Source organism: Paenibacillus sp. An7, from assembly GCF_009870785.1.
Taxonomy (GTDB): Bacteria; Bacillota; Bacilli; order Paenibacillales; family Paenibacillaceae; genus Paenibacillus.
Genome location: NZ_WTWX01000002.1, coordinates 258,498 through 489,183, shown reverse-complemented (window position 1 = coordinate 489,183; position 230,686 = coordinate 258,498). Strand labels below are relative to the sequence as shown.

The 230,686-nt window shown below is 41.9% G+C and carries 208 protein-coding genes, 5 tRNA genes, 2 pseudogenes and 2 riboswitches (2 of these 217 only partly in view); of the genes and pseudogenes, 141 read left to right on the top strand and 74 right to left on the bottom strand.

Going from position 1 to position 230,686, the window contains the following annotated elements:
* The 4 genes from GQY27_RS05280 to GQY27_RS05265 all read left to right on the top strand — a co-directional run.
* Nucleotides 1-76: the end of an ABC transporter substrate-binding protein gene (locus GQY27_RS05280; RefSeq protein ID WP_160032468.1), read on the top strand. 1,550 nt of this gene lie to the left of the window's left edge; the window shows 76 of its 1,626 coding nt (coding positions 1,551-1,626); the start codon falls outside the window, past its left edge; its stop codon occupies nt 74-76.
* Nucleotides 77-126: 50 nt separating this feature from the next.
* Nucleotides 127-921 (top strand): Nif3-like dinuclear metal center hexameric protein, encoded by a 795-nt coding sequence (locus GQY27_RS05275; protein ID WP_236570485.1) that lies wholly within the window; start codon nt 127-129, stop codon nt 919-921.
* A gap of 54 nt (nt 922-975) precedes the next feature.
* A complete protein-coding gene (locus GQY27_RS05270; protein ID WP_160032466.1) occupies nt 976-1,650 on the top strand; it encodes a GntR family transcriptional regulator in 675 nt (224 codons plus the stop codon).
* A gap of 71 nt (nt 1,651-1,721) precedes the next feature.
* Nucleotides 1,722-3,809: an alpha-glucuronidase family glycosyl hydrolase gene (locus tag GQY27_RS05265; protein WP_160032465.1), complete on the top strand. Its 2,088-nt coding sequence runs from the start codon at nt 1,722-1,724 to the stop codon at nt 3,807-3,809.
* Between the two features lie 130 nt (nt 3,810-3,939).
* On the opposite strand, the gene lpxA is transcribed toward GQY27_RS05265, so the two are convergent.
* A complete protein-coding gene (gene lpxA, locus GQY27_RS05260) occupies nt 3,940-4,749 on the bottom strand; it encodes an acyl-ACP--UDP-N-acetylglucosamine O-acyltransferase (RefSeq protein ID WP_160032464.1) in 810 nt (269 codons plus the stop codon).
* 411 nt (nt 4,750-5,160) lie between these two features.
* Here lpxA and GQY27_RS05255 point away from each other — a divergent pair, with 411 nt between their 5' ends.
* From GQY27_RS05255 to GQY27_RS05195, 13 genes are all read left to right on the top strand, one after another.
* Nucleotides 5,161-5,673 (top strand): sigma-70 family RNA polymerase sigma factor, encoded by a 513-nt coding sequence (locus GQY27_RS05255; RefSeq protein WP_160032463.1) that lies wholly within the window; start codon nt 5,161-5,163, stop codon nt 5,671-5,673.
* 48 nt (nt 5,674-5,721) lie between these two features.
* The gene (locus GQY27_RS05250) at nt 5,722-6,885 is read left to right on the top strand and encodes a hypothetical protein (RefSeq protein WP_160032462.1); all 1,164 of its coding nucleotides are present in this window, start codon (nt 5,722-5,724) and stop codon (nt 6,883-6,885) included.
* Nucleotides 6,882-7,880 carry an ABC transporter ATP-binding protein gene (locus tag GQY27_RS05245; RefSeq protein WP_160032461.1) on the top strand — a complete coding sequence of 333 codons (999 nt, stop codon included), beginning with the start codon at nt 6,882-6,884 and terminating at the stop codon, nt 7,878-7,880. The genes GQY27_RS05250 and GQY27_RS05245 overlap by 4 nt, the downstream gene beginning before the upstream one ends.
* The gene (locus GQY27_RS05240; protein ID WP_160032460.1) at nt 7,877-8,764 is read left to right on the top strand and encodes an ABC transporter permease subunit; all 888 of its coding nucleotides are present in this window, start codon (nt 7,877-7,879) and stop codon (nt 8,762-8,764) included. Before GQY27_RS05245 ends, GQY27_RS05240 begins: the two co-directional genes overlap by 4 nt.
* 381 nt (nt 8,765-9,145) lie before the next feature.
* Nucleotides 9,146-9,922, top strand: coding sequence for an ABC transporter permease (locus GQY27_RS05235; protein ID WP_160032459.1), 777 nt, complete (start codon nt 9,146-9,148; stop codon nt 9,920-9,922).
* Nucleotides 9,919-10,767: an ABC transporter permease gene (locus GQY27_RS05230; protein WP_160032458.1), complete on the top strand. Its 849-nt coding sequence runs from the start codon at nt 9,919-9,921 to the stop codon at nt 10,765-10,767. The genes GQY27_RS05235 and GQY27_RS05230 overlap by 4 nt, the downstream gene beginning before the upstream one ends.
* A gap of 12 nt (nt 10,768-10,779) precedes the next feature.
* Nucleotides 10,780-11,757, top strand: coding sequence for an ABC transporter ATP-binding protein (locus tag GQY27_RS05225; protein WP_160032457.1), 978 nt, complete (start codon nt 10,780-10,782; stop codon nt 11,755-11,757).
* Nucleotides 11,758-12,021: 264 nt separating this feature from the next.
* Nucleotides 12,022-14,415, top strand: coding sequence for a glycoside hydrolase family 95 protein (locus tag GQY27_RS05220; RefSeq protein ID WP_160032456.1), 2,394 nt, complete (start codon nt 12,022-12,024; stop codon nt 14,413-14,415).
* A gap of 208 nt (nt 14,416-14,623) precedes the next feature.
* Entirely contained in the window at nt 14,624-15,127 is a 504-nt protein-coding gene (locus GQY27_RS05215) for a hypothetical protein (protein ID WP_160032455.1), read from the top strand.
* A 256-nt stretch (nt 15,128-15,383) separates the two neighbouring features.
* Nucleotides 15,384-15,560 carry a hypothetical protein gene (locus GQY27_RS05210; RefSeq protein ID WP_160032454.1) on the top strand — a complete coding sequence of 59 codons (177 nt, stop codon included), beginning with the start codon at nt 15,384-15,386 and terminating at the stop codon, nt 15,558-15,560.
* Between the two features lie 93 nt (nt 15,561-15,653).
* Complete coding sequence (locus tag GQY27_RS05205; RefSeq protein WP_527250285.1) at nt 15,654-16,391, top strand: amino acid ABC transporter substrate-binding protein; 738 nt, start codon at nt 15,654-15,656, stop codon at nt 16,389-16,391.
* Nucleotides 16,392-16,516: 125 nt separating this feature from the next.
* The gene (locus tag GQY27_RS05200) at nt 16,517-17,176 is read left to right on the top strand and encodes an amino acid ABC transporter permease (protein ID WP_160032452.1); all 660 of its coding nucleotides are present in this window, start codon (nt 16,517-16,519) and stop codon (nt 17,174-17,176) included.
* A gap of 21 nt (nt 17,177-17,197) precedes the next feature.
* Complete coding sequence (locus GQY27_RS05195; RefSeq protein WP_328802952.1) at nt 17,198-17,944, top strand: amino acid ABC transporter ATP-binding protein; 747 nt, start codon at nt 17,198-17,200, stop codon at nt 17,942-17,944.
* A gap of 113 nt (nt 17,945-18,057) precedes the next feature.
* Here the strand turns inward: GQY27_RS05195 and GQY27_RS05190 are convergent, their stop codons facing one another.
* Genes GQY27_RS05190 through GQY27_RS05180 form a run of 3 tightly spaced genes read right to left on the bottom strand, consistent with a single transcriptional unit; the run spans nt 18,058 to nt 20,509 of the window.
* Entirely contained in the window at nt 18,058-18,246 is a 189-nt protein-coding gene (locus tag GQY27_RS05190; protein ID WP_160032451.1) for a twin-arginine translocase TatA/TatE family subunit, read from the bottom strand.
* Between the two features lie 25 nt (nt 18,247-18,271).
* Nucleotides 18,272-18,865: a RidA family protein gene (locus tag GQY27_RS05185; protein ID WP_160032450.1), complete on the bottom strand. Its 594-nt coding sequence runs from the start codon at nt 18,863-18,865 to the stop codon at nt 18,272-18,274.
* 45 nt (nt 18,866-18,910) lie between these two features.
* The gene (locus GQY27_RS05180) at nt 18,911-20,509 is read right to left on the bottom strand and encodes a flavin monoamine oxidase family protein (RefSeq protein ID WP_160032449.1); all 1,599 of its coding nucleotides are present in this window, start codon (nt 20,507-20,509) and stop codon (nt 18,911-18,913) included.
* Nucleotides 20,510-20,716: 207 nt separating this feature from the next.
* Here GQY27_RS05180 and GQY27_RS21895 point away from each other — a divergent pair, with 207 nt between their 5' ends.
* Entirely contained in the window at nt 20,717-20,971 is a 255-nt protein-coding gene (locus GQY27_RS21895; RefSeq protein WP_442950876.1) for a MerR family transcriptional regulator, read from the top strand.
* Between the two features lie 178 nt (nt 20,972-21,149).
* On the top strand, nt 21,150-22,745 hold the full coding sequence (locus tag GQY27_RS05170; protein WP_328802951.1) for an ATP-binding protein: 1,596 nt from the start codon (nt 21,150-21,152) through the stop codon (nt 22,743-22,745).
* 221 nt (nt 22,746-22,966) lie between these two features.
* Here GQY27_RS05170 and GQY27_RS05165 read toward each other — a convergent pair whose 3' ends face one another.
* Together GQY27_RS05165 and GQY27_RS05160 are read right to left on the bottom strand one after the other, a co-directional pair.
* Nucleotides 22,967-23,800, bottom strand: coding sequence for a 1,4-dihydroxy-6-naphtoate synthase (locus tag GQY27_RS05165; protein WP_160032446.1), 834 nt, complete (start codon nt 23,798-23,800; stop codon nt 22,967-22,969).
* Nucleotides 23,801-24,451, bottom strand: a complete 651-nt coding sequence (locus tag GQY27_RS05160) for a futalosine hydrolase (protein WP_236570484.1) — start codon at nt 24,449-24,451, stop codon at nt 23,801-23,803.
* Nucleotides 24,452-24,664: 213 nt separating this feature from the next.
* Between GQY27_RS05160 and GQY27_RS05155 the strand changes: the two genes are divergently transcribed.
* The 6 genes and pseudogenes from GQY27_RS05155 (at nt 24,665) to GQY27_RS05125 (ending at nt 33,612) form a co-directional block, all read left to right on the top strand.
* Nucleotides 24,665-25,063 (top strand): GntR family transcriptional regulator, encoded by a 399-nt coding sequence (locus GQY27_RS05155; protein ID WP_160032444.1) that lies wholly within the window; start codon nt 24,665-24,667, stop codon nt 25,061-25,063.
* Nucleotides 25,056-25,961 carry an ABC transporter ATP-binding protein gene (locus GQY27_RS05150; RefSeq protein WP_160032443.1) on the top strand — a complete coding sequence of 302 codons (906 nt, stop codon included), beginning with the start codon at nt 25,056-25,058 and terminating at the stop codon, nt 25,959-25,961. Before GQY27_RS05155 ends, GQY27_RS05150 begins: the two co-directional genes overlap by 8 nt.
* Entirely contained in the window at nt 25,933-27,972 is a 2,040-nt protein-coding gene (locus tag GQY27_RS05145; RefSeq protein ID WP_160032442.1) for a DUF6449 domain-containing protein, read from the top strand. Before GQY27_RS05150 ends, GQY27_RS05145 begins: the two co-directional genes overlap by 29 nt.
* Before the next feature lie 571 nt (nt 27,973-28,543).
* Nucleotides 28,544-31,605: pseudogene (gene fdhF, locus GQY27_RS05140) on the top strand (formate dehydrogenase subunit alpha).
* A 2-nt stretch (nt 31,606-31,607) separates the two neighbouring features.
* Nucleotides 31,608-32,147 (top strand): helical membrane plugin domain-containing protein, encoded by a 540-nt coding sequence (locus GQY27_RS05130; RefSeq protein ID WP_160032439.1) that lies wholly within the window; start codon nt 31,608-31,610, stop codon nt 32,145-32,147.
* A 550-nt stretch (nt 32,148-32,697) separates the two neighbouring features.
* Nucleotides 32,698-33,612, top strand: coding sequence for a hypothetical protein (locus tag GQY27_RS05125; RefSeq protein WP_160032438.1), 915 nt, complete (start codon nt 32,698-32,700; stop codon nt 33,610-33,612).
* Between the two features lie 135 nt (nt 33,613-33,747).
* Here the strand turns inward: GQY27_RS05125 and GQY27_RS05120 are convergent, their stop codons facing one another.
* Entirely contained in the window at nt 33,748-35,772 is a 2,025-nt protein-coding gene (locus GQY27_RS05120) for a S9 family peptidase (RefSeq protein WP_160032437.1), read from the bottom strand.
* Between the two features lie 264 nt (nt 35,773-36,036).
* On the opposite strand from GQY27_RS05120, the gene GQY27_RS05115 reads away from it, so the two are divergent.
* Nucleotides 36,037-36,303 (top strand): hypothetical protein, encoded by a 267-nt coding sequence (locus GQY27_RS05115; RefSeq protein ID WP_160032436.1) that lies wholly within the window; start codon nt 36,037-36,039, stop codon nt 36,301-36,303.
* A 402-nt stretch (nt 36,304-36,705) separates the two neighbouring features.
* Here the strand turns inward: GQY27_RS05115 and GQY27_RS05110 are convergent, their stop codons facing one another.
* A complete protein-coding gene (locus GQY27_RS05110) occupies nt 36,706-37,842 on the bottom strand; it encodes an LLM class flavin-dependent oxidoreductase (RefSeq protein WP_160032435.1) in 1,137 nt (378 codons plus the stop codon).
* Between the two features lie 224 nt (nt 37,843-38,066).
* On the opposite strand from GQY27_RS05110, the gene GQY27_RS05105 reads away from it, so the two are divergent.
* Nucleotides 38,067-38,948 carry a helix-turn-helix transcriptional regulator gene (locus GQY27_RS05105; protein ID WP_201450682.1) on the top strand — a complete coding sequence of 294 codons (882 nt, stop codon included), beginning with the start codon at nt 38,067-38,069 and terminating at the stop codon, nt 38,946-38,948.
* A 107-nt stretch (nt 38,949-39,055) separates the two neighbouring features.
* On the opposite strand, the gene GQY27_RS05100 is transcribed toward GQY27_RS05105, so the two are convergent.
* The 5 genes from GQY27_RS05100 to GQY27_RS05080 form a co-directional block, all read right to left on the bottom strand.
* Nucleotides 39,056-39,871 (bottom strand): carbohydrate ABC transporter permease, encoded by an 816-nt coding sequence (locus GQY27_RS05100; RefSeq protein WP_160032433.1) that lies wholly within the window; start codon nt 39,869-39,871, stop codon nt 39,056-39,058.
* Between the two features lie 18 nt (nt 39,872-39,889).
* Entirely contained in the window at nt 39,890-40,762 is an 873-nt protein-coding gene (locus GQY27_RS05095) for a carbohydrate ABC transporter permease (RefSeq protein WP_160032432.1), read from the bottom strand.
* Between the two features lie 2 nt (nt 40,763-40,764).
* Nucleotides 40,765-42,015 (bottom strand): ABC transporter substrate-binding protein, encoded by a 1,251-nt coding sequence (locus GQY27_RS05090; RefSeq protein ID WP_160032431.1) that lies wholly within the window; start codon nt 42,013-42,015, stop codon nt 40,765-40,767.
* 329 nt (nt 42,016-42,344) lie between these two features.
* The gene (locus GQY27_RS05085; protein WP_160032430.1) at nt 42,345-43,337 is read right to left on the bottom strand and encodes an EAL domain-containing protein; all 993 of its coding nucleotides are present in this window, start codon (nt 43,335-43,337) and stop codon (nt 42,345-42,347) included.
* A gap of 322 nt (nt 43,338-43,659) precedes the next feature.
* On the bottom strand, nt 43,660-44,580 hold the full coding sequence (locus GQY27_RS05080; RefSeq protein WP_160032429.1) for an AEC family transporter: 921 nt from the start codon (nt 44,578-44,580) through the stop codon (nt 43,660-43,662).
* Nucleotides 44,581-44,788: 208 nt separating this feature from the next.
* On the opposite strand from GQY27_RS05080, the gene GQY27_RS05075 reads away from it, so the two are divergent.
* Complete coding sequence (locus tag GQY27_RS05075; RefSeq protein WP_160032428.1) at nt 44,789-45,301, top strand: mismatch-specific DNA-glycosylase; 513 nt, start codon at nt 44,789-44,791, stop codon at nt 45,299-45,301.
* Nucleotides 45,302-45,531: 230 nt separating this feature from the next.
* On the opposite strand, the gene GQY27_RS05070 is transcribed toward GQY27_RS05075, so the two are convergent.
* Complete coding sequence (locus GQY27_RS05070; RefSeq protein WP_160032427.1) at nt 45,532-45,972, bottom strand: hypothetical protein; 441 nt, start codon at nt 45,970-45,972, stop codon at nt 45,532-45,534.
* A 149-nt stretch (nt 45,973-46,121) separates the two neighbouring features.
* Here GQY27_RS05070 and GQY27_RS05065 point away from each other — a divergent pair, with 149 nt between their 5' ends.
* Nucleotides 46,122-47,003, top strand: coding sequence for a helix-turn-helix domain-containing protein (locus tag GQY27_RS05065; RefSeq protein ID WP_160032426.1), 882 nt, complete (start codon nt 46,122-46,124; stop codon nt 47,001-47,003).
* Between the two features lie 118 nt (nt 47,004-47,121).
* Complete coding sequence (locus GQY27_RS05060; RefSeq protein ID WP_160032425.1) at nt 47,122-48,402, top strand: glycoside hydrolase family 27 protein; 1,281 nt, start codon at nt 47,122-47,124, stop codon at nt 48,400-48,402.
* An 89-nt stretch (nt 48,403-48,491) separates the two neighbouring features.
* On the opposite strand, the gene GQY27_RS05055 is transcribed toward GQY27_RS05060, so the two are convergent.
* From GQY27_RS05055 to GQY27_RS05045, 3 genes are read right to left on the bottom strand one after another with little or no spacing between them, the layout of a single operon-like run.
* Nucleotides 48,492-49,373 carry a sugar phosphate isomerase/epimerase family protein gene (locus GQY27_RS05055; RefSeq protein WP_201450681.1) on the bottom strand — a complete coding sequence of 294 codons (882 nt, stop codon included), beginning with the start codon at nt 49,371-49,373 and terminating at the stop codon, nt 48,492-48,494.
* 52 nt (nt 49,374-49,425) lie between these two features.
* Nucleotides 49,426-50,283 carry a sugar phosphate isomerase/epimerase family protein gene (locus GQY27_RS05050; RefSeq protein WP_160032424.1) on the bottom strand — a complete coding sequence of 286 codons (858 nt, stop codon included), beginning with the start codon at nt 50,281-50,283 and terminating at the stop codon, nt 49,426-49,428.
* Entirely contained in the window at nt 50,280-51,344 is a 1,065-nt protein-coding gene (locus GQY27_RS05045) for a Gfo/Idh/MocA family protein (protein ID WP_160032423.1), read from the bottom strand. The genes GQY27_RS05050 and GQY27_RS05045 overlap by 4 nt, the downstream gene beginning before the upstream one ends.
* Before the next feature lie 183 nt (nt 51,345-51,527).
* Between GQY27_RS05045 and GQY27_RS05040 the strand changes: the two genes are divergently transcribed.
* From GQY27_RS05040 to GQY27_RS05030, 3 genes are all read left to right on the top strand, one after another.
* Nucleotides 51,528-52,406: an AraC family transcriptional regulator gene (locus GQY27_RS05040; RefSeq protein WP_160032422.1), complete on the top strand. Its 879-nt coding sequence runs from the start codon at nt 51,528-51,530 to the stop codon at nt 52,404-52,406.
* A 281-nt stretch (nt 52,407-52,687) separates the two neighbouring features.
* Nucleotides 52,688-53,986, top strand: a complete 1,299-nt coding sequence (locus GQY27_RS05035; protein ID WP_160032421.1) for an NCS2 family permease — start codon at nt 52,688-52,690, stop codon at nt 53,984-53,986.
* 304 nt (nt 53,987-54,290) lie between these two features.
* Nucleotides 54,291-55,979, top strand: a complete 1,689-nt coding sequence (locus GQY27_RS05030; RefSeq protein ID WP_160032515.1) for a cellulase family glycosylhydrolase — start codon at nt 54,291-54,293, stop codon at nt 55,977-55,979.
* A 115-nt stretch (nt 55,980-56,094) separates the two neighbouring features.
* Here the strand turns inward: GQY27_RS05030 and GQY27_RS05025 are convergent, their stop codons facing one another.
* The gene (locus tag GQY27_RS05025; RefSeq protein WP_160032420.1) at nt 56,095-56,805 is read right to left on the bottom strand and encodes a serine/threonine protein kinase; all 711 of its coding nucleotides are present in this window, start codon (nt 56,803-56,805) and stop codon (nt 56,095-56,097) included.
* A 153-nt stretch (nt 56,806-56,958) separates the two neighbouring features.
* Here GQY27_RS05025 and GQY27_RS05020 point away from each other — a divergent pair, with 153 nt between their 5' ends.
* Both GQY27_RS05020 and GQY27_RS21890 read left to right on the top strand, forming a co-directional pair.
* Nucleotides 56,959-57,879: a PD-(D/E)XK nuclease family protein gene (locus GQY27_RS05020; RefSeq protein WP_160032514.1), complete on the top strand. Its 921-nt coding sequence runs from the start codon at nt 56,959-56,961 to the stop codon at nt 57,877-57,879.
* A gap of 5 nt (nt 57,880-57,884) precedes the next feature.
* The gene (locus tag GQY27_RS21890; protein ID WP_268893013.1) at nt 57,885-58,010 is read left to right on the top strand and encodes a hypothetical protein; all 126 of its coding nucleotides are present in this window, start codon (nt 57,885-57,887) and stop codon (nt 58,008-58,010) included.
* Nucleotides 58,011-58,077: 67 nt separating this feature from the next.
* On the opposite strand, the gene GQY27_RS05015 is transcribed toward GQY27_RS21890, so the two are convergent.
* The 3 genes from GQY27_RS05015 to GQY27_RS05005 form a co-directional block, all read right to left on the bottom strand.
* Complete coding sequence (locus GQY27_RS05015; RefSeq protein WP_160032513.1) at nt 58,078-58,305, bottom strand: hypothetical protein; 228 nt, start codon at nt 58,303-58,305, stop codon at nt 58,078-58,080.
* A 194-nt stretch (nt 58,306-58,499) separates the two neighbouring features.
* Complete coding sequence (locus tag GQY27_RS05010) at nt 58,500-59,729, bottom strand: aminopeptidase (protein WP_160032419.1); 1,230 nt, start codon at nt 59,727-59,729, stop codon at nt 58,500-58,502.
* A gap of 68 nt (nt 59,730-59,797) precedes the next feature.
* Entirely contained in the window at nt 59,798-60,340 is a 543-nt protein-coding gene (locus tag GQY27_RS05005; protein WP_160032418.1) for a DUF6199 family natural product biosynthesis protein, read from the bottom strand.
* Nucleotides 60,341-60,468: 128 nt separating this feature from the next.
* On the opposite strand from GQY27_RS05005, the gene GQY27_RS05000 reads away from it, so the two are divergent.
* The 5 genes from GQY27_RS05000 to GQY27_RS04980 all read left to right on the top strand — a co-directional run bounded on the left by GQY27_RS05000 (nt 60,469) and on the right by GQY27_RS04980 (nt 65,965).
* Entirely contained in the window at nt 60,469-61,146 is a 678-nt protein-coding gene (locus tag GQY27_RS05000; protein WP_160032417.1) for a hypothetical protein, read from the top strand.
* Nucleotides 61,147-61,402: 256 nt separating this feature from the next.
* Entirely contained in the window at nt 61,403-61,864 is a 462-nt protein-coding gene (locus GQY27_RS04995) for an AraC family transcriptional regulator (RefSeq protein ID WP_160032416.1), read from the top strand.
* A 190-nt stretch (nt 61,865-62,054) separates the two neighbouring features.
* Nucleotides 62,055-62,744: a hypothetical protein gene (locus GQY27_RS04990; protein WP_160032415.1), complete on the top strand. Its 690-nt coding sequence runs from the start codon at nt 62,055-62,057 to the stop codon at nt 62,742-62,744.
* 459 nt (nt 62,745-63,203) lie between these two features.
* The gene (locus GQY27_RS04985) at nt 63,204-63,974 is read left to right on the top strand and encodes an alpha/beta hydrolase (protein ID WP_160032414.1); all 771 of its coding nucleotides are present in this window, start codon (nt 63,204-63,206) and stop codon (nt 63,972-63,974) included.
* Between the two features lie 104 nt (nt 63,975-64,078).
* Nucleotides 64,079-65,965, top strand: a complete 1,887-nt coding sequence (locus GQY27_RS04980) for a beta-L-arabinofuranosidase domain-containing protein (RefSeq protein ID WP_160032413.1) — start codon at nt 64,079-64,081, stop codon at nt 65,963-65,965.
* A gap of 318 nt (nt 65,966-66,283) precedes the next feature.
* Here GQY27_RS04980 and GQY27_RS04975 read toward each other — a convergent pair whose 3' ends face one another.
* Nucleotides 66,284-67,207: a proline dehydrogenase family protein gene (locus GQY27_RS04975; protein WP_160032412.1), complete on the bottom strand. Its 924-nt coding sequence runs from the start codon at nt 67,205-67,207 to the stop codon at nt 66,284-66,286.
* A gap of 161 nt (nt 67,208-67,368) precedes the next feature.
* On the opposite strand from GQY27_RS04975, the gene pruA reads away from it, so the two are divergent.
* Entirely contained in the window at nt 67,369-68,916 is a 1,548-nt protein-coding gene (gene pruA, locus GQY27_RS04970; protein ID WP_160032411.1) for an L-glutamate gamma-semialdehyde dehydrogenase, read from the top strand.
* A 113-nt stretch (nt 68,917-69,029) separates the two neighbouring features.
* Here the strand turns inward: pruA and GQY27_RS04965 are convergent, their stop codons facing one another.
* Entirely contained in the window at nt 69,030-70,451 is a 1,422-nt protein-coding gene (locus tag GQY27_RS04965; protein ID WP_160032410.1) for an aspartate ammonia-lyase, read from the bottom strand.
* Nucleotides 70,452-70,891: 440 nt separating this feature from the next.
* On the opposite strand from GQY27_RS04965, the gene GQY27_RS04960 reads away from it, so the two are divergent.
* Nucleotides 70,892-71,614, top strand: a complete 723-nt coding sequence (locus tag GQY27_RS04960) for a YwaF family protein (protein WP_160032409.1) — start codon at nt 70,892-70,894, stop codon at nt 71,612-71,614.
* On the top strand, nt 71,598-72,293 hold the full coding sequence (locus GQY27_RS04955) for a hypothetical protein (RefSeq protein ID WP_236570482.1): 696 nt from the start codon (nt 71,598-71,600) through the stop codon (nt 72,291-72,293). The genes GQY27_RS04960 and GQY27_RS04955 overlap by 17 nt, the downstream gene beginning before the upstream one ends.
* 38 nt (nt 72,294-72,331) lie before the next feature.
* Here GQY27_RS04955 and GQY27_RS04950 read toward each other — a convergent pair whose 3' ends face one another.
* The 5 genes from GQY27_RS04950 to GQY27_RS21475 all read right to left on the bottom strand — a co-directional run bounded on the left by GQY27_RS04950 (nt 72,332) and on the right by GQY27_RS21475 (nt 75,560).
* On the bottom strand, nt 72,332-73,123 hold the full coding sequence (locus GQY27_RS04950) for an SDR family oxidoreductase (protein WP_160032408.1): 792 nt from the start codon (nt 73,121-73,123) through the stop codon (nt 72,332-72,334).
* Nucleotides 73,124-73,321: 198 nt separating this feature from the next.
* A complete protein-coding gene (locus GQY27_RS04945) occupies nt 73,322-73,597 on the bottom strand; it encodes a YqkE family protein (protein ID WP_160032407.1) in 276 nt (91 codons plus the stop codon).
* 465 nt (nt 73,598-74,062) lie between these two features.
* On the bottom strand, nt 74,063-74,719 hold the full coding sequence (locus tag GQY27_RS04940) for a peptidylprolyl isomerase (protein WP_160032406.1): 657 nt from the start codon (nt 74,717-74,719) through the stop codon (nt 74,063-74,065).
* A 223-nt stretch (nt 74,720-74,942) separates the two neighbouring features.
* Nucleotides 74,943-75,356 (bottom strand): hypothetical protein, encoded by a 414-nt coding sequence (locus GQY27_RS04935; protein WP_160032405.1) that lies wholly within the window; start codon nt 75,354-75,356, stop codon nt 74,943-74,945.
* Nucleotides 75,357-75,398: 42 nt separating this feature from the next.
* Nucleotides 75,399-75,560: a hypothetical protein gene (locus GQY27_RS21475; RefSeq protein WP_201450680.1), complete on the bottom strand. Its 162-nt coding sequence runs from the start codon at nt 75,558-75,560 to the stop codon at nt 75,399-75,401.
* Between the two features lie 146 nt (nt 75,561-75,706).
* Here GQY27_RS21475 and GQY27_RS04930 point away from each other — a divergent pair, with 146 nt between their 5' ends.
* The 4 genes from GQY27_RS04930 to GQY27_RS04915 all read left to right on the top strand — a co-directional run bounded on the left by GQY27_RS04930 (nt 75,707) and on the right by GQY27_RS04915 (nt 79,931).
* A complete protein-coding gene (locus tag GQY27_RS04930) occupies nt 75,707-76,051 on the top strand; it encodes a hypothetical protein (RefSeq protein WP_160032404.1) in 345 nt (114 codons plus the stop codon).
* A 63-nt stretch (nt 76,052-76,114) separates the two neighbouring features.
* Entirely contained in the window at nt 76,115-78,010 is a 1,896-nt protein-coding gene (locus GQY27_RS04925; protein ID WP_160032403.1) for an ATP-binding protein, read from the top strand.
* Between the two features lie 108 nt (nt 78,011-78,118).
* Nucleotides 78,119-78,811: a hypothetical protein gene (locus GQY27_RS04920; RefSeq protein WP_160032402.1), complete on the top strand. Its 693-nt coding sequence runs from the start codon at nt 78,119-78,121 to the stop codon at nt 78,809-78,811.
* Nucleotides 78,812-78,992: 181 nt separating this feature from the next.
* Nucleotides 78,993-79,931 (top strand): aldo/keto reductase family protein, encoded by a 939-nt coding sequence (locus tag GQY27_RS04915; protein WP_160032401.1) that lies wholly within the window; start codon nt 78,993-78,995, stop codon nt 79,929-79,931.
* A gap of 145 nt (nt 79,932-80,076) precedes the next feature.
* Here GQY27_RS04915 and GQY27_RS04910 read toward each other — a convergent pair whose 3' ends face one another.
* Nucleotides 80,077-81,345: an acyltransferase gene (locus GQY27_RS04910; RefSeq protein ID WP_160032400.1), complete on the bottom strand. Its 1,269-nt coding sequence runs from the start codon at nt 81,343-81,345 to the stop codon at nt 80,077-80,079.
* Nucleotides 81,346-81,809: 464 nt separating this feature from the next.
* On the opposite strand from GQY27_RS04910, the gene GQY27_RS04905 reads away from it, so the two are divergent.
* Nucleotides 81,810-82,595 (top strand): C40 family peptidase, encoded by a 786-nt coding sequence (locus GQY27_RS04905; RefSeq protein ID WP_160032399.1) that lies wholly within the window; start codon nt 81,810-81,812, stop codon nt 82,593-82,595.
* Nucleotides 82,596-82,659: 64 nt separating this feature from the next.
* Here the strand turns inward: GQY27_RS04905 and GQY27_RS04900 are convergent, their stop codons facing one another.
* Nucleotides 82,660-83,565 carry an ArsR/SmtB family transcription factor gene (locus GQY27_RS04900; protein WP_201450679.1) on the bottom strand — a complete coding sequence of 302 codons (906 nt, stop codon included), beginning with the start codon at nt 83,563-83,565 and terminating at the stop codon, nt 82,660-82,662.
* Between the two features lie 194 nt (nt 83,566-83,759).
* Between GQY27_RS04900 and arfA the strand changes: the two genes are divergently transcribed.
* Nucleotides 83,760-85,271, top strand: coding sequence for an arabinosylfuranosidase ArfA (arfA, locus tag GQY27_RS04895; RefSeq protein ID WP_160032398.1), 1,512 nt, complete (start codon nt 83,760-83,762; stop codon nt 85,269-85,271).
* A gap of 98 nt (nt 85,272-85,369) precedes the next feature.
* On the opposite strand, the gene GQY27_RS04890 is transcribed toward arfA, so the two are convergent.
* The 7 genes from GQY27_RS04890 to GQY27_RS04865 form a co-directional block, all read right to left on the bottom strand.
* Entirely contained in the window at nt 85,370-86,134 is a 765-nt protein-coding gene (locus tag GQY27_RS04890) for a MerR family transcriptional regulator (protein WP_160032397.1), read from the bottom strand.
* 171 nt (nt 86,135-86,305) lie between these two features.
* Nucleotides 86,306-86,470 carry a hypothetical protein gene (locus GQY27_RS21470; protein WP_201450678.1) on the bottom strand — a complete coding sequence of 55 codons (165 nt, stop codon included), beginning with the start codon at nt 86,468-86,470 and terminating at the stop codon, nt 86,306-86,308.
* Between the two features lie 103 nt (nt 86,471-86,573).
* Nucleotides 86,574-87,413, bottom strand: coding sequence for a YfjC family protein (locus tag GQY27_RS04885; RefSeq protein WP_160032396.1), 840 nt, complete (start codon nt 87,411-87,413; stop codon nt 86,574-86,576).
* Between the two features lie 80 nt (nt 87,414-87,493).
* Nucleotides 87,494-87,961 (bottom strand): DUF5381 family protein, encoded by a 468-nt coding sequence (locus GQY27_RS04880; protein ID WP_160032395.1) that lies wholly within the window; start codon nt 87,959-87,961, stop codon nt 87,494-87,496.
* A 41-nt stretch (nt 87,962-88,002) separates the two neighbouring features.
* Entirely contained in the window at nt 88,003-89,076 is a 1,074-nt protein-coding gene (locus GQY27_RS04875) for a WXG100 family type VII secretion target (RefSeq protein ID WP_160032394.1), read from the bottom strand.
* A 276-nt stretch (nt 89,077-89,352) separates the two neighbouring features.
* Complete coding sequence (locus GQY27_RS04870) at nt 89,353-91,209, bottom strand: ABC transporter ATP-binding protein (RefSeq protein WP_160032393.1); 1,857 nt, start codon at nt 91,207-91,209, stop codon at nt 89,353-89,355.
* Nucleotides 91,202-92,944: an ABC transporter ATP-binding protein gene (locus GQY27_RS04865; protein WP_160032392.1), complete on the bottom strand. Its 1,743-nt coding sequence runs from the start codon at nt 92,942-92,944 to the stop codon at nt 91,202-91,204. Before GQY27_RS04865 ends, GQY27_RS04870 begins: the two co-directional genes overlap by 8 nt.
* Nucleotides 92,945-93,342: 398 nt before the next feature.
* On the opposite strand from GQY27_RS04865, the gene GQY27_RS04860 reads away from it, so the two are divergent.
* The gene (locus GQY27_RS04860; protein WP_160032391.1) at nt 93,343-94,254 is read left to right on the top strand and encodes an S-layer homology domain-containing protein; all 912 of its coding nucleotides are present in this window, start codon (nt 93,343-93,345) and stop codon (nt 94,252-94,254) included.
* Nucleotides 94,255-94,646: 392 nt separating this feature from the next.
* Nucleotides 94,647-95,288, top strand: coding sequence for a hypothetical protein (locus tag GQY27_RS04855; RefSeq protein WP_160032390.1), 642 nt, complete (start codon nt 94,647-94,649; stop codon nt 95,286-95,288).
* A 762-nt stretch (nt 95,289-96,050) separates the two neighbouring features.
* On the opposite strand, the gene GQY27_RS04850 is transcribed toward GQY27_RS04855, so the two are convergent.
* Nucleotides 96,051-96,317 (bottom strand): hypothetical protein, encoded by a 267-nt coding sequence (locus GQY27_RS04850; protein ID WP_160032389.1) that lies wholly within the window; start codon nt 96,315-96,317, stop codon nt 96,051-96,053.
* 123 nt (nt 96,318-96,440) lie between these two features.
* Here GQY27_RS04850 and GQY27_RS04845 point away from each other — a divergent pair.
* The 4 genes and pseudogenes from GQY27_RS04845 to GQY27_RS04830 all read left to right on the top strand — a co-directional run bounded on the left by GQY27_RS04845 (nt 96,441) and on the right by GQY27_RS04830 (nt 98,745).
* Nucleotides 96,441-96,752: pseudogene (locus GQY27_RS04845) on the top strand (ArsR/SmtB family transcription factor).
* A 106-nt stretch (nt 96,753-96,858) separates the two neighbouring features.
* The gene (locus GQY27_RS04840; protein ID WP_160032388.1) at nt 96,859-97,287 is read left to right on the top strand and encodes a DMT family transporter; all 429 of its coding nucleotides are present in this window, start codon (nt 96,859-96,861) and stop codon (nt 97,285-97,287) included.
* Nucleotides 97,288-97,302: 15 nt separating this feature from the next.
* Nucleotides 97,303-97,773: a DMT family transporter gene (locus GQY27_RS04835; RefSeq protein WP_160032387.1), complete on the top strand. Its 471-nt coding sequence runs from the start codon at nt 97,303-97,305 to the stop codon at nt 97,771-97,773.
* Between the two features lie 408 nt (nt 97,774-98,181).
* Nucleotides 98,182-98,745 (top strand): GNAT family N-acetyltransferase, encoded by a 564-nt coding sequence (locus GQY27_RS04830; protein WP_160032386.1) that lies wholly within the window; start codon nt 98,182-98,184, stop codon nt 98,743-98,745.
* 280 nt (nt 98,746-99,025) lie between these two features.
* Here the strand turns inward: GQY27_RS04830 and GQY27_RS04825 are convergent, their stop codons facing one another.
* A complete protein-coding gene (locus tag GQY27_RS04825; protein WP_160032385.1) occupies nt 99,026-99,916 on the bottom strand; it encodes a hypothetical protein in 891 nt (296 codons plus the stop codon).
* Between the two features lie 5 nt (nt 99,917-99,921).
* A complete protein-coding gene (locus tag GQY27_RS04820) occupies nt 99,922-100,458 on the bottom strand; it encodes a GNAT family N-acetyltransferase (RefSeq protein ID WP_160032384.1) in 537 nt (178 codons plus the stop codon).
* Between the two features lie 343 nt (nt 100,459-100,801).
* Here GQY27_RS04820 and GQY27_RS04815 point away from each other — a divergent pair, with 343 nt between their 5' ends.
* From GQY27_RS04815 to GQY27_RS04800, 4 genes are all read left to right on the top strand, one after another.
* Nucleotides 100,802-100,963: a hypothetical protein gene (locus GQY27_RS04815; protein WP_160032383.1), complete on the top strand. Its 162-nt coding sequence runs from the start codon at nt 100,802-100,804 to the stop codon at nt 100,961-100,963.
* Nucleotides 100,918-101,559: an MORN repeat-containing protein gene (locus GQY27_RS04810; protein ID WP_160032382.1), complete on the top strand. Its 642-nt coding sequence runs from the start codon at nt 100,918-100,920 to the stop codon at nt 101,557-101,559. Before GQY27_RS04815 ends, GQY27_RS04810 begins: the two co-directional genes overlap by 46 nt.
* Before the next feature lie 60 nt (nt 101,560-101,619).
* Nucleotides 101,620-102,501 (top strand): copper amine oxidase N-terminal domain-containing protein, encoded by an 882-nt coding sequence (locus GQY27_RS04805; RefSeq protein ID WP_160032381.1) that lies wholly within the window; start codon nt 101,620-101,622, stop codon nt 102,499-102,501.
* A 148-nt stretch (nt 102,502-102,649) separates the two neighbouring features.
* Nucleotides 102,650-103,153: a Crp/Fnr family transcriptional regulator gene (locus tag GQY27_RS04800; RefSeq protein WP_160032380.1), complete on the top strand. Its 504-nt coding sequence runs from the start codon at nt 102,650-102,652 to the stop codon at nt 103,151-103,153.
* A 14-nt stretch (nt 103,154-103,167) separates the two neighbouring features.
* Here GQY27_RS04800 and hmpA read toward each other — a convergent pair whose 3' ends face one another.
* On the bottom strand, nt 103,168-104,373 hold the full coding sequence (hmpA, locus tag GQY27_RS04795) for an NO-inducible flavohemoprotein (RefSeq protein WP_160032379.1): 1,206 nt from the start codon (nt 104,371-104,373) through the stop codon (nt 103,168-103,170).
* 214 nt (nt 104,374-104,587) lie between these two features.
* Between hmpA and GQY27_RS04790 the strand changes: the two genes are divergently transcribed.
* On the top strand, nt 104,588-104,794 hold the full coding sequence (locus GQY27_RS04790; RefSeq protein ID WP_160032378.1) for a hypothetical protein: 207 nt from the start codon (nt 104,588-104,590) through the stop codon (nt 104,792-104,794).
* A 45-nt stretch (nt 104,795-104,839) separates the two neighbouring features.
* On the opposite strand, the gene GQY27_RS04785 is transcribed toward GQY27_RS04790, so the two are convergent.
* The 7 genes from GQY27_RS04785 to GQY27_RS04755 all read right to left on the bottom strand — a co-directional run bounded on the left by GQY27_RS04785 (nt 104,840) and on the right by GQY27_RS04755 (nt 110,321).
* On the bottom strand, nt 104,840-106,099 hold the full coding sequence (locus GQY27_RS04785; RefSeq protein ID WP_160032377.1) for an MFS transporter: 1,260 nt from the start codon (nt 106,097-106,099) through the stop codon (nt 104,840-104,842).
* 192 nt (nt 106,100-106,291) lie between these two features.
* The gene (gene queF / locus GQY27_RS04780; RefSeq protein WP_160032376.1) at nt 106,292-106,789 is read right to left on the bottom strand and encodes a preQ(1) synthase; all 498 of its coding nucleotides are present in this window, start codon (nt 106,787-106,789) and stop codon (nt 106,292-106,294) included.
* Nucleotides 106,790-106,825: 36 nt separating this feature from the next.
* Nucleotides 106,826-107,563, bottom strand: coding sequence for a 7-carboxy-7-deazaguanine synthase QueE (gene queE, locus GQY27_RS04775; protein WP_160032375.1), 738 nt, complete (start codon nt 107,561-107,563; stop codon nt 106,826-106,828).
* Nucleotides 107,556-108,050 carry a 6-carboxytetrahydropterin synthase QueD gene (queD, locus tag GQY27_RS04770; protein ID WP_160032374.1) on the bottom strand — a complete coding sequence of 165 codons (495 nt, stop codon included), beginning with the start codon at nt 108,048-108,050 and terminating at the stop codon, nt 107,556-107,558. The genes queE and queD overlap by 8 nt, the downstream gene beginning before the upstream one ends.
* Nucleotides 108,047-108,739, bottom strand: coding sequence for a 7-cyano-7-deazaguanine synthase QueC (queC, locus tag GQY27_RS04765; RefSeq protein WP_160032373.1), 693 nt, complete (start codon nt 108,737-108,739; stop codon nt 108,047-108,049). The genes queD and queC overlap by 4 nt, the downstream gene beginning before the upstream one ends.
* A 238-nt stretch (nt 108,740-108,977) precedes the next feature.
* Nucleotides 108,978-109,021, bottom strand: a riboswitch (PreQ1 riboswitch).
* Nucleotides 109,022-109,130: 109 nt separating this feature from the next.
* A complete protein-coding gene (locus GQY27_RS04760; RefSeq protein ID WP_160032372.1) occupies nt 109,131-109,838 on the bottom strand; it encodes an AIM24 family protein in 708 nt (235 codons plus the stop codon).
* 45 nt (nt 109,839-109,883) lie between these two features.
* Nucleotides 109,884-110,321, bottom strand: a complete 438-nt coding sequence (locus GQY27_RS04755; RefSeq protein WP_160032371.1) for a hypothetical protein — start codon at nt 110,319-110,321, stop codon at nt 109,884-109,886.
* Between the two features lie 245 nt (nt 110,322-110,566).
* On the opposite strand from GQY27_RS04755, the gene GQY27_RS21465 reads away from it, so the two are divergent.
* From GQY27_RS21465 to GQY27_RS04745, 3 genes are all read left to right on the top strand, one after another.
* Nucleotides 110,567-110,713, top strand: a complete 147-nt coding sequence (locus GQY27_RS21465) for a hypothetical protein (protein WP_201450677.1) — start codon at nt 110,567-110,569, stop codon at nt 110,711-110,713.
* 293 nt (nt 110,714-111,006) lie between these two features.
* Complete coding sequence (locus GQY27_RS04750; protein WP_160032370.1) at nt 111,007-111,765, top strand: hypothetical protein; 759 nt, start codon at nt 111,007-111,009, stop codon at nt 111,763-111,765.
* Between the two features lie 180 nt (nt 111,766-111,945).
* Nucleotides 111,946-112,947, top strand: a complete 1,002-nt coding sequence (locus GQY27_RS04745) for a helix-turn-helix transcriptional regulator (RefSeq protein WP_160032369.1) — start codon at nt 111,946-111,948, stop codon at nt 112,945-112,947.
* Nucleotides 112,948-112,958: 11 nt separating this feature from the next.
* Here GQY27_RS04745 and GQY27_RS04740 read toward each other — a convergent pair whose 3' ends face one another.
* Entirely contained in the window at nt 112,959-113,630 is a 672-nt protein-coding gene (locus GQY27_RS04740) for a 3'-5' exonuclease (RefSeq protein WP_160032368.1), read from the bottom strand.
* A gap of 570 nt (nt 113,631-114,200) precedes the next feature.
* Between GQY27_RS04740 and GQY27_RS04735 the strand changes: the two genes are divergently transcribed.
* From GQY27_RS04735 to GQY27_RS04725, 3 genes are all read left to right on the top strand, one after another.
* Nucleotides 114,201-115,952: a proline--tRNA ligase gene (locus tag GQY27_RS04735; RefSeq protein ID WP_160032367.1), complete on the top strand. Its 1,752-nt coding sequence runs from the start codon at nt 114,201-114,203 to the stop codon at nt 115,950-115,952.
* Nucleotides 115,953-116,268: 316 nt separating this feature from the next.
* A complete protein-coding gene (locus tag GQY27_RS04730) occupies nt 116,269-117,213 on the top strand; it encodes a stalk domain-containing protein (protein WP_160032366.1) in 945 nt (314 codons plus the stop codon).
* A 15-nt stretch (nt 117,214-117,228) separates the two neighbouring features.
* The gene (locus tag GQY27_RS04725; protein WP_160032365.1) at nt 117,229-120,591 is read left to right on the top strand and encodes a DUF5704 domain-containing protein; all 3,363 of its coding nucleotides are present in this window, start codon (nt 117,229-117,231) and stop codon (nt 120,589-120,591) included.
* 339 nt (nt 120,592-120,930) lie between these two features.
* Here GQY27_RS04725 and GQY27_RS04720 read toward each other — a convergent pair whose 3' ends face one another.
* Nucleotides 120,931-122,739, bottom strand: coding sequence for a 5'-nucleotidase C-terminal domain-containing protein (locus GQY27_RS04720; RefSeq protein ID WP_160032364.1), 1,809 nt, complete (start codon nt 122,737-122,739; stop codon nt 120,931-120,933).
* Between the two features lie 197 nt (nt 122,740-122,936).
* Between GQY27_RS04720 and GQY27_RS04715 the strand changes: the two genes are divergently transcribed.
* The 5 genes from GQY27_RS04715 (at nt 122,937) to GQY27_RS04695 (ending at nt 129,685) form a co-directional block, all read left to right on the top strand.
* Nucleotides 122,937-123,377: a VOC family protein gene (locus GQY27_RS04715; RefSeq protein WP_160032363.1), complete on the top strand. Its 441-nt coding sequence runs from the start codon at nt 122,937-122,939 to the stop codon at nt 123,375-123,377.
* Nucleotides 123,378-123,751: 374 nt separating this feature from the next.
* Complete coding sequence (locus tag GQY27_RS04710) at nt 123,752-125,164, top strand: deoxyguanosinetriphosphate triphosphohydrolase family protein (RefSeq protein ID WP_160032362.1); 1,413 nt, start codon at nt 123,752-123,754, stop codon at nt 125,162-125,164.
* An 82-nt stretch (nt 125,165-125,246) separates the two neighbouring features.
* Nucleotides 125,247-125,447: riboswitch (cobalamin riboswitch) on the top strand.
* A gap of 245 nt (nt 125,448-125,692) precedes the next feature.
* Entirely contained in the window at nt 125,693-127,990 is a 2,298-nt protein-coding gene (metE, locus tag GQY27_RS04705; protein WP_160032361.1) for a 5-methyltetrahydropteroyltriglutamate--homocysteine S-methyltransferase, read from the top strand.
* A 196-nt stretch (nt 127,991-128,186) separates the two neighbouring features.
* Complete coding sequence (locus tag GQY27_RS04700; protein ID WP_160032360.1) at nt 128,187-129,137, top strand: MsnO8 family LLM class oxidoreductase; 951 nt, start codon at nt 128,187-128,189, stop codon at nt 129,135-129,137.
* Between the two features lie 119 nt (nt 129,138-129,256).
* Nucleotides 129,257-129,685: a hypothetical protein gene (locus tag GQY27_RS04695; protein WP_160032359.1), complete on the top strand. Its 429-nt coding sequence runs from the start codon at nt 129,257-129,259 to the stop codon at nt 129,683-129,685.
* Between the two features lie 25 nt (nt 129,686-129,710).
* On the opposite strand, the gene GQY27_RS04690 is transcribed toward GQY27_RS04695, so the two are convergent.
* Both GQY27_RS04690 and GQY27_RS04685 read right to left on the bottom strand, forming a co-directional pair.
* A complete protein-coding gene (locus tag GQY27_RS04690) occupies nt 129,711-130,802 on the bottom strand; it encodes a glycosyltransferase WbsX family protein (protein ID WP_160032358.1) in 1,092 nt (363 codons plus the stop codon).
* Nucleotides 130,803-130,876: 74 nt separating this feature from the next.
* On the bottom strand, nt 130,877-132,019 hold the full coding sequence (locus GQY27_RS04685) for a glycosyltransferase family protein (protein ID WP_160032357.1): 1,143 nt from the start codon (nt 132,017-132,019) through the stop codon (nt 130,877-130,879).
* 209 nt (nt 132,020-132,228) lie between these two features.
* On the opposite strand from GQY27_RS04685, the gene GQY27_RS04680 reads away from it, so the two are divergent.
* Entirely contained in the window at nt 132,229-133,926 is a 1,698-nt protein-coding gene (locus GQY27_RS04680) for a methyl-accepting chemotaxis protein (RefSeq protein ID WP_236570494.1), read from the top strand.
* Between the two features lie 49 nt (nt 133,927-133,975).
* On the top strand, nt 133,976-134,962 hold the full coding sequence (locus GQY27_RS04675) for a TRM11 family SAM-dependent methyltransferase (protein WP_160032355.1): 987 nt from the start codon (nt 133,976-133,978) through the stop codon (nt 134,960-134,962).
* A 66-nt stretch (nt 134,963-135,028) separates the two neighbouring features.
* Here GQY27_RS04675 and GQY27_RS04670 read toward each other — a convergent pair whose 3' ends face one another.
* Nucleotides 135,029-135,985 (bottom strand): D-2-hydroxyacid dehydrogenase, encoded by a 957-nt coding sequence (locus tag GQY27_RS04670; protein WP_160032354.1) that lies wholly within the window; start codon nt 135,983-135,985, stop codon nt 135,029-135,031.
* 494 nt (nt 135,986-136,479) lie between these two features.
* On the opposite strand from GQY27_RS04670, the gene thpR reads away from it, so the two are divergent.
* From thpR to GQY27_RS04635, 7 genes are all read left to right on the top strand, one after another.
* The gene (gene thpR / locus GQY27_RS04665; protein WP_160032353.1) at nt 136,480-137,052 is read left to right on the top strand and encodes an RNA 2',3'-cyclic phosphodiesterase; all 573 of its coding nucleotides are present in this window, start codon (nt 136,480-136,482) and stop codon (nt 137,050-137,052) included.
* A gap of 323 nt (nt 137,053-137,375) precedes the next feature.
* On the top strand, nt 137,376-138,275 hold the full coding sequence (locus tag GQY27_RS04660) for a cell wall hydrolase (protein WP_160032352.1): 900 nt from the start codon (nt 137,376-137,378) through the stop codon (nt 138,273-138,275).
* Between the two features lie 77 nt (nt 138,276-138,352).
* Nucleotides 138,353-139,036, top strand: a complete 684-nt coding sequence (locus GQY27_RS04655; protein ID WP_160032351.1) for a metal-dependent hydrolase — start codon at nt 138,353-138,355, stop codon at nt 139,034-139,036.
* Between the two features lie 222 nt (nt 139,037-139,258).
* Nucleotides 139,259-139,846, top strand: coding sequence for a TetR/AcrR family transcriptional regulator (locus GQY27_RS04650; protein ID WP_160032350.1), 588 nt, complete (start codon nt 139,259-139,261; stop codon nt 139,844-139,846).
* A gap of 334 nt (nt 139,847-140,180) precedes the next feature.
* Entirely contained in the window at nt 140,181-142,643 is a 2,463-nt protein-coding gene (locus GQY27_RS04645; protein ID WP_160032349.1) for a YhgE/Pip domain-containing protein, read from the top strand.
* Between the two features lie 423 nt (nt 142,644-143,066).
* Nucleotides 143,067-147,665: a glutamate synthase large subunit gene (gltB, locus tag GQY27_RS04640; RefSeq protein ID WP_160032348.1), complete on the top strand. Its 4,599-nt coding sequence runs from the start codon at nt 143,067-143,069 to the stop codon at nt 147,663-147,665.
* Between the two features lie 251 nt (nt 147,666-147,916).
* Nucleotides 147,917-148,069: a hypothetical protein gene (locus GQY27_RS04635; protein WP_160032347.1), complete on the top strand. Its 153-nt coding sequence runs from the start codon at nt 147,917-147,919 to the stop codon at nt 148,067-148,069.
* Between the two features lie 133 nt (nt 148,070-148,202).
* Here GQY27_RS04635 and relB read toward each other — a convergent pair whose 3' ends face one another.
* Nucleotides 148,203-148,571 (bottom strand): type II toxin-antitoxin system RelB family anti-toxin, encoded by a 369-nt coding sequence (gene relB / locus GQY27_RS04630; RefSeq protein WP_160032346.1) that lies wholly within the window; start codon nt 148,569-148,571, stop codon nt 148,203-148,205.
* A gap of 221 nt (nt 148,572-148,792) precedes the next feature.
* Between relB and GQY27_RS04625 the strand changes: the two genes are divergently transcribed.
* The 18 genes from GQY27_RS04625 (at nt 148,793) to GQY27_RS04540 (ending at nt 166,848) form a co-directional block, all read left to right on the top strand.
* On the top strand, nt 148,793-149,218 hold the full coding sequence (locus GQY27_RS04625; RefSeq protein ID WP_160032345.1) for a hypothetical protein: 426 nt from the start codon (nt 148,793-148,795) through the stop codon (nt 149,216-149,218).
* Nucleotides 149,219-149,335: 117 nt separating this feature from the next.
* Complete coding sequence (locus GQY27_RS04620; RefSeq protein WP_160032344.1) at nt 149,336-150,094, top strand: tyrosine-protein phosphatase; 759 nt, start codon at nt 149,336-149,338, stop codon at nt 150,092-150,094.
* 36 nt (nt 150,095-150,130) lie between these two features.
* Nucleotides 150,131-150,880 (top strand): YveK family protein, encoded by a 750-nt coding sequence (locus GQY27_RS04615; RefSeq protein ID WP_160032343.1) that lies wholly within the window; start codon nt 150,131-150,133, stop codon nt 150,878-150,880.
* On the top strand, nt 150,861-151,550 hold the full coding sequence (locus GQY27_RS04610) for a CpsD/CapB family tyrosine-protein kinase (RefSeq protein WP_160032342.1): 690 nt from the start codon (nt 150,861-150,863) through the stop codon (nt 151,548-151,550). Before GQY27_RS04615 ends, GQY27_RS04610 begins: the two co-directional genes overlap by 20 nt.
* A 255-nt stretch (nt 151,551-151,805) precedes the next feature.
* Entirely contained in the window at nt 151,806-152,717 is a 912-nt protein-coding gene (gene galU, locus GQY27_RS04605; RefSeq protein ID WP_160032341.1) for a UTP--glucose-1-phosphate uridylyltransferase GalU, read from the top strand.
* Nucleotides 152,714-153,373, top strand: a complete 660-nt coding sequence (locus GQY27_RS04600; protein ID WP_160032340.1) for a sugar transferase — start codon at nt 152,714-152,716, stop codon at nt 153,371-153,373. Before galU ends, GQY27_RS04600 begins: the two co-directional genes overlap by 4 nt.
* A gap of 23 nt (nt 153,374-153,396) precedes the next feature.
* Complete coding sequence (locus GQY27_RS04595; protein WP_201450676.1) at nt 153,397-154,362, top strand: SDR family NAD(P)-dependent oxidoreductase; 966 nt, start codon at nt 153,397-153,399, stop codon at nt 154,360-154,362.
* 39 nt (nt 154,363-154,401) lie between these two features.
* Nucleotides 154,402-155,817 carry an O-antigen ligase family protein gene (locus GQY27_RS04590; protein WP_160032338.1) on the top strand — a complete coding sequence of 472 codons (1,416 nt, stop codon included), beginning with the start codon at nt 154,402-154,404 and terminating at the stop codon, nt 155,815-155,817.
* Complete coding sequence (locus GQY27_RS04585; protein WP_160032337.1) at nt 155,798-156,949, top strand: glycosyltransferase; 1,152 nt, start codon at nt 155,798-155,800, stop codon at nt 156,947-156,949. The genes GQY27_RS04590 and GQY27_RS04585 overlap by 20 nt, the downstream gene beginning before the upstream one ends.
* 64 nt (nt 156,950-157,013) lie before the next feature.
* Complete coding sequence (locus GQY27_RS04580; RefSeq protein WP_160032336.1) at nt 157,014-158,150, top strand: glycosyltransferase family 4 protein; 1,137 nt, start codon at nt 157,014-157,016, stop codon at nt 158,148-158,150.
* Entirely contained in the window at nt 158,140-159,363 is a 1,224-nt protein-coding gene (locus GQY27_RS04575) for a glycosyltransferase (RefSeq protein ID WP_160032335.1), read from the top strand. The genes GQY27_RS04580 and GQY27_RS04575 overlap by 11 nt, the downstream gene beginning before the upstream one ends.
* A complete protein-coding gene (gene murJ / locus GQY27_RS04570) occupies nt 159,347-160,843 on the top strand; it encodes a murein biosynthesis integral membrane protein MurJ (protein ID WP_160032334.1) in 1,497 nt (498 codons plus the stop codon). Before GQY27_RS04575 ends, murJ begins: the two co-directional genes overlap by 17 nt.
* 6 nt (nt 160,844-160,849) lie before the next feature.
* Nucleotides 160,850-162,058: a glycosyltransferase family 4 protein gene (locus GQY27_RS04565; protein ID WP_160032333.1), complete on the top strand. Its 1,209-nt coding sequence runs from the start codon at nt 160,850-160,852 to the stop codon at nt 162,056-162,058.
* Nucleotides 162,055-163,425: a sugar phosphate nucleotidyltransferase gene (locus GQY27_RS04560; RefSeq protein ID WP_160032332.1), complete on the top strand. Its 1,371-nt coding sequence runs from the start codon at nt 162,055-162,057 to the stop codon at nt 163,423-163,425. The genes GQY27_RS04565 and GQY27_RS04560 overlap by 4 nt, the downstream gene beginning before the upstream one ends.
* A 14-nt stretch (nt 163,426-163,439) precedes the next feature.
* On the top strand, nt 163,440-164,765 hold the full coding sequence (locus GQY27_RS04555) for a UDP-glucose dehydrogenase family protein (RefSeq protein WP_160032331.1): 1,326 nt from the start codon (nt 163,440-163,442) through the stop codon (nt 164,763-164,765).
* A gap of 66 nt (nt 164,766-164,831) precedes the next feature.
* Complete coding sequence (locus GQY27_RS04550) at nt 164,832-165,776, top strand: LCP family glycopolymer transferase (protein ID WP_160032330.1); 945 nt, start codon at nt 164,832-164,834, stop codon at nt 165,774-165,776.
* On the top strand, nt 165,773-166,300 hold the full coding sequence (locus GQY27_RS04545) for a VanZ family protein (RefSeq protein ID WP_160032329.1): 528 nt from the start codon (nt 165,773-165,775) through the stop codon (nt 166,298-166,300). Before GQY27_RS04550 ends, GQY27_RS04545 begins: the two co-directional genes overlap by 4 nt.
* A gap of 56 nt (nt 166,301-166,356) precedes the next feature.
* The gene (locus GQY27_RS04540) at nt 166,357-166,848 is read left to right on the top strand and encodes a hypothetical protein (protein ID WP_160032328.1); all 492 of its coding nucleotides are present in this window, start codon (nt 166,357-166,359) and stop codon (nt 166,846-166,848) included.
* A gap of 109 nt (nt 166,849-166,957) precedes the next feature.
* Here GQY27_RS04540 and GQY27_RS21885 read toward each other — a convergent pair whose 3' ends face one another.
* Nucleotides 166,958-167,083, bottom strand: coding sequence for a hypothetical protein (locus tag GQY27_RS21885; RefSeq protein WP_268893012.1), 126 nt, complete (start codon nt 167,081-167,083; stop codon nt 166,958-166,960).
* Between the two features lie 292 nt (nt 167,084-167,375).
* Between GQY27_RS21885 and GQY27_RS04530 the strand changes: the two genes are divergently transcribed.
* The 4 genes from GQY27_RS04530 (at nt 167,376) to GQY27_RS04515 (ending at nt 170,587) form a co-directional block, all read left to right on the top strand.
* Nucleotides 167,376-167,666 carry a hypothetical protein gene (locus tag GQY27_RS04530; protein WP_160032326.1) on the top strand — a complete coding sequence of 97 codons (291 nt, stop codon included), beginning with the start codon at nt 167,376-167,378 and terminating at the stop codon, nt 167,664-167,666.
* A gap of 88 nt (nt 167,667-167,754) precedes the next feature.
* The gene (locus GQY27_RS04525) at nt 167,755-168,639 is read left to right on the top strand and encodes an ABC transporter ATP-binding protein (RefSeq protein ID WP_160032510.1); all 885 of its coding nucleotides are present in this window, start codon (nt 167,755-167,757) and stop codon (nt 168,637-168,639) included.
* Entirely contained in the window at nt 168,632-169,411 is a 780-nt protein-coding gene (locus GQY27_RS04520; protein WP_160032325.1) for an ABC transporter permease, read from the top strand. Before GQY27_RS04525 ends, GQY27_RS04520 begins: the two co-directional genes overlap by 8 nt.
* A 96-nt stretch (nt 169,412-169,507) precedes the next feature.
* The gene (locus GQY27_RS04515; protein ID WP_160032324.1) at nt 169,508-170,587 is read left to right on the top strand and encodes an AI-2E family transporter; all 1,080 of its coding nucleotides are present in this window, start codon (nt 169,508-169,510) and stop codon (nt 170,585-170,587) included.
* A 107-nt stretch (nt 170,588-170,694) separates the two neighbouring features.
* On the opposite strand, the gene GQY27_RS04510 is transcribed toward GQY27_RS04515, so the two are convergent.
* Nucleotides 170,695-172,047, bottom strand: a complete 1,353-nt coding sequence (locus GQY27_RS04510; RefSeq protein ID WP_160032323.1) for a hemolysin family protein — start codon at nt 172,045-172,047, stop codon at nt 170,695-170,697.
* A 309-nt stretch (nt 172,048-172,356) separates the two neighbouring features.
* Here GQY27_RS04510 and cls point away from each other — a divergent pair, with 309 nt between their 5' ends.
* Nucleotides 172,357-173,802 (top strand): cardiolipin synthase, encoded by a 1,446-nt coding sequence (gene cls, locus GQY27_RS04505; RefSeq protein ID WP_160032322.1) that lies wholly within the window; start codon nt 172,357-172,359, stop codon nt 173,800-173,802.
* Between the two features lie 179 nt (nt 173,803-173,981).
* Nucleotides 173,982-174,872, top strand: a complete 891-nt coding sequence (locus tag GQY27_RS04500; RefSeq protein WP_236570493.1) for a YitT family protein — start codon at nt 173,982-173,984, stop codon at nt 174,870-174,872.
* A gap of 134 nt (nt 174,873-175,006) precedes the next feature.
* Here the strand turns inward: GQY27_RS04500 and ligD are convergent, their stop codons facing one another.
* The 4 genes from ligD to ku all read right to left on the bottom strand — a co-directional run bounded on the left by ligD (nt 175,007) and on the right by ku (nt 178,847).
* Nucleotides 175,007-175,897 carry a non-homologous end-joining DNA ligase gene (gene ligD / locus GQY27_RS04495; protein ID WP_160032321.1) on the bottom strand — a complete coding sequence of 297 codons (891 nt, stop codon included), beginning with the start codon at nt 175,895-175,897 and terminating at the stop codon, nt 175,007-175,009.
* A complete protein-coding gene (locus GQY27_RS04490; RefSeq protein WP_160032320.1) occupies nt 175,897-176,856 on the bottom strand; it encodes an ATP-dependent DNA ligase in 960 nt (319 codons plus the stop codon). Before GQY27_RS04490 ends, ligD begins: the two co-directional genes overlap by 1 nt.
* Before the next feature lie 29 nt (nt 176,857-176,885).
* Nucleotides 176,886-177,755 carry a VOC family protein gene (locus GQY27_RS04485; RefSeq protein ID WP_160032319.1) on the bottom strand — a complete coding sequence of 290 codons (870 nt, stop codon included), beginning with the start codon at nt 177,753-177,755 and terminating at the stop codon, nt 176,886-176,888.
* 180 nt (nt 177,756-177,935) lie between these two features.
* Nucleotides 177,936-178,847, bottom strand: a complete 912-nt coding sequence (ku, locus tag GQY27_RS04480) for a non-homologous end joining protein Ku (protein WP_160032318.1) — start codon at nt 178,845-178,847, stop codon at nt 177,936-177,938.
* A gap of 150 nt (nt 178,848-178,997) precedes the next feature.
* On the opposite strand from ku, the gene GQY27_RS04475 reads away from it, so the two are divergent.
* From GQY27_RS04475 to tsaD, 6 genes are all read left to right on the top strand, one after another.
* Nucleotides 178,998-179,303 carry a hypothetical protein gene (locus tag GQY27_RS04475; RefSeq protein ID WP_160032317.1) on the top strand — a complete coding sequence of 102 codons (306 nt, stop codon included), beginning with the start codon at nt 178,998-179,000 and terminating at the stop codon, nt 179,301-179,303.
* 2 nt (nt 179,304-179,305) lie between these two features.
* On the top strand, nt 179,306-179,488 hold the full coding sequence (locus GQY27_RS04470; protein ID WP_160032316.1) for an H-type small acid-soluble spore protein: 183 nt from the start codon (nt 179,306-179,308) through the stop codon (nt 179,486-179,488).
* A 183-nt stretch (nt 179,489-179,671) separates the two neighbouring features.
* Nucleotides 179,672-180,160 (top strand): tRNA (adenosine(37)-N6)-threonylcarbamoyltransferase complex ATPase subunit type 1 TsaE, encoded by a 489-nt coding sequence (gene tsaE, locus GQY27_RS04465; RefSeq protein WP_236570481.1) that lies wholly within the window; start codon nt 179,672-179,674, stop codon nt 180,158-180,160.
* Nucleotides 180,157-180,966, top strand: a complete 810-nt coding sequence (gene tsaB, locus GQY27_RS04460; RefSeq protein WP_160032314.1) for a tRNA (adenosine(37)-N6)-threonylcarbamoyltransferase complex dimerization subunit type 1 TsaB — start codon at nt 180,157-180,159, stop codon at nt 180,964-180,966. The genes tsaE and tsaB overlap by 4 nt, the downstream gene beginning before the upstream one ends.
* 18 nt (nt 180,967-180,984) lie before the next feature.
* Nucleotides 180,985-181,506 (top strand): ribosomal protein S18-alanine N-acetyltransferase, encoded by a 522-nt coding sequence (gene rimI / locus GQY27_RS04455; protein ID WP_160032313.1) that lies wholly within the window; start codon nt 180,985-180,987, stop codon nt 181,504-181,506.
* Complete coding sequence (gene tsaD / locus GQY27_RS04450; RefSeq protein WP_160032312.1) at nt 181,503-182,543, top strand: tRNA (adenosine(37)-N6)-threonylcarbamoyltransferase complex transferase subunit TsaD; 1,041 nt, start codon at nt 181,503-181,505, stop codon at nt 182,541-182,543. Before rimI ends, tsaD begins: the two co-directional genes overlap by 4 nt.
* A 497-nt stretch (nt 182,544-183,040) precedes the next feature.
* On the opposite strand, the gene GQY27_RS04445 is transcribed toward tsaD, so the two are convergent.
* A complete protein-coding gene (locus GQY27_RS04445) occupies nt 183,041-184,987 on the bottom strand; it encodes an ABC-F family ATP-binding cassette domain-containing protein (protein WP_160032311.1) in 1,947 nt (648 codons plus the stop codon).
* A 289-nt stretch (nt 184,988-185,276) separates the two neighbouring features.
* On the opposite strand from GQY27_RS04445, the gene GQY27_RS04440 reads away from it, so the two are divergent.
* From GQY27_RS04440 to GQY27_RS04405, 8 genes are all read left to right on the top strand, one after another.
* Nucleotides 185,277-185,936 carry a 5-formyltetrahydrofolate cyclo-ligase gene (locus GQY27_RS04440; protein ID WP_160032310.1) on the top strand — a complete coding sequence of 220 codons (660 nt, stop codon included), beginning with the start codon at nt 185,277-185,279 and terminating at the stop codon, nt 185,934-185,936.
* A gap of 23 nt (nt 185,937-185,959) precedes the next feature.
* Complete coding sequence (gene moaC / locus GQY27_RS04435; RefSeq protein ID WP_160032309.1) at nt 185,960-186,466, top strand: cyclic pyranopterin monophosphate synthase MoaC; 507 nt, start codon at nt 185,960-185,962, stop codon at nt 186,464-186,466.
* Between the two features lie 16 nt (nt 186,467-186,482).
* Entirely contained in the window at nt 186,483-186,968 is a 486-nt protein-coding gene (locus tag GQY27_RS04430) for a MogA/MoaB family molybdenum cofactor biosynthesis protein (RefSeq protein ID WP_160032308.1), read from the top strand.
* A 135-nt stretch (nt 186,969-187,103) separates the two neighbouring features.
* Entirely contained in the window at nt 187,104-187,346 is a 243-nt protein-coding gene (tatA, locus tag GQY27_RS04425; protein ID WP_160032307.1) for a twin-arginine translocase TatA/TatE family subunit, read from the top strand.
* 140 nt (nt 187,347-187,486) lie between these two features.
* A complete protein-coding gene (tatC, locus tag GQY27_RS04420) occupies nt 187,487-188,266 on the top strand; it encodes a twin-arginine translocase subunit TatC (RefSeq protein ID WP_160032306.1) in 780 nt (259 codons plus the stop codon).
* A 215-nt stretch (nt 188,267-188,481) separates the two neighbouring features.
* Nucleotides 188,482-188,763 carry a co-chaperone GroES gene (gene groES / locus GQY27_RS04415; protein ID WP_160032305.1) on the top strand — a complete coding sequence of 94 codons (282 nt, stop codon included), beginning with the start codon at nt 188,482-188,484 and terminating at the stop codon, nt 188,761-188,763.
* Between the two features lie 73 nt (nt 188,764-188,836).
* Nucleotides 188,837-190,471, top strand: coding sequence for a chaperonin GroEL (groL, locus tag GQY27_RS04410; protein ID WP_160032304.1), 1,635 nt, complete (start codon nt 188,837-188,839; stop codon nt 190,469-190,471).
* Between the two features lie 194 nt (nt 190,472-190,665).
* Nucleotides 190,666-191,148: a hypothetical protein gene (locus tag GQY27_RS04405; RefSeq protein WP_160032303.1), complete on the top strand. Its 483-nt coding sequence runs from the start codon at nt 190,666-190,668 to the stop codon at nt 191,146-191,148.
* A gap of 92 nt (nt 191,149-191,240) precedes the next feature.
* Here GQY27_RS04405 and GQY27_RS04400 read toward each other — a convergent pair whose 3' ends face one another.
* Nucleotides 191,241-196,796 carry an S-layer homology domain-containing protein gene (locus tag GQY27_RS04400; RefSeq protein ID WP_160032302.1) on the bottom strand — a complete coding sequence of 1,852 codons (5,556 nt, stop codon included), beginning with the start codon at nt 196,794-196,796 and terminating at the stop codon, nt 191,241-191,243.
* A 461-nt stretch (nt 196,797-197,257) separates the two neighbouring features.
* Here GQY27_RS04400 and GQY27_RS04395 point away from each other — a divergent pair, with 461 nt between their 5' ends.
* Entirely contained in the window at nt 197,258-197,665 is a 408-nt protein-coding gene (locus tag GQY27_RS04395; protein ID WP_160032301.1) for a hypothetical protein, read from the top strand.
* A gap of 60 nt (nt 197,666-197,725) precedes the next feature.
* Here the strand turns inward: GQY27_RS04395 and GQY27_RS04390 are convergent, their stop codons facing one another.
* The 3 genes from GQY27_RS04390 to fdhF (GQY27_RS04380) are packed head-to-tail and all read right to left on the bottom strand — an operon-like array spanning nt 197,726 to nt 202,203.
* Nucleotides 197,726-198,769: a P-loop NTPase gene (locus tag GQY27_RS04390; protein WP_160032300.1), complete on the bottom strand. Its 1,044-nt coding sequence runs from the start codon at nt 198,767-198,769 to the stop codon at nt 197,726-197,728.
* Between the two features lie 16 nt (nt 198,770-198,785).
* Nucleotides 198,786-199,262, bottom strand: coding sequence for a helical membrane plugin domain-containing protein (locus tag GQY27_RS04385; protein ID WP_160032299.1), 477 nt, complete (start codon nt 199,260-199,262; stop codon nt 198,786-198,788).
* 4 nt (nt 199,263-199,266) lie between these two features.
* Nucleotides 199,267-202,203, bottom strand: coding sequence for a formate dehydrogenase subunit alpha (gene fdhF, locus GQY27_RS04380; RefSeq protein WP_160032298.1), 2,937 nt, complete (start codon nt 202,201-202,203; stop codon nt 199,267-199,269).
* 615 nt (nt 202,204-202,818) lie between these two features.
* On the opposite strand from fdhF (GQY27_RS04380), the gene GQY27_RS04375 reads away from it, so the two are divergent.
* The 3 genes from GQY27_RS04375 to moaA are packed head-to-tail and all read left to right on the top strand — an operon-like array spanning nt 202,819 to nt 205,047.
* Nucleotides 202,819-203,166: a Na-translocating system protein MpsC family protein gene (locus GQY27_RS04375; RefSeq protein WP_160032297.1), complete on the top strand. Its 348-nt coding sequence runs from the start codon at nt 202,819-202,821 to the stop codon at nt 203,164-203,166.
* 11 nt (nt 203,167-203,177) lie between these two features.
* The gene (fdhD, locus tag GQY27_RS04370) at nt 203,178-204,002 is read left to right on the top strand and encodes a formate dehydrogenase accessory sulfurtransferase FdhD (RefSeq protein ID WP_160032296.1); all 825 of its coding nucleotides are present in this window, start codon (nt 203,178-203,180) and stop codon (nt 204,000-204,002) included.
* 28 nt (nt 204,003-204,030) lie between these two features.
* Entirely contained in the window at nt 204,031-205,047 is a 1,017-nt protein-coding gene (gene moaA / locus GQY27_RS04365) for a GTP 3',8-cyclase MoaA (protein ID WP_160032508.1), read from the top strand.
* A 53-nt stretch (nt 205,048-205,100) separates the two neighbouring features.
* Here moaA and GQY27_RS04360 read toward each other — a convergent pair whose 3' ends face one another.
* Entirely contained in the window at nt 205,101-205,358 is a 258-nt protein-coding gene (locus GQY27_RS04360) for a hypothetical protein (protein WP_160032295.1), read from the bottom strand.
* A gap of 535 nt (nt 205,359-205,893) precedes the next feature.
* A complete protein-coding gene (locus GQY27_RS04355; protein WP_160032294.1) occupies nt 205,894-206,742 on the bottom strand; it encodes a hypothetical protein in 849 nt (282 codons plus the stop codon).
* An 808-nt stretch (nt 206,743-207,550) separates the two neighbouring features.
* Here GQY27_RS04355 and GQY27_RS04350 point away from each other — a divergent pair.
* The 3 genes from GQY27_RS04350 to GQY27_RS04340 all read left to right on the top strand — a co-directional run bounded on the left by GQY27_RS04350 (nt 207,551) and on the right by GQY27_RS04340 (nt 209,784).
* Nucleotides 207,551-208,528: a ring-cleaving dioxygenase gene (locus tag GQY27_RS04350; protein WP_160032293.1), complete on the top strand. Its 978-nt coding sequence runs from the start codon at nt 207,551-207,553 to the stop codon at nt 208,526-208,528.
* A 241-nt stretch (nt 208,529-208,769) separates the two neighbouring features.
* Complete coding sequence (locus GQY27_RS04345) at nt 208,770-209,363, top strand: nitroreductase family protein (protein ID WP_160032292.1); 594 nt, start codon at nt 208,770-208,772, stop codon at nt 209,361-209,363.
* Nucleotides 209,364-209,514: 151 nt separating this feature from the next.
* A complete protein-coding gene (locus GQY27_RS04340) occupies nt 209,515-209,784 on the top strand; it encodes a phage holin family protein (RefSeq protein WP_160032291.1) in 270 nt (89 codons plus the stop codon).
* 106 nt (nt 209,785-209,890) lie between these two features.
* On the opposite strand, the gene GQY27_RS04335 is transcribed toward GQY27_RS04340, so the two are convergent.
* Both GQY27_RS04335 and GQY27_RS04330 read right to left on the bottom strand, forming a co-directional pair.
* A complete protein-coding gene (locus tag GQY27_RS04335) occupies nt 209,891-211,636 on the bottom strand; it encodes a glycine betaine ABC transporter substrate-binding protein (protein WP_160032290.1) in 1,746 nt (581 codons plus the stop codon).
* Nucleotides 211,614-212,831: a quaternary amine ABC transporter ATP-binding protein gene (locus GQY27_RS04330; protein WP_160032289.1), complete on the bottom strand. Its 1,218-nt coding sequence runs from the start codon at nt 212,829-212,831 to the stop codon at nt 211,614-211,616. The genes GQY27_RS04335 and GQY27_RS04330 overlap by 23 nt, the downstream gene beginning before the upstream one ends.
* Nucleotides 212,832-213,267: 436 nt before the next feature.
* On the opposite strand from GQY27_RS04330, the gene GQY27_RS04325 reads away from it, so the two are divergent.
* The 7 genes from GQY27_RS04325 to GQY27_RS04295 all read left to right on the top strand — a co-directional run bounded on the left by GQY27_RS04325 (nt 213,268) and on the right by GQY27_RS04295 (nt 222,730).
* Complete coding sequence (locus GQY27_RS04325; protein WP_160032288.1) at nt 213,268-213,831, top strand: GbsR/MarR family transcriptional regulator; 564 nt, start codon at nt 213,268-213,270, stop codon at nt 213,829-213,831.
* Between the two features lie 191 nt (nt 213,832-214,022).
* Nucleotides 214,023-215,204: a LolA family protein gene (locus tag GQY27_RS04320; RefSeq protein ID WP_160032287.1), complete on the top strand. Its 1,182-nt coding sequence runs from the start codon at nt 214,023-214,025 to the stop codon at nt 215,202-215,204.
* A gap of 248 nt (nt 215,205-215,452) precedes the next feature.
* Nucleotides 215,453-216,634 (top strand): alanine racemase, encoded by a 1,182-nt coding sequence (gene alr / locus GQY27_RS04315; RefSeq protein ID WP_160032286.1) that lies wholly within the window; start codon nt 215,453-215,455, stop codon nt 216,632-216,634.
* 218 nt (nt 216,635-216,852) lie between these two features.
* Nucleotides 216,853-217,134 carry a CopG family ribbon-helix-helix protein gene (locus tag GQY27_RS04310; protein ID WP_160032285.1) on the top strand — a complete coding sequence of 94 codons (282 nt, stop codon included), beginning with the start codon at nt 216,853-216,855 and terminating at the stop codon, nt 217,132-217,134.
* 3 nt (nt 217,135-217,137) lie between these two features.
* A complete protein-coding gene (locus GQY27_RS04305) occupies nt 217,138-217,488 on the top strand; it encodes a type II toxin-antitoxin system PemK/MazF family toxin (RefSeq protein ID WP_160032284.1) in 351 nt (116 codons plus the stop codon).
* 234 nt (nt 217,489-217,722) lie between these two features.
* Nucleotides 217,723-219,912, top strand: coding sequence for an alpha-galactosidase (locus GQY27_RS04300; RefSeq protein ID WP_160032283.1), 2,190 nt, complete (start codon nt 217,723-217,725; stop codon nt 219,910-219,912).
* 604 nt (nt 219,913-220,516) lie between these two features.
* Nucleotides 220,517-222,730 carry a Tex family protein gene (locus GQY27_RS04295; RefSeq protein ID WP_160032282.1) on the top strand — a complete coding sequence of 738 codons (2,214 nt, stop codon included), beginning with the start codon at nt 220,517-220,519 and terminating at the stop codon, nt 222,728-222,730.
* A 66-nt stretch (nt 222,731-222,796) separates the two neighbouring features.
* On the opposite strand, the gene cmpA is transcribed toward GQY27_RS04295, so the two are convergent.
* Nucleotides 222,797-222,940: a cortex morphogenetic protein CmpA gene (gene cmpA, locus GQY27_RS04290; protein ID WP_160032281.1), complete on the bottom strand. Its 144-nt coding sequence runs from the start codon at nt 222,938-222,940 to the stop codon at nt 222,797-222,799.
* Nucleotides 222,941-223,065: 125 nt separating this feature from the next.
* The gene (locus tag GQY27_RS04285; RefSeq protein ID WP_160032280.1) at nt 223,066-223,434 is read right to left on the bottom strand and encodes a hydrolase/acyltransferase; all 369 of its coding nucleotides are present in this window, start codon (nt 223,432-223,434) and stop codon (nt 223,066-223,068) included.
* Between the two features lie 114 nt (nt 223,435-223,548).
* On the opposite strand from GQY27_RS04285, the gene GQY27_RS04280 reads away from it, so the two are divergent.
* The 3 genes from GQY27_RS04280 (at nt 223,549) to GQY27_RS04270 (ending at nt 224,273) form a co-directional block, all read left to right on the top strand.
* Nucleotides 223,549-224,019, top strand: a complete 471-nt coding sequence (locus GQY27_RS04280) for a SprT family protein (protein WP_160032507.1) — start codon at nt 223,549-223,551, stop codon at nt 224,017-224,019.
* 83 nt (nt 224,020-224,102) lie between these two features.
* Nucleotides 224,103-224,178 (top strand) — tRNA-Asn (locus tag GQY27_RS04275).
* 6 nt (nt 224,179-224,184) lie between these two features.
* Nucleotides 224,185-224,273: transfer RNA gene (locus GQY27_RS04270), tRNA-Ser, on the top strand.
* Nucleotides 224,274-224,549: 276 nt separating this feature from the next.
* Here GQY27_RS04270 and GQY27_RS04265 read toward each other — a convergent pair.
* Nucleotides 224,550-225,422 (bottom strand): Cof-type HAD-IIB family hydrolase, encoded by an 873-nt coding sequence (locus GQY27_RS04265; RefSeq protein WP_160032506.1) that lies wholly within the window; start codon nt 225,420-225,422, stop codon nt 224,550-224,552.
* Nucleotides 225,422-226,204: a DeoR/GlpR family DNA-binding transcription regulator gene (locus tag GQY27_RS04260; RefSeq protein ID WP_160032279.1), complete on the bottom strand. Its 783-nt coding sequence runs from the start codon at nt 226,202-226,204 to the stop codon at nt 225,422-225,424. Before GQY27_RS04260 ends, GQY27_RS04265 begins: the two co-directional genes overlap by 1 nt.
* 227 nt (nt 226,205-226,431) lie before the next feature.
* On the opposite strand from GQY27_RS04260, the gene GQY27_RS04255 reads away from it, so the two are divergent.
* The 3 genes from GQY27_RS04255 to GQY27_RS04245 all read left to right on the top strand — a co-directional run bounded on the left by GQY27_RS04255 (nt 226,432) and on the right by GQY27_RS04245 (nt 226,749).
* A tRNA-Glu gene (locus GQY27_RS04255) sits at nt 226,432-226,503 on the top strand.
* Nucleotides 226,504-226,575: 72 nt separating this feature from the next.
* A tRNA-Lys gene (locus GQY27_RS04250) sits at nt 226,576-226,651 on the top strand.
* Between the two features lie 15 nt (nt 226,652-226,666).
* Nucleotides 226,667-226,749: transfer RNA gene (locus GQY27_RS04245), tRNA-Leu, on the top strand.
* Between the two features lie 180 nt (nt 226,750-226,929).
* Here GQY27_RS04245 and fakB read toward each other — a convergent pair.
* Complete coding sequence (gene fakB / locus GQY27_RS04240; RefSeq protein WP_160032278.1) at nt 226,930-227,772, bottom strand: fatty acid kinase binding subunit FakB; 843 nt, start codon at nt 227,770-227,772, stop codon at nt 226,930-226,932.
* 231 nt (nt 227,773-228,003) lie between these two features.
* Between fakB and GQY27_RS04235 the strand changes: the two genes are divergently transcribed.
* From GQY27_RS04235 to urtB, 3 genes are all read left to right on the top strand, one after another.
* On the top strand, nt 228,004-228,393 hold the full coding sequence (locus GQY27_RS04235; RefSeq protein ID WP_160032277.1) for a helix-turn-helix domain-containing protein: 390 nt from the start codon (nt 228,004-228,006) through the stop codon (nt 228,391-228,393).
* 353 nt (nt 228,394-228,746) lie between these two features.
* A complete protein-coding gene (urtA, locus tag GQY27_RS04230) occupies nt 228,747-230,009 on the top strand; it encodes an urea ABC transporter substrate-binding protein (RefSeq protein ID WP_442950875.1) in 1,263 nt (420 codons plus the stop codon).
* Nucleotides 230,010-230,053: 44 nt separating this feature from the next.
* Nucleotides 230,054-230,686 carry the 5' portion of an urea ABC transporter permease subunit UrtB gene (urtB, locus tag GQY27_RS04225; RefSeq protein ID WP_160032276.1) on the top strand. 273 nt of this gene lie beyond the right edge of the window, so only the first 633 of its 906 coding nucleotides appear in the window; its start codon is at nt 230,054-230,056; its stop codon lies beyond the right edge, outside the window.

The window sequence follows — 230,686 nt, the reverse complement described above, 5'->3', positions numbered from 1 at the left end:
ACTGGAGAGCCAAGGACTGACGCAGTATCTGGAACTTGCAAACAAAACATATAAAGAGTACAAAGAAGGAAAATAAGCTTTCCGTTATCAGAATTAAGTCACAGAAAGTAAGGTGATCATTTGTCATTGACCGTTCAAGACGTGATTAATGTGCTTCCTCTTTCATCTGGGCCTGAAGGTTCTACGGTGGATGGGCTTATCACGGGGAATTTGAACCAAAAGGTTCAGGGAGTGGCTGTTACCTTTGTTGCTTCCCATGAGACGATTGAGAAAGCGGCACAGCTTGGAGCAAATCTTTTCATCACCCATGAAGGTGTGTTTTATGAACATCATGGGAGCAGAGCAGAAAAGGAACTAACGAATCCTGTCATTTCAAGAAAAAAGGAACAGATCAAATCACACCAAATGATCTTATACCGATATCATGATGGTCCGCATCAAGCGGTTCCCGATATCATCACGCATGGACTTCTACAAGCGTTAGAGTGGGATACGTATCAATATAGCCATCTGAAGTATGCTTGTCTGGTTACCCTTCCCGAGCCGCTCAGCGTACAGCAGATCGTTCAACATCTGAAAGATAGACTCGTTCTTCCTTATGTTCGTTTTGCTGGAGACAGTGAACAAAAGTGTAGTGAAATTGCTCTTACTGCCGGTTATCGGGGCGGAAGTAATATCGCGCTTCCTTTATTCACGGAACAAAGAATCGATCTACTAATAGCTGGAGAAGGACCTGAGTGGGAAACACCCGAATATGTACAGGATGCGGTGAGTCAAGGAAGCCCGCAGGCACAAATCCTGATTGGTCATGCAGCTAGTGAAGAGCCGGGAATGAAGGCGGTTGCTCAGCAGATTCGAGATCATTTTCCGGATCTTCCGGTTTATTTTATACCCGCATCCCCAGTCATTAAGGTACTGTGACATAGTAGCTAACTAGAGATAGATACAAGTATTGGAGAAGAAAGAGGGAACCATATGTCTACAGAACAGAAGCTCAAAGGGTCTACTCGGGCTTACTCTTATCATTATTTGAAAGATAAAATCATGCACTTGGAACTGGAACCGGGAAAGAAAATTTCCGAGAAAGAGATATCAGAGGAACTGAATGTAAGCCGAACTCCGGTACGCGAGGCTTTTATGAAACTGGCAGAAGAAGAGCTGCTAGATATTGTGCCGCAAAGTGGAAGCTCGGTATCCCTGATTAATCTTGCGCATGTGGAAGAAGGGAGGTTCATAAGAGAGAAAATTGAGAGAGAGATTGTAGCTCTTGCATGTGAATCTTTTGATGAAGAATACAGGTTTCGGATGGAAACCAATATTGCCTTGCAGGACGTCTGCGCAGGCAGAAATAATGTCTACAAACTGTATGAGCTGGATGAAGAGTTCCATCAAATTTTGTTTGAGGGTACAGGAAAAGCACGAACATGGAAAATGCTGCAGCAGCTCAACATTCATTTCAATCGGCTGCGTATGCTCAGATTATCCAAAGATTTGAACTGGGGCAATATTATTTCTCAGCACAAGGAAATCTATCAGCTGATTGTAGACAAAGAGACATCACAAGCTGTTCAAATCATGGAGGATCATTTGCGTCTCGCTGTAGTGGAACAAGATTTCTTGTTAGAGAAATATCCGCATTATTTTGTCTAATTGAATCGATTTCATAATCCATTCATTGGCTTTTAAAAAAACTTCTAGAAATAGAGAGGATGAGTGACCTCATGACTGAGCTACAACAGCTTCCTTATTCTTCGGCCGACAAAGGTTGGTTACGATATGAGAAAAGACAGGATTTACCTTGTTTATCTACGATTGTAAGACATAGCTCCGCATCAGGAGAAGCAGTGGAGTCTGCCATACGGGAACTCCGTTACGCTATTCTCCAGATGACTGGAAATGAACCTGAACTAATAGCGACAGCGAATTTATCTGAGGCTGCTGCTCGAGGTCCGTATATTCAGCTTGCTATGGTTACTGCAGAAGATTTGCCTGAAGCGTTACAGACAAAGGAACTTTCTCAGCATCTGGGAGAGGAAGGGTTTGCCCTGAGGTCACTGCCGCAAGAAGAAGGGGAAGCCGTATATATTATAGGAAAAACAGAGAAGGGATTGCTGTATGGTACGTTCCATCTGCTGCGACTTCTGCAGTCAGAGGGACAGACACTTACTCAGCTGGATGTTATCGAAAATCCAAGAAACCCTCTTCGCATGATGAACCACTGGGATAACATGGACGGTTCGATTGAACGAGGATATGCAGGACGGTCTATTTTTTTCAAAGATAATCAGTTTGTGCAAAGCGATGAGCGTATTCGGGACTACGCAAGAATGATGGCTTCGATTGGGATCAATGGGATTTCTATTAATAATGTAAACGTCCATAAAGTAGAGACGAAGCTGATTACGTCAGAATTTTTACCGGATGTAGTGAAAGTAGCGGGGATCTTTAGAGCTTATGGGATCAAATTATTTCTAAGTGTCAATTATGCAAGCCCGATTCAGCTTGGAGGACTTGAGACAGCGGATCCTCTTGATGAAAGAGTCGGTGCCTGGTGGAAGACAAAAGCGGAGGAAATATATGATGCAATACCAGATTTCGGCGGGTTTGTAGTCAAAGCAGATTCGGAGCATAGACCTGGACCATTTACGTATGGAAGAACCCATGCAGATGGCTCGAATATGCTCGCTGAAGCACTGGAACCTTATGGCGGAATCGTGATTTGGCGCTGTTTTGTATATAACTGCCTGCAAGACTGGCGGGATCGAACAACAGACCGGGCAAGAGCAGCATACGATCATTTCAAACCGCTGGATGGACAGTTTAAAGACAATGTAATTTTGCAGATTAAAAATGGGCCGATGGATTTCCAAGTCCGTGAAGGGGTATCTCCGCTGCTTGGTGCTATGCCAAATACGAATCAAATACTGGAATTCCAGATCACTCAGGAATATACGGGACAGCAAAGGCATCTCTGTTATCTAATTCCGCAGTGGAAAGAGATACTTGATTTTGATACATACGCCAAAGGTGCCAAATCCGAGATTAAGAAAGTAGTGTCTGGCGAACTGTATCCGTATGCACACAGCGGGATTTCAGCTGTAATTAACGTCGGAGATGATGAGAACTGGACAGGACATACGTTAGCCCAAGCGAATTTGTATGGGTATGGACGACTGACTTGGAATCCAGATCTGTCAGAACAACAGATCACCTCGGAGTGGATCCATCAGACATTTGGAAATGACCACGATGTTGTAGAACAGGTAAGCTCTATGCTTGCTGCGTCTTGGGGAATCTATGAAAGTTATACTTCTCCGCTTGGAGTAGGCTGGATGGTCAATCCAGAGCATCATTATGGCCCTAACGTGGATGGATATGAATATTCGGTCTGGGGTACGTATCATTTTGCCGATTGCGATGGGATTGGGGTGAATCGTACGGTAAAAGACGGTACAGGGTACACAGGTCAATATTTCCCGGAAAATGCCGAACGATATGAATCGCTTGTGACCTGCCCGGATAAGCTGTTGCTCTTCTTCCATCATGTGCCTTATACGCACAAGCTGCATTCGGGAAGTACGGTAATTCAGCATATCTACGATACTCACTTTGCCGGAGTAGAAGGAGTAGAGAATCTTATTCAGCAGTGGAGCAGTCTGGAAGGGAAAATCGATGCAAAGCGTTATGCAGGTGTAATGGCACGACTTGAACATCAGCATAAGCATTCTAAAGAATGGCGAGATATTATTAATACGTATTTCTATCGTAAATCAGGGATTGCAGATGAACAGAACCGGACAATTTATTAGGGTTTGATTCTCCGGTATATAAACTAAAAAAGCTGCTGAGGAGCCGTTCCTCGGCAGTTTTTTGAGTGATCAGAAAATAATAAATAATAAATAATAAAGCATGAGTGCATTATTGCTATTTAGTTACTATTTAGGAGGAGTAAACTTTATCATTCATTCTTGCGATTCCCTGTGTGGATTTATTAATGAATTGGAGTGTATGGTGCTTGCATTCCGATGAAGGTAAGGCATTTATTGCTTCAATCGATTTAGCAAGTGATAACTTCTGGCGAAATAAAATAGAGTGTATTTCTTTTATGATCTTCACTTCATCCCTGGATACTCCCTCATTCCTTAACCCGATAATATTTACACCACATATATCTCCGCGCTCACCGTTAGCAAAAGAGTAAGGTACAATATCTTGGGAAACACCGCTCATCCCACCAATCATGGAAAGCTTACCGATTTTACAGAACTGAAGGATACAAACCTGACCGCCAATAAATACATAATCTTCAATCTCCACGTGACCCGCTAATTGAGCACTATTAGCTATGACGATGTGATTACCAAGTATTGCATCGTGCCCAATGTGAACGTAATTCATAAGGAGATTGCCATCTCCTACACGTGTTATCCCATCGCTCTTATGTGTTCCTTTACTAATTGTTACATACTCCCTTATGGTGTTGTTATCACCAATAATCAGGCGATCCCCACCGTTTTTACATGATTTATCTTGCGGGACTGCACCAATGATTGCACCTTGAAATATCTGATTATTCTTCCCTAACTGTGTGTGTGAACCAATATGAACATGACTCCCAACTTTGCATCCATCTCCGATTTTGACTCCTTCTTCTATAATGCTGAACGGGCCAATTGTAACATTCTCTCCGATTACCGCTGTTGGATGAATAATAGCTGTCACATGAATAGCAAGCGTTGAACTGAACATGTTTATCCCTCATATCTTAAGTGATTTATAAATCTATCATTTTGTGTCGAATTATGGTTGTTTCAGGAATCGTTAAGATGAAAGTTCTGTTTATTTCTTCTTATTTGGACAAGCGGAGTGCTGTTATTACCCCTGTTACCAGTGTAGCAAAGATATAAACTTACACATCTCTTCAGTAAGTTATTTTCCAGTAAATTTCCATATTTCCTATAATTCGAGTTTTTTTCTGCATCTCCTTCTTATCAATCTATTTGAACGATAAATTACGATGTTCGGTATTTTATAATAAGTAAATCCATTTCTTAACTCATTAAAGCAACTAAAGATATGTTGAAAATTGATTTAAGTGCTACAAAATAAATATAAGGTCCGTCTTATAGATAGCTGCAGCTGAAAGGAGACGAACAACACATGGAAGGACCGGAAATAGATTTTTTTCGCACCGTGTTTGAGGAGCATTATCCGATCGTGAGACGTAAACTCGTTGCACTGGTTCAGGATGAAGCCGCGGCGGAAGATCTTGCGCAAGAAGTATTCATTAGATTGTACCGTAATCCGCCTGACGATCCGGCCGCAATGGGTGCATGGTTACATCGTGTACTGACCCGCATCGGGTATGACTATATAAGTAAACAGATTAGAGAACGCAAATTAAAAGATAAGCAGGAGCAGCATTATGATATGGGGCAGCAGATAGCCTCGGGAGAAGAAGTGGTGCTAAGGCGCATGGATCAAGAAGAAGTTAGGGAGTGGATGGAAGAACTGCCTGAACGAGATCGTAAGGTACTGATGCTAAAATACTCCGGTTACAGCTATGCTGAAATTGCGGAGGAACTGAACGTAAGACCACCACTTGTCGGTTCCATGCTGAGCCGGGCAACGAATAAATTGAAACGGAAAGTACTAAGAAAATCGGTGACTTAGGATCTTCGCCTCACGAGAATATGGAATAATAAGGAGTTGAATGAGTCCATGACCTCTATAAAAGATAACAAGGAAAATGAACGGATAGATGAAGCATGGCAAAAGCTCACATCCAAGCTCCAGAAAGAGGAGATGAGCCCCAAGTGGACAGCTTGGGCATCGAGCCAGCTGGATATGAAGAAATCAGAAGAGATAGGAACAGATCAAGTTGCAACTAGTACCATCAAAGGAGAGATGAGAGAAATGAAGGTAAATGAAGAAGAACAAAATGTAGTGAATAAAAATCAACACAGTAAGCCAAAGAGGAAGAAATCAAGAAGACATCCTGCGAAAAAGTGGATTAGTATTGCCGCTGCTGCAGCGATTGCCGGCGTGATGGTAGCCACACCTATTGGAGATAAAGCACTTGCTGCGATCCTGAATCAATTCCGAATGGAGGAAGTTACTTCGGTAGATGAAGGGGAACTGATGAATTTTATCAGCACAATCTCTGAGGGTGAAGGAGTACATGAGTTTATAAGTAAGTACGGTACGTTTACGAACAAATCAGACGATGACTGGTCGCTAAGAAGTAAGACAGCAGAACAGATTGCTGAACAACTCGGTATCCAAGCTGTAACTGATGATTTGATTAATCCGAAACATGCTGGAATTATTGAAAGTTCACAGACGATAACAATGAAGCTGGATATACCTAAAGTGAATGCAACGATGAAACGACTGGGAGCAGATGATCTTATGCCAGAATCACTAGATGGTAAGCTTATTACATTCGAGATTCCTGCAACGCTATACCAAATTTATCAAACCGCTGACGAAGAAAAAACTGCATCTATATATCAACAGAAAATTCCTAGAGTTAGTATAGATTCTTCTGCGTCTATTGAGGACGCAGTAAAAGCAGTGCTGAACTTCCCGCTATTGCCAGATCGAATGAAATCAGCAATCCAAACGGAGCAGATACTTGGTGGCAAACTTCCATTGCCAATTATTACAGATGGTAAAGCTGAGAAAATAAATGTGGATGGCACTTTTGTCATTCTAGAAGATAATAGTTACAACTACTATGGAGAATCAGGAGAAATAAAAGAGACTACAAATTATGTGGCTACTTGGACTAAAGATGATGTACTGTATCGCTTGGAGGGATATACTCTGTTCGATACAAAAGAGAAATTGATCCAAGAAATCAAGGAGCTGATGAATCAGTGACAGCTGCGATTCATACGGAAGGATTAACGAAAGAGTTCGATAATGGTCGTGGATGCCGTAATGTATCGATCACCGTTCAGAAAGGGGAAGCCTTTGGCTTCCTCGGCCCGAATGGAGCAGGGAAGAGTACTTTTGTGAAAATGCTGGTCGGTCTGATCCATCCTACAGAGGGAACGGCAACCATCTTTGGACATCCAATTCATAGTCTGGAAGCGAAGATGCGAATTGGTTACTTGCCGGAGTTATTCAGGTATCAAGAATGGCTGACAGGAGAAGAGGTGATTAAACTTCATGCAAAACTATGCGGAGTGGATACAAGTACAGCCAAAGAGCGAATTCCAAAATTGCTTGATGAGGTAGGACTTGGGAGCCGGGGGAAGGGCAAGATCAAGAACTATTCTAAAGGGATGCAGCAGCGGCTCGGACTTGCGGCAGCACTTGTTAGTGATCCGGATATTATTTTTTTGGACGAGCCATCCTCAGCTCTCGATCCGGTTGGACGTAAAGAGGTTCGCTCGATTCTGATGAAATTAAAAGCAGAAGGTAAGACCATCTTCTTAAACTCCCACATGCTTGAAGATGTAGAAGCGGTATGTGACCAGATTGCACTTCTAAATAATGGGGAGATTTTGCGTACGGGCGATGTAGGGAATGTACTTCAGCAAAGAGTAACCTTTCGTTTTAAAGTAAGCGGCTATACACCACTTGTGAGAACGTGGATTCAGGAAGAAACGGGTTTTGAATTTGAAGTAGAAACGCTACATAAGCCGGACTTTTCTACTAATACGGCGCAGCAAGAGCTTGTTATTTCAGGACATGATACGGTCTGGCTCAAAGCTGAATTACAGAATGAAGAACAGGCGGGATGGATCAATTCATTACTCATTGAACAAGGGCTTACGCTTTATGAAGTTGGGAAAGAGAGCGGTAAATTGGAAGACTGGTTCTTAACGGCAGTGAAGGGGCTTAGTCATCGGGGGGAACAAGACGTATGATGCTCATTATGCAGATGACCTGGAAAGAGATGATTCGTAAGCGGGTTATGGTGCTCGCTATGATTCTTACGGTATTATTCCTCATTGCTTACTGGTTTATTGCGGATGCTGTCGCAGGAAGTGAGAGCTTTGGAGGATTTTCGGATGGCAATTCTATCATTACTACCTATACGATGGGAGTTCTCATGATGATGATCGGCTTCTTCTTTGCTGGTTTTGTCATTGCGCTGCTCTCCATCTTTAGCTCATTCTCTTCGATTGCTGGGGAAGCGGAGCAAGGAGTCATGCAGGCTCTGCTTACACGTCCTATATCAAGAACACAGTTTTATATAGGGCGGTGGCTCGGATTCGTCACGATGCTTTGCTGTTATACGCTCATTTTATATACAGCAATTATGGTCATTACGGATATCCATGCAGCAATCCCTAAAGCCTTTATGGTTCATGTTAAGGCACTGCTCTTGCTTGCTCTCATTATTGTTCTGCTCGTTTCACTTACGATGCTTGGATCTACTAAATTTTCATCGCTCGGAAACGGTGTGTTTATGACCATGTTATTTGGAGCGGGCTGGCTTGGTGGTATGCTGGAAAAGATTCAGAAGATCGGGATTTTTGAGGCTTTTGGTGCAGAGGAAATTGGTAATACGCTGTCTAACGTTTCGGGACTCATGTCCATCATTATGCCAGTGGATGCGTTGCAGCGAAAAATGATGCATGGACTCATCGGTCTTGATGAACTAGGCAGTGTCGTTAATGTAAGCCATATGATATCCGGATTTTTCATTGGAGATGTTCCATCGGGTACCTTTGTGATCTATGCGATGATATATGCTGTCATTGCTTTTGTATGGGGAGTCCTGCGATTCCGCAAGAAGGATTTATAATTTAGATTTTAATGAAATAAATTTTACAGTTAAAGAAACTATAATTGATTTGAAATGATCGTAATAAAATAAGTAATAAAATAAATAATTAAATCAATATGACCATCGGGACAAAGAAGGAAGGCTGTTGCTTTTATCTCTTCTGCGTAGATTTTAAAACTCTGTTACTAGCGCAGGAAGAGATATTGTGAAAAGCATGAGACAACTTGGTCCCGGTGGTTTTTTGTCTATTTATAAAGTTCTATGCCGTAAAATTATACCTGTAAAAAACAATTGTATATACCTTCCATATTTGGTATGATGGGGGCCTTCTCGCATTTCACCTTGTCTGAAGTAGACGCACGGCTGGCGTCTCAACGAAGCTTATCGGAGGTGTATTCATTGCTCTATTTCACCCTGGCCCGTAAGGCCTATGCAAGAAACTTGCAGTATCGCGGTGCACATATGGTGCACAATGTGGCAAGCGCTTTATTTGGTTATCTGTACGCCTGTATCTGGATTGGAATTGGGGAAGGTCGCTCTCTTGGAGAATACGGAACGCAGGGGATGGTCAGTTACATTGCATTTACGCAAGCATCCCTGTGGGTAACGTCTTTTCTAACGAATGGCCTTGGGATCCCCGAGTCTGTAAGAACAGGTCATATCTCTATGGATCTGATGAGGCCTGTCCATCTTTTTACGCATCTCATGTCTAGGGAATGGGGGCAGATTATTTATCAGTTTCTGTACAAATCTATTCCCATCTATCTTGTTTATCTCATTGCTTTCAAGCTCAGGCTGCCTGAGGAGGGAATGACGTATGTCTTAACTGCGGTAAGTCTGCTCGGTGCTGCTTACATGGGAATCTGTATCAACTATCTCATTGGAGTCACTGCGATGTGGACCACCGAATCAAGCTGGCTGCAATGGACAAACCATGCACTTATTAATTTACTTGCGGGGTTTTTCATCCCTATTGAATGGCTGCCTAAGATTCTTCAAACGATTGCCTGGTGGTCACCCTATCCGTATCTTCTGTATGTACCGACTCGCATTTACCTTGGTTATGAGGATGGCTCTCTATTATTAGGAACCATGGTGTGGATGCTGCTGCTCACGCTGATTTGTTATCTTGCTACCTACTATCTTCGGAGAAAAGTGGAGGTGCAGGGAGGATGAACACAAACACGGAGACACATTTATCACAAAAACATACCACTTTCTATCCACTTCGCACCTACTTAGAACTTTACGTATTACTAATCCGCACAAGTATCAAAAGTTCCATGCAATACAAACTCAATTTCTTTTTAGGGTCTTTTCTCGCTGCATTGATCCAGATTGCAGAATTCCTGATGATTGCGATTGTGCTTCATCGGTTTGGAGCTATTCAAGGCTGGAATATCTATGAGGTTGGTTATCTCTTTTCCATCATGACTTTATCGAAAACGGTGTACCGCTCCATTGCCAATGAAGTACATCATCTTGAAAAATATTTAGTCAGCGGAGATATGGACCAGCTGCTAACAAGACCGTTGCCCGTTCTTTTTACTCTGTTGCCGCAGCGCTTTCGTATCATGCTCGGGGAGTGGCTACAAGGAGGGTTTGTCTTTGGTTGGTCTATTCATGGAATGATGAATAGCGGTCAGATTGGATGGATGGCTGTACCGCAGTCTTTATTGGTGATCCTAACGGGGGCCGTTCTTTTATTTTCCATTGGCCTTGCTACTGCGACTATTGGATTCTGGACGACAAGAATCAGCGAACTCCAGACATTTACGGAAGATGCAGCGGGTACGGCAGCAAGATTTCCGCTCTCCCTTTATCCGAAATGGCTTGCCGGGATGCTCCTTTTTGTGCTGCCAGTAGGTCTAGTCAATTATGTACCTGCTCTTTATATCTTGAGAGGGGAATGGGGGCCGTGGATTTTTCTCATCATTCTATTGGCAGCGCTAGGCTTTCTTACCCTCAGTCTGCGTTTTTGGAAATTTGGCATGACAAAATATCAGAGTACAGGTAGTTAAGGAGGGGTAAATATGATCGAAGTACAAGGCTTACATAAGGAGTTCAAAACGCCTGTCGTGAAAGACGGGAATTTTGCGGGACTCCGCGCTTTATTTTCAAGAGAATATACGGTCAAACAAGCCGTTCAGAATATCAGTTTCCGGATTGAACCTGGAGAATTTGTAGGTTATATCGGTCCGAATGGTGCAGGCAAATCGACGACGATAAAAATGTTAACAGGGATCCTTCATCCGAGTTCAGGAAACGTACGCGTCAATGGAATGAATCCGCATCAGCAGCGAAGACAAGTCGTAAGACGTCTTGGAGTGGTGTTTGGTCAGCGCAGTCAACTGTGGTGGGACCTTCCGGTAAAAGACAGCTATGATATTCTTGGGAAAATGTACCGAGTGGATGATCAGGATAAACACGAACGGCTGGAGGAGTTTGCAGCTCTTCTAGACCTGAAAGAATTCTGGAATACACCTGTACGCAAACTGTCGCTTGGACAGCGGATGCGTGCCGATCTAGGTGCAGCGATGCTTCACAATCCGGATATTCTGTTTCTTGATGAACCAACGATTGGGCTTGATGTGAATGCGAAGCGCAATATCCGCTCCTTTTTAAAACTGCTCAACAAGGATTTCGGAAAAACGATTCTGCTGACAACCCATGACATGGATGATATCGAACAGCTATGCAGTAGAGTAATGGTCATTAATCATGGACAGCTTACTTATGATGGTACGGTGCAGTCTCTAAGGGAGAATATCGGTCTGCCTACTATTATAAAAGTCTCGTATCTTGAGAATATCAAGAGTTCAAATGTTGCTGGATTTCATCACGAAGCGGTCAAGGTCATAGACCATACAGAGCGAACGATTACGGTAGAAGCCAATCGGAACCGCATTGGTACCATGCAAATCCTGGCACAGCTAGGCGAATGGGGTGAACTTGCAGACGTAGAGATGCAGGAACCTGATTTTGAAGATGTGATTCATAAAGTATATTAGGTTCTACTGGAAGGTCATTTCCCGCCGTGGGAGTGGCCTTTTCTTGTTAATGAAGAAGTATTTTAAATGTATTTCTAAAAAGAAATGATGTTAAAGGCTTGCTTTTTTAACCGTTTTTTAAGACGATACTAGTAGAGTAGAATCCGCTTACATAAAAGTAAAGATTTATATAATTTATTACCTAGATAACATAGGTTAGAGGTGTTCTAAAACGTTTTTTGACTTTCTGCAATAACAATAGTGATTATACTTGGAGGAGACGATATGTATTTAACGTATAACCGTCCAGCTAAGGAATGGACCGAAGCATTGCCGATTGGAAACGGAAGAATAGGGGCGATGGTGTTTGGGCGTGTGGAGCAGGAACGTTTACAGCTAAATGAAGATACATTATGGTCAGGTCCACCGAAGGACTGGAACAATCCGCGTGCCAAAGAAGTGCTTCCGAAGGTGAGACAACTTATTAAGGAAGAGAAATATGCGGAAGCAGACAAGCTGACGAAGGAAATGCTCGGAACTTACACACAGTCTTATCTGCCTTTTGGAGATTTACAGATTACGTTTGATCATGGAGATATTACAGCAGATTATAACCGGAGACTGGATTTAACGGATGGAATAACAAAAACGAAATACCGTATCGGAGATACAACATATACAAGGGAAATCTTTGTGTCTCATCCTGATCAGGTTATCGTTATTCACCTAGAATCAAGCGTACCGGGAAGATTGTCTTTCCATGCGAGTCTTAGCAGTCTTCTTCGTCATGAAACAGAGGCTGAAGAGAACCAGGCGATTATCAAAGGATACGCGCCTGAGATTGTAAATCCAAGTTATTATCCTACGGATAATCCAATTCGTTACGGTAAACCAGGTGAGACGGATGCTATGGGCTTTGAAGGAAGATTAGCAGTCTGTCATAAGGGAGGAAGCGCGGGAACTCATGCCACCGGGATTCGGGTGGAAGGTGCAGATCAGGCAACTCTTTATTTTAGCTGCGCAACAAGCTTTAACGGTTATGATCGCTCTCCGGGAAAAGAAGGCAAAGATGAGTCTCTCCATGCACGAAATGATCTAGAAAAAGCGCTTGCGTATGAATATGAAGACCTGCGGAAACGTCATGTGGAAGATTATCAGGAGCTGTATAATCGGGTAACGCTTGATCTTGGACCCGCTCACGAATCCATAGATCTGCCTACCGATGAGCATATCGTAAAATATGGCGGGAAAGACCCTTATCTGGTTCAGCTTTTATTTCAATATGGCCGTTATTTACTGATTTCAAGCTCACGACCAGGAACACAACCTGCCAATCTGCAAGGAATCTGGAATCACGAAACGAGAGCACCATGGAGCAGTAATTATACGCTGAATATCAACGCGGAAATGAATTACTGGCCAGCTGAAACAGCGAATTTATCCGAGTGTCATGAACCTCTAATCGATCTGATTACCAGACTTTCTGTTAATGGTAAGAAGACAGCAGAGATTAACTATGGCGCACGCGGATGGGTAGCTCATCACAATTCTGACCTATGGGGACAGACTGCACCGGTAGGTGCTTTTGGACATGGAGATCCGATATGGGCATTATGGCAGATGGGCGGCGTATGGCTGTGCCAGCATTTATATGAACATTATGTATTTACACAAGACACTGATTTCCTTAGAAATAAAGCATATCCGATCATGAAAGAAGCCGCTTTGTTCTGTCTGGATTGGCTTATTCAAGGAGAGGATGGTTCTTGGTATACGGCACCTTCAACCTCTCCGGAGCATCGCTTCCGCGTGAATGGGGAACTACATCAGGTGACTACGACAGCGACAATGGATCTGGCTTTGATCCATGATTTATTCACCAATCTTATCGAAGTGACTGCCATTCTCGGTGAAGATGAGGACTTTGCAAAAGAGATTCAGCAGCGTAGAGATGAACTTCCTCCGTTGCAGATTGGGAAGTATGGACAGCTGCAGGAATGGCTTCATGACTATGAAGACGAAGATGTTCACCATAGACATGTGTCTCATCTCTTCGGCGTATATCCAGGACGTCAGCTGACAGCAAAAGATACACCAGAGCTCATGGAGGCTGCGAAAATATCTTTGCAGCGGCGCGGCGATGGAGGGACAGGCTGGAGTCTCGGCTGGAAAGTCGGACTGTGGGCGCGTTTCAAAGATGGAAACCGGGCGCATCGCCTTATATCCAATTTGCTGCAGTTGGTACGAGACGGTACTGAACGCTATGAAAGCGGCGGCGTGTATCCGAACATGTTCGACGCACATCCGCCATTCCAAATTGACGGAAACTTTGCAGCAACATCAGGAATCATTGAGCTTCTTCTTCAGTCCCATCTAGGATATATCGAACTTCTTCCGGCACTTCCAGATGCTTGGGCGGCAGGAAGTGTTCGTGGACTTCGCGCACGCGGAGGATACGAAGTTGCTATTTCATGGAATAAAGGCAAGCTGAAAGAAGCAGAAATAAAGCCCGATCAATCCGGGACTTGTACCATTTGTATGCAAGGAATAAATGCAGGATTCCTTACTGTGAGCACAGCTGACGGGTTGGAGATCAGCACTACTGACCTGGGGAACGGACTTATTTCCTTCCTTGTAGAGGCAAAACAAAGCTATTTTGTGACGGTGCAAAAAGGGTAGAAGGAATAGAAAAAACGTGATGTGATGACACGGATAAGGATAGAGACTCAGAGCAATTCTGAATCTCTATCCTTTTTTGTCTTTGTATAAACTACACGATTAATAATACGATCTTGAAAAAAATGTCTGTCATTCCAGGAGATTATATGATAAATTATCTTCTTATTTTTCACAAAATTACCAATAGGATTGGAGGATATATTAATATATGAAAAAAAGGTTAACTGTCTTTGTACTCATATTTCTTTGTTTACTATTAATCGCCCTGCTAATTAACAAAAATAAGGCAGATAACGAGTCGGAATCAAAATCTTACTTGAGTTTTGTTTCAAGTGTCCAGACCTTGGATCGTAGTTTGGATCTAATTCAAGAGGATCAAGAACCTGATAAAATTGCTGAAGGTATGTTTGATGTTTATACATCTTTCGTTTTTTCAAGCTTTCGCTTGGATATTTTTTTTAAAAGTAATGCTCCTCGATCTATTAATTTAGAAGTACTTGTTAACGAGTTCTTATTAATAAGAACTCGATATGAACCACTTGTAAGAAATCAGATAACAAACAAAGATGATTTTAAATCTGAGATTCATGCAAAATTTAAAAGACAAATTCATCTATTTGTAAACGAATTACCTGAAAAATACGAGAATTCTAAGGGATTTGTTGAAAAGCTTAATAAGGCAACAGAGCATATCAAACCACTAATAAGTTAGTATTTAAGAATTATAGGGATTTTCCTGTAACTATCTTAATCTTTACAAAAAACATTACTGCACTTCATCTAATAGATATCATCTAACGGATGAAGTGCAGTTTTTATATGGCTGAATTAAAGTGGAAACAGTTCGTATAAACTACGTAGCTAATAGCTGAGGTGTTATCTTTTCCTTAAAGTGAGGTATAAAGGTACAATACCTCATCTCCCTGCTCTATAAAAATAAGAGAAGAGCCGATAGCGGAGGGGACTGAATGGGGGTGAAGAAGCGGAGCGTTCGTATTTGGAGCTGGATGCTTACATCTATGAGAGTCAACCGTGCGAATCCAGATCCAACGACGATCGGAACCCCCATCTGTCACTGGAGCACTCCAGCCCTCATTCCCTCTTGGCAGCTTCCCTTATTTTGTGATATGATAGTTTTACCTTAGTAACATGGTAGCGAACTAAAGCGTTTTGAGATAGATACATCGGAGGGAAACAACATGAAAAAGTCATTATGGATTACACTCAGTTTAAGTTTAATGGTTGTTATTCTTGCAGCCTGCGGAAGTGATACAAGCGGAAGTGGGGCAGATAAGATTGTCATTGGTATTGACGATAAGTTTGCCCCGCTGGGATTTAGGGATGAGAAGAATGAGATTGTTGGATTCGATATAGATTATGCGAGAGCAGCGGCCGAAAAAATGGGTAAAGAAGTAGAGTTCCAACCCATCGACTGGTCTTCCAAAGAATCAGAGCTGAACAGTGGACGTATTGATCTGATCTGGAACGGCTATACGATTACAAAGGATCGCAAAGATAAAGTATTGTTTACGAAGCCTTATCTTAAAAATAGTCAGGTTGTCGTAACGCTGGCTGACTCACAACTTGCAACGCTTGCTGATCTTGCCGGGAAAAAAGTGGGGCTGCAAAATCTTTCTTCAGCATCGGATGCACTGAGTGAGAATCCGATCAAAGATCAGATCAAGAGTATATCCGAATTCCCCGATAATGTACTTGCTCTAAGTGATCTGAAGAGCGGTCGCCTCGATGCGGTTGTCATTGATGAAGTGGTAGCTGACTATTACATGTCTCTTGAAGAAGGAACGTATAAAATCTTGGATGAAACGTTGTCTCCAGAGGAATACGGAATTGGTGTGAAGAAGGGGAATGAAGAATTGCTGACAAGTCTGCAAACCGCTTTAGACGAATTGATTGAAGAAGGAACAGCTACTGCGATTTCGGAAAAATGGTTTGGAGAAGATAAGGTGCTTCGCTAAGCCTAGCTGACTCATATATAGCACTGAATACAATCATATTAGAACTGATGTAAGAAATTCATTAATAGGATTGAAAACCGGGAGTTTCTTATCCGGTTTTCTTTTTACTTAGGAGCCTGAGAAATATGACACTAGAATATCTTTGGAGTATTACACTTCCGATGCTCGAAGGTGCACGGACAACACTTTTACTATTTTTCACAGCAATCATCTTGTCCATTCCGCTTGGATTTTTATTTACCCTGATGGCGAACAGTAAGTTTAAGCCGCTGTCGGCTTTTGCACATACATACATTTATGTGATGCGAGGCACACCGCTGCTACTGCAACTATTGTTTTTCTGTTATGGACTACCCATGCTGCCTGTTATAGGGGAGCATCTCGTGATGGATCGTGCAGTTGCAGCAGGACTTGCATTTGTACTGAACTATGCTGCTTATTTTGCGGAAATTTTCAGAGGCGGCTTGCTGTCGATCGACAAGGGACAATATGAAGCTTCGCAGGTACTTGGACTGAATAAATTCCAAACGTTAACCAAAGTTATTTTACCGCAGATGATTCGAGTCGTTCTTCCATCTACAGCAAATGAATCGATCACACTCGTGAAAGATACAGCATTATTGTATGCCGTAGCTGTACCGGAAGTACTTCATTTTGCACAAACGGCAGTGAACAGAGACGCAACGATTGTACCTTTTGCCATTGCTGCCATTATCTATTTATTAATGACACTTGTACTGACGCTGATCTTCAAAGCGCTGGAGAGAAAGTACAAATTTGAATAAACAACAAAGGGATGTCTTGTAATGACAAATATGATAGAAGTGACAAATCTACAAAAATCGTTTGGTGATTTGCATGTGTTGAAGAAGATAGATTTCAATGTGAAGCCGGGAGAAGTAGTGGCTGTAATAGGACCTTCGGGTTCTGGAAAAAGTACGATGCTTCGCAGCTTAGTGAATCTGGAAGAGGTTAATGGAGGAAGCATTCGCATCGGCGGTGAAGCCATTGTATCAGATGGAAAGTATGTGAGCGCAGGGGAAATTAAGCGAATTACGGCTCGCATGGGCATGGTATTTCAACACTTTAACCTGTTTCCTCATCTAACAGTCAATGAGAATCTGGAGCTTGCTCCGAAAGTGGTGAAAAAAGAAAGCAAAGCAGCATTAAAGCCACGGATGGCCGATCTGCTTGCGAAAGTGGGGCTTTCGGATAAAGGGGATGCCTATCCTGCTAATCTATCAGGCGGGCAAAAACAGCGTGTTGCCATTGCGAGAGCGCTGATGATGAACCCGGAAATCCTCCTCTTTGATGAACCTACCTCGGCGCTCGATCCTGAGCTGACAGGTGAAGTGCTTCGCGTTATTCGCAGACTCGCGGATGAGAACATGACAATGGTTATTGTTACGCATGAAATGAATTTTGCCCGTGACGTAGCGGACCGCGTAATATTTATGGATCAAGGTGAGATAGCAGAAGAAGGAACTCCAGAACAGATCTTCGGAAATCCGAAGCTGGAGCGGACCAAAGCGTTCCTTACTCGAAGCGAGTAGATAAGACGAAGTGCAACAAAGAATGAGAATCCCCCTCACAGAAAAAAGCAGTGGTCCCTGTTTTCTGTGAGGGGGATTTTTTTAACCTATTCAGGTTATGTTGATGAAATCTATTAGTCTATTTTCTTCACAGAATCTTCTTCATCTTTGCTGTCTCCTACAAGTTCACGTGCGGAGGATTTGAATTCGAATAAGGTGCGTCCTACTGCTCGCCCAAGTTCGGGGAGTCTTGAAGGACCGAATAAAATCAAAACAAGGACAAGAATCATAATGATACCGGTAATTCCTATATTTTGAAGCATTTTTATCTCTCCTTCGTAGTCAGGTTTATTTCTTCGGGAAGACCGCAACAGCCTCAATTTCAATAAGCCAATCGGAACTGACAAGTCCAGCAACACCAACGGTAGAACGAGCAGGTTTCACTGGGTTTTTCTCATTATTAAAGAATTCACCATAGGCTTCGTTCCATCCCGAAAAATCAAACTTGTTCTCCTTTGCAGTGTCTGCCACTAAGTAGGCACGGAGATATACAACATCCTTCATAGAAAGACCTTGATCTGTTAGCTGCTTTTCAATGGTTTTCAATACGCCGACAGCTTGAGTCTTGGTATCTCCATACCGCTCATAGAGCGTGCTTCCCTCTTTGTTCAGAACGGGCGGAACAGTACCACTCGTATACAGGTATGCAGCTCCTTCAGGAACAATAGTTCCACTAGAAATCGAGGAAGACGGGTTTCCGTAAAAAGTTGCAACTGAATCGGTGGTTACCGCTGGGCGTGGCGTGCTTGAAGCGGAGGGAGTGGAAGTGACACTAACCACGGTTCCTTTAACTTCTATGGGTGCATTCTCTGCGAATGCAGTTATACTAAAACTCCCCATCAGTACACCCGCGAGCATGATCCTTTGGATTGTCTTTTTCATCTTGTATTGCCTCCTCTTATTTAAAATTCCTAAGTAACCGAAGATCTACGCCTGCATTACCCGCTGATGAATATGTCCTACAACCGACCGCGCAGAATCAATTGCACCTGCCTGCCATGCGACAATATGACTAATGTGATCACCTGCCAAATAAATTCGGTTATCTGGTTCGCACAGCGTCTTATAGATTCCCGCTCTTTCTTCTGCGTTATACGTTGCCCAGGCTCCTTCTTGGAAGGGGACACGTTTCCAGTCAATAGAGTAGGAAGATTCGAATTCCTTAATATACTGCGGATGAATCTTGGCTCCTTGCGCTAAGGCATGTTTCTCACGCTCCAGATAGCTCATACTGCCAAGCCTATCCGCATTCGTTCCGGTTACATAGTAGCCAAGGAGGACTCCTTTTTTACTCATATAGTCTGTAGGAGGGTAGTAGATTTGGGTAATGTCCATGTTCGTTAAGCTGCTGCCGCCATAAAGATGCTCGTCTTCTTCCCAGAATCTGCGCTTAAATTGCAAACCAATCTTGCCGGCAGAAGCATATTTGGTTGCAGCAATGGCACTTGCCATTTTTGAAGAGAAGTCTGCTGGAATTTTGCGTAGAACGGAGAGAGGGATCGTGCAGATGCAGTAGTCACCGGTGAGTTCTAGTTCTTTATTTTTCTGCTTATAACGAATGCGGACTCCATCAGCGGATTGACGGATTTCAGTGACTTCTGCTGAGAGTTTGACCCGATTGCCAAGTCGTTTCTCGAAACCCTGAACGATCTTGTCCATGCCTCCAACGGGGTGAAACATCATCATCTGCTGATCATATCCATATTCGTTACCAAAATAGTTGCCAAAACCAGAGTTTATTATGGCTTTCAGGTCAAAAGGGTCACGGATAACGCCTGAATCCAGATGACCGCCGGGCTCCGCTTTATAACCGCCGCGAGAAGAGCCTCGGTAGAATAAATCTGCATCTAGATCACCTTCGCGTTTCAGATAATCGACGAGTTTCTGTTTTTCTTCTGACGTCAGAGGCAGATCGAGTGCAGACTGGTTGACGGCTTTCGCCAGCATCTCGGAAACGTAGCCCCTGACATCTGCTTTGGCCGCACGTTTTGGAATCTTTTGACCCGACAAGCTGCCCACATTTTCGTTGTAGTAGTAGCCACTTTCATTGACGTTATTAAAGGGTTCGATCGGAATGTTAAATTCTCGGCAGTACTCAAGGGTAGAGTGGAATTGAGGAATTCGCATCGGACCTGCATTTAGGTAGGAGTTGGGGGCAAACTGAGCAAATTGAGTTTTTGAACCAATCTCAGCTAGTGATGTGCCGCGGCGAACCGTGAAGTTTCGTCCTCCCGCAAAAGGCTTTGCTTCCAGAATGGTACAATCATATCCTGCCTTTTCTAGTTCATAAGCCGCCGTAAGCCCAGCGATTCCGGCTCCGAGAATAATGATCTTTTTACCTTTACGACCAGTCAGCGAAAGATCATTTTGATCAGGCGGGGTATAGCTTTGAGCTTTCATGGTTTGGGGGGAAAGTAAGCCCATAGTCCCCATGAGGCTAAATACAGCAAGAGATCCACCAACTTTTCCGACCGTGGTCAGAAACTGTCTTCTTGACATATCCTGCGGGTGTTCTGATTTACTCATCAGGGATCAGCTCCTTTTGCGTGTTTGTCATATAGCTGATGGTAGCAAAAAAAGAAGCAATTGTGATATTTTTTGTGAGGTAATCTGACATACAAATTTTATTTTAGTAAAAAACATTGTATTTCAATTGAAAATTACATACAATTATTTTCATGACAAAAACGAAAACCATACATCGCATATTTCTTCTTGTTAATGATATAAAATATGACATGGAGAGTGATTCTGTTGGATAATCAAATTATGAGCATTGGTATGGTGAAGGAATTAACCGGACTATCGGAGAGACAAATTAGATATTACGAAGAGAGGCAGCTTGTATTTCCAGCTCGAACGAAGGGGGGAAGCCGTAGATATTCTTTTGAAGACGTACGTAAGATTAGAGAGATTCATCAGAAATTAAAGGAGGGATTTAATACATTTGAACTCAAAGAGAAGAGAGGAAAAAAGAATGTGATGTAGAGAATACTTGAAACCGCTCTTCGAGCAGGTTACTTTGGATGCAAAAAACAGTGTATTTTACGTTTATTTGTTATGATTCTGCAGTAAAATTCGGAATAGTAGTATATAATACAGATTATGTTTGTCCAATAAATGGAAATGAGAAATCCAAAGTACATGCATGAGGGAGTGCGGCTGGTTGTTAATACGTCGAATTAAATTAATCTTTTTTCCTTTAGGCTGTTTCTTCATCATCATCTCTTCTTGTATGCTAAATACATCTCATCATGAACCGTTTATGATTTTGTTTGCGGCTTTGTTTTTGAGCAGTGTTTTACTCGATGCCAAATTTCCAATACTTAAAAAGTTCCAATGGCTAATGCTAGGGTTATTTCATTATTCTTCACAGCTGAATTGGTGCATTATACTGTATTATATCTTAATGCTCAGCGTCTTTGACGAGAAAAAAAGTTACCGCCAAACGTTACCTATCTCTATTTTGCTTATTTTAGAGTACACGATCGTTCGCCTGACCTATGTCCCCATTGATACTTACACCCTTTTTGTAACTATATTTGATCTCATCTCTGCTGTCGTTGTTGTCATTGTATTTCATCACGTTCTTCGCGGGGAAGCAGAGAAACAAAAGCTTCTTGAGGAAAATAACTATCTTGCCGCACATGATCCTTTGACAGGACTGCTAAATTATTTTGGTTATATGAATCAGATACAGGAACTTGTTAAAGAGAAATACTCCTTTTACCTGACGCTGCTTGATCTTCAGAACTTTAAATCTTTTAATCATGATGGACTTGAAAGCGGTAATGAAGCTTTATCTACTGTTGGTCAAGCACTCAAGTCTATATTCCCTAACGCATTTGGAATTTCGAGATATGCCGGCGATCGGTATGCGATTCTCATCCCCTCAGAATGTTACACTCCCTCGCATATTGCAAAGCTGCTAGAACCCGATAAACTCGGTTACCAGGTGTCTTTCAGTATTACACAATATCCGGAAGAGACAGATGATCTCAATCAATTAATTCAAAGGGCAGAGGACAAGCTCTTTCGTATTCGCAGAGAACAATGGCTTCAGCGCGAAGAAGATTTATTTCGTTCAGAGAAAATGAAGGTAGTAGGTGAACTTGCTGCCGGAATGGCCCATGAAGTTCGTAATCCGCTAACCGCGATTCGAGGATTTGTTCAACTTTCTAAAGTACAATCCTATAACATTCAGCCTTGGTATGATGTCATCATGAGTGAGATTACGAGGGTTACCGAACTCACAGCAGAATTTTTACAATTCTCGAAACCGCATGCAAGTAACATGAGGGCAGAATCGCTCAAAGTATGTGTGGAGCGTGTGGTCTCTTTATCAGAATCAGATGCTATTTCGCGTGGACATGAACTCCAGCTGAATATTCAGGATGATTCACTATACATCTATATGGACAGAGACAAGATCGTGCAATTGCTGTTGAATCTGGTGAAAAATGCGCTCGAAGCTATGGATACTCCAGGGCAGGTTAACCTCGAAGTCAGCAGATTAGAAAAAAATGCAATTATTCAGATTCAAGATACGGGCAGTGGTATACTGCCAGAGATGCTGCAGCAAATCTTTAATCCTTTTTATACAACAAAAGATGATGGCACAGGACTTGGACTTTCGTTATGTCAAAAAATTGCGCAAGATCATGAGGGATCTATTACCGTACATAGTGTACTGGGATCGGGTTCAACATTTACATTGATACTCCCTTTATATGAACCTGCTGATGGGACATTTTCTATCTGATCAAGACTTGAGGAGAATCTGCAGGCCCATAAAAAGACAAAAAACTCCACGTTAAGTGGAGCTTTTGACGGTAGGGAGTTAGAAGTTTATATCTAAGCTTTCTGATGATGGGTAAATCTAGAAGTAAAGCTTCAGTTGGTAGGTAAATCTATATATAAAGCTTCAGGGCGGTAGGTAAACTAGACTTAACTAGTTGGCCTACCGTTTATTTGTATTTTTCGTTAACTGCGTAAGGCAGAAAAATCGATTTCAGGAACAAGTCCTTCTTTGGCAGCACGTCCGAGCAGGGCTTCGATCGCATGATAACCTTCTTCGCCGAGCTCTCTAGTAAAGTCGTTTACATATAAATCAATATGCTGCTGAGCTACGTGCTCGTCCATCTCTTGTGCATGTTCCAAAATATAGCTGCGAGATGCTTCAGGATGCTTCCATCCATAATCAATGGAGCTTTGAATCCAGGATGTGATGAGCGCAGAATCAAGGGAACGGCGGGCAACAATAGCACCTAGCGGAATCGGAAGTCCCGTATCTGCTTCCCACCAGGTTCCCATATCAGCCATCAGCTGAAGATGGTAGGAAGGGTAAGTAAACCGTGCCTCGTGGATGACGAGACCCGCATCTACCAGTCCATCACGAACGGCTGGCATAATCTGATCAAATGGCATCACTACAATTTCACCGATGCCGCCGGGAACATTTTGAGCAGCCCATAAACGAAAGAGCAGGTAAGCAGTGGAGCGTTCACTTGGAACAGCTACTCTTTTTCCTTGCAGCGAACTTGGGTCTGTATCTGAATTTGCTGTAAGCACCAGTGGACCGTTTCCTCTGCCGAGAGCCCCTCCGCAAGGAATTAAGCGATATTCATCTGAGAGCCAAGGAAGTGCAGCATAAGAGATTTTTAAAATATCATACTCATTTGGCGTTGTTATAAGACTATTTGTTATATCAATATCCGCATATTTTACTTCAAAGTCAGGTGTATTCGGAACGAGCCCATGTACGAGTGCATGGAAGACAAACGTGTCGTTTGGACACGGAGAATATACAATTTTCATTTATAAAACCTCCGATAGCTTTGAACTGGCCAGTGTAAGTGCTCTTAGTGCGTCAGGAATTCGCCATGCTTCACGGTCGCGCGGTCCTACTACGTTAGATATAGCTCTAATCTCGACAAAAGGGATCCCAAAATATGCAGCCGCGGTCCCTGCGCCAAAACCTTCCATAGACTCTGCGACAGCACCGGGTATGCGCTTTTTCAGTTCATCGGCTGTAGATTTTGTGCCTGTTGTGGTAGAAACGGTAAGAATGGGACCTGTATAAACATGGGTTCCTTCGCCCTGAAGTGCCTCGGCCCATCTTTGAACGACGGTACGATCTACAGGCACACTTGATTTACCAAAACCTAGCTCATCTACACTGCGGAATCCTTCTGCAGTTTCAGAGCCCAAGTCAGCTGCGATCACTTCTGTCGCCAGGACAACCGAACCTACCTCGGCTTCTGCAGGAAATCCGCCGCCGATCCCGGCATTAATGACGAGGTGATACGGATGCTTGGCAAGTTCGGCTGAAGTTACCGCTGCCGCTGCTGCCGGTCCTGCTCCTGCCGCAATCACATGCACATCTGCCGACAAGCCTGCAGGCAAGCCATTTTCAATTGCTTTTTGCTCCGCTTCTACTGCAGTTACGATGAGAATGCGTGAGGTCATAATATAGCTCATCTCCTCTAGTAAGGTGATATATCTTATACCTACGTGATAAAACAGGGTAAATTTTCGATCTTATTATTATAGCACTTTCACTTCCTATCGGAAGATTTAGATTGACAAGTTCTAATCATACTGTATTATGAGTTGTAGTACAGTTAGTTCAGTCAACAGAGATTAGGACGAAGAACAATCTGTTAAGAAAGGAGGCATTACATGTTTGAGTTAGATGTGCGCAGTCGCAAGCCGATCTATGAACAGCTAATCGAGAGAATGAAGGAGATGATCATGATGGGTGTATTACAGCCAGATGAACAATTACCTTCCGTCAGGCATTTATCTGGGCAACTTACGGTAAACCCCAACACGATCCAGAAAGCCTACCGGGAACTGGAAAGAGAAGGTTACATATATTCTTTGCAAGGAAAAGGAAGCTTCGTTGCTAAACCTGAACATAGACCGGATGATAAGCGGAGAGAAGAAGTAAAGACGGAGCTGCGGAAGCTATTTGCAGAAGCAGTGTATCTAGGCATCAAAGACTCAGATATTACACTTCTCTATAACAATATAAAGAGCGAGATTCATATCAAAGAACAGGAGGAAAACCATGATTGAGGTATCTGGAGTTACCAAACTGTTTGAGACCGAAGCAGCAGTCAATCAATTGTCGCTGACCATCCGAAAAGGAAGCATTTTTGGATTATTAGGTTCAAACGGGGCAGGTAAAACGACACTACTGAAGACCATAGCAGGTATCTATCAAGCGGATCAGGGGAGCGTAAAGGTAGAGGGTGCGCCCGTATATGAGAATAATGCACTGAAACAGCGGATCATTTTCATGTCCGATATCCCTTACTTTTTCCCGCAGACCTCTTTAGATCAGATGGCTGCTTTCTATAAAAGAATCTATCCCAGCTGGAGTGATGAACGTTATCAGCAGCTTGATGATGTGTTCAAACTCGATAGGAAACGTAAGCTGCACCGGATGTCCAAGGGGATGCAGCGGCAGGCTGCTTTTTGGTTGGCGCTCAGCTGTATGCCAGATATCCTGCTGCTGGATGAGCCCATTGATGGACTAGATCCGGTGATGCGCAGACAGGTGAAAAACCTGCTGTTCCAGGAAGCGGCTGAACGTGAACTTACCGTCATCATCTCTTCTCACAACCTGCGAGAAATTGAAGATTTATGTGATCATGTTGGTATTATGCATCACGGCCAATTGATTGTAGAGAAGGACCTTGATGACCTGAAAGCAGATACGCATAAAATCCAGGTTGCTTTTCGAGACCATTCTCATGAAGAGTCACTTGCTAACAATGTACGCATTCTCCACGGTGAGAAACGAGGCAGTGTAGAGACTTTTATAGTAAAAGGGAATGAAAAAGAAGTAAGGAAGGTGTTTGAAGCATATGGTCCTTACTTACTCGATATACTGCCGTTAACACTGGAAGAAATCTTTATTTATGAAATGGAGGACGTGGGCTATGACATCCATAAGGTCGTACTTCAATAAAGCCATCATTCGTCAAGACCTGAAACAGTATGGATGGATCGGGATTTTATATTTGCTTGCCCTGTTATTTTTCATTCCATTCATCATGTTATTTGATGTTCGTGAAGGTCAGCAGGTTGAAAAACTCGACTCATTATACGAATTAGCAGGCGGAACATCACTAGTGCTGTTGCTTATTTTTCCTGTGCTCGCTGGAACGTTTATCTTTCGTTATCTTCACGCGAAGGCACCGTCGGATCTTTACCACGGACTGCCGATCACAAGGAGCCAGTTGTTAACATCACATCTATGCAGTGCAATTGTGCTCATTACGGTTCCGGTATGGATCACAGCTGTTTTATCTGCACTGATTCGGCCCTATGCCGATTATTACGTGTATGATCAGACGATGGTATGGGAATTCGGAATAATATACACGATTCTAGGGCTATTTGTATGTGCTTTTACCATCTTGATGGCGATATGTTTTGGACAAACGCTGATTCAGATGATCCTTACCTATGGGCTGTTACTTACACCCGCGTGGCTCATGGTGCTGGGTATAATGCATATACGTCAGTTTTTGTTTGGATTTCATGATACTTATTTTGAGAATGGATACAGTAACTTGTTCACCTTAGAAAAAGTAACCCCTATGCTCCGAATTGCGGGGGCCTCAAGAGAACCTTTTGGCTGGTTTGAACTGACGATGTATCTCGTACTTGCTATCCTTTTCTTGGGACTGGGATATTTCCTTTATCGTAAAAGAGACGGGGCAGCGGCAAGTCAGACGATCGTGTACCGTTTTCTCACTCCGTTATTCGTCATTCTAGTCATGTTATTCTGTTCCCTGGTTGGGGGATTCTATATGTCTGGAATGAGAGACAACAGCAGGGTAATGCTGATGATCGGCTATATCCTCGGAGGAGGATTCGGGTATCTTGTTGTGCAGATGGTCCTTCATCGTACTTGGTTGGTGTTTTCGAGGAAAGTACTTGTACATGGTGTGATCTACATGATTACGCTAGCGGCTATTCTTTATATTCCTGTATCGGGTATCGGTGGATATGAGTCGCGAGTTCCTGAACAAGCGGATGTAAAAAGTGTACTGTATAGTGATTCCGATTTTTCATTTGCTAATCAATATAATTATTATGAACAACGGAGAAATAAGAACTTAAGTCCTTATTTTACGGAAGATGAAGAGTACGCTGCGGCTGTGATAAGTCTCCATCAGGCTCTAGTGGATAAACATGAGGCAGGAGAGCTGGATGAAAATGAAAAGTATACCAGTGACACCATCGATGTTACCATTGGATATGAACTGAAGAACGGTCACCGGGTTATGCGTAACTATAGAGTTACGGCTTCGGAAATTGAGTCTTCTTTGAAACCGATTATGGAGAGTAATTACTATAAGGAGCTGACCTATAGAATAAAGCATCTGAATGAGGCTCCGACCTCCCGAATCATTTTAGATGGTCCATATACAAGTGGCCAGATTGAAATTACAGATGCCAATGAAATTAAAGAGTTTAAAGTACTTTATATTCAAGAATTGATGAATGCGAGTTATGAAGACCAGCGCAAGGCAAGAAATCAGATGGCTTGGTCCTATGTGGAATTCTATAATGCTGAAAATAGAAATAATAATTATAATGGTTACTGGAATAAATCGTATAAGCAGCTTGAAGCTTGGCTAGAGGAAAGAGGATATGCTGATCAAGTACGTATGACTCCAGCAGACATTACTTCAATGACCATTACACGAAATGTTGCAAACACCGGCTTTGTGGCAGATTCGAATACGAACGATCCTACATTAGATTACTATCAGTTTATGGCTAAATTGGCAGGGGAAACTCGGGTAACGGAGGAAGAGGATAAAGAGAGTATTATCCTGAACCAAAAGAATTTTTACATGTACGGAGAGTATAACGAAGAGAACAATCCTTACCTTGTGAAGGTCACTCTCAATAATGGAGAGGTCCTCATTTGGTCGCTGGATGATTTCCCTGAAGGAGTACAGTAAAAAGAAACATTGAAATATCATTGAAATCGAAAAATAGAAAAATAGTTAAAAAAGGGTTAAACAGAGCTAGATTAGGCTTGACGGTTAGAGAGAGAATACAGTATATAAAGAGACAAAAAAAATTATACAGGAACAGCATATAGAGGAAGAACCCGTAAGAGAAGGCGAATCAGCCTCTTCTTGCGGTTTTTTTTTGCGTTTATGTTGATCCGGAAAACAGGTAAATCAGGTGATAAAAGAAAAGGTATGCAGCAGGCGGAAGGAACAAGTGAGTAGTCTTTTGGAGCGAAATAGCAACAAAACTATAAACACAACCTTTAAAATCAATGTTTTTCTTTTATAATCCGATCCATCCAAGTTTTCCGATTTTAACAGCGACTGGAGATGATTTACGTCCCCCAAACATTCCATATAAATGCAAAAAAACTGAATTATTCAGGGCTCTTTGCGTTTCATGTCATGCCAATCCCTTGATTCAAGCGGAATGTTAACGTGTAACTATATTTAAACTGTTGTTATTATATCGACTCACTTTTTTATTTTCAGAATACTTAACGAGGTGATACCTTACATGAACGCAGAATCGTTTGTTTTCCGAATTAATGACAAAAGCAATAAGGCTACGCCGGGTCAAACTATCCTGCAGGCATCGGGGGATACCTATATCCCAAATGTGTGTTATCACGAGCAATTGGGAGCGATTCAGACCTGTGACACTTGCCTTGTTGAAGTGAACGGCGAGCTGGTTCGCGCCTGCGCGACAGAAGTTCAGCCGGGCATGACAGTCCGAACAGATACGAAGCTAGTGAAGAAAGCCCAAGAGGAAGCAATGTCCCGAATCCTCGAAAACCATGAGTTGTACTGCACCGTCTGTGATAATAACAACGGAAACTGCAAAGTACATAACACGACGGAATTCTTGGAGCTGGATCATCAGAAATACGAATTTAAGGAAAAGCCGTATGAGAAAGATATGTCACATCCGATGTACCGGTACGATCCGGACCAATGCATTTTGTGCGGACGCTGCGTAGAAGCCTGTCAGGACCTGCAGGTCAACGAGACATTAAGCATTGACTGGAGCCGAGAGCATCCACGCGTCATCTGGGATCAGGACGTGCCGATCGACGAATCTTCCTGCGTATCCTGCGGACACTGCGTCACGGTATGTCCATGCAATGCGTTGATGGAAAAATCCATGCTCGGCGAAGCCGGTTATTTAACCGGAACGTTTGCGGACGTGCTTGAACCGATGATTGATCTCACGAAGGAAGTCGAACCCGGTTATCGAGATATTTTCAAAATTTCTGAGATTGAAGCCTCGATGCGCGAATCGCGTATTAAGAAGACCAAAACAGTATGCACATACTGCGGGGTAGGCTGCAGCTTTGAGGTATGGACAAAAGGACGCGATATTCTCAAGGTTGAGCCGAATGAACAAGCGCCGGTGAACGGCATTTCAACCTGTGTCAAAGGCAAGTGGGGCTGGGATTTCGTGAACAGCGAGGAACGTCTGACTAAGCCGTTGATCCGCAAAGGCGATGAGTTTGTGGAAGCCAGTTGGGAAGAAGCCATGGATTATATCGCTTTGAAGCTTGGCGGTATCAAGGACCAATTCGGACCCGACGCACTCGGCTATATCGCATCCTCCAAGTGCAGTAATGAAGAAAATTTCTTGTTCCAAAAATTTGCCCGAGCTGTAATGGGAACGAATAACGTGGACAACTGTGCACGATACTGTCAGACCCCAGCTTCCCAGGCGCTGTTACGAACGGTAGGGTACGGCGGCGATTCCGGCACGATCGAAGATATCCAAAAGGCCGGACTTGTCATCATTATCGGAGCGAACACGGCGGAATCACATCCGGTACTAGCGACGAGAATCAAGCGAGCACATAAGCTTCACGGCCAGAAGTTGATCGTATCCGATCTGCGCAAGAACGAAATGGCGGAACGTGCAGACATTCACCTACATCCAAAGCACAGCACGGATCTGATCTGGTTGAATGCGATCGCCAAGTACATCATCGATCAGGGCTGGGAAGACCGCGAATTCCTAGATCAGCGCGTCAACGGCTATGAAGAGTTCGTGCAATCGCTTCAGAAATATACACTGGATTATGCTGAAGAAATGACAGGTATCAGCAAAGAAACGCTGATACAGGTCGCCAACATGATCCATGAATCGGATTCGACCTGTATCCTGTGGGCCATGGGTGTTACCCAGCATAAAGGCGGAACCGATACGAGCACAGCAATCTGCAATCTTCAGCTGGTAACGGGCAACTTCGGTAAACCAGGTACAGGAGCCTATCCGCTTCGTGGACATAACAATGTGCAAGGTGCTTGTGACTTTGGCACGCAGCCGAACTTGTTCCCTGGCTATGAATCGGTTGAGGATGAGGAAGTTCGTACCCGTTATGAGCGGGCTTGGGGTGTAGAGCTACCTAAGCATACCGGCTACAACAACCATGAGATGGTCGATGCCATCCAGGAAGGAAAGATCCAGGCGATGTACCTGTTCGGTGAGGACATGGCTCTTGTCGATGCTAATGCTAATGTGGTCGATGAAGCCTTCAGAAAGCTGAAGTTTTTTATCGTTCAGGACGTCTTTTTCTCTCGTACCGCCCGGTATGCAGACGTCATCCTGCCAGCAGCTCCAAGCTTGGAAAAAGACGGTACGTTCACGAATACCGAACGCAGAATTCAGCGCTTTTATCCTGTATTCGAGCCGATGGGCGAATCCAAGCCGGATTGGGAAATTATCCAGCTTGTAGCTAACGCGATGGTACGTTCACGAATACCGAACGCAGAATTCAGCGCTTTTATCCTGTATTCGAGCCGATGGGCGAATCCAAGCCGGATTGGGAAATTATCCAGCTTGTAGCTAACGCGATGGGGGCTAACTGGAATTATACGCATCCATCGCAAATCATGGACGAAGCTTCGGTCTTGACTCCGCTGTTCGCGGGGGTGAGCTATGAACGGCTCGAAGGCTGGAAGAGCCAGGTATGGCCCGTTGAGCCCGACGGTAAGGGAACGCCGCTGCTGTATCAGGACGAGTTTCATTTCCCGGATGGCAAAGCGAAGCTGTTCCCAGTGGATTGGACACCGCCGCAAACCTATGAACAGAAATATGATCTGCATATCAACAACGGGCGTCTGCTGGAACATTTCCATGAAGGGAATATGACTTATCAATCCGCTGCAATTACACATAAAGTGCCTAACGCATGGCTGGAGGTCTCACCGGAACTGGCCGCCGAGCGGGGAATCAAGGACGGCGCGACGGTGCGTCTGACTTCTCCTGAAGGCGCTGTCAAACTCCGCGTGCTCATCACGGATCGGGTGAAAGGCAATGAACTGTATCTGCCTATGAATACGTCGAGCAGTAATCAGGCCATCAACTTCCTCACCAGCAGCGAGCACGACCTAGTAACAGATACCCCGAACTACAAGGAGACGGCTGTGGCGATGGAAGTATTGTCTTACGACGGAGAGTCACCGCTTCCGAAATCCAACCACCGCATCGACACCCAGCGGAATCCGCAGATCGGTGTCCGGGTTCAGGATAAATGGAATCGGCCGGACTTTGTACCGGTTGAAGAGGTTATTCGGAGAGAGGAGGACTAAGGATGGCAAGCCCAATTACACAGATTAACCGTCAATGCCCGACGGAAGAAGAGCTAAGGGAGCTAGACTTGGAGCGCTTGGCTGAAGGTGCGGCTAAAAGTAATCCGGGACTGCTCATGTTCATGGATATTATTCAGGAAATGTATGAGGCGGGTTATCTGGAAATCGTCCAAGGGATGGTGAAAAACCGCGAAAATGTTATGCCTCATGTATTTGAATTCATGAAAGTGTCTGGCATGCCAGTCGTGCTGAAAAATGCGGTAACAGGGTTTCAGTTTCTTAGTATGCTGGAGCCACATAAAGTGCAGCGTACGATGAACGCGGTCAGCCAGGGATTAAACAAAGCGCTCGATACGGATAAGGAGTTGGAACAAAAAGGATTTTTCGATCTTCTCCATATGATGAAGGATCCTGATGTCATTCGTTCCGCTACGATCATGCTGAACTTCCTCAAGAGCATGGGAGAGCAGCTTGGAAAGCCCCCGCAGAAAGTGAATCGTGAAATGAACAGCGACAAGCAGGACGTGACGAACGAAGTTTGATACATGATCGATTGTTAATCAATTGAACCGGTGGAATGTGTAATGACCTTCGTATCAGCCCCCAGAAGCCCAGCTCAGTGTTTACATAGAGCTGGGCTTTTTTTGCGACTTCATTGAGATACCCACGAAGGGTTGCACACCTCTCCCCTGCCAAAGGTGCGTGAATCGGTCGGAGGAGCAGCACATTCGCCTTTAAAATCGGAAAAGCATTCGATACAAAAAGAAAGACGAGGAGGGATGATCCTTACCTCGTTAAGGTCACTTTTAATAATGGAGATGTCATCATTTGGTCGCTGGATGATTTCCCTGAAGGAGTACAGTAAAAAGAAACATTGAAATAGCATTGAAATCGAAAATAGAAAAATAGTTAAAAAAGGGTTAAACAGAGCTAGATTAGCTTGACGGTTAGAGAGAGAATACAGTATATATAAAGAGACAAAGAAAATTATACAGGAACGGCATATATGGGAAGAACCCGTAAGAGAAGGCGAATCAGCCTCTTCTTGCGGGTTTTTTTGCGTTTATGTTGATCCGGAAAAGAGGTAATCAAGTGACAAAAGAAAAGGTATCCAGCAGGCAGAAGGAACAAGTGAGTAGTCTCTTGGAGCGAAATAGCAACAACACGAGGGACAGAAAAAGCAGGTTATTATCGATTTGTAAAAAAGGAGTGATCTCCTTGTTCGCTGGAATTTTGCTCATGACGATGACGGTGATGCCGTCTGTAGAAGCAGCCGGTTTTGAACTGTCCATTACCGGTAAGAAGATGCTCACGCAGACAAAAACTTCGTCAACGACTTCGATCGCCCAGGCTTTGGCGAAGCAAGAAGCCAATCTTGTCAGTCTTCAGCAAAAAGACACTTCGCTTTCACAGCAGACCTCAGCCCTCTATTATGAGAACAAAGAAGCGGAAGCTAGACTGCGTACTCGGTTAAAGCAGCATCAGGCAGACAAAATCGCGACACTTAATCAAGATGTGACCAGCACCAAAAAACGATATGAACCGCTGTTTACCCTATACTCTTCACTCACCAAAGAGCTGGCACTTGCTCGAAAAATAAAAAACAAGGAACTGACTGCTGCTGTAAAAGCACAAGTAGATACGACGAAAGTAGCGGTTACCTTGGCAAAAGAAGATATTCGAAGAAAACAGGACAAGCTCACCGCAGCAAAGAAAACCCGTGATGAAGCGGTCAAAAAGGTGAAAAACTCACTCGCTCAACAAGACCCCGTAAAAGTACAGATCAAATCGACGAAAAGCAATATGAGTGCAGCCAAAAAACGATTTACCGCAGAAATGAAAAACTTTAATGTCATTGTGAAGAAGAAAGAAGGCGCAGAAGTACTCGCCTCCCTAACGAAGCTGGCAACCATTGCGGGGGAGATTGTTGCTCAGAAAGAGAGCATCATCAGCCTGGAAACGAAGGTCAAACAAATTATTGCAGGGGCAGGCAAACAGTTGATTTAGGGGACTTACAATGCACGATGCACTTCTATAAAAGGAAAACAGCCAAAACAAATTTTGTTCTGGCTGTATTTTCGTTTATTTGGTTAAAAGAGGGGATGATTCCTAACGATTAAATAATTCATTTATTAATATAGTCTATAGATCTTTATGCTCATCAAACCAGCGGACAATATGATTCAGGCGTTTTACCCGAAGACTAGGATGGCCGCCGCGCGATAAGTCATGGTTTGCTTTAGGAAAACGAATAAACTGCGTTTTCTTGCCCAAACGTTTCAAGGCATTAAACAGCTGCTCTGCTTGTTCAATCGGGCAACGAAGATCCTCCTCACCGTGTAAAATAAGGAGCGGCGTCTCTATTTTATGAACATATGCTAACGGAGAGTGTTTCCATAGCACTTCCGTATTGTCCCATACATTTCCGCCAATTTGATCTTCCGTGAAGAAGAAACCAATGTCACTTACCCCATAGAATGAAATCCAGTTGGAGATGGAACGCTGCGTTACCGCTGCCTTAAAGCGATTCGTATGACCAACAATCCAGTTTGTCATAAAACCGCCGTAACTTCCACCTGTAACGAGCAGTCTTTCTTCATCAATATAATCATAATGTGCTACCGCATAATCGGTGAATTCCATTAAATCTTGATAGTCTCTTCCTCCATAATCGCCTCGTACACTGCTCACGAATTCTTGGCTATATCCATGCCCGCCGCGCGGATTGGTGTAGATTACCGCATATCCTCTTGCCACGAGCAACTGAAATTCATGTAAAAAGGTGTATCCATACATGGCATGCGGCCCACCATGAATTTCAAGCACGGTCGGGATTTTGTCTCCTCTTTTCGTGCCTGCCGGTTTCATAATCCATCCTTGAAGTAAGGCGCCATCCGAAGCTTCGATTTGGAACTCTTCAGGAGTCGCAATGATCAGCTCGTTTAGTAATTCTTCATTATGCTGTGTAAGCCGGTTCTCTTGACCTGTCTCGGGATCGAGTTCATATAAATCGCCAGGGTGAGTGAGGTCTGCTGCTGCGAGGACGAAATGACCACCCTTCAACAATTGGAATTGATAGATATCTCGCTTACCGTGAGATACCCATTCATATCCTTCCCCGTTTACAGCAATCTTTGCAAGATGAACACCGCCTTCTTGTGTAACAAGAGCATAAAGGTAATGACCATCCTCACTAAATACTGGACCATTAGATCGAATACCGGAACGCATATCAGATACCATGGAGTTTGTTAGCTGGATATCGTACGATTTGGTTAGCGGTTTCCAAGCTGCATCTTCATCTAAAGATCGGATGTACAGTCCAGCATGAGTAGCATTGAGGTGGGAATGATCACTCCCAAACACGGCTAAAGAGTGTCCATCCGGAGAGAAACAAACCGAATAAATGGTTGTACTTGACGATGTGTATTTGCGGCGATTTTCTCCGCTATTGGTTATGACATAGACGTCGTTCATTAGACTGAGATCGAGATCATCTTGGCTATGTTCTTCCGCTATACTTGAAGTGAATGCAATCTGACTTCCATCCGGTGACCAGCAAAAATCGCCAATATCGTAATCACCCATTGTTAGCTGAGTTGCTTCCATATTTCCAAGTGTATGTACAAACAAGTGAGATCTGCGGCCATTCCAACGTCCCCCGCCGTCTGCTTTGTATCGCAAGCGATCTATAATTTCTTCTTCCAGCGGTTTAAGAGGGGAGGATTTTGATGTATTACTAACATCTTGTTCTATAGAAGACTCTTCTTTCGCGGAAGGAACTTGGCTGCGATACAGCAGCTGCGTACTGTCCGGTGACCATTGATATCCACTGACCCCATGTTTCGCCGAGGTAACAACCTGCGCTTCTCCTCCATTTACAGCGATTGTCCAAATTTGACGTTGCCCTTCTTTGTTACGTAAAAAGGCCAGCTTGCTGCCATCAGGGGACCATAGAGGATTGCTGTCTTGTTCTCCGCTAGTAAAAGGGATATCTACGTGGCTGTTTCGTTCAAGTATACGGATATGAGAGTGATAACCATCTCGGTCCGGATTGACCTTTTTAGATACATAAGCAATACGTTTACCATTTGGGGATACAGATGGATCACAGGTCCAGACTAGGCGGTACAGATCTTCGGCAGTAATGACACGTTTTTCACTCATGCATTCGTCCTCCATTTACTTATGTAAGTTTCTCTACAGGGGGGGCTGTGACAATTTAAAAAAAGCATAAACATTATATTTCCATATAAATGGATATCATCCTATTTTATACTAGTCACTTCTTACTTCACAACTTTACATATAGAGGAATGCGTATTGGTAGAGACGATTTGTAGAGTTTTATTATATCTATTTAATAAATACCATAAAATGTAAATTGATATATTACACCACATGCGAAGACAGGTTGGGGCGGGCAGATGAGTGATGTGGGCTGTGCTTGGTTTGTATGACTATAAGGGAGCAAGAGTACTCTCACACAGCGGAAGGGATACAGGTTTTCGTTCAAACTTTCTTTTGTTGCCAGATACGAGATCTGCGGTAATTCTAATGTGTAATGCTGATCACGTAGGGTTACAGGTACTGAATAGAACGCTGATAGATATCGTACTTGGAGAAGAACCGGAGGATCTTCCTTATGCCATCGCAAGACCACTTGCGGAATTGATGGTTCATCAAGCGGTAGATTAGGCAGTGGCCGCTTATGAGCGGATGATATTAATGCGCAGTCCCGATTCTCTTCTTATTATAGAAGGGGAATTTGAAGCGATCGCAGAGGAGTTTATAGAGGTACATAGAGAACAAGAAGCAATTCAGTGGAAGAATGTGTGTACAAAGGTTTTTTCGTAAAAGAGAACGAGGATAAATCATTATAAAAAGCGTCTCCTAACCTAACAGGTGGAAGACGCTTTTTACTATGAAATGCTCAAGCTTTTTTATTAGCTGCAGTGAGTAAGAATATACCTGTAATTAAGGCTAGTACAATGGCGGGAACGAGACTGTACAGAAGTTCTTGCTTTTGAAACTCATAATACAAGAAACCATTGAATATGAGCGTACCTACACATAGAATACATATCCATTTTAAAAAAATTAAATCGTTACGCTAATCGCACGCTCCGCAAGTTTCCTTTTCACCACAGGCATCAGCAGTTCCCCTGTAATCTCTGCCTCTTCCAGATGAGGATATCCCGACAGAATGAAGGAACTTACACCTGCATCAACAAACTCGATCAGACGGTCAGACACTTGTTCAGGTGTACCTACGAAAGCGACCGCTCCGCCGCCACGTACCGCTGATAATCCGGACCAGAGATTTGGCCCGATGATATAGTCTTGATCCTTCGATTGTTCATACAAATCCATTTGGCGTTTTTGATTGGTAGCGTCTGTTTTGGCATGCAGTTTTTCTTGATTCTTTAATTGATCCGGTTCTACTTTACTAAGGATGTTCCATGCTGCTTTCCAAGCCTCTTCTTCCGTTTCCCGGACAACAACTTGAGCACGAATACCGTAGCGGAGTGTGCGAGAAATACCCGTTCTTTCTTTCAGATCTTTAAGATGCTGCTCCATCTCCGCAATCTGCTCCTGAATCCATTCGAGAGGTTCGCCCCACATCAGATACACGTCTGCACTTTCAGCAGCCACCTTTTTTCCGGCAACGGAACTTCCGCCAAAGTACAGAGGAGGATGCGGATCTTGGAGAGAAGCTGGCTTACTTACGCCGCCCTCGACTTGATAATGTTGCCCTTCATAATTAAATCCACTGCCTGAACCGTCTTCACCCCAAACCCCTTTAACTACATCTAAAAATTCTTTCGTGCGCTCATATCGTTCATCATGACTACCGTGCAGCGGATCTCCCGTGGCTTTAAGATCAGCCGGATAATGCCCAGTGACCACGTTAATGAGAGTTCTGCCCCCCGACATTTGATCTAGCGTAGATGCCATACGTGCAGCAAGTACCGGAGAGATAAGCCCAGGTCTCATTGCAATGAGTGGTTTCAGTTTTGTCGTATGTGCCGCCACCCAAGAACCTACAATCCAGCCATCCCAGCAATCGCCGCCAGCGGGAATAAGGGTGAACTCATAACCTGCTTTCTCTGCTGCCTTTGCAACCTGAATAAAATATTCTTGGGACGGCTCTCTTTCGAGCGCTGTTCCAATATATCTGCCATCTCCATTCGTAGGAATAAACCAACCAAACTCTACAGATTTTGTTTCACTCATGATTATAATCTCCTCTGTTTGAAATTGATGATCTCTATGGGATTTTGATTTTTTTAAAAGGAACACTTTTCTTTTGTAGATTTCATACGTATGATGAATTTAAGATAATGACAACTAAGTAGGTAGGAATAGTATAATAATGATATTAACAATGATTTACAGTAGAAACCATAGCAATAGAAGGGGAGTTAGATTTATCATTTTGTGGTATGGGGAGGGATATTATGTTTCGAAATATGAAGGAAGATTATCATGAATTTTTGGAAATCCATTTCTTTAATCCCTCGGTTTATGAGAAGGCAGGCGCTGCGTGGCCTATTCGTCTTGGAGCCAATGAGGCTAAGCCGGCATATCATATCGGTCCGCGTGTCACACCTTACTACTATTTAATGATGGTACTGGATGGAGAAGGTACATTTATTCAGAATGGGGCCATGTATCCACTTCATCCTGGCGATCTTTTTTGCTTGTTTCCACAAGTAACACATGAATATTACACATCTGAATCGAGTACGCTGCGCAAAATATTCTTTGCTTTTGACGGTAAGCAGGCCTTGTCGCTTCTAGAGAGAATAGGGCTGAGTCCTGCAAGACCTCACCGAAGCAAAAGTGTGAGGGAAGAAACCGTGCACGTGATGAAAGAATGGTTTCAATCCTGTTACAGCGAACAAAAAGACTACTCAGATCTAGAGCGGCTTACGTTTTTATTGCGAGTATTTGCTACTTTAGCGGTGCCTAGGTCAGCTACTCAGGAAATTATTCGAGAACCCTCTTGGGTACAAAAAGGAAAAGAATATCTTGAAATCCACTACGCCGGAGGCATCACGATCAAAAGTGTAGCTGATTATGTGGGCGTAGAACGTACACACTTTACGAAAACATTTCATAAAACCTATGGCATTTCGCCAATGAAATATATGCAACAGCTGCGGATGAATGAAGCAGAATCCTTGTTAATCCATACCTCTTATAAGCTCGGAGAGATTGCTCAATCCGTGGGTTATCCTGATCTGTTTTCCTTCTCAAAAGCGTTCAAGAACTATGCAGGCATTTCTCCTGCACGGTACCGTGAGCAAGCAGAGCAAGGCTGTGCCGATTCAGATTAGGTAAGTAACGAATACAAAGTAATAAATGGAGATTAGATACACACAAGGACAAGCGACAGATCGGTTTCTTAGCTTGTCCTTTTGTGTATTTGTGTGTATTTATTTTATTATCCTTTTAATGAGCCCGCAGTTATTCCCGATATGAAGAAACGCTGCAAGAACAAGAACATAAACAGCATAGGCAGTGAGATGATCACTACGCCTGTGAGCAGTCCCGGATAATTGGTGGAATACTCTCCTTGGAACTGAAGGAGTGCCAGCGGGAGCGTCATTTTTGATTTGTCTGTTATGAGCAGCAGCGGGAACAGCAGGTCATTCCATACAGATACGAATAAAAAAGTAGCCGTTGCAGCGAGGTAAGGTACAGACAGCGGGATGGCGATCTGCATATACATTCTTCCTTCACCTGCCCCATCGATACTGGCAGATTCAAACACTTCTCTTGGCAGAGATTTCATGAACCCGCTAATCATAAACACGGACAATGGCATGAGCAGCGAGATCGTGACAAGAATAAGTCCTGTCCGGCTATTCGTAAGTCCAATATCTCTGAGAAAAGAGTAAATCGGAATCATATTCACTTGAGAAGGAACCATGAGACCTACCACAAATAGAACCAGGATCGCTTTTGCAATTTTATTTGACAGACGGTACAGTCCGAAGGAAATCAAGCTGGCTAAGATGAGCAGCAAAAGTACTGTTGTAAATGAAACGATGATACTGTTGCTGAAATAGGCAATCATTGGCTGGTCAACAAACAGATTACGGTAGTTTTCTAGCGAGAAGGAGGAAGGCAGGCCAAGTGGATTCATATAGAACTGCTGCTGGTTTTTCATCGTTGCCGTAGCAACCATCAAAAGTGGAAGCAAAATAATGATTGCATACAAAAGAAGAAGCAACTTACCAAGTATGCGTGAGACCATAAAGAATTCCTCCTTTCGTTAGTTTGGTAATTTGTCGGACCTGAGTGCCTTGAATTGCACGAAAGTGACTAGCGCAATAATAGCTAAGAAATAAATAGAAGCAGCTGAAGCATGTCCGAAATTGTAATTTTGGAATGCTGCTGAATAGATATAGGTTGACAAAATTTCAGTAGAGTAAGAAGGTCCGCCGCGAGTCATGACATAGATCAAGTCAAATGCCTTAAAGGATTGGATTGTCGTATAGGCAATGACCAGCGTAGCGGCAGGTGCGAGCAAAGGCCAAGTTACAAATCGGAATATCTGCCAGCGGTTTCCCCCGTCCAACCTCGCAGCTTCATTCAATTCTTCAGGTATCCCGTGCAGACCGGCAACAAACAAAATAATCATCTGCCCAATATGTGCCCACGCCTGAATCCCTGCGACAGAATAAATCGCGATGGACGGGTCCCCCAGCCAGTTATTAGATAGAAAAGATAAACCAACCTGATTCAGCACGGCATTCAGCAAACCTGAATTAGGATCATACAGATAAGTTCCTATGAAACCAACCGCTGCTGATGATAGAATAGTTGGGAAAAAATAAAGAGCCCGTAGTCCAATGTTCACCTTCGTATTGCGAACTAACAATAGAGCAAGTACAAGGGAAACCAAGGTCTGAACAATAACGACACTAAACATAAACTTGAGATTATTCCCCAGTGCTTTGTGAAAAATCGTGTTCTCCGCTACATTCACATAGTTTCGAAGACCAACAAAGTTCAGAGTTTCAGACATCCCGTCCCAATCCGTGAAGGAATAATACAGCCCCTTTAAGGTGGGGTAGATAAAAAAAGTGAGATACAGAAGCAGACCGGGAACGAAAAACCAATAGATCGATTTACGTACGCCCATAATTACTGATTTAGCTGCTGATCCACGATAACCTGTGCATTTTGAGCAGCTTTCTCCGGTGATGTACCTGAAATTACTTCCTGAATCGAGCTTGTTACGGCTTTTTGAATCTCAATACTCTTGATGAGATAACGCGGCTGGAAGCGGGTGTTTTTCGTGCTCCAGTCACTAATCGCTTGTAGAGCAGGTGCTGTATATTCAATGTCTTTTACAGGAACATCTTGCTCTGTTTCATTGGCTACCTTGCTTGCAACCTCTGTGCTGCTAAGATAGGCAAGAAACTTCTTCGCTTCTTCCGGGTGCTTAGACTTACTGTTAACTCCTAGCATAAAGGTTGTTGTATGAATGCCTTCATATTTGGCTTCGGAAGAAGCTACCGTGATTGGTGCAAGCAGGTTTAGACTAAGGTCTGGGTTTCCAGCCAGTATGGCTGACATGGAATAAGATCCTGTAGCCAGCATGGCTGCTTTTTCCTGAACAAAGAGAGCAATCGCCCCATCGGTGTTCGTACCGAGCGCTCCGTCCTGGAAGTAACCTTTGTCATTCAGTTCCTTGAACTGAGCTAGCGTTTTCACCCACCATTCATCCGTGAGTTTTGCATCCCCAGCTTCTAGCTTGGCGAAAATCTCCTCGTCCGGTGCATTGTTCATCATCATCGGGTTCATAAACTGTCCAGGTCCGATATCGGCGCCTGGGAAAGCGAGAGGGATGATCCCTTCACTTTTTAGCTTTTCACATAGAGCAAGGAATCCCTCCCAGTCATCAGGGGGAGTCAGTCCGTATTTCTCAAACAAACCTACGTTATATACGGGAATGTTATAGATCAGATTGTAAGGAAGAGCATATTGCTTATCTTCTTTAGCGCCAGATTTAATGAGATCTGGTTTATAGTTGTCCACAAAAGATTCACCTGTAAGGTCGGTATAAATTCCTGCTTTCGCCAAGGATTCAAACTGTGCACCAGGGAAAGAGGCAAATACATCACCAACCGATCCATCCATTAGCTTCGCTTGAGCAGTAGTCTGGTATTGTTCCGAAGGAAACGTCTGCATGGATACTTTAATCCCAGGATTGTCGGTTTCAAAATTACTAATAATTTCATTCCATACTTTTGCATCACTATTCCAGTGAATGAAGCTAATTTTCACTTGATCTCCCGAGGAAGAAGCATTATTTCCTCCTCCACATGCACTGAGGGCAAGGGAGAATACAAGTGTGAGCATTGCCAGAGCAGAACGTTTTTTCTTTTTCATAAATATAAAACCCTCCTTATAATGTAGAGCTTCTATTTCATTAAAAAGTAGAGCAGACATTTTTTAGAGTTTATCCTGAACGGGTTCAGAGAATCTAATAAAGCCCACTATTTATGTTGGGATAGTATGTGTTTGCATCATACCATCTTGAGTAAGGTTCATCCATGTAAATTCGTGTTGTTTAACGTATATCATTTTGTGGTTTTCAAGGACTTTTATCACATATTGAAGGAGGTCGTCGGAGAAGATTCTTTTCGTTGTAGAACAATACGTAAAAACCCATATCCAATATTCTGGAACATGGGCTCGTCAGGATTTAATAGGAGAAATTATAAAACAAAGGTATGGACAGGTGCAGGTCGTCCGAATAAGTATCCCTGGAATAATTGAAATCCCTGGTCACGTAACCATACATAATCTTCTTCTTCCTCAATACCTTCGGCAAGTGGAACTGAATCTACTTGTAATGCTGCCTCAAGCATCGTCTGTGCTACTTTTTGTTTATTTTCGTCTCCAGCAACCCCTTGCACATATTTTTTATCCAGTTTCATATAGTGCGGTTTAATCTCCTGAAGAAGCTCGATGGTGCTGTATCCTTCACCTACATCATCCAGGGCATATTTAAACCCGCGTTTTTTATAAAAGCCGAGAATATTCTTCAGATGTTCCAAGTCATCTACTTTTTCGGTCTCAACGACTTCAAAAACAAATTTGGAGGGAGAGACACCGATTTCTTCTGCCGTCTGAATAGTAGATGTTAAACAATGCTCAGGAGAATAGATTGACGTTGGAATAAAATTAATAAAAATATTTCCAGACAAGCCGGCTGATGCACGTACGGCTTCCATTCGGCATAAACGATCCAGCGCATATAGACGTCCCCGAGTTTTTGCTGCTTCAAACACTTCAAAAGGAGACAAAAGATTCCCGTCTTCGTGAATAAAACGAGCAAGCATTTCGTAAGCCATGATGGATCCTTCTTTGTTAACAATTGGCTGGGCATAACAGGTGATTCGCTTTTGCATAATGATATCATCTACCCACTGCAGGGATTGCATCATAGACCAGTCACGAAAAGGCTGCCATTTCTCCTCAAAGATACGGAACTTGATATGATCCAAATGCATATGATCCTGAAAAAAATCATTCAGGCTGATTACGTCCGATTCGGGAACGAACAGTGTATCAGAAGTGTAACGCGTGATCGAGGATTCGGCTAAAAGATGAGGGATAATATCTTTTATGACGGCAAGATTGTGTTCTCCGGTCATATTTATTTCGTAGATCAGTTCCGTAGGGGAACAATTCGAGCAAGAAAACATGGGATAAAGTCACATCCTCATCATAGGTTCAGTGTCGTATTCATTTCATACTAATGCTTTCATTTCAACATAACATAGTTTAATTCCTGTTAGTACAAAAAAGTACGATCTCAGGGAATAGGGGGGATTCGATAGATGTAAGAGATTAAGGAGGATGGGTATATTATTTTTCTGATGATAGATCGGCGACTTAGCAACACTTAGATGCGGTGCCGGACTTCTTTTACAAAAAATCCCCTTCCCATTAAAAGGTATTAAACGGGAAGGGGATTTTTTGTATTTTACATGCCAATCACTTGGAACAAACGAGCTTGCAAAGCGATTAAAAAGTACGAGCAATGGCAATGAGCCCAATCAGCGTTACAACATTAAACAGGGTAGAGATGAGAACGGTTTGAGCAGCGAAGTCAGGTTCATTCCGGTACTCTTCTGCCAGGATAGAAGCATTAACGCCAGTCGGCATACCCGAAGCAATGATTAGAGCCTGTGCTGTCATTCCTTCCAGACCGAGAAGATATACAAGTGCAATGCCGATCACAGGAGCAATTAACAAACGAATGAACATACTGACATATACGGTGACCCGTCCTAGTCTAAGCGGATATTTCATAATCTGTGCTCCAAGAGTCAACAGTGCAACAGCAACCATAGACTGCTGAGCGTAAGTTAACGGCATCGACAGAAAAGTAGGGAGCGGTGCATCCAGTGTATTCCATAGAATACCGAGCAGCAGAGCATAAGGGACAGGCATTTTGAGGAACCCGACAACAAGACTGCGGTAGTTTCCTTTTAGCTGCGCCCCTTGGATCGAAAGCACCCCATATGTAAACGTCAGCAAGCTCTGCATCGACATAATAAAAGCCTGAATTGAAGCGGCAAGCGGATCGCCTTTGAATACGAGTGCACTAATCGGCATTCCGTAATTTCCTGCATTGTCCAGCATAATACTGTTGTTAAAAGCAGCTTTCATTCCTTTGTTGAACTTGAATGATTTCGCCACAATGCAGCCGATTAAATAGAGAATAAGGGAGTACATTGCATAAAAAAGGGCTATTGTTCCAAGCAGTTCACCGGACATCTCCGATAGATACATACTCATAAACACGGCAGCCGGAGTAATAAAGTAAAAGTTAATTTTGGCGAGTGTATATAGATCGAGTTCAAACACACGCTGCATTAATGAGCCTACACCAATCAGTACAAAGACGGGCAGGACAACTTCAAGCAAGATGTCTAGAATCATGAGTTTGGTCAGCTTCTTTCTATAAATTGAGTCACATTTTCTGTTTTTTTCAGAAACACTTGTTACATTATAGCATCATGGAAGTAACGTGGGACTGAAAATGAACACTTTTCGTAAGTTAAATCACCGTTATCTTTAGATAACCTTGGGTAATCTATTTATAACACTTGTTTTTAAGCAAGACTCAAATAAAGGAGCAGGAGATCAGATGGAACCCATATCCGATCATCTGGAGCATGGGCTTCAGATTATATTTATCGGCTTTAATCCGAGCATTAAGTCAGGTGAGACCGGACATCATTATGCCAATCCGAGAAATAACTTTTACCGAATCTTGCATCAATCGGGACTGACCCCGCGTCTGTATGAGGCACAAGAAGATCAGGATTTGCTGAAGCTCGGTTATGGTTTTACAAATATCGTGGCAAGACCGACTGTAGGCATCGATGATATTACGAAGGAAGAGTACGCAGAAGGTCGGGAGATTTTAAAGCAGAAGCTGGAGAAGTATCGCCCTGAAGTGGCTTGTTTTGTAGGTAAAGGCGTATATACACAATACACGAAAAGAACCAAAGTCAATTGGGAGTTTCAGCTAGAGCCTTTTCTAGCCGGAATGCATGAATTTGTAGCTCCTTCTTCGAGTGGTCTTGTGCGCATGCCGATGAAACAGATTATCGAGATTTACCGAGAGTTGAGTCTATTCTTGCATGATGATACATAAGGTTCTGAATGGGGTGAAACATAGCAACCAAAAACAGGAGATGCAGACACATAGTTTAATTGTTTCACAGAACCATATACAATTTATTGTTGGTAATCATGAAGAAGAAGGATTCGAAATCTACGAGCAAACCAGCAAAATAGGCTAGTCATTACGTAGGATTTGCAAACGACCAATGAATGAAATTGATCGTTTGAACCATCTATTACGATCCTACGTCTCTCCTTATTTTATTTGGATATGATCTCATCAAGGATGTGTACAATTTCCTCAAAGTTGTATACATCCTTATTTACTTTCCAAGTATCTGTATCTTTCACCATCGTTATATCTCCATGTAAATCGATATGTTCATTTCCAAAAGTGAGTGTTCCTGTATAACTTAATTCGATCTCATGATCTGTTTGATTTTTCTTGGTTAGTTCTAAGTCATTCATCTCAACATTACTTTGTTTGTAATTCGCGATAAGAAATCCATTTTGATATGTACGAGTGATTACATTTTGATCATAGAATACAGTGGTCGTCAGTGGTTTAACGGCCTCTTGTTTCGCTTGAATATCCTCCATTAATATCTCTTCGTTCGGTCCCGGTTGATCTGCTTTATACTCAATCGTTTTGTATTCTTTTGCTACTTTTATCGCTTCGTCTAAATCTCCATCATTTGCCATATTAGAAATGAAATGGAGCGATTGCCTCGGAGGATCTTTGAACCTCTTTTGCTTGAAGTGGATTTTCATAGCTAGATCAAAGATTACGTCATATGATTAGTACATACTATTATCACCGCTAGAGCATCTTCGTTAGAAGGAGGATATTTATGAACATTCCCAAAGGTACCTATGGTTTTCGGTTCGCCGAAGATAAGGAGCTTCAGCTGTGCGTGTTATTTGCTGCCGGTTATGATTCGATCAACGATCCTTCTTATCATTGGGATGGACTGAAGCGGACCGATGGGCCTCTCCTGCTGTTCCAGTATACGATTAGCGGCGAAGGGGTATATGAGTCGGAGAATCAAACTCACCATATCACCGCTGGACAAGCTTTTCTTGCTGAAATTCCAGGGCCTCACCGCTATTACTATCACCCGAAATCAAAAGAGCCTTGGGATTTTCTATTCTTGCTATTCCGGCCTACTCTGATCTTACCCCACTGGCGTAAATTTCTGGGAGAAGCGGGGGAGACTCCTTATCTGCCTATGGATTGTGCACCTGTTCGAATATTACAAATGATCGTGGCGGATGCGGCAGCGGGAAGAATTACCGATCCCTTGATCGCATCGTCTTGCGTCTATCAGTTCATGACGGAACTTGCCAGACTGCAGGTAACAACTTTGCGGAACAGGGACAACTGGACTGAAAATGTAAGGCATGCAGCTGCATTTATTGAAGCGAATTATTCACAGATGATCAGTATCGATCAGCTGTCCGAATATGTCTCTCTATCCAAATATCATTTGATCCGCCGATTTTCGGCCAGTACGGGCCTGACGCCAGGTGCTTATCTGACGCGTGTTCGTACGGAGAAAGCAATGGAGCTGCTTCGGGGAACTGACCTTAGCATAGAGGCGATTGCCGAGCGGATTGGCTACTCCAGCGGAAGTTATTTCATTAAAGCATTTCGCAGTATGGCAGGCCTTACACCCGGAGAATTTCGAAGTGGGGCCGACTGTCTTGCTTATCGCAAATTGTTTTTTGACTGACCGCAATATTTTACTATTCGGCTTTCAAGATTACTGTAGATATTACGAATCTCCTTTACTATGCTAAACATAGCAAGAGGTATAAGAGCAATATTAAACAGTAAAGGAGCTTTTGAAAATGGATCATAAGCTTGCAGCGCCTACGCCGCCGCTTGGCTGGAACAGTTGGGATTGCTACGGTGCAGCCGTAACAGAAGACGAAATTCGGGGCAATGCGGAATACATGGCAAAGCATCTCAAAGCATACGGATGGAGCTACATTACCGTCGACATTCAGTGGTACGAGCCTCATGCGAACTCCTCACAATACCGGCCGTTTGTTCCCCTTGTAATGGATGAATATTCCCGGCTCATGCCTGCTGAGAACCGCTTTCCTTCCGCGGCAGATGGACAAGGATTTAAACCGTTAGCCGATTATGTACACAGCCTTGGGCTTAAATTTGGTATACATATTATGCGCGGCATACCTCGGCAAGCGGCCCATGCGGGCACTTCCATTCTTGGTACGACGGCGACCGCACGCGATATTGCGCATACGAATTCGATCTGTCCATGGAATACGGATATGTATGGCGTGGATGCGTCGAAGGAAGGGGCACAGGCTTATTACAATTCTCTCTTTGAATTGTACGCAGAATGGGGTGTTGACTTGGTAAAAGTGGATGATATTGCAGCTTCCAGACTGTATGACACCCATCAGCCGGAGATCGCTATGATCGCAAAAGCGATCGAGAACTGCGGTCGACCTATGGTGTTAAGCCTATCTCCTGGGCCTGCTCCGGTAGAATATGCGGAGTTTTTCACTTCGCATGCGAACATGTGGCGTGTCACAGATGACTTTTGGGATCAGTGGCCGCTCCTTTTGGATATGTTTGATCGGTGCAGGGCATGGCAGGGCATACCCGAGGCAGGTTCCTGGCCTGACTGCGACATGCTGCCGCTCGGTCACATCGGCATTCGCTCGGTGGATGGCGGGGGTGCGGACCGCTGGACCCGGTTTACACGTGATGAACAGCTAACCATGATGTCGCTTTGGAGCATTTTCCGCTCGCCGCTCATCTTTGGGGGCGAATTACGAGACTGCGATGACTGGACGCTGTCGCTGCTTACGAACCGTGAGGTTCTGCGCATGCACCAGGAGAGCCGCGGAGCGAAAGAAGCCTTACGTCAAGGAGATCTCATCGTTTGGACGGCCGAAGATACCGAAGGACCTCACTACGCAGCCATATTCAATATCGGTGAGAGCCAGCTTTCAGTAGACTTGGATATTGAGCAAATTGGCCTCGGAGGCAGCACTGCTGGAAATGAACTGTGGAGTGGTGCACCAGCTGAACTTACGGAAGGAGTACTTCAGGCTACTGTGCCGCCACATGGGGTACGACTCTATCGGTTCTATTAAGAGTGTTAATAAAGAATATTAATAAAGAGATCTACCCATCATGGACAGATCTCTTTATTATATCTACAACGCCTTCCATGATTCCTGTTTTACTCCCCGCGATACTTTTTAATAAACTGAACGGCTTTCCGAATATCTTCTTCCGGTGAAACACCGACTTCTCGCTCAATTGTGAGGTAACCATTATATCCGATCTCTTGGAGTGCAGCAAAGTACGCATCAAAATCTACTTGGCCTTCACCTAGCGGAACTTCCAAGAAAGAGGCACCGGAAGAAGCCATCTCCGCAATTTTTTCATGCGTCATACCTTCATATCCAAGGTAACCATAAACCTCTTTGGGATCGATGGTTCTTATTTGTATGCCGTCTTTCACATGGGTGTGGACGATGTAATCTTTCAGGAGCCTCACGCCTTGCACCGGATCATCACCGGTTACCATGACCATATTCGCCGGGTCAAAATTAACGGATACGCCGTTTGTACTGAGTGTATCTAAGAAGTCTTTGAGATGAGCAGAGCGCTCAGGTCCCGTCTCAATGGCAAAGTAGGCGTTCATACTCTTCGCATAGACCCCAAGTTCCTCACAGGCAGATTGCATTGCAGCGTAGATGGGACCGTTCACATCATCAGGAACAATACCAATATGTGTGGTGACTATATTCGTTCCCAGTTCTACAGCGAGATCAAGAATGCGTTTAGACTTTTCGATTTTTTCCGGATTAACCGCTGCATCTTGAAATCCATGACCACCAAGATCACCGCAGAGAGCCGATATTTCAAGTCCGAGATCTGCAATATAGCTTTTCAGTTCTTTCCGTGCGGCAGTTGATAGATTCTCGGGGGACATCTCGCCGGATACAGCATAGATTTGTACGCCTTCTGCACCAACTTCTTTTGACTTCCTCAGCCCCTCTCGAAGACCCGCTTGGAAACTGTCAGAGATAACCCCGATTTTATTAGGTAAGGACAAGATTATACCTCCTTATTCACTGTGTGATGGTAGTTTGCAGAAATACATTACCCTAAGCTTCATCCCAAAATCTTCTCACGTTGCTTAGACCATTACGAGCGCCGAACGTGCAGTCTTCAAGACCTTCGAACTCAAGACTTATATAACCGTCATAACCAGAAGATTTGATAACTCGAATGATGTCGCGCAGTGGAATGTCACCTTGACCCGCCACTGCTCCGCGCAGATAGTTACCAGCAGTGGATCTAAAAAATCCTTCGCCTGGATTCTCCCCGGCAGGGCGAACATAGAAATCTTTAATATGCACAATGGATGCATAAGGAAGGTTATTCTTCACACCAGCAAGCGGCGGCTCATCTGCACATAGGAAGTTACCTACATCGAGTGTCGTTTTGAAGTTGGGCATATTCACTGCATGAATCAGAGCCTGAACCCGGTCACTGTGCTGAATGAAATAGCCGTGATTCTCTACACTCGTGGTAATGCCATACGTGGCAGCGTATTCTGCAATCTCCCGGCAAGCGTCAGCAAGCCGGTCTATATTTGCATTAAAATTGGCGATAGATACATCGGGAGAGGAAGCTACATCATGACGCATCAGCTTCACGCCGAGCCTGTTTGCAATATCGACCTCTTTTTTTACACGTGCAATTTCTTGCTGGTAGGCTTCTTCGCTGTCTACAAGAAAATTAGCTCCGATCGCATAATTGGATATTTCAAGACCGCGCTCTGCAGCTTTTGTTACAATTAGATCAATCAGCTCAGGCTGTTCTGTCAGGGTATAACCAAGCGGTACAATTTCTATATGCTCTCCGCCATGATCAGCTGTAAAATCAATGACATCTGCAATTGTCATCGTTCCTTTGTTCAGCGCTTGATACAAGCTGTAAGAACTAAGTCCAAGTTTCATAGGTATACTTCCTTTCCTGTGCTTGCGGATTCATAAATACCACGAAGAATTTTCATGACTTCTACGCCGTCTTCCACAGGGCTGATGGGCTGTTTACCCGTCTGTACACATTCTACAAAATGGTCGATCTCTGCTTGGAATGCTTTTTCAAATTGGAATCCTTTGCTGTCGGTTTGCGGACTGATGTTGATGATTGTGTCATGCTTCTCGGTAACAATAACAACTTCGGGATCAATCTCGAATCCGCCTTTTTCTCCGTACAATTTTACTGAACCTTCATTTTCCTTTGCGTGAAGAGTGAAACTCACATCGATCATCAGGGTAGCGCCGTTCTCAAAACGAATGAGTGCATTTGCTAAATCTTCTACATCATTATCTTGCTGATCCGGGTTATAGTCGGCTGCTTTATAGGAAGAAAGATTTTTGACATTAGAGCGATCTCCAAGCTTACGATAGGTATTACCTGTAACCGATTTTACTTTTGGTCTGCCCATCATATACCAGCAGAGGTCAATCACGTGGACACCGATATCAATGAGCGGGCCGCCGCCGGAACGTCTTGAATCCGAGAACCAGCCGCCTGGGTTGCCGAGTCTGCGAATGTAAGATGCTTTGGCATAATAGATTTCACCAAATTCTCCATTATCGATAAAAGAGCGAAGCATCTGTGCATTCGGATCATAACGGCGAACGAAACCGACCTGCAGAATCTTACCCGATTCTTGTACTGCTTGTTGAATCTTATAAGCTTCTTCTACGGTACGGCAAAGCGGTTTCTCCACCAGCACGTGCTTACCTGCTTTTAAAGCTGCAATGGCGATCTCCGCATGAGTATCATTCCATGTACAAATACTGACAGCATCGATTTCTTCATTAGCAAGCAGTTCATTGTAATCACTATAGGCATGTGGTGCTTCGTATTTGTCAGCGGTTTGTTTGGCTCTTTCGGCATTCATATCGCATACCGCATGAAGAACCGTATTCGGATTGTTTTTGTAAGGTGTTAGATGATATTGCGAGATGCTCCCAGCACCAATTACACCAATTTTAAGAGTTGTCATATGTAAATTTGTGCTCCCTTCAATTTCTAGAATAGGATATACTAGACAACAGAGGTGTAAGGATTATCCCCTTTGTTTTCTATCATCTAGAATTACCTTTATTGTAGGGAGACCCTGCGGGGAAAGCCATGTAGAGCGTTGCTGATTATTTGAACAAATGTGCGATGAGTGGAGGAATGGCCCATGCATAGAGACGCTGCTTTACGGGAACCGATGGATATGCCTGATCCGCAGTTTCCACTGAAGCTTCATTATTGTGAGTCAACCGAAAAAGGGCAAATCTTATTTCATCCTCATTTTCATGAACATATGGAAATTTTATATTTTGCAAAAGGCGAAGCCATTATTGAATGCAATTCGGAGCAAACTCGGGTCAAAGAAGGGGACCTGATCGTCCTCAATAGTAATGACCTGCACCACGGAATCAATGTATCGGGCCACGTACTGTATAATGCGCTCATCACGGATCTGTCTCTATTACAAAGCCCATCGCCGGATGCAGTGGGGACGAAGTTCATTACTCCGATGACCCAAAATAATGTCATGTTCAAAAACCACATTCCAGATGATTCGGAACTTCGCACCGCATTTGAACAAATTCTTCAAGAATTCCAGAGGAAAGAACTTGGATATGAAATGGCCATTAAATCGAGTATGTACCGGATGCTGACGATATTGTTCCGCAGACATATTGTAGAGCACATGCCGAGTGCTGAGTATAATAGCCGCACCAAAAATTTAACGAGATTTGCTCCCATTTTTAAATATATCGAGGAACATTATCTGGAGGAACTATCGGTGGAGCTGCTGGCTCATAAGGCAGGGTTATCCCGTTTTCATTTCAGCCGCTTATTTAGTGAACTGACGAACAAGACAGTGACCGAGTATATCAATCAGTTCCGTATCAATAAGTCGGAATATCTGCTTCGCAATACAGAAATGACCATATCAGAGGTGGCCCTTGCCTCAGGGTACAATGATATTTCTTACTTCAGCCGTACGTTTAAAAAATATAAACAAGTACCGCCTTCTTTCATCCGAACCCCCATCAAAAGCGAATAATGGAAGCATATGGTGGTATGAAAGTTCGGGAATAACCGTGATTTTTTTGTGAAATAGTTGACTTCTTTTGTTATATTTAATATTCTTGTTATTGTCCTTTTACAAAGTGTAGACAGGATAAAGGAATAAATAATCAATACAATAATGATTTACACTTCAGTCATTCGTAACTTACATCCTACTTACGAATATAGGAGCCTATATTTTCTCATCCTATATGAAGAATTAGGATTTTTTGCTTTGATTCGAATGATAATACAAGTCATGGAGGCACAGCTTCAATGGAAAAATGGTTTAAATTAAAAGAACGAGGAACGACCATCCCGACGGAGATCATTGCGGGGCTCACGACCTTCTTTACAATGGTTTACATCGTCATTGTGAATCCGGGTATGCTCAGCAGTACGGGAATGGATTTTAATGGTGTATTCATTGCAACCGTGCTTGCGAGTATCATTGGTACACTCATTATGGGTCTTGGTGCGAATTATCCGATTGTCATTGCTCCGGGAATGGGACTTAACGCGTTTTTTGCATATAGTGTCGTAGCGGGTTATGGAGTCTCTTGGCAGGTAGCGCTTGGTGCCGTATTCATTGCCGGTTTGCTATTTATTATTCTGTCACTTACTTCGTTTAGGTATATGCTGCTGGATGCCATACCGGCGAGCCTGAAACATGCTATCACGGCAGGGATCGGACTTTTTATTACGACAGTTGGACTTCAAAACGCAGGTATTATTGTTGCCTCCGAGTCGAATCTGATTGCACTAGGTAATTTATCAGATCCAATGACCATGCTTACGATTATTGGACTACTCATTACTGTGGTGCTTATGTCATATAACGTAAAAGGGTACTTATTCATTGGAATGGTGGTTACGGCCATTATTGCTTGGTTTATGGGATTGCTTCAGATGCCGGAATCCATTGTATCTATGCCAACAGGGCTGTCATCAACCGCATTCCAACTTGATATCGCAGGTGTGTTCTCCAGTGGACTTTACACCGTTATCTTTACTTTCTTACTGATTACTCTGTTTGACACAACAGGCACTATGCTTGGGGTAGCAGAGAAGGCAGGCCTTATCAAAGACGGTAAATTTCCGCGTTCACGCGGCGCACTTCTAGCGGATGCCGTAGGTACAACATCAGGAGCTTTGCTCGGTACAAGCCCAACATCAGCTTATATTGAATCGAGCACAGGGGTAGCAGCAGGCGGCCGTACGGGTCTAACTGCAGTCGTGGTAAGTATCCTGCTTGCACTGACCTTGTTCTTCTCACCGCTGATCGGTGTATTATCCGGCATTTCTGCAATTACCGCTCCGGCGCTTATTATTGTAGGTTACTTTATGATTAATGCAATCAGTCAGGTTAAATGGTCTGATGTGGAAGAAGCATTCCCGGCATTTCTCATCATTATTCTCACTCCGCTTACACACAGTATTGCAACAGGGATCGGCGTAGGATTTATTTTCTACCCTCTGCTCAAACTGCTGCGCGGAAAAGGGAAAGATGTACATCCAATCTTCTATGTTTTTGCAATTTTGTTCTTCATTCAGCTCGTGTTCCTCGAACACTAGAACTTTGGAGATTCCCTTATTAAAATAGAAAATAGAGATATGCAAACCCTTAGAGTACGTAATGAAAATTACGATGTTCTAAGGGTTTTGTTTTAGTTAATTCAGCTTAATTGAATACATCACTGAATTAATATCTTTAAGCAACGGAAGGTATCGTAAGTTTTATTTCACTAATTAACATATGAAATGGTCGCCAATTCACAGGGTAGTGAAGAAAACAGGGATATGGTATTCTTTTTGGTAAACGCTTCCAAAATAGGTGTGAATAAAGGAGATGTATTAAGTGAATCAAAAATGGAAATCGATGCTCACGTTTTCTCTGGTTTTTGCACTCATGTTCTCCCTGTTTTCTACTACCTTTCTTCCTGCCAAGGCACAAGCAGCAAAGGGGAACAAGTCTAAGCTTCAGTCGTACGTAAACGATATGCAGCCTGGATGGAACCTTGGAAACTCCCTGGATGCCGTAGGTGCAGATGAGACGGCTTGGGGCAATCCGCGCATCACGAAAGAATTAATTCAGAATATTGCAGATGAGGGATATAAAAGTATTCGGATTCCAGTCACCTGGGACTCCCATATCGGAGCAGCACCAGACTATACCATTGAACCTGCTTATCTGAACCGTGTTCAGGAAGTGGTCCAGTGGGCTCTTGATGAAGGGTTGTATGTCATGATTAACGTACACCACGATTCGTGGGTCTGGATCAGCCAGATGGAGAAAAAACATGATGAAGTCCTTGCCAGATACAACGCCATTTGGACACAAATTGCCGATCACTTCAAGAATCAGTCAAACAAATTGATGTTTGAAAGTGTGAATGAACCTCGCTTTACGGACGGCGGAACAACGGATGAAGCCAAACAGTTAGATTTGCTCAAAGAGCTGAATTTATCTTTTCATAAAATAGTCCGTGAGTCTGGCGGGATCAACGCTGCTCGTCCACTCGTATTATCTACACTTGAAGCATCTCCATCACAAGAACGTATGGATGATCTTTATCGTACCATTACCACATTGAACGATGAGAACATTATCGCAACCGTTCATTACTATGGCTTCTGGCCGTTTAGTGTGAACATTGCCGGTTATACTCGTTTTGAAAAAGATACAAAAAATGATATTGATCAAACTTTCAATAACGTCTACAACATCTTTGTTGCCAAAGGTATACCGGTAATCTTAGGTGAGTACGGGCTGCTTGGTTTTGACCAAAGTACCAATACGATTGAACAAGGTGAAAAACTGAAGTTCTTTGAATACCTTACGCATGTTCTAAACGAAAAAAATATTACCCATATGCTGTGGGATAACGGACAGCACTTTAGCAGAACGGAATACAAATGGTCTGATCAGGACCTTTTTGACATGATGAAAGCAGGACGGAAGACACGCTCGGCTACCGCTGAGACGGATCTTATTTTTGTGGAAAAAGGCACAGCTGGACAGGATCAGCAGATCCAACTGAACTTAAACGGCAATCGGTTAACGAAACTGAGTGTGAATGGAAAGAACCTGAAAAAAGAGAAAGAGTATGACCTTTCTGGCGAGAAACTTACCATTAAAGCAGCGAAATTAGCAGAACTGACAGCTTCAGGCGAGTATGGAGTGAATGCTGTAATTACTGCGGAATTCAACAAAGGTGCAGACTGGAAGTTCCGTGTGATCACAAACAGTAAACCTGAGCTGCAGAATGCACAGGGAACAACGAGTGATTTTGTCATTCCAACTACTTTTAACGGAGATCTGCTTGCTACGATGGAAGCTGTCTATACAGATGGAAGCAATGCAGGTCCACAGAACTGGACTTCCTATAAGGAGTTCGAATATACATTCAGCCCTTCCTATGAAGATAGGAAAATCACACTGAAACCAGCTTTCTTTAATGAAGTAAACGACGGAGAAGTGATTCTGAAGTTCCATTTCTGGAGTGGAGAGGTTATCTCTTATAAAATCAAAAAGAGCGGAACAAGTATTACAGGGACGGTAATGTAACAATAAATACGCAGTAAGTGGGACAATAAAGAGGGTCACACCGGCTAGGGCCGGGTGATCCTCTTTTGTTCTCTGCGTACCTAAGCTTCAGGAGTCGAAAAGGACACAAAAATTATTATTTACGTGACAGTTTATCGTATAAACGAGTTACCCGTGCAGCGAAATCTTCTAGATTCATGGAAGCTTTATTTCGGCGATGGTACCACTTTTTCACGGTATCGATTACCCAGCGCGGGACCTTAACTTGGTTAAACCGTGGATACACATGGTAATAGGCCCATACCAGATGGTCCCACCGCTGGTCATCTCCTTCTTTTACATATTCAGATACATCGAGCACTTTGGCGTGTCCATTCTGATTCAGTACATTTTTTAGGTGGATGTCCCTTGGGTTAAGCCCTACACTAATCGCATACTCGCGGGCTTCTTTTACATCCAGAATGACCTGTTCGGGAACGGGGAGCCCTGCCATAAGACAATCTTCAAGTGTAGGTCCTTCTTCCATACTGAGCACAAGATAACGATTCCCTTCTCCATAACAGACAGCAAAAAAGGGAGAACCGGCAAGCCGGTCGTAGACTGATTTTTCAATCGTCTTCTTCTCCATCGCTTCAGGAGAATATATTTTAAATGCAAAATGTGGATATTGTTCGGTCGTAAATACAGCTGCGTCGGTTCCAATGCCAATACATTGTACGCCGTTAGCTTGATTTGTGATGCTTACAAGTTCATTATCATCGCTGCCGATGATATCTACCTGACTCAAGAGAGCATCGATTTGCTCTAGATCGGGTAGTTCCAAGTGGTGATTCGGGTAACGCTCCATGTACGTGACAACCCCTTCATATTTCGAGCCCTGTTCTGTTTAGTAACGGTGTAAACAGGAGTAGGCCGCCGTAGGTTTCTCTTACTATTCTATGATAAAATACAATACATCAAAGCGATGACAGATTGCAAAGAAAGGCAGAAGATACATATGATAACAACGTATCCTCCTTGGTCATACTCTGGTTCTAGAGCCGCTATATTTGATGATTGTCTTCGTAAATATTATTACCATTATTACGGTTCTCATAATGGATGGAAATTAGAAACGGCAGATCCAGATCAAATTCAGACCTACCGTTTAAAACAGCTCAGTAATCTCTATCTCGTATTTGGGAATCTGGCTCATCAGATGTGCGAGTCTGTGATTCGCAGCTGGGATAAGGAAAGAAAGGTTCCGGAGTCTTCTTTTTTACACCAAAAGATGAGAGAACTGCTTAACCAGGCGTACAAAGAATCGCAAGATGTGACTGGCTGGCATCTTCGTCCTAAATATCAAACCATGTTATCCGAAATTTATTATGATGAAGATGAGAAGCTGAAAGATCGGATTTCTTCTATTAAGTCCCGTATGCAGACGGTCGTTGACAAGCTGTATCATACGAGAACGTGGAAAGAAGTAGAGAGCGGCGCAGCCCATATTATGGAGATCGAGAAATGGGATCATATGATAATGCATGATACGAGGGTGTACGTGAAGATGGACGTACTGTACCGAAATGAGCAGGGACATATTGTCATTGTAGACTGGAAGACGGGTAAAGAGAATGATTTTACAGATCAGTTATATCTCTATGCGCTTTATGTTCATGAGCACTATAATGTTCCGTACGAACACATTGAGATGCGAGTCGAATATCTGCTTACAGGCGAGTGTGAAACCTATCAGGCTACGCAGCAGGATATTGATAAAGTATCTGCATCGACCTTACGATCTATTGAAGAGATGAAATCCTGTCTTGCTGATGATTATTATAATCGTCCTAAAGACATCTCTTTCTTTACACCGATGCCGTCAAGAAGAGTATGCGGAGAATGTAATTTTCGTGAAATTTGCAGCTCGCGGGCGGTGTAACTGCGATGCCTCATCGTCTAGATCGTAAGCAGGGAATGCAGATTAAATCTAATACAATGGGAGAAGAGGAACTTTGTGCTTCCAAGACACACATGTCATCGGTAAAACAGGGGGTTATAACGATTGAATAATGGAAATAAATAGAATATTTTTGCGTAGAACTTTACGAGAGCAATCTCTTTTTTTCTTTAAGCATTATTAAGTTGAAGATGCATTAGTGATTGCTTTGTCTACTGGTGTATATTCATAACCTAAATCTCTTGCTACTGCTTCGTAAATAACTTGTCCTTGGAAGACATGAAGTCCGGCACGTAATGCAGGGTCAAGCTTCAACACTTCCAGTACTCCGCGGTCTGCGAGCCTCAGTGCATAAGGTAAAGTCGCGTTGGTAAGACCAAGGGTAGAAGTACGAGGTGACGAAGGCAGGGCTCTCCAAAGTGTAGATCATATACTTTATTTTGGATAGCGAAAGAGTCTAAGAACGATTCCGATTCCTTACCATATAAAATATTATCCTTCAAATTGTTAAATATAAATTTCGGATGTTAAATCAAAAGAAGAGGTTGCCTAAATCACCATACGGTGAATAGGGACAACCTCTTCTGCATTATATGCGTGAATTAAAACGCCCAGTTTCCTTTTTTAAATACAGGTTCTTCTGTTCCATCCGCAGTAACACCATAGATATCAAGTTCGGCAGAGCCGATCATGAAGTCGGTGTGTACCGTACTCGTGTTCAGACCATGCTCATTCAGCTGCTCAGGAGTCATTTCGGTTCCACCTTCGATACATGCAGAATAGGCACTTCCAATCGCGAGATGGCAACTTGCATTCTCATCAAACAGAGTTTTGTAGAAAAGAACACCGCTGTCTGAGATCGGAGAATGGTGCGGTACAAGGGCAACTTCACCCAGATAATGAGCGCCTTCATCCATGTTAACGAGACCTTTCAGCGTTTCTTCGCCTTTTTCAGCCGTTACATCAACGACACGTCCATTCTCAAACGTAAATGTAAAGTTGTCGATGATGTTCCCGCTGTAGCTGAGCGGCTTCGTGCTGGAGACTTTTCCGTTCACACCTGTACGCAGCGGAGCAGAATAGACTTCTTCTGTCGGCAGGTTCGGTACGAACCAGACGCCTTTTTCATTTTCCTTATTCCCGCCAAGCCAGATATGGTTCTCTGGAAGTTCCATCGTAAGATCTGTACCTGGGGCAACGTAGCGAAGTTTTTTATATTGTTTTTGGTTCAGGTAATTACTTTTTTCTTTGAGTGTTGCGATATGTTTCTCCCAAGCACCAACCGGATCAGGCTGATCGGCACGCACCATTTGGAAAATAACGTCCCACAGCTTCGCAATTTGCTGATCTTCCGGCAAGTCCGGGAAGACTTTAGCAGCCCATCCCTTAGAAGGAGCAGCCCCAAGGGACCAGCTTACCTTAAAGGATTGAGTCAATTGACGAAAACGTGTCAGTGCAGTGCTGAGTGTTCTGTTCGCGTTAATGATTTTTTGAGAAGATACACCTGCGAGCAGATCAGGATCATCGGACTTAATTGTAATAAAAGCAGCACCATTCTCTGCTTGTTCGATGCGTTCTGCTGCGGTATGTTTTGGTACATCCAGGAAAGATTCCTCAGATGCCATATCATAGTGAATACGGGATACTTCATCGTCTGACCAGTTGACTTTCACTTTGTAGGCACCCGCTTCGTATGCTTTTTTGACAATAGCACGAGCCAGTTCAGGTAACTCAATGGATATGTTCAGGACGACAGTTTGCCCTTTTTGTACATTTACCCCGACTTTCACGAGTAGTTCTGCATAATTATTTAGCTTGGTTTGAAAATCCATATCGGGCCATCTCCTTTTTTTGCGATCCGCTTTAATCATTTCTTCTCTAGTGTACCTCTTATTTCCAATCAGTCAAAATTATTAATGAGATACCAATTTTCTAGATCTTCGCTATCAATGATATATATTTTATCCATATGATTTGGGTGTAACTCAATCCTGCCAGAATTACCGAAAAATACGATTTCTACACTGCTCTGATCTGTGAACATCATTGAACCTGAATTGTTTGAGCCATACACATTACTTGAATTCATAGGTATAAGTTCTGCTTCCTCCATCATATGGACCACTTCGGTTGTTTCTTCTGTTGTCAGGGTTACAGGGGTAACGAAACCAATGGATATTTCTTGAACCTCGCCTGCAGCTAGTTTCTCTTTGAATTGAACTTGCCAATTTCGATCCGCACTTCCTGTAGAACAGCTGGAGATCACCGTAATAAACCCGGCGATTACGAGGACAATGCCGACAATTCGCTCTGTACTTAATACTAACTCACTCGGTTCTGCATCTTTAAATCTCCAACCATAAGATAAATACCAGGCTGAATAAGGAGAGATTGCTGCAACGAGTCCTGAAATGATGAACAAAAATCCAATAAAACCGGTCAAATACTATCACTTCCTATCTTTTTCTTCTACTAAAGTGTATCAATAGCAAACCATCTATCTGTGCATCAATCACATACGGCGTGGGGAGTGCATACATTAGCCTAGAGATAAGCACGAGGAGGATATCCGTGAACCGCATAAAAGCACAGTGGGCCTACAATTTTTATCGATCAGATAAACCGATTCCTTATGAGGAAGTGGAAGACCACGGAGATGCAGTTGATCTGATTGATCTGCCTTCTGATATTCAAAAAGAACTTCTGGCGGTGATGCCGCAATTTTTTATCACGACGCCAGACCCTGAACATATCGAGTATGAAATAGTATCTAGTGAAAGTGAGTTCGTTCTTCCTGTCCTACAGCCGTTAACCGAAATAGAACAGATTAATAAAAGGTTATTTGGAATCAAAGTTCCAGAATTTAAAATTGCAGCATGTAAAAATGCTTTTAAAACCCCATTCGGCAAAGTGAAATTCACGTACCCTTGTTTAAAAAGACGTGACTCTGAACTAACGATCTATGCATATATGAAATTTCCAAATCATCTCGACCAATTTATAATAAATGAATTACAAGGTTGCTTTGACCTCGCTTCTAAAGCAGCAAATGAAGTGGCTGTGGAAGCTTTCCATTCAGGCAAAGGTTCACCGATTGAAAGAGTCATCAAGGCCGTACCTGCAACGATTGAAACGTTTAAATCTACATTTATTCATTGTGTTGTCAATGCGGAATCGTGGAAGATCATAGAAAATGATGTGGTGTACGGCGTTGATTTTGATCATACCCGATTGACCGACTGGTATTAAGACGTCAGGGCACCTCTCACCTGAGGTGCTATAGACTGTATATGGTCTGTAGATAGACTGTAGACACACTAGTTTAGACTAGTTTGTCTGCAGTTTTTTTATTTTACCTAAGTACATATACGGATGTTTTAAGCCATAATAAGCCCCCAAGCTTTTAGAGAATTTATTTCATTCAAAAAAATATAGGAATAAATTTTTATATCATGATAGCATTCGAAGTGCATCTAATAACAGTTGAAAGAGGGGGAAAGAAGGGATGAAGTTTGATATTGAGACGCTGCCAAGTGTTCGCATTGCCTATGTACGACAAATAGGTCCTTATGGTTCTGGTAACATCCGGGTTATGCAAAGATTAAAGGAGTGGGCAAAGGAGGAAAATCTGCTTACTGAATCTGCTGTCCTGTTCGGAATTTCGCAGGATAATCCTGAAACGGTGCCTCCTGAACAATGTCGATATGATGCTTGTATTGTCATCCCCCAAGATTATCAAATGAATAAGATCATTAGTGAGAGTAAGCTGCCTTGTGGTGACTATGCTATTTTTAAGCTAAAACATACAGCAGAAGATATTCAGAAAGCTTGGAATCAAATCTTCCCTGCGATACAGAACGGAGGATATCTTATGGATAACAAACCCGTGATCGAAAGGTACAAGGGTCATATGATCCTAGATGATGATTGTGAAATATGTGTGCCTGTAAAAACCGATATAAATTAAATAATCCACGCTACACAAACCGGGATCAAGATCACAAGATCATATCTTATCTCGGTTTGTTTGCATTTTAGTAAGCAAAAGTGCTTCGATCTTAGAATGGACAGATAACTATATAGAAAATATTGGCTTTGTTTTTGGCTGATAATAAGTTAGTCTTAGCAGGGTAAATTCACCTTGGGAGGAAGATAAGTTGTCAAAGAAATCATACGTTATCGTATTTGTTATACTTTTGGGCGTAGTTACGATGATTTACACAAAGGTATATAAAGATGCGGAAATAAAGCACAATCAAGAGTACAACAAATTGGAACAAATGTATCAAACAAAAAATGACTCCGGTTTCCTATACTTATTAAAGCATCCTGTATCACCACTTCCGCTTGCTAACACCTTGGAAGCATTAAGTAAAACAGAGGAAGACGAGAGGCCTGCTAAAATTCAAGAATTAATAGAAACTGCCAAAACACAAGCCGAAGAAGTTGATGAACAGCTGATGATGTTTGTGAATTTTAGTGATACTTTTTCTGAAAAAGAAGAAGGAGAAATCATAAACCATGCATATTATGAAGATATTGACTTATTTCTCTTAGTAAGTGGTCCGACATGGAACCCAATGTACAGTATAAGTTATCTTTATTGGACATCGAAACCAAAGGTACTAGATGAATATACACGTAAATATTTACTTTCACTGGCGCAAGAGCTGCGATCGCTGGACAAAACATTCACGGAACTGAAAGATAGCTCCAATACTCAATCGTTAATCTTTTCAGACCAGTTGATAGGTGCAAAAATTAAGCTTCTGGATAAGTTAAAGCCGCATCTTATAAAAATAAACCAATTGAATGAATCTTTACTAACGCATTATCAGATTCAATAATCTCTCACTATCGCTGAGAATGTAGATTCGGGTTTTCAGAATATTATAAAAAATCTATGAGATGAGAAATCCATAGATAGGAGATATAGTAACACAGTATTTTACGTGTAATTCAACATCAGAAAGAGTGCTTTTACAAGAATGGGAATAGCAAAGACACTGGATTTTATGTTCAAAATAAAAACACCAAAGTTCATCATTGAACTTTGGTGTTCTTTTGTACATTTATATTTTTTAACTACTCAATCCCTTTGGAGATCGGTTAATAAGAATTTATTTGCCGGACCCTTGTTTTTACCCGTAAATAATGACTATCTTTTGCTGGGTGTACAAACAGTTGAAGACAGGTGGATACCCCTTTTTGAAAGCGCTACAATGAAGGGGCGGAAGAGAATAGGGCACATATGGCTATGTATGGTAAAAAAAGCATACGATTTCGAGTTGAAAGGTGAGATGACAATGATAAAAGCAGCACCTGAGGGTTATGACCAGTATAGAGAAAATATAAATCGCGGGACCATAGAGATGGTTGAATATTCTTCATCAACTGTTGGAAATTCGCGCAAAGCGATGGTGTATACTCCGCCAGGATATTCGCCGGATGGCAAGTATCCTGTTCTGTATCTTTTACATGGTATAGGCGGGGATGAATCTGAGTGGTATAACCATGCCGCTCCACAAGTGATTCTGGATAACTTATACAATGACAATAAGATTGAACCCATGATTGTTGTATTTCCGAATGGTCGTGCAATGCCGAATGACAGAGCAGAGGGAGATATTTTTGATGCAGAAAAAATAAAAGCGTTTGAGACGTTCGAATTCGATTTACTCCATGATTTGATTCCATTTATCGAATCTAATTACTCTGTCGAGACGGGCCGAGAAAACCGTGCGCTTGCAGGTTTATCGATGGGAGGAGGCCAGTCATTAAATATTGGACTCCATCATCTGGATCGATTTGCATGGATCGGGGCTTTTTCTCCCGCACCTAATACCAAAAGTCCTGAAATCCTTGTACCGAACCCAGGGGATACTACATCTCTTCTTCGTTTACTCTGGATCTCTTGCGGCGATCAGGACCATCTTATTTCGAATAGTGAACAAATGCATACTTACTTAAAAGAGAACGATGTTCCTCATATCTGGTATAAAGAACCAGGCGGTCACGACTGGCCGGTATGGAAAAATGATCTCCATCTGTTTTCACAGCTTTTATTTCAACCCTAAAAAATGACTGATTTCGCTTACTGGCTCAGAGGGAGATTATTCAATATTTTCTTAATTCGGCAGTTTTATGAAGACCATTCCGAAAGTACGGGAGGAAGCCTTATATGATCGAGTTAAAAGGGAAAAACGTTCTGATCCACGACGGGGAAATCAAACGTAGAGAGGCTGCAAACCGAGCATATTTGATGAAGCTGGACAGCGACCATCTTCTTTTTAACTACAAGCTGGAAGCGGGCCGTTATACGGGGAGAGACATCCCGAAGGGAGCGCATGGGGGATGGGAAACTCCCGTATGTCAACTCAGAGGCCATTTTCTTGGACACTGGCTGTCGGCTGCGGCAATGCATCATTTCAAGACAGGAGACCCAGAGCTTAAAGCGAAGATCGAAGTCATCATAGAGGAATTAGCCGAATGCCAAAAGGATAATGGTGGGCAGTGGGTAGGTCCGATTCCCGAGAAATATTTGCACTGGATTACGAAGGGGAAAAATGTCTGGGCTCCCCAATATAATCTCCATAAGCTGCTCATGGGTTTAGTAGATGTCTATCAGTATGTAGGGAACGTGAAGGCGCTTGAAATCGCGGATTTGTTCGCAGACTGGTTTGTAGAATGGAGTAAAGGTTTTTCCAGGGAGCAGTTTGACCACATTCTGGATGTGGAAACCGGTGGGATGCTGGAAGTTTGGGCGGATCTCCTGCAGATCACTAGCAAGGATAAATACAAGACACTGCTAGAACGGTATTATCGCAGCAGGCTCTTTCAACCTTTGCTGGAAGGTAAGGACCCTTTGACGAATATGCACGCGAATACGACCATTCCGGAAGTGCTGGGCTCTGCTCGTGCGTATGAAGTTACGGGCGAGAAGAGATGGATGGATATCGTGGAGGCCTATTGGAATTGTGCGGTGACGGAGAGGGGGTATCTGGCCACAGGTGGTCAGACGTCTGGTGAAGTCTGGATACCAAAGATGAAAATGAAGGCTCGTCTAGGGGATAAAAACCAAGAATACTGTACGGTCTATAATATGATTCGCTTAGCTGAGTTTTTGTTCCGTCATTCCGGTAAACCTGCATACGCACAATATATCGAATATAACATTTACAATGGAATTATGGCGCAAGCCTACTTCCAGGAGTATCATCTAAACGGCAATAAGCATCCATATCCTCATACCGGATTGCTTACATATTTTCTGCCAATGAAAGCAGGCTTGCGTAAGGATTGGAGCACGGAGACAGACAGCTTCTTCTGCTGTCATGGAACGATGGTCCAAGCGAATGCAGCATGGAATCGAGGCTTGTATTATCAGGATGGGGACGGCATATATATCTGTCAGTATTTCGACTCTGAAGTCACTGCGGATATGGGAGGAGTTCCTGTGCGGATACAACAACAACAAGACCGTTTGAGTGGAAGCCTGATGAATTCCTCGAATACTTCAGGATATCAGGGAATCAACGAAATTACGGCAAATCACGAAAATATCCCGCCATACCGCAAGTATGATTTTGTTGTACATACAAAAGAGCCGAAATCATTTGCGGTCCATTGCCGAATACCGGATTGGATCATGTCGGAAACATTCGTATATGTTAATGGCGTCCTCCACGGAAAAACCGCTGAAAGTGACCAATTCTATTCTATTCGACGTGACTGGAAAGATGGCGACAAAATCACCTTGATTTTTCCAATTGGGATCCAATTCGTATCATTGCCGGAAGACAAACAGATGGGTGCGTTTCGTTTCGGACCAGAGGTACTGGCTGGTATAGCTGAGGAAGAACGTATTTTGTTTGTCGACAGCGAAGACATCGCATCCGAAATTGAGATGGAGAACGAGCGCGAGTGGGGAAGCTGGAGATTTTTTTTCAAAACGGTCAACCAGGATCCTTCTATTCAACTTAGGAGAATCCGTGACATCGGGTATGAACCTTACCAAATTTATTATAAGGTTAAAAACTCTGACTGGCACCAAAATCGCCGATCCTAAAAGTGGGTAAAAAAGGGGATCAGGCCCAAGAAGTAACACGAGATAAAACTAGCGTTAAATGAATTCTCCATAGCTATGTAAGATTATGATGGAGAGAGCAAGCAAATAGTTCGATGCTTAAAGGCTGCCAAACGGCAGCCTTACCTATTCATCAAAACTCCGTATTTACTTCCTTTGCAAACTTTCAATTCCCTCGTATTTAATCTGCTGTCACCCTTTTGCCACTTCATTATTTATTTTTTCCTTTCAGTCCCACAAAGAAAAGAAATTCTAATCATTCCTTACTTGCTGAGCAACGAAAGGTATAGGTAAATTAATTTACCTTCCCATATTTTTTAGCACCATCATTAAATTGGCCGGCTTTTCTGCGAGCCTCCTGGTGTAATAGGGATACCACATCGTTCCGTAAGGCACATAACATCGCACCCGATAACCTTCCTCTGCTAGTTTCACTTGTTCCTGCATACGAAGTCCATACAGCATTTGAAATTCAAAACGGTCCTTCGGAATATCATGTTCCAGAGCATATTGTTTCGTCCATCTTATGATCTTGTCATCATGAGAAGCGATAGCCGTGTATACATGGTGATCCAGATGCATCTGGATGATTCGTTTGTACTGCCAGAGTACATCCTTTATATTCTGATAGGCAATGGAAGAGGATTCCTTATAAGCTCCTTTTACAAGCCGGAGGGGAATGCATTTATCTATACAATCAGCTGCATCTTGTTCCGAACGGTACAAGTAAGCTTGAATCACAGTGCCTGCATTCGTTAACTGTTCCTTGTGCAGCTTCCATACAATTTCTAAAGTAGCATCCGTATATGGCGAATTCTCCATATCTATCCGGACAAAATTCCGGTAGTATTTTGCTTCCCTAACGACGGCACGGATATGTTCATACCCCATCTCTTTATCTAGAGCGAGACCCATTTGTGTTGGTTTCAAAGATACATTCGCATCTACCCGAGATTCCGCAATTGCCTTGATCAGCCGAATGTATTCATCACGATAGCTTAACGCTTGATCAAGCTGTGTCACTCCTTCCCCTAAATGGTCTAATGTGGCCATGATTCCCTTGCTGTTTAGCATCTTTACTTCTTCAATGGCTCCTTCTAGATCACTTGCGGCAATGAATTTTCTTGCCAAGGACTTGCCGTATTTTAAGGTCAACTTCTCCACCAACGGATTACTGGAGACAGTGAGCAAGGTTTTTCGGTATAGCTCGGTTCCAATTTTCATGGGCTTCATCTCTCCTTCTACGTTTCATATGTATGGGGGAAAGTCAAGATGAATACATATGAAATACAGAACTTTTCTCATTTCATTTACAACAAAGCAGGGAGCTCACTTTCCGGCAAATTGAGAACAAGCCTGACCAGTAATTAGAAGGAGGCACAAATATGCCCGTTCCATTCCAAAATGAACCCTTTACTGACTTTAGTGCTGAAGGAAATCAGACATTATTTAAAAATGCGCTGAGGCTGGTTGAATCCGAACTTGGCAAGCATTACCCGCTGATCATTGGCGGTAAGGAAATCGAGACCACAGCAAAAGCCATCTCCATAAATCCTTCCCAGAAAGATCAGGTGATTGGTAGTTTATCACAGGCGGGTGAAGAGCAGGCAGAGCAAGCGATTGTCACAGCCCAGGCGGTATTTGAACATTGGCGCTATACGACGTTCACGGAGAGGGCGAGATACTTATTCAAAGCAGCAACACTGCTTCGCCGGAGAAAACATGAATTCTCTGCCTGGATGGTGTACGAGGCGGGGAAAACGTGGGGGGAAGCAGATGCAGATACGGCAGAAGCCATCGATTTTATGGAATTCTACGCCAGGGAAGCTCAGCGTCTGGCACAGCCGCAGCCGCTGGTTCATATTGAAGGGGAAGATAATGAGCTGTACTATGTTCCGCTGGGGGTCGGAGTAATCATTCCCCCTTGGAATTTCCCGCTTGCGATTATGGCAGGCATGACCACGGCGGCTATCGTATCGGGCAATACAGTGGTGCTAAAACCAGCCAGTACGACTTCCGTTATTGCCGCAAAATTTGTACAGCTTCTTATCGAAGCAGGGGTACCGAGCGGGGTTGTTAACTTCATACCCGGGGCGGGGAGCGAAATCGGTGACTACCTTGTTGATCATCCGCTGACTCGGTTTATTAGTTTCACAGGCTCCAGAGAAGTGGGACTGCGGATTAATGAACGGGCTGCAAAAACAGCCCCGGGACAGAAATGGATGAAGCGAGTTATTGCCGAAATGGGCGGCAAGGATGCGATTATCGTAGATGAAGGAAGTGATCTCACTGCCGCAGCAGAAGCCATTACTGCCTCTGCATTTGGTTTTGCAGGTCAGAAGTGTTCTGCCTGCTCCCGAGCGATTATTCATGAAAGTGTATATGATGAAGTCCTTACAAAAGTAATCGCCCTAACCCGAAAGTTAAAAGTAGGCAGCCCGCTGCAGCCGGAGACCAATGTTGGACCGGTGATTGATCCGCATGCTTTTCGAAAAATTCAGGACTACATCAAGATCGGAAGAACAGAAGGGGAGATTGTTCTTGGAGGAAAAGCAGAGATTAATGATGGGTATTTCATCGAACCGACGATCATAGCGGGGGTAAGTCCTACTTCGCGTGTATCGCAGGAAGAGATCTTTGGTCCTGTCGTGGCATTTACGAAGGCTTCATCTTTCCAAGAAGCATTGCGGTATGCCAACAATACGGAATATGGACTGACCGGTGCGGTATTCTCCAGAAACCGGACACATCTGGAACAGGCTAGATCTGTCTTTTTTGCAGGTAACTTGTACTTCAACCGAAAATGTACGGGTGCATTAGTAGGCGTTCATCCTTTTGGTGGATTTAATATGTCAGGGACAGACTCTAAAGCAGGCGGACGCGATTACTTACTTTTGTTCACACAAGCCAAACTTGTCTCTGAAAAATACTAAATTCCTAATCTTATCAGAATTGAAAACAAAATTTTACAAAAAACAGAATTAAAAAAGAAGCCGTGCCCTCTAAAGAGGAAACATGGCTTCTTACTAATTCATGCTAGCGTGAGCTATCCCATATGAAGAAAACGTTCACCTGCAATACCTGGTGTCGTCATTTGTTCCGGATGCATAATTTCTTGGAGTTCTTCGATTGTCAGCAGTCCTCGCTCTAGAATAATGGAGGTAATCGTCTGCTTGGTACGAAGTGCTTCTTTCACGATGCCAGCCGCTACATCATACCCAAGATGTGGATTCAGAGCGGTAATCATGGTGAAACTTTGATCCAGCACTCGTTTGATATGGTCACGGTTCGCATCCAGTTCCTTAATGGCAAACCGGTAGAATACATCCATTCCGTTACTCATAATCTTGAGTGATTGTAATAGGTTAAAGGCAATAACGGGACCCATTACGTTAAGTTCAAACTGTCCTGCACCGCAGGCCAGCGCGATCGTATGGTCGTTACCGATGACCTGGAATGAAATCTGGTTCATGACTTCAACCATTACGGGGTTTACTTTCCCTGGCATGATGGAGGAACCTGGTTGTCTTGCCGGAAGCAGAAGTTCTGAGAAACCTGCTCTTGGACCGGAAGCCATAAGCCGAATGTCGTTACAAATCTTGGTCATATTAACGGCACATACTTTGAGTGCGGCAGACATCTCTAGATACGCATCTGTATTCTGTGTAGCATCTACTAGATCTTCCGCGGTATATAAAGGTAAGCCTGTAATTTCACCGAGATGTTCGGTGACTTTTTGGATATACGCCGTTTTTGCATTTAGCCCCGTACCAACAGCCGTAGCTCCCATATTAATAGAAAGAAGTCGTTTGGACGCTTCTTGAAGTCGCTCCATGTCTCTAGAGAGCACTTTCGCATAGGCGCCAAATTCTTGTCCGAGTTTAATCGGAACCGCATCCTGCAGATGCGTTCTTCCTACTTTGACGACATCATCGAATTCTACCTGCTTTTGGACAAACCCTTCATGAAGCTGCTCCATTGTCTGTAAAAGCGTAGTTGCATGACGATAGGCTGCAATCCGCAGGGCTGTAGGAATCGCATCATTGGTAGATTGGGACATATTTACGTGGTTGTTCGGGTTACAGTGAAAATAATCGCCTTTCACTTTAGATAAAAGTTCAAGTCCTCGGTTGGCAAGGACTTCATTCATATTCATATTAATGGAGGTGCCTGCACCACCCTGAATGGAATCAACGATAAACTGATCTAAAAGTTGACCTTGCATGACTTCTTCTGCTGCTTTGATAATCACTTCTCCGATTCTCGGCGGAAGCATTTTCATATCCATGTTAGCCATTGCTGCTGCTTTCTTCACCGCGGCAAGAGCAAATATGAGTTCTTTTTCAATAGGTACTCCGGTAATCGGGAAATTATCTACCGCCCGCATCGTTTGAATGCCATAGTAGGCAGACGCAGGAATACTCAGTTCACCAATAAAATCTCGTTCAATTCTTACCGTTTCAGACACAAACGTTCCCTCCAGTAGGAAGCTATTATGATGTAAAATATAGCTTGCGATAGTTTATTGTAAAATTCCATCTTTTCACCAAGCAATAATAGTATACATCAATCAGACCTAAAGTTGGAAATAAAATGAAAGCGTAGTCTTTTTATCTCTATAAAATATGATATGCAGCAAATCTACCAAAGTGACGAGGATACTAGGGCTGCCTAATTCATAGATATACCTATTTCATAAAACAACAAAAAAAGAACCTAAGAGATTCCAATTAATCAATGATTTGTGTAATATCCCCTTAAGCGAACAAACGAGCGATTTGTTTCGTTATTTCGGTTGGCTCTCAGAAACTTATTTCAAGATACGTAAAAGATCGGGGGAGCAGAGTGTACTTCATCTCACGTGATTCGTCTATAGTTGATCCCTTTCATGCCGGGACGTTTGAGTATATGTCAGGTTCTCATGTTACTGTGCTTCTCATTATTTTAGCGCTGTTTTTATTATTGTTCTTATTTAGGTTTCAGTTACGTCGATCGCTTCTGCTGAAAGAGCTGCTGCGGTGGAGTCTTGCTGCCATATTAATAATATCGCAACTCACGCTCGAAATATGGTATCAAGCTTTTAGGCTTTGGGATATAAAAAATACGTTGCCGCTTGAACTATGCAGTCTTACGCTTATACTATCGATTCTGATGCTGATTACAAAAAGCAGAATCCTGTATATCTTTGTGTTTTATGCGGGAATATGCGGAGCACTCGCAGCCTTGCTCACCCCTAACTTAGCTTATGCTTTTCCGCATTTTCGCTTTTTTCAATTTTTTATCGCCCATGGAGCAATTATTTTGTCTGCTTTTTATATGACGTGGGTTGAAAATAATAAGTTATCCTTCATATCAGTACCCATTGGTTTTGTCATGCTCAATGTGGCGGCCGGTTTCGTGTGGCTGATCAATCAGATGACAGGAGCAAATTATATGTTCCTCTCACATAAACCGGATACGCCATCTATCCTGGATCTGCTGGGTCCCTATCCGTTTTATATCGTAATGGAAGAAATACTAGCGCTTATTCTTTTTCTTATGCTGTATGTACTTTTCTTCTATCTTCCTTGGGGCGCAGTGAACCGGGTAGAGGAGAGCAGGGAGGACGATGTTCATGAAATGGAGCTCTAACGAGCAAGATGGAAATATGGAATGGGGAAAAACAAATAAGGAATACCTCACCTTGTATCCTGTGAGGGGGATTAGACTGAATGCAGGAATTCTCGTACTTTTTTTCCTTAATCTATTCTTAGTGATTCCTGTATTAGGCGTACCGTATCAACCGATATATGCCTATATCCTGTTCCCGCCGCTTGCTGTTATGAATATATGGGCTTTCGCTTTGATGGCTGCCCCGCGTAAGCTTCAGCTGAACTACGTCTTATTCAGAGGTATATTTGGTATCGTCAGTTCACTCGGATTCGTCATTGTAACTCAGAAATTTGCTTACACAGGGCTTGATTTTAAAACACCAATGTACGCTATTGGTTCATTTGCTGCCTACGGTTTTGCATTATACCACTACATCAAGTCTCATCTCAGGAAGTTGAAATCACTGCATAAAAGGATAAAGCAGGAGAGAAGAGTGCCAAGGGTGTCCATAGCCGCATTAACGGGAGCTGGTTATCTGGCTGCGAATCTCTCTCTCATGTTTGTAACGGAAAAAACGGTGACGATTGTACTCATGTGTGTATACACTATGCTTACTTTTGTTATGTTTCATTTCATACTAGAACTGCATCGTTATTACTGGCTCAATAGAAGAACAGCAGGTACAAAAAAACCTCCGATCTCTGCCGATTTGCAGTAGATCCGGAGGATTCGTATAAAGTATTACTAACTTGGAGTTTAACCTCGAAGCAGTGATTCGGCTCCATCTACATAAACTTCCGTACCCGATACGTGAGAGGCTTCATCAGAAGCAAGGAACAATACTAGATTTGCGACTTGTTCCGGTTTACCGGCCTCACCAGCGAGTGGATGTCCGCCCTCAGGATATTCAACAGGAATCTGAACTTCTTCCAAGTCTTCAGAGCGAGTCGTTTTACCGTCAATCTCTGTGTCAATTGCACCGGGGTGAACTGAATTCACTCGAATCTTGTATCTCGCTAGCTCCAGTGCAGCCATCTTCATAAATGCTGCTTGCCCCGCTTTTGTGGAAGCGTAAGCGGAGAAACCGATGTTGGAGAAGACCCGGTTTCCGTTAATCGAACTGTTAATGATAATGCTGCCTCCGTTATCTTTCATATGAGGGATGGCATATTTCACGGTTGCGAATGTTCCGCGCATATTAATACACATCGTTTGATCCCAATCTTCCACTTCCATGGTTTCAATAGGGGCGAGCTTGCCGTTTACTCCAGCATTGGCAAAAACGATGTCTACCTTGCCTCCCGCGAGATCGGCAACTTCCTTCATTGCGCGTTCCACCATTTTGGGCTCAGAAATGTCACATTCGACTACGTCAGCGCGGCCGCCATTTTTCTCGATGATTTGTTTTGTTTCCTCTGCCTTTTCTACCGTCCGGTCCAGCAAAAATACTCGTGCTCCTTCTTTTGCGAATCGAATGGCTGTTGCCTGACCAATACCCGAACCTCCTCCAGTTACGACTGCGAGCTTGTTTTCTAGACGTAGTGTCATTCTCTTTTCCTCCCTTAATCTTAAAATTTATGTGAGTATTGATCTAATGTGTTTTCTTATGTACGGTAAATACCCCCGGTGGAGGATATTTGAATCATAATCAGAATAAATACAAAATCCCTGCATTCTCTTTGTAAAAAAGAGCGTGCAGGGATTTAGGTTTTGCTGCCTATCGATGAATTTACCAACAGGCATGTCTTATTTAAATTTTTGCCATTCCATCGAACTATTCTCGAGCAGGTGTTCAAAATCGTTATCCAGTCGTTTTTGTTCTGCTTTTTTCTTCTCTTCGGCAATACGTTTGGCTTCTTCCTGACGAGCAGCTTCGGCTGCTTTGATCTCGGATGCTTGTGCCTTAAGCTTCCCAAGAACTTCTTCACTAAGCAAATCTTTTAGTGTGGCTGCACTTCCTTCTTGAGCAGAAGACCGCTGTGCAGACTGTGAAGGTCTTGATCCATTCTTTTTCTTCACCATGACGATCCCTCCATTTCGTTCCTGTAAAAAGTATAACAGGAATCGTAACGTGTTGAAACTGATTCTTGGTTGAAAACTACACCCTTTCTTTACGAAAGCATAGTCTAAAAAAGAGAACAGAGGAATAGTTATAAGAAATAATGATAGCGCTTTCTTTAAATTAGTGTAAAATATAGAAACAACAAGAGAAGACAGAGTATACAGCTTATTTTGAATACCGATACTACGACTAATTAAACAGTGAAGGGGTCGTTGATATTGGAAGTAAATAATACACAGCTATTAAAAGGGTTAATGTGGGGAACCATTCTCAGTATACCGCTCTGGATCTCGATAATGGGTTGGGTTCGCATCTTGTTTTAAAAAATATTTGTTTCTCGTGTAACACATACATCACATGGTTAAAAAAAGACCGGCAAGCATAGAGAAGGGGACGAAACCCATTCATGCCTGTCGGTCTTTTCCTTACTGAATCTTTGTCGGTTCTGGATAATCTACACCTAGCGTATCAACGGTTACTTTGGTCATAACCGGAGGATTTTCGGGTCGATTATTTTTACCTCTTTTAAGATTTGCGATTTCATCAACCACATCCATACCTTCAATTATTTTACCAAAACTAGCATAAGTATTATCTAAATGCTCGGAATCCGCTTGTACAATAAAGAACTGAGATCCTGCGGAGTCCAAATCTTCTCCACGAGCCATCGAAATGACGCCACGGGTATGAAGCAGATGGTTCTTCACTCCGTTACTTGTGAATTCACCTTTGATGCTGTAGCCGGGGCCGCCAGAACCCGTACCTTCCGGATCTCCGCCTTGAATCATAAAGTTTGGAATCACACGGTGAAAGATCGTACCATCATAAAATCCGCTGTTAGCAAGCGAGATGAAATTGTTCACTGTATTGCGAGCAACCTCCGGATACAACTCTAGGACGATTTTTTTACCATTATCCAGTTCAATGGTTGCCACCGGGTGCGAAGCATCTGCGTTAGGAACGCCAATGCCTCCGAATTCAAGCTCATCATTTTGCGCTTCATCTTGTCCACAACCCGCTAGTATAAGCAGAAGGGCGGAAACAATAAATAGAAGTTTGAAACTTTTTGATTTGACGAACATACAAGCTCCTCCTTGATTCATGTCGAATAGGATTATCATACCCCAAAACTGGACACACAGGAAAGAACCCTATCTGATTGGAAAGGGTTCTTTTCTCTCATTTTACTATTTTAGGAACAAAACAGTAACCAGATGTAGGATATTCGTTTATACTATTTAAAAGAATCATTTTCATCATACCTTTACATAGTTACCAAGAAACTTTTAGAAACAAGCTCTGGTTTTAGGTTTGATCCGGACTTCCGACTCCATTAATGAGATCGGTTCCATGCATGGCATCAGGATCAGGGGATACGGGATCAACGGGGCTGTCTTTTGCAATTTCATCTGCATCGGGTACAGCCGCAAGATCGGGCTCGGATGAACGAAGAAGCTCTTCATTTGGGTTATTAGCATCTTCTTCCCGAGTGTCATCTGCTGCAGAAATAGGACGCAGATCCTGCATAATTCCTTGCTCAGCTGTCTCTGCATCTGCTGGGTCCGTATCTTCGTCAAGACTAATCGTCTGCTCGGTATACGTATTCACATAATTCAGATCATCTTCTGGTATCGTATCGATACTTTCAGTCTCTTGGTTTAACGTTTTATATCGATCATAAGCAAAATCGGCTTCGTTTGTTTTAGGTCTATTATCCATCAAGAATTCTCCTTTCTGATGCTGATGTTATATCCTGACCTTTTAGAACATAGGGAATACATATTTTACGAGGAAATACAGTAGTCCAAAGAAAATAATGATGTAAGCCGCATACTTGATGAAGGTGGATGCTACTAGACTTGAATCGGATTTTTTCTGAACATCTCTTCGTTCAACCTCTACATTCCGATGTGATTCATTCATTTTCGTCTCCTCCTTATCTTCTCATAACCTATGCTCACAGTTTGTTCTTGCCCATTCTTAAACCGATTTGAGGGAGCTTGAATCAGAGGAAGAACAGAGGTAATGATGAAAAGAGAAATATGTATGGAGAAAGGGAGAATTCATTAATGGAGTGGTTTACTTTTGGGAATATGTTAGAAGCAATTCGAATTGGACAAAAAGCATCAACACCAGGTTTTTCAAGAACGGTCATTCGTACGCCCAGCGGTTTATATTGGACTGGCGGGATATGGAACGGGAGAATTGTGGAGATCAGAGATTATTTATTCTCAGACATCTGGACGATCTACGAAGATGAAGAAAGCCTGGTATGGGAAGAGTACAGAGAGCCTATGGAGCGTAAGATTGTAGAAATGATTACGAATCAATATGAGGAAGAGCGAGCCCAAAGACGAGAAGAAAAAAAAGCGAAATCTACTCAGACGTTATGGAAAAATAAAGATGTATTTTAATCCTTATAAGGTTAATTGAAGAAAAGAAATTTATATACTAACTGAATTATTGAGGTGTGAATAATGAAGATTGTTCCTAGGGTATCGGCTGTTATCATCTTGTGTTTACTATCGGTACTCTTCATATTACCACCACCCGTCAGTCATGCAGAAGGGGAAGGCCAGCCCCGAAAATTATCTTCTTGGGAGATGGCTTGGCCTCAGAATTGGACAGGTCATACGATAGATAAACCAACTTCTGGAAGCGATGAATGGACAACCATTCGAGCTGATTCCTCCATAGAACAACAGCTGACATCCTCGCCGCATACAGCCTGGATCAGAATAAAGCTGCCCGAGGATATAAAAGATGATATGGCCATTTATTTTGAACGTATCTATGGTCAGCAGATTAGAGTCTATAAAGACGAACATATTTTGTATGAGCAAGGGTCTCAGCATCAATTTAACAGAAATCCGTTATTGTTACCCTTACTTGATCAAGATGCCGGTGGAACAATTTATATCTGGACGCATAGTGATTATTTTAAAGTCGGTGTTGATCCGGCGATATGGATCGGTTCTTCTGCCAATCTGAATAAGAAATATGTGAGCGATGGGATAGATGAACTGGTCCTTGGGAGTATACTGCTCGTTTTGTCCGTTATCATCATCGCATTTTCGATGTTTATGTATAAATTAAAATATAAGTTATGGCTTGCAATATCCGTACTCATTGGGTGTTTAGGATTTACCATCTCGATGAATTCGAGCACAATTTATACATTTTATCCGGATATGACGCAGCTGTTTTATTATTTCTTTTTAATTTGTTTTGCCATAGAACTGCCTGTGCTTGCCTACTGCTTTGAACAAATATTTACTTCAGACAAGGCAAATAGAATCATTCGCAATCTGAGAAACTATCTAGTGGCTTATACCCTGTTTTATATATTCTGTACGGCAGCAAGTCTGCTTTATCCTGAGATGTCCCTATTTATGAGGTTTATAACAGGCCCTGTTTTTGGGGTGGTTTATGTAATTGAACTGTTGGTCTTGCTATACGTGACAATCAAAGAAGCGATAAGAGGGGAACAGGGGGCAACCTTGCTTTCCATTGGTTTTGGTATATTTGCACTCACAACCATAATAGAATGGTTTTTATATTACTCCGTACCTTGGTATGAGTTAGATCTATCGAAATGGACCATTTTTATTTTTGTCTGTTCAATTTTGACGGTAAAAGGCCAAAGGTTGCTTGGAAAATATGAAGAAGTTGTGCGTTATACAGAGGAACTGGAGGCGGTTAGTAATGAACTTCAGCGTTCTGAAAAAATCAAAATCATTAGCGAACTCGCTGCCTCGGTTGCTCATGAAGTACGTAACCCGCTGCAGGTCACACGTGGATTCTTGCAGCTAATGAGCAAGCAGGATGATGACAAGAATAAAAAGTATGTAGGTATTGCACTAGAAGAACTGGACAGGGCATCGGACATCATCAATGATTTCTTAACTTTTGCGAAGCCTGAATTTGATCATATTGCACTTATTAATCTATCTGAAGAGTTTAATCATATTGAAGGAGTCCTTATTCCGATGGCGAACCTCGAGGGAGGCATAATCGTCATGAATATCCCAAATAACCTGTGGATCCGCGGCAATTCATCCAAGTTCAAACAGGCTTTTATTAATATTATGAAGAATAGCATTGAGGCACTGCAAGGCAGCGGAGAAGTGAGGGTTAAGGCTTATCTTGCAGGAACGGAAGTAGTCATTCATGTCCAAGATAATGGAGTAGGTATGAACCAAGAGGAACTGATGAGATTGGGTGAGCCTTACTTTTCTAATAAAACAAAAGGAACTGGACTTGGTATGATGGTGACCTTCCGGATTATTGAAGCGATGGACGGTACGATTGAATATAGCAGTGAAAAAGAAGTAGGAACAGAAGCAGTCATCCGCTTTCCTTCCGGAGTATAACAAGCTTACTTCTACTTATTTTTCTTGCAATGGATAAAAAAGGGGTATATTCGTCCACAATAACAAGGTGTAAGTAATTATGAGCACCAGGAAGGTGGACAATACAAGATGAAGAAATATCTCGTTAGCATTGCATCTGCAGCATTGCTTGGATCTTTACTCATGGGACAGGGCAGTTATGTAATGGCGCAGCCTGACGTTGTACTTACGGAGACCGAGAAGCAGAATACGGCGGACTGTGGACGTACAGGTCATTACCTGTATTTTATGGAAGAGACAGCTAAGATTTTAAAGATAGATACAAAGACGCTTGCGGCAGAGATGCAGCAAGGAAAGACCATTGCTGAGATTGCGAAAGCGAAAGGCATGACAAGTCAGCAGCTTGAAGAGCAATTAAAGCCGGCTGTGGAGCGGCGTGTTGATGAAGTAGTAAAAGCAGGCTGCTTATCCAAAGAACAAGCCGTTTCGATGAAAGAATCAATAAGTGAAAGATTAAATAAAGTAATTCATACACCGATTGGTGATCTGAAACAGAAACATACCAGTCGCAGTAAAGGACAAAGTAAGATCAACCGTGAATCTATAGCGAAGTTTCTTGGAATTACGACAAATCAGCTTGACCAGGAACTGAAGCAAGGGAAGTCGTTAGCGGAGATTGCCCAGGCTAAAGGGATCAGTGAGAAGCAGCTAATTGATCATCTGAAGGAAGAATTGACTCCAGATCTAACGAAATTCATTCATCGTAAAATGCAAATGAATCCAAGACCTGGTCATGAAGCCATGTCTCCCGAAAAAAGCTGACAAAACTCTAATTTTCTTTAACAAATTTCCAAAAAATAAAACGACCTGTTCTCCATCTCCTTAACAGGGGGAAAGAACAGGTTATTTTATTTATGTAATCATTTTAATTGATTAGATTTGCTTGACAGTATCCACTTCTGGATTTAGTATTTTTCCTTATACTGCTAGGAGGCGATATGGGATGTTATACCGCAGAGTAGGGAGCAGCGGACTGAAGGTTAGCGAAATCAGTCTGGGAAGCTGGCTTACATATGGAGGATACGTGGAACGGGATAATGCCATTCTTGCCATTGAGGAAGCATACGATCTAGGAGTCAACTTTTTCGACACAGCAAATGTTTATGAACAAGGGGCTGCGGAGGAACTGATAGGACAAAGCCTCGCTCCTTATCCAAGACATTCGTACGTTCTTGCTACAAAAATGTATTTCCCAATGGGAGAGGGACCCAATGATCAAGGATTATCTCGCAAGCATATCATGGAACAGGCACATGCGAGTTTAAAACGCTTGGGACTTAGCTATATTGATATTCTCTACTGCCACCGGTTTGACCCGGAGACACCGCTGGAAGAGACATTGCGTGCGCTGGATGATCTAGTGACACAAGGTAAAATTTTATATATCGGTGTAAGTGAATGGACGGCAGCTCAAATGGCAGAAGCCCACGCGATCGCAAGCAGATATCTGCTGGACCGAATCATCGTTAATCAGCCCATGTATAATATGTTTGAACGGTCTATTGAAGAGGAGATTATTCCCTTCGGCGAGGAAAAAGGAATCGGACAAGTCGTTTTTTCGCCCCTGGCTCAAGGTTTGTTAACTGGGAAATATAATTCCGCCACAGAACTTCCTGAGAACAGCCGCGCGGCAAAGCTGGATTTCGTTCGTGACGGGATAACAGAAGATAAGATTGCAAAAGTAAAACAGCTGGGCAGAATCGCTGAGGAACTTGGGTTATCTATGCCCCAGCTGGCGATTGCCTGGATCTTAAGACAAAAGAATGTAGCCAGTGCGCTTGTCGGAGCAAGCCGCCCGCAACAAGTTGCGGAGAATGTCAAAGCTTCCGGCATAAAGCTATCAGCAGATGTACTCCAGCAGATCGAATATATACTTAAGTAAATAAATGAATCCATTTCAGAATCGCTTACGTTCTTTTCACCAGAACTATATGTAGATCATAATGGTGTAATTCATAATTAACGAGGAAAAGCCTCACTAGAGTTATACACTTGTGCATAACTCTAGTGAGGCTTTCTCTGTTTGTTTATTCTGTTAAAGAATTGGTGACAGGTGTTTTCAATCCAGGTTCGATCTTATCTTGCTTTGTGGCAGGTATTCTTCTTCGTCCAAGTCCCACCAAATAACGAGAAAATGGAAGACGAGACAGTCCATAACTAATAAGAAGAGAGAATATGACCGTTAGTGCGAAGGTAAGCAAAGTGAATCCAAGATGGTAACCTGCCAGTTGAAGTGGTCGTGTAAAGGACGAAATCCAGTAAATCACTAGTGCATGTATCAGATATCCGCCAAAGGAATATCGACCAACCCATGTAAAAAGTTTATAGAATTTACTCTTCACCGATACTAAATGCAAGATACCGTAGATCAGAAACATTTGCGATAAGATGAGTACAAATGTTGTTGGTTTTAGATAAGTGGAGATATTTAAATTCATCGTTTCTCCAGAACCCCGCAGTACATCATAGGCAAGATACACAAAGAGAAGGATGGATAGCAGTGCATTCCAAGGCAGTATCTTTACCATAACGCTCCGAAACCGATCAAGCATAAATGCACAAACAGCGCCAAGAATGAAATAGAAGATATACATAACAAAAATACTAGTACGATGGTTAAGCAAAGTTTGTCCTATTCCTGGGGTCACTGCCCACTGACCCATACGATAATAGGAGAGATATAGAAGGTAGCCATAGGCAAGACCGCTAACCAGCAAGATCGCGAAGACGATTCTATTTTGTTGTTTGTACTCCATTTCTTTCAGCCTGTTTCTGATCTGAATTGCGATCCTGCGAAACAAGGGAAACAGCAGATAGAATTGAAATACCATAATAATAAACCATAGGTGATACCCAGCTTGTGGTGCAAATAACTCTCTCACCAGACTCTTCCAGGTTTCTGCATCCAGCCAATTGGTATACATCATCAATCGAACCGATATCCAGTATACCAATGTCCAAAGTATAAACGGCACATAGATATCGCCAAATCGTTTACGAATGAATGAAGGGTAGTGTAGTTTTTGCTCATAATTATAGAACAGAAGCACAGCAGATAGAAAAACGAAAGTCGGCGTGCCAAATCTTGTAAGATGATATACGAACATGAGCATAATGGAATCCGCGGGGAGGATGTCTGCTCGGTAGATATATTCAGCCAGACTATGTTGCATGACGATCGCTAGAAAGGCAAGCCCCCTAAAAGGAGTCAGCTCCTCAATTCTTGGTTTTTTCAGGGTAATAAACCTCCAATCCGGGCAAAGAAAACTTGCCCATCTCCTTATTGTAATAAACAAAGATTAAATTCAAATGAAAAAGATTTCCCTTTAAGAAGTAACAATTTGGTGCTGTGAAGGCTCAGAGAAATAAATAGTTACAAAAAGGTAAAAATCAATACCGAACTTCTTGTAACTTTTAATAAACCGTTTGCAAAAGCACTAGTAATTGTTTCCACTTACGAGAATGGATAAAAAACATATAGGGCTTAAGTCCTATATAAAATATCATTTACAAATCGTTAATTTATTTTGATATATAAAGGTTTAAACCTATTTTACTAGATTAGAAGGCTGTGAATATATGGTTTGTTATAGAAAAATACTTTAAAGTATTATAGGTATTAAGAACTATATTAATTGAATTAAATTTGTTACTAAAGTCTGATGTTGAAGCTTGGATCCTCGCCTAAAATGGGACAAGTCAATGGTCACTGAAGCCATTAGAATAGACAAAAACCTATGACTTCTAGGAGGATTACGACATGAAGGTTACAAAAAAGATACTTACTGCATTCATTGCGGCAATACTGTTAATTGGAACAGTGGACATGCCTGCTTTTGTAAATCAAGCTTACGCAGCAACCACTACATTAGAAGTGATCTACGGTGTTAACTTTAGAAAAGGGCCAAGCACATCTTCTACTGTTATTCGGATGCTTCAAAAGGGAGAAAAAGTTACATTAGTTAGTAAATACAGCTCAAGTTATTGGAAAGTAAAAGATTACAATGGCGTTACGGGTTATATTTCTTCCTCTTCTAAATATACAAAAACAGTTAGTGGATCATCCCAAAGTGGAAGCAGTGACTCTTCCAGCAGTTCATCCAGCAGTGCAACTGTGGAGAAAGTGATTTCTGCCGGCATGAAATATTTAGGTACACCATATAAGTATGGTGCAGACCGAAACAGTACGAAATATTTTGATTGTTCTTCCTTTGTAAGGCGTGCTTTTATTGATGGTGCGGGTGTAACGCTCCCAACCGATTCTCGAAAACAAGCTACTTATGTAAAAGATAAAGGAAATACGAAGAGCAAGATCTCTAGTCTAAAACGTGGAGACCTGATGTTCTTTATGTCCTATAAAGGTACAAGTGCTTCATCTTACTCCGGGATTGATAAAAGTAAAGAGACCGTGACCCATGTAGGTATTTACCTTGGAGATAATAAAGTGCTGCATACGTACTCCACTGACTCCGGCGGTGTTCGTGTAGATACGATTACAGGGAAGCACTGGCAGTATCGTTTCCTATTTGGAGGAAGCGCACTATAACAATAAACCAAAAAGACAACTCTTCAAACAAGGACGAGTTGTCTTTTTGTTTATTATTTTAGGTTCACTCATGATAGAGCCGTAAAATAATGTTTTGGTTATAATTTCCGAAACCCTCACCATATAAGGTAAGACCACCCACATGCTTAGCGTCGTCTGCTGTAGCAAGACGAAAAGTCCACTGATTTCGGTTCACCGGAATATCTGTAATGGTCACATCCGACATTCGTTGTCCATCAATGAAAGTACCCATAGGGGTTACTCTAATAATCTTCAAAAGTCCATATTGGTTCACATCATCGAGCCACCAATCTGGCGTAAATACACCCCGCCCATGTCCTGAATCACCAGGACTTGTCCAAATTCCAAGTTTCACGCCATTTAGCGTAAAGCTGATATCAGACGGCCAGTTTGGATTCACGCCTGGTGCTTCTGAGCCGATCTCGAAGGAAAGTTCAATTTCGGTAAGTGAATGACCTTGTAAAACGTAATTTGGAATCTTGTATTCTACAAACCCTTTGCCAAACCAGAGAATATGAGCATTCACTCGCTCGGGGTCAAGAAAGTACCTGGGGTCATCGTATTGACCGATTACTTTTTCCGTAGTAGACAGCCCGCAAGTAGGATGAACTTCACATTCCGTATAATGACCAATTGGGATAGATACTTCTTGATATTTGCGAGAATTCTGCGCTTTCTGCGGCATCGTTATTTCAATCCAGTCAACAGAAAGGGAGTTGATTTTATGTGTGCCGCCATTTTTTCGAATCATTTTGGATTCTGTTATGCCGACTTCCTCCAGTTTACGTACATGCATCGTAACAATGGCACTGCTTAGGTTTAATTTTGCTGCAAGTTCTTTGATATTGAGCGGCTGCTCTGCAAGTAATTTAATAATGGATAGACGTACATTGCTAGCCAGCGCTTCATAGAGAGGAAGCCACTTTTCATCTGTATTTGCTCTAATCATTTCGATTCTCCCCTGAACGTTCAATAGTTAATATCCACTATTATAGAATTAGCATTCATATAAATCCAATGTTTTTTGAAAAAATAGATTTAAGAGGGTTGATTTTATACTATAATTGGATTTTAATATAAAGTAAGCGGTAACATTTTATAGTAGAATTAATTTTTTTATTAATTTAAAGAGGTGGTAAGCTCATGGCTAACAAGGCGAAGATGGTTGTAGATAAAGATTTTACAATTGGGGAAGTAGATAAACGTATTTATGGTTCTTTTATTGAACATTTGGGCCGCGCTGTATACGGCGGGATTTATGAACCAGGGCATGAAACAGCGGATGAGTCTGGTTTTCGCGGAGATGTTCTTGGGTTAATTCAGGATCTTCAAGTACCGATTGTACGTTATCCAGGCGGGAATTTTGTGTCCGGTTATAACTGGGAAGATAGTGTAGGTCCGAAAGAGGAACGAAAACATAGACTGGAGCTTGCTTGGAGAACAACAGAAACGAATGCTTTTGGATTTAATGAATTTGTGGATTGGGCGAAGAAAGCGAATACGGAAGTCATGATGGCAGTGAACTTGGGTACACGCGGGATAGATGCAGCACGTAATATTGTGGAGTACAGCAACCATAAATCAGGCTCGTATTATAGTGATCTGCGTATTAAACACGGGTACAAAGAGCCGCATAATGTAAAGACTTGGTGTCTTGGTAATGAGATGGATGGACCGTGGCAGATTGGTCATAAAACAGCAGAGGAGTACGGCAGAATCGCCTTGGAATCTGCGAAAGTAATGAAACTCGTCGATCCTTCCATAGAACTTGTTGCCTGCGGCAGTTCGAGCATTCATATGCCGACATTCCCAGAATGGGAAGCAACGGTACTTGACCATACGTATGATCATGTAGAGTATCTTTCTTTGCATCAATATTACGGCAATCGGGAGCAAGATTCAGCTCAGTTCCTCGCGCGTTCACTAGAAATGGATCAATTTATTGAAACGGTAACAGCAACTTGTGATTATATCAAAGCTAAAAAACGCAGTAAGAAAAAAATGTTCCTTTCTTTTGATGAATGGAATGTATGGTTCCACTCCAATGAAAATGATAGTAAGATCGAACCTTGGGGCGTTGCACCTCCTCAATTAGAAGACGTATATAACCATGAGGATGCACTGCTTGTAGGCTGTATGCTGATCAGTTTGCTGAAACATGCAGATCGTGTAAAAATGGCATGCCTCGCGCAGCTTGTTAATGTTATTGCTCCGATCATGACAGAGAATGGCGGCTCAGCATGGAAACAAACGATCTATTATCCGTATCTCCACACATCCGTGTACGGCCGTGGTCAGGCACTTGTTCCGCTGATCCAATCATCGAAGTATGATACAAAAGAAATTACAGACGTTCCGTATCTGGAAGCAATTGCGATACATAACGAAGAGGCGGGAGAAGTTACGATCTTCGCTGTCAACCGTCATCTGGAAGAGTCGCTTCCTGTAGAAGTAGATTTGCGCAGTTTCGGTGACTGCCGTCTGATCGAGCATACAGTACTAGAGTCAGACGATCTGAAAGCTGTGAATACAGCAGCAAATCCAAACCGCGTGACTCCGCATACGAATGGTAATGCAATAGTAGATGGAACAACGGTTACTTCACAACTGGCAAAAGCCAGCTGGAACGTGATCAGGCTCAAAGTGAGTGTATAAAAAGTACACGATCGTTACTTTTTGAATTTAAAACCTCTGCTCGGGGAATCTCTCGGGACAGAGGTTTTTCTAATCCACAAAATGTATCGAATTATACGCTAAGACTTGTCTACATAATGATGTATCGCATTTCTTAGAAACTGGGCTGCGCCGGGGCCTGCCTTATCATCATAATAAGAAGTAAACCGCTCATCTGCTACATACATATCGGCAAGGTTTTGATATGCCTCTTTGGAGAATTTACTCCATGAATACATCAGCCACTGTTTATGTTTCTGAACTAGATGTTCTGCTTCTTCAGATGCGGGGTTATTTGTCGCAAAAGCTTGTTTTAGCAGACCGATGATTTCAACTTCAAGTGCCTGCATCTGGTGATAATCTTGTTCACTCATTCCTCTTAATCTGGCGTTGCTTTCATCGATCTCGCAATCTCCATATTTTTCCCTGATCTCAGCACCGTAGATACGTTCATTCTCCCTAATTTGCTCGGCTTTTAGACCTTCAAATTTCTCTTTGTCTTGCATCTTTATTCCTCCTTCTTTACTCTCAATAGTTACCTTCACCGTATGGAGCAATTGTTCGAGATGGTCTCGTTTTTTAGTGAGTTTACTATAATGTGCTTTCAAAGCAGTTACCGGATCAAAATCAGGATGTTCTAGAATCTTATGAATTTCATCCAGACTCACTTCCAGTTCGCGATAAAATAAGATTTGCTGAAGTCGGTCCACCTCATGCTCTCCATAAATCCGATAGCCAGATGCATTGATTCTTGCTGGCGGCAGCAAACCAATTTGATCGTAGTACCGAAGTGTGCGGCCGCTGACACCAGATAATTCCGCGAGTTGATGAACGGTGTATTCCATGGATGCTCCTCCCTTACATATCTCATCCTAAACGTATACGTAGCGTATAGGTCAATAACTAATTTACTGAGATTAAAAAAATTTCGCTATGTAAAATAAGCTCCGCAGTACTCCCGATCGGAAGCAGCTGCGAAGCTTATCTTTAATCTGTATTTTGCTCAAGTATACAAATTAATTCTGTTTTTCATTCTTTTGTGCGGAGGGTTGTTTTTCAAATACTTCAGCCGCTTCTTCAGCAGAAAACTCAGTATCAAAAGCTCCTGGTACAGGCAGCTTGTTCAGCTTCGTATTGCTAACCTCTGCTTTGGTTGGTTCATTGCTTGATGAATTACGCATGGGAACACCTCCTTTACACGAACATCAACAGTATTTTTCCAAACATGGCTATTTTCTATACCCCATTTGGACTGTGATCTAAGGAGCGGAGGGAGAGATCGAATTACCGCTGAAAAGAAGGCGCTGCAAACTTGTCAATTAGATTTCTCAGCTGCTTACGAATTGTGTGTTCCGTTGAACACTCAATTTCAATGACAGGCTCTGACGTAGGATCAGGCTGTATATTATGGACACTGTAGAAATACTCTTCAACATTTAGGAGTAACAGCATCTGTTCTGGAGTCGGCACTTCTTCATCACCATAATGAAGGATGCTGAGATTATCCAGGTTTTTTCCTGATTTTATGAAGGTAGAGCTCCAGGCCTGGATGAATTGTTGTTCAGGTTTGGTTAGCGCCCATTCACTTACGAGAGTAGAGACATTTGTATCCGGCATAATAGCAGTGAGTGCATTCCATCTAGATTCAGATATACGAAGCTTGGTTGCTTCTGCAGGAAGTAAACGTTCCTGACTGAGATAAAATCGATATAACTCTTCTTCCCATTCGGCAGGTTCTGTCCAAGTAAACAGATGGATTCGCTGATTTATGGCGAGATGGTACAAGTATTGACCTCGCTGTTCTTCTTCTCCGGCATGAATCGTGAGCACTTTTTCTTGATCATTCCTAAGCGAATAGCCCCGAAGCATCCTGCGACTTCTTGCAAAATGAATGAGCATTTCCAGCAGATCCGGCACGAATTCAATTTCCATCTCTTCTAAGCTGACAATAAGTCCTTTGGAAAGAAGACTATGAGAAGCAGCCTGAAGGATCAGTTCCCATTCACGCTCTGATAGTTCTCCGTACATCGGCTTCAGTAAGCCGGCAGCAACGTCTTCGGCTCCCATCGATGCGAGTGCAAAACCAAACTCTTCTATGGATAACGTAATTAGTGGTTTGTCCATAATTCCTCCTATAATTGGTTATGTTGAAAGCTCAGCTCAGATCATTGGCAGATATGTAGCTGTTTGTGTTTGTTGTGTACTTATTTTATACTTGCCCCGTTGTGAACACGGCGAAGTGTTTTCAGTGTGCTGTTTAGTTCGTCAGTACTTAGAACATGGTAGGTGTTAATATCCACATGTTCTCTATTTTTTAGCTTCAATCGATAGAAAGGAGGGATCGACTGCACCCACTTGTTCATGGAAGAATCGTGAAGCTCTATTTTCTGAATGGAACTCCAGGGAATGAGGGTCCCGTCATTCAGCACGATATTGTTTTGATCGTAAGAGAACAAAGGTCTCTTAAAGAAGGTCAGGATCAATAGTCGAATGAACTGGGGACCGAAAAACCAGAAACCAATCAGCATCCCACTGGCATAGTAGATGGCTTCACCTATACCTAGACTATCTTCAGTAAGAGCATATACGAGCACAAAACAGGCGGAAATGAGAATTAGGGAAGCCATTGCTTTTCCAAAAGCTAATTTTCGCCGATAGGATATCGATTGCATGGGTCAACCTCCGGTCTATGCGATAACTTCGTATTTCTGTATTATTTAAAAAATCCGCTAGCCCATCGGATGGCACCTTCGGCTGCACTTGCCACATGTTTACCGGCGAATGCCCCTACTGCACCCCCCACATAAGCGCCTACTGCTGTTCCTACCGGCCCAAATGCAGTTCCAAGGGTTCCGCCAACAATGGCTCCTGCTCCTGCAGCTGCTGATTTAATAACGACATTGGAAGCGGATATGGCAACATCTGTTCCGGTGAGGGTTCCGCTCTTTATTTTCCCAGCGGTTTTGATACCTTCATCAAAGATATTAAGACCTACGTTAATAGGAAAGAGTTTCTTGCTAATCATCTTTGGAATCGCTGAGATCTTCATTCCATACTGGCCTTTTTGTACTCCAGCTACCACATTACGAGTCCACTCTGGAAAACTGCTTGCTTTACTAAGACCCAGCCCGATTTTCCCTATTTTGAGGTTTCCAGCCCATTTATCGAATCCTTTCAATCCCTTCATAACAAGACCGGGCTGACGAAATTGCTTATCTATTCTTCTTGCCATATTTCTTAGGAAGGTATCGGGCCCTTTTCCGGTTACCCATTTTGCATTATGGATGACTGCTCGGGTTGGATTTTTCGCACTCCGTTTGAATTCAACGGTCTTTGTTAAGACGAGTGTGCTCGCTAGTCCACTGTATAATGCAGTCCCAGCCATAGCTAGATTTCCGCGTAAACCATTGACGGTACTCCATGCACTCGAACCATTATCAAATGCATCCGAAAGGGTCTGTTTCGTTTGTTCTTGCCATGCGTCTTTGCTGTTTCCTTCTGTCCTAATTCCGGTATCTTGTGAACCATCTGCTTCCGCAAATTTAACGGAGATAGAATGAAGATCGGTACCAATCGAAGATACTCTAGAAGTAAATGTCTCCATCTGGGTACGAGCAGTCTGGAAGTCCTGATAAAACCGTTCCTGGGTTATGCCAGACCACTGGCTTTGCAGGGAGAGAATATTCGCATTTAGACTTGTAATCATGCTTTTACTGATCTCAGATGCTTGCGTAAATTGTTTTGAGATTTCGAGAATACGTTCTGGGGGGACCACAATTCTTGTCACTAACCATTCACCTCATCATAAATATTGAACAGAAGAAGGACACCATCAATATATGGTACATTTACCCAATAATTCTAATGTTAGAATCATCCGATTGGCAACGGGAAATGGGTTTATTAGCAGAAAACAGGACTTAAGAAAGAGATAAGGTGTAAGCCCAAGGTTCCGTAATGCTTTCATTTATAAGACAAAATAGCCCCAGAAGCATGGTAGCTGCTGAGGCGTCTATGTTTACTATTTGCATACTTACGTACTTTCGTACGAATAAAGCAGAACTTATCCGGCATCATTTCGTGACTTTTCTTCAAATATCGTTTCACGTCCCGCTTCTAGTGCATGTTGATATAAATCCTCATACGTTCCTCTCAGCTCCATTAGTTCTTTGTGGGTGCCGGATTCCACGATTCGGCCTTCTTGCATAACGAGAATACGGTCCGCATGCATGATCGTCGATAATCGGTGAGCAATGACAATGGTAGTTCGCCCGGCAGCTACAGAAGAGAGCGCATTCTGAACTAATTGTTCCGTATGGGAATCCAGATTTGCGGTCGCTTCATCCAGTATGAGAATTCGCGGCTGGAACACAACGATACGAGCAAAAGAAATCAGCTGGCGTTCTCCGGCAGATAATCCGCTGCCTCTTTCGGATAGATGCGTATCATATCCGTCTGCTAAACGGCGAATCATCGAATCTGCCCCTACAAATTTGCAGGCTTCGATAACCTGCTCTTTCGGCACATCTTCTCGGAACAGCCGGATGTTGTCAATGATCGAGCCGGAGAAGAGAAAAGGGTCCTGCTGAATCAGCCCGACAATCCGGTGCAGCGTTTCTTGCGGCATTTTACGAATATCAACACCGTCAATCTCGATACTGCCTTTATTCACATCATAGAATCGATTTAGCAGACTGATGACTGTACTTTTACCTGCACCGGTTGTTCCAACAATACCAATCATCTCACCCGCATGTATCGTAAGATTCAGGTTATGAATGATAGGCTGATTCTCAAGATAACCAAACGAGACATCGTTAAAATCAATCCGTCCGTTTACATCATCTGTTGTTAGGGTGACAGCATCGCTTACCTCCGGTTCTTTCACTGCGGGATCTGTACCGAGTATTGCCCAGATTCGTTCCATGGAGACTGTAGTGGACTGGAATGTATTCCACTGCATCGTAATTTGGTTGATCGGTTGGAAGAACTGACGGATATAACTGATGAATGCATAGAGTACGCCGACTTCCAGTGAGGAACCGAGAACTGCTTTACCGCCTAACCAGATCATAAGTACAAGGGCGATATTTCCTAGAATATCAAAGGTACGGTTAAAAATGACGTTAGACCGAATCTGCCTTACATTAGCCGAAAAGTAATTTCCATTCTGCTCGTTAAATTGTTTCATTTGTTCCTTTTCCTGATGATAAGCCTGAATGAGAAACATGCCGGATAAGTTCTCTGCGATAAAGGAAACCAGTCTCGACATGCGGGTTCTTGCCTGCTGATAGGTTTCACGTAAATATTTGCGGAACAAGACGGCCACAAGAGCAATGAACGGAAGAACAGCTACAGAATATAGAGCAAGAGTAACGTCTAGCTGAAACATAAAAACAATAATCATCACAAGCATCATGCCATCTCGTATCAGACTAAGCAGTACCTGTGTAAAGAATGAACTGATCGTTTCCGTATCACTCGACACATTGGTGACAAGGCTTCCGCTATGTTTGCGATCAAAAAAGGACATCGACATCTTCGTAATATGAGTGAACAGATCTTTACGGAGTTCAGCTACAATGTTTTGTCCTGCATACTGCAGCAGATTATTTTGAATATAAGTGAATATAAAACTAATGACCGACAAGATAAGATACACAAGAGCAATTTGGATGAGAAAAGTAAGCCCAGTTCGGCCCAGTGCCAGATGGTCATCGATCGCGACTTTAATGAGATACGGCTGCGAAAGTTCGGCAGCAATCCCAAGCAAGGAACAGATGAAAATGAGAACAAAAGTAAAACGGTGCGGCCTGCCATATCGTAATATGGAGCGGAATGCATTTGATTTCTTTTTCTTATCTCCGTTCATATCCAGATGGCTATGAGGTTGTTTCTCTCTTATCATCGTATTAGACATGATGCAATCCCTCCTCCTGAATACGGGCAAGAGAAGCGTACCTACCTTCAAGGTCTATCAGGTCTTGATGCGTACCTTGCTCCATAATCCGTCCTTCTTCAAGAACAACAATCACGTCCGCATGTTTCACTGCACTGATTCGGTGCGAGATGATTAAGGTCGTTTTATGCTTACGATCTTTTTTTAATTGGTTTAGAATACCGGTTTCGGTTACGGCATCCACTGCGCTCATACTGTCATCTAGAATAAGTAAAGGTGAGTTCTTCATGAGTCCTCTAGCGAGACTTGTACGCTGCCTTTGCCCGCCTGACAAGGTGACACCTCGCTCGCCGAGTGGAGTTTCAAACGACTTAGGGAACTGAATGATATTATCGAAGATCATCGCTTGTTTCGCAGGTTCCTCCACCTGACTGATCGTAGCCGTTCGATTGCTGAATGCGATATTGTCGCGAATCGTTGTACTGAACAAGAATCCGTCTTGAGGTACGTAAGCTAATTTTGAGCGCAAACTTTCCAGTGTTAGACTTCGCACATCGGTTCCGCTGACTTTGATTGTGCCGGCAGGAGGTTCATAGATGCGGAGCAATAGTTTTACGAGTGTGCTTTTTCCACTGCCCGTTCGTCCCACGATGCCGACCGTTTTTCCTGATGGTATGACGAGATTAATATCCTTAAGAGCAAACTCTTTACTGCCTGGATACTTGAAGGATAGTTCCTGAATTTGAATGTCTTCTACCTGCTTCAGCGGTTTTGCATCCGAAGTCTCCCGTACATCGGGAATTTCAGCGAGCAGGCTGTTGACACGTTCAAGAGAAGCACCGGACCTCTGCATCATATTAATCACATTACCGATCTGCTGGAGAGGGCCCATAATCATACGCAAGTACAGGGTCAGAGCTACAAAACTACCAAGACTGATCGTATTCTGAATCGTCATGTATCCGCCTACCACAATAGATACAACGAGGGAGAATGCTCCGAGCAGCGGAAGTAGTGCCTGAAAAAGAGACGAGAGACGTACCAGCTTCAGCTGTTTATCTCTTATGGCATCTACAGAAGCACCAAAACGGATCCGAGAGATTTCTTCCGTTGCAAACGTTTTGGTAACACGAATCCCGCCAAGCTGTTCTTCTGCTGATTCTGTCATTGATGCAAGCGCTTCCTGAACAGCTTTTGACCTTTTGCGAATACGTGGTCCGAAGTACACTACTAGAAAAGGAATGGCCAACAGAGGACCTACACTGATTGCGATGAGCGTAAATGGAATTCCGCTAATCATCATCATGACTACACAAGACAGCAGCAGGAATACTGCATTCGTTGTCTGATTAATGCCGTTAGATATCGCTTCCCGGACGGAAGTGACATCATTCATTACATAGCTGAGAAGCTTGCCTGTGCCTTGTTTTGCAAAATATTTGTCACTCAGCTCTGAAAATTTACCGAAAAGTTTCTGCCGGGTAATGAACTCAAATCTTCTGCCGAGCCGCATAATCATAAACTGTCCGAGTCCGAATAAAGCATTGTAGGAGACTGCAATAATGAGCAGCAGCAAGCTATAGCGAATGATTTTATCCATGGTGAGCGTTTGTCTTTGCAGTTCGTCTGTAAATTGACCTACCACACGAGGGAGCAGGGCCTGATCAACATTGGAGATAATGATTAGCAGAATGGCACTAAGGTAGGAAAGCCAGTGAGACTGTACATAGTTACGAAGTAAACTTCGATCATTCACGGATCACTCATCTCCTTATCAGTGTTTGCGGACACAAAAGGGCAGGACGCTGGTCTGTAAAAAAAGCGTCGTGCCCTTTCTAATGTATGTATTTTGATGAACATTATAATCTTATTTTTAAGTAAATTCACCTTAATGTCAAACCATTTCATGGTCAAAAAACAGCTTTTATGAAAGAAGACCGAAGTGCATAAAAGATTGTAATGAGATTACTCGTCATTGGGAAATATAGAAGTAGTCTTACAGATTGGATGTTAGCATGAAACAAATTTCAGGAATTTCTCGTTTAGAGAATAGAACATATACGAACCATTTTCATATTACCTCTAGTTGCTTTAATCAGGAAATCGTTTCACGCGAGAAAATTAAAGGTTTATAAATAATGGAGGTAGGTTACGATGAAACGTTTAACCGTGAAAACTTCAGTTGCAGCTTTAAGTTTGTCCCTTGTTTTTGGAGGGATGTCTGCTTATGCTTTTGACGATGTTACATTAGATACACAGGTTCAGATGCTTCAGTCGCTTCGCGATCAAGGGATAGTAAAGGGAGTGTCTTCAAATAAGTTCAATCCCGCAGGCACTTTATCAGAAGCACAAGGTATTCAGATGATTGTGAATGCATTTGATCTGAGCGCAGGAAACGAGACGACAGAGCCGGGAAACCCAAAATGGTATCATGCAGCTTATGATGCAGCAATGGCAGAGGGATTGTCCATACCGGAAATGAGAGACGCAGAAGAGGCTCTCACGAGAGAAGTATTTGCAAACCTCTTATTCGAAGGAATAAACACGACAGGTGAATATCCTGTGATCTTACTTTACAACCACATCGAAGATGAGCAAGAGATCAAACCTGAGTATTTATCTTCGATTCAAAATTTACTGAATATGAAGGTAATTAGCCTGGGTGATAAGGAACAATTTAGACCTCGTGATACACTCACTCGAATGGAGGCAGCAGAAATGGTCTATGAGGCGAGAGAGTATATCGATCGATATGGAAATGGCGGCTCCTCCGATGAAACACCGGGAACTGTGCCGGGGAGCGGTCAGCAGGCAATGATACCCGAGGTATCTTCCCAAACGATAGACGAGAAGACGGTAAAAGTAAAAATTAGTCTGGAACTTCCTAACCCTGGTTATGGACTTGAGATTAAAGATGTAGAACTTAGTAAGAATGGAAAAGCGATCATTAAGTATGAGATTATTCAACCTGATCCTAACAAAATGTATCCGCAGGTCATTACAGAACGTTCTGCCGAGACGAATATCCCTTCAGGATATACGCCGGAAGTAGCGCCGTTTTCATAACGCTCCGGATTATCATCTGACGTTTCGTTGTTTTGCTTCGCAAAGCCAAAGGCACTGTCAGATGGTATTCCTCCGCTGGGAGGATTAATATAAGACAACCGACTTATTCTTGGATAACAAAAGGACGTCTTCTGTTCACATGTCTTGGACAAAGGGCGTCTTTTTATTTTGCCGTTTTTCTTCGAGGAACAGAAACATATGCCTATTGGAACCATGTAACTACACCAGTTATACCTACTATATATAACTAATAGTTACAGGCTTGTCTCTTGTCAATATCTTAATTTTATATAGACCATAGTTATGTGGATTTCAATTCTAAATAAGCTAACATTTTATAGTTAGGTTAATGGTAAAATTAAACAATATAAAAAGGAGGGGAGTAAATAACTTTGCTGAAGCTAAAGTTCATCGGTTCGATACTTATTATCGCTGTAATAATGTGTGCATGCTCAAAGGAAGTATCTAATCCATCGGAAACAACAATAACAAAACAAGTGGAAGGAACTTCTTTGCACGTGGAGCCAATCGATTTATTCGCCGGAGAAGCACGAAAGTTCCAGCCTTTTCTTGGCACGATGTCGGGTGCGGTGAAATTGAAGTATAACGGAAGCAAAAATGATATTACTGCTACAATTGAACTTTGGGAAAACGGGACGAAAACGAAGACATACAGTTCAATTAGCACCACAATGCAGGATTCACTAGAGAAGACAAAGGACTATGAAGGCGAATTTATTGCATCGATTAAGACAGTTTCAATTGAAGGCAGTAAACCGCTGTATGAGATTACATCAGCTTTTGCGAATAAAAATGGTACGTCATCGGCGGTTACTTATATCGATCGTGATAGTAGTCTTAATGGAAGCAATACGATCCAACTAAATCAAACCCTGGATGTTGAAGATAATGAAGCGGTTTCCGTATGGGGGATGCAGGCTACAGACAAGAATGAGTGGGAAACCGTCGATTTTACCCCTGAGCGTTTAAAAACCGCAAGATGGGCTTTGATATTTAAGTTATCTGTAAACTGACGATTAACTAACGAAAAAACGATAGTTGAATACAGAAGGAAGCGGCTTGCCAGTTGGCAGTTGCTCCTTTTTAGTTATGCAAACCAGCATGTCATATAGAAGAATACTGTTTACCTTACAATTTGATGATTAACTGCTGAATCAAGCTTTGAACTAATAACGAAAAAACAGTAGTCCAAAAACAGTTTTGCGTTATTATTACACCGTTACTGTAGTGGTAAAATTAGGTGCAAAAAAGGGGAGGATTATGAAAAGGCCATTTATTAGAGCACTAATACTAGGACTCATATTTGTGCTAGTTTATAATGTTGTAAAAATTATCTACGGGATGTATCTTTCAATGAACTACGTTCCGGACATTGTAAATAGTTATAAGTCCGTTGATTATTTACAGCATGAAATTACATTCGGACAAGTAAGTAGTCCTGTGTGGAGGATGATAGTAGTCTTCGGTATGATGCTTCTTGGAGTAGTTTTTTATTATACTGTGAGGAAGTTGAGAAAGTCTTCCCTTAAGAGACAAAAGTAATAATTCAACTAACGGAAAAACGTTAGTTGGACACAGCAGGGAGCAACTTGCCAGTTGGTAGCTGCTTCCTATTAGTTATGCAAACGGCAGTTTAACTTAATATTATTTATGGAAAAAGATCAATTGAATTGAAATTGTTGATTTGAAATAAAAGTTCGATCAAAAATATCTCACAACCCTGTATTTTACGATAAATAAAAAGAAACCATTTTTAAAAAAAGTTTGATCATTTTCTACCTATGTTTGTTCAACAATCGCGCCCTATTAAGGTCTATATTCATGGTTGAAGGGTCATCTCTTATAAGAGCTATAATATAAAAATCAGCTATTAATTCATCTATAATTCCTTTAACTGTTTTCTTTTCTTTAATGGTATCAATCGCTGTATTTACAGATACGATACCCTCTGAAATTTTCCCATCAAGCATTCCTGTACGAAGACCGCCACGCTTATTAATTTCTTGTTCAACCTCGTACACCACGAATATCGTTAATTCCACGCTGCGACTACTCTTAACCCAATACGAACTGCTCCAAAAGAAATGAGGAGATTCAAATTAAAATAAGGAAACTAAGAAGTTTAGTTAGTTGACATATCGAGAAATGACGATATAATGTTAACCTTGGAACCCATTGATGTATTTAAAGCATTATCTAATGAGACACGTCTTAACATTTTAAAGTGGTTGAAGGAACCAGAGAAGCATTTCCCTGCATAAGGAGTGCACATACCAAAGGGGGTTTTTCAAGGAGGGGTATGTGTTGGAGACATTCAAGAAAGGGCTAAAGCTTCTCAGTCTACGGTTTCCCACTATTTAAGTATGTTGCAGAAGGCTGGTCTGCTGGAGTCTGTTCGATCTGGTCAGTGGACTTATTATAGGCGGAATGAAGAAGGTATTCGTCAATTAACTGAAAATCTAAAAACAGAAATCTAAGTATGATGCGAAAGGTAGTGCTAAAGAAAATTTCAACAAGTTAAGCAGTATTTTAAATCGATGTTTCTAGATACATAGATAATACAGTATAAGGAGATTTATACTAATGCGCTATATAGCATATGTTTTAGCCTTATTGGCAGGAGCAGCACTAAGTTTCGAAGGTGCGATCTACGGAGTGTTAGGGGAATCTTTAGGGGAACTTGAGACCAGTTTCTATAACTTTTTTATGGGTTCGATAATCATGGGATTAATATGGATCTTCTTTGGAAAAGGTAAGCTTTCATACGCAGTTGAAGCCCCGAAATGGTCACTATTGGGAGGCGGATTAGGTGTTGTTTATTTAACAGCACTCGTTATCAGCGTTCCTTTTGTTGGTGTAGGTATAACGATGGTTGGCGTAATTATTGGTCAATTGGTAATGAGTATGGTGATTGAACATTATGGTTGGCTAGGTAGCAGGAAATCAAGAATTAATAAGGAAAAGATTTTTGCAGTTGTTTCGATGATGATTGCACTAATATTTATTAATTAATTTGGGAGATGCAAAATGAATATTTTAATGATTATCTTTACCGTAATCGGAGGAATGATGCTAAGCGCGCAATCATCTGTTAATGGCACCTTAAGTAGGAAAGCTGGAACAATAGAAACTACGTTGTTAACCTTTTTAACCGGTTTTTTGTTTCTTTTGATCCTTATTTTCTTTTTTGGTCAAGGTGATGTTCTTGGAATTCTTAATGCACCAAAATGGCAATTAAGTGCTGCTTTTCTCGGTACTATGTACTTAATTCTGACTGTTATTGCCGTTCCCCAAATTGGTGTTATTGCGACCAGCATTGCAGGAATAATTGGTCAGCTTACCATAGGCATAGTTATTGACAATTTTGGATGGTTTGGTAGTTTAGTCATATCTTTTGACTGGAAACGTTCTATTGGTCTAGTTTTTATGTTTATCGCGCTTTATTTTATTTATAAAGGAAATAAACGTTCAAATGAGGATAGCTCCAAGACCAAATAGAATTGTTTGCAAAACTTAAATGGTCATTATTGGATTAAAAAATTCAAACAACTTGATTTTTAAGATACTCAGGTAGAAAAGCAACTTACCATACTAAAATAACTCGATTGTTTGGCAGAAAACACAAATATAGATGAGACAGGTCGCGTTAGCAAAATCAATGAAATGATTAAGTGGTTGAGCTAACGGAAAAACGATAGTTGAACACAGCAGGGAGCAGCTTGCCAGTTGGCAGTTGCTCCTTTTTAGTGATGCAAACCAGCGGGTTAGTTTATCAAGAGAGTCTGGTAAAGTTTGATTATTACTGTATTTAACCTTTGTCGGTCTAACTAAATTAGATTATAGTATAAAATGGAAATTTACTAGGGTTGGGGTATAAGTGAGTTCAATTATAAAGGGAGTAAGAACATGGAAAATATAAATCTTTTGATGGATGCACACAGTCAGATGGAAAGTGAGCGTATTCTATTACGTCCCGTGTCACTTGAAGATGCGGAGGATATGTACGAACATACATCTGATGAAGAAACTACGCGATACATCTATGACCGACATATAGATTTAAACCAAACAAAGAAGCTAATAGAGAACTATTTTTTAAAAGAGCCTATTGGTAAATATGCAATTGTATTAAAAGAAACCAATAAAATGATGGGTACGATTGAGTTCAGAGTGCATGAATGGAACAAAAGTGGAGAATTAGGTTATATATTAAGCAGGTATTATTGGGGTAATGGTTACATGAATGAAGCCGCGGAATTAATACTGGGACTCGCCTTCCATGTTTTAGGTTTAGAGCGAGTATATTCAGAATCCGATGTAAAAAATGAGGCCTCGAGTAAATTGATGAAACGTTTAGGGATGCAATATGAAGGGACTCTTCGGAGAAACCACATGGTAAGAGGCGTACTTACTGATAGTGTTCATTATTCTATATTAAAAGAGGAATATGTTAAATCTGAGAATATTTGAGTTCACCTCATACATTTCATATCATGCCCTGATCTTCCTGATGATATGGAATGGCGATTATGGAAAGGCTATGATATGAAATTTATAATGATCCTCACACATGTCGAGTGATCTACATCAATTCAGAGCGCCTCAATAGGGACAAATAAGCAACCGACAATAGATCGGTTGCTATTTATGTGGACAATTATAAATGGTAACCAAGCTGATTAATCTCAATGGATGATATCTATTAAAAGCTAGTCTATTAAGGGTATATGTACGGAATGGACATACTAACTTAAGCACTAATTGCTTTATATGGTTGACAGGCGTTGCTGATGAGCTCCATTTTTTCTTTCTCACGAAGATCAGAGTAATGAATCTGCTCTACCGCTTTGAAATATCGATCCCATTGTAATGTTTCCTCTGCCTCATCCCATAATGTTAAGTATTCATTTTCAACTAAATTATAAAGCTTACTTGTACGCATGAGATTGTAAGTAAAGAAATCGTTAGCTGTAATTCGGTGATGGTCATCGTCTCGGTTATGCATGTAAGGACCAGTGATCAGATTCATATCTACTTTATAAGTATCAGAAAAAAGGGGTTTGCTTATAAAACGGACCTCACAAATTTGCTCCACGGAACGACCGATTTCCTTACTAGCTTTTGCAATTGCATTAAATACTTGGCAATAATTATCAATGACTCGATGATTGTCTCCATATACAAGTTGAAAGCCAGATTTCCAGGGAGGCGAAACCAGAATTTTAATGGTAGCACCTTGTTTCACCGCGTTTGCTAAGCTTGGGGCAAGTCTACTCGTCAAGATTAGACGATATCCAGAAATCCAAACCTCACGGTGGCATGTTTGAAGCAGATCTTCAAGCAGTTTCTGTTTATCAAAGTGTAGATTGTTAATTCCGAACTCATGTATACCTTCCATGAGCTTATCATTTTGATATGTTTTAAACTTTACAAAAACATCTGAAATGAGTCCAAATATCGTTGCGAGCAATGAGGTTGCACATGCGAGAGCAAGCTCAGGAACAAATTTAATTTCTTTTAAGGGTGATATATATACCGCAGATGACAGGATGACGCTTACCAGTAACATCAAGATGGCATACACATTATTTTGCAGCTTATAAGCTTTTAATTTTTGCCAAAGTGTTAATTTTCGATCCATGTTATTTATACTCCTTGCAGCCATTTGCGATAATAAACCGTATCTACGCCTGTGCCTCTGCCGTTTTTGATTCTCTTTATTTCCTTAAATTGCAATTTGTTGAGTAGATGAATATGACTATGATTCGTTGACCACGTTCTTGTCGTAATAGGCTTTTGCCATTGCTTTGCTAGTTCTTGCAACGCAGCATAGAAACGGGTTGTAATCCCTTTGCCACGATGATCACCGTCTACAATAATGGTCGATATGTAGATTGTGTCCAATTGATCTTGAAGATCATCATTTACATAGTGTTTGTTAAACGACATAAACCCAAGTAACTTATCTTTTTCCAGTGCTATTAGGAATTCTTGCTTGAGTAATTGTTCAAAGTATTGAACGGGCTCTGCTTCAATCCCATGCTGGGTAGTAAGTATAGATTGTGACGTACTCTCTCTTGCAGATAGTGGTGGAATAAATTCATGGTCATATCGCTTTACGAGTTCCCAGACCGCTTGTATCGTAATTTGATTTTGTAAGGATGTAATATATTCAATATTCATAGGTGATCCTTTCATTCTTCATTAATTATAGTAACATCTGCATAAATCGTATTATATCATGATAATGTCTAGTATTATCGTTGCAAAGAAAATGATTAGATAATGTGTATCCATATCAAGGCGCCTAATTAATTTATCCTCGTACAGTAAAACATTATCTCATGAAGCTCCCCTAAAAGTCTGTCTTACCAAATTCCGAAAAAAATGAGCATATAAATTACCCAGTTTACCTTTAACAACGGAACTCATAAAATTTCATAAGTTTAATTTAGTTTCCAGGTTTTAATGGGAGGTTAGCTGAAGAATGATGTAGCAGTAAGGGTTAGAGAATGGGAGGTGGCAAATGAGTTTTAAAATCTTTGAGAACGAAATGCCGGATATCTATTCCTTAGCTTATCATGCTGAACGTGTAATGGAGACGGATCACATCATTGCTTTAAATCATCTGAAAGAAATTACTTGGACACTAGAGAGAGCTCTATTTTTATTGAAACCAATAAAGTAAAAACACTGATGCTAGAAATGTATGATCTGACAGCTTGGTATTATAAAACCTTCGTAAACGACCAATTTGTATCGCCGCCATTGCTGCTTGAACCCCAAATAGGAACAGTGGCTGTTCCATCTGAACATGAACGAGAGACAAAACCTAACTTGATAGAATCCATAGTTCACATCGACAATAAAAAGGTTGAAGGAGTATGGGAAAGTATACAGGAAGATCGGATAGGTATCGAATATGAATCAGGAGAGACATACCATGGGCAAACCAGGAATGGACTCAGGTGTGGGACCGGGGTTTATCGCTGGTCAGATGGGTCTAAGTATGAAGGACAATGGTTTAATGATATGGAATATGGGTTTGGCGTTAAGGAATACGCTAATGGTGATCGTTACGGTGGAGAGTGGAAAGATGGGATGTTTAACGGAAAAGGTTCTTATGAATGGAATGATGGCACGGTTTATGAGGGTGGCTGGGAAGATAACTTAGAACATGGGTATGGGACCAAAACTCATCGGGATGGTTACATACAAAAAGGGTTTTGGACACGTGGTGAGTTCGTCTTCACTAAAGATCAATTGAATCAAAGGAAGCCTTAAAATAACAACCTTTTACATAGTAATAGCGTCTATACTACATGTAAAGTCACCCAAAACACTATGGAGGTTAAATGGAAATCATTTTTTCTCACTTGTTTTGCCGTGTTTTTTATGGTGCCAACCGTACAAGCAGCTGCATCAATATCGGTAGTTGTTAATGATAGACCTTTAGAAACAGACGTTGCCCCTTTTATTAAAAAGGGAACTACTTTTGTGCCGTTAAGAGCGATTGAGCAGCTGGAAGGAATCTCGATCAAAAGCTGGAACAACAAAACCAAAACACTGGTGATTGCCCATCCGACCAAGTCAATGACATTTAGTGTACAACCAAATCAGTCGGAGTCGATGCTAATTAAAGATAATCGGGTTATGGTTCCTATTCGATTTATTGCTGAGAATTTCAACAGTGATGTGGCTTGGGACGCGAATACAAAAACGGTCCAAGTAGCAAAGTTAAATGAAAAGACAAAAGCTAATTTGAATTCAGATGATATAACAAAGGCTCGCCTTGCTGCGATTACGATTCCGAGAATAACTACGTTAAAAGAACTCACTGGAGGTCAGAGCAGTGCAGGATCTTTCAAATTACTCTTTCCTGAAGGAGAGTCCAAAGCTTTTTTTTGGATTGATAATGGCATTGCCGAGTATTTTGAAGTTAAAGGAAATGCGGCTTGGCTTATATGGAGTGGTAAAATTGGAGGAAATGAAAATAAATTCTGGATAACGAACAGCGGTATATCAAATGAAGTGGGACAACGACCTACGATTAAGGATCGGGTGTTTTTCTATTATATTTCTACGCATGCAGGACAATCCCAGTATGGATACCTATCCGATACCGGCAAAGAGACGATACTTGGAACTAAAGACATGAACAGCTTAGATGAGTTATATCCAATCCTAGAAGAAAACGAAGCAGATCAGATGAAAAAGGTAGAATGAAAAAAAGAAGCACGGATATGGTAAACTGTCCTTTACAAGGGGGTTATGAATCCGGTGCTTCTTTTTTTGTTACTATAGATAATGTAAGGCGACAATAATATTAACATCGGTTTGAAAAGAGAAATAATAAGTTAAAAGGTGATTAAATATGATACTACATAAAGGTGAAGTGCTTTTTCGGCAGGGGGATATGACGCCTCTTTACCATCTCAAATCAGGTATGCTCAAAATTATAAGAATTCAGGAGGATGGCGGCGCATTTCTTGTTAATATTATCGTTCCCGGGGAGATGTTCCCTCATCATAGTTTAATTAGTCCTGGTCCTAGTTTCGGCTCAGCCTTGGCTTTATCTACTTGTGAAATCGAAGTAATTCCGGCTGCAGAGTGGTATCACTCATTGGCAGTACATCCAGAGAAATACCGAGAGGTAGCTCTAAAGCTTCAAGAGAAACTTCGTATGATGCAGCAACGAATCGATCAAGTGACCGAAACTGAACCTGCCGAGCGTCTGCGCAAACTTCGTTCATGGATGGAAACGTATATTGCACCTGAAAAAATGACCGATCTCCTAACCCAAGCAGAAATTGGTCAGTTGATCGGTCTTCGTAGAGAGACGGTAAACCGCCTCTTGCGTTCAGGTGAATTTAATTAAATCCAAGCCGGTGGTTATAGGGCTTCTTTTGGACCAAAGAATTCATAGTGCAAATCTTCTTCACGAACACCCCAGCTGATTAAGCTGTCCCGAATACTCTTCATAAAGGAGAGTGGACCACAGAAATAGAAATGTGCGTCCGTTGTAGGTGCAATCTCTTGCAGCCAAGCCTGATCAATCCGTCCTGCTTTACTGTAACCTGTATCTTCAGGGAGCGGATTGCTGTAACAGAAGTGGGTAGTCACGTGTTCGTTAGCTTCTTCCAGTTGTTTAACTTCTGAGCCCATGGCGTGTACTTTTCCATTCTGAGCTGCATGAATAAAGGTGACTTGGCGGTTTGGCTGCTGCTTCACAGCAGTACTCATCATACTCATGAGCGGAGTAACTCCGATTCCTCCGCCGATCAAGACGACAGGACGTTCATCGTTAAGTTCCAATTTGAATTCACCAGCTGGAGCAGACAGTAGAAGTTGATCTCCTTCTTTGATTACGTTATGAAGGTAGTTAGACACTTTACCATCCGGTGTATTCAAAGCTCCATTTTCACGCTTCACACTAATGCGATAGTAAGGTTCATGTGGTGCAGCAGACAAGCTGTACTGTCGAATCTGTGTGTAGGTTTCCCCAGGAACCTGAACTTTTACACTCACATATTGGCCTGGCGTAAAGGAAGCAATTGCTCCTCCATCGGAGGGGATGAGATAGAAGGAACGAATGAGTTCGTTTTCTTCCACGATTTTATTTACCGTAAAGGAACGGAATCCAGTCCAGCCACCTTCTTGACCTTCGGCCTGTTCATACATTTCTTTTTCGATATCAATAAACACACTTGCGATAACTCCATATGCGTTATTCCAAGCATGAATGATCTCATCTGTTGCTGCATCTCCAAGCACTTCTTTAATAGCAAGGAGTAAATATTTTCCTACAATTGGGTAATGATCAGGGAGTACGCCGAGACTGCGGTGTTTCTGAGCTACCTCTTTAACTGCAGGAAGAACAACTTCCAGCTGATCAATATATTTGGCTGCTGCATAGACCATATTAGCGAGAGCAGCTTGTTGTTTCCCTTTTTTCTGATTGGCGTGGTTGAAGATGTTTAATAATTCGGGATGGTGCTCAAACAGCATTTTATAAAAGCATGTAGTAATGTCTTTTCCGTGTACTTCAAGAACAGGTACCGTTGATTTAATAATGGAAATATCGTGACTGCTTAACATAGGTAAAACCTCTTTTCTTCCTGCTTAATTATTGATATCTCCAGTATAAAAGAGGAAATACGTTTCAATTGTGATTCAGATCACAAATTTTATGAACAGATTGCATCCTTTTTCCATTGACATTCGTATATGGCATATTCTGTGTATTTGGGAAAGAGAAATATTCGATTGTTTATAATAGAAAAAATTATTCAGATGGGAGGACCAGCTGCAAATGGAGAACAAGGGTGGAAAAGATCTTTTATATCTTCTTATTTTTGTCGTGATTAGTTTCTTTGCAGTCATTATTATGTTTCCCTACGGACTTGCTTTGATCGCAGGTATCATTCTATTTTTCCTGTATAAAATGGTGTCACTCTTAATAGAGATCAGAAATAAACTGAATCCAACAGTGGAGCAAGCAGAGGATACAATCGAATAAAAAAATAAAAACGCCGGGAAGGACAAACCTTCGCGGCGTTTATGTTTATACAGTACGATCCGTCCAAGTTGCGAGTTTCTTGTCAGATGGAAGCAGAAAAGTGAAGAAGCCCAGCAGCGGCATAAAGCTGCATACTTGCATAACCGGACTAATCCCTGCCGCATCGATCCAGTTCCCCAGCACAAGCGCACCAAGTCCCCCAAGTCCAAAAGCAAGACCCGTAATCATCCCGGAGACGGTTCCGATTTTACCTGGCACGAGCATCTGCGCATAGACTACCGTGATCGAAAAGCTGGATAACATAATAAAGCCGATGATCGATAGCAGTACACCCGTCCAGAAGAGATTGGCATAGGGGAGTAGTAAGGACAGCGGTGCAGCAAAAGCCATGGAAGCGAAGATCATATTTCGTTTACCAAAACGGTCGGCAAGCGGTCCTCCAAAAAACGTCCCAAGTGCCCCTGCTCCAAGGAACAAGAAGATATAGATCTGTGCATCTTGAGTAGACAGCGAGAAGGTATCTTTCAGGAAAAAAGCGTAGTAACTTCCGATGGAAGATACATACCAAGAACGAACGAATACTAAGATAATCAGGATGAAAAAGGCATACATGATGTTCTTTTTCACCGCAGGATTCATGACTCCGTCTGCTGCTTTTTTTCTAGCATATCCACCGCTTTTCAGCGTTTGTCCGTACCATCTAGCAATAAAAATCTGTACCGCAATTCCCACCGCAGCAAGAACTGCGAAACCGATAGAACCCATCAGTCCAAACGGGATAAATACCCATCTGGTGAGAAGAGGAGCTAGAGACTGACCTGCATTGCCGCCTACCTGAAAAATAGACTGAGCTAACCCCCGGCGATTTCCTGCAGCCATGTGAGAGACTTTAGAACCTTCCGGGTGAAATGCGGCTGATCCAAGACCGACAAGAATAACGGACATCATGACGGCCATGTAACTGTCGGCAAAGGCAAGAAAAATCATACCGGAGCAAGTAAAGCCCATGCCAATAGGCAAGAGGGCGGGAGTGGGTCTTTTATCGGAAAAATAACCGACTACCGGCTGCATAATGGATGCAGTTATATTTAGTGCAAAAGCAATCCAGCCCATCTGGCTGTAACTGATGCCCATGGAGTCTTGCAGTACAGGGAAAATTGCAGGAATAACCGACTGAACCGAGTCATTAAGCAGATGAACGAGACCGATCGCAATCAGAATCCGGTAGATTGTCTGAGAACCGGCATCAGGACGAGGAAGCGGCCGAGAAGCAGAACCGGTCTTTGTCAGTGAATTGAGTGACATGTAAGGTCTCCTTTTCCTATGTAATTCAGTAAAAACGGAACTGCTAACAAACTAAAAACAGGTAGATCTTTACATCATATGACATCATTTACTTAGTAGGCAATCGCCATATTCACGCGAAAAAGGAAAAAGAGGCGTCTCACTTCATAGTGAAACGACCTCTTACCTCCGTTTGCTCGCAATCTTAGCAGATTAGCGATTATCAATATTTTCAGGATACATATCATGTTGGAACAAACGCTGAGTAGCAAGTTCCTCATATTTTGTACCTGGACGACCATAGTTGCAGTAAGGGTCAATCGAGATTCCGCCTCTAGGCGTAAATTTACCCCATACTTCAATGTAACGCGGGTCCATAAGTTTAATCAGATCATTCATAATAATGTTAACAACATCTTCATGGAAATCTCCGTGGTTACGGAAACTGAACAAATACAGTTTGAGTGATTTACTTTCTACCATTTTAATATCAGGGATGTAGCTGATGTGGATCGTTGCAAAGTCAGGCTGTCCCGTAATCGGGCATAAGCTTGTAAATTCCGGGGTGTTGAATTTAACAAAGTAATCCCGGTAAGGATGCTTGTTATCGAAAGTTTCCAAAATGCTTGGATCATATTCAAATTTATATTTTGTCCCCTGGTTACCCAGTAGTGTAATATCTTGTAGTTCATCGGATTGACGTCCAGCCATGTTCATATCTCCTTCATACATCTTAATATTATTTATTTAAACGCCGCGTTTATTCCCCCATACCAGCGTATGGAGCTGCGGCAAGACACGTACATCATTCATATCAGAGAGATTCATCGTCTGATCAATGAGCCATTCATAACGGTGGAGAAGGGAGGACGCAAGATTCTCTGTATCTCCCGTGCCTACATCTGGATTGCCTGTCTGCAAATACATAGCAACCCCAGGATAACGACGATGGACTTCTCTCGCGTAAGCGAGATCCTGTTCATCGAAAATGACAACTTTCAGACTGTAGGCTTTATCCGGAGGTCGATCTGCGAGCCGGCTCACCATATCATCTAGAGTATCCCAGTTTGTGTTCATTCCAGAGCTTGGAGGCTTTGGTGAGATCGTTACTTCATTAATATCCATAAGCCAATCCTGCCAGCGGGACCCTTGAGTCTCTACTGCTGTGCGAATTCCGCGCTCCTGAAGCAGTTCTACAAGGGAACCGATCTGAGGCAAGATGGCAGGGTTACCGCCAGAGATCGTGACATGCGAGAACCTATCCCCTCCGATGGAAGTAAGCTCTTGCCAAATCTCTTCTTTACTCATTTGACGAATCTGATCTTTTGCACTGCCATCCCACGTAAAAGCAGAATCACACCAAGAGCAGCGATAATCGCAGCCAGCGGTACGAACAAACATCGTTTTCTGGCCGATTACCATGCCTTCGCCTTGTACGGTAGGTCCAAAGATTTCGAGGACAGGAATGGGACGCGTATTACTCATCAATCATCCACTCCCGTCTAACTTCTGCGTAGCTGGTAGGTGTCTCATAGAGACGCACAAATTCAGTACGTCCGCTGTTAATTTGGGAGCAGTAAGGTTCGCTTTGCAGAGCCGCTTCCATCTTTTCATAGATCCACACGACCATATTCTCTGCGGTGGTATTCATCAGCGGTAAGGTTTCGTTCAAGTATTGATGATCCAGATAACCTTCAATTTGCGTTTTCCAGATTTCTTTTACATCGCCAAAATCAACGGTAAGTCCTGTCTCACCGGGAATGCCGCTAATTCCAAATACGACTTTATAGGTGTGACCATGCAAGTTTTTGCATTTGCCTTCATAGCAGTGCAGATGGTGCGCAGCATCAAATGTAAATTCCTTGCTGATAAGGACCCGTTTACGGTGATAGCGCAGCTGCTCTTTTTGAATATCTTCTCCGATGCGTTGCAACTTCTCTACGATCCGAAAAGTACCGGGCTCAGGTCTCATTGCTGTTCACCGCCTGTAACAGTAGAAGAAGGTTTTTGATTACGTTCAGCAGTATATTCGTCAAGGCCTGCTTTCCGAAGTTTACATGCAGGGCATTCGCCGCAGCCGTCGCCCATAATCCCGTTATAGCAAGTAAGCGTACGCTCACGTACAAATTCAAATGCACCGAGTTCATCCGCCATTGCCCAAGTCTCCGCCTTGTTCAGCCACATGAGAGGGGTATGAAGAACAAAATCATAGTCCATTGCCAGGTTTAAAGTGACATTCAGTGATTTTACAAATACGTCACGGCAGTCTGGATATCCGCTAAAGTCAGTCTCACATACGCCGGTAATAATGTGACGAGCCCCTTTTTGTTTAGCAAGGACAGCTGCAAAGCTTAGGAACAAGTGGTTTCTTCCATCAACAAATGTGCTAGGCAGTTCGCCTTCTTCTTGTGAAATCTCAATATCACTGCGAGTGAGGGCATTCGGTGCAAGTTGATTGAGCAGGCTCATATCAAGAACCGTTTGCTCCACACCGAGTTCACGAGCGATATCAGCAGCCACTTCAATCTCCTGTTTATGGCGCTGTCCATAATCAAAAGTGACAACTTCCACTTCTGCAAAGTGTTTTTTTGCCCAGAACAGGCAAGTCGTGCTATCTTGTCCGCCGCTGAATACGACGATTGCTTTTTCATTTGTAAACATAAAAAAACCTCTCTATCTTCTAGGATTAGTAAACACGAACGAATCGCGTTCATCAGCGGAAGAAAAGAGAAGTTCCTTACTCGATCAACAAAAAAACAGGCCGCTACCAAATGGGAGGGCACTTATATAGATTGACGAGGCATCATTTACGAACACGAAAATGAGCAACCAGCCACTTTATGAAAGAAAATAAAGCTGCTGACTGCACAGGGGAGGTAAATAGCCTGCTTATTAGACAATCTGTATAGTTTTTTATAGAGGGAGTTCGCGAACCTCTCCCATGGAAATCAGATATCCCGCATGATGATCCATGGATTTATATTTGTAGTTGTCGTTAGTTTTTATCGTACTCGTAGTATTATAGCAGAAAATAGGCACAATAGAAGACCTTTTACTTAATCAATACATTTCCAAAAGGTAACACTTCGCGCAAAATTCGTTTAAAAAGCCCCTCGTCATTGTTTATATCACTCTCCAGTTTCCGATTTTCTCGGCCCGCCTGAAACAGAACCGTACCTCGCCCGGTCATCTTCCAGTGGTAGTTCATATGCTGACTCGCGAGATGATTTCCATATACGGTGAGTTCCAGTTTTGCATTTTCCGGATATGCGATGACACTGCTCGCATCCACATATAGCGGGGCAGTGGGATGAAGCTCTTGTTCACAGACTTGACCTTGCGTGAGAATACCGATCACTCCGTTACCGGAGAATTTCATTTTAATTGCATCTCTGGTGATCAGCATATTCTTGACCTTAAGAATTCTTGTCTGCATTTGAATGCCTTCACTATAGAAGAATAAATGCCGGAAGTCGTAAAGCAGATCACTTTTTTCTTCAAGTTTGATAGATTTCATGCTGAACCCAGGGGGCAGGGCAGTGACAAACTGACAAGGACCGCTAATCTCGGACTGAATCAGCTTATGTTTACGGTACATTCCGCTAATATTCATGAGGCGATCATTTCTGCCCGTACCGGACCCGCGGTAAGCAACAATCTGCTGTGGATGAAGCACATGGATTTTGTCTCCTTCTGCTAAAGAAAAAGTAACAGCTTGTCCGGTAACCATGGAAGCTTCGTGTCCTTGAGATATTTGCATCTTTTGTTCTGTTCCTTTCTATAGATAGAGAAGCCTGGATGTAAATTATAATCTTGAATGTCTTTGCATACGATAACGAATGATACGGACAAGCACGAAGTAGAAAAGAATAAGGCCGATAGCTGTTATTACCGTCGTCGTTACTCTTTTTTGTGTCTTCATTCGTTGTTCCTCTGCTTTTTGCAGCTGACTAACCATGGAAGTAAGGCTTTCATTTTGCTCCATGAGATATTGATTTTGTGCGATCAATTCTTCATTATGAGCCTGAAATGATTCTATATTTTCTTTGGCGCTGTTGAGTTCCGTCATCGTCTGTTCATAGCTCTGCTGCAATTTATTTACTTCCTCCGGTAGATTTGAAAACTGCTCATATCCGTTATATACATTTTCCCAAAACCCGGCCTGAGCCCGCTCATCTGAAACCATGAGAAGCAGACTGTACATGACTAGTGTCATTAGTAGAAGCTGCCACTTTCTTATCATAGATCCACCACCTTATATATCCTATTAACCTGAAATAAAGAAAGAATAGTAGGAAACACTGCTATTTTATACGTTCATTTGTTTTTTATTGTTTCATATAATACCTTTTTTGTGGATATATAATATATCAAAAATGAAATAATTTATATGTTTAGACGGATTTCAAATAGGGTAATTAGAAGAAAAGGTCTTATTCGGGAAAAAATGAACTGTGATTGTCATATATATAAGGAGGAAATACAGAAATGGAAAGCAGAGTAGATAAAAAGGTGTATAAAACAATTCGTGTTACGGTTAATGAAAAACCAGTTGGAAAAGCATTAGTTATGGACGGGGTCACTTACGCTCCGATTAATAAAAATACAAGAACCGTAGGAATGAAACGACGTTAATACCAATGCTTCATAGTGAGCAGCATCGGATAGGAAAGAACGATCAGATCGGAAACGGGTATATGATTCAAAATTCCCCGTGTTCGGTTTTTTATTATGAGAAAAGATAGGATGAAAAACACAGATCTGCGAGATTTGTGTTTTTTTGTCATAAAAGATCGAAAAATAACGAATGAATGGTGTAAAGACACAAAAATTTGCAACTATTTGTATAAGAACATATGTTCCCTGACAATCAGTTGTCTTTTTATCCTGTTAGTATTTAGGTAAAGTAATTGAGGGGAGAGATTTTAGTGAGTTCATCTTTGGATGTATTTTATACTTGGAACCGCGAAGCTATTCCCGTTTCTGGCGAAAATTCACTGTTTTTGCTGATTGAATGGCGCAGTGGACCACCGGCCAAGAGACAACTGAAAACACAGCCTAAACTGTTATTCCGTGAAGTGGAATTATTAATTAAACCTGAGAAGGACATGCAGATTAAAGCGGTTCATGGGGTGAGAGCAAAGGAATCGGACGCTGGCTGGGTAATTGGTCTTGGTAACGCACATAAAGGAAAAACAAAATCTTTCTTATTAGAATTTGAGGTAAGTTCTCAATCTCCAGGGAAAAAACCGGCATGTTCCGCCTATTGGAGTGCACTGAAGACTAAGCAAGATCAACGGATTTTACTGCGAAGAGAACAAATAAATATGCTTGTTTCCGCCCATTTTGGGGTAATTGGAAGAGAACCAGACCCACGGGTACACAAATATGTAATATTAAGTCAATCCACTGTAATTATGAAGCAGAGCCTCAGGGCATTTGAAAGAGGCAGAAGTGAAGAAGGAAAAGAAATTATAAAAAGACATACGGATGGATTATTGATTCTAGCTGCGCGGACGGGCGATGTAGAGTATTATCGAGAGGCTCATATTCTCAGTCGTTTATGCCTTTATTATGAACAGACTCATGAGAAATCTTGCTATGATCCAGTGGATGTGGAAGAAGAGCAGAGTCTCGGTTTTCAAGTATCTTATGGCAAGGATTACTATGATAAAGAAGCAAAATAAGCAACAAGATTGCTGTTTAGGTATTCGTATTATTCAGTACTTAGCAGATAGCATCTAGATTAATAACGGAATATACATAATGAAAACAAGCGTAATAACCGATATAAGTCCAAAGAACTACAAAACCATTTACATGAAATTAGTTCTTTTTAACTATAGTGCTATTATAGGGGGCATCGCATGACAGAGCGACTCATACGATTGATGCGTATTATTACCTTGGTGCAGGCAAAGCCTGGAATTCTAGCAAGAGAATTAGCAGAACGTTGTGAAACATCAGAGCGTACAATTTACCGGGATATGGATGCACTTAGTGCCATGCATATCCCGGTTGTAAATATGGGGCACGGACGTGGATATCAGTTTATCAGCAGGTTTGCACTCTATCCCCTGAATTGGTCAGAGGAAGAAACGACAGCCTTTGCAAAACTGGCAGATGTTATGGATGAAGTTAAACCATTGTTACCTTCTGCTTTTGAAAGTGCCTACGAGAAAGTGATGGCCGTAAGTCTAAAGAAGAAAACAGAACGAGTCGAGTGGGCTGAACAATTTGCCGAAGTGATTCGGCTTGGAAAAGCAGAGGAACACTGGCAGGATGAAAGGGACAATAAAGTCATTGTTAGTATTATACAAGCTTCTTTGTCACAGAATACAATCCAGGCTGTCTATGATTCGCCGATCGAGGGCGTTGAAGGGTTTGTTAATATAGAGCAATCTAATCGAAAACTAACAATCGATCCGTATCATTTAGTACCTAAGGGAAATCATTTTTATGTAATCGGATATTGTCATAATACAGAAAGAGTAGAGTCTTTTCGAATGAGCTGCTTTCTTGAAGCGGAAATCATGCCTCAGACCTTCCGGAGAGAAATGTATGCCCAAAACATCTCCATGAAAGACACATTTTCTGTTAATCCAGGAGTGGAACGAACCTTGTTTAAAGTGAGGTTTTATAAGGAAGCTGTGGAGAAGATGAAACGAAGTGAGTTTCTGGTAAAGCCTAAATATATACATGAACCAGATGGGAATATGATACTGGAAGTCATGGTGAATAACAGCGAAGAATTTATGGACTGGCTTATGCCTTATGGACCTGCTGCCGAAATACTCGAGCCCCCGTATTACCGAGATCAATTACGAGAGAGGCTCAAGAATTGGCTTTGTTTCTATCAGGAGGAGTAACCTGTTTCGTATTAGGAATCAGATGGTCTAAGCAAGTTGGCAAGATCTCCAAAGGGATTATGTTTATCATCATCTCCGCTCGAATATACAAGTTTGGATTTTGTTCCTTCTTCGTCGGCGGCACTATTCTCCGCAAGCTTCAAGTGTTCAAAGTGATGAATAAATATTTTTGCTGTATTGATGGCGTCATCAAGTGCGCGATGCTGGGTGCCGTCAAATGGAATACCACACATCGTAAGAGCCTGACTTAGTCCAAGCTGGCGGGAACCGCCTTCTTTACGAAGTGCCCTTGAGATTTGTTTTTGGATATCATTATGGTTCCTGATCCAGTCCACTTTCACCTGGTGTGTACGGCAGTGAGATAAGAATTTACTCTTGTCGTCTGGTCCCCAGGAACAGAGATAATAGGTATCTGGCAACCATTCAATAAATTGCTGAACGGCTTCAGGGAATAGAGGAGCTGCATCAATATCTTTCTGCGTAATACCGGTGAATTGGATCGTATCTGTGGATAAAACAGATTTATTGGAAGGCCGTACATAGGTATGAAATGAATCAACAACCCCTAGATTTCCTTCATCATCCATCGGGGAAACCTTCACTGCTCCGATATCAATAATTTCAGAAGAATACCGAGTACTGCGGCTTACCGTAAATTCAAGATCGTAGATAATGTAATTCATCAGAAATAACTCCTTTCTCTATTTATTTTTTGAATACATCTGAATCAAAGAAATTGATTCATTTACAGGCTTGTTTTAAGATTCTCAGATCTATTGTACTATATTACTTGTTAGATGTTAGACTGTCAGCGTATTTTCTATCAATTTCTTGGCAAGAATATCACTCATCTAATTTTATAGATTTTGTGTAAGTGAAGTGATTGACTTTTATGGCATAATCCATTAAGATTTTCGAAAAATGTGAAACAGCGACGATCAAGGACATAGTATAGGATGGTGACAAATTTCATAAGAGAATGAGATCCCGCAGGCTGAAAGGTCTCTGAAATTTGAACTTATACTCCTACCTTGGAGCTGCAAGTGAATCTGTAGAAGATTTCATTTGCCGGGTTAGGCACGTTATGCCGTAGAGAAGACCATTCTTTTGTATGTTGACACGTGAAACTGGGTAACCGTTTACGTAGTCCATTGCAGAGGAATGACTTAAATTAGGGTGGTACCACGACATTTTCGTCCCTTGACGAAAGTGTCTTTTTTTATTTTACATTCTAATAGAAGGAGGGGACGATCATGCGTCAGAGTCAGTTGTTTATTCCAACATTGAGAGAAGTGCCTGCAGAAGCGGAAGCGCGAAGTCACCAAATTTTGCTGAGGTCAGGTATGATTCGGCAAACGGCATCCGGTATCTACAGTCTTTTACCGTTAGGCAGAAGGGTCCTTCATAAAATAGAACAAATCGTTCGAGTAGAAATGGATGCCATTATGGCTCAGGAAACGCTGCTACCCTCGCTGCAACCGATAGAGCTATGGGAGGAATCAGGTCGAAATCGTGATTATGGACCGGAGCTGATGAGATTATCTGATCGGCATGACAGATCATTTGCCCTTGGACCTACTCACGAAGAAGTGATTACCGCATTAATTCGTGATGAAGTTCATAGTTACCGTCAGCTGCCACTTACACTATATCAGATTAGTACGAAGTACCGGGATGAACGAAGACCTCGTTTTGGTGTTCTGCGCGGCCGCGAGTTTCTTATGAAAGATGCCTATTCTTTTTCCGCTAATTGGGAGGAGCTTGACCGAGTATACGAAGATATGGTTCAGGCATATACACGGATCTTTACTCGGGTAGGACTTCACTTCACGAAAGTAGAAGCAGATGCAGGGACGATTGGAGGAAGCGGCGAAACACACGAATTTATGGCGCTTGCAGACATCGGCGAAGATACAATTGTGACTTGTACCTCATGTGACTATGCAGCAAATCTAGAGAAGACTACTTTTAAAACTGATGTAGATGCTGGAAGAGCTGAGACGTATACTGGGGTGTCCGAATCTAAGAAGTTAAAGGTTCATACCCCAGACACGAAGACTATACAGCAAGTTGCTTCATATCTAGATCTCGAACCGCAGAATATCATCAAAACGCTGCTGTATGAGGCAGATGGGGTCCCTGTTGCAGTACTGATTTGTGGAGATCATGAGGTGAATGAGATTAAGTTGCAGTATGCACTTAAAGTAGAGCAACTGGAGATGTTAGATCAAGAAAAACATAAGGATCTACAGCTTCCTGTAGGATACCTCGGACCATACGATCTTTCTATGAGGATCATTGCCGACTATGCTGTTATTTCGATGGATCGTGCAGTGACTGGGGCAAATGAAGTGGATCATCACTATATTCAAGTGCAGCCTGGTCAAGATTTCACATGGGATATAGCAGCCGATATTCGAAATGCCGTAGAGGGCGATTTATGTTCTTCGTGCGGTTCTGTGCTTACGTTCGATTGTGGAATTGAAGTCGGGCATGTATTCAAACTGGGTACAAAATATAGTGATGCGATGGGGGCAACCTTCCTTAATCAGACAGGGACTCCTCAAAAACCGATTATGGGCTGCTATGGCATTGGGATTTCTCGGCTGCTTGGAACGATTGCAGAGCAATATTCGGCAGATCGTAAGATGAGTTGGCCAGTCGCTGTTGCTCCCTACCATGTGCATCTCATTCCGATTTCTGTGAAAGATGAGGTACAGATGGCGCTCGTTCACGAACTTGAAAGTTCGCTGACCGCCCTTGGCGCGGAGGTACTCGTAGATGATCGAAATGAGCGTCCGGGCGTGAAGTTCAAAGATGCTGATTTAATTGGGCTGCCGATACGAGTCATTGTAGGAAGAGATGCAGCAGACAGACAAGTCGAATGCAGTTGGCCAGTGAATTCCCAAGATGCAGAGAACACAGAACTGTCTAGTTCTAAGCACATGTCTGTGGAAGAAATGCTTGAGGTAGCGAAAATGAATATTTTCCCAAAAGCAGACTAGTCAAAATGATTAATATACTATATTCTATTAAAAAAGGGTTTGACCTCAGCATATAACGATTTGTCCTAAAGCATAGGGCCTTGATTTCAATCAAGGCCCTTTTTTGTGTCTTTTTAAGGTGGTTGTGTAAATTTAGCAGGTATTTTTGAAACGGATTTTCTATTTTAAAGTGCTGAGAGATAGGAAAAAGGGAGGATTCAAGCTACAAGGAAAAATATGTATTTAAATACGTTAAAAGGTAAGTATTGCAGACCGATAAAAAGAATAAGGAAAATGATACAAAGTATAAAAATTAGATGATAGGGAGTTAAAAAGCATGAAAAAGTTAATTTTGTCGATGTTGTTAGGGTCTTTGGTATTTGCTTCAATACCTGTTGGTGATGTAGAAGCGGCGGGTACTACCTCCGTAGAAGTACTATTAAATACAAAGAAAATGAGTTTCCCTGATGCTAAACCTTTTCAGGATTCACAGGGAAGTGTAATGGTTCCAATTCGATTTGTATCTGAAGCGTTAGGTGCTAAGGTGAGTTACAGCAAAAGTGGAAAAACGACTGCGGTTGGAGTTACCAATAAAGATCATACCGTGAAAATGACAGTGGGGCAAACCACCGCTTTGATTGATGGAACAAAGAAAAGTTACGGTACCAAAATTATATTGAAGCAAAATCGGACCTTTGTCCCCTTACGATTGGTGAGCGAAGGGTTAGGGCAGAAAGTGGAATGGGATAAGGTAGGACGCTGGGTTTGGATTGGAGAAAAGAATTTTAGGAGTACGGATGACAAGGAATTTAAACTCACATCGCTAGCTGATTTTAAGGATTACACCAGGACATCTTTTTTATTTGAGAACATTTCTGGAACCAAGTTTAAAGGAGTGAAAATAATTAAGGAGAGTGATCTTCCAATTCAGATTGGCGATGGTGCAGTTATTTACTCAATAGACCAAGCAACTAGAAAGTTAAGCGGTATGAAAACTATAGCTATTAGGCATTCCGTAAAGACTGTCCCAATTGCATTCTTAGTAAAAAATGATGATGCCAAATATAGAAGGGCTATAGAGAATGCCTTAACAAACAATAGGGATGAAACAGCTACTAACTATTATCCAATTATAGATGAATCGGATAAATTCCGTTCAGATGGTTATGACGAGAATTACACTGCGTGGAAGAATTTTAAAGTAAATCAAGCAGACTATATTCTCTTTGATACCAGTAATACTAAAGATTATGCTGTTGCTCTCATAAATCCATTTAAGTAGGAGGAAGAAGAGAGTATGAATCATATGAAAAAATGGATCAGTGGATTGATGAGTTTGATCTTTGTTTTATCTGCAGTTGTATTCATTCAACCTTCCGAGGCAAAAGCTATAGGTATGAGTAGACTTTTTCAAGATCCAATTGATAAGAATGTTTATTATTTTGTTGGGATGGTCTATTTCGAGGTATGGAAAAAGGCAGATGGAAGCTGGACTAATGGAAAAAAACCGAATACTTGGTCAGAAGTAGATGGTGGCGATTACGAATTCACTTTTTCCTCCACCCGAAATATAAAGAGTGTTGATGCTGAACCATTTAAATACGATTGGAAATACGCAGATGAAACTTTTGATATATCTAGAAAAGACGAGCTATTAGATAGAGAAAAAATAGAATATATTAGATCTACTTCAAGTAAAGCATATACAATTAGTAAAAGTAATGTTAACGGGATTGGAACTAATTCTGTAGTGCTTGACGTATTTATAAATTCAGGGTATTTAGATGCGATGGTACCTATAAACCGAAAAAAGGAAGAGCAAGATAAGGGAACATATTTTGATCCAAACGTAGAAGGATGGAGATATTACTTCCCAACCCTTTTCCGAATCGAACTAGAACCTGAAGAAGGCAAAGCAATCATAAAACATTACACTACCACGGGTAAGTCTCTTGATGGAGTGTTTGGTTTCAAGAATCGTGAAGAGAAGATAGAGAAAGATAAAGCTTATAACTTTCCTCATACGACAGGGACGGCAGATTATCCATACATAGGTTATAAGAAAAGTACCGTTGCTTCACCAAGTGGGGGTGACATTCTACCAGGGGATCCTCCAAAATTCACTTATGATGCAAGTTTCCCAATCTACTATGTGAATTTCTATTACGAACCCAAAATAGATCCGCCACCGTCACCGCCCTCTGATCCAAGTGGAGGTGGAGCCTGCACTTATAATATAAATCCTCCATCTCAAGTGGCTTCGCCTGTATCCTCTTTCATGGAGCCGGGTGCACAAGGACATATACTCGCGGATAACAACGCAAATGGAAGACAGTTTGATGCAACTCTCGGTATTCCAACGTCGGAGAACCTTTACGCAAATACGTGGGCTATGAACTATTTGTATGGGCATACCTTTGGTCAGCAGAAAGGGAGAATTACGTATACCTGTAACGTAGAAGCAACTTACGTCTTAAAGTGGAAGGAGAAACAACCAGATAAAGTAGATGAAAAAGGCAATAAAACGCCGCAGCCTGATATAGATAAAACGGATACGGAAGTGAAAAGCTATCCTTTTTCTTTTACACGAGATTACTCCTACTGGAAGATCAATAATCTTGAAGTCTATCAGATCAATGAGGCCACAATGAGTAACTATGCTTTGCCTGGCGGAAACGTAACCTTACGCCCCAAAGGGTATAGTCCTCCTTCTCTACATATGGAGCATGCGGAAGAGGTAGAGTTGCATGTTATACCAAAAGAAGCGGGCGATATTCGTTTTACACCGGAAGTCGTTGATCAAGGGGGATATTCTAGGCCTTCTCCTCCTGATGATACAGCGAAGATAAAGGCGTTAGCTGAAGGCCAAACCAAACCTCCTGATGTGAAAAATGATGCTCTGCAGTTTTCTTATGACGGCAGTACTACCACAGTAATGGATGGCAGCAAAGTCTCACAGAATGGACCGACTCCCTCGAAAATACCGAATCCATCTAAGATTGGATCGTATAAGGAAACGGGAGAACAGGTACTTTTCCAAGACCGGTTACTGGTCAGTCGTTCTTTAAAGAATCAAGCGAATACGGCTTCTTCTGGAAGCATTCAGTATGGCTTGCTCCCTACTACGGTGGGCGGCAGTGGTGATAAGACGTATCCCGTATCTCCAATTAACACAGTTACTGTCCATACTCCTGTTGTGAACTACTCTTCTGTAACAGATGATCAGGAGCATAACCAAAAGACAAAACCAAATGCGGATCGAGCTGCTTTTATCTTAGACCGACCATTTAAAGTACGAATCCCTACAAGTGGAGAGCATCTCAATTACCCTGGATATGGTGATCGTGATTATGCGAAGTATGTAAGAAGTAAGGAAGTCTACTTTCCCTTTGATGTGTACAGCGGAGATCAGCGGACTTTCTATCCAAAGAATACTTGGATTCCTGTCCCGGTAACTCAGCTCGAAATGGAGTTTTTCCTGCCGGTATGGGTAGATGAAGAGGACTATACGGTATGGTTCCGCACCATCGCCGAGAACGCACCTGCTGATTTTAGCCATCAGCGAGATACGAATACGAATCTTGCCCATCATGTTGCCACAGATTCAGCAGAAGTTGAAGTCATTGGGCGGTTATATGATTTTCACATCACAGACATTGCAGATTATGAGTGGGAGAATGTATTCCGTAGCAGCTTAGGAAGTTATGCTCCTTCCGGTTTTAGCTACTGGACAGGACTGAAAGGAATTGACGGAGCAGCAAGAGGCAATAAACTGCCTTATGTCTTGCCTGTGAGACCCGGAAGCCATCCGGTCCCAAGTTATGGAAATGTAGCTGTGAACACAGGTTATCATTTCAAGTTTGATGTAAAGACAAAAGGGAATATGTTTTCATCCGCCGATGGAATACGAATTACACCTGCCTTTTATTATGTAGCCGAGGATGGTACAAAGAGACAGGAAGTTGATCTGTATTACAGTAAAGGTAACAAACACTTTATACGGATTGGTTCGGAGCAAGATGAAGAGAAAAGATACGTTGTGCTAAATACACGTTTGCGTAACGTACCTCTTACGGAAATGGTGGATACGGCAGCTTATCGTTATGCAAAAGAATTATCTGATGCCGATCGTCACCAGACTCCAAAAGATATCTACACAGCGCAGTATGTAACAGGAGCTGCCAAAACCCCTGCTTGGGCGGGCCGCTATTCCTGGATGTTATTATCCCGTGATATGCGTACGTTCATGGGTCCGAAGAATAAACTCCCTGAAGGTGTTGATACGTACCGAGCAAGTGCTTCGATTCAGCATTGGTATGGGGAATATAGCTTGCCAGCAGATGTAGTAGCGGTGAAGAAAGGAACATCACTAGAGAAGTATGCAAGAGCTGAAATGCTCGATGACCAATCCGATGTACTTCTGAAAAATGGGTATATCATTGTTAACTTCAATATGGAAAGTATCCAGAATGGAGACACCGCGAATCCTCACTTGCAATACATTCACTCTCCGCTGATGAATCAGTGGAGGTTAGAAGGATATGAGCGTGGGTTTGTGACGCCTAAAGGATATACATTTTCAACATTGGATGGAGATGTACTGTATTATAATAGCGATCTTTCGAGCCGAGATGATTTCTCCTCTGAAGTTCCTCATTAGTTGAAGGTGAGAAGGTACTAGTTAGCATTCGTTGCCAAAATAAAGCACCAAAAAGGCCCTGCATTTGCAGGGCCTTTTTGAGCATGTTGTTCAAACTTCTAACGATACGCTTATGATATTTTTCGCCTTACTTATGTGGTACCATTTAAAATCTTGCTTACAAACTGTTACTAATTGACTACTTTTTTGTCTAAAACTTACATATGGACTTGCCTACAAGCTACATAATAGCGACTTCTTAACTATATTATCGGTTATATGCTGAGAATATTAATAGATTAGAGAAATTATTTTAGAAAAAGCAGGGTACAAGCATGACTTTTGATCTATATTTTGTTATTAAGACGCAACAGGGAGCTTCAATGTCTGTCCTGGATAGATCCAGTGTGCATTTTTAAGTTTATTGAGTTGTTGAAGGGTCTGCCAAGTGGTGTTGTATTTAAGGGAAATGGAATACAAGGTGTCCCCTGATTTTACAACATATACGGATGGCTTTTCTGCAACAGGCTTAGACGGTTTGCTTGGTTTAGCTGGTTTTTCGGGTGTAACAGGAACCACAGGTGCTGGTTTTTCTTCTGCTGGCGGAGCGATAACCGGTACTGTCCCTTCTGAGATTCGACCATCTGTCGTAACCGTTCCTTTACCTAACTTTTGCAGATGCGTAATTAATGCTTCATCCAGAGAGCCATACATTCCTGCTTGGCTATATTTCTTGAACATATCGTATTCATCGCCGCCGATGGACGTAAAATCATTGGTTGCCAGGGAATAAACGGCGTTCGGATCAATTGCTTTTCCGCCAACCATCACGGAGTGAACCCGGCTTCCAGCTTCTTTTGAAGGGTCGATTTTAAAAGTGAAACCGGAGATTTGCGGGAATCCGCCGCTTGCTTCGGGATAACTTTTTACCCCATTTTCCAAAGCTGCAATGAGGTCTTCGCCTTTGACGTTTAAAGTGACAATCTGGTTACCAAAAGGAAGAACAGTAATGACTTCGCCTTTAGTCACTTCCCCTTTTTCAATGGAAGCACGAATACCGCCGCCGTTCGTTAAGGCTACATCCGCACCCGATACGTCACGAAGGGCATCTGCAATGAGGTCTCCTAGATTGGTTTCGCCTGTGCGTACTTTCTCACGACTACCTTCCAGATCAGTAGAGATGTTTGCTACCACTTCGTCCAGAATCGGCGCTTGTTCTTTGGTGATGGAATCAACTAGAGCTGCTACTTTTTCATTAGGAGCAATTCCAGCTGCTTCTTTTTCGTCAATGAGGGAGGCTTTTTTCTTAACTACATCACCGCCGTCAACCCATAAATCGACGACACCAACATATTTAGTGTATTCACCGGCACTAGCAATTAATGTCCCATTATCTGCCACAATTCCATCTTCGAGCATTGTGTGGCTATGACCGTCTATATAAACATCAATTCCATCGATTTCTTTTACCACATCAAACGTATTATCTGTATCCGAGTCATCCTGCCCGATATGAGCAAGTGCAACGATCACATCTACTTTGTTACGAAGTTCATCAACGTATTTTTGCATTTCATCCGATGGATCCGTGAACTGAATACCTTCTACGTTTTTCGGATTTGTTTTATAAGCAGTTTCCGGTGTAGTGAGAGCAATAATTCCGAGTTTCACCCCATCCACTTCTTTAATGATATATGGATCAAAAAGGCCTGTGTTGTTCTTTTTCTTCACGTTGGCACTAATCATAGGAAAATTCAATTCTTTACTCAGCTTCACTAGATGCTCCCAGCCATAATTGAACTCATGGTTACCAGGAACGATGGCATCATAACCCATTTCATTCATGACTTTTACGATACTTTCCCCGTTGACGAGCGTAGCGAAGGTTGTTCCGTGAATTGCGTCACCGCCATCCAGAAAAAGCGTGTTTGGGTTATCCTTACGGTACTTATCCGCAATTCCTGCTACTTTGGCATAACCCATGATGGGAGAATCTTCTACCGCCCTAGCATGTGTATCATTTGTATGCAGAATGGTGATGTGAGTTCCTTTCTGTTCAGATGCGGAAGCAGTACCTGAGGTTACAACCGCAGCATTAGCTAAACCCACTGAACTGAAAAATAATGCGGACACAGCAATCGTCGAAAATGTCTTTTTCCATGTAAACATATCGTTTCAACCCTCCCAATTTATATCTCAAGCACATTTTACCAAATAACAACAAAGAATAGTTTGTTTTTTAATCATTTTTTGAATGAATGGAAGGTTACACCATAAGAGATAAGAAGTAGAATATATATAGTATGGACTGTTTTGAATCCGAGTTAACGTAAAATAAATATTTTAATGAAAGGAAGATTACAAATATGATTAGAGGATTGTTTGAAACACACCTCCATGTACGGGATCTAGCACGCTCTGCTGCATTTTATGAAGATCAGGTTGGACTAGAACTCGCCCATACGGATAGCCGGGGTGCCCGTTTTTACTGGATTGGCGGAAAAGGAAATGCCATGCTTGGTTTATGGAAGAAGGAACCGCATGAGATTGTTAGGCAGCATTTTGCTTTTGAGGTGCCGCTGTCTGAATTTTCAAAGACGATCGATACGCTCACCCAAAAAGGAGTGATTCTCGATAATTTTGTAGGCGACAAGACCGGAAGACCTTACGTTTTTGGCTGGATGCCAGCTGTCTCTATGTTTGCAGAAGACCCCGACGGTCATTCGATTGAGTGGTTATCCATGCTTCCAGGAGAAGCGAGACCAGAACTTGGCGTAATCCCTTGGGAAGAGTGGAATAAATTATAATTTTAAAAAGGGTATGTAAATACTCATGAACACACATGGGATGAGATAAAATAAATAAGAGCGCGCGTCTATTTTTTGAGACGGGTGCTTTTTTCAATATAGAAGTGAGCTCTGTAGTCATTCTGTCATAGGACAGCTCTTTTCAAGTTGCTATTCGCGAAGATAAATTACTTATAAGTTTAACTTATATAATAGAAGAAACACGAATTTTTTGAGGGAATAAAATGTGGCTTTTAGTGATAAAGTTAAAAAATTAAAAATATCTATGAAAATCTTCCACAAGGGATAGACGAGTGCAAATGATTTCAGTAGAGTGGGTAAAAAGAAAAGATAAAGCAGTGGATTGGATGCCCTGAAATAACGGAGGAAATCATATGGACAAATTACGTGAACACAGACAATATGCAGAAATAGATAAACTCGAAGGTTCGCGGGCTACTTATGAAAGAGACTATTCCCGCTTAATTCATTCACCGACGTTTCGCCGGTTACAGGGGAAATCCCAGGTGTTCGGTGCAGGCACAGGTGACTATTATCGCACAAGGCTTACTCATTCACTTGAGGTGGCGCAGATTGCAAGGGAAGCGGCTCGAAGTCTGCTGCGGAAATATCCCGATGCGGAGCTTGGCAGGGCAGATAACCCAGGGCTCGTTATAGATCCTGAAGTCGTAGAATGTGCTTCCATAGCTCATGATTTTGGCCATCCGCCCTTTGGTCATAAAGGAGAAGAAGTTCTCGATAACATTCTGACGAACTTGGTTCAGGAGAAAACGCAGTCCATAGTGGATGTAAATAAAACAGGCAAGGCATCACCAAACCAAGTGCAAAAAGTAACCGAAGCCATGCGCAGAAAATATGAACACTTTGAAGGAAATGCACACAATTTTAGGCTCATGATGTTCCTTGAAAAGCGAGAAAACATAGATGGACTCAATCTGTCGGATGCGGTGCTTCTTGGAGTTAATAAATACCCTTATCCCGGCATAGAGAACAAGAAGGGGATGTACTGGCATGAGTGGCAATACATCAGCGATATTCGCAGTGAGTGGAAAATTCCGAAAGGGCAAAAGACACTAGAAGCCCAGCTTATGGACCTCTGTGATGATATTGCTTACTCGGCTCATGATTTAGAAGATGGCATTAAGGCAGGGAAAATCGAAGTTCACGAACACTTTTTGCATGACCCGCACATTAAACGGCTTATTGTGGATAAGATCATGACGCTTGATGATGCATTCTGGTTGGGGTGGACAAAAGAAGCCATTGAACCAAAAGTAGAAGAGGTACTGAATAGTTTCCTCCGAATATGGGAAGAGAAGATCCCCGGCTGTGACCATGATTTTTCCCGTACCCGCCGGGAAGTAAAAGCGTATTGGGTGAGTCTGTTTGTCAGTTCCTTAGGGATTATTGATACCGGAGACTGGAAAAAGGTTACCTTTGTCAAGGAAGGAAAAGAGGATCTTGATCTGCTCCGTACAGTGAGTGTGCTTAAAAGCTTTGCATGGGTAACGATGATCAAAGATCTTAGAGTTCAGCGTCTGCAAAAAAGAAGTGAATGGATTCTCCGGCGCTTATGGTATGCATTTAACGATCCTGCAACTTCAAAATCGATCATTCCATCGGACTGGCTGCAAAGGTTTGAAAAAGACCAAGCTCGCCCCAATCCAATATGGACATGGGAACACATGATTATAGATTATATTGCAGGGATGACAGATGCTTTTGCTGAGAAAATATACAATGAATTATACGGTCTGAAAGTCGGCTCAATCTATGATCTGGATTAAATAATATAAAAAACACTATTCATAGAGATATACTTGGTGTATATTGGATACAACCTCCATATATGAGAAAAAGAGGGGTTAAGTAAATTTCACGGAAACAGGTGTACGGTGCAATATGCAGCCGTACTTAATAGGGAAGACCGGTGAGATACCGGCGCGGTCCCGCCACTGTAACAGAGATGCGGCTTGCATATGCCACTGGTTCATGAAGTGAACTGGGGAGGCGCATAGCTTACGAATCTTTCTCTGGAGCCAGGAGACCTGCCTGTTTTGACAACACTGCTGTACCTACGGGAGATAGGAAGGTGTTAAGATGGCTGCCTGTCTGATCAAGACCCAGGGGCGTCTTTACCCTAGGTAAGTAAGGAAACAGCGACGTTTTTTACGTTACAAGTGCAGACATCCGAGTTCTGCATTTCGTAAATAAAGACGGAACCGTTCTCTAGGGAAGACGTCCCTTTTTGCCATTCCTAACAGAGCCGAAAATGAAATGAATTAATCATAATATACCCATACGGAGGTAAGGAAATGAGTCAATGGATCAGTAGTAACCTAGGGTATCCAAGAATTGGTGCCAATCGCGAATGGAAGAAAGCACTCGAATCTTTTTGGGCAGGAAAAGTAAGCGAATCTGATTTTCTTGCGGAATTAAAAGGAATTCGCCTTAGCCATTTGCAGCTACAACAAGAGAAAGGAATCGATCTTATTCCAGTAGGCGATTTCTCACTTTATGATCATGTCCTTGATACAAGTACAATGTTTGGCATTGTTCCAAAGCGCTATGGGTACGAAGGTGGAGAGGTATCTTTGGATACTTATTACGCAATGGCTCGCGGTAACGATCAGGCAGCCGCTTCCGAGATGACAAAATGGTTCAATACCAATTATCACTATATCGTTCCTGAACTCGCTGATGCGAATCCTTCACTAACAGTGAATCGTCCACTTCATGCTTATTTGGAAGCAAAACAGGAACTTGGCATTGAAGGAAAGCCTGTTCTTCTTGGACTTTATACATTTCTTAAATTATCAAAAGGGTATGCGAACGCTGAACTTCCTTCCCTTGTAGAACGTTTCCTTCCGCTATATTGTGAAGTGCTTTCTGAACTGCAACAGGCGGGAGTAGAATGGGTACAAATCGATGAGCCTAGCCTCGTTACTGATATTCCAGCAGAAGATTGGAAACAAATCGAGCGTATTTATGAAGAACTGAATAAGGTAGCGCCTGAGCTTAAGATCATTTTACAGACGTATTTCGAAGCCGTAGGTGATTATGAGAAAGTGGTAAGTCTGCCTGTTCAAGGGATTGGTCTAGATCTTGTTCACGGCGGGGAAGCGAATCTTGAACATCTTCGTGAGTATGGATTCCCAGAGGACAAAGTCCTCGCTGCAGGTCTCATTGACGGCCGGAATATATGGAGAAGTGATCTGACGGAGCGCATTCAGGTGATAAAAGAGCTCGGAAAGATCGTATCCCCAGATCAATTGATCATTCAACCGTCCAGCAGTTTGCTTCATACACCGGTATCTCTTGCAAAAGAGGATGCGCTGTTACCTGTTCTGCGTAATTCATTAGCTTTTGCAGAAGAGAAATTGGATGAAATTCAGCTGCTGGTAAAAATTGCGGCAGAAGATGAGGATGTCATTCAAGAAGCTTTGGCTGAGAACCGTGAGGCACTGAGCGAACTGAATACATCCGTATTCCGCAGTAACGGTACGGTAAGAGAAGCCGTAAATAATCTGGATGAATCTTCATTCGTAAGAAAGTCTGATTTTTCAACAAGACATGCGGCTCAGCAAAAGAGATTTAATCTTCCTATTCTTCCTACAACGACAATCGGAAGTTTCCCGCAAACCGCTGAGGTTCGTAAGGCAAGAAGACAATGGAGAAATGGACAACTGGATAACCAGCAGTATGAAGCTTTTGTAGATGAGCAAACGAAAGAATGGATTGACATTCAAGAAGAACTGGGCCTGGATGTACTGGTTCATGGTGAATTTGAACGGACAGACATGGTTGAATTCTTCGGAGAAAAATTGGGTGGATTCGCCTTTACAGCAGGAGGCTGGGTTCAGTCTTATGGTTCACGCTGTGTGAAGCCGCCGATTATTTTTGGAGATGTGGTATACCAAGAGCCAATGACACTGAGAGAAACCGTATACGCTCAGTCCCTTACGAAAAAACCGGTAAAAGGGATGTTAACGGGCCCAGTGACGATTCTGAATTGGTCGTTCGTTCGTACAGATATTCCGCGCAGTGAAGTTGCTTATCAGATCGGACTTGCACTTCGTGAAGAAGTGGAGGCACTCGAGTCGGCTGGCATTGAGATGATTCAAGTGGATGAGCCGGCACTTCGTGAAGGACTTCCGCTGAAAAAGGCTGATCATGAATCTTACTTGACGGATTCCGTAAAAGCATTTAAATTATCGACTTCATCTGTTAATGATACAACGCAAATTCATACGCATATGTGTTATTGCGAGTTCCATGATGTCATTGATTCCATCGAGGCGATGGACGCGGATGTTATTTCTCTGGAAACTTCCCGCAGCCACGGAGAACTAATTGAGAACTTTAAGACACAGACGTATGACAAAGGAATTGGCCTTGGCGTTTACGATATTCACAGTCCTCGTGTCCCTTCCGTAGAAGAGATGAAAGAGGTTGTCGTATCTGCGCTGGATGTGCTCGATCCTGAACTGTTCTGGATTAACCCGGATTGTGGTCTAAAAACAAGAGGGAAAGAAGAAACCGTAGCAGCTCTTCGCAACATGGTAGCAGCTGCTGGAGAAGCACGGAACCAAATTCAAGTCCCTTCCTTATAAAAATGATTCCGGCCGTTCTGTCTCACCATATCGTGGTGAGGCAGACGGCTTTTTTGATGCTCCGTCGTTTCTCTTCTTATAGGCAGGTGAAATTTGATTTAGTAGAAACGGGGTTGCTATACTAAATTAATTCATTGTTTTTTTGTTATAGGTAGAATGAGAAGCAAACTTAAGATAACTAGGGAGTTGAGAATATATGAACCCATATGGTTCTACATCATTAGAATTAGGAATTTTAGACCTCGTTCCCAGATTAATGGATGTAACCGCCGAAGAAGCAATTCGCCAGTCTGTTCATCTCGCGATCAAAGGAGAAGAGTGGGGATATACAAGATACTGGACCTCAGAACATCATAATCTTCCAGGTACAGAATCTGCGAGTCCAGAAGTATTACTATCTCACATCGGAGCAAAAACAAATCGGATTCAACTTGGATCAGGAGCTGTACTTCTTCCCTACCATCATCCGATTCGGGTAGCAGAAAATTATCATATGCTGGCTTCCCTCTATCCCGGACGTGTTGAGCTTGGAATCGGTCGCGCTCCAGGGGGATCGGCCCATTTATCGATGGCTCTTGCCGGTAATTATTTAGAGAAAGTGGCCAAGTATCCGGAACTCATTAAACAGCTTCAAGATTTGCTTCACGGAAAATATAGTTTTGATGGGGAGCCGATTGCGGCTAAACCGTTACCGGAGATTCCTCCTGCTTTGTGGCTGTTAGGGACCAATGTGAAAAGTGCGGAGTATGCCGCGCAGTTTGGAACGGGTTATGTATTCGGTCAGTTTATGAGTGAACAGGATGCTGCGGAGATGCTGCGAAAATATAGGGAGCAGTTTATCCCTTCCGAGAATCTTACGAAACCAAAAGCGAGTATTGCGGTCAATGTGATCTGTGCTCCTTCTGCAGATGAAGCTCTTTCCTGGAAAGAGGAAGCGCTCATCTTACACCGGAAAGCGACGGGGGGAATCGTAGAGGTGCCATCTTATCCTGTCATCATCGGAAATCCCAAACAGGTCAAAGAGGAGCTGCTAGTGCTTGCACAAAAAACAGGGTGTAACGAGATCCTCATCTCTACCCGTGTGGCATCCTATGAACAACGTTTATTATCCTATGGATTATTAGGGGAAGAAATGAGCAAAGGGTAATAGATTAGTTTTTCACTCTCTTCCTATATTATTAAATCGAAAGGATAATTGTACTTTTGTTATAGAGCAAATCTCTTTCCTTTACATAGAATAGAGTAATAAGGAAGGGAGTGAAGTGTATGGCGACATTTGATAATATCAGTGTAACGGGAGACGCAGCAATTAACAGACATCTGCAGGTTCTTGGAGGGACAACTTTACAAGATGTAAACTCCCAGAACCAAACGATTCAGCAGGGTCTTAATGTGAATGGCAGCCAAACCATTGCCGGACAACTTCAGGTCAATGGCAGTGCAACCATTTTGCAACATTTGGGTGCAGGACAAAGCCTCAGTGCGAACGAGAATGTGGTAGCTGGATCCAAACTCATCTCTTTAGGGGTTCCCGCCGTGCCGCCCGTCAGCGCTGCTCCAAGTGGTGTTACTTTCTATAATGCGACGAACAGCGGTCAGCCTGGTTTAGTACTGAAAGGGACAGACGGGAACAACTATGTTCTATTTATTGACGTGTCTTCGGGTATACCAACCCTCGGTATCCATCGGATTTAAGTAATAAGCGAAATGGTTTGATATATTACCTCTTTTTTGGAAGTTTTGTTTTACCCTCCATGTACTTTTCATGGCGTGTAACAGCTTCTTGAACGGCCTCCAAATATGAAAAATGATGTTTCTTATCTGGTTCCAGATAAGTCCCCTCCGCCCATTCATTCCAAGCATTGATAAATACAAACTCCGATTGATAGATCGAAGCAGCCCGGTTCATCTGTTTCGTTAAATAATAACTAAATTTTTCGGGAGTAGACCCAATACAGCTTTGCCCGCGGGCTCCAATTCGAGGAGTGTTATCCCAATTGACATAGGCACCTGGGAAAATCGTTTCACCGCTTCGGTGCGGAGATCGGCCTAGTATCATTTCCCATATTCTGTCATAATCAAATACCAGATGTTCTCCATCCTTAGTGCTAATATAACTCCAGAGATTTGCATTATGTCCATGAGCAAACGTATAATGCGGTTCAAATTCAATACTTGCTTCAAAACCAGACTGCGGGGGGATCTCGAATCCCCCTAATGTTCTTGCAAAATAAATACCTTCGAGACCACTTCTTATAGCCAGTTGATTCCAAAACCGAAGCATTTCTTCACAGCGGGGAATGGCGCCCGGACGATAAATAATAAATAGAGGTTTATTCTGAACCCGAATATATCTCGGGTCTTGAAAGGCAGTTAGGAGTTCATCAAAATGCTCAGCCCAGTCGTTTTCATCGCCATAATCTTGAGGCATGAGGATTTCATTATTTCCGCCATCCCATTTACGTGTCCAAGGTTCATTAGCCCAGGATAGACAGAAAGGAAAATCGGGTTCCCCTGATTTCAGAACAGATTGGAACGGCTTTTCGAGCAGACGCTTTCCTTTAAACCAATAATGGTAGTAACAAAATCCGTAAATGCCGTGAGACCTAGCCGCATCGGCCTGCCATTTTCGAATGGAAGCATCCATTAAGTTATAATACAAATCTTTTAGCGGTTCTTTCGGCTGAACATGTTTCTTATATAATGGTTTGTTTTTTCGCGTATTGGTCCATTCGGTGAATCCCTCTCCCCACCAGGCATCGTTTTCGTCAATCTGATGGAACTGAGGAAGAAAATAAGCAATCAGTTTCATATAGAACTTTATCTCCTTTCCTCTATCTAAGACGTTCATATAAAGAGGTAAAGGCCCCTTTCGGAATACATAAATCACTTGCCTTCAAGAAGAGTGTTCGTAAAATCCATTATCAGATGAAAGAAGGAATAATCAAACTCGCTCCGTACCAGAGCTCTGGAGCTGATTTTTCTCTTCTCCTCTGGATGTTCTTTATAGTAAGTCACATGTGAGCCAAGTTCTTCAGGGCTATGAAAGGAAACAAAGTCTTCTCCCGGTATCATATAGTTATCCTGATTCACACCATGTTCCGCAAGCAAAAAGCCTCCGCACGCCGCGATATCCAGTCCCCTTCGGTCATTCCCACCAAAACTTATGATGATATCTGCTCCATTGTAGAGCTGTTTTATATCATTACTTGTCTCTGGGATCCATGGTTCTACTCTAGGAATGTCTCTCCAGTTATCACCTATAGCGATTATGCGTCCATCCGGACTGCTTTCACAAAGGGCTTCAAGATAAGGATGTAAACGAGGTTCGTAATCTCCAAGAAGGAGTAGGTCGGACTGTATATGTGCAGGTGCTTTTTCTGGAGCGAATAGCTCTGGATCAGGACCGAAGGGGATATAGACTACCTTTGAGGTCGTTGTCTTTTGATACGTGTAGATGTGCCTTGGATTTTGTGTAATGACATAATCCCAAACTAGAGAATCAGGGTTCGTATTTAAGTGGGAAAGAGGACCATATACATCCTGTAACCAGAGGACCGTTTTAAGGTCTTTATAATAAGATGCCTGACCAGCAAGAGGCAGGTTGGTTCGGTTTCCGACGACAAGGAGGACATCGGGCTGATATAGTGTGATTGCATTAACTAAGTTATCCTCAATCTTCAGCGGGAATACCTCTTTAAAAAGCATACGTAAAGATTGTATAAACCGGATTTCTGTTGAAGGTAATCCTGCATCGTATTCCCAGAGTAACAGAAGTCGTAGCTTCTTAGCATCACGAATAGAAAAAGGTGGCTTATTAGGGGGAGTAAGGGGAGCAGCCGAGCTCCGATTCTCAGGAAGAGGATGGTTCAGCTGCACACCTGAATTAGAAATCTTTGGTGGAAAAGAGAGGACTTTAGAAGCTGTAGTTAACTTCGCGGGGCTCTGCTTTTTGGTAACAGTACGTTTCCTTCTGGGTACCGCTGTTTTTTTATGCAAAGAAGATGCCGACTTTTCATTTTTTTTCATGACTGGTTTCGTTCCTTTGTATTTCGCATTTTAAGTTAGTTTATGATGAAGGCCTGCTTTGTTTCATGGCACATACCCAAAATAAGTGAAAAAGGTGATTATTTAGGCTCAATATATAGTGAGTAACTCACATTCTTACCTTCAATTACCGACATATTATAAAGAAGTAAATCATCAAGAGGCTTTTGGGGGGAGAAACATTGTTAAAAATGAAGACAATAGGGCAGCGAATTACTTTTGTAATGGTGACGCTGTTAATCTATGTGATCGTGATTGGATCAGTTTCCATAGTACAGACCAAGTCTATGGAAACAAATGCGAAGGACATTACTCAAAGGATAATGCCTGCCATGAACCAGATCAACAATATTACCTTTGCTTCCGAGCATATTCAGAAGCTGAGTTATGATTATTACTTGGCAGAGGATATGGAGAAGAGAAAAGCAATTGGAGAGGAACGATTACAGACCATTCGCTATCTTAGCGATACGAAAAAAGCATATAACGATAGTATCTCTAATGAAGAAACTCAAAAGAAATTTGATGCTTATGTTGCAGAATGGGATGCCTATAGTAAGGTGAATACAAAAGCCATTGAAAAAGTGGATGGAAACGATCCCGATTTGGCTTATGAAGTTATGCTCAAATCAGAGACTTCCTATCGGAAGATGCTGGTTCAATTAAGGTCACTAGTTGAACTGAATCAACAAGAGGCAGATCAATCGGTCATTAAGCTAGAAAAAAGTTCATTAAGATCCGTAGGGATCATGATTTTTGGTATCGGCTTAATTATGATTGCGACACTTGTCAGTAATTTTGCATTAATTCGTACCCTGGTGAGACCCATTAAGAAGATTGAGAGGAATGTACAATCCATCGCGAACGGAGATTTAACAGTAGAGGATATCTACCGAAAGAAAGAAGATGAACTCACATCGCTCGGTAGAGGGATTAATCAGATGAAGGCTAATCTGGTTGAAATCGTAAGTCAGATCGGAACGACATCTAAACTTATTGAATCGCATAGTAGCGACCTCGCGTTGACTTCAGAAGAAGTGAAACTCGGAAGCCAGCAAATTGCGATCTCGATGGAGGAATCGGCAAAAGCAACCGAAAGTCAGGCAGAAACCGCTACTTCCGCCGCTAGAACGGTTGAAGTGCTGAATGAGCATATCCGGGATCATGCTTCGAAAGGTGAGCAGCTTAAAGGGATGTCCGAACTTGTTCTTGAACGAGGAACTCGCGGGAAACAAATTATGCAGAAGTCGATTGAACAGATGAACCAAATTGCGAACCGGGTATCCTCGTCTATGAACCAAGTGAACCATCTGGATAAGAGTAACGAAAGTATCTACGAACTTGTTCATGTCATCCGCGAAATTGCAAAACAAACCAATCTGTTATCTTTGAATGCATCCATTGAAGCGGCAAGAGCAGGGGAACATGGTCGTGGATTTGCTGTGGTCGCTGAAGAAGTAAGATCATTATCGGATGCAGTTCAGCAGACGGTGGGTCAGATTGACGAGTTAACTACTCAAATTCAACAAGATACTAGATCCGTTGTGCTGTCACTCGAGAGTGGAGTGCAGGAAACAACGCGAGGAACCCGCCAAATGGAAGAAGTAAATGATGCATTTGAACAGATTACGTCTTCGGTAGTTGAAATGGTGGCTGTCATTAACGAGGTGACATCGGGCCTTGAAGGGATGCAGCAACTAAGCGGTGAAATGAACGATTTCAGTCAGCAGATTTCTGCGATTTCACAGCAGTCAGCAGCGGGTATAGAAGAAGTATCTGCATCGGCAGAGCAGCAAGTTGGATCGCTTGAAGTGGTAGCCGATCGAATTGGGAGGCTCAGAACGTTGTCAGAGGAACTGCTCGCTTCCATCTCTCAGCTTCGGGTATAATAGAAGCGAGTATGAACAATACGAGATGAGAAGGGATTTACGGTTACTCATGATTATTCATAATAGAAATAAAGCGAACGATACATTTTTATATACTTTTGCCTGTCACGAAAGTGAACAGGCTCTTTGTCATTTAGAGCTAAAACGACTGCTTGGAATGCAGGAGGCTTTGGACCATTCATTTTATATAACGAATCACTGCATCGATCCTTCGCGGAGTCCCTTTCTTAATAGGAGAGTAGATATATTCTTTTCGGCTTCTAGCCTGGATGAATTGTTAATGCTTGCCGAATCTATAGAACTAGAAGAGGATTCCACTTTTAAAGTGTTGTATCTGAAAGAAGGGCTTCCTTACACTTATGATGAACAGAGAACGCTTGAACGTTCGGTAGGGAACCGGGTAAAAGGGATCGCGAGAATGAAAAAACCAGATGTTACACTGGGGCTCATTCACTTGAAATCAGGATGGATGCTGGGACAATGTCACGAAGCAGAGAGTGTGTGGCTGAATCACAAAAACAAACCGCATAATTATTCCACTGGCTTCAGTTCCAGGGTTGCCAGGGCGCTCGTTAACATAGCAGCGCCTGAAGCCGCAGGGGTAACGATAATTGATCCTTGCTGCGGGATGGGGAATGTCCTAATTGAAGCTTTGTCCATGGGGATATCCATCCGCGGTAATGATATCAACCCGCTTGCCGTCCAAGGGGCTCGTAAGAATCTTCGGCATTATGGTTATGACGATACTCTTGTTACGCTTGGAGATATGACAACTCTCGAAGAAAAGGCCGATCGCGCAATATTAGATCTACCATATAATGTGTGTTCCGTGTTACCTCTAGAAGAACAGCTGCAACTGCTGAGTCACCTTGGAAAACTAGCCGAGGAAGCAGTCATTGTAAGTACACAGCCTATTGCGGAGCAGCTACGGCAGACGGGATGGCGAATTGAAGACCATGTAACCACATCAAAAGGTTCTTTTGTTCGGGAAATTTGGTACTGTAAGAGGCAAACGAGGATTCACCTTAGAGAATAAAGCCTATTAGTTAAAAATAAGACAAACCCGCTACAAGATATAGGTCTTGAGCGGGTTTTTGTAATTCTAATAAGAACGACTGTAATCAACTAGATTACGTGGAAGAGTCTCGTTCTTCACATAAGCTTTCAAGTTTTCTATAAATATTTCAAAAGCACGTTCCTTATAATAAGGAGTGCTTCCAGCAATATGAGGTGTAATCAGTACATGATCCATCGCCCATAGAGGATGATCGCTCGGTAAAGGTTCTTCTTCAAATACATCGAGTGCAGCAGATGCGATCTGTTTTTCTTGTAAAGCTTTCAGCAGTGCAGAAGTATCTACGGTTGCGCCGCGGCCAACATTGATGAAGCATGCCTCTTTTTTCATTGCGGCAAAAGCCTGTTCATTAAATAGATGGCGGGTATCATCGGTAAGGGGAAGAATGTTAACCACATAATCTCCATCAGCCAGTACTTCTTCAAAACGTTCCATGGAGACCATTTTGCTGACATGATCTACTTCTTTACCCGATCTGCGAACACCAATTACCTTCATGCCAAAAGCTTCGGCAAGTTTAGCTGTGGCCTTCCCAATCTCACCTACGCCGACGATGACCATCGTTTTTCCATGTAGTTCACTCATGTGATCTTCACTTGCATCCCATGTGCTGTTAGCCTGATTTACAGCAGCTCTTTTAAGACTACGGGATAAAGACAACATCATACCAAGAATCATTTCAGAGATCGGAATCGCATGAATGCCGCTTGTATTGGTGAGTAGGATATTTCGCTCTTGCAAAGTTTCTTGAGGAAGATAGTCTACGCCGGCAGACCAAGTCTGTATCCATTTTAATTTGCTGTCAGGGTGTAATAATTCATCTGGTCTACTTTTTGGCCAACCCACCAGAATCTCTGCTTCTCGCAGAACGGAGGAATCAAGTTCCTTTGCTTTGCCTGTAGTGATCGTATAATGAGGTGCTATATCCTGGATACGCTTCTGCTCTGTCTCTGTAAAAGAAATTAAACTTACAATTTTGCTCATTCGCGGATCCTCCTCGTTTTATGTATAGTTATAGTGTAGCAGATGATAAGGGAGACGGGCAATTGAAGCAGGGGAGGGCCCCCTTCATGTATACCATCAATTACCTAACACTTATAATAGTAGAAACCCATCTTTTATTGTTAGATTTAGAACAGCTGTACTCTTCTATAGAAACCTATTATATAGAAATAAAAAAAAATTAACGTTGATAAAGCGGAGAAACCACATCTAGTTATAGGTTATTTACCCAGAAAACAGGAGCAATAAAAATTTGCTTTTGTTACCAAAATTTATGGAGAGAAGGACATTTAACGTACGCTTGTTACCTTATTTCATTTCTCATGATCTTTTTGGGAGTAAACATACAATATGGGAATTTAAACCTTTTATTACTACTTAGTACCTGGTACTAGTACTAGGGTATTATTATTATAATTTGGTTAATACTAGGTAAAGATATAGAGATAAAATTGAAATGAGAGAGGGAGCTTCGAATGACGCAAACGACACAAGAAAAAGTACGCATCTTTACAGCGGTTTCGCTACCAGATCCTGTGAAAAACGAAATACAGCGCTGGACAGTCGATAACAAAGATAAACTCCCCTTCCGTAATTTTACACATAAAGAAGATTATCATATTACCCTGCAATTTTTAGGGGATACGGAAAGAGGGTCTATAAATAGGCTGTGCGAAACTCTTCGAGAGGCAGCTGTTCAGATCGAACCGTTTCCTCTTAGCGTTGGGAATGTAGGTGTTTTTGGTACATCATTACGTCCTAGGGTTTTATGGAGAGGCGTTGAAGGAGAGATTGATAAGCTCGCTGAGCTTTTCCAAAATATCCTAGATGTAACGGTTCCGCTGGGATATATACCTGAGGATCGTCCTTATCGGCCTCATATTACGATTGCTAGGAAATTTGATGATTCTAAGAATTGTAATTGGAAATTAGAGGAGCTTCAGGCACAGGAAAAAATGGAACCGTGGCTTGTCAAAGACTTTGTATTATTTCAGACGATGCTTGGTCAAAAACCGATGTATAAAATAATTGAGAAGTTTGATTTTTAATCTCCTTCTTTCTCTTAAGTTGTTTAAAAATGGATTGATTGTTTATTATCCTAAAAATATACAATCAATCCAAATATATTAAAGAAATTAATAGAGATAAAAAAATTCACAAAAATTATTCAAAATTTTTTATTTTATGATGCAGAGCAGGTGTTCGTGTGTTAAAAATCCTGATGTATCAACGAAATTTTGAGTTTAACATTACCCTCACTTGAGGGGCTCACAGAGATATTAGACGCATAAAATAGTTTTCTCTATGTATTCAAACCTTGCAATTTTGGTTACAGTTAAGTAGAATTGTGCCGATATAACAGGAGGTTATTATGAATACAAATAGAGAGATTCGCTGGTTAGCACCGCTCATGTATGTGCTGCTTGTGTTTATATTGGGGGCAAGCCTGATTACAAAGGCTGTTGAAGTATATGGGGAAAGTACAACTCAGGATAGTACGGAATCCGGAACTCCTATGAATCAAATAGCAGTAAATCATAACAGCAGGATGTACTCTGATCGGGACGGAGTCGCTATGCTTACTTCCGTGACGGATTTAACAGGAGTAACCACTGTAACAACGGCACAGCTGACACAAGATTCAGGACGTTCGTCTTCGGATGACCATGTCTTGCTTAGAACAGCTGCTCTTTCGGCAGAAACGAATGCCGAGAATGAGAAAGAAGCAGAGCGTAAGGCTCTAGAAGCCCAAAAAGAAGCTCAACGAAAACTACGTGAACACCAAAAAGCAATTGCACTGGCAAAAGAAAAGGAAAAACAAACTACTCCCCCAAAAACTCTATACTTTACCAAGACGGAATTACTAACCCAGGAGGAGAAAGACAAGGCCACTTGGAACTACAACGTCTCGGATAAAGAGCTGCGTATGCTACAAAAAATTGTCATGGCAGAAGCAGAAGGTGAACCGTACGAAGGCAAAGTAGCAGTAGCTAACGTTGTCTTAAACCGGCTACGGTCAGCCAATTATCCCGATACTATTAAAGGCGTTATCTATCAAAAATATCAATTTAGTCCCGTGGCGAACGGCCGGATGGACCGTGTAACGCCGAACGAGGACACGATTCGTGCTGTCAATGAAGCGCTCAACGGGCGAAAAGAAGTGCCTGACGAAACACTCTACTTCTTATCTATTACCCTAGCTGACGACTTAACAGTACATCATTCCCAAGTAAAAGTGAAAAGAATCGGAAATCATACATTTTATAAATAAGTCCTAAAAGTGATATACTAGAAAGATAGTTCCTTTAAGAAATGTTCATTTCTACTGAATAGGAGGCGTATCACTCTATGAAAATCACATACTATGGACACTCATGTATCCTTGTTGAAGAAGCAGGAAAACGCGTCATTATTGATCCTTTTTTAACAGGAAATCCGACCGCTAAAATAGCTGCCGAAGACGTCAAAGTAGATGCCGTGCTGTTAACACATGGTCACTCGGATCACTTCGGTGATACAATCACGATCGCAAAACAGAATGATTGCCCCGTTGTAGCGGTCTATGAATTAGCAGAGTATTGCCAGAGTCAAGGAGTACAAGCACAACATATGAACATTGGCGGAAGCTGTCAGTTTGATGGTTTTAAAGTAAAGTATACGCTCGCTTTCCATAGTTCCTCTCTCGAAGTGAATGGAACCACCGTATACATGGGACAGCCTGCGGGAATCCTGTTAACGATGGGTGACAAGACGATCTACCATGCAGGAGATACAGCACTTTTCGGTGATATGAAAATCATCGGTGAAATGAACGATATTGATACAGCCATCCTGCCAATCGGCGATGTGCTGACAATGGGACCTGAGGATGCTGTAATCGCCGCTGAATGGCTCAAAGCAAGAAAGGTTATTCCAGTTCATTACAACACCTTTCCGTTTATTAAACAGGATGCAAATTCGTTTACTGAGCTGCTAGAGTCCAAAGGGATAGCAGGAGTTGCTTTAGAGCCGGGTGCTAGTACAGAAATCTGATTCTTAATGAATCAATCATTTTCATGAGTTATGATATTGATTAAATAGATAAGAAAGAGCTGCTTACGGTCTTGCTGGGTAAGGCGGATGGTGAGCTGCTCTTTCTTTTTTTTGAACTTGTTATTTTTTTCTTGCTTATAGAATAAAAAAGTGGTAAAGTGATTTTTGACCGAATGACTGAATTGGATTTTTAGTCAATAAGAGATTAGAGGAGGAGAGGCAATGGCTCCGATAGATCGTCGCAAACAAATACTCAAAGCAGCAGCGAAGTCATTTGCTTTGTTTGGTTATAAAGCAACGACGATGGATCAGGTGGCGAAGATTGCGAATGTAGGCAAGGGAACAATCTACACCTTTTTTACCAATAAGGAAGAATTGTTCGATGAGATTTTGCATGAAGTCATAGTAGAAATGAAAAATTTAGCAGAGAAAGAATTAGACCATGAGCAGACGTTTTTCAATAACTTGTTTCGAATATTAGATTCCTTACTTGAGTTCAGAGAGCAGCATGACCTGCTCATTAAGCTTTCACAAGAAGTGAGGGAGTTTGGAACACTGCAGGCAAAAACGGGCAATGCCAAGGTAGAAGGTGTAATCACAGGTTATCTCGAGAAAGAACTTCGCTTAGCGCAAGAAAAGGGAGAGATAAAACCTTGTGATCCAAAAGTAGCGTCTTTCATTATGTTTAAGATCTACATTGCACTTACTTCGGATTGGAGTCATGGGAATGACCCACTCAGCAAAGAAGAAATTAAGCAGTACATTGAGTTGTTTTTGGTGCATGGACTAGTGCCAGATCTTCCAGTATAAAAATACTTACTGAAAGCCGGCTGCGAAATACCGTGATTTTAGAAGTTAGAAATAGCCGGCTTTTAAAAAAAACTTCCCTGAGACAAGTAGAAAGTGTGCGATAAAACAAAAAGAAATGTTTCATTGCTCAGGTAGAGGATTATATAAATAATGCAGTAATTAGGTTGTATCTTTGAAAAAGCATGGGAGAAAGGTTATTTTTTTTCATCTCATATGACTATTTGGGGAAAACAGTCATGAAGTTCGCGCTTTCATTTTTCATTCTGCGCTTATGAAATGAAATGACAACTAGAAAGTTCGAAGTGAGATAGCGTAAAGGGAGAGAAAGAAGTAAATGAGGACATTATCCGTATTTTTTCAAGATGTATGGCGAGCACTGAAGAACCCCAAAGTTCTTATTCCGCTCATCGCAGTGATGCTGATTCCTATTCTGTATACAGGCGTATATCTTACCGCCTTTTGGGATCCTTACGGCAAGCTGGACACACTGCCTGTAGCGGTAGTGAATCAGGATGAGGGTGCTGAATTTGAAGGCAAGCAGCTTCAGATCGGGGAAGATCTCATTGAGGAACTGAAAGAAGGGCAAGATTTCAATTGGCAGTTTGTTGATCTCGATGAGGCAAGACAAGGAATGGATAATAACGAGTACTATATGATGATTACCATTCCAGAAGATTTTTCACAAAAAGCAACGACATTAATGGATGATAAGCCAAATCCTTCTGAACTGATCTATGAACCAAATGCGAACTATAACTTTGTTGGAGCTCAAATTGGTGACACGGCAATGAAGGAAATCAGCAAGAAGGTATCTGCTGCGGTAACTGAATCCTATACAGAAACGCTGCTTGATAAATTCACAGAGGTAGCGGATGGATTCGAAGAAGCAGGAGATGGAGCAACCAAAATTAATGACGGTGCCGGTGAACTGAATGATGGAGCGCTGACCCTTCAAGAAAATCTTCAGAAACTGACAGACGGAACGCTGGAACTAAAAGAAGGCATTGCTCCACTTGCAGACGGGGTCAAAACCTTGGATGATGGAGCGGGTCAATTAAGTTCAGGTGCGAGCGATCTTTCTTCAGGACTTTCTCAGCTCGTTGATGCAGAAGGCCAGCTGGCTGGCGGAATTGGACAGCTTCAGGATGGTGCGGGTAAGTTGAAAGACGGTATTGAAAGTTCTCGTGAAGGTGCAGGCAAGCTTAGCACGGGTCTTTCTGCTGCGTCGGAAGGCGCGGACTCCCTAGTATCGGGTCTTGAAGATGCATCAGCAGGAAGTGAAAAACTAGTAGCCGGACTTACTTCTACCGAAGCGGGTGCCAGCAAACTTTCAGATGGACTAAAAAGTGCAGCTGGAGGAAGTGAGCAACTTGTAGGTGGTCTCAAAGCATCTCAAACGGCTAGTAAGCAAATAGCTGAGGGTGCACAAGGTGTAGCAGACGGAATTAAACAGCTGACTGAACAGAGTCCAGAACTCGCAGCAATTCCTGAGGTACAAAAGCTGCTTGCAGCGAGCCAGGCTGTTGCAGAGGGAAGCAGTGAGCTTAGTGAAGGACAAAGTAAGCTGTTAAGTGGAGCACAGGCTCTGAATGAGGGAAATTCACAGTTATCTTCAGGAGCGGACGAACTTCTCGCAGCTCAGAAGCAATTACTTAATGGAGCTCAGTCTCTTAATGACGGACACGGACAGCTATTAAGCGGAGCACAAAAGCTTGCTGATGCCCAGAAACAATTAGCAGAAGGGGCAAGTACCCTTGCTGCAGGTCAAGATCAGCTTCTCGCAGGGGCGGATCAGTTATATAGCGGTCAGGGAGAACTCTCTAGTAATATGAACTTGTTCGGAGAAAAATTAAGTGAAGCAGCAACGGGAAGCAGCAAACTCAGCTCAGGTGCAGCCGATCTTAAAACGGGAACAAGTACGCTTGCTGGCGGTGTAGGTGAACTTACCGGTGGGGTTGATACTCTGGCAGAAGGTTCTGTAAAACTTACGGATGGTGCCGGCGAACTTCACAATGGATTGACAGAATTGAAAGACGGATCAGAAGAGCTTGCAGACAAGCTTAACGATGCGGCTGACGAGACTGCAGAGATGAAAGGCAAAGACGATAGTTTTGTTGATATGTTCGCGGAGCCGGTTCAAACCGTAGAGAATGAATCAAGACTCGTTTCGAATTACGGAACAGGACTCACACCTTACTTTATGTCGATCGGATTATTTGTAGGTGCATTGATTTCAACGATCGTGATGAGCATGCGTGAAACAAGTGTACCAGGTGCAACCCCTTGGGCACGCTTTGTGAGCCGATTCTTTGCTTTTGCAGGAATGAGTATTCTTCAAGCTATTACAATTGCTACGTTCATGTTGTATGGGTTACACCTTGAAGTACAGAGTGTTCCTTATTTCTATCTGTTCTCCATCATCACAGGTATTGCTTCTATGATGATTGTTCAGGCACTCGTAACTTGGCTGAATCTAGTGGGACGTTATCTTGCGATCGTTCTACTCGTACTTCAACTTGCTACAAGTGGTGGGACATTCCCGCTTGAAACGCTGCCAAGTTGGATGAGTCCAATTAGTCATTTGTTGCCGATGTACCACAGCGTTGTTGGTTACCGTGCTGTAGTCATGAGCGGAAACTATGATCTAATGTGGAAACAAGCTGAGATGTTAAGTGTTTATGCTGTAGTGGGCATGTTATTAACACTCGGATACTTCTTATGGAGCGGCTCTAAAAAAAGTAAGGAACAAACAGAAAATCAAACTCATACGCACAGTGGTGAAGCACTGACCGCATGATGAAGCAATTCAAAAAAAGAGATATCAAAAAAATAATGAAGCACCCATAATACAGCCTATCATAGATAGACTTGTTTGAAAGTGTTTCTTGTCACACAAAGCCCCGCCTTCCATAAGAAGGCGGGGCTTTCTAATTTCTGAAAGATTGTACAAATTTTCAGGGTAATGGTCCATTCAAATGTAACACCGTTATGGCAAATAATTAAGAACAATATATAGAGTTTATAGGGAATGAGCTATGACGACCATAGAAATTTTAAATTGCACCGAGTTTACACTCGATGTTAAAATGAGGAAACTATATGAGCCTTGATTGCCAAATACGGACTATTTATTACCCTTCCTCATTCCCTTTGTCCCTTCGTCATTTTTCGCTTATCACGGATGTTCCTAAAATTCATGATCATAGAAAGGTTGCGTTCCATGAGACAGACTGGATTACCTCCAAAACAGGGGCTTTATGACCCGCAGTTCGAGAAAGACGCTTGTGGTATGGGGTTTGTAGCTAATATTAAAGGGGCTGCCTCTCACGATATTGTGAGTCAAGCTTTGACGATGCTGAGTAACATGGAGCATCGCGGAGGACAAGGGAGTGAGCCAAATTCAGGTGACGGAGCCGGAATTTTAATTCAGATCCCTCATCAGTTTTTTGCAGAAGAAGCACAGCGGCTAGGATATGAGCTCCCAGAGCCAGATCATTATGGTGTAGGGATGATTTTCACCTCACGTAACGAAGAGGTTCGCGAGGAGCATTTGAATATCCTTCGCAAGATCATAGAAGACGAGGGACAGCAGTATCTTGGTGTTCGTGAAGTACCCACATACGATGGAATGCTAGGCAGATCAGCACTTGCTGCAAAGCCTTATGTATGTCAGGTGTTCATTGGCACGAACGAGGAGAAGCTGAGCGGACTCGAACTAGAACGGAAGCTGTATATTATTCGCCGACGTGCGGAACAGCAGATTCGGTACGCTGACCAGGTAAGGGGCGCGGATGCATTTTACATTCCAAGTATGTCTTGCCGTAAGATTGTATACAAAGGCATGCTGACAACAGAACAGGTAGGTCAGTTCTACCTTGATTTGCAAGATGAACGGGTAGAATCAGCGATGGCACTGCTGCACTCTCGTTTTAGTACCAATACATTTCCAAGCTGGGATAGGGCGCATCCGTATCGTTTCATGATCCACAACGGTGAGATCAACACGATGCGAGGTAACGTTAACTGGATGCATGCACGTCAATCCCTGTTTGAGAGCGAACTGTTCGGAGAAGACTTATCCAAAGTAAAACCTGTCATTAACCCAGATGGATCGGATACAGCAATGTTTGATAACACGCTTGAATTTCTATATTTAAGCGGACGTTCCCTGCCGCATGTCGCCATGATGATGGTGCCTGAACCTTGGAATAACGATGCTGGTATGGATGAAGATAAGAAGGCTTTCTATGAATATCACAGTACTTTAATGGAACCATGGGATGGACCGGCTGCAATGGCATTTACAGATGGAATCCAGATCGGTGCCATATTAGACCGTAACGGACTGCGTCCTGCAAGGTATTATGTAACGAAAGATGACCGTATTGTGCTCTCTTCGGAAGTGGGAGTCCTTGATATCGCACCAGAGAATATTCTGTACAAGGATAGATTACGTCCAGGGCGTATGCTTCTCGTGGATACGAAGGAAGGACGTATTATTTCGGATGATGAAGTGAAATCGCAGATTGCGTCCGAACAACCATATAAAGAATGGCTGAATGAGCATCTCGTCGATCTTCATGAGCTGCCTGATGCGCCGGAACCGCCAGAACCAAAACATGAGAATATCAACCAGCTTCAGCTGGCATTCGGATATACTTTTGAAGAGCTGCGTAAAGTCCTGGAGCCGATGGCTTCTACAGGAATGGAAGCAACCGGTTCCATGGGATACGATGCACCCCTGGCCATATTATCGGATCGCCCTCAGCGGCTTTATAACTATTTTAAACAGATGTTTGCTCAGGTTACCAATCCGCCGATCGATGCTTTGCGCGAAGAGATTGTCACTTCGACACTAACTACGATTGGTCCTGAACGTAACTTACTGCTGCCGGAACCAGAAAGTGCAAGACAGATTCGTGTATCTTCACCTATTCTCTCTAATGAGGAGTTTGCAAAACTCCGTCATATACGTAGACCCGGTTTCCGTTCCATGACGATTCCGATCTTCTTCCCTGCTAGTGAAGGTGCAGAGGGAATGAAGAAGGCGATGGATGTACTTTTTGAAGCAGCAGATCGTGTTATTGAGAAGGGGCATAATATTCTGATTCTCTCAGATCGCGGTGTAGATGCGGAGAATGCGGCTATTCCTGCGTTACTCGCTGTCTCGGGTCTTCACCATCATCTGATTCGTCAAAAAACACGTACGAAAGTCAGCATATTGCTGGAATCCGGTGAACCCCGTGATGTTCATCATTATGCAGTCTTGCTAGGTTATGGTGTGAGTGCTGTGAATCCATATCTAGCATTCGAAACCATGGATGTGATGATTCAGCAAGGTATGCTCCGCGGAATTACGCATGAGAAAGCAGTGAAGAACTACATTAAAGCAGCGACAAAAGGGGTAGTAAAGATTTTATCCAAGATGGGAATCTCTACGATTCAATCCTACCGAGGGGCACAGATTTTTGAAGCAGTAGGACTCAGGAGTGATTTTGTCGATGAATACTTCACTTGGACACCTTCTCGCATCGGTGGTATTGGCCTAGCGGAGGTGGCAGCTGAGACACTAGTGCATCATGAGCGCGCATTTTCAGATAAAGACGGGAACGATAAAGTGCTGGATTCAGGAGGGGATTACCAGTGGCGCAGCGATGGAGAAGACCATTTATTTACGCCGCAGACGATTCATACGCTGCAGCACGCGGTTAGAACGGGAGATTATACGCTATATAAGAAATATGCAAAGCTTGTCCAAGGTGAGAACGAGAAGAAACTTACCATTCGTTCCCTATTAAAATTTAAACCGGCAGGTCCAAGGGTTCCGCTTGAGGAAGTAGAATCAGCTGAATCCATTATGAGACGATTTAAGACAGGAGCTATGTCTTTTGGTTCCATTAGTAAAGAAGCTCATGAGGATTTAGCGATCGCAATGAACCGGGTTGGCGGTAAAAGTAATACGGGAGAAGGGGGAGAAGATCCCGCTCGTTTTGTAAAAGACAGCAATGGGGATTCTCGCCGCAGTGCGATCAAGCAGGTAGCTTCTGGACGTTTTGGAGTAACCTCGAATTATTTGGTAAATGCCGATGAGATTCAGATTAAAATGGCGCAAGGAGCAAAACCAGGAGAAGGCGGTCAGCTTCCAGGACGCAAAGTATATCCATGGGTAGCTGAAGTTCGCGGCTCAACGCCGGGTGTAGGTCTTATTTCGCCTCCGCCTCATCATGATATTTACTCGATTGAAGATTTAGCGGAACTGATCTATGACCTTAAGAATGCGAACCCTCGTGCGGATATTAATGTAAAGCTAGTATCCGAAGCAGGAGTAGGAACCATTGCAGCGGGCGTGGCTAAAGGACGTGCAGATATTATTCTAGTCAGCGGATACGATGGAGGAACAGGGGCTTCCCCGCAAGGTTCCATTCGTCATGCTGGTATGCCTTGGGAGCTGGGACTCGCAGAGACGCATCAGACGCTCATGATCAATAATCTGCGTGACCGTGTTGTTCTGGAGACAGATGGTAAGATGCTGAACGGCCGAGACTTAGCTGTGGCAGCCTTACTTGGTGCAGAAGAGTATGGATTCTCAACGGCTCCATTAGTTGCACTGGGCTGCATTATGATGCGTGTTTGTCAGATGGACACCTGCCCCGTCGGGGTAGCAACTCAGAATCCGGAACTTCGTAAGAACTATATGGGTGATCCAGCACACGTCGTGAACTTTATGCGTTTTGTTGCGGAAGATACAAGAGAGATTATGGCGGAGCTTGGTTTCCGTACGATCGAAGAGATGGTAGGCCGTACGGATTGTCTAGATGCGGAACATGCGGATAGTCACTGGAAGAAGAGCGGAATTGATCTTTCGCTGCTCCTCCATGTGCCAGAACAAGCTGACGGAACGAACCGTGTACGTACCCAAAGACAGAATCATGGTCTAGAAGAGACCTTGGATATACAGAAACTACTACCGATGGCTGCTCCCGCACTGGAGTCTGGCCAATTCGTAGAAGGTGTGCTCGGTATTACGAATGTGAACCGTGCAGTCGGAACCATTCTTGGCAGTGAAGTGACACGTAAATATGGCGCTGCAGGTCTTCCGGAAGATACAATTAAGTTCACGTTTATTGGATCGGCAGGTCAAAGTTTCGGTGCCTTTGTACCGAAAGGAATGACGCTTACGGTCGAAGGCGATTGTAATGACTACGTGGGGAAAGGTCTATCTGGCGGTAAGCTGATTGTAAAGCCGTCGCCTCAGTCAACTTTCCCTGCGGAAGAGAACATCATTATCGGGAATACTGCACTTTACGGTTCGACAAGTGGAGAAGCATATATCCGCGGCATTGCAGGAGAAAGGTTTGCAGTTCGTAATTCAGGAGCTCGTGTAGTGGTTGAAGGGGTAGGAGATCACGGCTGTGAATATATGACCGGGGGGCGTGTAGTTATCCTTGGGGATACAGGCCGTAACTTCGGAGCAGGGATGTCAGGCGGGATTGCTTACGTCTACGACTCAGACGGTACGTTCTTAAACCGTTGTAACCTCGAGATGGTTCTTCTGGAGCGAATCGAAGATACGTCTGAAGCTGCGGTTCTGCATGGTATGATAAGCCGTCACGTCGAATATACGGGAAGTAGAGTAGGTCAGCACATTCTAGATTACTGGAAACAGGAGATTGGGTATTTTGTTCGAGTGATTCCAAAAGACTTCAAACGTATGCTGGAACAGATTGATAAAGTACAAGCAAATGGACTTACGGGAGACGATGCTCTGCTTGCTGCTTTTGAAGCAAACATGCGTGAATTAACGAGAGCAGGACAGTAATTCAACATTATTTTAACAAGGTAATCTTTATTACAGACAGATTGAGAAAAAGACCTTAAAACTAGGACCTCTTGTTAGGTCGGTTTTAAGGTCTTTTTATGTTTTCGACAAAAATAGAAGCAAAATCCCCTTAGATTCTGCCATGAGACGACAACAAAAATAGGCTTATTTACGTATAATAGGTCTAGTGCTTCAGATCAATAAAAAATACATATATATTATAAATCTAAATAAATGGAGTGGTTGTCGGCATGAACATGGAGTATCCAAGCAGGAACAATGATCAGAACTTAGAGCAGCAGGACAACCCGCGCAAACAAGTGGATATCATGGAAATACTTAAGCAATGCGGTATTGATCCAAGTCATTGGGAATCCCTTGTACTTCCTGAGAAAGATTCATAAGAGCCCGTCAAGAACGGATTCTGGTCAACTACAATAGAGAAACCATACAGAATAAAGAATAGCTACAAAATATTGGCTGGAATCAGCAATATTTTGTAGCTATTCTTTCTATACCTTATGACTCAGAAATAAGTTATTTCATATCTCGTTCCATTCGTACAAACGCAATAAATCGTTTCGCCTCTTCCTCTGATAAGGGTTTTCCATCAATCATGAGTTCGAACTTACCGAGCACTTCACGATCTGACAATTCTAAGGAATCAACAAAACCTCGCACATCTTCATCAAGTACCATGTCTGGATTGTTCGTTCTTCCAAGTAAGTAATCTACCGACACATGAAACGTATCAGCAAATCTGGTGAGTGTTTCAAAATCCGGTTTTCTGCGGTTTTTTTCATAATGTGAGAGAGAGGCTCTTGTAATATCAAGCATATTGGATAATTCCTCTTGAGTAAGACCTCTTTTTTCTCTAAGTTCCGCAATTCGGTGTCCGTAATCCATCTATATCTTTCCTCCTGGTTTCTAATAAATGCTCCAAATTTCACTTGAATTAATAGACTGATAATACAAACTTAGCTAATTATGGCTTGACACGATACACAATGTATCGTAAATTTGATACAGCAAGGTTACAAATTGTATCATTTTGTCACACATTTCTAGCCTTGACCCCAATTGTGTCATTCATACCTCGAAATATGCTCGCAAAGGGAATGAATCTAATGAACCAGGTCAAAGACAGCAATTCCAAAGCTTTTATGTATATCCATAAGTATCAAGATCGAGTCATTCATAGTAAATCAAGACCCATCATTGTAATGGGAATGGGCCAGCAATCGATAACCTTCATAAGTGACCTGTATATCCCTGTTACATCCGATCTTGAGATTGGACTGGATGTTGAGGATGGACATGGTGGTAATATGCACTCATTATGTACGTTGAAATGGAAGCAAGAATTTGAGAGTTTTACGTTATATCATGGATTCCTACATAATCCAGAGAAACACAGACTATACATAAACGGACAACTGAACTGGATGATTCACCGTATGCCGCATCTGTATGAATTACGTCCGTTAGATCGGATGGAAGAGTGGACCTTAATTCGAGATAAGATTTACAACAAAATAGACCTGTTTATCTAGATACATATCGCCATTCTACTATATTTCACTAGTTACTGCATTAGTTGTTTGACCCCAATATCTTAGTGTGCAACATAATTGGCTTGAGGGGGACATAAGATTGAAGGTGTTCGGCATATGATTGAAATTCACAGTCACATTCTACCGGGTCTTGATGATGGACCTGCTTCTACAGAAGAAGCTCTCTTGCTTGCCCAGGCTGCAGTTAAGTCAGGTATAACGAAGGTCATAGCTACACCACATCACTTGAATGAAAGTTATGATAACCCCCGGCAAGAAGTCGAGGAAGCAACGAAGCAATTTCAATACCTGTTGCAAGAACGAGATATTCCGCTGCAGGTACGTGCTGGTCAAGAAATTCGCCTGCACCCAAGACTCATGGAACTATGGATGAATGAGGAGTTACTGACACTAGCATCAAGTAAGTACATACTTTTGGAACTTCCGTATCACGAGATCCCCGCTTATTTTGAAGATTTGCTATATGAACTTAGAATACGAAATATCATTCCTATTCTTGCTCATCCAGAGCGCAATGCGGTGTTGCTCAGAGAACCAGAGAAACTTCGAGAATTCATGACCGAAGGTGCACTATGTCAGATCACTGCCCAATCCATCATTGGACTTTTCGGTCGAAAAGTTCAGAAGTGGTGTTTTCATTTTTGTAAACAAAATGGGTTACATTTCATTTCATCAGATGCGCATGACCTGAAACATCGTAATTTTGCGTTAACAGCTGCTTATGAACGATTAGAAGAACGATTTGGTACAGCAATGGTGGAACAGCTTCAGATCAACGCCCGCAGAGTCTGGGATGATCGAATGGTTGAGCTCGCAGAACCAGCTCATGTTAGGCGCCGATTACTATTATGGTAGCAGCAGGAGAGCTAACAAATTAGGGAGGAATTGAAATTGGAACTGAAAGAATATCTAAATATCATCCGTAAGAGGTTATGGCTCATTGCTGCGATTGTGATTGTAGCCTGCCTTGGGGCAGGACTAAAGACCTTTATGACGACTCCGCTTTATAACGCGGAAGCAAAGCTTATCGTCAATCAGACCTACGATCGTCAAGGAACAGCCATGTTAGATTACAGTCTAATTCAGACTAACGTCATGGTTATCAGTTCCTATACTGAGGTAATTAAATCCTCAGCGATTCTCGACAAAGTGGTTGCTGCCTATCCAGATTTAGGATTAACTTCTCAGCAGCTTGCATCGATGATTTCCGTATCTTCTGCGAACGATTCACAAGTTATGAATCTACGTGTACAGGACACTTCATATGAGCAAGCAGCGAAGACCGTCAATGCGGTTGCTAAAATGTTCGAGAGACAAATCCCTTCCATTATGAATGTGGATAATGTAACCATCCTAAGCGAGGCTCCACTTGAAGCAAATGCAGCTCCTATTAATATAAATCTAGTCATGAGCATATTGATTAGTTTTGTCGTTGGTTTGATGCTAGCTGTGGGTCTTGTATTCTTGCTTGAATATCTGGATGACACTTATAAGAGTGAAGCAGAAATTGAGAGAGAACTCGGTTTACCCGTGCTTGCCGTCATTGCAAGAATCAAGAAGGATGATGTGAAATCGTCGCAACCTTCAATAACAACTCAACAACAGGTAGGTGAAAGCTCTTATGCCACGATCAACCAATGATCGCCAGCAGCTGGTTACAGCAGTGAATCCAAAAGCTCCGATCTCAGAAGCGTATCGTACGCTCAGAACCAATGTTCAGTTCTCTGCTATTGACGATCAGATCAAAATACTGATGGTTGCTTCCGCACAAGCAGGGGAAGGAAAGACTACGACAGTCAGTAATTTAGCCGTTACATATGCGCAAGAAGGCAAAAAAGTCCTAATTATCGACACCGATCTACGAAAACCATCGCTGCATCAAGTGTTTGCGGTATCGAATCATGCCGGATTGTCGAGTGTACTGGCAGGGAGATACCCAGTGGGTGAGGTATTGCAAAAGACTTCGATCGATAATCTGGATGTTCTATCCTCTGGACCGGTACCACCGAACCCATCCGAGATGCTCGGATCACGCAAGATGATCAGTCTACTTGAGGAACTAGCGGAACGTTATGACATTTTATTATTTGATACACCCCCAGTACTTGCGGTTACCGATGCTATGATCGTTAGTTCGTTATGTGACGGAGTCATCCTTGTGGTGAATTCCGGCAAAGTGAAGAAGGATCTCGTCAAGAAAGCGAAGGCTCAACTGGAACATGTGAATGCCCGGATCCTTGGGGTAGTACTCAATAATTTGCAACTCGATAAGAATCAATCCTCTAACTACTATTACTACGGTGAACGGTAACTCGTTAACCTTCTTGTTATCAGGTAATGCCTACTGAACCTTTATCACTGTAGGTACTCGGTCACACTGTGGGTTCGTAACCTTAGACGTTCATCGTCAAGGGTGTGATGTGAGGGGGGGTTAAATGCCCATTTATGAAATTGAAAGTAAGAATTGTACCGCTTACATTCATATTTTCAGGCTAAACGGTACAACTCGTGCTTTCAAATTGTAATACTGAAATCATAATAATGAAGAAGGATAAGGTGATGATGTATGAAAAAAGTAAGGAAAGCTATTATACCTGCAGCAGGCCTTGGAACAAGATTTCTCCCAGCAACGAAGGCAATGCCAAAAGAAATGTTGCCGATTGTTGACAAGCCGACCATTCAGTACATCATCGAGGAAGCAATAGCATCAGGAATTGAAGATATTATTATTGTTACAGGTAAAGGAAAGAGAGCAATCGAAGATCATTTTGACAATGCGTTTGAATTGGAACAGACATTAATGTCAAAAGGGAAATTTGATCTTCTTGAAGCAGTTCGTAAACCTTCCAACGTAGAAATCCATTACATAAGACAGAAAGAACCAAAGGGACTCGGGCATGCCGTATGGTGTGCACGTAATTTTATCGGCAATGAACCGTTTGCTGTTTTGTTAGGCGATGATATTGTTGTGTCTGAAACCCCATGTACACGTCAGTTGATAGATCAGTATGGAAAGTTTGGAAAATCTATATTAGGTGTGAAAAACGTGAATAATAATGAGACGGATCGGTATGGTATCATTGATCCATTATTTACTGATGGACGACTAACATCGATCAATTCATTAATAGAGAAACCACCGATTGGCACAGCACCATCGAATCTTGCAATTATGGGAAGATATATTTTAACACCCGAAATTTTTAATTATCTAGAAGAACAAGAAATTGGAGCTGGTGGTGAAATCCAGTTAACAGATGCTATCCAAAAACTCAATTCTGAGTACGGTTCATATGCGTATAACTTTGAAGGAACACGATATGATGTAGGAGAAAAACTTGGTTTTATTCTAACAACCATTGATTTTGCATTACGAGATGAGAAATTAAGAAAATCAGTGCTTTCTGGACTAACTGATATCTTAAATCGTGAAGAGGTAGCTGGAAAATTATTGGTAGCTGGTGGAGAAAGTCTATGAGTGATAATCAACTCAATGAAATATCGGCTAGTTTTCAAAAAGAAAATGAAAGCTTGATATATACTCCGGAAGCTAGTGGAAAAAACCTATATAGTGTATTTACTAAACCATTCATTGATTATTTTGTTTCTATTATATGTCTAATTTGCTTGAGTCCCTTAATGCTTCTATTATCTGTCATGATTAAACTTGATTCCAAGGGCCCTGTTATATTTAAACAAGAGCGCTATGGTAAGGAAAAGAAAATATTCAGAATATATAAATTTCGAACAATGTATACAGATGCCCCAAAATACGCTTTATCGCCAACGAGTAGTGAAGATCCTCGTATTACTCGGGTTGGTAAGTTTCTTAGAAAAACAAGTATGGATGAATTACCTCAATTATTAAATATTTTGAAAGGGGATATGAGCTTTATCGGTCCTCGGCCTGAATTAAGAAATGTAGTCGAAGAAGTTTACAGTGACTTGGAATTCAAAAGATTGGCTGTAAAACCAGGAATCACTGGAACTTGGCAGGTTAGTAATGCTCGAAAAGAACCGATCCATCATAATCTGCAATATGATTTTAATTACATTGAAAACATTTCTTTAAAATCTGATTGCATGGTAATTATCAGAACTTTAAAAATCTTAGTCAAAAGTAATACATTTTAAATTATACCAGGGGATGTGAATTGATGAGAAAAGTAATTGTGTCAGGAGCAGCTGGGTTTCTTGGCTCTTACTTAGTGAAACAATTAATACAACAAGGTGAAGAAGTTATCGGAATAGATAACCTTTCAAGTGGGTTAATGTCCAATCTGTCAGAAGTCATGAATCATTCAAGTTTCAAATTCCTTCTAGCAGATGTATCTGATAAAGAAGCTATTACTGATTTATACCAAGAAAAAGTGAAAGAGATATATCATTTGGCATCACAGGCATCACCGAAATTTTATCAAGCAAATCCATTTGAAACAATGAAGGTAAATACTCAAGGTACTTTCAATCTCTTGGAGTTAGCAAGAGATAAAGAAGCTAAATTTCTGTATACCAGTACTAGTGAAGCTTACGGTGATCCAGAAGTACATCCTCAGCCTGAATCCTATCGTGGGAATGTTAATACTTGGGGACCGAGAGCATGCTACGATGAAGCAAAAAGGCTTGGTGAGGTTATTTGCTATGAATTTTACGAACGTTACGGTGTTGCAGTGAAAGTTGCTAGAATTTTCAATACCTATTCTGCAGGCTTACGTAATGATGATGGAAGGGTCATTTCTAATTTTGTGACTCAAGCTTTAGCAGGAGAAGATATTACTGTTTATGGTGATGGTTCTCAAACTAGATCCTTTTGTTATGTAGATGATAATATTAGAGGTCTTCAGTTAATGATGGGGCGAAACGAAGCCACTGGAGAGATTATTAATATTGGGAATCCCAAAGAGTACAGTATATTAGAAGTAGCAAATATAATAAAAGAATTAACACATTCTAATAGTAAAATTATTTTCTGTCCACTACCTAAAGATGATCCCAAAGTAAGAAGACCGGATATCGGTAAAGCTAGAGAAATTTTGAACTGGGAACCATTTGTTACTTTACATGATGGTTTAAATCTTACTATTCAAACATATCAGGAAAATTTAAACTCTATCCTAAATTGAGGATAGAGTTTTATTAATTTATAAAATGTGAGGAAAATTATGTATCCACTTTATTCCAATAAGTTCCGTTTTTTTATACTTACTGCTATTACAATGGTAATAGCTTTATTACCATCTTTTCTACCGTTGTATATTCCAATAATTTTAATAGCTGTTATTGGAGTCATTATATTATTCTTGACAAAAGAGCAATCAATTTTATATTATGGCATACCGTTTTTGATCATCTATCAGTTATATCTTCCTTTAAACCTCTCTTTAACTTTAATGGTTTTGATATCACTGATTTTGTTCGCAAATGAATATCTTAATAAGAATTTATTGAGATATTTTAAGGCACATAACTCAATGAAGATATATTTTTTCATGCTTCTTATAATGAGTTGTGCTATTATGTATTCCCCAAATCAATATTTAGGTTTAAAGCTAACTTTTTTTAGTTTTGTTGGTTTGATTTCATTGTGTTTAGGTTTTTATTATAGGCGGAAAGAGTTATCGGTAATTAAAGTTTTAGATAGCATTATGATAATTGGGTTGCCCATAGCGATTACGAATATATTTTTTTTGGTATTTCCTGAATTGGAATTAGAGTTTCTGAAGTCTAGATTAGCACAGTTATTTATAGATCCATCAACTTTAAGGATGTTAAATAATGGAGAAATATTCAATAATATATTAGACCCATATAAGGCAGGAACTTTTTTTATTAATGCCAATGTAGCCTCGGTGTATTTTGGACTTCTATTTTGCATTTCATTCTCACAAATGATCGATACTTGGAAGTTTAGATATATTTCCAGCACTATTATATTTATTGGTGCTGTTCTAGCGACTCAATCAAGAACAGGATTACTCGCTTTAACAGTCGTTTTATTGATATTTCTTATTCTTAAGTTTTCATTCAGAACTCTAATGAGACTTGTCTTACTAAACATAATAATTGTAGTAATTGTCTTCTCAGTTACTCCGCAATCAATTATCTATAATTTAATAAAAAGATTGAATGTTGATGTGGTTGGAAATGATCCAAGAGTGCTAATTTGGGATTTTACGTTTGATAAAATAAAAGAACACCCATTTTTAGGATTAGGATTTGGAGGATGGGAATCAGAATTTCCTATTTATGCTTTAAGAGTAGGAACGGACCCTTCATTTCCACCTCACAACATTTTCGTTATCATTTGGAGCTGGGCGGGTATACCTTGTCTTATACTATTTGTATTGTTTTTTATAAATTTGATGATCACTTTATATACCAAATATACTAATAGCAAAAAGGATGTTATTTATCTCTGTGGTCTTGGATGTATTATATTTGTTATAGTCCAAGGAATGTTTGATAATTTTTTCCTGCACAATTATAGTATTTCAACATTATTTTTCTTCATAATGGGATTATTGTTATATAAAGAAGAAGCAGAGGTGAATTTAACAAGTGAAACTAGGATTACTTAGAAATACATTTCTACCTTCATCTGAAACTTTCATTTATGAGCAGCTAAATCAATATAGTGGATGGCAGGTAGAAGTTATTACAAGAGAAGTTATCAATCAGGATCAATTTGAATCAGATAAATGGAATATTAACTCAATTCAAAAAAATGCAAATTCAAAATTTCATAAATTGTTTATAAAATTGTTATTTACCTTGAAGATCAATTCTACTTCAAAGATATCGAACATTATTGCTGATAAAGAAATAGATGTTATTCATGCTCATTTCGGAGTGGATGCAATCTATGCAATAAAAGCATGCGAAAAACATAACATACCATTGTTTGTTACATTTCACGGCTACGACATAACACGTCTTCCGAAGTTTAAGATATATCCTTTTTCATACTTAATGTATTATTTCAATTATAAAAAATTATCAGAAAAGGCGGACCTATTTTTGGCTGTTTCTTCTCACATTAGAAATAAGTTGATTGAAAAAGGGTTTCCTAAAGATAATATTATTGTACACCACATTGGTATTAACTTAGAGAAAATAAAGTATAGGGAAGATAAAGTTAAAGATAATGAAGTTGTAATTATCACAGTTGGAAGATTTACTGAAAAAAAAGGAACAGAGTATTTAATTAGAGCTTTCATAAAGTTGATGGAAGATCATAAAAATATACGTTTGAAAATTATTGGAGATGGTCCTTTAAAGCAAGAGTTGTCTAATATTTCTAATAATAGTATTGCAAAGACGAAGATAGATTTCTTAGGTAGTCTACCTCATAGTAAAGTTCTAGAAGAACTTAATAAGGCTAATATCTTTTCACTTCCAAGTGTTACAGCAGCAGATGGAGACCAAGAAGGTCTACCGACAGTGATTTTAGAATCATTCGCAACGGGTATACCAGTTGTTGTGACAAATAATGGTGGGATATGCGATGCAGTAATTGATAATTACACGGGATATGTGGTTGAAGAGCGGAATATTGACCAGTTAAAAAATAAATTGGAGTTACTAATTACTGACGGTAATTTAAGAAAAAAAATCGGTGAAAATGCAAGAGGATTTGCCGAGGAAAATTTTAATATACGAATACAGACTCAAAAATTAGAAGAATTATATAACGATTATAAAAGAAAATGAGGTACTTATAATGCATGTGTGCATTTTAACAAGGTCTACTGTTCACCACACTCATTATGGCGGGATGGAAATTGTTGCAGACGATCTTGCAAAATCCTTAGCTGAAAAAGGAATAAAAGTAACTATAATAACTACTTCCCTACAAAAAAAACAAGAGACTGATGTTGTTTTACAATTTAAAAACATAACATTATATAGTCTGAAAAATACTGAACCAATGAAATATACTCGATCTTGGTGGTTAAAAAGTCAAGAGTTTTACAATGAATTAGAAAAAAGCCTACCTGTCGATGTTATATTTAGTGTAAGTGCAGCAGGCTATTCAATTAGTAAATTGAAAAATATCCCTTCTATTGTATTTCAAGCCCATGGCACTGCATTAGGAGAAATTAAAACAAAAGTACGTCTCAATTGGAAGACAAAAATTAAGGCGCTAAAGAATGTATATGGACTGCTTCAAGATATTCATTTTCTTAAAAACTTTGATATGATTATTACAATTGGCAATAAAGTTTACAATGATATTAAATCTCAAAAGGTATTTAGTAATATTAGAACAATAAATATTGATAATGCAGTTGATACTGAATTATTTAAATTTGATTCCAATGATAGAGTACAGATTAGAAAAAAATTAAAAATCTCAGATGATTCAACAGTGTTTATATCTAGTTCAAGATTACATCCTGAAAAAGGTATTTTGGAAGCAATATTAATTTTTGAAGCAATTAGTGTTAGAGATGACAATGTGAAATTTCTGATATTGGGAGACGGACCTCAAAAAGAGAATTTAATTAATTTTGTGAAGAATAAAAAATTAGATAATAAAGTTCTTTTTATTGGTAAAGTGGAAAGAGATCAATTAGCACAATATTATTCGGCGAGTGATTGCTTATTATTTACAACCTTACGTGAAGAAGGACTTCCATTAAGTTTATTAGAGGCATTATCATCTTCTTTGGTTTGTTTTGTTTCAAATAAGTTACAACTAAGTTTAAATGCACCTATATTTCCTATTTCACCTAAAGAGCCACAGGTGTCTGCAGAGTTAATAGTGAGTGTGATTAAAGAACCGACTTTTGATGAATTAAAAAAACAAAGTAGTAAAGTAATTATCGAGAATTATTCAAAAGAAGCTTGGGTTAAAAAATATATTGATACTTTTACAATTCTTAATAAGGAGAAAGTTCATGCAAAATGAATTTATAATTATTTCAACTGCTGATTGGGATAATCCATTTTGGACTAATAAACAACATATTGCCAAAAGATTAGCCGATCGGGGATACAAGGTTCTGTACTTAAATTCAATGGGGTTAAGAGCTCCTAGTGGCAATAGCAAAGATTTGAAAAGAATCCTGAGAAGATTTAAGTTAATGTTTAAGGGTCTTCAACAAAGACATGATAATCTTTGGGTATGGTCCCCTATAGTTATTCCTTACCAGAAAAGTTCACTTGTTCGGAAACTGAATTTTCTGATCTCTAAATATTTTATCAAGTATTATGCCAAGAAATTAAATTTTTCCAACTATATCCTATGGACATATAATCCGATCAGTCAGCCTCTCTTAAACAAAGGAGAGGTTACTTCTGTATATCATTGTGTGGATGAAGTGTCTGTACAACCAGGTATGCCGGAAGAAGTTATAAGAGAACAAGAGCTTTTGTTAGTGAAAAATGTTGACATTGTTTTTGCAACTTCACAAAGTTTATATGAGAAGAGGAAAAGCATAAATACAGCAACTTATTATAGCGCAAACGTTGCGGATTTTGATCATTTTTCTCAAGCGAGAACAAAGAATTATGAAATGCCCATGGAACTTAAAAACTTACAGGGACCAATTATCGGATTTATTGGGGCAATCAGTGGATATAAATTAGATTACCAACTTATATATGAGATCGCCCAATCTAACCCTGATAAAAATTTTGTGTTCATTGGTCAAGTTGGAGAAGGTGATCCTAAAACAAATGTAAGTTTAATCCAACAGTTAAAAAATGTATATTTAATTGGTCCAAAGGCCTACGAAGAACTTCCAAGGTATTTATGTCAGTTTGATGTTTGCTTATTACCTAATAATCTTAACGAGTATACGAAAAATATGTTCCCAATGAAATTCTTTGAATATTTAGCTGCCGGTAAACCTGTGGTAATGACACCGCTTCATGCTTTGCAAGAATATTATCATCTTTGTTATGTTGCAAAGAATCCAAAAGAATTCTCCGAAGGTATTAATGACGCTTTAAATGAAAAAAACGGGCAGAATCTTAACGAGTTGGTCAATTCTCGTATTTCAGAGGCCAAATTACACGATTGGGAATCTAGAATCGATAACATGTTAGATAAGGTGATTCAAATGAATACACATGATATCAATGGAAAGATAGGAATTTACGATGCTAAAGGCATTTAGCATTTTATTCAGTGGTAATCTCATAGGTAAAATATTGGGTGCGATTCGAGAAGTGATCATTGCTGCATTTTATGGCACTTCAGCGCCTGCAGCAGCTCTCAGGATCTCCCAAAGTGCAACGTTGATTCCGGTCAATTTTTTTACTGCGGAGAGTTTAAATGCAGTATTTGTACCTTTGTTCACAAAATATAAACTTGAAGATGAGAAAAGAGCAAATAATTTTGCCTGGTGCATGTTTATTCTGATTGGTAGTATTTCTATAGTACTTTCAGTCATTTTATATTTAGGTGCGAGAGTGTGGGTATCATTGCTTGCGCCAGGATTCACTGAAGATGTAGTAACTCTGACAGTGGAATTTGTTGAAATAATGAGTATTGGAATACCATTTTATTTAATGACATCTGTGATTTCGTACTATGAGATAAGTAATAAAATTTATATAATGAGTTCTATCAGAGCATCAGTACAAAGTGTAGGACTAATTGTTGGTGCTGTTGCGTCTTTTTATTTTGATAGTTTAAGTTATCTTGCTTGGGGTTTTTCAGGAGCTTATATTTATTTGTTATTTCATGGGTTGTTTAATCTATATAGAAAAGGTTTGATCATATTGCCTTCCTTCAATCTACCTGAAATCAAAATTATTTCTCGTGATTTTTGGAAGTTATTAAAACCATTATTATTAATTCCATTTATACTGCAAGGAAATATTTTCACTGAGAAAGTAGTTGCTTCATTATTAGGGGTTGGAGTAGTCGCCTCTTTAGATTATGCTAGATTTATTTCTGAAACTGGTTTGCTGCTTATTGCAGTACCAATAGGAACCATATTTCTTTCTGAATTAAGTAATGCTACTCAAGAACATGTGGAGAATTTGCTACATAAAATCATACCAGTACTTATGATGATAACTATTCCGTTATCTCTTTTTTTTATTTGCAATAGTGAAGGAATAATATCATTGTTTTATGCTAGAGGAGCATTCGACAGTGAATCAGTACGATTAACTCAAAATATATTTATTGGTATTTCAATCGGATTATGGGCAACAATTACAGCGTATATTTTGCAAAAAGTTTTAAATGCACAAATGAAAAATAAGGTAGTCGTGAAAATCATGGCTGTTTCGGTAGTTGCTAATATTGTAACCAATATATTTTTATATAAGATTCTTGGTCCCTTAACACTTGGTGTGGGGGCATCTTTGTATGGAATAATCTATCTTATTCTAGCTTCATATAAATTAGGGATTTTGAAGTTTGTGCTAAAAAACATATTTTTAGTGGGCGCAGGTTCTATTGTCTACGTCCCTATTGCTACAATAATAACTGGGAACTCGATTTTTAATTTAATCATTTCTGCATTGGTGTTTTTTATTTATTGGTTGCTATACCTTCTATCTATTAAAAGTTTAAGAAATGCAGTTATGCCCGTCTTATTGAACAGATTAAAAACAAAAAAAGTCACGTCAATTGGAGAGTGAGAAGAGTTGAAAGTTGCCATAGTGCATGATTGGCTGACAACGTATACCGGGGCTGAGAAAGTTGTAGAACAAATTCTTGAAATTTATCCTGATGCCGATTTATTTACTTTAGTTGATTTTTTAAAAGAAAATGATCGAACTTTTCTGAATGGGGTTAAAGTTACTACCTCTTTTATTCAAAAAATGCCTTTTGCCAAAAAGAAATATAGAAACTATCTTCCGTTAATGCCGATTGCGATAGAACAATTTGATCTTTCTTCTTATGATTTAATTATTTCATCTTCACATGCAGTTGCCAAAGGAGTTATAACAGGACCTGATCAGGTTCATATATCTTATATTCATACTCCGATAAGGTATGCATGGGATTTGCAACATCAATATTTAAGAGAATCTGGATTGAATAGAGGGTTCAAATCTCATATAACAAGGGCCATACTTCATTACATTCGGTTATGGGATTATAGGACCTCAGCAGGAGTAGATCTCATGGTGTCCAACTCCAACTTTATTAGAAAAAGAATTCAAAAAGTCTATAACAAAAATGCAATAACGATATATCCTCCAGTAGACGTTTCTATGTTTCAATATCAAGAGATTAAACAAGATTATTATCTTACCGCTTCTCGATTAGTACCATATAAAAAAGTTGACCTCATAGTTGAAGCATTCTCAAAAATGCCAGATAAAACGCTTTATGTAATTGGTGATGGACCTGATATGGAAAAAGTTAAATCTTTTCAAACAAGCAATGTTAAATTATTAGGTTATCAAACTACTGAAGATTTAAGAAAATACATGCAGAATGCCAAGGCATTTGTATTTGCAGCGGAAGAAGACTTTGGAATTACTCCAGTAGAGGCTCAGGCATGCGGTACACCAGTTATTGCTTTTGGTAAAGGTGGAGCTCTTGAGACGGTTATAGGAAATATAGAGACAGAAAAGGAACTTACTGGGTTGTTTTTTTATGAACAGACTACAGAATCCTTAATAGATGCGGTTGAAAGATTTGAAAGTATCATTAATGGAATTCTCCCTCAGAACTGCAGAGAACACGCATTGAAATTTTCTAATGAACGTTTTCGTGAGGAATTTAACCAATTAGTACAAAGCTATCTGTTTAACAAAAGTACTGATTCAAATTTAAATGAAATACAAACTGAATTTAGAGAAGAATTGATGGTTGGGCGTCCTGAGAAAAGAGGTGTAATATGAAATTAATATTGCTATCTGGTGGATCGGGGAAAAGACTTTGGCCACTATCTAATGACGCAAGATCTAAACAGTTTCTTAGAATACTAGATATGGATGGTAAAGATGAAAAAGTATCTATGGTACAGAGAGTATGGGAACAGCTGAAAAAAAATGGTTTGTCAGATGATTCTTACATTTCGACAAGTCAGAGTCAGGTTGAGATTCTAAATAATCAATTGGAAAATGAAATAAGATTAGTAGTTGAGCCTGAGAGAAGGGATACATTCCCTGCTATATCTTTAGCAGCATCTTACTTATATAGTATGTCAAGTGTGAGTCTAGATGAAACAATTGTAATTTTACCGGTAGATCCATATGTAGAAGACCAATTTTTTGAAAATGTCAAAAATCTTGATCAAGTATTAAATGATTCAGGAGCAGATATCGCGCTTATTGGTGTTAAGCCAACTTATCCTTCTGAAAAGTACGGGTATATTATTCCAGAACCAAATAATAACAATCAATTCTATACAAATGTTAATACATTCGTTGAAAAACCTCATCGTTCTGAAGCAGTGTCAATGATTTCTCAAGGCGCTCTTTGGAATTGTGGGGTTTTTGCATTTAAACTGAACTATTTAATTGATTTACTTATTGAAATGGGATTACCTATCCAGTATGAAACTATGTTGAGTCAATATGGACAAATGCCTTCCACTAGCTTTGATTATAAAGTAGTCGAGAATGCTAAGAATATTGTAGTTAGTCCATATCATGGTTACTGGAAAGACCTAGGGACTTGGAATACGTTAACAGATGAAATGACTAACCCTATTGTTGGTAAAGGCTACATTTCTGAAGATTCTATCAATTCTCATCTTATTAACGAACTGAATCTTCCTGTAACAGTGTTAGGTCTTTCTAACATAGTAGTAGCCGTAAGTCCTGACGGAATATTGGTGAGTGATAAGGATGAAAGTCCACGGATCAAAGAGATTTTAAAGTCGGATACATCCAGACCAATGTTTGAAGAAAGAAGATGGGGATATTATCAGGTTGTTGATTATTCTCAAAATAAAGAGAAAGATCAAATTCTAACTAAGAAAATATGTATAACAGCCGGAAATAACCTTAGCTATCAGTATCATATATTCCGTGAGGAACTATGGACTATTGTATCTGGAGAGGGAGAGTTAGTGTTAAATAATTCAATCCAAACCTTGAAAAAAGGTGATTTGATAAGAATTCCTCCTAAAACAATGCATAGTGTAAAGGCAATTTCAGATCTTGAAATCATTGAAGTACAAATGGGTTCTAATCTGATAGAAGAAGACATTATTAGGCTTAGTACTGATTGGTCCGAAATCATTAAGTTCTGTATAAAATAAGGAGGAAATTTATAATGAAAATCGCAGTCATAGGTACAGGTTATGTTGGATTGGTTTCAGGTGTATGTTTTTCTGAGATAGGTAACGAAGTTATTTGTGTAGATAATAATCCATTAAAAGTAGAAATGTTGGAAAGGGGTCAAGTTCCAATCTACGAACCTGGACTTGATGAGTTAATCATAAAAAACAAGGCAGCCGGAAGGCTGTCTTTTACTTTTGATGTAACTAGTGCAGTCCAGAATTCTGATCTAGTTATATTAGCTGTAGGGACACCGCCTCTGCCCAGTGGAGAAGCTGATCTAAGCTATATAAAACAAGCAGCAATAGATGTATCGAAAGCAATGGATGGGTACAAAATTATAGCGACAAAGAGCACTGTTCCTGTGGGTACAAATGAATATGTAGCTAGTATTATTAAGTCAAACAGTCATTATCCATTCTCGGTTGCTTCATTACCTGAATTTCTTAGAGAAGGTTCAGCAATTCACGATACCCTCAATCCAAACCGCATTGTAATCGGCTCTAATGATTATGAAACACAACGAACTCTTGTAGAACTACACTTGCCGTTAACTACTAATATCATTACAACGGATCTTCGATCAGCAGAAATGATTAAATACGCATCTAATGCATTTTTGGCAACAAAAATCTCATTTATAAACGAAATTGCTAATATTTGCGAGAAAGTAGGCGCTGATGTAACTAGAGTAGCAGAAGGAATGGGATATGACCAACGGATAGGAAGCTCGTTTCTTCAAGCTGGTATCGGTTATGGTGGTTCCTGCTTCCCTAAAGATACAGAAGCATTAATTCAAATCGCGGAGAATGTGGATTATGAATTTAGATTGTTAAAATCAGTCGTTGAAGTTAATAAGGATCAGCGCTTTAATATTATTAGAAAACTTGAAATGGCACTAGGATCTCTTAAGAATAAGAACATTGCAATTTGGGGGCTGGCTTTTAAACCAAATACAGACGATATTCGAGATGCTCCTGCTCTTAGTATTATTCAGGAGTTAATTAAATTGGGAGCTAATGTGAAAGCATACGATCCAATTGCTACTGCTAACTTTCAAAAAGAACTTAATCATGAATCTATTTCTTGGTGCGAAACTGCACTTGAGGCAGCCAAAGATAGTGATGCTCTATGTCTCTTGACTGAATGGTCTGAATTTGCTGAAATTGATTTAGTTAATTTAGCAACGACCATGGCTCATCCAGTATTAATTGATGGAAGAAACGTTTATGATCCAGAGAAAGTAAAGGATGCATCGTTCACTTATTTTTCTGTGGGTCGCCCTCATACGGCTAATTCTTATACAGAAGCTATGTCCTAATGGACATAGCTTCTTTTTTTAGGTTTGAAAATTAACCCTAATTTAAAAACGAAGGGAATATAATAGATGAAAAAATGGGCGAAGGTCACACTAAGCATAGCTTCGTTATTTATAATTCTTGGTGTTGGATACGGTGTTTATTTATATAAGTCAGTTGAATCAACTGCGAATAGCATCTATGAACCTCGTAACCCCATTCCTGCAGTCACTAATATAGATGGTGGACAACAAACAGATACAGCTGCCATATCTGAGAAAATAGCAGATCAAGAGGCATTTTCCGTATTACTATTAGGAGTCGATGAGAGAGCGAACGATGTGGGACGCTCGGATACGATGGTTGTTCTTACCGTGAACCCTGCTAAACATTCTATTCTCATGTTTAATATTCCTAGAGATACTCGTACAGAAATTGTAGGAAGAGGAACAGAAGATAAAATTAATCATGCCTATGCTTTTGGTGGTGTAAACATGTCTGTACAAACAGTCGAAAAGTTCTTAGGCTCTCCAATTGATTACTATGTAAAGGTTAATATGGAAGGATTCACGTCAATCATAGACCTATTGGGTGGTGTTGAGGTAGATAACCCATTTGAATTTACTATTGATGGTGAGTTATTCGCTAAAGGTCCGATCCAATTAACTGGAGAAGAGGCACTTTTATTCTCCCGTATGAGATATGACGATCCTCGTGGTGATCTCGGACGTAACGCAAGACAACGTGAGATTATCCAAGAACTGATGAATAATGCACTTCAGGTTTCTAGCGTAGCCAAGATCCAAAATATCTTAGGTGAAGTAGGCAATAATGTGAAGACGGATATTACGTTCGATGAAATGAAGCAATTTATTAAGGACTACCGTTCCGATCTAAAAAATATCGAAACGATAGAAATACAAGGTCACGGTCAGCGAATTAACGGAATCTACTATTATATTGTAGACGAACAAGAACGAGAACGAGCACAGAACTTAATGAATGAACATTTGAGAAGGGCTGATACTCCTTGAGTAGACTAGAGAGAAAAAGAGCAAATAGAAAAAAGAAGCACTGGTTTTATTTGCTTATTGGCATTCTTCTTGTATGGGCAGTATTCATCTTGTTTATGTCGACTCGATCTTATCAACAACAGACCATTCGCCCTCTTCTTATTAAAATCGCAAATCAGATTAATATAGATATCCCTTTACCTAATGTTAAGGTTCATTATGCGGGAAATAATTACGATCTTCAGTCAAATCCCTATGGGTTCATTGAGTTTACTTTTCGCAAAAGTGCCCATGTATTTGTGTATGCGGTACTCACACTACTAGCTCATTATCTGATTCGAAAAAAATGGGGAAGAAGTCTATACAGCTATATCCTCCCGCTCGTTTTTGTTGTTATCGTGGCAAGTACAGATGAGACCTTGCAGAAATATTCGGTGGATCGTACGTCATCTCCCTATGACGTTCTCCTAGACTTTACCGGTGGATGCATCGCTCTACTTCTCATGATCCTGATTGAAAGGTTCTCACGCAGACGAAAGGTCTAAAGATTCCTCTTCACTCATAACCTGAGAAAGATACAGGACAAGAGGGAGGGAGCATCATGCTGCGCAGACGCCGAGGGAATGGACTTATCAAATTGCTCACTGCCGTCCTGGTGGTGGGCTTGATTATTCTTTTGTTCTGGAGTGTACGTGGGATGGTTAAATCAACGAATGAAGAAGAAGCGGTTAAGATCATTGAACAATTCTATGATTATGAGCAAGAAGGGGACTTTGGAAGTTCGTGGGAACTGTTTCATTCGCTTATGAAGGAACGATATAAGAAACCGGACTATGTTCAGACCCGGGCGCATGTGTTCATGCAGCATTTCGGTACGAACACATTCCAGTATGAACGGAGCGAACCAGAGCGGAAATTCGATGTACAGTTGGTCGAAGGAAAAGAACCACTGAAGGAAGTTTACCTTATTACAGTAACCCAAATCTATCATTCATCCTTCGGTAATTTTAAGATCGTCCAGCCCGTATATGCTGCTGAAGAATCAGGCGATTGGCGGGTACTATGGTCATTTCAGAAATCGGAAGACTTCTAATGTATATACATAGGTAGAGCCCCTCTGTGCACGAAGAAATTTTGTGCATTAGAGGGGCTTTTTTTGCTCTATTCCTGCTTTTTTTTCGAGATTTCTACACAAAGTTGTCCTAACGTACAAGCAGTAAGCGTACAATAAAGTAGGTCAAGACGGGTGCGCCTACAATGACAAGTACAGGTAAGAGGCTGATGTGCCTCGATGCATTCCTCCTCCATTTTTTCACTGTTCTTCTCATCATCATTCCTCCTAAAATAACTATATTTAATAATACAAATTGTATCATTCCTCCTTACGTGTGTGAATGCGAAAAATGACTTATTTTCGTAATTATGATGCGTTTTTACCTTTACTTTCAGAAAAAACACGATTTGACCCCTAAAATACAGGTTATATTTGTAATATGGAGTGATTATTCTTGACAAAGATATAGGACTCCATTATGTTCAAGATACAAAAAGTATCGAATTTGATCGATTTTTGTAGTTCAAGAATGTGTTACACGTTACTTGAATGGGAGGGGATTTTTAGTGATAGGTACTCGTCGTTTTTATTGTGTGGCCTGCCAGAAAATTAGGTGGGTCGAGAATGAGTCTGTAAGTACTTTTGACTCAGATCGCATTACTGCCGATCTTATCTTCCGGACGGGATTCTATCGAAATGAAATGCCGCTAGGATATTGTGGTCACTGCCGTGAAATTCACCATCATCTGCAAGATCAAGAGCAGGCTGCGCAGCAGGAAAGTCATCATCTTCCTTCCATATATTCTCAAAAGAGTGCTTCACCTCTCGAATGTGGTACAGGTTGTATGGTACACTAACTTCTGAGCTTGAGTTTGGGTACGAATCTGTATGATATTTGATAAATAAGGAGTGAACTTGTCCGTGCATCAAGAACCGGTTGTTCGAATGCAAGGGGTCAGCAAAGTCATTTCTTCCCGCTATCTAGTACGAGACCTGACTCTGGATATCCATCCAGGCCAGGTCTTTGGTTTTTTAGGACCCAATGGTGCGGGAAAAACGACGACGATCCGTATGATGGTAGGGCTGATTTCGATCAGTGAAGGCGATATACATATTGCGGGGCATAGTATAAAACATGAATTTGAAGAGGCGATTCGCGAGGTAGGAGCGATCGTGGAGAATCCGGAAATGTATAAATTTATGACCGGGTACCAGAACCTCTTACATTTTGCTCGAATGTCACCAGGCGTAACCAAAGAACGAATCCAGGAAGCGATTGAACTCGTCGGACTTACGCAGCGCATCCATGATAAGGTAAAGAATTACTCTTTAGGTATGCGGCAGCGACTTGGCGTGGCACAGGCTATACTCCATCGTCCGAAACTGCTTATTCTAGATGAGCCGACGAATGGACTCGATCCTCAGGGAATTCGTGAACTGCGGGATTATCTCCGCAGACTATGTGATGAAGAAGGGACGACCGTCTTCGTATCCAGTCACCTTTTAGCTGAGATGGAGCTGATGTGTGATACGGTGGCCGTTATACAAAATGGAAACCTCATCGATGTGAGAAGCGTAAGAGAAGAGGGAGTAGTAACAGCTACGGAATATGTCTTTGAGGTAAGTGACGTGGATATGGCGTACAAGCTGCTTAAGGGTGAAGGAAGAGTAGAACAAGGGATGTTATATCTATCTGGAACGAGAGATGAAGCGGCAGCGCTGAATGCTCTTCTAGTGCAAAGTGGTATACAGGTATATGGAATTCGTGCTAGAAGGAATTCTCTAGAAGATCGGTTCCTAGCCCTTACAGGAGGTGAATCGATTGAGTAATTTTTTGATGCTTGTCCATAATGAGAATATGAAGATATACCGGCGTATGCGGACATGGGTCATGCTGGGTATTCTGGCCTTTATGTCGATCATCATTCCCTATCTCTTTTCCGGAGGCGGGGGAGGAGAGATGACTTCTTTCTGGGAGGGAGCGATGCTCTCCGTTACGTTTGTCAGCTTCCTGAATACGATCTTTGCTGTCGTAATTGCAGCAGATTCCGTAGCAGGGGAGTTCTCTTGGGGAACGATTAAGCTCTTGCTGATCCGTCCTTGGACGAGAAGTAAGATTCTTTTCTCCAAGTATCTTTCTGTTCTGTTATTCAGCATACTCAGTACACTTACGATGATTCTGCTGGCTCTTGGTACATCGTATCTGCTTCTATCTTCTACAGCAGATGTGGGGATGATACCTGAAAATATGACTCCAGCGAGTTATGCAGTGATTAGTTGGGTATTTGAATATGTAGATCTATTTATTACGATTGCGATTGCTTTTATGGTATCAACCGTATTTCGTTCGGGTGCGCTTGCGATTGGCTTGTCTCTATTTATCCTATTTACTCAGGGAATCTTCGGATTGATCTTTAATCCTGAACGTTATGTATGGGCGAAGTACATACTTTTTACGAATATGGATCTTAGTCAGTATATGTATGGGGATGGTCTTGGAGGCATGACCCTTGGTTTCTCCATGCTGATTCTCGCCGTGTATTATGCGCTCTTTATGGGAATCTCCTGGTACGTATTTAATAAAAGAGATGTGGCTGCGTAAAGCAGCATGACCGGATCGTAGTTACGCTTTGAGATATCCATACAGAAGCTTCCCTGCACATCGTAGACAAAATTTATGTGGATGGAGGGTCTGGCATTGACTCAAACAAACCGATTTTTCCGATTTCTGGTCGGAATTATTCTGGTCTTTCTTGTGATTTACCTGGGTTCAAAAGTAAATTTTATTTTTGACCCGATCATCTCGTTTGTCAGTATTATTCTTGTTCCGCTGATGCTGGCTGCATTTTTCTATTATCTGCTCCGGCCTTTGGTAGAAATTATGGCAAAACGAAAACTCAATCGTACGGTTGCTGTTCTCTTGATTTATCTGGCGATCACTCTTATTGTGGTTGGTTTCATTCTAGGCGTATGGCCGTCTCTTCGGGCGCAGTTCCTGGCATTCATCGAGAGTACACCTGATCTGCTTACGATGCTTGGGAAACAATTGAAGGATTTAGAGCAGAGCGGCGTTCTTGCCCAGTTTTTCCCGGAAGGTACGAATATATTATCTAAGGTGACTGACTTTGTAAATCAGGGATTCACGGTGGCCGCCAACTATTTGTCCGGTCTCGTTTCTTTCTTCTCGTCCTTTGTAGTCGTGCTCTTTGTTTCACCCATTATCCTGTTCTTCATGCTCAAAGAGGGCGGAAAATTTGGAGAGAACATTGTCAGCTTCCTGCCAAGACGTTTTCGGGATGAAGGTACGGACTTGCTGAATGATATCGATAACTCACTCAGTGGATTTATTGTAGGCCGTGTCATTGCGAACGTTGCATTAGGTGTACTCATGTACATTGGCTTTCTTATTATTGGTTTACCGTACGCGTTACTTCTTACCGTCGTCTCCGTAATTATGAATTTCATTCCGTTCATTGGAGCGATTGTATCTTCCATTCCGATTGTGATTATCGCCTTTACGGAGGAACCGATGATGGCAATCTGGTCGCTGGTTATTATCTTGGTTGCACAGCAAATTCAGGATAACCTGCTGGCACCGTACATTATGAACAAGACGCTGGATATTCATCCAATCACGACGATTGTCGTTGTCCTTGTGGGCGGAGATATCGGCGGTCTTATTGGTATGCTTCTTGCGATCCCTGTTTACATGACGGCAAAGATAATCGTTGGGCGTGTATATAACGTATTCTTTAAAGATCGCTGGGAAAAAGTATAGCGGAACCAGAAAGATTAACCACATGTATTATATTCTGAAAATAAAGCAAAATAAGGCCCGCATCCTCACAACAGAGGAAGCGGGCCTTATTCTATATAACAAAAGAATTACTCAGCCATAACAGTTTGTTCATTCAGTGTACTGGCGATAGGAACCTTCGTTGTAATCGCGACTTTGAGGAAGCGATTCTTCTCTTTTTCAATCAGAGTAAACGTAAGTCCATCAAATTCAAATTCTTCTTGTACTTCCATTTCCGGCTGATGACTGTACAGCCATCCACCGATTGTATCCCATTCATCGGTATCCAGAGCAGCAGAGAAAAGATCGTTTACTTTTGAGAGAGCGACTTTTCCGTCAAAGAGGATATGGTTCTCATCCATGATTTGAATTTCTTCTACCTCATCGGAGTCAAATTCATCTCTTATCTCACCGACAATTTGTTCCAGTACATCTTCGATGGTAACCATACCTGAAGTACCGCCGTATTCATCGACCAAGATGACAATATGATTGCCTTCTTGCTGCATTTTTTTCAGCAGGTCTTTGACCGGTGTAGTCTCATGTACTGCTGGAATCGGGTGAATCAAACTTTGGACATCAATCGTATTTGAATCGTTGCCGTAGTAGTCCAAGAAGAACTGTTTGGTATGAATAATTCCGATAATATCATCCTTGTTCTCATTCACGACAGGGAAACGAGTATACTGTTCTTCTTTAATAATAGCGAGGTTCTCTTCGACCGATTTACTGGCATATAGACATACCATATCCGTACGTGGAACCATAATTTCTTTGGCTAACATCTCATCAAAAGCAAAGATTCGGCTTACATATCCAAATTCACTTTGGTTGATCATGCCGCTTTCGAAACTCTCATTAATGATGATCTGCAGTTCCTCTTCTGAGTGAGCTTCTTCTTGTTCCGAAGCCGGTTTTACACCAAATAATTTAACTAGCTGGTTAGCAGAGCTATTTAAGATGAAAATAAATGGGTACATCACTTTGTTAAACCAGATAATGGGTCCCGCAGTCCACATCGCCACGGTTTCGGCTTTACGAATCGAGACGGTCTTAGGGGCCAGTTCCCCTACAACGACGTGTAAGTAAGTAATCAGCATGCAAGCAAGTACGAAAGATATCACCGATCCTACGGATTCGGGGATTCCCCAGCTTTCTACAAGCAACGGATGCAGAATTTTCTCAATCGTTGGTTCACCGAGCCATCCGAGTCCCAGTGAAGTGATGGTGATCCCCAGCTGACAAGCAGACAGATAACCATCCAGATTGGCAACCACTTGCCTTACAGCGGCTGCTTTCTTATTGCCCTCCGCAATTAATTGATCGAGCCGACTTGTTCTTACACGTACTATGGCGAACTCAATGGCTACAAAAAAAGCAGAGAATCCAATGAGCACTGCCACCATTACTAAATTTAACGCGTACCTACTACCTTCGTCCATTTCACATCTCTTCTCCTTCATGATTTTAAAATATATAAAAGTTTAACGAATATTATATCGCATCTTTCCTCTTATGACCAACTTGACATAAAGCCAAATCAGTGTTCTTAAGAAAAAATAACGCTCCAACACGTTATGTATAGACTTGTATATATATTATTGAAACATTTTATTGGGTTCCGAAACCGATCACAGGTGGCCGAAAAGAGAATTCTATACAGATGGGTGCATGAAATACACTAAAGATTGTCAAACTGTATAGATGACTGTATTCATTCGGTTTTATCAGATCAGAGGAGGAGCTTAGCGATGATAGGTACGGTTATCCTTTTTCTTATCCTGCTGTACTTGTTTCAGACGATGCTGCTGTTATTGCTGGAGTATAAGCGTCCAGAGAAAGCCGCTGTGTGGATCTTTATATCGTTCTGTCTGCCTCTGATTGGTATATGGTTGTATCGGATTGCAGGAAGACCTTACGGCAAGAGTGTGTCTATGACAAGAGAAGAGCGAATGGTATGGAATGAGATGCACTCACAGATTTCTGGAAAAGTAAGCAGAGTTACTTCCATAGAAGGCATGAAGAACGAAGAGTTTGCACATAACTTGCGGCTATACAATCTATTATCAGAAATTCCTAATAGTACAATCACCATTTGCAATCATACGGATTATTATGCGGAAGGAGATCCGTTGTTTACTGCTTTATATCAAGATCTCAAAGAGGCTAAGGAACATATTCATCTCGAATTCTATATTATTCGGCATGATATTATGGGCACGATATTTCAAGATTTGCTGATCAAGAAATCGCTGGAAGGGGTCCAGGTGAGAATCATATGTGACGGGTTCGGAAGCAAAAGTCTGTCGAAACCCTTCATCCAGCGAATGAAGGATGCAGGAGTAGAAGTTCATTTCTTTTTACCGCCGCTGCACGCCTTAAAACTTAGGAAAATAAATTATCGAAATCATCGAAAAATCGTAGTGATTGATGGCAAGATTGGTTATACAGGCGGGATGAATATCGGTGATGAATACAAAGGCGAATCGCTCAAAATGGGATTCTGGCGTGACACTCATATGCGTATGCACGGAGATGCTGTGTACTATTTGCAGATGGCTTTTATTAAAGATTGGAGACTCGTGAGCGGACAGACCTTAAGTTCTTCTTTAGTTCCCATTTTATTTCCTGAGCATCATTGTAAAGGGATGGAGCAAATACAAGTGATCGCGAGCGGACCTGATGAGACTAGGCATCCCATTCAGGAGATGTGTTTTAACGCCATTGCAACAGCGCACTCAAAAGTGTATATTACTACCCCTTATTTTATTCCCGATGTAGCGCTGATGACGGCGATTAAAACAGCAGCCCGAAGCGGGGTTGATGTAAGAGTCCTAATCCCCGGGAGAGCGGATTACAAGATTGTGCTGCTTGCCTCCTTGTCTCATCTAGAAGAGTTAATGGAAGCAGGGGTTACGTTCTACCGTTATCAGAAAGGGTTTGTTCATGCCAAAGTGGTGATTGTGGATCAATTACTCGCAGCGGTAGGGTCAGCGAACCTTGATATGCGCAGCTTCTACAGCAACTTTGAACTGACAGCAGTGATGTATTCTCGCAGGGCGTTAGACCAGCTGACAGCTGATTTTGAACAAGATTTACAGAATAGTAAACAAATTGAATTGAGTGAATTTAAGCAACGTTCTCGGGCCTCCAAGTGCGCTGAAGTCGTATGTAGGTTACTATCTCCGCTGCTTTGATGGTATTTACCGGATTTCTAAAAGAAAAACAAGTTTCTAATCGTTTATCTCTGTTTAGCTTCGTTTTTGTGACTTTTGTAACTTTGATATGTTATAATAGAGGTATCGAGTATGTCTTATGGCATAGAAAAAGTGAAAAGAAAAGGGGGAGTTCTATGTCAGAGATGACAACCAAAGAAATGGTGCCAAGTCAAAGTAAACAGACGAAGGCAAGCAGTTCTCCGCTTAGTCTCAAGCTTCTGCAACGAGCACTTCTAATCATTGTGGGAGCTACATTAATGGCAGTAGGTCTTGAAATTTTTCTTGTTCCAAATGGCGTTATTGACGGGGGAATTACGGGGATATCGATCATGTTATCCAAAATAACCGGTATGCCGCTGGGTGTTCTGCTCACCGTACTTAACCTGCCTTTTCTCTTCATCGGCTATAAGCAGATCGGCAAGACATTTGCGATTTGTACCTTCTTCGGGATCGTAGTGATGTCGATCGGCACACAAATGCTGCATCATGTCAGTGCGCTTACACCGAACGAGCCGCTGCTTGGGGCTGTATTTGGCGGTGTTATCCTGGGAATTGGTGTAGGTCTTGTGATACGTTCTGGCGGATCGCTGGACGGTACCGAGATTGTTGCTATTCTCCTTAGTGAAAAGTCCCCCTTCTCCGTTGGACAGATTGTTCTGTTCATTAACTTATTCATCTTCGTTATGGCCGGATTTGTATTCGGATGGCCGAATGCACTGTATTCCATCATTGCATATTATATTGCGATGAAGATGATCGACATCACGATCGAAGGTATGGATCAATCCAAATCGGTATGGATCATTAGCGACAAGTTCCGAGATATCGGTGAAGCACTTACCGACAGATTGGGACGCGGCGTTACATACCTCGATGGTGAGGGCGGTTTTAGCGGAGAAGAGAAGAAAGTAATCTTTGTAGTTATTACCCGATTAGAAGAAGCCAAACTGAAGAGTATTGTGGAAGATTGGGACCCGCAAGCATTTCTTGCGATTGGTAACATTCATGATGTAAAAGGCGGACGCTTTAAGAAAAAAGGAATTCATTAATATACGAATCCATTTCATGATTTCGTTAGGTTCATGAAGATGAGATGGACTCCATACATCACAGCCCGGCTGTTCCTAAGTTTATAGGACGCCGGGCTGTTTGTTTTAACAAATCAAATATATTACATAGGATCTCATGTCCTTGCCAAATGAGCGAGGAGAGGATCTAGCGGCTGAGCCGGGAGGGCTGCAATCAAATCCCCTTTTTCGGCGAGGCGTGCTCCAATATTGAGTAACGTGAAATCTTTAGGCGATACATCACGTGCTACTTCTTCCCATAAGAGAGGGGTAGAGACCGTTGCATGTTCTCTAGCTCGCGGCGTATAAGGGGCAGCAAGCGTCTTTCCTCCATAATGCTGTAAATAGTCAAAATAAATTTTGTCGCCGCGATCTTTTTTGAGTCGCTCTAGGGTGAACAGCTTTGGATGTTTCTCACATACATACCTGCCAACAAAATGACCGAGCCTTCGAAGCTGTTCAAACGTAATCCCTTTCCTGATCGGCACAATGATTTGTACACCGGTTGCACCGGATGTTTTGGGAACCGATTGAACCCCGAGTGAAGAGAGGACCTGGCCTACAATATGCGCGGCTTCCATGATTCTTGGTTCTTCTTGAAGTGTAGGGTCAAGGTCAATCATCCATTCACAGGGCAGAGTGCTACCTACCGCATGAAGAGAGGGGTGAAATTCCAGTGCAGCCAGATTGCCAAGCCATAGTAGTTCGGGCAGGCCGCTTAGCACAACGTAATTGATCTTCTCATGAACCGCAGTCTGAACAAAGGGCGGCAGCGGCTCGGGAGCGTTCTTCTGATAAAAGAATTCACCATGTACCCCATGCGGATAACGAATCGTAGTTAATAGGCGATCCCGGCAGTAAGTCAGAAGGTAAGGCGAAAGTTCGGCTAGTTTCTGTAAATAAATCGCCTTTGTTACACCCGCCTCCGGCCACAGCGGTTTGTCGGGATTCGTAATGGTCAGGGTCTGTCCTTGAATCTGAATACTTCCTTTTACCGTTCTAGCCATTACGAATCTTCCTCCTTCTGTGATAAAGTACAGTCCTTTGGCTGGATATGAGGAGCAAAGCTTTCGATAGTTGGATGACGCATCGTCCCCCCAGGTGTCCATTCGAGAAAGGTGATGCGAACAACGATCTCCGGGCGAATCCACAGAGCCCCTTGATATCGACCAGGCAAATGATCAAAAGGCATTTCTCGGGTGAGAAGGGGCTGAATGCGATCGGTAAGATCCCGCCAATCCTGAGCTGTGAATCTTCCGGTTCCCGCATGACCAATGTAGGAAAGCTCTCCATCCTCACGGTATAATCCGACAAGCAGAGAGTTTACGATGTTATCACGGAGCGTAACGCCGCCAATCACCGCATAGAGGTCACCGTTCTTCTTGCGCTTCTGCCAGCGATTATCTTTAACGCCCAGTGCATAGGTACTCGTCAGATCCTTAATAACAACCCCTTCTAGTTGCTGCGCTTTGGTCGCTTCAAAGAGAGCATTTCCATCCGGGAAGTTCTGCACAAGCTGTACAAGGGGCTGAGGTTTAATGATCTGGTTTAGCCGTTCCTGGCGTTCAGAAAGCGGAAGATGAGTAATCCATTCTCCATTCAGATAGAGAAGATCAAACACCATATAGGTAACGGGTACACTTCGTAATCCTTGCCGTATACTTCGTTCACTTCGCAGGCTGTCCCGCCGCATGATTTCATGAAAAGAAGGCTTACCGCCCGCAAACGCGATGAGTTCTCCATCCAAAATAAAAGAAGAAGCGGATGAATATACATCCGCCTGACCAAGTTCCGGGTATTGTATTGTCCGATCGTTTCTCTTGCGGTTCACGAGGCGTACTTCCTCACCATCATAATAAGTGAGCATTCGAACACCGTCCCATTTTACCTGAGCAATCCAGGGATGTCCTGAAGGAAAACGTTCGGTTCGAACCGGTTCAAAAGGAATGACGGGTGTAAGCTTCATATATCGCTTCTCCTTATGTGTAAGAGAGATCAGGCGTGAGTGATGCGGATCTGGATACCGAAGGGATCCATGACTCTAGCTTCTTCCGCTTGGCGGCTGACAGAGACTCCGTTCTGCTCAAGTCTTGTGAGAGCTTCTTCATACACGATCTGATTCTCAAAGATAATGGTAAAATAATCAATTCCAACAGCATCTGATGGAACTTTCGGTGCACCTTTGCCTGCCCATACATTAAGACCGATGTGGTGATGGTATCCGCCTGCGGATGCAAAAAGGGCTTGCATATAGCGGGAAGCGTCTACCACAATATCAAAACCAAGCAGATGATTGTAAAAATGGCGTGCTTCTTCTAGATCAGAGATATGAAAATGCACATGTCCAATGATGGTCCCAGCAGGCAGACCTGTAAATGGTATATTTCCCGCAAGCTGCAGCAGGCCTTCTACATCGACAGGGTCGGTTCCCATAATGTAGTTTTGATGCTCATCTTTCTTCCATGTGCTTCTTGGACGATCGGCATAAATCTCAATACCATGTCCATCCGGGTCATTGATGTATAATGCTTCGCTCACCGTATGATCGCCTTGCCCAATCTCAATTCCGGATTCGGCAAGATGTCGTAGTGCAATGCCTAGAGAAGTACGATCGGGCAGAAGAATGGCAAAATGATATAGTCCCGCATGGCTTCGTGGTGCAAGCCTTTTCGCATTCGGAATCTCTTCCAGAATAAGAAGCGGTGTAGAACCGCCTTTTGCTGTAAAGCTTGCTGTATGTTTTCCGCTGCGGGAGAACAAGGTTAGACCAACTACTTTTTCATAAAACAGAATGGACCGTTCCAAGTCACTTACACGAAGTTTTACTTCGCCGAGCACGGTATTTGGATGTATAGAATAAGTCATATGATAAATCCCCCTTATTTAAGTAAAGCTCACTTTATATAACTGAAATAAATATACTTAGTTACTTTGTGTAAGTAAGTATAAAGTGATAATCGCTTTACGTCAACAAGAAGAATTTATATAGATAGATTTTACGTTTGTTATACTCCTGTTTTGTTTGTTGTGCTTTTCATTCTTTCGTTATGCTCCCGATTCTTTCGTTTTGGCAGTTTTGCGTTTCTTTGGTTTTGGCGTAACGACTGGAGTCGTTTCTTCTGATTTAGCTGCAGCTGCCGTTTTGCGCGTCCGTTTCTTAGCAGGCGGTTTCCCTGGGTCGGTTGGTATCGGCTGCGTAGCTTCAATGCTTGCCTGAAGGGCAGCCATGAGATCAACAACGTTCGTCTCTGGCTTAGCAGGAGCTACTTTGAATTCTTCTCCCGCCACTTTATGCTGAATCGCATCAAGCAGGCGCAAGCGGTAGTCATCTGTATATTTTTTAGGCTCAAATGGAGTAGACAACTGATCGATCAGCATTTTAGCCATCGTGAGTTCTTTATCATTCACTTGGATGTTTTCCGGAAGATTCGGAACCTGAGAGACGGAGCGGATTTCGTCGGGATAAAAGATCGTTTCGATCGCCAGACATTCATCTAATACACGGATGGCAGCGAGACTGCTTTTCGAGCGAATTGAGATTTTGGCAATACCAATCTTGCCCGTATCCCTCATTGCGGACATCAAGAGCTGATAGGCATTAGCACCTGCTTGATCAGGGGATAGGTAATATGTTTTTTGAAAATAAATAGGGTCAATGTCGGTTAAATTTACAAAATCAAGAATGGCAATATTCTTATTAGACTGATCCGATAATTGCTCTAATTCCTCTTTTTCAAAAAGGACGAACTTCCCTTTCTCGTATTCATACCCTTTCGTAATTTCCTCCCATTTCACTTCAATATCACACGAAGGACACTTACGGATATAGGCAAGCGGACTTCCGCACACATTATGAATGTAACGCATCGAAATATCTTTATCTTCGGTAGCCGAGAACATTTTAACGGGGACATGAACAAGTCCGAAGCTGATGGCTCCCTTCCAGACGGTATGCATGATTTCTCCTCCTTCTTCTTGAATCTTTATCAATCCTGTTTTACTGCTATTATGGTCAAAAAAGGCCGGATTAATCCTGATTTCTAACGCATGATCTCCTTTCATAGCGGGCATAGTACATAAATCATTACTAAAGGGGGAAGCTAAAAGATGACATGGGATAATTCGGATTCACTTGAAGGAAGAGATGGAAAAAAGGATTGGAATCTTTCTTCTAATTTTGGAGGACCGGACATGATTGCTGTCGATTTAGTCAACTGGGAAGCTGTTACTGCCCCAGAAGATGAAGTCGAGGAATCATTCGAGAATACCGCATTTGACGTTGATCGAATGGTTAATGAAGGACTTGGCGGCGGCGAAGTTACACGGGATAACGGATATACCCAGGACAGTACGAGTGATGCTCTTTTTGATGAAAGTGAATTTCAAGTGAATGAAAAGAAAGGGGAGGAATAGGGATGGAAGCCACTCGCGCAAAAGCGATCTTTGATGCCAAAGAAAATTATGCTGTAAAATTAGACGGTGAAAAACCGGTATGGATCGAGCATGTGGATCTAGATAATAAAATGGCAACGGTGCAAATCGGAAATAATCCGCTGGATACGCATACCGTAAATGTAGAGCGACTTGTAGAAGGCTAACAGGTATCATTATTTAAGAGTGCTATGAACAGCAGAAGATTTGGAGAACTCGGGGGAGAGGTAAGTTCCTCCGGGTTCTTTGACTTGTTTTCGCCTTGCGAGTGAAAGTGTGGAACTATATAATGAGATGAAGTATTTTGTTATCCTTACGTAAGGATAATGGACCGAAAGAAGGTTGGCACATTGGTACAAGAACATCAGGAATGGGTGTTTCACTCTAAAGGTGTACAAGATACAGACAAATTGGCAGCTGTCCTTGCGAATTTAGCGACTCCTGGAGCCGTCATTGCACTTGATGGAGATTTGGGTGCGGGAAAGACGGCATTTTCTCAAAGTTTTGCAAGACATCTCGGTGTAGAAGGGGTTGTGAACAGCCCTACGTTTACACTGATTAAAGAATATATGGGAAGACTTGCACTATATCATATGGATGTGTACCGTATTTCTCTAGATGAAGCTGAAGGACTCGGTCTTGATGAATATTTCTACGGTGAGGGTGTAAGTCTGGTAGAATGGTCGAGCATTATCCCTGAACTGTTGCCCGAAGCTCATCTGCATATTCAGATGGAAGTAACGGGAGTCGAAGAACGAGTGATTCGTTTAGATGGGTACGGAGCACCTTATGCTGCATGGTGTCAGGAATTAAGCAGAAGTGGAGTCGATAAGGGATGAACGAACATCAGCCGCGTCAGCGGTTTTTGGCGCTTGATACATCGACAGCTGTGCTTGCCGCAGCGGTCATGTCAGAAGAGTCACTAGTAGCTGAAAGTAATACAAGAGCAGATCGTAATCATGCCGTGCATGTAGTGCAGGCTTTGAAGGATCTGATGGAGAATAATCAAATAATAAAAGAAGAGGTAGCGGGCATCGCTGTCGGCATTGGACCGGGTTCTTATACAGGGGTTCGCATCGCGGTCACTGCGGCCAAAACATTAGCTTGGGCTTGGGGTGTACCTGTAGCTGCGGTATCTAGTCTTGCTGCACTTGCTTTAGGCGGACTTCATGATTATGTGAACGATACCAGCTTGGTGGAAAATCCTCAAGAATCAATAGAGGAGTCTGACAGCCGATACTGGGTTATACCGCTGATGGATGCGCGTAGAGGTCAAGCTTATACTGCGTTATTTGAAGGAGAAGGAGTAAGTTCTGAACTGCACCGAATGGAGCCTGATGCGATCAGACTGGTTGATAGCTGGGTAGATGCGATTGGAACGCTGCTAAGTGAACTGCCTTCTTCGGATGCACCGGATGGAATACTCTTTGTAGGAGATGTAGAGCCGCATAGGCAGACGCTTGAGAAACTTCAGACGATGCAGCCTGAAGTTACGATTCATCTTCGATCTTATGAGATGGAAGGGCGTTATGTTGGCAAGCTCGGAGCAGCAAAATTGCTTCAAGGGGAGCAGGAAGATATTCATAGCTTACTGCCGAATTACACGCAGCTTGCCGAAGCGGAAGCAAATCTTCTGCGTAAATGAAGGGAGTCGTAGAACTCTATGAATGGTAACGAAGAGAAAGGACAGCTCGTTTTCCGGATGATGACGATGCAAGATATACCGGATGTCCTTATCATTGAACAGGATTGTTTTACATTACCATGGACGGAAAGTGCGTTCGTGAATGAACTTACACATAACCATTTTGCGAAATATATGATTATGGAACTAGACGGTAAACCGATTGGATATGCAGGGATGTGGACAATCATTGATGAAGCCCATATTACGAATATTGCCGTACTGGAAGCTTACCGTGGCAGGAAGCTCGGAGAGAAGCTGCTTACGGAACTGATGAAGACAGCAGCCTATCTCGGAATGACCCGAATGACACTCGAAGTCAGAGTCTCGAATACGGTAGCACAAGGTTTATATGAGAAAAAAGGATTCAGACCTTCCGGACTCCGCAAAGGATATTATTCAGATAATAATGAAGATGCAATGATTATGTGGGCTGATTTACCCGCAAGCGTGCACCTGGGGACGGAAGAAACAGAGGAAGGAAGTCTAAGAGATTCATGACACAATCGTCCTTACAAAATACAAGTTATATACTCGCAGTAGAGACAAGCTGTGATGAAACGTCCGTTTCTGTAATTAAAAATGGACGCGAAGTATTGGTGAACCTGATTGCAAGTCAGATAGAAACCCATAAAGCTTTTGGCGGGGTTGTACCGGAAGTTGCTTCCCGTAAGCACGTTGAGGTCATTACACTCATTATGGAGCAGGCTATTGAAGCATCGGGTATCGAGCCTAAGGATCTATCCGCGATTGCGGTTACGCAGGGACCAGGTCTTGTAGGTGCACTGCTTGTAGGTATCGTTGCTGCCAAGACGCTCGCGATGGCTCTTGATAAGCCGCTGATCGGAACCCATCATATTGCAGGGCATATCTACGCAAATCGTCTCGTGGAAGAGATTGAATATCCGGCGATGGCACTGGTTGTATCCGGCGGACACACAGAGCTTACTCATATCCCTTCGGAAGGAAAGTTTGAAGTGATTGGACGTACGCGGGATGATGCAGTAGGTGAAGCTTATGACAAAGTGGCGAGGGCACTCGGTTGTCCTTATCCAGGCGGGCCGCATGTGGACCGGATGGCTCATGAAGCGAAGACGGTAACACCGCTTCCTCGGGTATGGCTTGAACCGGATTCTTATGATTTCAGCTTCAGTGGTCTGAAGTCCGCTGTGCTGAATATTGTTAATCAAGCATCGATGAAAGGCGAGACTCTTGATCGCAGCAGTGTGGCGCGTGGTTTTCAGGAATCAGTCGTTGAAGTGCTTGTTGAGAAAGCTGTTCGTGCAGTTCGCGCCTATGGTTCCAAGCAGCTTCTGCTTAGCGGTGGGGTTGCTGCCAATAAAGGTCTGCGTAAGGCACTCGAGGAACGCTGTGCCAAAGAAAACATCAAACTTCTCATTCCGCCAATGGAATACTGTACTGACAATGCGGCGATGATTGGAGCAGCAGCTTACCTGAAATGGGAACGCGGCATGTTTTCGGATCTGAAGATGCAAGCAGAACCAGGATTATCACTGGAGAATTGGTCTGTAGAGTAAGAAATGAAACACGATGAGTATGAGATTAATAAGAGTATAGGACCATCAGATAGTAAGATAAAAACACAAAAAATAAGATAAAGATCATAAAGATCAAAAGTCGACATCTTCTATAGATGATCGACTTTTCTTTTGTGCGGAGACCAATAATTGAGATTAACGTCATTAACTATAAAAAGGCAAATCTGTCAAGTTGTTAACAAAGTTATCCACATATCCGGAAGGAAATGGGGATAAATCCAAAAAAGTGAGTAATATTACGTTTTCGCAAATAAATGAAAATAACAAAAAACCTTAACATGCATATGTAAGGTAAATTGTGGATAATGTGGATAAAACGGTGGATAATATTGGGTTTTCTGTGAAAATGGCTTTATAAAGCCAAAAAAACAGCCCAAAGGGCTGTTAAATTGGAATTGTTATCCACTTTTTCTGTGGATATAATTGTTAATTACTTTTTCATGCTGTAAATATGTCAATTTAAAGATTTATTTTTTCTATTCCGCGAGCTCTTCCCACTCTGCATAGACTTCGCTGAGCTTGTTCTTCCAAGTTTCGATGGACTGCTGAATTTCTTGTAGTTTCATGTAATCTTGGTAGATTTCAGGCTTCGCCATTTCCGTTTGCTCTTCTTCAATCTTACTCTCAATATCTGCAATTTGTTCTTCAAGACTTTCCAGCCTGCGTTGTCTGTTCCGCTCTTCCCGCTTTGCCTGCTTCTCTGCTTGGAAGAGATCAGCTCCAGATTTCTCAGTGGTAGAAGACGCCGAGGACTGTTTCGTTGTTGCCGCCTTCAGTTCTTGGCGTTCCTGCTCGATTTCTTCGAGTTCCTGTTTCTTCATCACATAGTCATCATAATTTCCTAGGAAATGCTTAGTTCCGCTAGGGTGCAGTTCGACAATGCGTTCCGCCATTTTATTCAGGAAATAGCGGTCATGTGAAATGAAGAGCAGGGTTCCTTCGTAATCGATCAATGCGGATTCAAGTACTTCTTTGCTGAATAAGTCCAAATGGTTCGTCGGCTCATCGAGTATGAGTACATTGGATTCTTGCAGCATAAGCTTCGCTAAAGATACACGGGCTTTTTCCCCGCCGCTCAGCGCACTGATTCGCTTCTGCACATCATCTCCACTGAAGAGGAAGTTACCGAGTACCGTACGAATACGTGCTTCTTCCATATGTGGATATTCACTCCACAATTCTTCGAGTACCGTATTTTTATCATTGAGATTTGTCTGTTCCTGATCATAGTATCCAAGTTTAATCTTGGTACCCCAATCGATCTGTCCTGAGCGAGGGTTCATCTGTCCTGTGAGGCATTTCAGCAGTGTGGATTTCCCGATTCCATTCGGTCCAATGAGAGCAACGGTTTCTCCTCTGCGCAGATCCATGTCGGCATGTTCGAAAAGCGGCTGGCTTTCTTTATCAAAAGCGACAGATAAGTCCCGCACATGCAGCACTTCTTTTCCAGACATATAAGCAATATCAAAAGAAAAATGGGCCCGTTTCAGATCCCCTTGCGGCCGGTCCATCACTTCCATTTTATCCAGTGCTTTACGCCGGCTTTGGGCACGTTTGGTAGTGGAAGCACGCACAATGTTCCGCTGAATAAACTCTTCCATCTTGGAGATTTCATCCTGCTGCTTCTCATATTGTTTCATCTGAGCTTCGTACTCTGCTGCTTTGATCTCCATATAACGACTGTAATTCCCCGTATACTTGCGGGAACGATGCCGCTCAATTTCTACAATTCCAGTAACAAGCCGGTCAAGGAAATAACGGTCATGAGAGACAACTAAGATGGCGCCTGAGTATGCACGAAGATAATCCTCCAGCCAAGTCAGTGTTTCAATATCTAGATGGTTCGTCGGCTCATCCAGCATAAGCACATCGGGAGCTTGAAGGAGAATTCGGGCAAGAGCAAGTCTTGTCTTTTGTCCGCCGCTGAGCGTAGAAATCTTCGTATCTACAGAAAATTCACCGAATCCCATCCCGTGAAGGACACTTCGAATCCGTGTTTCGATCTCATATCCGCCATGATCTTTGAACCAGTCTTGACGTACAGCGTAACGCTCCAGCAGATCGGCATATTTTTTCTCATCATTCATTTCTTTTGGATCAGCAATTCGCTGTTCCATCAGTCTTAGTTCTGCTTCCGCTTCCGTAAGGTGAGCAAAAACTTTCAGCATTTCTTCCCAGATGGTTCCATCCGATTCTAGTCCGCTGTTTTGGGCGAGGTACCCGATGGTTGTTTCTTTGGCTTTGAAAATTTGACCGCCGTCATAGGACATCTCACCAGCCAAAATTTTTAGAAGAGTAGATTTCCCTGCGCCATTGACCCCTACAAGTCCAATTCGTTCACGTTCTAATATCTGCAGGCTGACACCTTCAAGAATGCTGTCTATGCCATATCGTTTTATAATTCCAGATGCTTGAAAAAGCATGATGTTTCCTCCTGTCTAGAAAGCAATAAACTAGTCCTAGTTTACATGAAAAAGAGAGGCTTTGCACCGCTTAGAACAAGTTATAGCCGAAGTTACCCGTCCCCCCTTGATAAAAAGGGTTGAACTTTGTCTCGCTTATAGTCTTTTCATGAAATAGGTGATAAACTTAAGGTTAGAAAAAGCCGAAATGTGTTTCACATTAGTGGACGTCAGCAAGTGGGGATGAATGCGAATAAAAGGGTTGTGAATAACCACTTTTCACAGGGCAAATAAGACGGAGGGAAAGTGGATGGAAGTACATCCGGACAAGCTCCAATTAAAAAAGCAACTTCGAAGAAGAATGCTTGCGGTGCGTGAAGTACTGCCGCCTGAACAGCGAACAGAAGCATCAAGGCAGATATGTAAGTATGCCACTCAGGAGATGGACCTTTTGCGCAGCAAGCTTGAGCAGAAGAATCTAACTCTTTTTCTATATATGACTTTTCGTAGTGAAGCCGATACTTTTATGCTTTTGAAGAAGGCACTGGAAAAGGGAGACACGGTACTCGTACCGAAGGTGAAAGAGGATTCGGACCTTATGGAACTTAGGGAGATTAAGCGGATGACGGATGTGGAGCCGGGAAGATGGAACATTCCGGAGCCGGGCGATCATACCCTAGTCTATCCTGTAGAGAGATGGCCTGAGATTGATCTTGTCATTGTTCCAGGACTTGCTTATGACATTTGTGGAGGAAGAATTGGATATGGTGGAGGGTATTACGACCGCTTTGCCGAAAAGATGTATATGGAAGTTCAGAAAAAACAGATCGAAGGCCAAAATGTAACTTTACCTCTATATGCAGGGCTTGTTCTTCCCGGACAGCTGCTTCCACCGAATGATATTCCTATGGAACCGCAGGATTTTAGACTGAACCTTCTTTTTACAGAGGAGGGCGTTTTACATACTTAAATAAAAAAGGAACGTGATGGAACATGGATGCGAAGTCACAAAGCGGACAGATTGAAAGACAACAGCTGACTCATTTCAATGAGCAGGGACGTGCGAGAATGGTGGATATTTCGGGTAAAGAGATTACGGTTCGTACCGCGGTCGCACATTCAAAGATTACAATGAATGAAGCAACGCTCCACGCGATAAAGGCAGGTACAGTGGGAAAAGGGGATGTACTGGCCGTTGCACAAGTAGCCGGAATTCAGGCTGCCAAGCGTACTTCCGATTGGATTCCGATGTGTCACCCGCTGCCGCTTACCGGTGTTAACATTACTTTTGCAGATAACGGAGAACGCGAACTGTATATAGAAGTGTCCGTTAAGACAGAAGGAAAAACAGGAGTGGAGATGGAAGCTCTAACAGCTGCGTCAGCAACTGCACTTACCATTTACGATATGTGTAAGGCGATGCAGAAAGATATGATCATTGGTCCAACACTGCTGAGTTCCAAAACAGGCGGTAAAAGTGGAGATTATAAATTCAAATAGAGGGATGGGTGATCTTATGTTGTGGAAAACAGCGATCCTTACAGCAAGTGATAAGGGAGCGAGAGGAGAGCGGGAAGACACGAGTGCGCAGGTCATCCGTGAACTTGTCGAAGAAGAACTGGGCGGTGAGATTATTGAATACCGCATTGTACCTGATGAACCAGACGAGATCATTGCTGCGTTGATCGAAATGACGGATTATTTTCATGCGGATCTTGTTCTTACCACAGGCGGGACTGAACTTGCGATTCGAGATGTAACGCCAGAAGCTACGCGCAGAGTCATTGACCGTGAAGTGCCGGGTATGGCAGAGGCCATGCGGATGACGGTGCTGCAGAAGAACCGGGGAGCGATGCTCTTTAGAGGAATCTGCGGTATTCGTGGAAGAACTCTAATTGTGAATTTACCGGGAACTCCTAAGGGTGTGCACGAGAATCTCGCAGCGATTATGGACCAGCTCCCTGAGGCACTTTTGATGGTTACAGGACAATTTAGACAGTAAAGCCGGCCGAGTATTCCTTCCTTTTTCTTGTAAATACGGCTATGTATGTGATTACATTTGTGGTATGATTTCATGTAGATGGATGATTATGGATGGTAATCCATATGTATAGTACAACAAGAAGGAGGGGTATACATGCCAAATATCGGAGGAACGGGCTTTATTCTGCTTGTCATTGTTGCCTTGTTGTTATTCGGACCTAATAAGCTTCCTGAACTGGGACGAGCTGTCGGCAGAACGTTCCGTGAATTTAAGAATGGTGCGCAGGAGATCATGTCAGATGAATCATCATCCCGTAAGGGATCTTCAGCAAGTGAAGTAAAGCAAGCTGAAGCAGCAACGGTTCAGAAAACAGAGGATAAGCGCCTGCCAGAGTAATTGTATATACCTTATGCTTGCGCGCTTTAAGTCAGCGTGCCTTGCTAAGCGCTTATTTTAAGCAAATATTGATCCCTTCTTTGTAAGAAGGGTTTTGTTTTTTTTCTTCTAGCTGATGAGCAGAGAGAGGAGTGTTACGTTTGTCTGAACAAGAAGAAGGCATGACGCTGGTTAATCATTTGGGTGAACTGCGAAGACGTCTTGTCGCTGTACTGGTCGTTCTTCTGCTCGGACTGATTGGCGGTCTATTTATTAGTGACCCGATCTATCAATATTTGATAACCTATGGGCCTCTTCCGGGTATTGAACTGCATGCCCTTACGCTATGGGATGGACTAGGGATGTATATGAAGATTGCTCTGATTTTTTCACTCGTGATTACGTTGCCTTTTACTGCCTATCAGATTTGGAAATTTGTGAGTCCAGGTCTGACGCCAAGTGAGCAGAAAGCGACTGTACGTTATATTCCTTTTGTCCTTTTGTTGTTCTTATTAGGGATTGCTTTTTCCTACAAAATATTGCTCCCGATGGCCACTTCCTTTACAAGCAGTATTAATCAGAATCTTGGCCTTGTCGAAACGTATGGGATGGCACAATATTTTACGTTTATGTTTAATCTAATCTTGCCTGTATCATTGTTATTTGAACTGCCTGTTGTTGTAATGTTTCTGACGAAACTGCGAATTCTCAATCCACTGCGTTTGCGAAAAATGCGCCGGATCTCCTACTTTGCACTTGTATTTATCGCTGTATTTGTGACCCCACCTGATTTTATTTCCGATATTTTGGTTACAATTCCTTTGATTCTGCTTTATGAATTCAGTGTCTTTCTGTCATCTGTGGTTTACCGGAAACAGCTCGAAGAGACGGAGGAATATGAATCGAGATATGTGAAGGTTGATGCAGGGGAGAAGATCTAGGATAGAGCATAATTTTTACAGGATTGGAGAGAATGGAAGATGGCTTCATGTATAACTGAAAAGATCTGCTAAAAATCCTGAAAAGGACTTGAAATCATCTTCTAATTTCAGTATCATGAAATTGGTTGTTAGCACTGACGACTGTCGAGTGCTAATATAGAAGAGTGCAACAACCGTAAGATATGTAACTTACTTATTTAAGGAGGCTATTTTTCATGATCAGACCTTTAGGTGAACGCGTATTGGTAGAACCGATCGAACAAGAAGAGACAACAGCTTTCGGGATTGTACTTCCGGACTCTGCTAAAGAAAAACCGCAAGAGGGTAAAGTTATCGCTGTTGGCGCTGGAAGCTTAAAAGATGGCGTTCGTGTTCCTTTGGAAGTAAAAGAAGGATACCGCGTTATTTTCTCCAAATACGCTGGAACAGAGCTTAAATACGAAGGTAAAGAATATTTGATTATGAAGGAAAGCGACATTCACGCAATCTTGGGTTAATCTTCATTCGTGAAGAGCTTGAATATATGAATTGAATCGTTGATTTCATAATATATTAGGAGGTTTTATCACTATGGCTAAAGATATTAAATTCAGTGAAGACGCACGTCGTTCCATGCTTCGTGGTGTGGACGCTTTGGCAAACGCAGTAAAAGTAACACTCGGACCTAAAGGACGTAACGTTGTTCTTGAGAAAAAATTTGGCAGCCCCCTCATCACGAATGATGGTGTGACGATCGCAAAAGAAATCGAACTTGAAGATGCATTCGAGAACATGGGTGCTCAACTCGTTAAAGAAGTAGCTACAAAAACAAACGATGTTGCTGGTGACGGTACGACAACAGCTACAGTTCTTGCTCAAGCCCTTATTACAGAAGGTTTGAAAAACGTAACTGCAGGTGCAAGCCCAATCGGTATCCGTAAAGGGATCGACAAAGCGGTTCGTGCTGCTGTTGAAGAACTTCACAAAATCTCCAAACCAGTTGAAAACAAACAATCCATCGCACAAGTTGCTGCTATTTCCGCAGCTGACGAAGAAGTAGGCGAACTGATCGCTGAAGCAATGGAAAAAGTGGGTAACGATGGTGTTATCACTGTTGAAGAATCCCGTGGATTCGAAACTGAACTTGAAGTGGTTGAAGGTATGCAATTCGACCGCGGATACATTTCTCCATACATGATTACAGATACAGATAAAATGGAAGCTGTCCTAGACAACCCATACATTCTGATCACGGATAAAAAAATTACAAACACGCAAGAAATCTTGCCTGTTCTTGAAAAAATCGTTCAACAAAGCAAACCGCTTCTGTTGATCGCTGAAGATATCGAAGGCGAAGCGCAAGCGATGCTGATAGTGAACAAACTGCGCGGAACATTTAATGCAGTAGCAGTTAAAGCTCCTGGATTTGGTGACCGTCGTAAAGCAATGCTGCAAGATATCGCTGCTCTGACTGGCGGCCAAGTGATCACTGAGGAACTCGGACTTGATCTGAAATCCGCTACAATTGATCAACTGGGTACTGCTCGTCAAGTACGTGTTACAAAAGAAAATACAATCATCGTTGACGGTGCAGGAAGCAAAGAAGACATTGATGCTCGCGTAAAACAAATTCGTTCCCAACTCGAAGAAACAACTTCCGAGTTCGACAAAGAAAAATTGCAAGAGCGTCTTGCTAAACTTGCTGGCGGCGTAGCTGTTATCAAAGTTGGTGCAGCATCTGAAACTGAGCTGAAAGAACGTAAACTTCGTATCGAAGATGCACTGAACGCAACTCGTGCAGCAGTAGAAGAAGGTATCGTATCCGGTGGTGGTACAGCTCTTGTGAACGTATATGGCGCTGTAGCTGCAGTAGGTGAGAAACTTGAAGGAGACGAGCAAACGGGCGTGAACATCGTTCTTCGCGCACTGGAAGCTCCAATCCGTACAATCGCTGCTAACGCTGGTGAAGAAGGTTCCGTAATCGTGGACCGTCTGAAACGCGAAGAAGTTGGCGTAGGATTTAACGCTGCTAATGGTCAATGGGTAAACATGATCGACGCAGGTATCGTTGACCCAGCGAAAGTAACTCGTTCCGCATTGCAACACGCTGCATCTATCGCAGCTATGTTCCTTACTACGGAAGCAGTTATCGCTGACAAACCAGAACCAGCAGCTCCTGCAGGTCCAGACATGGGCGGCATGGGTGGAATGGGCGGCATGATGTAATAACAAGGTTTAAACCTTGTTGCTCCAATACATCGAAGTAGCCACATTTTAATCGAGGCATCTCAATAGTTCTCTGAACTATTGAGATGCCTCTTTCTTTTTAATGATTAATAATCTTATAAATTACTTGATGAGTTGTACTTTCATCTTTCGAACTATTAAGGCATATTAGTCATAATAAGGAGTGTATATCCATGTTTTTGAAATCAGCACAAATTTACAGTAATAACGAAAAACAGTTTATATTATCTCATCAAATTCTACTAAACGGTTTTTTAACAGAGTACGGAGAGGTTACCGAGTTGGAATGGAATTGTAGTGAAGAGACTTTACAAAAAGTGTTACTTGAAGCGTTAAATAAATCAAATACAATAACTTTGGAAAAAGAAGATAAAGTGGATCCTTTAGCAAAGTATCTAGGAATAAAAAGTTGGAAAAAGGCAAAAAGTGATAAAAAACTAGTTATGGTGAATCATCATTTTGATGACGATCCTTATTTTAAAGTTACTGCTACAAAAAAGATGAAGAATGGAGCGTACCTCGGCATAAAGAGTGTAGAGATTCTCGAAGATGAAGCTCTACAAGACAATAACCTTGCTAAAAGTGTGCTGAAGGCTTATAAATTACGCATAAGACCCCTGACTCATTACAGAGCCAGGGGTCTTACACTTGATTAATAAATATGTTCCTCTGCAAGCTGAGTAAATACTTCACCGATCACAGAATCCTCGTCATAGCCGGAGGGGTCTGTATTTTTCTGCTTGCGTTTTTACTTAGCGAGATACTCGACGAACCTTGCAAAGATGGTGGCTACTTCGGCGCGGGTTGCGTTGGCGTTGTGGTCAAAGAGGTTGCCCGGCTTGCCTGATACAATGCCCATGCCCTGCAGTGCCTGAACAGCCTCGAGTGCCCATGAGCTGATCTCATTCTCGTCTGCGAAGGACGTAGATTGGCTTTTCGGTATCTCAAAGCCTTTGTACTTCATGTAATTGTACAGGATCACAAGCATTTGCTCACGTGATACCGTTGAATTGGGTTTAAATTGGTCTGCACCTATACCGCTGACTATGCCTTTTTCGGCTGCCCACTCGACTGCCGCGGTGTACCACTGATCCTTCGGCACGTCATTAAAGCGGGAACTTGCGCTGCCCGAGCGGTTTACGTTCTCGAGGTTGGCTAGTGCCTGCACAAACATCGCACGCGTCATAGCAGTTTCCGGTGAGAACGTCGTGGACGTTGTTCCGTTGAAAAGATTAAATGTGTAGGCGAAGTTTACATGGCTGTAGAACCAGTTGCCATTGTGTACATCATTGAAAGGGTTACCTGATACGACGTTGAAGCCTAGTGCAGTATCGTCATTGAGCACAAGCTCCGTGCCCTTTTGAATGTTCAACGATACGCCGTTATCTAAGCCAACACTCGCGCCGGCAGATCCTATCACGACCTTACCTTTCGAGTCTATCGTTGTGCCTTTTGGTACCTCAATCTTTGTTCCGCTCTTAGTCACAATTTCACCGCCACCAGGAAGGGTAGTGATGCCATTTTTGTCTGTGACTGCAGGCTTATCTTTCGGTGTGTTCAATGTGTAGGTCGGCTTAGAAGAACCCGTGTCTGCCCCAGTGCCAGTATTGCTGGTGTTGTCTCCTGAAGGTTTAGGCACATTTGGATTCGAAGGTGTCGGATTTGGAGTCGGTGTAGGTGACGGATTTGGATTTTGAGTAGGAGTGTGCTTCGGTGTCGCTGCCACACTTTTCTCCGCACTGTCGCCCTTGGAACTTACTGCTACGATCTTGAAGGTGTATTCTTGGTCATTGGTCAGACCTGTAAAAGTGTACTCATACGTCGACTTATCCACGGTGATTGGTGTCTTGTCACCGTACCAGACTTTATAGCCCGATATCGCGCTGCCTCCGTCGTTTGCTGGAGCAGTCCATTTCAGTGTAACCTGTTTGTCGCCCGCCGCCGCTGTGAAGCTGCTTGGAGCATCAGGCACACCTGATTTACGCTGTGAGAACATCCAATCAAAGACTTCTGAGTAGTCGTTGTTCCAAGATGGTAAGTTAGAAGACTGTGCTGTTGGAGCTATGCTCCAATTCCCCATCGTAATCTGGTTGTAGAGAACGGCCGCTTCTACTTCATGCGCAATATAGTCGAGCAGGGGAGGAGTATTATTCGGATTTGGTCTTTGACTTGGCTGATCATATTGGTTGTATGGCCAAGTAAGAGCCTCATTGCTCTCGAAACGAGAAGCCCTTGCATTAGTCATTTTCGGCATATTGTTATTTATGAAGTTATTGAGGTTAGTCTGGTATCCTCCCACATTATGAGCATTTACAAATATCCAATAGGCGAGATCTTTATGAGCTTCATTTACACTTGCTTCCGGTGAGCCGAATACCGGGGCCATAGGTGCACCTGCTGCGAAGAAGCCAGGATATGTGTTAATTAAGGTATTCGTATACGCGCCGCCCCATGAAAAGCCAGCAACGTAAATACGGTTAGGATCTACTAATCCTTCTGCCACTAAGTTGTCGATCACTTTCTTAACATCGTCTGTTTTTGGAGTGGAAGTCCCATTATAGGAAATATTCAAAATATGGCTAGCGTATTTACTAGGATTTTTCTCCATATTCTTCATCAAGGCAACCGAACCGTTAGCAGATTTCATAGATGCTTTTTGATCGATTTTTGACTGTGTGCCGCCTCGCGACATCCCGTGCGTATACACATATAGCGGCATTCCTTGCAGTACTTCGCCTTTTCCATCCTCGTGAAGGTAGAGGGCGTAATTGAATGAATCATTCGTATGTGTTGTAAACTTGTCGAGGATTGGATTCACAACATTTGTCTGTTTAAAGACGGCGTTATTAAGCGAATCACCTTTCGTCAGCACGATATCGCCTTTTTGAACAATGTTGTAATTTTGCTTTGTCGAGTTACTGGTTCCGTCCAGCGTTGTTCTACCGCCGGCTTCTGTATAAAACTCAAGCTCAATTACGATGTAACGGCCGCTATCCAGTCCGGCTTGATAATCCGGTGAATTGCTTACTTTCCCAACATAACCGCGCACTTTCGGTTCGTCGTTGGCGTATACTCTTGAGATCTTGCGTGTTCCTTCAAAGACCAACTGGTCACCGACCAAGGTTGTGTTCTTTGCCGATACGTTAAACAAGCCTGCTTGAAGTTTGGAACCTAATGCTTCATTTCCTTCGCCTAAGTCAATAATGACTGCTGTTGTGTACTCGCCGCTAGCAAAGTTGTCATTCCATACGATAAAAGGAAGTTGATCAGCGGCTGGATCATCTTTGAACGTGACACGAATCTCATGGTCAGCACTAATATTGGTTAAAGAGAAAGTATTATCGCTGGATATATTCACAGCTTTGCCATCAACCGTTACAGTATCAACAATATTGCCTTGATTAGGGGTAATCGTAAAAGTAATATCTTCGCCTTTTTCCATTCTCAGAACATTGCCGGGTGCGTTTGGCGATATGTTGCCGCCCGTATCCGCCTGGATGGAGATGGAGAATCTAGTATCTACTTCATCGGCTTCAATAAGCCTCAAGCTGTCTCTAAATGCAGCATCGCTGCCATAACCCGTGTCCGGATCTCCAAAAGCGGAAACGACTTCATAGCGATCCGCGCCTTTTTCACTCGAGTTATTAATGTAAATATCGAAGGTAAACTTGCCTGGCTCTAAGATCAGGTCTCTTTTTGGAATTCTCATCTCTACGATGTATCCAGTTTCTGTAATTTGGGTCCACGCAGCTCTGTCCGTATGGGACTGTCCTGAGTATATGCCTGTTGAACTAACACGCCATTGGTTAGAACCATTGGATCCTGGGCCGACATAAAACTCTAAGCTATCGTACGTATGATCCCCGCCTGGTCCCTGATACACATTGCTATCCTGTACAACTACGCGGGAATACAGGTAGTCATTGTCCCAAAGGATTCTGGCTGTGCCGGTGGCGTGAGGTCTAGAATCGCCAGGAACCGTACTTTTATTAATAGGATACTCCTTTGTTTTGGACCATAGTGGGTCGTTCGATCCAAGCTCAGGAGTTCCATATGATGCGGTTGGAGCATCTGGCAGTACCATTTGTTTACTCTGTGAGAACATCCAATCAAAGACGTCTGTGTAGTCATTATCCCAAGAGGGTAAATTAGGGGACTGTGCTATTGGAGCCATGCTCCAAGTCGTCTTAGTAAACGGATTCTCCATAGTAATCTCATTGTAAAGAACCGCTGCTTCTACTTCGTGTGCTATATAGCGAAGCAGTGGAGGGTCGTTTTCTAGATTTGGTCTTTGGCTTGGTTGATCATACTGATTGTATGGCCAAGTAAGAGCCTCATTGCTATCAAAACGAGAAGCTCTTGTATTAGTTAAATCTGAAATATCTTTGGAAATGTTATCAACGTTATTCGCTCCAGAATCATAAGTGTTAACAAATAACCAGTAGGCCAAATCTTTGTGAGCTTCGTTTTTGCTCGCTACCGGCCATCCAGATGAAATTCCCAAAGGTGCAGCTGCTGCGAAAAATCCAGGGAAGGTATTAATTAAGTTGCTCGTAACCCCGCCGCCCATTGAGAAGCCCGACGCGTAAATACGGTTCGGATCAACTAACCCGCTGGCAATCATGTCGTCGATAATCGCCTTAATATTGCCTACTTGCGGAGCAGAACCGTCACTATAGGAAATATTCAGAATATGACTGGCATATTTGTCAGGATCCTTCTCCATTTTCTTCATTAGAGCAACCGAACCGTTAGCGGATTTCATGGATGCTTTTTGGTCGATATGTGCCTGTGTGCCGCCGCGAGAAAAGCCGTGGGTATAGACATATAGCGGCATTCCTTTCAGCTCTTCACCATCGTTATTCTTATGAAGATAGAGTGCATAATTGACCGAATTATTTGTATGTGTTGTGAATTTGTCAAGGATCGGGTTTACAACTTTTTCTTGTTTGAAGACAGTGTAGCTAAGTGAATCGCCTTCAGTTAACTTGATAGTGTCCTTTTGAACAATGTTGTAATTTTGCTTTGTTGAGTTACTTCCATCCAGCGTTGTATTCCCGCCGACTTCTGTATAAAACTCAAGCTCAGCTACGATGTAACGGCCACTTTCCAGACCGTCCTGATAATCCGGTGATTTGTGTGGTTTTCCAAGATAGCCGCGCACTTTTGGTTCGTTGTTGGCGTATACTCTTGCGATTTTGCGTGTTCCTTCAAAAACCACTGAGTCACCGCTAAAGGTTGTGTCCCTGGCTGATATGGTAAACAGACCTGGATGAAGTTCGGAGCCTACTGCTTCTTTCCCTTCGCCTAAGTCAATGATGACAGCCGTGGTGTACTCGCCTCTAGCAAAGTTGTCGTTCCATACGATAAAGGGAAGCTGATCTGCAGCTGAATCATCTTTAAATGTCGCATGAATGTTAAGATCAGTCTGAATATCTGTTACAGAAAAAGTATTATCGCTGGATATAGTTGCAGACTCGCCATTTACCGTTACGTTGTCTACAATTTTTCCGTTATTTGGAATGAGTGTGAATGTTTTTTCTGAGCCAGGAGTGACCCGTAGAACATTGCCGGGTGCGTTCGGCATTATTTGTCCGCCCGTATCCGTCAAGAGGGTGATGGAGTGTCTGTCATCCAGTTCACTGGCCTCAATGAGCTCTAGGCTGTCTGTAAATGCAGCATCACTATTAAAACCTGTGTCTGGATCACCGAAAGCGGAAACAACTTCATAGCGATCCCCGCCAATTTCAGATGAGTTATTGATATAAACTTCGAAGGTAAGCTTGCCTGGCTGAAGTGTTAGGTTTCTTTTTGGGATTCTCATCTCCACGATGTATCCCGTATCCGTAAATTTGGTCCATGCAGCTCTGTTTGTATCGGACTGCCCTGAAAAGACACCCGTTGTACTAACGCGCCATTGGTTTGAACCGCTGGACCCTGGGCCGACGTAAAACTCAAGGCTGTCGTATGTATGATTCGGACCGGATCCCTGATATACATTGCTGTCTTCTACAACTACGCGGGAATAAAGGTATTCGTTGTCCCAGAGGATTTGGGCTGTGCCCGTGGCATGAGGTCTAGAATCGCCGGGGATAGTGCTTTTGTTGATGGGATACTTTTTTGTCTGTGACCACAGCGGGTCGTTCGACCCGAGTTCGGGAGTTCCGAAAAGGGCGGTAGGCGTTTCATTCGCTTCTGCGTACTCGATGTTGTCATTTTCGGCGGCAAAGCTGACAGGCATTAGCGACGTCGTCATTACCAGGCAACAGAGGAACGCGAGCATTTTGCGAAACCGTTTTGACATTAATGAAAATCCTCCTTGTTTTTTCGATCGGGTGCATCCATGGATTACCCGCATCTTATTTGGGATACATTGTAAATTTGACCAGTATCCAACTATATGATATAATCATTTCAAATAGTTTACAATCAAATTAATTTTTGTCACTAACTGAAAACGCTTACTGTAAAGTTTATTTGAAATTTTTCTGTGCGTTATTTGCTTGATAATTGTAAATAACCAGACTTTTGAATGTCATTGCCTTACAGAGTGTCGTCTTAATAGATCGAGTTTGGTGTTGCAATCACTGTTGTGAAATGACCACTTCTTAATCATTCTATTAAGAAGTGGTTTTTGCATAGGAGACACAACGGTGGACACTGACTGATCAAAGCAGGAGGGGAGCATAAAGTTTTTAAGCAACATATACAGTAATTTTAAAAATAGGTTTACATAATTTAAAAGTAGTTAGGGGATTGTTCATTTTGCCATCAAGTAATAACATAAATAAAGCATTCGAAACAATTGAGTTCAGAGGTTTGGCAGTAGATGCGTATTTAACTACTCAGCTATCAGGAGTTCGCAAGGTTGCGGAAAAGGAATTCACTTATGGATATAAGAAGAAAAGATCGGATGGTAGTGAAACGAATAAATTTGCAACTCTGATGATTCTTAGAGGCGATCCAGCAATAGTACTGCATGTTGGCGATAAAGCAGATAAACATGGACTTAGGATTCAACAAGAAGTAGATAAGAAATTAAATCAAACTTATAAAAGAAATCAAAATCAAATTGATGAAAAAGCGCATGAAGTTTTTATAAAGTTAGATTGGGTTAAGGAGTTAGCGGATATAACACCATTTATTAATGAAGCATATGAAAAAAGAGATTAACATACATATAAAACTAAACCCCTGACTCATTAAAGAGCCAGGGGTTTTAGCTTTCTTTTACTATTGATAAATAAGTTCCTCTGCAAGATGGGTGAATACTTCACCGATCACAGAATCCTCATCATAGACGGAGGAGCCTGTGTTTTCTTCAGGTTGAGCAAAAGGTACCTGAGCAATGATATGGGAATGAAGCTCTTCTGCTAATTTCTCGGCACCGCCTTGACCCAGTAGGTAGTTCTTTTCACCGTTCGATTCAAAGTAGGCCATGTTCTCAACCACACCAAGAATCGAATGTTTGGTATGCTGCGCCATAACTCCTGCACGAGAAGCGACATGGGAAGCAGCGTAGTGAGGAGTGGTCACTATAATCTCCTGCGCTTGCGGAATCATAGCTGCCACATCAATGGCGACATCTCCTGTACCGGGAGGTAAATCGAGCAAAAGATAATCGAGCTCACCCCAATGGGTGTTCGTAAGGAAATTACGAATCCACTTGTTCAGCATCGGGCCGCGCCACATGACAGGCTGGTTATCTTCTGCAAAGAAGCCCATCGACATCACTTTTACCCCATGACTTATAACAGGAATCGCGGTTTGGTCAATCATGGTTGGCTTTTGGCCAATCTTCATCATCGCAGGGATACTAAATCCATAAATATCTGCATCTAAAATCCCTACACGTTTCCCAAGCCGGGCAAGTGCTGCGGCTAAGTTAATCGTAACCGTAGACTTACCGACACCGCCTTTACCGCTCGTCACTGCAATGAACGTAACCCCAGACTCAGGCAGAAGCATCTTCGGCATACCTTGTTCCGTAGCATTTTGTGTTTTTAATGAAGAGGTTATATTTCGGCGTTCTTCATCTGTCATGGAACCAAACGTAATCGAAACGCTGGATGCACCAATTTCTTTTAGTGCCTGTTCAATATCCTGCTGTATCTTTGCTTTTAGCGGGCAACCTTGAATAGTTAAAATAACGTCCAGCGTGACATGCGTACCGTCAACCTTTATATTCCGAACCATATTTAGGTCAACGATACTTTGATGAAGTTCCGGGTCATTAATGTTCTTTAATGTTTGTAAAATTTGTTCATTTGTCAGCATGTAAGAAACCACCTTCTTATTTTAAGCCTTTGCCAAGTCCTTTTAAAAAGTGGATTCCAAAATTTAAAGAGCGATTGACATCGGGATCATTTAATAGTTTTAAAAGTTTGAAGGCACTAATCTTTTCATCTGATTCAATAGCCTTATTTGCTTCATCTAGGCCTGTAGTTAAGCTGTTAATCAGCTTCGCTGTTGTTTCCGGTTCGACTTCAGACAGCGCTCCAGCAGCACCCATTAAGTTATTGATGATATTTGTAACAGGTTTACGAGTCATTTGACCAAGGGCAATTTTTGCGACATCTTCTTTTGCTTCTAGTAGTTTTCCCGCTGCTTCTAGTGCTCCCATATCATTCAAATCAGCCATGATCGAAAAAACTTGATTCACCATTTCTTCATTTTCAGAAAGAAGCTGTTTTAAATTTTCTAACTTCTCTTCCTTAAGTTGTTCTTCTGTCACTTGTTGTTTTCTTATCGTTGTAATTGGCGCAGCCATACCATCACTTCCCTTCGTTAGTCGTTGTTAAGTGTACGTATCCAGGACGGTTCCATTTACGCTCGACTTCAACGCCATTTTGTGGATGACGTTTCTTATAACGCGGATTTGTTCTAGGCAGCGGATTTTTTCCTTTTGGCTTCAGTATTTCCACACGTACTTTTGTTTGTTTGTAAGCCGGTGTAGATGTATTGATATCTGCAGCCGGTCCGGTTAAGAAGTTGATTGCTGAATCTTTGCTGACCGAGTTCATTGGTAGGAATAATTCATTTCCTTGGACCCGATCGGTTATTAGGGCATTAAGTTTTAATGCGCCGTACGGTGATACGAGACGAAGCAGGGCTCCATCTTCAATACCGCGTTCTTTGGCGAGTTCAGGTGATACTTCCACAAAAATCTCAGGTACTTTCGACTGAATCCCTTTGGATTTATTCGTCATATTTCCTTCATGAAAGTGTTCAAGCATACGACCATTGTTAATTAGGCAGTCATACTGTGCTTCATATTCAACAGGCTGTACCCAATCATGTAAAGCGAAACGTGCTTTTTTATCCGGGAAGTTAAACCCATCTTCATAGAGCAGAGGTGTATCTTTTCCGTCCAGACTACCCCAGCAGAAGCTGCCCCAATCTGCAAGAACATCATAGTTTGCTTCAGCGAAGATCGGAGACAGGCTGGCCATTTCATCGAAAATTTCACTTGGATGGCTGTAATTCCAATCCGCACCTAAGCGGCGAGCGACGGCCTGAAGAATCTCCCAATCGGCTTTAGATTCACCGAGTGTTGGCAGTACTTGATAGAGACGCTGTACACGGCGTTCTGTATTGGTGAACGTACCTTCTTTTTCAAGCGATGGCGCTGCTGGCAGAATCACATCTGCGTATTGTGCTGTACGTGATAGGAAGATGTCTTGTACAACAAAAAATTCGAGCTGTGAAAGCACTTGATCTACGTGGTTTGCATCACAGTCCACTAGAGCCATATCTTCGCCTACAAGATACATAGCTTTCATCTTACCTTCCATAATCGCATCTAACATTTGCATGTTTGTACGACCTGGCTCTGGCTTGATTTTTACACCATATGCTTTTTCAAATTTCTCACGTTCTGCATCATTCGTTACTTTTTGATAACCCGGCAGCAGATTCGGAAGTGTACCCATGTCACAAGCACCTTGCACATTGTTATGACCACGAAGCGGGTAGGCTCCTGCACCAGGACGGCGATAGTTACCGGTAGCAAGAAGTAGATTAGAAATCGCTGCGGATGTGTAGGAACCTCCTGTATTTTGAGTAACACCCATTCCCCAAAGCACACAGGTTCCGTCTGCATCACGAATCATTTCGGCCACTTGAATCAGTGTTTCTTTTGAAATCCCAGTCTGTTGTTCTGCATATTCCAGAGTGTATTTATCAAGTACGGATTTAAAGTCATCATAGAAATTCACGTTCTCTTGAATGAAAGATTCGTCATGCCAACCTTGATCAATGATGTATTTGGTAACAGCCATGAGCCATACTTGGTCTGTGCCTTGTTTTGGACGCATGAAGATGTCAGAACGCTCAGCCATTTCATGTTTACGGATATCGGAAACAATTAATTTTTGACCGTGTAATTTATGGGCACGTTTGACTCGAGTCGCTAATACAGGGTGACCTTCTGCCGGGTTTGCCCCAACAATGATGACAAGACCAGCCTTTGCGATATCTTTAATCGTTCCTGCATCTCCACCCATACCTACGGTACGCATGAGTCCGTCGGTAGCAGGAGACTGGCAATAGCGTGAACAGTTATCGACATCGTTCGTTTCAAACAATTGACGAGCCATTTTTTGAATCAAGTAGTTTTCTTCGTTTGTAATTTTGGAAGAGGAGATAAATCCGACAGAACCTGTACCGTATTCTTTTTGAATACCGCCAAGTCTAGATGCAATCAGATCTAGCGCTTCATCCCATGATGCCTCAACAAATTCATTGTTTTTGCGAATTAGTGGTTTCGTAATCCGTTCTTCGGAGTTCACGAAGTCCCAACCGAATTTCCCTTTGACACAAGTAGATACTGCATTTACAGGACCGTCAGAAGGTTGGACTTTTAGGATTTTTCGATCTTTGGTCCATACTTCAAATGAGCAGCCTACACCACAGAAAGTACATACGGTCTTTGTTTTTTTCGTGCGTTTACTGCGCATGGCAGCTTCGACCTCAGAAACAGCAAAGATACCGCTGTACCCAGGTTCAACTTCCTTAATCAAATCGATCATCGGATCAAGCATATCTTGTTTCAGTCCAGTCATAAAACCGGCTTCACCAAGCATTGTTTTCTCCATTAGTGCGTTACATGGACAGACGGTAACACATTGTCCGCAGCTTACACAGGAAGAATCGTTGATCGCAACGCCTTCATCCCAGATCACTCGTGGTCTTTCGGCTTCCCAGTCAATGGATAACGTTTCGTTCACTTGCAAGCTTTGGCATACTTCTACACATTGCCCGCATGCGATACATTGGTTCGGATCATATCGATAAAATGGATGTGACATATCGACTTCATGGGGTTCCACTTTTGGTTTGTAGGGATATTTTTGATGTTCAATTTCCATGAGTTCTGCCGTGTTATGTAATTTACAGTTGCCGTTATTGTTGTCACATACAGTGCAGTAGAGTAAATGATTTTCGAGTATACGGTCCATAGCTTCGGTTTGCGCAGCTTTCGCCTTTTCGGAATTCAGCTGAACGTTCATACCGTCTACAGCTTTTGTGGAACAAGAACGAACAAGTTCGCCATTGACTTCAACGATACATGTATCACAAGTTTGGATAGGATCAACAGAGGGTACATGGCAGATTTGCGGATGAGGGATGCCGTTTTGATTAATGGTATCCAGGATGGTTGCTCCTTCTGCTGCATCATACGGTACGCCATTGATATTAATTTTGGTCAAGGTAATTTCCTCCTTTTGTTCTAAGAGACTTATATGTTCACAGGATCCTATTTAGGATGAATAACGAATAAAATAACGAGTTGATGATTAGATTTAATGAAACAGTGATTGCCAGGTGTCCGTGTGAAATAGGTTTATAAAATAAAAAATCCACCATGAAACAGCATGCTCTATACATGCTGAATGTTCATGGTGGATAAAATTCATAGCAGGCCGTGCTATAAATCCAATCTACTACATTTCAATTTTTAGTATACCAATAGAATTCAAATATTAAGATCCATATGAAAAATGAGTTCAATTCTATTCTATAAACCCATGTAGGAATCAAAATACGTAAACACCATTCGTATATCATTTATTATAGCTCTTTTCAATTAGAATGATCAATAATATCAATAAAATTAATTAATGAGAGTCTTTATCATTTGTATTCTCTAAACAGAATCAACTAAAAAATTAGCTGAACTTTTGATAAGATAAATGGACAAGAGAAACCATTACTAGTACTATTTTAACTACATAAGCTGCTGATTTCATACAAAATGATAAGGGTTATCCTTATGAAAATACGATAATAAACAAAAGTTTCATAATGATAGGAGATTCGTTAAAATGTCAAAAAAAATACATGAATTTAATGACATGATTCGAAAACTACGCAAAGATAAATTTGGAAAAGGACCCGATCGTATTCATACGGTTTTCGTTGAGAATATGGCAGTTTCCACACTTTATGGAAACATCACACCTACCGAAAAATTCATTGCGAGTACTCCTGAAGGATTAAAAATGGTTCATGCAGCACGTACAAGTATGATCCAAGATTTGTACAGTGAATCGCCTCCAGAAGGCATGGAACAACTCGTAGGTTCGAAATTGCTGCATTTATTTTCAGATATCAAAATTGAAGAGGATTTTGCTATTTCTGTATTTGTTTTTGAAGATAATATTAGTGAATAAGAGGATGCCTTATGGAAAATGCAGTAACAAGAAAGGTTATACATGTTGCAGATAAACAAATCAAAGAAATAGAAGATCTCGTGGTAACAGAACATGCAGTTACGGTTAAAATTAACCAAGAAGAATTTGTTACCATGGTTTGCACACCAGAGTATGTAGAAGATATGGTTGTTGGATATTTAGCTTCTGAACGGATCATTCGGAGTGCGGGTGACCTTGAAGACATTTGGTACCAGCCAAAAGAAGGTTATGTGCATGTCAAAACAAAGAACGTGAATCCTTTTTATCAACAATTTCAAAATAAACGATATATTACTTCTTGTTGCGGGATGAGCCGCCAAGGTTTTGTGTTTGCAAATGATGCACTGGTAGCCAAAAAAATGGAAGATATTCATGTCAGAGTTACTACCGAGGATTGTTTCCGTTTAATGAACGATCTGCAAGATTCCGCTGAGACATTTAAAAAAACAGGCGGTGTGCATAATGCATCGTTATGTGATGTGAATGGAATTATACTAAGCCGTATGGATATTGGACGTCATAATGCACTTGATAAAATATATGGATATTGCCTGCGAAATAACATCAGCTTGAAAGATAAAATCATCGTATTCAGCGGACGAATTTCATCGGAAATTTTACTTAAAGTATCCAAAATTGGTTGTGAAATTGTCTTGTCCAAATCTGCTCCCACCGAACTTGCTCTGCAACTGGCAGATGAACTCGGTATTACAACGGTAGGTTTTATTAGACAGAATTCACTTAATATTTATACACATAAAGAGCGTATTCTTTTACCTGAGCAAGATGCAGAAAACGGACCTGTAAATGAATAACTCTTACTAATGAAAGAAGGAGATTACAATTTCGAATCTACAAGACCAACTACATAGACCTCTAAGAGATATAAGGATATCCGTGACAGACCGATGTAATTTTCGTTGTCAGTATTGTATGCCTGCCGAGGTATTTGGTCCAGATTTTGCTTTTTTACCGTCTGATAAAATACTCAGTTTCGAAGAAATTGAAAGATTAGTTAAGATTTTCGTCTCATTAGGTGTGAAAAAAGTACGTATTACGGGCGGAGAACCTTTACTGCGTCAAGATCTGCCTAAATTAATAGGACAGATTCACCGCATCGCTGGGGTAGAAGAGATTGCCTTAACGACCAATGGCACTTTACTAAAAAAATACGCACATGATTTAGCAAAAGCAGGATTATCACGAGTCTCGGTTAGTCTGGATTCCTTAGATGAAGATCGTTTTTTTGAGATGAATGGTCATCGTGGCAAGGTGTCAACGGTATTAGAAGGAATAGAAAAAGCAGCAGAGGCCGGACTGCAAGTGAAGATCAATATGGTTGTGCAAAAAGGGAAGAACGAGCAAGATATTGTACCTATGGCAAGGTTTTTTAAAGAGAAAGAGCATATCCTTAGGTTTATTGAGTATATGGATGTTGGGAATTCAAATGGTTGGCGATTGGATGACGTAGTGTCGAAAAAAGAAATTATTGACCAGATTAACGAGTTCTCTCCTTTGACACCTACCGAGCCTAATTATATAGGGGAAGTAGCTACGCGTTATCAATATGAAGATGGTCAGGGTGAAATCGGCGTGATTTCTTCGGTTACCGATTCTTTTTGTGGGACTTGTTCCCGTGCACGGATCTCTGCCGAAGGGAAACTATATACTTGTCTATTTGCCACAGAGGGAACGAATTTGCGGGATTTATTACGGTCTGGGGAAGATGATGAATCGATCACCCGGTTTATTTCAAACGTATGGGAAAATAGAGATGATCGCTATTCCGATGAACGTAATGAAGAGACAATGAGAAAAAGAAAGAACTCGAAAATTGAAATGTCACACATCGGTGGTTAAATAAAATAAAGAGAGCAGAAGAATTTCTCTGCTCCCTCATTATCGATACCTAATTAGCGTTGCAATAAAACAAGGCCGCTGATTGCAGATGTTCTTTTTTTGAAGATGATCTTGAAGCCAACTTCCTTATCTAACATACAAGCTAGTGCAGTACGAAGTAATGCATTGTGTTTTAAATCAATTTTACAAGGTTCAGAACTCCCAATGACACGTACGGAGACAATTCTTTTTGGAGAGCCAGGGATTAGAGGGTTTCTTGCCCAAGTAATCAATACAAGGTCAGGTTGTCTAGTAGCTTTTATACTAGTCATATTAATCACCTCTTTTCTTTTAGTACTCTATATTAGATGCCAAGAGAGGAAGAAGTGTGCTAGACAAATCTATTAAAAAAGTAAGAGAATCCATATGAATCTATGAATATATCAATAGGCTGTTTTACAAAAACATAAAAAATCTCTCAGCAGCTTATAAAGCGTTTGAGAGATTTTTAATTGAGAACAACATGTTCAGCAGTTTCATCTTTGCATGGTATATTAATAAGTTAGACCATGGACTGACTTATTAATATATCATTGCTTTTTCTTAAAAATACACCCCTTAGAATTAATAGGGTAAACTTAGGAGTTTTACCAATGTCTATTTTAAGGAGTTCAGTTAAGTAACAGGACTCTTCTTTTATTAAAAGATAGATTAGCTATAGATATAAGAGATGGGAATAAGAAATATTTATATTTGTATCCCCAGTCGTTCGTGACTTCTTTCTTCGGGATTACAGGATAACTATCTTTTGTTACAGATACAAAAATACTTCTATGAATCATACTAATAGATTAACTGAGATTTTCATTATTGAACTGGAATTTGAAATGTAAATGGTTTGAAGTCCAAGTCGTAATTATCTGAAGAACCTTCGGCAATCAATGTTATATCCTCACCAGAAGGGTCTATTTTTTCAAAAGTTATTATGCCTTCACTCTTAATCCCTGGCAGAATCTCAGAGTTAATCTCTGGATAGTCGGCTTCATAATTGGTAGAGACTTCATATTGAGTACTACCCTGAGTGAGTTTTGAGTTAAAGTCATAGAAGCTGATCGTTGACTCAGATTTATTTTCGATAGTCATATAGAATCTGGTTTCCTCATCTGCGAATTCAACTTTATTGACTGTCATTACATAGCCATTTTGTTCAATCGTTTTATTGATATCCACTGTTTTTAATGCCGGTGATACAACAGTGATATAATCGCTTATTTCGACGGTTTGAGCGAGAATCACCGGTGCTTTCACTTCGCCGCCAAGCATATTTTCTCCTACAAACTCATCTTTTACAATACCCGTAACATGGATATAGTCTCCTTCATTAAGGCTAAGGGACTTATCTGTATATCCAATTAGAATATTATGTTCACTATTTTTAGGGTCAGCGTAAGCTTGAAGATAGATGCCATCTTCATCTTTTTCTGGAGTTGTAAATATTTTGGCGTAAAAATCTACTGCTTTGCCTTTGTAATCTTTAGGGCTTGAAAACATTTGCTCAAACTCTTCTTGTGATAACGGTGAAGATGAGACAGTTGTTGTCTCCGTATTGTTGCTTGCTGCATCAGTTGACGAGTTCACATCAGAATTGCCACATGCAGCTAATCCGAGTAGCAACAGGACAGAGATTGCTGATAGTAAAATCTTTTTCTTAAACACTTAAATATTCCCCCTAAGATGAAATAATTCTGGATAGTCTGACAGGCTAGGCGAGTATTTCATCCACTTTATGAATTCAAAAGTGCAATCGCTTTACTATAATACTGTCAGTATTAGTAATTAAGTATGGTTCCTAGTTATCACCTTGAAAGAAGTATGTTACTATAATACGACCAGTGCATTAAGAGGTACCAGACATAAATTGTTAGATGTGTGTCGTGGGTAGGTATATTTTAATATATTCATATAATAGTCACTATTTTCCTAAAGAACCGGGTTTCAAGACTCCGACCATATGCTGTTATCGAGTATTCTACTTTAGTGATTCATGTACTTTTCGTTTTAGATCACTGATCGTTTTAATGAAGGAACTCTGTAAGGATTTTTTCGAATATCTAAAAAAGTGAGTAAAATATCACATTCTGGTTTAATGATAAGAAGGTCGTATTTTGTTCATTAATGAACGAAAAAAATTATCTATCTAATTTTGAAAAGAAGGTTGACATTCGCTCAGTTTAGTAATAAACTTTATTTAAGCGATTGAGAAAAAGTAAGTGATTTTCACAAGAAGAGATGTATTGCCGAGAGGCATAAATGATTACAATCCCTGAATGTTAGAGATATGGAATGCAGCTGATTTTCATTAGAAAATAAAGAAGCCATTCGTTATTACGTCATCAAACATATGGGATTTGATTTTTAAACTTATATCTTAAACTTGTAATACTTTAATTAGAGATAATAAAGAAAGCTTCTGTACCAATTACATTTCATATCTAGAATAAATTTTATTAGGCAGGGATGAACAATGAACCATTTAAAAGGAATTCACCACGTAACGGCAATTACGAGTAATGCTGAGAAAAATTATGAGTTTTTCACTTATGTCCTCGGTATGAGGCTTGTGAAAAAAACAGTGAATCAAGATGATATTCAGACGTATCATTTGTTCTTTGCGGATGATAAAGGCAGTGCAGGTACAGACATGACGTTCTTTGATTTTCCTGGTATTCCAAAAGGTACCCATGGTAATGATGAAATCTACAAATCTTCTTTCCGAGTCCCTACCGACAAAGCGATTGATTATTGGAAAGAACGTTTTGATCGTCTAGGAGTAAGTCACTCAGGTATAAAAGAGCTGTTCGGGAAGAAAACCTTATCTTTCGTCGATTTTGATGAGCAGCAGTATCAATTGATCTCAGATGAGTTTAATAAAGGGGTTCCTTCGGGTACACCGTGGCAAAAAGGGCCGATCCCGCTGGAATATGCGATTACAGGACTAGGCCCCATCTTCGTACGATTCTCCCAGTTTGATTATTTCAAGGAATTGATGGAGAGAGTACTTTTGTTCAAAGAAATTGCACAGGAAGAGAATCTTCACTTGTTTGAAGGAGGCGAAGGTGGAAATGGAGCACAGGTTGTCGTTGAAGACAACACAGAACTCCCGCCAGCTCGTCAAGGATACGGTACGGTTCACCATGCTGCATTCCGGGTTGAGAACCGGGCTGTGCTTGATGAGTGGACTTCTCGAATGGAAAGCTTCGGCTTCACTACTTCGGGTTATGTAGATCGCCACTTCTTTGAATCCTTGTATGCAAGAGTAACTCCGCAGATTTTGTTTGAGTTTGCAACAGATGGCCCTGGTTTTATGGGGGATGAACCTTATGAAACGCTGGGAGAGAAATTGTCTCTTCCGCCATTCTTGGAACCGCACCGTGAGCAGATTGAGCGAGATGTTCGTCCGATCGACACGATGCGTAGCGATAAAGTTTTCAATAAGGAGTAACCTGCAAAGAATTAATCGTATAGAAATCGATGAATTTTTGCAGGGACCTGCAAAGATTTTATCGTCGGATAATCGATATTAACTTTGCAGGGACCTGCAAATTTATTTCGATTATCCAGCGCTAGAACTTTGCAGGGACCTGTATTATTTCGATCAAACTCGAAATGAGTTGATGAAATAATACAGTATCCTTTGAAAAAAAATAAATACATTATATTCAATTAATAGGAGGAAATTAATTATGAATTTTTTTGAAGCAGTAGAAACACGCCGTTCCGTATATGCACTTAACAAAGAAGTAAAGGTGTCCGACGATCGTATTAAAGAAATCGTGGAGCATGCAGTAAAACACGTACCGTCTTCATTTAACTCACAATCCACTCGCGTTGTCGTTCTTTTCAAAGGCGAGCATGAAAAACTGTGGGACATGACAACAGAAGTGCTGAAAGCAGTGATGGGCGATGCAGACTTCTCCGGAACACAGCAAAAAATGGATATGTTTAAAGGTGCTTATGGTACCGTATTGTTCTTTGAAGATCAAGCTGTTGTAGGCGGCTTGCAAGAAGCATTCCCTGCTTATGCGGATAACTTCCCAATCTGGTCTGAACAAACAGCAGGTATGCACCAATTCGCAGTATGGACTGGTCTTGCTACAGAAGGGATCGGCGCTTCTTTGCAGCACTATAACCCGCTGGTTGACGAAAGAATTGCTAACGAGTGGAACGTTCCTGAATCTTGGAAACTTCGTGCTCAGATGCCATTCGGTGGTATTGCACAACCAGCTGGCGACAAAGAACTCAAACCGCTGGATGAACGCATTAAATTCTTCGGTTAAGTATCTGTCTAGTTCTCAGCCATTCCTTTATCTTCGGATGAAGGGATGGCTTTTTATGTATCCACATTTCTACTGCATGTACTGTTTGTCCATTATTCTGCATACATAACCTAATAACTCATAAAATGCAGAAAAGGGGAGAGTGGGAGAAATGGAGTGGAGTGTGATCTGGGAACTTATTGACCCGCGTCTAGTTGGAGTCGTAGCCGCTTGCTGGGTCGTGGGATTTATTCTTAAATCTACGCCGGCTATACCGGATTGGACCATTGTATACGTTGTTGTTATTGTTGCTGTGCTGCTTGCTGTCTGGATGCTGGGATGGTCTGCGGATTCAGTCGTGCAGGGGATTCTGGCTGGATCTTTCTCTGTATATGGACATCAGGTGGTTAAACAGACGCGCAGTATTGGAAGAAAGAACTAGAGTAATGGACTGATGTGGAAGGCTCGGTAACAGCAACAAAAAACCGTAACCCAGCAGAGCAGGGTTACGGTTTTTTTGTTGAAATACTTATTCATAATTAGAAGATTTATTTCAGATCTTCAATGGAGTCAATATCCATGTAAGCTGGAACAGTAAGTCCAGTTTTTGCACCTTCCATATTTACACCAACATCTTCGACTTTGTCAATATAGCGGTCGTAGTATGCTGCGGAAGTGACAGGCATCCAAGCTGCAAGGGTAGCATCCACATCGCCTGCTGCGACACCAGTCCACATCGGGCCCATCTCTACTTGAAGTGAAGTTACATTGTAACCAAGCTCATTTTCGAGGACATATTCCACAAGATTTGTACTTGCGATTTCAGAGTCCCAAGCTACATAGCTAAGTTTCAAAGTCTCACCATTTGAAGACCGCAGACCTTTTGTCCACTCAGCGACTTTGTCTTTATGAGCTTCCGCCCATTCTTTTGCTGCTTGCTGTGGATCCGCGCCGTCCTGGATAGCAATCATCATTTCAGCCATCTCTTCAGCCGTCCAGTTGAAGCGATCTAAGAACTCGTAGGCTGCCGGATGATCTTCTTTGAGTCCTTTACGGACGATCGTACGAATTTCTTCCGCGTCTCCATACGATTTAAGCGGATCTTCTAGGAATTTCAGATCATATTTGTTGAACATCCAGTGCGGAGTCCAGCCTGTTATGATGATAGGATCTTCATTCTTCAGACTTTTCTCCAGCATCGCTGTCATCGCAGAACTAGAACCTTCCACAAGAGTCCAATCTGTCAGATCATAATCTTCCAGTGCTTGTTTCGTAGAAGTCATGATACCGGCACCAGGGTCAATACCTACAATCTGATAATTTACTTCTTCGCCAACGGCGCTTCGTTCAGCACCATCAGCAGCATTATTACCTACAAAATACTGAGAAAAACCAGCGATAAGTACAATAGCTGCAGCAGCCGAGATCATCCAGATCCGCTGTTTTGAAGTAAAGCGGCTGTGTTTCTTCTTTCCTGGCTTACCTACTAAATTCTGAGAGAAACGATCGAGCACAATTGCCAGTACGACTACGACGAGTCCTGCTTCAAATCCTTTACCAATCTGAAGTTGTCCAACTGCACGATATACTTCAGCACCAATACCTTGTGCCCCAATCATTGACGCGATTACGACCATGGATAGTGACAACATGATCGTTTGGTTAACACCACTCATTAGTGTTGGCATGGCTAGTGGAAGCTGTACTTTAAATAGCTTTTGAGCCGAAGTTGAACCAAAAGCGTCAGCCGCTTCGACAAGTTCTGTAGACACTTGGCGGATACCAAGATGCGTCATACGAATGGTTGGTGGAATGGAGAATATAACGGATGCAATAACACCCGGTACAACACCCAAACTAAAGAAAGTAACGGCTGGAAGCAAGTATACGAACGCAGGCATGGTCTGCATGAGATCGAGGATCGGAGTAACTACTCTTTCCACGCTGCGGCTGTACGCCGACAGAATACCAAGGGGTACGCCGATTACAACGGATACAATCCCTGAAGTTACGACGAGCCCCAGTGTATCCATGGATTGCGTCCAGTAACCTAGGTTATAGATAAGCAGGAAGCCAATTACCGTGAATGCAGTAAGTTTCCATTTTCCCAGCATATAAGCAAGTACACCAAAAATGATAATAAACAGAAAAGGGTGGGGCAGCATAAACAGCCCCGAGAAAAATCCGACGACACTTTCGATAATAGTCGAAATGACGCCGAAGAATCCGGAGAGTGAGTCATTTAGCCAATTAACTGCGGCATCTGTCCACTCAGCTATGGGTAACTTCGGCATGAGATGATTCCTCCTTCGTTGTAACTTCGCCGCCAAGTGCTCCGAGCAGTGCGCCTCTTACGATAACACCTACGATTCTTCCTTTGTCGTCAACTACGGCTACAGGAACTTTGGCAGAGCTTGTAATTTCAAACAAGTCATTCATCATCGTTTCAGGCGGTACTTGAGGTCCGTCTGTAATGAGAATATCTTGTAATGTTTTTCCGTCTTTAAAGGCCCGAACCGCATCTTCCGCTGTTATAACACCGAGCAGTTTTTTAGTACGATCGATGACAAACAGATTAGATATACCGCGTTCACGCATCAGCTCAAGTGCTACACGAGGGCCGCGATCGAGTGTAATGGTCTCTGGTCTCAGCATAACGTGAGAAGCAGTAAGTACTTTAGATAAGTCCACATCCTCGACGAAACGAGCGACAAATGAGTTGGCAGGCTGGATCATAATTTCTTCCGGTGTGCCAATCTGTTCAACAGAACCGTCTTTCATCAGCGCAATTCGGTCCCCAATACGAAGAGCTTCGTCCAAGTCATGCGTAATAAAGATTATTGTTTTTTGCATACGATCTTGCAGCTCTAAGAGCTCATCTTGCATATCACGGCGAATCAGTGGATCAAGTGCGCTGAAAGCTTCGTCCATAAGCAGAACTTCTGGATCGTTAGCAAGAGCACGTGCAAGACCGACACGTTGCTGCATCCCGCCGCTGAGTTCACTTGGAAGTTTATCTTCCCAGCCTTTTAGCCCAACCAACTCAAGAGCTTCTTTTGCTTTTTCTTTGCGTTTCGCTTTATCTACCTTTTGAATCTCCAAACCATATTCGACGTTATCAAGTACAGTACGGTGAGGCAGAAGAGCAAAGCTTTGGAATACCATACTGATGGTTTCGCGGCGAACCTTGCGCAGCTGCTCTTTGTTCATTTTACGAAGATCTTTCCCGTGAACGAGGATTTCTCCCGAAGTAGGTTCAATCAAGCGGTTCAGCATTCGTACAAGTGTGGATTTACCACTACCAGAGAGTCCCATAATGACGAAGATTTCTCCCTGTTTGATTTTCATATTGACTTGATTTACGCCGACCGTAATATTTTTTTCTTTAGCCAAGCGCTTTTTATCAAAGCCTTGTTCAAGAAGCTTAACTCCCTCTTGAGCATTAGGACCAAACAGCTTACTTACATTTTTCACTTCTAGTATGGTCATGCTTATCTTTACACCCCTTTTTCTATAACGATATAAGCTTTATTTCACATAATTTAAACATTTGCCTTTGTCATTGTAACAAATTGGCTCTATACTTTCAAATGTACATTCAGTATGTTTAGTTCGTACAGTAAAAACTGTACGAATTGAATTTTAGCAAAATAAGCCTATTTTCTCGCCTATTCTTCCTTTATTGAGGAATAGCTACGTAGGAGGCATCTTTACTTTTAATATTGCTTTTCTTAAAATAGAGCATGACATTTAACAAAAATTGTGATCAAAGTCATCGATTTAGCATTTTAATTTTTAGATTGTCCTTAATGGAATTCTTTTATGATTTGGTATTTAGACCTGGGCCGTGGATATTTCAGCTATTCATTTGGACAGTAACTATTTTTATACAGTAGGATTAAGGGTAGAATGGGAGGTTACAAGCATGAGCTTGGACCAATTAAATGAAGAACAACAATCAAAAATAATGAATATTCGTAAGCGTGTCATTCAAACCGTGGGTAAAAATATGGAATTGTACGGACTCACTTCTTCTGCGGGCCATTTATATGGACTGCTCTTTTTTGCAAATCAACCCATGACGCTTGATGATATGGGAAGAGAAATGGAAATGAGTAAGACCAGTATGAGCACGAGTGTACGTAATCTTCTTGATCTGCAAATGGTGAACAAGGTATGGAGTAAAGGTTCTCGTAAGGATCAGTACGAAGTGGAGTATGACTGGCATCAGACCTTTATGGATTATTTCACTATTAAATGGAGACAAGCAGCAGAAAGTAATCTTCTTACGTTTAGAAAAGCAATCGAAGAACTGAATAAGCTTTTAAAAGAAGATCTTGAAGATGAGAAGCTATACGAGATTCTTTCTAGAGACAAGAAAAAGATGGAGGAAGCTGTAGCTTACTACAAGTGGCTGAACCGTTTGATTGATACCATGGAATCAGAAGAAATTTTTCAGCTTGTCCCTAAGGAAGATTTGGATAAGTAAATGTAATCAAAAGTAAAAGTAATCAAGATAAGTCTCACTTTCTACCACAGAAAGTTGGGGCTTTTTTTGTTCGTTTCAAACGATTTTGAGTATTCATTTATCCAGCTTGTCAGGCCAGTCTGCATAAATCGAACAAGTCCCTCATAAACATGTATCAATCAACTGAAATCAGTGTTAAAGGGGATGATGTCATGCGCCGGATATCATGGATAATTGCCATGGTACTGTGCTTTTCAGGTCTGCTTACGGCTTGTGGACCAAAGGACGCAGAGTCAGTAGTAAAAGAATTGAACGAGGTCGTAGGGGAACTAGAAAGTTACAAAGGTTCGGGTGTAATGACACTTTATTCTGGAGAAACACCACAGGAGTACAAAGTAGAAGTATCGCATCAAAAACCTTCTTATTATCGTATTGCATTAACGAACGCGAAGAAAAACATTACACAAATTGTGCTTCGTAATGATGATGGCGTATTTGTTCTAACACCGAGCCTGAATAAAAGTTTCCGGTTTCAAAGCAACTGGCCGGACGATCAGGGTCAAGTCTATTTATATGAGACCCTTGTCCGCAGTATCATCGGTGATAACGCCCGTCAATTCGCAGACGAAGAAGATAGTTATGTGTTTGACGTAGCTGCGAATTACAATACTCATTCGCTTGTTCGCCAGAAAATTTGGCTGGACAAGAAAGATTATTCACCAAAACATGTTGCCGTATCGGATGCCAATGCTAACGTTGTCGTTGATGTGAAATTTGATACATTTGAATTTGGTACGAAGTTTGAAAAAGATTCCTTTGATATGCAAAAGAACATGTCGGCTGGTAGTGGAGAGACACAGGCTCCTGAAGCAGGCAGCACCCCTACGATTAATGAAGATGTGAATACACCGGAAGTAACAGTTCCAGAAGAGCAGGATCCTGGAGTGGACGTTTCCGATCAGCCTGAATTAGGGAATCCAGGTGACGAGGTCGGGGGAGAAGTAAGCCCGGATGATAGTGCAGCTGCAGAAGAAGGAGCATCAAGTGAACTAGGAGATTTTGGTGTTATTGAGCCAACTTATCTTCCAAACGGAGTAAACATGAAAGGCGAGCCGACCATTATGGAAACAGAAGATGATTATGCAGTCATGTTACGGTTCGAAGGAACATATAATTACACCATTATCGAAGCAAGACCACAAGATAGAGCATCTTCTTATGCTGCTACAACACCTGTAGATCTAGGCTTCACTATTGGTATGATGACGACAGAACTACCTCAGACATTAACGTGGTTTGATGAAGGAATGGAGTACCGTATTACAAGCGATAACTTACCTGTAGCAGAAATGGTACAAATCGCCGCTTCTATGCAGGACCAATCGGGTAAATAATAGGTGAGACAGGCGGATACCGAATATTTACGAAGTGTTTTTTCGTAAATTCCACGGCTGTTCGCCTCTTTTTTTATCCGCAGATTGTAGGCGAAATGGGGCTCAGTGTCGAATATAACATTAAATGTATTTTCCTATTCCTTTGAGTAATCAAACCCCTTAGTTATAGGGATTTGACAGTCGTGTTTCTCTCGCATACCATTAGTTTATTGTTAGATAGGAATTAAAATCAGGGAAGGTGACTTAGGGTGGAAGGACAGTATCGCCCGACCCAAGCTGAAATTAACTTGGATCATTTAAGACATAATGTGAATGTGTTTCGCGAGAATTTGCCAAAAGATGTGTTATTCAGTGCTTGTGTTAAGGCGAATGCTTACGGTCATGGTGCTGTAGAGACGTCGAAGGAACTGGAAAGGATAGGAGTAGACTATCTCAACGTTGCTTTTCTTGACGAAGCCCTAGAACTGCGTAATGCAGGGATAAAAACACCAATACTTATACTGGGATATACACCACCGGAAGGGATCGAGATTGCATATCAAAACGATATTACGGTAACGGTATTTAGTGAGGAAGTTATCACAAGTATCGAAAACCTTGATCCTTCCGAAGACATACGCAAGCTGAAAGTGCATCTTAAGATTGACAGCGGGATGGGGCGTCTTGGAGTTATTACGGCAGAAGACGCAAAGCAGGCAGCAGGCCGCCTGTCATGTCTTTCCTATGTAGAACTCGAAGGGGCATATACCCATTTTGCCAAAGCGGATGAAGAAAACAAAGACTATACACTGATGCAATATCAACGGTTCATGGATGTGATTAGCGCGCTGCGGGATTCAGGTTACAAGCTCCCGATCATACATATGGGTAACAGCGCTGCTGCTATTGATACTCCGTCTCTTTCGCTCGATATGGTGCGGGTAGGAATTAGCCTGTATGGTCTATATCCATCGGAAGAAGTGGATAAGCAGAGCGTGCAATTACTCCCAGTGCTTTCACTAAAGACAAAGATTGTTTATGTAAAAAATGTTCCAGAACATTGGGGCATTAGTTACGGAACCAAATATTATTCTTCAAATGAAGAAAGGATTGGAACCCTTCCAATCGGTTATGCAGATGGTTATTCTCGGATGCTAACCGGTAAAGCAGACGTTCTAATACGCGGCCACCGCGTCCCGGTCGTTGGTACCATTTGTATGGATCAGTGTATGGTGTCTTTGCAAACGTTAACGGATAAGGAAGATATTAAAGCTGGTGAAGAGGTTGTTCTCATCGGTCAGCAAATGGGCAGCACGATTACTGCCGACGAGCTGGCATCGAAGATTGATACGATTAACTACGAAGTTCTGTGCATGATTGCAAATCGTGTCCCGCGTATTTATATCCGGGATGGAAAAGTCATCGCTCGCGTTAACGCCCTGTTATCCTAAGTTTCGTGAAATTTCTGTGAAGAAAGAGGATATCGTCTAAAACCCGCGAATTGTGTAGATATTTACAAAATGGATGATGTACGTATTCGTTCATTCCGTTTATAATGAGTAATGCATACTTGATATACGCGGGGCATATATATCCTCTTGTATAAATTTCCTGAAATAACGTTATACTGGTAACAGTGGCGTAGGTTTTGTGTGGGGGTGGAAGAGACTTGACCAATGTACAGAACACCAAACGGATTATGATCAGTTTGCCAGATCATCTTTTGCAGGAAGTTGATGGGATCGTAGCAATGGAAAATTCGAACCGCAGTGAATTTATTAGGCAAGCTATGAAGCTGTATTTGATGGAGCGCAAGAAGCGTTACATCAGAGAAACCATGCAGCGCGGCTACATGGAAATGGCCAAAATTAATTTGACCATGGCTTCCGAAGCCTTTCACGCGGAGGACGATGCAGACAGCACTCTGGGCCGCTTAGTGAGCGGGGTGTAAACATTGATCGTAAAACGCGGCGACGTATTTTTTGCGGATCTTTCACCCGTTGTTGGTTCCGAGCAAGGGGGAGTCAGACCGGTGCTTGTAATCCAGAATGATATCGGCAATCGTTTTAGCCCGACCTGTATCGTAGCTGCCATTACGGCACAGATTCAGAAGGCAAAATTGCCGACCCACGTAGAAATTGATGCCGAAGCACATGGTTTTGACCGGGATTCTGTTGTTCTGCTGGAGCAGATTCGGACCATTGATAAGCAGCGTCTTACAGATAAGATTACGCATCTGGATGACGAGACGATGAAGCTTGTTAATGAATCGTTACAGATCAGCCTAGGTTTAATTGATTTTTAGGTGAGCTTAAGGAGCGAACAGTATTGCAGTACTGTTCGCTCTTTTTGCTGTGTTTAGACATCTCATCAGTGTATCTTAACGTTTTTGTATTTATTTTAGATGGGGATGGAATCAGAAGGCGAAGATAGTACATTGCATTTAAAATTAACCGATTCTATACTGTGAAAGAGGGTTAGCAATTTCTACATTCGATTTTTGAAAGCGCTATTAAAAGACATGGGAGTGGATCACATCATGGCGATTTTTTATAATGAAGATAAACGTATTTTCCACCTGCAAACAAAGACTGCTAGTTATGTATTTCAAGCATTGCCTACAGGTCATCTGACTCAAATATATTATGGTAAAAGATTACGCGATAACGATTTCGCATGGATTCATGTGCGTGAGGAGCGCTGTTCATTCAGCCCGAATCCGGTTCCGGAAGACCGGACGATCTCTTTTGATACCTTGCCTCAGGAGTACCCGGTATATGGCACGAGCGATTACCGCTCTCCGGCTTTTCAGCTTCGTCAGCCAAACGGTTCGACGGTAACTGAATTTTTGTACAAAGATCACCAAATTGTAAGCGGAAAGCCTGCATTATCGGGACTTCCAGCGACTTATACGGAGCAGGATACCGAAGCGGATACCCTCATTGTGAAATTGGAAGATTCCGTAGCAGGAATCCAATTAGAGCTGACTTATACCGCGTTTCATGAATATGATGCGATCACACGCTCCGCACGAGTTATCAATATTGGGGATGCTACAAACGAAATTGTACGTGCTTTAAGTGCAAGTATTGATTTCCCTCATGCGAACTACGAATGGCTGCAGCTATCAGGAGCTTGGGCTAGAGAACGGAGTATTGTCCGCAAACCGCTCACTGTCGGCAATCAAAGTGTAGAAAGTCGCAGAGGTGCAAGCAGTCATCAACAAAATCCGTTTGCAGCACTATTAAGTCCGAATGCAACAGAAGATACAGGTGAAGTCTACGGATTTAGTCTTGTATACAGCGGTAATTTCATAGCACAAGCAGAAGTGGATCAGTTCCAAACGACACGTTTGTCCCTTGGTATTAATCCGTTTGAATTTGGCTGGATTCTTGGGCCAGGTGAAGCTTTCCAGACACCGGAAGTAGTTATGGTTTACTCTGACGAAGGACTTGGCAAAATGTCTCAAACATATCACAAATTATACCGGGAGCGTTTGGCAAGAGGACAGCATCGTGATGAGGAACGTCCAATACTGGTTAATAACTGGGAAGCAACTTATTTTAACTTTACAGCGGACAAGATTGAAGATATTGCTCGTGCTGGGCAGGAACTTGGTATTGAATTATTCGTTCTTGATGATGGTTGGTTTGGACATCGGGATAATGACAACTCCTCATTAGGCGATTGGTTTGTTGATAAAAATAAACTGCCTGAAGGGTTAAACAATCTGGCTCAGCGTGTAACGGAGACCGGTATGCAGTTTGGCTTGTGGTTTGAGCCGGAGATGGTATCCCCAGATAGTGATCTTTATCGTAATCATCCAGATTGGTGCCTGCATATTCCAAATCGTCGCCGTACAGAAGGCAGACAGCAGCTCGTTCTTGATATGTCCCGTAAAGATGTACAAGACGAAATCGTTCGTATGGTATCAGATATTTTGGCAAGTGCTCCGATCACGTACGTAAAATGGGATTTGAATCGAAGCATGACAGAAGTCGGTTCTGCTTTATTGCCGCCAGAAAAACAGAAAGAAACAGCTCACCGCTATATGCTCGGTTTGTATGATGTGATGGAGCGAATTACTTCGAAATTCCCGCACATTTTGTTTGAAAGCTGTTCCGGTGGCGGAGGCAGATTTGACCCAGGTATGCTGTACTACATGCCGCAAACATGGACAAGCGATAATACCGATGCTGTATCTCGTATGAAGATTCAGTATGGTACAAGTCTTGTATATCCGATCAGCTCTATGGGTTCTCATATCTCAGCTGTCCCTAATCATCAGGTTGGCCGGATTACCTCTCTTGAAACCCGCGGTCATGTGGCAATGTCCGGTAACTTTGGATATGAGCTGGATCTGACGTTATTTGATGAGAACGATAAGAAAACGGTGCAGGAACAGGTTGCTCTATATAAAGAGATTCGTAAGACCGTACAATTTGGTGTTTTCCATCGTCTGTTGAACCCATTTGAAGGGAACGAAGCGGCATGGATGTTTGTCTCACCGGATGGTGAAGATGTGGTCGTATTCTACTTCCGTGTACTGTCCGAACCGAATGCTCCGCTGCAGCGTTTGAAGCTGAAAGGACTTGATCCTGAACGTGATTATGTTGCTGTAGATGGAGAAGGCGTATATAGCGGGGATGCCCTGATGTATGCCGGTATTTCCGTAGGAAATAAAGTGGGAGATTACCATAGCGAGATGTATCGTTTTAAACGCGTATAGTCTGTTTTTGTCATTGTTTTTCAGGAAAGACTGTAAAAGCTGCCTTAGGGTACTGCTGCTGCAGTCTTTTTTGCCGTAAATACAGTAAATTGGCGCTTCAAAAGTGGAAATTGAGCCGAAGTTCTGTGATAATAAGATACATCCCGCTAAGGCGGTGATATAGGGACCCGAGAAACGCTGGATGGGACAGACAGATTTATTGTACGATTCTTTTCTGGGGCGTATTCAAAAATAAATAGAAATCGAAGTGCAGGTATTATAACAGAACTTCGAATTAACCTAAAAAATATGTGCTTTTTATTTAAAAATGTTTTTTATTAAAAAAGAAATTGGACGTCTCTTATTCTTTTGCGTAATGTTGTAAATGCAGTGCTACTGAGCAGGCAGTAGCGGAGTAACAAATGAATTCCGAGAAGCGAAGCGTCCGCCTTTGTGATTGGAGTTATACCACTGAGTTAATAGGATAAAAAAACTCCAATCACAACAGCGGTCATGGAATCATTTGTGTACGCAGCGGCTATTTTCGTTAGCGCAGTTTGCCACTGCATAGTGCACTTTGCAACTGAATCAGAGCGGGTAATCCATAGAAGAAAGAGGGATTTTTTTGTCAGAGCTATCCGCAGTTGAATTGAACGATGAGAAACTGAAGAAAGAACAGGAAGAGCGTATTGTTAATCAAGTTGCCAAAGAACTTTCGCTCTCATTAAAGCAGGTAAGAACAACCGTATCTTTGCTGAACGAAGGGAACACAATACCTTTTATCGCAAGGTATCGTAAAGAAATGACAGGCGAGCTGGACGAGAATGAGCTGCGTCTGATTGAAGAAAGAACGGTCTACCTTCGTAATCTGGAAGATCGCAAAGTGGAAGTCATTCGCATTATTGAAGAGCAGGGTAAACTGACGGAGGAATTAGCGAAATCAATCAAGCAAGCAGTCAAACTTCAAGAAGTAGAAGATTTGTACCGTCCTTATCGTCAAAAACGTAAAACCCGTGCGAGTGTAGCTAAAGAAAAAGGGCTTGAGCCATTGTCCGAGTGGATCTGGAATCAGCCAAAACAAGGAAATGTAATGGAAGAAGCCGCTCGTTATGTGAACGAAGAGCTTGGAGTAGATAGTGCAGATACGGCGCTGCAAGGCGCAAAGGATATTTTAGCTGAGAATATTGCTGATGATGCTTCCATTCGTTCATGGGTAAGAAGATATACACTGGATCACGGGATGCTGACTTCGGAAGCGAAGGATATCGATGTGGAATCCGTATATGAGAATTACTATGACTACCGAGAACTCGCAAAAAAAATGCCGCCGCATCGTATTCTTGCGATCAACCGGGGAGAACGTGAAGGCATATTGAAAGTGGGTCTCGATGTTAATGCAGAGCCGGTTCATAACTATATTGGCCGTCAGATATTAAAATCACAATCCGTTGTCAGTGACATCCTTGAAAATGTAATTATGGATGCTTATAAGCGTCTCATCGCTCCTTCTATTGAAAGAGAAGTTCGTACAGAACTGACGGAAAAAGGCGAAGCACAGGCCATCTCCATCTTCTCTGGTAATCTGCGCAGCTTGCTCCTGCAGCCGCCGATTCCGAATAAACGTGTACTTGGCGTGGATCCTGCTTACCGGACTGGCTGTAAACTTGCGGTTGTAGACGAAACAGGAAAACTGTTAGAGGTAGCTGTAACGTATCCGACACCGCCGAATAATAAGAAGCAGGAAGCATTAGCTAAGTTTAAAGAGCTGATCAATAAATATGATATTGAACTAATTGTCATTGGAAATGGGACAGCTTCCCGTGAAACCGAGCAATTTGTAGCAGAAGTTATGCAAGAGATCGGAGATTCCAAACTTGCTTATCTGATCGTGAATGAGGCAGGGGCAAGTGTATACTCTGCTTCCAAGATTGCACAGGAAGAATTTCCTGATCTGGACGTAGCAGAGCGCAGTGCTGCTTCCATTGCTCGCCGGGTTCAAGATCCACTGGCTGAACTTGTGAAGATTGATCCAAAAGCCATTGGTGTAGGTCAATACCAACATGATGTATCTCAAAAACATTTGGAGGAAAGTCTGAAAGCCGTTGTAGAATCTGCCGTTAACCATGTTGGCGTAGATGTGAATACAGCTTCTCCTTCGCTGTTGTCTTATGTAGCGGGAATAAACTCCACGATTGCTAAAAATATTGTGAAATACCGTGAAGAGAATGGTAGATTTTCTTCTCGTAAAGAACTGCAAAAAGTACCGCGTCTAGGCGCGAAGACATTTGAACAATGTGCTGGGTTTATGCGTATTTCGGAAGGGGATAATCCGCTGGATAAAACAGCAATTCACCCGGAATCTTACTCTGTAGTTGACCGCGTCTTTGCAGAACTCAAAGTGGATCTGGATAAACTGGGTACCGAAGAACTGACACGGATCTTGGAAGAACAAAGCGCGCAAGAGCTTGCTGACAGAGTAGAAGTCGGTCTGCCGACACTGCGCGATATTCTTGAGAACTTACAGCGTCCGGGCCGTGACCCGCGTGAAGAGTTGCCGCTTCCTATTTTCCGTACCGATGTACTGAAGATTGAAGATCTGGAACCGGGAATGGAGCTGCAAGGGACAGTTCGTAATGTAATTGACTTCGGTGCCTTTGTAGACATTGGCGTAAAAAGTGATGGACTCGTTCATATTTCGCAGCTTAGCAACGGATTTGTAAAGCACCCAATGGATGTGGTATCCGTAGGAGATAATGTAACGGTATGGGTGCTTGACGTAGATTTGAAAAAAGGCCGCGTTGCTCTCACGATGAAGGACCCAAATCAAAACAAACAGTAATCATTCGTAAGGACAGCAAAAGCCGATGATGAGAATGCAGTTTCTAATTCACTGGCTGGCAGCTGTTTATAGATCAGTTTCATTCGTCATACCATATTGAGCGCCTGGGCGATTGCGATAGAAGAACCAGCATTCGTTCAGCAGCCGAATTTGTCTTCGATCTTTCTTATGGAAAGCACGCATGAGTTGGTTACTAAGCCATTGGGGCATAGGGAAATCCCTCCTCCATAGGTTCATTTCTGTACGTTAGCATATGGGGAGAGGGCCCGTATTGTGCCCGTTCACATGAAAATAACCGTTCTACAAGGATTGTAGAACGGTTATTTGTGTGTTTTTTATAGTGGATGATGTAGAGTAAGGTCTTCTTCTTCGTACCATTGTTCGAGTTGTGCCTGAAGGGCACGAATTTCGGTTAGCAGGGCGATCAGAGGATAGTGTTCTTCTTTTACAGCTGCAAAGGATTTCTCTAGATCGTTAATATAGGCAAGACCTTGTGTAATCACATAGCGATCTTCCAGGAGGTCCAGCTGATCACATTCAGCAATGGCTCTAGGAAGAGCAGGTACAATATCAGCGGTCAGCTTATCGATTTCTTTATTCAGACGAAGATTCAGTGCGCTGAGCTGATAAGCATAATCGGAAGGCATTTCCACAAATTCTAACTGATCGGCATGTTGCAGAATAACGTATCGCATTTTCGACATACGTGCATTTCTCCCCTTTAGTTCGGTCAGTGGTTCCTTGACAGTGTATCCCAAGGTATACTTACAATCAAGTAGAAACAATGAAAGAAAGAGAGCTGAGCATATATGAACTCCATGACGAATGAAGAACTGCAGACATGGATTGAGCGCATCTCACTCGAAAGCTTTGGCGTTCCATTTCAGCATGAAGCCGCGTTTAACAGCAGGCTGACGACGACAGGCGGAAGATACATGCTTCGCAGCCACCGGATTGAGATTAATCCGCATCAGCTTGAGGCTTATGGCAAAGAAGAAGTCGAGAAGATTATCAAGCATGAACTATGCCATTATCATCTACATATACGAGGGAGAGGCTATCGTCATCGCGACCCTGAATTTAAACAGCTTTTAGCTAAAGTGGGTGGGAGTCGTTTCTGTCAGTCCTTGCCGGATGGAAAAGGCAGGAGGACACTGCCCTATAAATATAAGCTTGTCTGCCAGAAGTGCGGGCAAATGTATCAGCGTAAGCGCAAGGTAGATGTTAAAAAGTATCGGTGCGGCAGATGTAGCGGTCCGCTTTTCATGTCGGAGATAATCACTCCCTAAGTTTCAGTAGCAGATATAAGAGTTAAGGAAATTTGATGCTTGACTCTTCTTTAAAGTTTTGATAAATTATATATAGTTAATGTTCCCTGATAGCTCAGTTGGTAGAGCACTCGACTGTTAATCGAGTTGTCACAGGTTCGAGCCCTGTTCGGGGAGCCATTCTTTGGAGAGATACCCAAGTGGCTATAAGGGGACCCTCTGCTAAGGGGTTAGACTGCGTAAGCGGTGCGAGGGTTCGAATCCCTCTCTCTCCGTTCGAAGAACAATAGGAAAGCCCGTGAGGGCTTTTTTTGTTGTCTATATTTTGGGGATGAGTATTTGTATTCGAGGAGTTACATATTTGAGAATTACTTATTCGAGCATTACATATTTGAATTTTAGAATTAAAGGTCTATACCCTAGAATTTTAGAATGGGTAATTTCGTTTTTTTGAATGTGGCGATACGAATGTAACTTTATAAAACGGCATTATTTATAAAATAGAGCGCATGGAATTTGGAATTCCATGCGCTCTAGTATTATTTTTTTATCTACCGATTGTTCACCGGCAGGTTCTTTAATTTCTGTTCAATGGCGTAAGCGACGCCATGCTCTGTATTATTTAAGGTAACTTCTTTAGCGAGTTCCTTGATCTTGGGATTTGCATTACCCATAGCAACAGAATGGTGGACCATCGATAACATCGACACATCGTTAAAGCTGTCCCCGATCGCCATTGTATCTTCCATGGATATTCCAAGACGGTCTGCCAGTTTACTTAGCGCGTTCCCCTTGGATGCTTCGGGATGTTCTACCTCAAAATTATGGTCTGCCGAAATGACCATGGCTACATTCTCGTCGTTTCGGAACTGAGCTCGGCCTTTCTCCAGTTTCTCAGGGTCAAAAGAAAGAGAAAGAATATTGTAAATTTCAGTGCTCTCAGGAATGTTGCGGTAACTCGGAATACGGACGATGCCCGTTTGTTCATATTGTTTCTCTGCGAGCTTTAGCAAACGATCCATACTTTCTTCCGGGTTTGCACTAAGGGCCCGGTCAATTTCGATAGACATGAGCTGATGTCCCTGATTGGGAGAATAGATTGCTTGATCGGTGAGTACCTCATAATAAAATTCGTTCGCTTCCAGCCATTCGAGTATGCTAAATGCAGTCTTTCGATCCATAGGAATGGATTCAATTTTATTTTCATTTTCATCATGGGTGGTTGCTCCGTTAGCTGCAATAACGGGGGTAACAAGCTCTGCTTTTTTACACAGGGCTCTTACATCAGCATGGGCTCTTCCTGTAGCGATGACTACATGGACCCCGTTATTCTGGGCCAAACGAATTGCATCCGCATTCTCGGAACTAATCTGACTTTCGGTGTTCAGCAGTGTTCCATCTAAATCAATCGCAATAAGTTTAATCAAGATAATTCCTCCTGTTCTTCACTAGAATCCGGCACCAAAACTTCCACTTGATGTTGTTCAAAGAAATCCATCATGGTTGTACTCGGAAGTTGATCTGTGATAATGACATCAACTAGGGACCAGTCTGCAAATCGGTAAAAATAATTCCGGCCAAATTTAGAATGATCCGCAAGGACGATGACCATTTCGGCTTGTTCCATCATCTTACGTTTTACTTTTCCTTCCTCATCATCTGCACTAAGTCCGTCCGTAGTAACTCCACCGACTCCAATAAATGCTTTCTCGACATAATAATTAGATAAGGTTTCGACTACAGAAGCTCCGTATACATAGCGGTGTTCTTTATGCAGAATGCCGCCCAATAGCCGGATATCAATCGATTCTTTTTCGGACAGCAAATCAGCTGAGTTGATGGAGTTTGTTATCACGGTGCAATGATCGGCATGTAAAAATTCAGCACAGGCTTGAACCGTGGTAGAAGAGTCAAGAATGATACGGTCACCTTTGCGAACCAGAGCGGCAGCTAGTTTTCCGATCTTTTTCTTTTCCTCTGATACAGTGGCAAGTCGGTCTTTATAATTTTTGAACTCCTGAATCGGGGAGGGGAGAAGCGCGCCTCCGCGAGTGCGGACAATAAGGTCTTGTTCTTCGAGCTTAATGAGATCACGTCTCGCTGTATCTCTAGATACATCGAACTGTTGGCAAATCTCTTCAATGGAGATTCGTCCTGCGTTAGCAAGGTGATCCATAATCAGTTGCATTCGTTCTTCTTGATACAATTTGGAAACCTCCTAACTTCATGCATCAATATAAGCGATTTTAATGTTTTGTAAGTCAAATTGCAATATTTAAAACAAAATACCTTGATCAAAATGAGAATGATTCCGTTTTTATAAGGAAATATAAGTTTTTATTTTTTTATAAAAAATTAAAAAAAGGGGTTGTCATGGATGTTTATATTATGGTATACTCTATCTTGTCGCTGAAGAGCACAGAATGTTATTAAGGCCCGTTGGTCAAGGGGTTAAGACACCTCCCTTTCACGGAGGTAACAGGGGTTCGAATCCCCTACGGGTCACTTTTACTCTTAATGATTTAGGAAGAAACCAATTCGTGTTATGGTATATAACATCATGGAACTTCTCATCAAGAGCCATTAGCTCAGTTGGTAGAGCACCTGACTTTTAATCAGGGTGTCGAAGGTTCGAGCCCTTCATGGCTCACCAGTTATAATTTTATATGCGGTCGTGGTGGAATGGCAGACACGCTACCTTGAGGGGGTAGTGGGTGTATACCCGTGGAGGTTCGAGTCCTCTCGACCGCATTATATCGAAGAAAAGCCTTGTGCATTAGCATAAGGCTTTTCTTTTTTTGCAGAAAGAGTGATCTAGACGCGTGAAAATAGAAAAGGACTGTTTCTGGAACCGATTGAGAATACGGGCCAAGAAAAGTCCTTTTGAGATTAGATAAGAGAATATTAAATTATAATGGAATAAAGATTATTTTATTTAAAATAATACATAAACCCAATTGCACCGACACCTGTGTGTGTACTAATAATAGGTGAAGTGTAACTGATCTCTACATCTTCGTGACCAGTAAGCTCATGGATTAAATCTTTCAGCTGAGATGCTAATTTGTAATTCTCAGCGTGAGCGATTCCCACTTTGTAGATCGTTTTTCCTTTTACATCTTCAGCAAACTGCTTGGCCAGATACCTTGCGATCTGGGGTTGGCTTCTAAGATTTACAACGGGAGTATAGTTACCGTCAATAAGAGAAGCGACAGGTTTGATATGCAGGAGGGAACCGATCAGTGCTTTTCCTTTTCCGATACGTCCGCCTTTTACCAAGTTATCCAGTGTATCTACCGCGACAAACAGTTTCGTATTTTTCCTGACCTCTTCTATTTTACTTATGATTTCTTCCACTGTTTTGCCTTGCTCCGCCATTATAGCAGCTTCGATTACTTGATAAGCGAGTGCTTTGGATGTAAATTCGGAATCGATAACAGTTACTTTAGCATCTGACATGTCGGCAGCCATTTGCGCTGAACGTACAGTGCCGCTCATGCCTCCGGTCATATGAATAGAGATGATCTCGTATCCTTCCTCATGATACCGGTTGTATCTTTCTAGAAATTCGCCGGCAGCCGGCTGAGAACTCTTAGGCAGCTCATCGCTTTGGATCATTTTTTGAATGAATTCTTTAGGTGTAATATCTATTTGGTCAAGATAGGTTTCGCCTTTAATGGTAAAAGAAAGAGGCACTACTTCAATACCGTATCTTTGAATGACGGAAAGGTCGAGATCCAGTGTAGAGTCCGTCACAATTTTAATCTTACTCATTTGTTCACTCCTTCGTAGATAGAGGCCATCATATTAAGGATAACGTATTTTTATCGTAATCACCAGTGACAGATATAACTATATAGAATGCCCACAGTAAGTACAAATACCAGACGGAGAACGTGCTATTTGTATGTTATAATATGGAATTAATACCTGGGTTATATGAGTTGCTAGTCTACAGATTGCTGGGCTTTCATATTACTATGACTTCATGGAAGGCGGTCTTATATGCATTCGATTTACGAACGGATTGAGTATCTAATTATGGAAAGAGGCATGACCAAAAAAGCGTTTTGTGAGGAATTGAAAATTAGCACAGGTAATTTGGGGGATTGGAAACGTGGGAAATCAACTCCGAGCACGGTGAAACTAATTGAGATTGCTGCTTTTTTTGGGGCGAGTTTGGATTGGATCATGCTTGGTAAGCATGATGATGAGGTTAGAGAACAGAAAGCTATCTATCGTATGGGAAACCATGAACAGAATGTAAATGTAGGAGATTTATCTACAGAAGAGCAGGCTTTCATTAGAGAGTATATTGAATTCACGCATTATCGCAGAAGAAAACAGGCGAGTCTCTACGCCAGCAAATCTTCTGAGAAGGGTAACAGAAAATAACGGATTACATAAGGACATTTATAATAACTATCACATAACAGGCCATGATCTTATCGATCATGGTCTGTCTGATTTGTTTGTGTTTTTTAGTGCGAGTGATTTCGTAGTTATCTTGTTTAGTGAATAGCATTTCAATTCTAATGTTAAATATACTCACATATATTTAGGGGTATTGTCTATTTAGTCTGTTATTTTTGTTATTGTGCACCATATAACTAGGCGTAGAACTAAAATATGTTAGGTATATTGACATAGATGATTTCATCTCTCTATAATGTGAGATACCAAACAATAAAGGAAAAACAGGAAAAAAATGTTCGGTTTGGGCTAACTGATTAAAGGGGATGAGGTTCATGCTAATGCGAAAGTTCGGTAAATGGTTTCCTGTGGTGTTAACAGGTGTGATTATGTTGTCCGGCTGTGTATCTGGAGGAGAAGGTCCGACTAAGCAGCCGTCTGCTACGGAAGGCAGTGGCACGATAAGTGCTTCAGATGGTGACACGATTAAAGTGGGTATTCTGCATTCTCTCAGTGGAACGATGTCTATTAGTGAAGTATCAGTTAAAGATGCGGAAATGCTTGCGATTGAAGAGATAAATAAAGCGGGCGGGGTGCTTGGAAAACAAATCGAACCCGTTATTGAAGATGGTGCTTCGGATTGGCCGACTTTTGCAGAAAAAGCAGGGAAACTTCTGCAACAAGATCAGGTAGCTGCGGTGTTTGGCGGCTGGACATCGGCAAGCCGAAAAGCCATGCTGCCTGTTTTTGAACAAAATAATGGACTGTTATTCTATCCCGTACAATACGAAGGACTTGAATCCTCCCCAAACATTTTCTATACCGGAGCTACAACCAATCAGCAGATTGTTCCTTCTGTAAGCTGGTTGCTTGAGAATCGTGGCAAGAAATTCTTCCTGCTTGGTTCGGATTACGTTTTCCCTAAAACAGCGAACAAAGTCATTCAGGCACAGCTTGAGGCAGAAGGGGGAGAAGTGGTCGGAGAAGAATATACTCCCCTTGGTCATACGGATTACAGCACAATCATCAACAAAATCAAAGCTGCAAAACCAGATGTTGTTTATAACACACTGAATGGAGATAGCAATGTTGCCTTCTTCAAACAACTAAAAGACGCGGGGATTACGTCAGAGGATCTAACGACATTGTCTGTCAGTGTAGCGGAAGAAGAAATTCGCGGTATTGGTGCGGATGTTCTCGCAGGTCATTTAGCAGCTTGGAACTATTACCAAACAACGGATACGCCAGAGAATACAAAATTCACGGCTGCTTATAAAGCGAAATATGGAGCTGACCGTGTGACTGCGGATCCTATTGAAGCTGGGTATACTGCCGTTTATTTATGGAAAGCAGCTGTGGAAAAGGCGGGAACTGTTGATGTGGCTCAAGTGAAAGAGGCAGCCAAAGGTATTGAGTTTGATGCACCAAGCGGCAAAGTGACCATTGATGGAGAGAATCAGCATATTTACAAAACGGTACGTATAGGTGAAGTCCAGGCCAATGGGCAGTTCAAAGAACTCTGGAACTCTGGTGAGCCTGTGAAGCCTGATCCATATCTGGAAACCTATGAATGGGGAAAATCGCTTGGCGCTAACTAATCTGTTTCTACAATAGATAGATGAGAAAGGAGGCGGCATAATCGATGGATATGTTTTTGCTGCAAGCATTTAACGGTTTGAGTGTAAGTTCCATTCTGCTTCTGATTGCACTCGGCCTCGCCGTAACCTTTGGACTAATGAATATTATCAATATGGCGCATGGTGAGATGATTATGATTGGTGCTTATGCCACTTATGTAACGCAAAATTTATTTCTCTCCTATATGCCCTCATCTTGGTTTAGTACGTACTATCTTGTCGCGCTTCCTGCTGCGTTCCTCGCTTCTGCGGGGGTTGGCTGGATGCTGGAAGTGCTTCTTATCCGCCACTTATACGGAAGACCCCTAGATAGTTTGCTTGCAACCTGGGGAGTAGGAATGATTCTGCAACAACTGGCAAGGACGATTTTTGGTGCCCCGAATGTCGGGGTGTCCAGTCCTTCCTGGCTTAATGGAGGAGTAGCGGTTACGGAAGGCATCACGCTTCCTTACACGCGTTTGTTCATTATTCTGCTGGTCGCTGTCGTGCTATTCTGCATGTACATCTATATTTATAAAACAGCAGCAGGACGCCGGATGCGTGCTGTTATGCAGAATCGAAATATGGCAGGCTGTCTTGGAATCTCTACTCGGCGCGTTGATGGACTTACTTTTGCCATTGGTTCCGGTATTGCGGGA

Bases quoted from the DNA above. Each gene is read 5' to 3' on its own strand.
- GQY27_RS05185 (WP_160032450.1), bottom strand. From the start codon at position 18,865: ATGAAAAAGACAATCCAAAGGATCATGCTCGCGGGTGTACTGATGGGG.
- GQY27_RS04985 (WP_160032414.1), top strand. From the start codon at position 63,204: ATGATAAAAGCAGCACCTGAGGGTTATGACCAGTATAGAGAAAATATA.
- GQY27_RS04740 (WP_160032368.1), bottom strand. From the start codon at position 113,630: ATGAATTACATTATCTACGATCTTGAATTTACGGTAAGCCGCAGTACT.
- GQY27_RS04300 (WP_160032283.1), top strand. From the start codon at position 217,723: ATGGCGATTTTTTATAATGAAGATAAACGTATTTTCCACCTGCAAACA.
- GQY27_RS04645 (WP_160032349.1), top strand. From the start codon at position 140,181: ATGAGGACATTATCCGTATTTTTTCAAGATGTATGGCGAGCACTGAAG.
- GQY27_RS04950 (WP_160032408.1), bottom strand. From the start codon at position 73,123: ATGACACTACGTCTAGAAAACAAGCTCGCAGTCGTAACTGGAGGAGGT.
- GQY27_RS04490 (WP_160032320.1), bottom strand. From the start codon at position 176,856: ATGAAGCTTACACCCGTCATTCCTTTTGAACCGGTTCGAACCGAACGT.
- GQY27_RS04720 (WP_160032364.1), bottom strand. From the start codon at position 122,739: ATGTTTACATGGAAAAAGACATTTTCGACGATTGCTGTGTCCGCATTA.
- GQY27_RS05130 (WP_160032439.1), top strand. From the start codon at position 31,608: ATGGCAAGCCCAATTACACAGATTAACCGTCAATGCCCGACGGAAGAA.
- GQY27_RS05200 (WP_160032452.1), top strand. From the start codon at position 16,517: ATGACACTAGAATATCTTTGGAGTATTACACTTCCGATGCTCGAAGGT.
- GQY27_RS05230 (WP_160032458.1), top strand. From the start codon at position 9,919: ATGAACACAAACACGGAGACACATTTATCACAAAAACATACCACTTTC.
- GQY27_RS05070 (WP_160032427.1), bottom strand. From the start codon at position 45,972: ATGGCAAATGATGGAGATTTAGACGAAGCGATAAAAGTAGCAAAAGAA.
- relB (WP_160032346.1), bottom strand. From the start codon at position 148,571: ATGGATTACGGACACCGAATTGCGGAACTTAGAGAAAAAAGAGGTCTT.
- galU (WP_160032341.1), top strand. From the start codon at position 151,806: ATGAAAAAAGTAAGGAAAGCTATTATACCTGCAGCAGGCCTTGGAACA.
- GQY27_RS04635 (WP_160032347.1), top strand. From the start codon at position 147,917: ATGAACATGGAGTATCCAAGCAGGAACAATGATCAGAACTTAGAGCAG.
- GQY27_RS04385 (WP_160032299.1), bottom strand. From the start codon at position 199,262: ATGGCTGCGCCAATTACAACGATAAGAAAACAACAAGTGACAGAAGAA.
- GQY27_RS05100 (WP_160032433.1), bottom strand. From the start codon at position 39,871: ATGGTCTCACGCATACTTGGTAAGTTGCTTCTTCTTTTGTATGCAATC.
- GQY27_RS05215 (WP_160032455.1), top strand. From the start codon at position 14,624: ATGAAAAAAAGGTTAACTGTCTTTGTACTCATATTTCTTTGTTTACTA.
- GQY27_RS05060 (WP_160032425.1), top strand. From the start codon at position 47,122: ATGGATCATAAGCTTGCAGCGCCTACGCCGCCGCTTGGCTGGAACAGT.
- GQY27_RS04675 (WP_160032355.1), top strand. From the start codon at position 133,976: ATGATTATTCATAATAGAAATAAAGCGAACGATACATTTTTATATACT.
- GQY27_RS04620 (WP_160032344.1), top strand. From the start codon at position 149,336: ATGATTGAAATTCACAGTCACATTCTACCGGGTCTTGATGATGGACCT.
- GQY27_RS04440 (WP_160032310.1), top strand. From the start codon at position 185,277: ATGGAAGTACATCCGGACAAGCTCCAATTAAAAAAGCAACTTCGAAGA.
- GQY27_RS04595 (WP_201450676.1), top strand. From the start codon at position 153,397: ATGAGAAAAGTAATTGTGTCAGGAGCAGCTGGGTTTCTTGGCTCTTAC.
- fakB (WP_160032278.1), bottom strand. From the start codon at position 227,772: ATGAGTAAGATTAAAATTGTGACGGACTCTACACTGGATCTCGACCTT.
- GQY27_RS04390 (WP_160032300.1), bottom strand. From the start codon at position 198,769: ATGCTGACAAATGAACAAATTTTACAAACATTAAAGAACATTAATGAC.
- GQY27_RS04660 (WP_160032352.1), top strand. From the start codon at position 137,376: ATGAATACAAATAGAGAGATTCGCTGGTTAGCACCGCTCATGTATGTG.
- GQY27_RS04870 (WP_160032393.1), bottom strand. From the start codon at position 91,209: ATGTCTAATACGATGATAAGAGAGAAACAACCTCATAGCCATCTGGAT.
- GQY27_RS04360 (WP_160032295.1), bottom strand. From the start codon at position 205,358: ATGACTAGTATAAAAGCTACTAGACAACCTGACCTTGTATTGATTACT.
- GQY27_RS04915 (WP_160032401.1), top strand. From the start codon at position 78,993: ATGTTATACCGCAGAGTAGGGAGCAGCGGACTGAAGGTTAGCGAAATC.
- GQY27_RS04820 (WP_160032384.1), bottom strand. From the start codon at position 100,458: ATGAATATTGAATATATTACATCCTTACAAAATCAAATTACGATACAA.
- GQY27_RS04960 (WP_160032409.1), top strand. From the start codon at position 70,892: ATGTCAGGTTCTCATGTTACTGTGCTTCTCATTATTTTAGCGCTGTTT.
- GQY27_RS04785 (WP_160032377.1), bottom strand. From the start codon at position 106,099: ATGTCACTCAATTCACTGACAAAGACCGGTTCTGCTTCTCGGCCGCTT.
- rimI (WP_160032313.1), top strand. From the start codon at position 180,985: ATGAATGGTAACGAAGAGAAAGGACAGCTCGTTTTCCGGATGATGACG.
- GQY27_RS05035 (WP_160032421.1), top strand. From the start codon at position 52,688: ATGGAAAAATGGTTTAAATTAAAAGAACGAGGAACGACCATCCCGACG.
- GQY27_RS04625 (WP_160032345.1), top strand. From the start codon at position 148,793: ATGAACCAGGTCAAAGACAGCAATTCCAAAGCTTTTATGTATATCCAT.
- GQY27_RS05030 (WP_160032515.1), top strand. From the start codon at position 54,291: ATGCTCACGTTTTCTCTGGTTTTTGCACTCATGTTCTCCCTGTTTTCT.
- GQY27_RS21470 (WP_201450678.1), bottom strand. From the start codon at position 86,470: ATGCGTAATTCATCAAGCAATGAACCAACCAAAGCAGAGGTTAGCAAT.
- ligD (WP_160032321.1), bottom strand. From the start codon at position 175,897: ATGGCTAGAACGGTAAAAGGAAGTATTCAGATTCAAGGACAGACCCTG.
- GQY27_RS04590 (WP_160032338.1), top strand. From the start codon at position 154,402: ATGTATCCACTTTATTCCAATAAGTTCCGTTTTTTTATACTTACTGCT.
- cmpA (WP_160032281.1), bottom strand. From the start codon at position 222,940: ATGCCCCAATGGCTTAGTAACCAACTCATGCGTGCTTTCCATAAGAAA.
- ku (WP_160032318.1), bottom strand. From the start codon at position 178,847: ATGCATACCGTCTGGAAGGGAGCCATCAGCTTCGGACTTGTTCATGTC.
- GQY27_RS05025 (WP_160032420.1), bottom strand. From the start codon at position 56,805: ATGGAGCGTTACCCGAATCACCACTTGGAACTACCCGATCTAGAGCAA.
- GQY27_RS21465 (WP_201450677.1), top strand. From the start codon at position 110,567: ATGGAAAGCAGAGTAGATAAAAAGGTGTATAAAACAATTCGTGTTACG.
- GQY27_RS04815 (WP_160032383.1), top strand. From the start codon at position 100,802: ATGAGTTTTAAAATCTTTGAGAACGAAATGCCGGATATCTATTCCTTA.
- GQY27_RS04885 (WP_160032396.1), bottom strand. From the start codon at position 87,413: ATGGACAAACCACTAATTACGTTATCCATAGAAGAGTTTGGTTTTGCA.
- GQY27_RS04830 (WP_160032386.1), top strand. From the start codon at position 98,182: ATGGAAAATATAAATCTTTTGATGGATGCACACAGTCAGATGGAAAGT.
- GQY27_RS04525 (WP_160032510.1), top strand. From the start codon at position 167,755: ATGCAAGGGGTCAGCAAAGTCATTTCTTCCCGCTATCTAGTACGAGAC.
- GQY27_RS04860 (WP_160032391.1), top strand. From the start codon at position 93,343: ATGAAACGTTTAACCGTGAAAACTTCAGTTGCAGCTTTAAGTTTGTCC.
- GQY27_RS04925 (WP_160032403.1), top strand. From the start codon at position 76,115: ATGAAGATTGTTCCTAGGGTATCGGCTGTTATCATCTTGTGTTTACTA.
- GQY27_RS04430 (WP_160032308.1), top strand. From the start codon at position 186,483: ATGTTGTGGAAAACAGCGATCCTTACAGCAAGTGATAAGGGAGCGAGA.
- GQY27_RS05090 (WP_160032431.1), bottom strand. From the start codon at position 42,015: ATGAAAAAGAAAAAACGTTCTGCTCTGGCAATGCTCACACTTGTATTC.
- urtA (WP_442950875.1), top strand. From the start codon at position 228,747: ATGCTAATGCGAAAGTTCGGTAAATGGTTTCCTGTGGTGTTAACAGGT.
- GQY27_RS04680 (WP_236570494.1), top strand. From the start codon at position 132,229: ATGAAGACAATAGGGCAGCGAATTACTTTTGTAATGGTGACGCTGTTA.
- pruA (WP_160032411.1), top strand. From the start codon at position 67,369: ATGCCCGTTCCATTCCAAAATGAACCCTTTACTGACTTTAGTGCTGAA.
- GQY27_RS05110 (WP_160032435.1), bottom strand. From the start codon at position 37,842: ATGAGTGAAACAAAATCTGTAGAGTTTGGTTGGTTTATTCCTACGAAT.
- GQY27_RS04375 (WP_160032297.1), top strand. From the start codon at position 202,819: ATGTCAAAAAAAATACATGAATTTAATGACATGATTCGAAAACTACGC.
- GQY27_RS04445 (WP_160032311.1), bottom strand. From the start codon at position 184,987: ATGCTTTTTCAAGCATCTGGAATTATAAAACGATATGGCATAGACAGC.
- GQY27_RS05220 (WP_160032456.1), top strand. From the start codon at position 12,022: ATGTATTTAACGTATAACCGTCCAGCTAAGGAATGGACCGAAGCATTG.
- GQY27_RS04900 (WP_201450679.1), bottom strand. From the start codon at position 83,565: ATGATTAGAGCAAATACAGATGAAAAGTGGCTTCCTCTCTATGAAGCG.
- GQY27_RS04935 (WP_160032405.1), bottom strand. From the start codon at position 75,356: ATGGATAATAGACCTAAAACAAACGAAGCCGATTTTGCTTATGATCGA.
- GQY27_RS05010 (WP_160032419.1), bottom strand. From the start codon at position 59,729: ATGGATTTTCAAACCAAGCTAAATAATTATGCAGAACTACTCGTGAAA.
- GQY27_RS05145 (WP_160032442.1), top strand. From the start codon at position 25,933: ATGACATCCATAAGGTCGTACTTCAATAAAGCCATCATTCGTCAAGAC.
- GQY27_RS05250 (WP_160032462.1), top strand. From the start codon at position 5,722: ATGACCTCTATAAAAGATAACAAGGAAAATGAACGGATAGATGAAGCA.
- GQY27_RS05265 (WP_160032465.1), top strand. From the start codon at position 1,722: ATGACTGAGCTACAACAGCTTCCTTATTCTTCGGCCGACAAAGGTTGG.
- GQY27_RS04695 (WP_160032359.1), top strand. From the start codon at position 129,257: ATGGCGACATTTGATAATATCAGTGTAACGGGAGACGCAGCAATTAAC.
- cls (WP_160032322.1), top strand. From the start codon at position 172,357: ATGATAGGTACGGTTATCCTTTTTCTTATCCTGCTGTACTTGTTTCAG.
- GQY27_RS04745 (WP_160032369.1), top strand. From the start codon at position 111,946: ATGACAGAGCGACTCATACGATTGATGCGTATTATTACCTTGGTGCAG.
- GQY27_RS04405 (WP_160032303.1), top strand. From the start codon at position 190,666: ATGTTTTTGAAATCAGCACAAATTTACAGTAATAACGAAAAACAGTTT.
- GQY27_RS04710 (WP_160032362.1), top strand. From the start codon at position 123,752: ATGGACAAATTACGTGAACACAGACAATATGCAGAAATAGATAAACTC.
- GQY27_RS05270 (WP_160032466.1), top strand. From the start codon at position 976: ATGTCTACAGAACAGAAGCTCAAAGGGTCTACTCGGGCTTACTCTTAT.
- moaC (WP_160032309.1), top strand. From the start codon at position 185,960: ATGGATGCGAAGTCACAAAGCGGACAGATTGAAAGACAACAGCTGACT.
- GQY27_RS04995 (WP_160032416.1), top strand. From the start codon at position 61,403: ATGAAGTTTGATATTGAGACGCTGCCAAGTGTTCGCATTGCCTATGTA.
- GQY27_RS04940 (WP_160032406.1), bottom strand. From the start codon at position 74,719: ATGTTCGTCAAATCAAAAAGTTTCAAACTTCTATTTATTGTTTCCGCC.
- GQY27_RS05080 (WP_160032429.1), bottom strand. From the start codon at position 44,580: ATGATTCTAGACATCTTGCTTGAAGTTGTCCTGCCCGTCTTTGTACTG.
- arfA (WP_160032398.1), top strand. From the start codon at position 83,760: ATGGCTAACAAGGCGAAGATGGTTGTAGATAAAGATTTTACAATTGGG.
- thpR (WP_160032353.1), top strand. From the start codon at position 136,480: ATGACGCAAACGACACAAGAAAAAGTACGCATCTTTACAGCGGTTTCG.
- GQY27_RS04805 (WP_160032381.1), top strand. From the start codon at position 101,620: ATGGAGGTTAAATGGAAATCATTTTTTCTCACTTGTTTTGCCGTGTTT.
- GQY27_RS21475 (WP_201450680.1), bottom strand. From the start codon at position 75,560: ATGAATGAATCACATCGGAATGTAGAGGTTGAACGAAGAGATGTTCAG.
- GQY27_RS04760 (WP_160032372.1), bottom strand. From the start codon at position 109,838: ATGCAAATATCTCAAGGACACGAAGCTTCCATGGTTACCGGACAAGCT.
- GQY27_RS05120 (WP_160032437.1), bottom strand. From the start codon at position 35,772: ATGAGTGAAAAACGTGTCATTACTGCCGAAGATCTGTACCGCCTAGTC.
- GQY27_RS04655 (WP_160032351.1), top strand. From the start codon at position 138,353: ATGAAAATCACATACTATGGACACTCATGTATCCTTGTTGAAGAAGCA.
- hmpA (WP_160032379.1), bottom strand. From the start codon at position 104,373: ATGTTAAGCAGTCACGATATTTCCATTATTAAATCAACGGTACCTGTT.
- GQY27_RS04880 (WP_160032395.1), bottom strand. From the start codon at position 87,961: ATGCAATCGATATCCTATCGGCGAAAATTAGCTTTTGGAAAAGCAATG.
- GQY27_RS05045 (WP_160032423.1), bottom strand. From the start codon at position 51,344: ATGACAACTCTTAAAATTGGTGTAATTGGTGCTGGGAGCATCTCGCAA.
- GQY27_RS04510 (WP_160032323.1), bottom strand. From the start codon at position 172,047: ATGGACGAAGGTAGTAGGTACGCGTTAAATTTAGTAATGGTGGCAGTG.
- murJ (WP_160032334.1), top strand. From the start codon at position 159,347: ATGCTAAAGGCATTTAGCATTTTATTCAGTGGTAATCTCATAGGTAAA.
- lpxA (WP_160032464.1), bottom strand. From the start codon at position 4,749: ATGTTCAGTTCAACGCTTGCTATTCATGTGACAGCTATTATTCATCCA.
- GQY27_RS04610 (WP_160032342.1), top strand. From the start codon at position 150,861: ATGCCACGATCAACCAATGATCGCCAGCAGCTGGTTACAGCAGTGAAT.
- GQY27_RS05155 (WP_160032444.1), top strand. From the start codon at position 24,665: ATGTTTGAGTTAGATGTGCGCAGTCGCAAGCCGATCTATGAACAGCTA.
- GQY27_RS04475 (WP_160032317.1), top strand. From the start codon at position 178,998: ATGACATGGGATAATTCGGATTCACTTGAAGGAAGAGATGGAAAAAAG.
- GQY27_RS04470 (WP_160032316.1), top strand. From the start codon at position 179,306: ATGGAAGCCACTCGCGCAAAAGCGATCTTTGATGCCAAAGAAAATTAT.
- metE (WP_160032361.1), top strand. From the start codon at position 125,693: ATGAGTCAATGGATCAGTAGTAACCTAGGGTATCCAAGAATTGGTGCC.
- GQY27_RS04235 (WP_160032277.1), top strand. From the start codon at position 228,004: ATGCATTCGATTTACGAACGGATTGAGTATCTAATTATGGAAAGAGGC.
- GQY27_RS04670 (WP_160032354.1), bottom strand. From the start codon at position 135,985: ATGAGCAAAATTGTAAGTTTAATTTCTTTTACAGAGACAGAGCAGAAG.
- GQY27_RS04980 (WP_160032413.1), top strand. From the start codon at position 64,079: ATGATCGAGTTAAAAGGGAAAAACGTTCTGATCCACGACGGGGAAATC.
- tatA (WP_160032307.1), top strand. From the start codon at position 187,104: ATGCCAAATATCGGAGGAACGGGCTTTATTCTGCTTGTCATTGTTGCC.
- GQY27_RS04345 (WP_160032292.1), top strand. From the start codon at position 208,770: ATGAATTTTTTTGAAGCAGTAGAAACACGCCGTTCCGTATATGCACTT.
- GQY27_RS04600 (WP_160032340.1), top strand. From the start codon at position 152,714: ATGAGTGATAATCAACTCAATGAAATATCGGCTAGTTTTCAAAAAGAA.
- GQY27_RS04575 (WP_160032335.1), top strand. From the start codon at position 158,140: ATGCAAAATGAATTTATAATTATTTCAACTGCTGATTGGGATAATCCA.
- GQY27_RS04550 (WP_160032330.1), top strand. From the start codon at position 164,832: ATGAAAAAATGGGCGAAGGTCACACTAAGCATAGCTTCGTTATTTATA.
- GQY27_RS04755 (WP_160032371.1), bottom strand. From the start codon at position 110,321: ATGATAAGAAAGTGGCAGCTTCTACTAATGACACTAGTCATGTACAGT.
- GQY27_RS05180 (WP_160032449.1), bottom strand. From the start codon at position 20,509: ATGAGTAAATCAGAACACCCGCAGGATATGTCAAGAAGACAGTTTCTG.
- GQY27_RS04920 (WP_160032402.1), top strand. From the start codon at position 78,119: ATGAAGAAATATCTCGTTAGCATTGCATCTGCAGCATTGCTTGGATCT.
- GQY27_RS05105 (WP_201450682.1), top strand. From the start codon at position 38,067: ATGTTTCGAAATATGAAGGAAGATTATCATGAATTTTTGGAAATCCAT.
- GQY27_RS04350 (WP_160032293.1), top strand. From the start codon at position 207,551: ATGAACCATTTAAAAGGAATTCACCACGTAACGGCAATTACGAGTAAT.
- GQY27_RS04930 (WP_160032404.1), top strand. From the start codon at position 75,707: ATGGAGTGGTTTACTTTTGGGAATATGTTAGAAGCAATTCGAATTGGA.
- GQY27_RS04485 (WP_160032319.1), bottom strand. From the start codon at position 177,755: ATGACTTATTCTATACATCCAAATACCGTGCTCGGCGAAGTAAAACTT.
- GQY27_RS04700 (WP_160032360.1), top strand. From the start codon at position 128,187: ATGAACCCATATGGTTCTACATCATTAGAATTAGGAATTTTAGACCTC.
- gltB (WP_160032348.1), top strand. From the start codon at position 143,067: ATGAGACAGACTGGATTACCTCCAAAACAGGGGCTTTATGACCCGCAG.
- groL (WP_160032304.1), top strand. From the start codon at position 188,837: ATGGCTAAAGATATTAAATTCAGTGAAGACGCACGTCGTTCCATGCTT.
- GQY27_RS04500 (WP_236570493.1), top strand. From the start codon at position 173,982: ATGGTGCCAAGTCAAAGTAAACAGACGAAGGCAAGCAGTTCTCCGCTT.
- GQY27_RS04945 (WP_160032407.1), bottom strand. From the start codon at position 73,597: ATGGTGAAGAAAAAGAATGGATCAAGACCTTCACAGTCTGCACAGCGG.
- GQY27_RS04835 (WP_160032387.1), top strand. From the start codon at position 97,303: ATGAATATTTTAATGATTATCTTTACCGTAATCGGAGGAATGATGCTA.
- GQY27_RS05205 (WP_527250285.1), top strand. From the start codon at position 15,654: ATGGTTGTTATTCTTGCAGCCTGCGGAAGTGATACAAGCGGAAGTGGG.
- GQY27_RS04715 (WP_160032363.1), top strand. From the start codon at position 122,937: ATGATTAGAGGATTGTTTGAAACACACCTCCATGTACGGGATCTAGCA.
- GQY27_RS04285 (WP_160032280.1), bottom strand. From the start codon at position 223,434: ATGTCGAAAATGCGATACGTTATTCTGCAACATGCCGATCAGTTAGAA.
- GQY27_RS04730 (WP_160032366.1), top strand. From the start codon at position 116,269: ATGAAAAAGTTAATTTTGTCGATGTTGTTAGGGTCTTTGGTATTTGCT.
- GQY27_RS04580 (WP_160032336.1), top strand. From the start codon at position 157,014: ATGGAAATTGTTGCAGACGATCTTGCAAAATCCTTAGCTGAAAAAGGA.
- queE (WP_160032375.1), bottom strand. From the start codon at position 107,563: ATGAGTAATACGCGTCCCATTCCTGTCCTCGAAATCTTTGGACCTACC.
- GQY27_RS04685 (WP_160032357.1), bottom strand. From the start codon at position 132,019: ATGAAAAAAAATGAAAAGTCGGCATCTTCTTTGCATAAAAAAACAGCG.
- GQY27_RS05240 (WP_160032460.1), top strand. From the start codon at position 7,877: ATGATGCTCATTATGCAGATGACCTGGAAAGAGATGATTCGTAAGCGG.
- GQY27_RS05195 (WP_328802952.1), top strand. From the start codon at position 17,198: ATGACAAATATGATAGAAGTGACAAATCTACAAAAATCGTTTGGTGAT.
- GQY27_RS04735 (WP_160032367.1), top strand. From the start codon at position 114,201: ATGCGTCAGAGTCAGTTGTTTATTCCAACATTGAGAGAAGTGCCTGCA.
- GQY27_RS04955 (WP_236570482.1), top strand. From the start codon at position 71,598: ATGAAATGGAGCTCTAACGAGCAAGATGGAAATATGGAATGGGGAAAA.
- GQY27_RS05160 (WP_236570484.1), bottom strand. From the start codon at position 24,451: ATGACCTCACGCATTCTCATCGTAACTGCAGTAGAAGCGGAGCAAAAA.
- GQY27_RS04790 (WP_160032378.1), top strand. From the start codon at position 104,588: ATGGAGAACAAGGGTGGAAAAGATCTTTTATATCTTCTTATTTTTGTC.
- GQY27_RS05050 (WP_160032424.1), bottom strand. From the start codon at position 50,283: ATGAAACTTGGACTTAGTTCTTACAGCTTGTATCAAGCGCTGAACAAA.
- GQY27_RS04335 (WP_160032290.1), bottom strand. From the start codon at position 211,636: ATGCCGAAGTTACCCATAGCTGAGTGGACAGATGCCGCAGTTAATTGG.
- GQY27_RS05040 (WP_160032422.1), top strand. From the start codon at position 51,528: ATGCATAGAGACGCTGCTTTACGGGAACCGATGGATATGCCTGATCCG.
- GQY27_RS04555 (WP_160032331.1), top strand. From the start codon at position 163,440: ATGAAAATCGCAGTCATAGGTACAGGTTATGTTGGATTGGTTTCAGGT.
- GQY27_RS21885 (WP_268893012.1), bottom strand. From the start codon at position 167,083: ATGAGAAGAACAGTGAAAAAATGGAGGAGGAATGCATCGAGGCACATC.
- GQY27_RS04725 (WP_160032365.1), top strand. From the start codon at position 117,229: ATGAATCATATGAAAAAATGGATCAGTGGATTGATGAGTTTGATCTTT.
- GQY27_RS05255 (WP_160032463.1), top strand. From the start codon at position 5,161: ATGGAAGGACCGGAAATAGATTTTTTTCGCACCGTGTTTGAGGAGCAT.
- GQY27_RS05095 (WP_160032432.1), bottom strand. From the start codon at position 40,762: ATGGGCGTACGTAAATCGATCTATTGGTTTTTCGTTCCCGGTCTGCTT.
- GQY27_RS04340 (WP_160032291.1), top strand. From the start codon at position 209,515: ATGGAGTGGAGTGTGATCTGGGAACTTATTGACCCGCGTCTAGTTGGA.
- tsaB (WP_160032314.1), top strand. From the start codon at position 180,157: ATGAACGAACATCAGCCGCGTCAGCGGTTTTTGGCGCTTGATACATCG.
- queF (WP_160032376.1), bottom strand. From the start codon at position 106,789: ATGGCTGGACGTCAATCCGATGAACTACAAGATATTACACTACTGGGT.
- groES (WP_160032305.1), top strand. From the start codon at position 188,482: ATGATCAGACCTTTAGGTGAACGCGTATTGGTAGAACCGATCGAACAA.
- GQY27_RS04280 (WP_160032507.1), top strand. From the start codon at position 223,549: ATGACGAATGAAGAACTGCAGACATGGATTGAGCGCATCTCACTCGAA.
- GQY27_RS05075 (WP_160032428.1), top strand. From the start codon at position 44,789: ATGGAACCCATATCCGATCATCTGGAGCATGGGCTTCAGATTATATTT.
- GQY27_RS04330 (WP_160032289.1), bottom strand. From the start codon at position 212,831: ATGACCATACTAGAAGTGAAAAATGTAAGTAAGCTGTTTGGTCCTAAT.
- GQY27_RS04325 (WP_160032288.1), top strand. From the start codon at position 213,268: ATGAGCTTGGACCAATTAAATGAAGAACAACAATCAAAAATAATGAAT.
- queD (WP_160032374.1), bottom strand. From the start codon at position 108,050: ATGAGACCTGAGCCCGGTACTTTTCGGATCGTAGAGAAGTTGCAACGC.
- GQY27_RS04825 (WP_160032385.1), bottom strand. From the start codon at position 99,916: ATGGATCGAAAATTAACACTTTGGCAAAAATTAAAAGCTTATAAGCTG.
- fdhD (WP_160032296.1), top strand. From the start codon at position 203,178: ATGGAAAATGCAGTAACAAGAAAGGTTATACATGTTGCAGATAAACAA.
- tsaD (WP_160032312.1), top strand. From the start codon at position 181,503: ATGACACAATCGTCCTTACAAAATACAAGTTATATACTCGCAGTAGAG.
- GQY27_RS04890 (WP_160032397.1), bottom strand. From the start codon at position 86,134: ATGGAATACACCGTTCATCAACTCGCGGAATTATCTGGTGTCAGCGGC.
- GQY27_RS04690 (WP_160032358.1), bottom strand. From the start codon at position 130,802: ATGAAACTGATTGCTTATTTTCTTCCTCAGTTCCATCAGATTGACGAA.
- queC (WP_160032373.1), bottom strand. From the start codon at position 108,739: ATGTTTACAAATGAAAAAGCAATCGTCGTATTCAGCGGCGGACAAGAT.
- GQY27_RS05210 (WP_160032454.1), top strand. From the start codon at position 15,384: ATGGGGGTGAAGAAGCGGAGCGTTCGTATTTGGAGCTGGATGCTTACA.
- GQY27_RS05225 (WP_160032457.1), top strand. From the start codon at position 10,780: ATGATCGAAGTACAAGGCTTACATAAGGAGTTCAAAACGCCTGTCGTG.
- GQY27_RS04975 (WP_160032412.1), bottom strand. From the start codon at position 67,207: ATGAAAATTGGAACCGAGCTATACCGAAAAACCTTGCTCACTGTCTCC.
- GQY27_RS05150 (WP_160032443.1), top strand. From the start codon at position 25,056: ATGATTGAGGTATCTGGAGTTACCAAACTGTTTGAGACCGAAGCAGCA.
- GQY27_RS04650 (WP_160032350.1), top strand. From the start codon at position 139,259: ATGGCTCCGATAGATCGTCGCAAACAAATACTCAAAGCAGCAGCGAAG.
- GQY27_RS04540 (WP_160032328.1), top strand. From the start codon at position 166,357: ATGCTGCGCAGACGCCGAGGGAATGGACTTATCAAATTGCTCACTGCC.
- GQY27_RS04560 (WP_160032332.1), top strand. From the start codon at position 162,055: ATGAAATTAATATTGCTATCTGGTGGATCGGGGAAAAGACTTTGGCCA.
- GQY27_RS21895 (WP_442950876.1), top strand. From the start codon at position 20,717: ATGACATGGAGAGTGATTCTGTTGGATAATCAAATTATGAGCATTGGT.
- GQY27_RS05165 (WP_160032446.1), bottom strand. From the start codon at position 23,800: ATGAAAATTGTATATTCTCCGTGTCCAAACGACACGTTTGTCTTCCAT.
- GQY27_RS04320 (WP_160032287.1), top strand. From the start codon at position 214,023: ATGCGCCGGATATCATGGATAATTGCCATGGTACTGTGCTTTTCAGGT.
- GQY27_RS05190 (WP_160032451.1), bottom strand. From the start codon at position 18,246: ATGCTTCAAAATATAGGAATTACCGGTATCATTATGATTCTTGTCCTT.
- GQY27_RS05065 (WP_160032426.1), top strand. From the start codon at position 46,122: ATGAACATTCCCAAAGGTACCTATGGTTTTCGGTTCGCCGAAGATAAG.
- GQY27_RS21890 (WP_268893013.1), top strand. From the start codon at position 57,885: ATGCCTCATCGTCTAGATCGTAAGCAGGGAATGCAGATTAAATCTAAT.
- GQY27_RS05085 (WP_160032430.1), bottom strand. From the start codon at position 43,337: ATGTTTTCTTGCTCGAATTGTTCCCCTACGGAACTGATCTACGAAATA.
- GQY27_RS04400 (WP_160032302.1), bottom strand. From the start codon at position 196,796: ATGTCAAAACGGTTTCGCAAAATGCTCGCGTTCCTCTGTTGCCTGGTA.
- GQY27_RS04840 (WP_160032388.1), top strand. From the start codon at position 96,859: ATGCGCTATATAGCATATGTTTTAGCCTTATTGGCAGGAGCAGCACTA.
- GQY27_RS04800 (WP_160032380.1), top strand. From the start codon at position 102,650: ATGATACTACATAAAGGTGAAGTGCTTTTTCGGCAGGGGGATATGACG.
- GQY27_RS04905 (WP_160032399.1), top strand. From the start codon at position 81,810: ATGAAGGTTACAAAAAAGATACTTACTGCATTCATTGCGGCAATACTG.